Source organism: Microbacterium sp. SW12, assembly GCF_055391095.1.
In genome coordinates this window covers 686,265-911,377 of the sequence record NZ_AP024335.1, presented here as the reverse complement: position 1 = coordinate 911,377, position 225,113 = coordinate 686,265, and the positions used below count along the sequence as shown (strand labels likewise).

237 protein-coding genes, 3 tRNA genes and 4 pseudogenes (2 of these 244 cut by a window edge) are annotated in these 225,113 nt (G+C 65.8%); 70 read left to right on the top strand and 174 right to left on the bottom strand.

What is annotated here, in order from left to right:
- From MICSW_RS04605 to MICSW_RS04385, 45 genes are all read right to left on the bottom strand, one after another.
- A protein-coding gene (locus MICSW_RS04605; protein ID WP_464496964.1) for a glycosyl hydrolase family 28-related protein crosses the window boundary here: on the bottom strand, positions 1–238 show its beginning. 2,216 nt of this gene lie to the left of the window's left edge; the window shows 238 of its 2,454 coding nt (coding positions 1–238); its start codon is at positions 236–238; its stop codon lies off the left edge, out of view.
- Positions 238–498: a hypothetical protein gene (locus tag MICSW_RS04600; RefSeq protein ID WP_464496960.1), complete on the bottom strand. Its 261-nt coding sequence runs from the start codon at positions 496–498 to the stop codon at positions 238–240. The genes MICSW_RS04605 and MICSW_RS04600 overlap by 1 nt, the downstream gene beginning before the upstream one ends.
- Positions 495–1,289, bottom strand: a complete 795-nt coding sequence (locus MICSW_RS04595; protein WP_464496956.1) for a fibronectin type III domain-containing protein — start codon at positions 1,287–1,289, stop codon at positions 495–497. The genes MICSW_RS04600 and MICSW_RS04595 overlap by 4 nt, the downstream gene beginning before the upstream one ends.
- Complete coding sequence (locus MICSW_RS04590) at positions 1,282–1,533, bottom strand: hypothetical protein (protein ID WP_464496952.1); 252 nt, start codon at positions 1,531–1,533, stop codon at positions 1,282–1,284. The genes MICSW_RS04595 and MICSW_RS04590 overlap by 8 nt, the downstream gene beginning before the upstream one ends.
- Positions 1,534–1,540: 7 nt before the next feature.
- Positions 1,541–1,741, bottom strand: a complete 201-nt coding sequence (locus tag MICSW_RS04585) for a hypothetical protein (protein ID WP_464496948.1) — start codon at positions 1,739–1,741, stop codon at positions 1,541–1,543.
- The gene (locus tag MICSW_RS04580) at positions 1,741–3,426 is read right to left on the bottom strand and encodes a hypothetical protein (RefSeq protein WP_464496998.1); all 1,686 of its coding nucleotides are present in this window, start codon (positions 3,424–3,426) and stop codon (positions 1,741–1,743) included. The genes MICSW_RS04585 and MICSW_RS04580 overlap by 1 nt, the downstream gene beginning before the upstream one ends.
- Complete coding sequence (locus MICSW_RS04575; RefSeq protein ID WP_464496940.1) at positions 3,423–3,785, bottom strand: hypothetical protein; 363 nt, start codon at positions 3,783–3,785, stop codon at positions 3,423–3,425. The genes MICSW_RS04580 and MICSW_RS04575 overlap by 4 nt, the downstream gene beginning before the upstream one ends.
- On the bottom strand, positions 3,782–4,981 hold the full coding sequence (locus tag MICSW_RS04570) for a lipocalin/fatty acid-binding family protein (protein ID WP_464496935.1): 1,200 nt from the start codon (positions 4,979–4,981) through the stop codon (positions 3,782–3,784). The genes MICSW_RS04575 and MICSW_RS04570 overlap by 4 nt, the downstream gene beginning before the upstream one ends.
- Complete coding sequence (locus MICSW_RS04565; protein WP_464496931.1) at positions 4,981–5,451, bottom strand: hypothetical protein; 471 nt, start codon at positions 5,449–5,451, stop codon at positions 4,981–4,983. The genes MICSW_RS04570 and MICSW_RS04565 overlap by 1 nt, the downstream gene beginning before the upstream one ends.
- Before the next feature lie 42 nt (positions 5,452–5,493).
- The gene (locus MICSW_RS04560) at positions 5,494–5,913 is read right to left on the bottom strand and encodes a hypothetical protein (protein ID WP_464496927.1); all 420 of its coding nucleotides are present in this window, start codon (positions 5,911–5,913) and stop codon (positions 5,494–5,496) included.
- Between the two features lie 2 nt (positions 5,914–5,915).
- The gene (locus MICSW_RS04555; protein WP_464496922.1) at positions 5,916–6,302 is read right to left on the bottom strand and encodes a hypothetical protein; all 387 of its coding nucleotides are present in this window, start codon (positions 6,300–6,302) and stop codon (positions 5,916–5,918) included.
- Entirely contained in the window at positions 6,299–6,862 is a 564-nt protein-coding gene (locus MICSW_RS04550) for a hypothetical protein (protein ID WP_464496918.1), read from the bottom strand. The genes MICSW_RS04555 and MICSW_RS04550 overlap by 4 nt, the downstream gene beginning before the upstream one ends.
- A gap of 80 nt (positions 6,863–6,942) precedes the next feature.
- The gene (locus MICSW_RS04545) at positions 6,943–7,596 is read right to left on the bottom strand and encodes a hypothetical protein (protein WP_464496913.1); all 654 of its coding nucleotides are present in this window, start codon (positions 7,594–7,596) and stop codon (positions 6,943–6,945) included.
- A gap of 159 nt (positions 7,597–7,755) precedes the next feature.
- Positions 7,756–9,126 (bottom strand): phage major capsid protein, encoded by a 1,371-nt coding sequence (locus tag MICSW_RS04540; protein ID WP_464496909.1) that lies wholly within the window; start codon positions 9,124–9,126, stop codon positions 7,756–7,758.
- A gap of 115 nt (positions 9,127–9,241) precedes the next feature.
- On the bottom strand, positions 9,242–9,928 hold the full coding sequence (locus MICSW_RS04535; protein WP_464496905.1) for an HK97 family phage prohead protease: 687 nt from the start codon (positions 9,926–9,928) through the stop codon (positions 9,242–9,244).
- 9 nt (positions 9,929–9,937) lie between these two features.
- Entirely contained in the window at positions 9,938–11,116 is a 1,179-nt protein-coding gene (locus tag MICSW_RS04530) for a phage portal protein (protein WP_464496900.1), read from the bottom strand.
- A 164-nt stretch (positions 11,117–11,280) separates the two neighbouring features.
- The gene (locus MICSW_RS04525; RefSeq protein WP_464496895.1) at positions 11,281–12,708 is read right to left on the bottom strand and encodes a hypothetical protein; all 1,428 of its coding nucleotides are present in this window, start codon (positions 12,706–12,708) and stop codon (positions 11,281–11,283) included.
- Between the two features lie 64 nt (positions 12,709–12,772).
- Entirely contained in the window at positions 12,773–13,210 is a 438-nt protein-coding gene (locus MICSW_RS04520; protein ID WP_464496891.1) for a transposase, read from the bottom strand.
- A 78-nt stretch (positions 13,211–13,288) separates the two neighbouring features.
- Positions 13,289–13,573, bottom strand: coding sequence for a hypothetical protein (locus MICSW_RS04515; RefSeq protein WP_464496886.1), 285 nt, complete (start codon positions 13,571–13,573; stop codon positions 13,289–13,291).
- On the bottom strand, positions 13,555–13,854 hold the full coding sequence (locus tag MICSW_RS04510) for a hypothetical protein (RefSeq protein ID WP_464496883.1): 300 nt from the start codon (positions 13,852–13,854) through the stop codon (positions 13,555–13,557). The genes MICSW_RS04515 and MICSW_RS04510 overlap by 19 nt, the downstream gene beginning before the upstream one ends.
- A gap of 127 nt (positions 13,855–13,981) precedes the next feature.
- On the bottom strand, positions 13,982–14,596 hold the full coding sequence (locus MICSW_RS04505; protein ID WP_464496879.1) for an NUMOD4 motif-containing HNH endonuclease: 615 nt from the start codon (positions 14,594–14,596) through the stop codon (positions 13,982–13,984).
- An 84-nt stretch (positions 14,597–14,680) separates the two neighbouring features.
- The gene (locus MICSW_RS04500; RefSeq protein ID WP_464496876.1) at positions 14,681–14,848 is read right to left on the bottom strand and encodes a hypothetical protein; all 168 of its coding nucleotides are present in this window, start codon (positions 14,846–14,848) and stop codon (positions 14,681–14,683) included.
- A gap of 320 nt (positions 14,849–15,168) precedes the next feature.
- Positions 15,169–15,240, bottom strand: a tRNA-Trp gene (locus MICSW_RS04495).
- Positions 15,241–15,547: 307 nt separating this feature from the next.
- Complete coding sequence (locus tag MICSW_RS04490; RefSeq protein ID WP_464496872.1) at positions 15,548–16,063, bottom strand: GIY-YIG nuclease family protein; 516 nt, start codon at positions 16,061–16,063, stop codon at positions 15,548–15,550.
- Between the two features lie 465 nt (positions 16,064–16,528).
- On the bottom strand, positions 16,529–16,828 hold the full coding sequence (locus tag MICSW_RS04485; protein ID WP_464496868.1) for a hypothetical protein: 300 nt from the start codon (positions 16,826–16,828) through the stop codon (positions 16,529–16,531).
- Between the two features lie 42 nt (positions 16,829–16,870).
- Positions 16,871–17,053 (bottom strand): hypothetical protein, encoded by a 183-nt coding sequence (locus tag MICSW_RS04480; RefSeq protein WP_464496864.1) that lies wholly within the window; start codon positions 17,051–17,053, stop codon positions 16,871–16,873.
- On the bottom strand, positions 17,050–17,310 hold the full coding sequence (locus MICSW_RS04475; RefSeq protein WP_464496860.1) for a hypothetical protein: 261 nt from the start codon (positions 17,308–17,310) through the stop codon (positions 17,050–17,052). Before MICSW_RS04475 ends, MICSW_RS04480 begins: the two co-directional genes overlap by 4 nt.
- Positions 17,307–17,714, bottom strand: coding sequence for a hypothetical protein (locus MICSW_RS04470; RefSeq protein WP_464496856.1), 408 nt, complete (start codon positions 17,712–17,714; stop codon positions 17,307–17,309). The genes MICSW_RS04475 and MICSW_RS04470 overlap by 4 nt, the downstream gene beginning before the upstream one ends.
- 40 nt (positions 17,715–17,754) lie before the next feature.
- Entirely contained in the window at positions 17,755–18,342 is a 588-nt protein-coding gene (locus MICSW_RS04465; protein ID WP_464496852.1) for a hypothetical protein, read from the bottom strand.
- 187 nt (positions 18,343–18,529) lie between these two features.
- Entirely contained in the window at positions 18,530–18,802 is a 273-nt protein-coding gene (locus MICSW_RS04460) for a hypothetical protein (protein ID WP_228176796.1), read from the bottom strand.
- Positions 18,799–19,518: a hypothetical protein gene (locus MICSW_RS04455; RefSeq protein ID WP_464496845.1), complete on the bottom strand. Its 720-nt coding sequence runs from the start codon at positions 19,516–19,518 to the stop codon at positions 18,799–18,801. The genes MICSW_RS04460 and MICSW_RS04455 overlap by 4 nt, the downstream gene beginning before the upstream one ends.
- Entirely contained in the window at positions 19,518–19,925 is a 408-nt protein-coding gene (locus tag MICSW_RS04450) for an HNH endonuclease (RefSeq protein ID WP_464496843.1), read from the bottom strand. The genes MICSW_RS04455 and MICSW_RS04450 overlap by 1 nt, the downstream gene beginning before the upstream one ends.
- A 14-nt stretch (positions 19,926–19,939) precedes the next feature.
- Positions 19,940–21,190, bottom strand: coding sequence for a DNA cytosine methyltransferase (locus tag MICSW_RS04445; RefSeq protein WP_464496839.1), 1,251 nt, complete (start codon positions 21,188–21,190; stop codon positions 19,940–19,942).
- Positions 21,187–21,489: a hypothetical protein gene (locus MICSW_RS04440; RefSeq protein ID WP_464496834.1), complete on the bottom strand. Its 303-nt coding sequence runs from the start codon at positions 21,487–21,489 to the stop codon at positions 21,187–21,189. Before MICSW_RS04440 ends, MICSW_RS04445 begins: the two co-directional genes overlap by 4 nt.
- On the bottom strand, positions 21,486–21,719 hold the full coding sequence (locus MICSW_RS04435) for a hypothetical protein (protein WP_464496831.1): 234 nt from the start codon (positions 21,717–21,719) through the stop codon (positions 21,486–21,488). The genes MICSW_RS04440 and MICSW_RS04435 overlap by 4 nt, the downstream gene beginning before the upstream one ends.
- Positions 21,720–21,762: 43 nt before the next feature.
- Positions 21,763–22,587 carry a recombinase RecT gene (locus tag MICSW_RS04430; RefSeq protein ID WP_464496830.1) on the bottom strand — a complete coding sequence of 275 codons (825 nt, stop codon included), beginning with the start codon at positions 22,585–22,587 and terminating at the stop codon, positions 21,763–21,765.
- On the bottom strand, positions 22,584–23,522 hold the full coding sequence (locus MICSW_RS04425; RefSeq protein WP_464496829.1) for a YqaJ viral recombinase family nuclease: 939 nt from the start codon (positions 23,520–23,522) through the stop codon (positions 22,584–22,586). The genes MICSW_RS04430 and MICSW_RS04425 overlap by 4 nt, the downstream gene beginning before the upstream one ends.
- A 289-nt stretch (positions 23,523–23,811) precedes the next feature.
- Complete coding sequence (locus MICSW_RS04420; protein ID WP_464496828.1) at positions 23,812–24,105, bottom strand: hypothetical protein; 294 nt, start codon at positions 24,103–24,105, stop codon at positions 23,812–23,814.
- A 26-nt stretch (positions 24,106–24,131) separates the two neighbouring features.
- Entirely contained in the window at positions 24,132–25,013 is an 882-nt protein-coding gene (locus MICSW_RS04415) for a hypothetical protein (RefSeq protein WP_464496827.1), read from the bottom strand.
- On the bottom strand, positions 25,010–25,420 hold the full coding sequence (locus MICSW_RS04410; protein WP_464496826.1) for a hypothetical protein: 411 nt from the start codon (positions 25,418–25,420) through the stop codon (positions 25,010–25,012). The genes MICSW_RS04415 and MICSW_RS04410 overlap by 4 nt, the downstream gene beginning before the upstream one ends.
- Positions 25,417–26,262, bottom strand: a complete 846-nt coding sequence (locus MICSW_RS04405; protein ID WP_464496825.1) for a bactofilin family protein — start codon at positions 26,260–26,262, stop codon at positions 25,417–25,419. Before MICSW_RS04405 ends, MICSW_RS04410 begins: the two co-directional genes overlap by 4 nt.
- Positions 26,263–26,364: 102 nt before the next feature.
- A complete protein-coding gene (locus MICSW_RS04400) occupies positions 26,365–26,676 on the bottom strand; it encodes a hypothetical protein (protein ID WP_464496824.1) in 312 nt (103 codons plus the stop codon).
- Entirely contained in the window at positions 26,673–27,128 is a 456-nt protein-coding gene (locus MICSW_RS04395; RefSeq protein WP_464496823.1) for an HNH endonuclease, read from the bottom strand. Before MICSW_RS04395 ends, MICSW_RS04400 begins: the two co-directional genes overlap by 4 nt.
- Complete coding sequence (locus MICSW_RS04390) at positions 27,125–27,457, bottom strand: hypothetical protein (RefSeq protein ID WP_464496822.1); 333 nt, start codon at positions 27,455–27,457, stop codon at positions 27,125–27,127. The genes MICSW_RS04395 and MICSW_RS04390 overlap by 4 nt, the downstream gene beginning before the upstream one ends.
- Positions 27,454–27,645: a helix-turn-helix domain-containing protein gene (locus MICSW_RS04385; RefSeq protein WP_464496821.1), complete on the bottom strand. Its 192-nt coding sequence runs from the start codon at positions 27,643–27,645 to the stop codon at positions 27,454–27,456. Before MICSW_RS04385 ends, MICSW_RS04390 begins: the two co-directional genes overlap by 4 nt.
- 103 nt (positions 27,646–27,748) lie before the next feature.
- Here MICSW_RS04385 and MICSW_RS04380 point away from each other — a divergent pair, with 103 nt between their 5' ends.
- From MICSW_RS04380 to MICSW_RS04365, 4 genes are all read left to right on the top strand, one after another.
- Positions 27,749–28,123 (top strand): helix-turn-helix transcriptional regulator, encoded by a 375-nt coding sequence (locus MICSW_RS04380; protein ID WP_464496992.1) that lies wholly within the window; start codon positions 27,749–27,751, stop codon positions 28,121–28,123.
- Entirely contained in the window at positions 28,120–28,326 is a 207-nt protein-coding gene (locus MICSW_RS04375) for a hypothetical protein (protein ID WP_464496987.1), read from the top strand. The genes MICSW_RS04380 and MICSW_RS04375 overlap by 4 nt, the downstream gene beginning before the upstream one ends.
- Positions 28,327–28,440: 114 nt before the next feature.
- A complete protein-coding gene (locus tag MICSW_RS04370) occupies positions 28,441–29,223 on the top strand; it encodes a tyrosine-type recombinase/integrase (protein WP_464496982.1) in 783 nt (260 codons plus the stop codon).
- 35 nt (positions 29,224–29,258) lie between these two features.
- Positions 29,259–29,576 (top strand): hypothetical protein, encoded by a 318-nt coding sequence (locus MICSW_RS04365; protein WP_464496977.1) that lies wholly within the window; start codon positions 29,259–29,261, stop codon positions 29,574–29,576.
- A 77-nt stretch (positions 29,577–29,653) separates the two neighbouring features.
- Here MICSW_RS04365 and MICSW_RS04360 read toward each other — a convergent pair whose 3' ends face one another.
- Positions 29,654–31,414, bottom strand: coding sequence for an N-acetylmuramoyl-L-alanine amidase (locus MICSW_RS04360; RefSeq protein WP_464496973.1), 1,761 nt, complete (start codon positions 31,412–31,414; stop codon positions 29,654–29,656).
- A 192-nt stretch (positions 31,415–31,606) separates the two neighbouring features.
- On the opposite strand from MICSW_RS04360, the gene MICSW_RS04355 reads away from it, so the two are divergent.
- Positions 31,607–32,986, top strand: a complete 1,380-nt coding sequence (locus MICSW_RS04355; protein WP_464496969.1) for an O-antigen ligase family protein — start codon at positions 31,607–31,609, stop codon at positions 32,984–32,986.
- 6 nt (positions 32,987–32,992) lie between these two features.
- On the opposite strand, the gene MICSW_RS04350 is transcribed toward MICSW_RS04355, so the two are convergent.
- The 45 genes from MICSW_RS04350 to MICSW_RS04130 form a co-directional block, all read right to left on the bottom strand.
- Positions 32,993–35,446, bottom strand: a complete 2,454-nt coding sequence (locus MICSW_RS04350) for a glycosyl hydrolase family 28-related protein (RefSeq protein WP_464496964.1) — start codon at positions 35,444–35,446, stop codon at positions 32,993–32,995.
- Entirely contained in the window at positions 35,446–35,706 is a 261-nt protein-coding gene (locus MICSW_RS04345; RefSeq protein WP_464496960.1) for a hypothetical protein, read from the bottom strand. Before MICSW_RS04345 ends, MICSW_RS04350 begins: the two co-directional genes overlap by 1 nt.
- The gene (locus MICSW_RS04340; RefSeq protein WP_464496956.1) at positions 35,703–36,497 is read right to left on the bottom strand and encodes a fibronectin type III domain-containing protein; all 795 of its coding nucleotides are present in this window, start codon (positions 36,495–36,497) and stop codon (positions 35,703–35,705) included. Before MICSW_RS04340 ends, MICSW_RS04345 begins: the two co-directional genes overlap by 4 nt.
- Entirely contained in the window at positions 36,490–36,741 is a 252-nt protein-coding gene (locus MICSW_RS04335) for a hypothetical protein (protein WP_464496952.1), read from the bottom strand. The genes MICSW_RS04340 and MICSW_RS04335 overlap by 8 nt, the downstream gene beginning before the upstream one ends.
- Before the next feature lie 7 nt (positions 36,742–36,748).
- Positions 36,749–36,949: a hypothetical protein gene (locus MICSW_RS04330; protein WP_464496948.1), complete on the bottom strand. Its 201-nt coding sequence runs from the start codon at positions 36,947–36,949 to the stop codon at positions 36,749–36,751.
- A 7-nt stretch (positions 36,950–36,956) separates the two neighbouring features.
- The gene (locus MICSW_RS04325) at positions 36,957–38,633 is read right to left on the bottom strand and encodes a hypothetical protein (RefSeq protein WP_464496945.1); all 1,677 of its coding nucleotides are present in this window, start codon (positions 38,631–38,633) and stop codon (positions 36,957–36,959) included.
- Positions 38,630–38,992 carry a hypothetical protein gene (locus MICSW_RS04320; protein ID WP_464496940.1) on the bottom strand — a complete coding sequence of 121 codons (363 nt, stop codon included), beginning with the start codon at positions 38,990–38,992 and terminating at the stop codon, positions 38,630–38,632. The genes MICSW_RS04325 and MICSW_RS04320 overlap by 4 nt, the downstream gene beginning before the upstream one ends.
- The gene (locus MICSW_RS04315; protein WP_464496935.1) at positions 38,989–40,188 is read right to left on the bottom strand and encodes a lipocalin/fatty acid-binding family protein; all 1,200 of its coding nucleotides are present in this window, start codon (positions 40,186–40,188) and stop codon (positions 38,989–38,991) included. The genes MICSW_RS04320 and MICSW_RS04315 overlap by 4 nt, the downstream gene beginning before the upstream one ends.
- Positions 40,188–40,658: a hypothetical protein gene (locus MICSW_RS04310; RefSeq protein ID WP_464496931.1), complete on the bottom strand. Its 471-nt coding sequence runs from the start codon at positions 40,656–40,658 to the stop codon at positions 40,188–40,190. Before MICSW_RS04310 ends, MICSW_RS04315 begins: the two co-directional genes overlap by 1 nt.
- A gap of 42 nt (positions 40,659–40,700) precedes the next feature.
- Positions 40,701–41,120, bottom strand: a complete 420-nt coding sequence (locus tag MICSW_RS04305) for a hypothetical protein (protein WP_464496927.1) — start codon at positions 41,118–41,120, stop codon at positions 40,701–40,703.
- A gap of 2 nt (positions 41,121–41,122) precedes the next feature.
- Complete coding sequence (locus MICSW_RS04300) at positions 41,123–41,509, bottom strand: hypothetical protein (RefSeq protein WP_464496922.1); 387 nt, start codon at positions 41,507–41,509, stop codon at positions 41,123–41,125.
- Entirely contained in the window at positions 41,506–42,069 is a 564-nt protein-coding gene (locus tag MICSW_RS04295; protein WP_464496918.1) for a hypothetical protein, read from the bottom strand. The genes MICSW_RS04300 and MICSW_RS04295 overlap by 4 nt, the downstream gene beginning before the upstream one ends.
- A gap of 80 nt (positions 42,070–42,149) precedes the next feature.
- Positions 42,150–42,803, bottom strand: coding sequence for a hypothetical protein (locus tag MICSW_RS04290; protein ID WP_464496913.1), 654 nt, complete (start codon positions 42,801–42,803; stop codon positions 42,150–42,152).
- Between the two features lie 159 nt (positions 42,804–42,962).
- Positions 42,963–44,333: a phage major capsid protein gene (locus MICSW_RS04285; RefSeq protein ID WP_464496909.1), complete on the bottom strand. Its 1,371-nt coding sequence runs from the start codon at positions 44,331–44,333 to the stop codon at positions 42,963–42,965.
- A 115-nt stretch (positions 44,334–44,448) separates the two neighbouring features.
- Positions 44,449–45,135: an HK97 family phage prohead protease gene (locus MICSW_RS04280; RefSeq protein WP_464496905.1), complete on the bottom strand. Its 687-nt coding sequence runs from the start codon at positions 45,133–45,135 to the stop codon at positions 44,449–44,451.
- Positions 45,136–45,144: 9 nt separating this feature from the next.
- Entirely contained in the window at positions 45,145–46,323 is a 1,179-nt protein-coding gene (locus MICSW_RS04275; protein WP_464496900.1) for a phage portal protein, read from the bottom strand.
- A gap of 164 nt (positions 46,324–46,487) precedes the next feature.
- Positions 46,488–47,915 carry a hypothetical protein gene (locus MICSW_RS04270; RefSeq protein WP_464496895.1) on the bottom strand — a complete coding sequence of 476 codons (1,428 nt, stop codon included), beginning with the start codon at positions 47,913–47,915 and terminating at the stop codon, positions 46,488–46,490.
- A 64-nt stretch (positions 47,916–47,979) separates the two neighbouring features.
- Positions 47,980–48,417 (bottom strand): transposase, encoded by a 438-nt coding sequence (locus MICSW_RS04265; protein ID WP_464496891.1) that lies wholly within the window; start codon positions 48,415–48,417, stop codon positions 47,980–47,982.
- Between the two features lie 78 nt (positions 48,418–48,495).
- The gene (locus tag MICSW_RS04260) at positions 48,496–48,780 is read right to left on the bottom strand and encodes a hypothetical protein (protein WP_464496886.1); all 285 of its coding nucleotides are present in this window, start codon (positions 48,778–48,780) and stop codon (positions 48,496–48,498) included.
- Positions 48,762–49,061, bottom strand: a complete 300-nt coding sequence (locus tag MICSW_RS04255; RefSeq protein ID WP_464496883.1) for a hypothetical protein — start codon at positions 49,059–49,061, stop codon at positions 48,762–48,764. Before MICSW_RS04255 ends, MICSW_RS04260 begins: the two co-directional genes overlap by 19 nt.
- Before the next feature lie 127 nt (positions 49,062–49,188).
- A complete protein-coding gene (locus MICSW_RS04250; protein WP_464496879.1) occupies positions 49,189–49,803 on the bottom strand; it encodes an NUMOD4 motif-containing HNH endonuclease in 615 nt (204 codons plus the stop codon).
- 84 nt (positions 49,804–49,887) lie between these two features.
- Positions 49,888–50,055 carry a hypothetical protein gene (locus tag MICSW_RS04245; protein ID WP_464496876.1) on the bottom strand — a complete coding sequence of 56 codons (168 nt, stop codon included), beginning with the start codon at positions 50,053–50,055 and terminating at the stop codon, positions 49,888–49,890.
- A gap of 320 nt (positions 50,056–50,375) precedes the next feature.
- Positions 50,376–50,447: transfer RNA gene (locus tag MICSW_RS04240), tRNA-Trp, on the bottom strand.
- A gap of 307 nt (positions 50,448–50,754) precedes the next feature.
- A complete protein-coding gene (locus MICSW_RS04235) occupies positions 50,755–51,270 on the bottom strand; it encodes a GIY-YIG nuclease family protein (protein ID WP_464496872.1) in 516 nt (171 codons plus the stop codon).
- A 465-nt stretch (positions 51,271–51,735) separates the two neighbouring features.
- Positions 51,736–52,035: a hypothetical protein gene (locus MICSW_RS04230; RefSeq protein ID WP_464496868.1), complete on the bottom strand. Its 300-nt coding sequence runs from the start codon at positions 52,033–52,035 to the stop codon at positions 51,736–51,738.
- 42 nt (positions 52,036–52,077) lie between these two features.
- A complete protein-coding gene (locus MICSW_RS04225; protein ID WP_464496864.1) occupies positions 52,078–52,260 on the bottom strand; it encodes a hypothetical protein in 183 nt (60 codons plus the stop codon).
- Positions 52,257–52,517: a hypothetical protein gene (locus tag MICSW_RS04220; protein WP_464496860.1), complete on the bottom strand. Its 261-nt coding sequence runs from the start codon at positions 52,515–52,517 to the stop codon at positions 52,257–52,259. Before MICSW_RS04220 ends, MICSW_RS04225 begins: the two co-directional genes overlap by 4 nt.
- Positions 52,514–52,921, bottom strand: coding sequence for a hypothetical protein (locus tag MICSW_RS04215; RefSeq protein WP_464496856.1), 408 nt, complete (start codon positions 52,919–52,921; stop codon positions 52,514–52,516). Before MICSW_RS04215 ends, MICSW_RS04220 begins: the two co-directional genes overlap by 4 nt.
- 40 nt (positions 52,922–52,961) lie before the next feature.
- Complete coding sequence (locus MICSW_RS04210) at positions 52,962–53,549, bottom strand: hypothetical protein (protein ID WP_464496852.1); 588 nt, start codon at positions 53,547–53,549, stop codon at positions 52,962–52,964.
- Positions 53,550–53,736: 187 nt separating this feature from the next.
- A complete protein-coding gene (locus MICSW_RS04205; protein WP_228176796.1) occupies positions 53,737–54,009 on the bottom strand; it encodes a hypothetical protein in 273 nt (90 codons plus the stop codon).
- On the bottom strand, positions 54,006–54,725 hold the full coding sequence (locus MICSW_RS04200) for a hypothetical protein (protein WP_464496845.1): 720 nt from the start codon (positions 54,723–54,725) through the stop codon (positions 54,006–54,008). The genes MICSW_RS04205 and MICSW_RS04200 overlap by 4 nt, the downstream gene beginning before the upstream one ends.
- Positions 54,725–55,132, bottom strand: a complete 408-nt coding sequence (locus MICSW_RS04195; RefSeq protein WP_464496843.1) for an HNH endonuclease — start codon at positions 55,130–55,132, stop codon at positions 54,725–54,727. The genes MICSW_RS04200 and MICSW_RS04195 overlap by 1 nt, the downstream gene beginning before the upstream one ends.
- Positions 55,133–55,146: 14 nt before the next feature.
- A complete protein-coding gene (locus MICSW_RS04190; protein ID WP_464496839.1) occupies positions 55,147–56,397 on the bottom strand; it encodes a DNA cytosine methyltransferase in 1,251 nt (416 codons plus the stop codon).
- Positions 56,394–56,696, bottom strand: coding sequence for a hypothetical protein (locus MICSW_RS04185; protein ID WP_464496834.1), 303 nt, complete (start codon positions 56,694–56,696; stop codon positions 56,394–56,396). The genes MICSW_RS04190 and MICSW_RS04185 overlap by 4 nt, the downstream gene beginning before the upstream one ends.
- Complete coding sequence (locus MICSW_RS04180; RefSeq protein WP_464496831.1) at positions 56,693–56,926, bottom strand: hypothetical protein; 234 nt, start codon at positions 56,924–56,926, stop codon at positions 56,693–56,695. Before MICSW_RS04180 ends, MICSW_RS04185 begins: the two co-directional genes overlap by 4 nt.
- Positions 56,927–56,969: 43 nt before the next feature.
- The gene (locus MICSW_RS04175; RefSeq protein ID WP_464496830.1) at positions 56,970–57,794 is read right to left on the bottom strand and encodes a recombinase RecT; all 825 of its coding nucleotides are present in this window, start codon (positions 57,792–57,794) and stop codon (positions 56,970–56,972) included.
- Positions 57,791–58,729, bottom strand: coding sequence for a YqaJ viral recombinase family nuclease (locus tag MICSW_RS04170; RefSeq protein ID WP_464496829.1), 939 nt, complete (start codon positions 58,727–58,729; stop codon positions 57,791–57,793). Before MICSW_RS04170 ends, MICSW_RS04175 begins: the two co-directional genes overlap by 4 nt.
- 289 nt (positions 58,730–59,018) lie before the next feature.
- Complete coding sequence (locus MICSW_RS04165) at positions 59,019–59,312, bottom strand: hypothetical protein (RefSeq protein WP_464496828.1); 294 nt, start codon at positions 59,310–59,312, stop codon at positions 59,019–59,021.
- A 26-nt stretch (positions 59,313–59,338) separates the two neighbouring features.
- Entirely contained in the window at positions 59,339–60,220 is an 882-nt protein-coding gene (locus tag MICSW_RS04160; RefSeq protein ID WP_464496827.1) for a hypothetical protein, read from the bottom strand.
- Entirely contained in the window at positions 60,217–60,627 is a 411-nt protein-coding gene (locus tag MICSW_RS04155) for a hypothetical protein (protein WP_464496826.1), read from the bottom strand. The genes MICSW_RS04160 and MICSW_RS04155 overlap by 4 nt, the downstream gene beginning before the upstream one ends.
- Positions 60,624–61,469 (bottom strand): bactofilin family protein, encoded by an 846-nt coding sequence (locus MICSW_RS04150; protein WP_464496825.1) that lies wholly within the window; start codon positions 61,467–61,469, stop codon positions 60,624–60,626. The genes MICSW_RS04155 and MICSW_RS04150 overlap by 4 nt, the downstream gene beginning before the upstream one ends.
- A 102-nt stretch (positions 61,470–61,571) precedes the next feature.
- On the bottom strand, positions 61,572–61,883 hold the full coding sequence (locus MICSW_RS04145; RefSeq protein WP_464496824.1) for a hypothetical protein: 312 nt from the start codon (positions 61,881–61,883) through the stop codon (positions 61,572–61,574).
- Positions 61,880–62,335, bottom strand: a complete 456-nt coding sequence (locus tag MICSW_RS04140; protein WP_464496823.1) for an HNH endonuclease — start codon at positions 62,333–62,335, stop codon at positions 61,880–61,882. Before MICSW_RS04140 ends, MICSW_RS04145 begins: the two co-directional genes overlap by 4 nt.
- A complete protein-coding gene (locus MICSW_RS04135; protein WP_464496822.1) occupies positions 62,332–62,664 on the bottom strand; it encodes a hypothetical protein in 333 nt (110 codons plus the stop codon). The genes MICSW_RS04140 and MICSW_RS04135 overlap by 4 nt, the downstream gene beginning before the upstream one ends.
- Positions 62,661–62,852: a helix-turn-helix domain-containing protein gene (locus MICSW_RS04130; RefSeq protein ID WP_464496821.1), complete on the bottom strand. Its 192-nt coding sequence runs from the start codon at positions 62,850–62,852 to the stop codon at positions 62,661–62,663. Before MICSW_RS04130 ends, MICSW_RS04135 begins: the two co-directional genes overlap by 4 nt.
- A gap of 103 nt (positions 62,853–62,955) precedes the next feature.
- Between MICSW_RS04130 and MICSW_RS04125 the strand changes: the two genes are divergently transcribed.
- On the top strand, positions 62,956–63,282 hold the full coding sequence (locus tag MICSW_RS04125; protein ID WP_464496820.1) for a helix-turn-helix transcriptional regulator: 327 nt from the start codon (positions 62,956–62,958) through the stop codon (positions 63,280–63,282).
- Here MICSW_RS04125 and thrB read toward each other — a convergent pair.
- From thrB to MICSW_RS04075, 10 genes are all read right to left on the bottom strand, one after another.
- Positions 63,242–64,180 carry a homoserine kinase gene (gene thrB, locus MICSW_RS04120; RefSeq protein ID WP_464496819.1) on the bottom strand — a complete coding sequence of 313 codons (939 nt, stop codon included), beginning with the start codon at positions 64,178–64,180 and terminating at the stop codon, positions 63,242–63,244. The two genes, MICSW_RS04125 and thrB, sit on opposite strands and share 41 nt — an antisense overlap.
- On the bottom strand, positions 64,177–65,265 hold the full coding sequence (thrC, locus tag MICSW_RS04115; protein ID WP_228177646.1) for a threonine synthase: 1,089 nt from the start codon (positions 65,263–65,265) through the stop codon (positions 64,177–64,179). The genes thrB and thrC overlap by 4 nt, the downstream gene beginning before the upstream one ends.
- A gap of 1 nt (position 65,266) precedes the next feature.
- Entirely contained in the window at positions 65,267–66,604 is a 1,338-nt protein-coding gene (locus MICSW_RS04110) for a homoserine dehydrogenase (RefSeq protein WP_228177645.1), read from the bottom strand.
- Positions 66,601–68,028, bottom strand: a complete 1,428-nt coding sequence (gene lysA, locus MICSW_RS04105) for a diaminopimelate decarboxylase (RefSeq protein WP_464496818.1) — start codon at positions 68,026–68,028, stop codon at positions 66,601–66,603. The genes MICSW_RS04110 and lysA overlap by 4 nt, the downstream gene beginning before the upstream one ends.
- A gap of 137 nt (positions 68,029–68,165) precedes the next feature.
- The gene (gene add, locus MICSW_RS04100) at positions 68,166–69,179 is read right to left on the bottom strand and encodes an adenosine deaminase (protein ID WP_464496817.1); all 1,014 of its coding nucleotides are present in this window, start codon (positions 69,177–69,179) and stop codon (positions 68,166–68,168) included.
- Positions 69,179–69,919 (bottom strand): GntR family transcriptional regulator, encoded by a 741-nt coding sequence (locus MICSW_RS04095; protein WP_464496816.1) that lies wholly within the window; start codon positions 69,917–69,919, stop codon positions 69,179–69,181. The genes add and MICSW_RS04095 overlap by 1 nt, the downstream gene beginning before the upstream one ends.
- Before the next feature lie 64 nt (positions 69,920–69,983).
- Positions 69,984–70,919: a nucleoside hydrolase gene (locus MICSW_RS04090; protein ID WP_292733101.1), complete on the bottom strand. Its 936-nt coding sequence runs from the start codon at positions 70,917–70,919 to the stop codon at positions 69,984–69,986.
- Positions 70,920–71,065: 146 nt separating this feature from the next.
- On the bottom strand, positions 71,066–71,905 hold the full coding sequence (locus MICSW_RS04085) for an LmeA family phospholipid-binding protein (protein ID WP_464496815.1): 840 nt from the start codon (positions 71,903–71,905) through the stop codon (positions 71,066–71,068).
- 3 nt (positions 71,906–71,908) lie between these two features.
- Positions 71,909–73,573, bottom strand: a complete 1,665-nt coding sequence (argS, locus tag MICSW_RS04080) for an arginine--tRNA ligase (RefSeq protein ID WP_228177638.1) — start codon at positions 73,571–73,573, stop codon at positions 71,909–71,911.
- Between the two features lie 194 nt (positions 73,574–73,767).
- Positions 73,768–74,604 carry a transglutaminase-like domain-containing protein gene (locus MICSW_RS04075; RefSeq protein ID WP_228177637.1) on the bottom strand — a complete coding sequence of 279 codons (837 nt, stop codon included), beginning with the start codon at positions 74,602–74,604 and terminating at the stop codon, positions 73,768–73,770.
- 107 nt (positions 74,605–74,711) lie between these two features.
- Here MICSW_RS04075 and MICSW_RS04070 point away from each other — a divergent pair.
- Together MICSW_RS04070 and MICSW_RS04065 are read left to right on the top strand one after the other, a co-directional pair.
- Positions 74,712–74,784: transfer RNA gene (locus MICSW_RS04070), tRNA-Arg, on the top strand.
- A gap of 299 nt (positions 74,785–75,083) precedes the next feature.
- Positions 75,084–76,319: an alpha/beta hydrolase family protein gene (locus tag MICSW_RS04065; protein WP_292727689.1), complete on the top strand. Its 1,236-nt coding sequence runs from the start codon at positions 75,084–75,086 to the stop codon at positions 76,317–76,319.
- Between the two features lie 101 nt (positions 76,320–76,420).
- Here MICSW_RS04065 and MICSW_RS04060 read toward each other — a convergent pair whose 3' ends face one another.
- From MICSW_RS04060 to MICSW_RS04045, 4 genes are all read right to left on the bottom strand, one after another.
- On the bottom strand, positions 76,421–77,335 hold the full coding sequence (locus MICSW_RS04060) for a CPBP family intramembrane glutamic endopeptidase (RefSeq protein ID WP_374198005.1): 915 nt from the start codon (positions 77,333–77,335) through the stop codon (positions 76,421–76,423).
- Positions 77,332–77,991, bottom strand: a complete 660-nt coding sequence (gene trmB, locus MICSW_RS04055) for a tRNA (guanosine(46)-N7)-methyltransferase TrmB (RefSeq protein ID WP_228177635.1) — start codon at positions 77,989–77,991, stop codon at positions 77,332–77,334. The genes MICSW_RS04060 and trmB overlap by 4 nt, the downstream gene beginning before the upstream one ends.
- An 89-nt stretch (positions 77,992–78,080) precedes the next feature.
- Positions 78,081–79,370, bottom strand: coding sequence for a mannosyltransferase family protein (locus MICSW_RS04050; protein ID WP_228177634.1), 1,290 nt, complete (start codon positions 79,368–79,370; stop codon positions 78,081–78,083).
- Positions 79,371–79,478: 108 nt separating this feature from the next.
- Positions 79,479–80,318, bottom strand: a complete 840-nt coding sequence (locus tag MICSW_RS04045; RefSeq protein WP_228177633.1) for a DUF3097 domain-containing protein — start codon at positions 80,316–80,318, stop codon at positions 79,479–79,481.
- Positions 80,319–80,457: 139 nt separating this feature from the next.
- On the opposite strand from MICSW_RS04045, the gene MICSW_RS04040 reads away from it, so the two are divergent.
- From MICSW_RS04040 to MICSW_RS04025, 4 genes are read left to right on the top strand one after another with little or no spacing between them, the layout of a single operon-like run.
- A complete protein-coding gene (locus tag MICSW_RS04040; protein ID WP_464496814.1) occupies positions 80,458–82,482 on the top strand; it encodes a TPM domain-containing protein in 2,025 nt (674 codons plus the stop codon).
- 42 nt (positions 82,483–82,524) lie between these two features.
- A complete protein-coding gene (locus tag MICSW_RS04035) occupies positions 82,525–83,262 on the top strand; it encodes a PspA/IM30 family protein (RefSeq protein WP_228177631.1) in 738 nt (245 codons plus the stop codon).
- A gap of 12 nt (positions 83,263–83,274) precedes the next feature.
- Positions 83,275–84,090 (top strand): arginase family protein, encoded by an 816-nt coding sequence (locus MICSW_RS04030; RefSeq protein ID WP_464496813.1) that lies wholly within the window; start codon positions 83,275–83,277, stop codon positions 84,088–84,090.
- Entirely contained in the window at positions 84,087–84,569 is a 483-nt protein-coding gene (locus MICSW_RS04025) for a Fe-S oxidoreductase (protein WP_464496812.1), read from the top strand. Before MICSW_RS04030 ends, MICSW_RS04025 begins: the two co-directional genes overlap by 4 nt.
- Here MICSW_RS04025 and MICSW_RS04020 read toward each other — a convergent pair.
- Positions 84,559–85,272, bottom strand: coding sequence for a tyrosine-protein phosphatase (locus MICSW_RS04020; protein ID WP_292727679.1), 714 nt, complete (start codon positions 85,270–85,272; stop codon positions 84,559–84,561). The genes MICSW_RS04025 and MICSW_RS04020 overlap by 11 nt on opposite strands.
- A 126-nt stretch (positions 85,273–85,398) precedes the next feature.
- Here MICSW_RS04020 and MICSW_RS04015 point away from each other — a divergent pair, with 126 nt between their 5' ends.
- The 6 genes from MICSW_RS04015 to MICSW_RS03990 all read left to right on the top strand — a co-directional run bounded on the left by MICSW_RS04015 (position 85,399) and on the right by MICSW_RS03990 (position 91,574).
- On the top strand, positions 85,399–86,346 hold the full coding sequence (locus tag MICSW_RS04015) for an alpha/beta fold hydrolase (protein ID WP_464496811.1): 948 nt from the start codon (positions 85,399–85,401) through the stop codon (positions 86,344–86,346).
- A gap of 123 nt (positions 86,347–86,469) precedes the next feature.
- Positions 86,470–87,981, top strand: coding sequence for an ABC transporter substrate-binding protein (locus MICSW_RS04010; RefSeq protein WP_464496810.1), 1,512 nt, complete (start codon positions 86,470–86,472; stop codon positions 87,979–87,981).
- Positions 87,982–88,064: 83 nt separating this feature from the next.
- Positions 88,065–89,015, top strand: a complete 951-nt coding sequence (locus MICSW_RS04005; RefSeq protein WP_464496809.1) for an ABC transporter permease — start codon at positions 88,065–88,067, stop codon at positions 89,013–89,015.
- Entirely contained in the window at positions 89,012–89,941 is a 930-nt protein-coding gene (locus MICSW_RS04000; RefSeq protein ID WP_228177624.1) for an ABC transporter permease, read from the top strand. The genes MICSW_RS04005 and MICSW_RS04000 overlap by 4 nt, the downstream gene beginning before the upstream one ends.
- On the top strand, positions 89,938–90,729 hold the full coding sequence (locus MICSW_RS03995) for an ABC transporter ATP-binding protein (RefSeq protein WP_228177623.1): 792 nt from the start codon (positions 89,938–89,940) through the stop codon (positions 90,727–90,729). The genes MICSW_RS04000 and MICSW_RS03995 overlap by 4 nt, the downstream gene beginning before the upstream one ends.
- On the top strand, positions 90,726–91,574 hold the full coding sequence (locus tag MICSW_RS03990; RefSeq protein ID WP_228177622.1) for an ABC transporter ATP-binding protein: 849 nt from the start codon (positions 90,726–90,728) through the stop codon (positions 91,572–91,574). The genes MICSW_RS03995 and MICSW_RS03990 overlap by 4 nt, the downstream gene beginning before the upstream one ends.
- On the opposite strand, the gene MICSW_RS03985 is transcribed toward MICSW_RS03990, so the two are convergent.
- From MICSW_RS03985 to MICSW_RS03975, 3 genes are read right to left on the bottom strand one after another with little or no spacing between them, the layout of a single operon-like run.
- Positions 91,507–92,145, bottom strand: a complete 639-nt coding sequence (locus MICSW_RS03985) for a GNAT family N-acetyltransferase (RefSeq protein WP_228177621.1) — start codon at positions 92,143–92,145, stop codon at positions 91,507–91,509. The genes MICSW_RS03990 and MICSW_RS03985 overlap by 68 nt on opposite strands.
- A gap of 9 nt (positions 92,146–92,154) precedes the next feature.
- Entirely contained in the window at positions 92,155–92,853 is a 699-nt protein-coding gene (locus MICSW_RS03980; protein WP_292733075.1) for a uracil-DNA glycosylase, read from the bottom strand.
- A gap of 3 nt (positions 92,854–92,856) precedes the next feature.
- Entirely contained in the window at positions 92,857–93,357 is a 501-nt protein-coding gene (locus tag MICSW_RS03975) for a phosphoribosyltransferase (protein ID WP_292727668.1), read from the bottom strand.
- Between the two features lie 63 nt (positions 93,358–93,420).
- On the opposite strand from MICSW_RS03975, the gene MICSW_RS03970 reads away from it, so the two are divergent.
- Positions 93,421–94,929: an MFS transporter gene (locus MICSW_RS03970; protein ID WP_464496808.1), complete on the top strand. Its 1,509-nt coding sequence runs from the start codon at positions 93,421–93,423 to the stop codon at positions 94,927–94,929.
- Between the two features lie 129 nt (positions 94,930–95,058).
- Here MICSW_RS03970 and MICSW_RS03965 read toward each other — a convergent pair whose 3' ends face one another.
- The gene (locus MICSW_RS03965; protein WP_464496807.1) at positions 95,059–95,835 is read right to left on the bottom strand and encodes an SDR family oxidoreductase; all 777 of its coding nucleotides are present in this window, start codon (positions 95,833–95,835) and stop codon (positions 95,059–95,061) included.
- Positions 95,836–95,973: 138 nt separating this feature from the next.
- Between MICSW_RS03965 and MICSW_RS03960 the strand changes: the two genes are divergently transcribed.
- Together MICSW_RS03960 and metX are read left to right on the top strand one after the other, a co-directional pair.
- Positions 95,974–97,296, top strand: coding sequence for a bifunctional o-acetylhomoserine/o-acetylserine sulfhydrylase (locus MICSW_RS03960; RefSeq protein WP_292733069.1), 1,323 nt, complete (start codon positions 95,974–95,976; stop codon positions 97,294–97,296).
- A 143-nt stretch (positions 97,297–97,439) separates the two neighbouring features.
- Positions 97,440–98,645, top strand: coding sequence for a homoserine O-acetyltransferase MetX (gene metX, locus MICSW_RS03955; RefSeq protein ID WP_347424975.1), 1,206 nt, complete (start codon positions 97,440–97,442; stop codon positions 98,643–98,645).
- Positions 98,646–98,662: 17 nt separating this feature from the next.
- Here metX and MICSW_RS03950 read toward each other — a convergent pair whose 3' ends face one another.
- From MICSW_RS03950 to MICSW_RS03940, 3 genes are read right to left on the bottom strand one after another with little or no spacing between them, the layout of a single operon-like run.
- A complete protein-coding gene (locus MICSW_RS03950) occupies positions 98,663–98,971 on the bottom strand; it encodes a thiamine-binding protein (RefSeq protein WP_228177614.1) in 309 nt (102 codons plus the stop codon).
- Positions 98,968–100,251, bottom strand: a complete 1,284-nt coding sequence (locus MICSW_RS03945) for a hypothetical protein (RefSeq protein ID WP_464496806.1) — start codon at positions 100,249–100,251, stop codon at positions 98,968–98,970. The genes MICSW_RS03950 and MICSW_RS03945 overlap by 4 nt, the downstream gene beginning before the upstream one ends.
- A 56-nt stretch (positions 100,252–100,307) precedes the next feature.
- The gene (locus MICSW_RS03940) at positions 100,308–101,147 is read right to left on the bottom strand and encodes an ADP-dependent NAD(P)H-hydrate dehydratase (protein WP_464496805.1); all 840 of its coding nucleotides are present in this window, start codon (positions 101,145–101,147) and stop codon (positions 100,308–100,310) included.
- A 38-nt stretch (positions 101,148–101,185) separates the two neighbouring features.
- Here MICSW_RS03940 and MICSW_RS03935 point away from each other — a divergent pair, with 38 nt between their 5' ends.
- The gene (locus MICSW_RS03935; RefSeq protein WP_464496804.1) at positions 101,186–102,262 is read left to right on the top strand and encodes an NADH:flavin oxidoreductase/NADH oxidase; all 1,077 of its coding nucleotides are present in this window, start codon (positions 101,186–101,188) and stop codon (positions 102,260–102,262) included.
- Positions 102,263–102,272: 10 nt separating this feature from the next.
- On the opposite strand, the gene MICSW_RS03930 is transcribed toward MICSW_RS03935, so the two are convergent.
- Together MICSW_RS03930 and MICSW_RS03925 are read right to left on the bottom strand one after the other, a co-directional pair.
- Complete coding sequence (locus MICSW_RS03930) at positions 102,273–103,340, bottom strand: hemolysin family protein (RefSeq protein WP_228177610.1); 1,068 nt, start codon at positions 103,338–103,340, stop codon at positions 102,273–102,275.
- Positions 103,337–104,662, bottom strand: coding sequence for a hemolysin family protein (locus tag MICSW_RS03925; protein WP_464498232.1), 1,326 nt, complete (start codon positions 104,660–104,662; stop codon positions 103,337–103,339). Before MICSW_RS03925 ends, MICSW_RS03930 begins: the two co-directional genes overlap by 4 nt.
- 347 nt (positions 104,663–105,009) lie before the next feature.
- Here MICSW_RS03925 and MICSW_RS03920 point away from each other — a divergent pair, with 347 nt between their 5' ends.
- On the top strand, positions 105,010–105,963 hold the full coding sequence (locus MICSW_RS03920) for a hypothetical protein (protein ID WP_464496803.1): 954 nt from the start codon (positions 105,010–105,012) through the stop codon (positions 105,961–105,963).
- Positions 105,964–106,104: 141 nt separating this feature from the next.
- Here the strand turns inward: MICSW_RS03920 and guaB1 are convergent, their stop codons facing one another.
- Entirely contained in the window at positions 106,105–107,559 is a 1,455-nt protein-coding gene (gene guaB1 / locus MICSW_RS03915) for a GMP reductase (protein WP_375237109.1), read from the bottom strand.
- Between the two features lie 175 nt (positions 107,560–107,734).
- On the opposite strand from guaB1, the gene MICSW_RS03910 reads away from it, so the two are divergent.
- Positions 107,735–111,427, top strand: a complete 3,693-nt coding sequence (locus tag MICSW_RS03910; protein ID WP_292730214.1) for a multifunctional oxoglutarate decarboxylase/oxoglutarate dehydrogenase thiamine pyrophosphate-binding subunit/dihydrolipoyllysine-residue succinyltransferase subunit — start codon at positions 107,735–107,737, stop codon at positions 111,425–111,427.
- An 8-nt stretch (positions 111,428–111,435) separates the two neighbouring features.
- Positions 111,436–112,329, top strand: coding sequence for a diacylglycerol kinase (locus MICSW_RS03905; protein ID WP_292730173.1), 894 nt, complete (start codon positions 111,436–111,438; stop codon positions 112,327–112,329).
- On the opposite strand, the gene MICSW_RS03900 is transcribed toward MICSW_RS03905, so the two are convergent.
- Together MICSW_RS03900 and MICSW_RS03895 are read right to left on the bottom strand one after the other, a co-directional pair.
- Complete coding sequence (locus MICSW_RS03900) at positions 112,326–112,604, bottom strand: zf-HC2 domain-containing protein (protein ID WP_228177606.1); 279 nt, start codon at positions 112,602–112,604, stop codon at positions 112,326–112,328. The genes MICSW_RS03905 and MICSW_RS03900 overlap by 4 nt on opposite strands.
- On the bottom strand, positions 112,601–113,239 hold the full coding sequence (locus MICSW_RS03895) for a sigma-70 family RNA polymerase sigma factor (protein ID WP_464496802.1): 639 nt from the start codon (positions 113,237–113,239) through the stop codon (positions 112,601–112,603). Before MICSW_RS03895 ends, MICSW_RS03900 begins: the two co-directional genes overlap by 4 nt.
- A 35-nt stretch (positions 113,240–113,274) precedes the next feature.
- Between MICSW_RS03895 and aroA the strand changes: the two genes are divergently transcribed.
- The 4 genes from aroA to MICSW_RS03875 all read left to right on the top strand — a co-directional run bounded on the left by aroA (position 113,275) and on the right by MICSW_RS03875 (position 117,343).
- A complete protein-coding gene (aroA, locus tag MICSW_RS03890; protein ID WP_292730176.1) occupies positions 113,275–114,639 on the top strand; it encodes a 3-phosphoshikimate 1-carboxyvinyltransferase in 1,365 nt (454 codons plus the stop codon).
- A complete protein-coding gene (gene rsgA, locus MICSW_RS03885) occupies positions 114,636–115,682 on the top strand; it encodes a ribosome small subunit-dependent GTPase A (RefSeq protein WP_228177603.1) in 1,047 nt (348 codons plus the stop codon). Before aroA ends, rsgA begins: the two co-directional genes overlap by 4 nt.
- Before the next feature lie 87 nt (positions 115,683–115,769).
- Positions 115,770–116,237, top strand: a complete 468-nt coding sequence (bcp, locus tag MICSW_RS03880; protein WP_228177602.1) for a thioredoxin-dependent thiol peroxidase — start codon at positions 115,770–115,772, stop codon at positions 116,235–116,237.
- A 113-nt stretch (positions 116,238–116,350) separates the two neighbouring features.
- Positions 116,351–117,343: an IS481 family transposase gene (locus MICSW_RS03875; protein WP_464496801.1), complete on the top strand. Its 993-nt coding sequence runs from the start codon at positions 116,351–116,353 to the stop codon at positions 117,341–117,343.
- 5 nt (positions 117,344–117,348) lie between these two features.
- Here MICSW_RS03875 and MICSW_RS03870 read toward each other — a convergent pair whose 3' ends face one another.
- On the bottom strand, positions 117,349–117,726 hold the full coding sequence (locus tag MICSW_RS03870; protein ID WP_228177601.1) for a histidine kinase: 378 nt from the start codon (positions 117,724–117,726) through the stop codon (positions 117,349–117,351).
- A gap of 218 nt (positions 117,727–117,944) precedes the next feature.
- Here MICSW_RS03870 and MICSW_RS03865 point away from each other — a divergent pair, with 218 nt between their 5' ends.
- Positions 117,945–118,193, top strand: a complete 249-nt coding sequence (locus MICSW_RS03865) for a WhiB family transcriptional regulator (protein ID WP_019182239.1) — start codon at positions 117,945–117,947, stop codon at positions 118,191–118,193.
- 37 nt (positions 118,194–118,230) lie between these two features.
- On the opposite strand, the gene MICSW_RS03860 is transcribed toward MICSW_RS03865, so the two are convergent.
- From MICSW_RS03860 to MICSW_RS03850, 3 genes are read right to left on the bottom strand one after another with little or no spacing between them, the layout of a single operon-like run.
- Positions 118,231–119,709, bottom strand: coding sequence for a sensor histidine kinase (locus MICSW_RS03860; protein ID WP_228177600.1), 1,479 nt, complete (start codon positions 119,707–119,709; stop codon positions 118,231–118,233).
- Positions 119,710–119,744: 35 nt separating this feature from the next.
- Entirely contained in the window at positions 119,745–120,929 is a 1,185-nt protein-coding gene (locus tag MICSW_RS03855) for an AAA family ATPase (protein ID WP_347424415.1), read from the bottom strand.
- Positions 120,926–121,549: an SAF domain-containing protein gene (locus tag MICSW_RS03850; RefSeq protein WP_292730186.1), complete on the bottom strand. Its 624-nt coding sequence runs from the start codon at positions 121,547–121,549 to the stop codon at positions 120,926–120,928. Before MICSW_RS03850 ends, MICSW_RS03855 begins: the two co-directional genes overlap by 4 nt.
- 98 nt (positions 121,550–121,647) lie before the next feature.
- Between MICSW_RS03850 and MICSW_RS03845 the strand changes: the two genes are divergently transcribed.
- Positions 121,648–121,929: a helix-turn-helix domain-containing protein gene (locus MICSW_RS03845; RefSeq protein WP_464496800.1), complete on the top strand. Its 282-nt coding sequence runs from the start codon at positions 121,648–121,650 to the stop codon at positions 121,927–121,929.
- A 19-nt stretch (positions 121,930–121,948) separates the two neighbouring features.
- Here the strand turns inward: MICSW_RS03845 and MICSW_RS03840 are convergent, their stop codons facing one another.
- Positions 121,949–122,536: a hypothetical protein gene (locus MICSW_RS03840; protein WP_228177596.1), complete on the bottom strand. Its 588-nt coding sequence runs from the start codon at positions 122,534–122,536 to the stop codon at positions 121,949–121,951.
- Positions 122,537–122,664: 128 nt separating this feature from the next.
- Between MICSW_RS03840 and MICSW_RS03835 the strand changes: the two genes are divergently transcribed.
- On the top strand, positions 122,665–123,105 hold the full coding sequence (locus MICSW_RS03835; RefSeq protein ID WP_228177595.1) for an Rv3235 family protein: 441 nt from the start codon (positions 122,665–122,667) through the stop codon (positions 123,103–123,105).
- A gap of 24 nt (positions 123,106–123,129) precedes the next feature.
- Here MICSW_RS03835 and MICSW_RS03830 read toward each other — a convergent pair whose 3' ends face one another.
- Together MICSW_RS03830 and secA are read right to left on the bottom strand one after the other, a co-directional pair.
- Positions 123,130–124,356: a pyridoxal phosphate-dependent aminotransferase gene (locus tag MICSW_RS03830; RefSeq protein WP_228177594.1), complete on the bottom strand. Its 1,227-nt coding sequence runs from the start codon at positions 124,354–124,356 to the stop codon at positions 123,130–123,132.
- A gap of 70 nt (positions 124,357–124,426) precedes the next feature.
- Positions 124,427–127,243, bottom strand: a complete 2,817-nt coding sequence (secA, locus tag MICSW_RS03825; RefSeq protein WP_292730195.1) for a preprotein translocase subunit SecA — start codon at positions 127,241–127,243, stop codon at positions 124,427–124,429.
- 305 nt (positions 127,244–127,548) lie between these two features.
- Between secA and MICSW_RS03820 the strand changes: the two genes are divergently transcribed.
- The 5 genes and pseudogenes from MICSW_RS03820 to MICSW_RS03800 all read left to right on the top strand — a co-directional run bounded on the left by MICSW_RS03820 (position 127,549) and on the right by MICSW_RS03800 (position 131,807).
- Positions 127,549–128,361 carry a biotin/lipoyl-containing protein gene (locus MICSW_RS03820; protein ID WP_464496799.1) on the top strand — a complete coding sequence of 271 codons (813 nt, stop codon included), beginning with the start codon at positions 127,549–127,551 and terminating at the stop codon, positions 128,359–128,361.
- The gene (locus MICSW_RS03815) at positions 128,268–128,477 is read left to right on the top strand and encodes a hypothetical protein (RefSeq protein ID WP_464496798.1); all 210 of its coding nucleotides are present in this window, start codon (positions 128,268–128,270) and stop codon (positions 128,475–128,477) included. The genes MICSW_RS03820 and MICSW_RS03815 overlap by 94 nt, the downstream gene beginning before the upstream one ends.
- Positions 128,465–128,932: pseudogene (locus tag MICSW_RS03810) on the top strand (ABC transporter ATP-binding protein); the annotation flags it as partial. The gene MICSW_RS03815 and the pseudogene MICSW_RS03810, both read left to right, overlap by 13 nt.
- 265 nt (positions 128,933–129,197) lie before the next feature.
- Positions 129,198–130,409, top strand: a complete 1,212-nt coding sequence (locus MICSW_RS03805) for an ABC transporter permease (protein WP_292730204.1) — start codon at positions 129,198–129,200, stop codon at positions 130,407–130,409.
- A 42-nt stretch (positions 130,410–130,451) separates the two neighbouring features.
- A complete protein-coding gene (locus MICSW_RS03800) occupies positions 130,452–131,807 on the top strand; it encodes a hypothetical protein (RefSeq protein ID WP_292730206.1) in 1,356 nt (451 codons plus the stop codon).
- Positions 131,808–131,875: 68 nt separating this feature from the next.
- Here the strand turns inward: MICSW_RS03800 and hpf are convergent, their stop codons facing one another.
- From hpf to mtrA, 5 genes are all read right to left on the bottom strand, one after another.
- Positions 131,876–132,532 (bottom strand): ribosome hibernation-promoting factor, HPF/YfiA family, encoded by a 657-nt coding sequence (gene hpf / locus MICSW_RS03795; RefSeq protein WP_292733054.1) that lies wholly within the window; start codon positions 132,530–132,532, stop codon positions 131,876–131,878.
- A gap of 186 nt (positions 132,533–132,718) precedes the next feature.
- A complete protein-coding gene (locus tag MICSW_RS03790; protein ID WP_228177587.1) occupies positions 132,719–133,438 on the bottom strand; it encodes a ComF family protein in 720 nt (239 codons plus the stop codon).
- Between the two features lie 96 nt (positions 133,439–133,534).
- Complete coding sequence (locus MICSW_RS03785; RefSeq protein ID WP_464496797.1) at positions 133,535–135,223, bottom strand: LpqB family beta-propeller domain-containing protein; 1,689 nt, start codon at positions 135,221–135,223, stop codon at positions 133,535–133,537.
- On the bottom strand, positions 135,220–136,911 hold the full coding sequence (gene mtrB / locus MICSW_RS03780) for an MtrAB system histidine kinase MtrB (protein WP_292733048.1): 1,692 nt from the start codon (positions 136,909–136,911) through the stop codon (positions 135,220–135,222). Before mtrB ends, MICSW_RS03785 begins: the two co-directional genes overlap by 4 nt.
- 48 nt (positions 136,912–136,959) lie before the next feature.
- The gene (mtrA, locus tag MICSW_RS03775) at positions 136,960–137,640 is read right to left on the bottom strand and encodes an MtrAB system response regulator MtrA (protein WP_292729878.1); all 681 of its coding nucleotides are present in this window, start codon (positions 137,638–137,640) and stop codon (positions 136,960–136,962) included.
- A gap of 230 nt (positions 137,641–137,870) precedes the next feature.
- Here mtrA and MICSW_RS03770 point away from each other — a divergent pair, with 230 nt between their 5' ends.
- From MICSW_RS03770 to MICSW_RS03740, 7 genes are all read left to right on the top strand, one after another.
- Complete coding sequence (locus MICSW_RS03770) at positions 137,871–139,106, top strand: DUF7847 domain-containing protein (RefSeq protein WP_464496796.1); 1,236 nt, start codon at positions 137,871–137,873, stop codon at positions 139,104–139,106.
- Positions 139,088–139,756: a DUF4129 domain-containing protein gene (locus MICSW_RS03765; RefSeq protein WP_464496795.1), complete on the top strand. Its 669-nt coding sequence runs from the start codon at positions 139,088–139,090 to the stop codon at positions 139,754–139,756. Before MICSW_RS03770 ends, MICSW_RS03765 begins: the two co-directional genes overlap by 19 nt.
- Positions 139,753–140,967, top strand: a complete 1,215-nt coding sequence (locus tag MICSW_RS03760) for a DUF4350 domain-containing protein (protein WP_464496794.1) — start codon at positions 139,753–139,755, stop codon at positions 140,965–140,967. Before MICSW_RS03765 ends, MICSW_RS03760 begins: the two co-directional genes overlap by 4 nt.
- Entirely contained in the window at positions 140,964–141,962 is a 999-nt protein-coding gene (locus MICSW_RS03755) for an AAA family ATPase (protein ID WP_228177580.1), read from the top strand. The genes MICSW_RS03760 and MICSW_RS03755 overlap by 4 nt, the downstream gene beginning before the upstream one ends.
- 37 nt (positions 141,963–141,999) lie before the next feature.
- On the top strand, positions 142,000–143,259 hold the full coding sequence (locus MICSW_RS03750) for a DUF58 domain-containing protein (protein ID WP_464496793.1): 1,260 nt from the start codon (positions 142,000–142,002) through the stop codon (positions 143,257–143,259).
- A gap of 128 nt (positions 143,260–143,387) precedes the next feature.
- Positions 143,388–143,885, top strand: a complete 498-nt coding sequence (locus MICSW_RS03745; RefSeq protein WP_464496792.1) for an aquaporin — start codon at positions 143,388–143,390, stop codon at positions 143,883–143,885.
- Positions 143,813–144,172: an aquaporin gene (locus tag MICSW_RS03740; protein ID WP_464498226.1), complete on the top strand. Its 360-nt coding sequence runs from the start codon at positions 143,813–143,815 to the stop codon at positions 144,170–144,172. The genes MICSW_RS03745 and MICSW_RS03740 overlap by 73 nt, the downstream gene beginning before the upstream one ends.
- A gap of 205 nt (positions 144,173–144,377) precedes the next feature.
- Here the strand turns inward: MICSW_RS03740 and katG are convergent, their stop codons facing one another.
- The 3 genes and pseudogenes from katG to MICSW_RS03725 all read right to left on the bottom strand — a co-directional run bounded on the left by katG (position 144,378) and on the right by MICSW_RS03725 (position 148,223).
- The gene (gene katG / locus MICSW_RS03735) at positions 144,378–146,678 is read right to left on the bottom strand and encodes a catalase/peroxidase HPI (protein ID WP_464496791.1); all 2,301 of its coding nucleotides are present in this window, start codon (positions 146,676–146,678) and stop codon (positions 144,378–144,380) included.
- A complete protein-coding gene (locus MICSW_RS03730; RefSeq protein WP_464498224.1) occupies positions 146,675–147,166 on the bottom strand; it encodes a Fur family transcriptional regulator in 492 nt (163 codons plus the stop codon). Before MICSW_RS03730 ends, katG begins: the two co-directional genes overlap by 4 nt.
- A gap of 59 nt (positions 147,167–147,225) precedes the next feature.
- Positions 147,226–148,223 (bottom strand): annotated as a pseudogene (locus MICSW_RS03725) (stage II sporulation protein M).
- Between the two features lie 16 nt (positions 148,224–148,239).
- On the opposite strand from MICSW_RS03725, the gene MICSW_RS03720 reads away from it, so the two are divergent.
- Positions 148,240–149,088: an RDD family protein gene (locus MICSW_RS03720; protein ID WP_292733034.1), complete on the top strand. Its 849-nt coding sequence runs from the start codon at positions 148,240–148,242 to the stop codon at positions 149,086–149,088.
- On the opposite strand, the gene ahcY is transcribed toward MICSW_RS03720, so the two are convergent.
- Positions 149,082–150,542: an adenosylhomocysteinase gene (ahcY, locus tag MICSW_RS03715; protein WP_464496790.1), complete on the bottom strand. Its 1,461-nt coding sequence runs from the start codon at positions 150,540–150,542 to the stop codon at positions 149,082–149,084. The genes MICSW_RS03720 and ahcY overlap by 7 nt on opposite strands.
- 45 nt (positions 150,543–150,587) lie before the next feature.
- Entirely contained in the window at positions 150,588–150,794 is a 207-nt protein-coding gene (locus tag MICSW_RS03710; RefSeq protein WP_195693236.1) for a DUF3499 family protein, read from the bottom strand.
- Between the two features lie 117 nt (positions 150,795–150,911).
- On the opposite strand from MICSW_RS03710, the gene MICSW_RS03705 reads away from it, so the two are divergent.
- Positions 150,912–151,352 (top strand): metallopeptidase family protein, encoded by a 441-nt coding sequence (locus tag MICSW_RS03705; protein ID WP_228177573.1) that lies wholly within the window; start codon positions 150,912–150,914, stop codon positions 151,350–151,352.
- Positions 151,353–151,359: 7 nt separating this feature from the next.
- Here MICSW_RS03705 and MICSW_RS03700 read toward each other — a convergent pair whose 3' ends face one another.
- From MICSW_RS03700 to manA, 4 genes are all read right to left on the bottom strand, one after another.
- Complete coding sequence (locus MICSW_RS03700) at positions 151,360–152,733, bottom strand: DUF5719 family protein (RefSeq protein ID WP_464496789.1); 1,374 nt, start codon at positions 152,731–152,733, stop codon at positions 151,360–151,362.
- Positions 152,730–155,726 (bottom strand): glycosyltransferase, encoded by a 2,997-nt coding sequence (locus tag MICSW_RS03695; RefSeq protein ID WP_464496788.1) that lies wholly within the window; start codon positions 155,724–155,726, stop codon positions 152,730–152,732. Before MICSW_RS03695 ends, MICSW_RS03700 begins: the two co-directional genes overlap by 4 nt.
- 98 nt (positions 155,727–155,824) lie before the next feature.
- Positions 155,825–156,148 carry a WhiB family transcriptional regulator gene (locus MICSW_RS03690; RefSeq protein WP_228177570.1) on the bottom strand — a complete coding sequence of 108 codons (324 nt, stop codon included), beginning with the start codon at positions 156,146–156,148 and terminating at the stop codon, positions 155,825–155,827.
- A 151-nt stretch (positions 156,149–156,299) separates the two neighbouring features.
- Positions 156,300–157,457: a mannose-6-phosphate isomerase, class I gene (manA, locus tag MICSW_RS03685; RefSeq protein ID WP_347424405.1), complete on the bottom strand. Its 1,158-nt coding sequence runs from the start codon at positions 157,455–157,457 to the stop codon at positions 156,300–156,302.
- An 85-nt stretch (positions 157,458–157,542) separates the two neighbouring features.
- Here manA and MICSW_RS03680 point away from each other — a divergent pair, with 85 nt between their 5' ends.
- The 3 genes from MICSW_RS03680 to MICSW_RS03670 are packed head-to-tail and all read left to right on the top strand — an operon-like array spanning position 157,543 to position 161,395.
- On the top strand, positions 157,543–158,985 hold the full coding sequence (locus MICSW_RS03680) for an O-antigen ligase family protein (RefSeq protein WP_464496787.1): 1,443 nt from the start codon (positions 157,543–157,545) through the stop codon (positions 158,983–158,985).
- A 36-nt stretch (positions 158,986–159,021) separates the two neighbouring features.
- The gene (locus MICSW_RS03675) at positions 159,022–160,416 is read left to right on the top strand and encodes an O-antigen ligase family protein (RefSeq protein ID WP_464496786.1); all 1,395 of its coding nucleotides are present in this window, start codon (positions 159,022–159,024) and stop codon (positions 160,414–160,416) included.
- Positions 160,382–161,395: a glycosyltransferase gene (locus MICSW_RS03670; protein ID WP_464496784.1), complete on the top strand. Its 1,014-nt coding sequence runs from the start codon at positions 160,382–160,384 to the stop codon at positions 161,393–161,395. Before MICSW_RS03675 ends, MICSW_RS03670 begins: the two co-directional genes overlap by 35 nt.
- 202 nt (positions 161,396–161,597) lie before the next feature.
- Here the strand turns inward: MICSW_RS03670 and MICSW_RS03665 are convergent, their stop codons facing one another.
- On the bottom strand, positions 161,598–162,944 hold the full coding sequence (locus tag MICSW_RS03665) for an IS1380 family transposase (RefSeq protein WP_233500123.1): 1,347 nt from the start codon (positions 162,942–162,944) through the stop codon (positions 161,598–161,600).
- Positions 162,945–163,144: 200 nt separating this feature from the next.
- Between MICSW_RS03665 and MICSW_RS03660 the strand changes: the two are divergent.
- From MICSW_RS03660 to MICSW_RS03645, 4 genes and pseudogenes are all read left to right on the top strand, one after another.
- Positions 163,145–163,525 (top strand): annotated as a pseudogene (locus MICSW_RS03660) (AMP-binding protein); the annotation flags it as partial.
- Positions 163,523–163,954, top strand: a complete 432-nt coding sequence (locus tag MICSW_RS03655; protein ID WP_338082653.1) for an AMP-binding enzyme — start codon at positions 163,523–163,525, stop codon at positions 163,952–163,954. The pseudogene MICSW_RS03660 and the gene MICSW_RS03655, both read left to right, overlap by 3 nt.
- Positions 163,955–163,983: 29 nt before the next feature.
- Positions 163,984–164,337: a hypothetical protein gene (locus MICSW_RS03650; protein WP_006898361.1), complete on the top strand. Its 354-nt coding sequence runs from the start codon at positions 163,984–163,986 to the stop codon at positions 164,335–164,337.
- A gap of 212 nt (positions 164,338–164,549) precedes the next feature.
- The gene (locus MICSW_RS03645; RefSeq protein WP_233500122.1) at positions 164,550–165,143 is read left to right on the top strand and encodes a transposase family protein; all 594 of its coding nucleotides are present in this window, start codon (positions 164,550–164,552) and stop codon (positions 165,141–165,143) included.
- Here the strand turns inward: MICSW_RS03645 and MICSW_RS03640 are convergent.
- Positions 165,131–165,898: an ATP-binding protein gene (locus MICSW_RS03640; protein WP_006898359.1), complete on the bottom strand. Its 768-nt coding sequence runs from the start codon at positions 165,896–165,898 to the stop codon at positions 165,131–165,133. The genes MICSW_RS03645 and MICSW_RS03640 overlap by 13 nt on opposite strands.
- Positions 165,898–167,499, bottom strand: a complete 1,602-nt coding sequence (gene istA, locus MICSW_RS03635) for an IS21 family transposase (protein WP_006898358.1) — start codon at positions 167,497–167,499, stop codon at positions 165,898–165,900. Before istA (MICSW_RS03635) ends, MICSW_RS03640 begins: the two co-directional genes overlap by 1 nt.
- Before the next feature lie 146 nt (positions 167,500–167,645).
- On the opposite strand from istA (MICSW_RS03635), the pseudogene MICSW_RS03630 reads away from it, so the two are divergent.
- Positions 167,646–168,485: pseudogene (locus MICSW_RS03630) on the top strand (ISL3 family transposase); the annotation flags it as partial.
- A gap of 118 nt (positions 168,486–168,603) precedes the next feature.
- Here MICSW_RS03630 and MICSW_RS03625 read toward each other — a convergent pair.
- The 3 genes from MICSW_RS03625 to MICSW_RS03615 form a co-directional block, all read right to left on the bottom strand.
- A complete protein-coding gene (locus MICSW_RS03625) occupies positions 168,604–170,085 on the bottom strand; it encodes an aldehyde dehydrogenase family protein (RefSeq protein ID WP_006897513.1) in 1,482 nt (493 codons plus the stop codon).
- A 91-nt stretch (positions 170,086–170,176) separates the two neighbouring features.
- Positions 170,177–171,301 (bottom strand): NDMA-dependent alcohol dehydrogenase, encoded by a 1,125-nt coding sequence (locus MICSW_RS03620; protein WP_006897512.1) that lies wholly within the window; start codon positions 171,299–171,301, stop codon positions 170,177–170,179.
- 427 nt (positions 171,302–171,728) lie between these two features.
- Positions 171,729–173,129, bottom strand: a complete 1,401-nt coding sequence (locus MICSW_RS03615; RefSeq protein ID WP_039867814.1) for an IS1380 family transposase — start codon at positions 173,127–173,129, stop codon at positions 171,729–171,731.
- 444 nt (positions 173,130–173,573) lie between these two features.
- Between MICSW_RS03615 and istA (MICSW_RS03610) the strand changes: the two genes are divergently transcribed.
- Positions 173,574–175,136: an IS21 family transposase gene (gene istA / locus MICSW_RS03610; RefSeq protein ID WP_464495435.1), complete on the top strand. Its 1,563-nt coding sequence runs from the start codon at positions 173,574–173,576 to the stop codon at positions 175,134–175,136.
- Positions 175,133–175,879: an ATP-binding protein gene (locus MICSW_RS03605; RefSeq protein WP_183498614.1), complete on the top strand. Its 747-nt coding sequence runs from the start codon at positions 175,133–175,135 to the stop codon at positions 175,877–175,879. Before istA (MICSW_RS03610) ends, MICSW_RS03605 begins: the two co-directional genes overlap by 4 nt.
- A gap of 335 nt (positions 175,880–176,214) precedes the next feature.
- On the opposite strand, the gene MICSW_RS03600 is transcribed toward MICSW_RS03605, so the two are convergent.
- The 4 genes from MICSW_RS03600 to MICSW_RS03585 all read right to left on the bottom strand — a co-directional run bounded on the left by MICSW_RS03600 (position 176,215) and on the right by MICSW_RS03585 (position 180,482).
- Positions 176,215–177,087, bottom strand: coding sequence for a glycosyltransferase (locus MICSW_RS03600; protein ID WP_464496782.1), 873 nt, complete (start codon positions 177,085–177,087; stop codon positions 176,215–176,217).
- Between the two features lie 258 nt (positions 177,088–177,345).
- Entirely contained in the window at positions 177,346–178,488 is a 1,143-nt protein-coding gene (gene glf / locus MICSW_RS03595; protein WP_464496781.1) for a UDP-galactopyranose mutase, read from the bottom strand.
- A gap of 332 nt (positions 178,489–178,820) precedes the next feature.
- On the bottom strand, positions 178,821–179,438 hold the full coding sequence (locus tag MICSW_RS03590) for a glycosyltransferase family 2 protein (RefSeq protein WP_464496780.1): 618 nt from the start codon (positions 179,436–179,438) through the stop codon (positions 178,821–178,823).
- A gap of 51 nt (positions 179,439–179,489) precedes the next feature.
- Entirely contained in the window at positions 179,490–180,482 is a 993-nt protein-coding gene (locus tag MICSW_RS03585) for a hypothetical protein (RefSeq protein WP_464496779.1), read from the bottom strand.
- Between the two features lie 556 nt (positions 180,483–181,038).
- On the opposite strand from MICSW_RS03585, the gene MICSW_RS03580 reads away from it, so the two are divergent.
- A complete protein-coding gene (locus MICSW_RS03580; RefSeq protein WP_464496778.1) occupies positions 181,039–181,806 on the top strand; it encodes a hypothetical protein in 768 nt (255 codons plus the stop codon).
- Here the strand turns inward: MICSW_RS03580 and MICSW_RS03575 are convergent.
- Positions 181,772–182,776 (bottom strand): glycosyltransferase domain-containing protein, encoded by a 1,005-nt coding sequence (locus MICSW_RS03575; protein WP_464496777.1) that lies wholly within the window; start codon positions 182,774–182,776, stop codon positions 181,772–181,774. The two genes, MICSW_RS03580 and MICSW_RS03575, sit on opposite strands and share 35 nt — an antisense overlap.
- 97 nt (positions 182,777–182,873) lie before the next feature.
- Here MICSW_RS03575 and MICSW_RS03570 point away from each other — a divergent pair, with 97 nt between their 5' ends.
- Positions 182,874–183,890, top strand: a complete 1,017-nt coding sequence (locus MICSW_RS03570) for an NAD-dependent epimerase/dehydratase family protein (RefSeq protein ID WP_464496776.1) — start codon at positions 182,874–182,876, stop codon at positions 183,888–183,890.
- Here MICSW_RS03570 and MICSW_RS03565 read toward each other — a convergent pair.
- From MICSW_RS03565 to MICSW_RS03550, 4 genes are read right to left on the bottom strand one after another with little or no spacing between them, the layout of a single operon-like run.
- Positions 183,857–185,071: an ABC transporter ATP-binding protein gene (locus MICSW_RS03565; RefSeq protein WP_464496775.1), complete on the bottom strand. Its 1,215-nt coding sequence runs from the start codon at positions 185,069–185,071 to the stop codon at positions 183,857–183,859. The genes MICSW_RS03570 and MICSW_RS03565 overlap by 34 nt on opposite strands.
- Positions 185,071–185,997 (bottom strand): ABC transporter permease, encoded by a 927-nt coding sequence (locus MICSW_RS03560; RefSeq protein WP_464496773.1) that lies wholly within the window; start codon positions 185,995–185,997, stop codon positions 185,071–185,073. Before MICSW_RS03560 ends, MICSW_RS03565 begins: the two co-directional genes overlap by 1 nt.
- A gap of 56 nt (positions 185,998–186,053) precedes the next feature.
- Positions 186,054–186,422: a DUF2304 family protein gene (locus MICSW_RS03555; protein WP_464496772.1), complete on the bottom strand. Its 369-nt coding sequence runs from the start codon at positions 186,420–186,422 to the stop codon at positions 186,054–186,056.
- Positions 186,423–186,427: 5 nt separating this feature from the next.
- A complete protein-coding gene (locus MICSW_RS03550; RefSeq protein ID WP_464496770.1) occupies positions 186,428–187,108 on the bottom strand; it encodes a glycosyltransferase family 2 protein in 681 nt (226 codons plus the stop codon).
- 305 nt (positions 187,109–187,413) lie between these two features.
- On the opposite strand from MICSW_RS03550, the gene MICSW_RS03545 reads away from it, so the two are divergent.
- Positions 187,414–187,803 (top strand): IS5 family transposase, encoded by a 390-nt coding sequence (locus MICSW_RS03545; RefSeq protein ID WP_464496768.1) that lies wholly within the window; start codon positions 187,414–187,416, stop codon positions 187,801–187,803.
- 125 nt (positions 187,804–187,928) lie between these two features.
- On the opposite strand, the gene MICSW_RS03540 is transcribed toward MICSW_RS03545, so the two are convergent.
- Positions 187,929–189,200, bottom strand: a complete 1,272-nt coding sequence (locus tag MICSW_RS03540; protein WP_464498221.1) for an IS256 family transposase — start codon at positions 189,198–189,200, stop codon at positions 187,929–187,931.
- Positions 189,201–189,324: 124 nt separating this feature from the next.
- Here MICSW_RS03540 and MICSW_RS03535 point away from each other — a divergent pair, with 124 nt between their 5' ends.
- Positions 189,325–189,735 carry a transposase gene (locus MICSW_RS03535; RefSeq protein WP_464496767.1) on the top strand — a complete coding sequence of 137 codons (411 nt, stop codon included), beginning with the start codon at positions 189,325–189,327 and terminating at the stop codon, positions 189,733–189,735.
- Between the two features lie 9 nt (positions 189,736–189,744).
- On the opposite strand, the gene MICSW_RS03530 is transcribed toward MICSW_RS03535, so the two are convergent.
- Positions 189,745–191,157 carry a hypothetical protein gene (locus MICSW_RS03530; protein ID WP_464496766.1) on the bottom strand — a complete coding sequence of 471 codons (1,413 nt, stop codon included), beginning with the start codon at positions 191,155–191,157 and terminating at the stop codon, positions 189,745–189,747.
- Between the two features lie 125 nt (positions 191,158–191,282).
- On the opposite strand from MICSW_RS03530, the gene galE reads away from it, so the two are divergent.
- A complete protein-coding gene (gene galE, locus MICSW_RS03525) occupies positions 191,283–192,314 on the top strand; it encodes a UDP-glucose 4-epimerase GalE (protein ID WP_464496765.1) in 1,032 nt (343 codons plus the stop codon).
- 64 nt (positions 192,315–192,378) lie between these two features.
- Here the strand turns inward: galE and MICSW_RS03520 are convergent, their stop codons facing one another.
- The 4 genes from MICSW_RS03520 to MICSW_RS03505 form a co-directional block, all read right to left on the bottom strand.
- Positions 192,379–194,289, bottom strand: coding sequence for a rhamnan synthesis F family protein (locus tag MICSW_RS03520; RefSeq protein ID WP_464496764.1), 1,911 nt, complete (start codon positions 194,287–194,289; stop codon positions 192,379–192,381).
- Positions 194,286–196,193 (bottom strand): rhamnan synthesis F family protein, encoded by a 1,908-nt coding sequence (locus MICSW_RS03515; RefSeq protein ID WP_464496763.1) that lies wholly within the window; start codon positions 196,191–196,193, stop codon positions 194,286–194,288. Before MICSW_RS03515 ends, MICSW_RS03520 begins: the two co-directional genes overlap by 4 nt.
- A 68-nt stretch (positions 196,194–196,261) precedes the next feature.
- The gene (gene rfbA, locus MICSW_RS03510; protein ID WP_464496762.1) at positions 196,262–197,134 is read right to left on the bottom strand and encodes a glucose-1-phosphate thymidylyltransferase RfbA; all 873 of its coding nucleotides are present in this window, start codon (positions 197,132–197,134) and stop codon (positions 196,262–196,264) included.
- A 62-nt stretch (positions 197,135–197,196) separates the two neighbouring features.
- Complete coding sequence (locus MICSW_RS03505) at positions 197,197–199,689, bottom strand: hypothetical protein (protein ID WP_464496761.1); 2,493 nt, start codon at positions 199,687–199,689, stop codon at positions 197,197–197,199.
- Between the two features lie 96 nt (positions 199,690–199,785).
- On the opposite strand from MICSW_RS03505, the gene rfbB reads away from it, so the two are divergent.
- Together rfbB and rfbD are read left to right on the top strand one after the other, a co-directional pair.
- On the top strand, positions 199,786–200,784 hold the full coding sequence (gene rfbB, locus MICSW_RS03500) for a dTDP-glucose 4,6-dehydratase (RefSeq protein WP_464496760.1): 999 nt from the start codon (positions 199,786–199,788) through the stop codon (positions 200,782–200,784).
- 2 nt (positions 200,785–200,786) lie between these two features.
- Positions 200,787–202,193 carry a dTDP-4-dehydrorhamnose reductase gene (rfbD, locus tag MICSW_RS03495; protein ID WP_464496759.1) on the top strand — a complete coding sequence of 469 codons (1,407 nt, stop codon included), beginning with the start codon at positions 200,787–200,789 and terminating at the stop codon, positions 202,191–202,193.
- 32 nt (positions 202,194–202,225) lie between these two features.
- Here the strand turns inward: rfbD and MICSW_RS03490 are convergent, their stop codons facing one another.
- From MICSW_RS03490 to purE, 3 genes are read right to left on the bottom strand one after another with little or no spacing between them, the layout of a single operon-like run.
- The gene (locus tag MICSW_RS03490; RefSeq protein WP_464496758.1) at positions 202,226–203,338 is read right to left on the bottom strand and encodes a glycosyltransferase; all 1,113 of its coding nucleotides are present in this window, start codon (positions 203,336–203,338) and stop codon (positions 202,226–202,228) included.
- Positions 203,339–203,369: 31 nt separating this feature from the next.
- Entirely contained in the window at positions 203,370–204,815 is a 1,446-nt protein-coding gene (locus MICSW_RS03485) for an LCP family protein (RefSeq protein ID WP_464496757.1), read from the bottom strand.
- A 19-nt stretch (positions 204,816–204,834) separates the two neighbouring features.
- On the bottom strand, positions 204,835–205,302 hold the full coding sequence (gene purE, locus MICSW_RS03480; protein WP_464498218.1) for a 5-(carboxyamino)imidazole ribonucleotide mutase: 468 nt from the start codon (positions 205,300–205,302) through the stop codon (positions 204,835–204,837).
- Between the two features lie 110 nt (positions 205,303–205,412).
- Between purE and MICSW_RS03475 the strand changes: the two genes are divergently transcribed.
- Entirely contained in the window at positions 205,413–206,261 is an 849-nt protein-coding gene (locus MICSW_RS03475; RefSeq protein WP_464496756.1) for a nitroreductase family protein, read from the top strand.
- A 27-nt stretch (positions 206,262–206,288) separates the two neighbouring features.
- On the opposite strand, the gene MICSW_RS03470 is transcribed toward MICSW_RS03475, so the two are convergent.
- From MICSW_RS03470 to MICSW_RS03460, 3 genes are read right to left on the bottom strand one after another with little or no spacing between them, the layout of a single operon-like run.
- Entirely contained in the window at positions 206,289–207,449 is a 1,161-nt protein-coding gene (locus MICSW_RS03470) for a 5-(carboxyamino)imidazole ribonucleotide synthase (RefSeq protein WP_464496755.1), read from the bottom strand.
- A 54-nt stretch (positions 207,450–207,503) separates the two neighbouring features.
- The gene (locus MICSW_RS03465; RefSeq protein WP_292728362.1) at positions 207,504–208,079 is read right to left on the bottom strand and encodes a PH domain-containing protein; all 576 of its coding nucleotides are present in this window, start codon (positions 208,077–208,079) and stop codon (positions 207,504–207,506) included.
- 18 nt (positions 208,080–208,097) lie between these two features.
- Positions 208,098–208,889 (bottom strand): biotin--[acetyl-CoA-carboxylase] ligase, encoded by a 792-nt coding sequence (locus MICSW_RS03460; RefSeq protein ID WP_464496754.1) that lies wholly within the window; start codon positions 208,887–208,889, stop codon positions 208,098–208,100.
- Between the two features lie 229 nt (positions 208,890–209,118).
- On the opposite strand from MICSW_RS03460, the gene MICSW_RS03455 reads away from it, so the two are divergent.
- A complete protein-coding gene (locus MICSW_RS03455) occupies positions 209,119–210,708 on the top strand; it encodes an acyl-CoA carboxylase subunit beta (RefSeq protein WP_228177543.1) in 1,590 nt (529 codons plus the stop codon).
- A gap of 6 nt (positions 210,709–210,714) precedes the next feature.
- Positions 210,715–210,954, top strand: coding sequence for an acyl-CoA carboxylase epsilon subunit (locus tag MICSW_RS03450; RefSeq protein ID WP_228177542.1), 240 nt, complete (start codon positions 210,715–210,717; stop codon positions 210,952–210,954).
- A 242-nt stretch (positions 210,955–211,196) separates the two neighbouring features.
- On the opposite strand, the gene MICSW_RS03445 is transcribed toward MICSW_RS03450, so the two are convergent.
- From MICSW_RS03445 to MICSW_RS03430, 4 genes are read right to left on the bottom strand one after another with little or no spacing between them, the layout of a single operon-like run.
- Positions 211,197–212,273 (bottom strand): hypothetical protein, encoded by a 1,077-nt coding sequence (locus MICSW_RS03445; protein ID WP_228177541.1) that lies wholly within the window; start codon positions 212,271–212,273, stop codon positions 211,197–211,199.
- The gene (locus tag MICSW_RS03440) at positions 212,270–213,529 is read right to left on the bottom strand and encodes a sensor histidine kinase (protein ID WP_228177540.1); all 1,260 of its coding nucleotides are present in this window, start codon (positions 213,527–213,529) and stop codon (positions 212,270–212,272) included. The genes MICSW_RS03445 and MICSW_RS03440 overlap by 4 nt, the downstream gene beginning before the upstream one ends.
- Positions 213,526–214,200 carry a response regulator transcription factor gene (locus MICSW_RS03435; RefSeq protein WP_228177539.1) on the bottom strand — a complete coding sequence of 225 codons (675 nt, stop codon included), beginning with the start codon at positions 214,198–214,200 and terminating at the stop codon, positions 213,526–213,528. The genes MICSW_RS03440 and MICSW_RS03435 overlap by 4 nt, the downstream gene beginning before the upstream one ends.
- A gap of 9 nt (positions 214,201–214,209) precedes the next feature.
- On the bottom strand, positions 214,210–215,505 hold the full coding sequence (locus tag MICSW_RS03430; protein WP_228177538.1) for a class I SAM-dependent RNA methyltransferase: 1,296 nt from the start codon (positions 215,503–215,505) through the stop codon (positions 214,210–214,212).
- Positions 215,506–215,540: 35 nt separating this feature from the next.
- On the opposite strand from MICSW_RS03430, the gene MICSW_RS03425 reads away from it, so the two are divergent.
- Together MICSW_RS03425 and MICSW_RS03420 are read left to right on the top strand one after the other, a co-directional pair.
- The gene (locus tag MICSW_RS03425; RefSeq protein WP_228177818.1) at positions 215,541–216,209 is read left to right on the top strand and encodes a Maf family protein; all 669 of its coding nucleotides are present in this window, start codon (positions 215,541–215,543) and stop codon (positions 216,207–216,209) included.
- A 78-nt stretch (positions 216,210–216,287) separates the two neighbouring features.
- Entirely contained in the window at positions 216,288–218,054 is a 1,767-nt protein-coding gene (locus tag MICSW_RS03420) for an acetyl/propionyl/methylcrotonyl-CoA carboxylase subunit alpha (protein ID WP_292729216.1), read from the top strand.
- 159 nt (positions 218,055–218,213) lie between these two features.
- Here MICSW_RS03420 and MICSW_RS03415 read toward each other — a convergent pair whose 3' ends face one another.
- Complete coding sequence (locus MICSW_RS03415) at positions 218,214–219,662, bottom strand: NAD(P)H-quinone dehydrogenase (protein WP_464496753.1); 1,449 nt, start codon at positions 219,660–219,662, stop codon at positions 218,214–218,216.
- 62 nt (positions 219,663–219,724) lie between these two features.
- Between MICSW_RS03415 and MICSW_RS03410 the strand changes: the two genes are divergently transcribed.
- Together MICSW_RS03410 and MICSW_RS03405 are read left to right on the top strand one after the other, a co-directional pair.
- Positions 219,725–220,558, top strand: coding sequence for a purine-nucleoside phosphorylase (locus tag MICSW_RS03410; protein ID WP_228177535.1), 834 nt, complete (start codon positions 219,725–219,727; stop codon positions 220,556–220,558).
- A complete protein-coding gene (locus tag MICSW_RS03405) occupies positions 220,558–222,222 on the top strand; it encodes a phospho-sugar mutase (RefSeq protein WP_228177534.1) in 1,665 nt (554 codons plus the stop codon). Before MICSW_RS03410 ends, MICSW_RS03405 begins: the two co-directional genes overlap by 1 nt.
- 96 nt (positions 222,223–222,318) lie before the next feature.
- On the opposite strand, the gene MICSW_RS03400 is transcribed toward MICSW_RS03405, so the two are convergent.
- The 3 genes from MICSW_RS03400 to MICSW_RS03390 form a co-directional block, all read right to left on the bottom strand.
- Positions 222,319–223,467 (bottom strand): mannitol-1-phosphate 5-dehydrogenase, encoded by a 1,149-nt coding sequence (locus tag MICSW_RS03400; RefSeq protein ID WP_464496752.1) that lies wholly within the window; start codon positions 223,465–223,467, stop codon positions 222,319–222,321.
- 13 nt (positions 223,468–223,480) lie between these two features.
- Positions 223,481–223,918, bottom strand: a complete 438-nt coding sequence (locus tag MICSW_RS03395; RefSeq protein ID WP_228177532.1) for a PTS mannitol transporter subunit IIA — start codon at positions 223,916–223,918, stop codon at positions 223,481–223,483.
- A 106-nt stretch (positions 223,919–224,024) separates the two neighbouring features.
- Positions 224,025–225,113 carry the 3' portion of a PTS mannitol transporter subunit IICB gene (locus MICSW_RS03390; protein ID WP_464496751.1) on the bottom strand. The gene runs 600 nt beyond the window's last position, so 1,089 of the gene's 1,689 nt are visible here — the last part of the coding sequence; the start codon falls outside the window, past its right edge; the stop codon is at positions 224,025–224,027.

Here is a 225,113-nt window from a genome sequence, read left to right as displayed (position 1 = left end):
ACGCCGTGTCCGCCTTGCCCAGCGAGGTCTGCACAGCATCCTCGAGGTCCGTTGCCGGCACGCCATCCTCGGGGAGCTGGTACGCCGAGTCCGCCTTCTCACCCTGCTCAGTCGTCGCGTAACGCCCGTCGTTGTGTTCGTCGAGCGCGTCCATCGTCGCGTCGGGGAACAGCTTCGTCTCAGAGTCCGTCGCGGTCGGCACCCACGGGTCCGGGGGCACAGGAATGTAATCGGTCATCAGTCGTCCTTCTCGTTCCAGCCTTCAGGCGGTTCGGGCAGCGGGAGCGCACCATGCCGGTACGCGTGATCAATCAGAGACCGGATGTACAGCCATGACAGCCGGTCGCGGCGCTCGAGCTTCTCCAGCCGTGACCGCATCTCTGCGGTGCGTTTGTTCAGCCCGCCGAGCCAGGTGAAGATCGCGCCCACGACAGTGCCGAAAAGGGTGATGAGCGCGAGGATGATCGCTGTCCAATGCTCCGGTCCAAGTGTGATCATCGGGTGTTCCTCCAAGCTGATCCGTCCCACGCCCGCACCCGACACAGCCGCCATTGCGACCCGTCCCACGTCCAGACCTTGCAGTTCCGCCACGCTGACCCGTCCCACACTCTGCCCCCAGCGAGGGTCTCCTCAGACGCCGAGCTCGAATAGGAGCCGTAGCCGACGCTGTTCGTCGCCCGCACCCGCACCCAGTACTCGATACCCGGGGTGAGATCCGTGATCGTCGTCGACAAGCCCGCGCCCGCGTTGACGGTCTTCACCACGGTGGCGAACCCGGAATCCGTGGCGACCTGCACCTGATAGTTCGTGATCGACGCGCCACCGTTATCGGCCGGTGCCGTCCACGCCGCGTCGATCGACGTCGGCAACGCGTCCGTCAGGACCGGTGTCCCCGGCGCGCCCGGGGCTTTCGGGATCCGCGGCGGGGCACCCTCCCACACCGACACGGAGCCATCACCGATCGACGAATGATCCGTGTCGATCGACGCCGTGGACGTGAACCCCGTCCCGTACCCGTTCGCGTCATGATCGCGGGAGAACGTCGTATCGAGCAGGGTGATGTCGTTGTAACGGTTCGCGTACGGGATATTCCACGTGCCCGACCACGTTGCCCCGCCAGCATTCGCCGACCAATACTGGGTATTGTTCGTCCACGAACCCCACCCGGCCGCGAGGTAGCGGACGATGATCCGGTAGTTCGACTGGTTCCCGCTTTGGCCGGTGCGGTAGACGTTGATGTAGATCTGCTGCGGGGCGGACCCGTTTAGATCGCCCCACCCCTCAGTCATCGGTCACCCCGTACTCGTCGACGAGATGCTCCGGGACCACGAACTCGGCGGCGAACTCCGCCACCGTCACGGCCCGGGGCGAGTCACCGTCAGCGACGATCACGAGTCCGACCATCTCCTCCGTGACGGCGAACAGCACGAACCCCAGTGAATGCAGCCACTGCGACACGTCCGTGACGTTCGTGCCGGTGACCTTCCGGGCTACCGTGCGTGCGCCGGTCTCGGCGTGAGCGAAAACAGCCACGGTGACCTCAGATCGGTTCGAACCACAGCGCCCACAACGCGGGGCTTGATGGTGCGGTGGAGTCGACTGTGATGTCGAGGCCGTCGCGGGATGCCCGACGGGCGATCTCGTCGCGCGTCGCGTTGATCTCGATCCAGCCGTTACGGCGGTCTTCGGTTCCTGACACCAAATCCATGCCGGCTGCTGCGGCGTCGTCACCAATAGCCATCAGGCCACTACCTCTCCAGTCCAGGACTCACCAATAGGCGAGTCGAGCCAGCTTTCCCCGGGGTCGAGGGCGAGCCACGCCTCCGGTGGCACATCCACAAGCCCTGTCGTGCCGACACGCATCAGACCGGCAGGGAGTTCCCACTCGACCGAAGCGACACGCCCGATCTGCTCTACCGTGCCCGGGAGGCTGATGGACGCTTCCTGACCCGGCTGCGCAGTCCACACCGCCAATGCGGTGACATCCTGGGTGCGGCCCTGACCCTGCCGGCGGGCCAGGATCGCCGCCGCAACCCCAGGCCCCGGATAGGGGCGGTTCAGCTCGACGATGAACACGCGGCCAGCGGTGCCCGCCGTGTCGGTCGCGGTCTTCACGGTCCCTGTCGGGTCGGTCCACGAGTACTTCACCACAACGCCCGTGCAGTAGATGTCGGCGTTCTCGCGCGAAATCTCGTCGACACCCTCGGTCGAGTTCAGCGGCGACAGGGAGACACGTCCCGGCGAAGTGAACTCGGCCGGGTCCACAAGACGCCACGTGCGAGTCTCGTCGCAGTAGAGACGCAGACCAGCAACTGCCGTGAGCGGCTGAAGAAACTCCCATGCGCTGACACCCGCGGGCCACGTGAAGAGTTCCGGGAGGCGCTCGACTACTGGCGTGCGGCTCGATGGCGAGGCGTGGGCGGTGTCCCCGTCCCATGAGTAGATGTAGAGCGCGTCGTCCGCGTCATCACCGTTGAATGGGTCGGCTGGGACGCCTTCGTTCAGGATCACGTTGTCTACGAACAGGTACTGTCCGGACGATGCGTCGTTGAGGCGGAAGTGCAGCGAGACCTTGACCGCTCCCGGGGGGGCGGTGCCGGTGACGGGGACGTACCGGTAGCCTGCGTTCCACAACGCAACTTCATTGCCATACGTGTCTTTGATGCGTGTGTTGTTGATGTCGTACCACCGGATCATCACGAGCCCAGTGCGCTCGGTCGCGCCGACCGCGACACGCATGCGCGCGGTGCAGGAGTACAGGTATCCCTCGCGCACTCCGATCGGGTTCGAGGCGTAGTCGATCCAGAAACCACCCGCTGTTGCAGCCGCGGCACGGACAGAGTAGTCGCCGTCATCGGCATAGGCGTTCAGCCGAGTGATGCCGGTGGCGTTGCTGCCGTTCGTCCATCCGTCAAGGTTCGTCTCAACTGATGGGTTCGGGTGCAGGTTGGTCAGCGGCCACGCCGCGGTGAGGTCAGCGTCGGTCGATCCCGCCTCAAGCTCCGCGCCCGGGATCACAACACCTAGCACGTAGTTGATGAGGTCGCGGAGCGATGCCTCATGGTCCCGTGGAGTGTCGTCGTCAGTGAGCGGCGCGTAGTCCTGCAACAGAGCCTCATCCGTAGCGAGCTGCATCTCGATGCGCTTCGCCTTGTGGTCCACACGCCGCGACCGCACCGCCAGATCGAACACCCGAGGCGTATCGCCCTCCTCACCGATCGCCACCGTCGCACGGACGTCCTCGCGCGGGTCGATGACCTCGATGGTTTCCGGCGCGATCAGCGGAACCTGCACCGTCGCAGAACCGTACGGGACAGCTCCCGAATCAACCACCACGCGAGCGTCGTCAGCCACAACCTCAAGGTCTTCGTCGTTCTCATCAGTAACAGTCACCGACGCGACCGGGCGGAGGATCTGAGTGCTCACGACTCGACCTGCTGGAAATCAACCGACACAACCCACGCGTCCCGGGTCGCGTCGTCGAGCTCTACCGTCACATCCCCATCAGTAACGAAACTCATCCCCACCTCGGCGACATCCGTGTCCGTCAACGTGAACGTCGCCTTGGATGCCAGGAGCGCTTCCGCGGCGAACGCGTCGGCCTTCACCGGGTACAGCAACGCCAACGTGCCCGACCGCAAACGGGAACCGATCAGCGTCACAGCGATACCGTCACCGATGAGATCGTGGATGATGTTCCGACCCTGACGCGCCGCCCTGTACCCGAGAACGAGAGCCGGCGACGTAGACCCGCCACCACCCGAAGCCGAGATCGTAGATGTCATGGGAGCAACTGCCTTGAGTTAGGGGTCTGGAAGTACGTCGGGAGCGCGATCTTGAACGGCACGCGGTAGTTACGCAGCGCCGAATCGTCGATCACGGTGTGCGCTGTGATCGAGACGTCCTTGTTCTGGATGCCGTAGATCTTCTTCTCAATCGCATCCGTCTTGTCGGTCGCCTGCCCCGTCTCCGCGTCGATGTAGATCTGTTTCCCACCCGGGAGGGTGACGATCGTGTCACCGAACTCATCGAGCTCGCTGGTCGCCTCTTCGGTTGACTCCGCAACATGGTTCAGGTAGTCGCTCCACGTCTGGAACCCGTCCGCGGCGTCCTTCTGAACCTGGATCAGCTCAGTCCCCGCCTCGATAGCGTCGAGATTCGCCGAATACTGGGCGTCACCCGTCTCGTTCCACTCCCGACCCAGTTCCTTCGTAAGCCGCGTGTTCTCCTCGGTGCGATCCGCGATGATCTGCTGCACCTTGTCGAGATCCTCAGACCGACCAACGTACGCGCCAAGCGCCACCGGCAGATCCACACCGAGGGCTTTGGCGTAGTCCTCGACCTTCTTCTTCTGCTCCGGGTCCGATATGACAGCCTGCGCACGCTCAACCTCACCGAACGTGTCGAGGATCGCCGTGCCAGCCTCGATATACGCGTCAGCGAGATCGGAAGCCCGAGCTTGCAGCTCTTTCCGCTTCTCATCAGCGGCGATGAACGCCGCCGTGATCGCACCGATACCGACACCGGTAGCGATGGCAGCTGCCGCCGTGCCGATACCGCCGATACCAGCGACCGTTCCACCGATCGTGTCGCCGATCGTGTCGCCAAGCTGCGAGAAATCACCACGGACGGCGTTCGCGAGTCCCTCGCCGAGGTTCTGCCGAATCTCGGACCCGTACTCTGACGCCTGTTCCGACATGTGTCGTTGTGCCCGCACCGCATCATCGGCGGCGTCATCCGACGCCCTACCGACAGACTTGTACGCTTCCCGGAACTTCCGTTTGATATCGTCCGAGGTCTTATCCGTCGACCGCTGCACTTCCTTGAAGTCACGCTCGAGACGGTCAGCGCTCTGGTCGCTGTCCTTCGTCATGTCGCGGAGGCGGTCAGAAACCTCCTCCACAGCGTCGGCGACGTTATCGACACCCCGCACCGCGTCGCGGACGTTCGCCGCAACGTTGATGCTGATCGCACCGGCCATCAGTTCACCCCCGGTACACGTCGCAGGATCTCGTAGAACAGGTCAGTCGCGATCGCCGCAGCGCGCGGCACAAACCTGCCCAGCGCGGGCCACACGACCTTGCCCTTCGCGGACTTCGGCCCAACCGGCCGCGCAGTGCGGCGCGTCACCACATGCTTAGCGGGCGCCGGCACGGGCGGATCCTTCCGGTAATACCGGGTCTTGATGCCCTGGTCCTGACCGAACTCCACCGCGCGGGCCAGATCACGCGGACGCGCACCCGACGACAGTTTCCCCGTCCCACCCGCAGACAACCGGATCGAGTTACGCGACAACGACACCCGCGACGTGCGGACCAGAACGGCACGCTGCAACCGGTTCGGGCGAGACCGTTCCAACTGGTCCCGCCACTCCGGCTCAATCTTCTGCCGTCCCTCTTTCGTCCACGCCGACAGCCACTCCCGTTCAATGAACTTGAGGGCACGGAACATCGCCGTGAGCTCCCTCGACGACGTGACGTCGAGGCGCACAGGTCACACAGCCCGGGTCGGCTTCGAGCACGCCATCGTCGACGTCGCCACCGGGATCGCGTCCACCGTCCCGCCGATCACACCCGGCGCGCACTGGATCGTCGACTCCCACCCGGCCCCGCCCGTCGCCGGCTCGAACGTGACGTCGATCGACTCGCCCTCGTGGTCGTACAGGAACTGCGACAACGAATCCGTGGTCTCCCAGTCCTGAGCGAACGCCATCGTGCACGTCCAGTCAGACGCGCCGGTCTTCTTGAACACCGCGGTCGGGGTGAGACCCTTCCACATCGCTGTCGGCGTGTTCGGGGTGAACTCGACCTGCGAGACATGCATCTCGTAGTCGCTGGTGGTCGGCCCCTCGCCGTAGCTGAACCGCAGCAGAGCATCCCGGAGGATGATCGGGGCAACGTTAATCTGGGCCATGATCAGGCCTCCTCTTTCGTGGTTGTGGTTATCAGGGTGATGTCGTACGCGAGACGTTCGAACTCTTCACCGGCCGCGACCTTCTCCGCGTTGCTCCATCCCAGCCAAGACAGGGACGGGTCGGTGTCCAGCACGGACAGGAAATCGATCAGGTCATCGAACAGGGTCGGGTCTGCCGACTCCCGCGATGGGAGGTCCGTGGTGATCGTGAGAACCCACGTCACCTGGTATCCACCGAGCGGCGCGGCAGGAAGCCGGGTCACCGAACGGACCTTCATGGTGAGGGTCACCGCATCAGGTGTCTCATCGATGGGCTCGTACCCCTTGAATCCCCACCCCTCGGGCAGGATGTTCTCAAGCACGGTCTTGAGGGTCTGATACGCGCTCATGCGAACCCCGGCATCTGCGCACGCTTGTACGGCGCGAGAAGGTCACGGACCACCTTCGGCATCAGGTACGACGGGTCGACCTGATCATCCAGCGACGGGGCACGCTGCGACGCGATCGCCCACATGTCAACCGCGACCATCGTCGCCGCGAGCTGCACATCGTCGGGAATGGTGTCCATCCCGACCGTGAACGTCACCCGCACGTTCTGCCGGCCGTACGGGAACGGCCCGTACAAGATCCCCGCCGAGTGGTTCACCTTGTAGGTGCCATCGAACGTCACCCACCCATCTACGGGCACGAAATACCCGTCAACCCACTCACCGCCACCGTCCCCGGTGACCTGCACGAGCGTGACCTCGTTCGGTGCGTGCGGCAGCAGGATCGTGTCGCCACCGTCACAGACGTGCACGACCGTGCGCGCCTCGAACGGCCCCGCGTCCTCCTCGACACGCTTCGACGCCGCAGCGATGTACGCGTCAAGCTGTCCCTCGTACTTGGTGACCTCAGCGGTCCCCCACCGGAGCATGTTCTTGACCTCGTCGACGGTTGTCAGTGCCACGTTCCACCTCCGTCCGGTGCTGTCGTGGGGTGGTGTCTATTGCGGTCCTCTGCGGGCGTGCGGGACGCCCGTGTGCTGGTTCAGGTGTCGTGGTTCGCACTGCTACTCCTCACGTGTTCCCGCGCGGCCTCGAATTGGCGCTGGTCGAGCCAGTACCGGCGGCGGTGCGGGAGAATTGCACCCGTGTGGGCGTGGATCGGTACACCGAGTGATCGGATGCGGCGGCAGAAGTAGAGATCCTCGCCAAGCCACAGCCCGTTCAGGGGGAGGTCGCGGAACCAGCACCACGCGTCACCCTCGTGCGGGTCTGCGTGTTCCCTGATCTGCTCGAGCACGCTTCGGTGGATGAGGATGCACCCGGTACCCAGCGCATCCACCTCGATGATCTGGTTCTCCGGGTAGTCGGTGACCGGCGCGACAGAAACCCCGTCAGCGGCGTGGACGTAGATGTGAGGGACCGGTTTCGGCATCATCCCGGGTGACGGCCACGTCCCGAAGTACAACCCACCGACCACAGGCCGGGCTGCCGCGTGCGCGGCCGCTACGAGCTTGTCGAAGGCCTGCACGGACAGCTGCTCGTCAGAGTCGATCATGAACAGCCACTCGGCGGTCGTGTGGTCGAGGAACGTCTTCACGACCTCGTTGCGCTGACGGGACAGCAACCCACCTTCGATGCGGATGATGCCGTCAACCCGTTCGGTGCGGGCGCGCATCACTTCGATGATGGACGTCATGAACGCGCCGTCGACCTGGCCTGGGTCTATCCATGCGATTGAGATGCGGTCTCGTGTCTTCACTTCTCTCTTCTTCCTGTTGGGACGGTGAGAGGGCCGGGAACAGGAACCCGGCCCTCTCACCTCGTCACCCTGATCAGGGGTGACTTCTGTTGCCGATCAGAACGTCGGCGCGACCAGGCCGGTGCCGGAGATCACCTGCACGGACGCCTGGTGGCGGTGCGGGATGAACGCCGCGAACCCGAGGACACGGAACAGGATGCTGTTCTGCGCCGCGAGCGTCGCGTCGAACGACGCCGACTCGACCTCCGACTCCCACAGCCACAGGTCGGACGAACGGAGGACGAACACGACGTCCTGGTTCGTTCCGGCCCCGAGGTTCGCGGGGATGTTCGGGTCGGTGAACACCGGCAAGCCGAGCAGAGTACCTGCGGGGCCTTCCGCAGTCGGCTCACCCGTGACCGCGGGCTGGTTGAACGCGGGCCCGTTCGGGATCACCAGCGGACGCTGCTGACCGTCGAGCGCCGCGAGCACCCAGTTCCACCGGGTCGGGGTCATGATGATCTTGTCTGCCGGGAGCTTGCGACCCGCCGTCACCGCGCTCATCGCGCCGAGAACCTTCGAGTAGAAGCTGTTCGCAGCCGTCACCGACACCACGGACGGAACCGTGGTCGTGTAGGTGATGGTGGTTCCCGCGGTGATGAGCCCGCGCAGCTGGCCGTTCGCGGCCGATCCGGCGATCACCTGGCTGTCCAGCGACACGGCGTATGCCGCGGCGAGGTCAGCGACGATGATGTCGTCGATCGGTGCGCCCGACTGACGCATCAGCGCGATCGGGACCGTCTGCTTGCCGGTGATCTCCGCGATCCCGGACGACACGGAGGTGGTCGTGAACGACGCCTCAGTGATCGTGGTGTTCTGCGTCTGGGTCACAGCCGGGTCCGTGTTGCCGGTGACCTTCGGGATGTTGACCGACGACGCACCGTCCGGGAGAGGACGCTGGTTCACCTGGTCGGCGGTGACGCGGCCCGCGCGTGCGAGAGCGACGAAATCCTCGACGAGCCACAGCGGCGGGGCGAGTTCGCCACCGGCACCCGCTGCGGACGTCGCGGCGCGTTCCTGCGACTGCGCGAGACGCTGACGTGCAGCGTCCCCCTCGAAACCACCCTGACCTGCGGTGTACAGGTCACGGAAGTACGAGGTCGCGTTGTCGCCGCGACGGTACACGGGGTTTGCTTCGTTCACCTCAGCGCGGACGACGGGTGCCGCAGCGACAGGGGTGCGCTGCTCGGCGGCGCGCTGCACTTGCTCGTCCTGCTCGGCTTCACGCTCGAGCTCGTCGATGTTCGCCTGCTGCGACTCGATCGAGGATGCAAGTTCGGAACGGCGGGCGACGGCAGCGTCGATCGCTGCCTGGTCGATGGTCTCAGCGCCGCGAAGGGCGTTGAGGTTCTCTCCGACCTCGTTGTATTCGGTGATCGACCGGTTCAGCTGCTCGAGCCGGCGGCGGATCATTTCGCGAAGGGTCATGGGACTTCTCCTTTGTCTGGAATCGGTGTTCCAGCCGTCCGGTCAGTCAGGCCTGCGCACAGTCCGAGGAGCGTGCGCATGTCGCGAGAGCGCGTGCGTGCTGTGTTTGGTTGCTCTACCGCAGGGAGCGGAGAGCGAGCGGTCGGGCGCGTTCGAACGAACGCGCTGCGGCCGGGTCTGTGTGCTGGCGGACGCCAGCGTCGGTGAACGGGTTCGCCCCGTATCCGACGATCGCGACGTCGCCGCGGTGGATGTCGACCTCGTCGATGCGGTACTCGGTGTAGTCGGGCGACCACTTGCCGCGGACGATGCGGAACCCGAAGCTCATCTCGTCGATGAGTCCTGCGCGCAGCTTTGGGACGATGTACGCGACGTCCTGGTCGCGCATGTCCAGCGATGGTGCGTCGACGTTCAGGCCCTCGTCTGTTTCCGCGAGGGTGAGGGTGCCGGTGCTGGTGCGGGCGATGCGGCGCAGCTGGTTGTGCTGGAGAACGAGCGGCACATCGAGATCTGCGCGGTTCAGCGTGTTCTCGAACGCGCCGGCCGACACGATCTCCGTGTATGGCCCCAGCCAGTCCCACATCTCGTACGCCTGTTCGGTTGCCGAAGCGAGGCCGGTGAAGTGCACCGATTCGCCCTCGACGACGTCGCGGACGGTGACCAGTGACCGTGCGGACATCCGTGCGGATGCTGACGGCTCCGCGGCGGATCGGCGCTGGCGGGGACGGTCGGTGCGTTGTGCGACCTGCGCGGCGCGGGCACGGCCAGCGTTCGCGAGCGCCTCTGCGAGGATCGGGTCCATGTTGGCGTCCTAACTCTTCTGGATGCTGACGGCGGGTGCCGGGGTGCCGGCGCTGACGATGCCGAGCGCTTCGAACTCGGCGATCTGCTCGGGTGTGAACGGGGCACGGTTCATCAACGCGCGCGCCTCGGATGGTGCGGTGATCTTCCCCGTCACCTCGTTGATGAGGATCCGGCTTGTCGTCTCCGGGTCCATGCGCAGCAGCGCGGCGGTGTTCAACTTCACGAACCGGGGAGCTGCGAGCATCCGTGATAGCGCGGTTTCGCGGCGTTGGACAGCAGGACCGAGCTTCATGATCAGGAACTGGAGGTTTGCTTGAGTGACGTTCGCGTAAGTGATGTTCTGCCCCGTCACGGCGACGTCGACGAGATTCGCGGGGACACCGTAGAACCGGCACATGGCCTGGTCGCTGTAGTCCATCTGCTGGATGAACAGTGATTCCGCGGTCGACGCAGGCCCGGTACTGTACTCCCAGTCCTTGCCAGTGACGAAGATGTCACCACCCTGCACGGACTCCTTGAACCGCGCCTTGATGTCGTCCGCGGCTCCGGGCTTCAGTACCTTCTCGCTGTTACGCAGGATGCCTGACGGGGTGATGCCGTGGTTCGTGAACCACTCCGCCGCGAACTCTGCCGCTGTCGCCCACAGCCCGAGCGACCATGCCGCGTACGCGACCGGAGAGAGACCCATGATCAGACCCGGCACCGTGTACTGGCGTTCGTGCCACACCTCGGACGGTGCGTACTTCCGGGTCGTGCCGGTCTCGTCCCGAATCACGTAGGAGACGACACCGGCCTTGGACTTCACGGTGACGTATTCGTGGCGGACAAGCTCGATTACTCGAGGCTTCCCGAGACCGTCCCGCTCACGGATGATGCCGTAACAGTTGCCGACACGATCCAGATCAACCTGTGTCGAGTGCATCCACTCCTGAATAGAGACCTCGCCACGCCCGAACGGGTCCACGAGCACCGGTGGCGACTGCACGGGGTAGTCGATTCCGGACACCGTGCGGAACGTGTCGATCGGGAACGATGAGATCAGACCGGCACGGAGCATCACCGCCGCCCAGCCGACCGACTGCCGCAACGCAGCGTCCGCTTTCACCGTCACCGGCAACCCGGATGGGCCACGGTACGAGGTGCGGGCGACGACGGTATCCGAGGTTGCTTCACGCTTGTGGAACACCGGTCACCTCTTCCCGTCTCGATCCAGAATCACCGCGACGCCGACACAAGAGACGCCGATGACAGCGATCCCTGCTGCAAGACCGAACGCGAGCCACGCGGCGACAGCGCACACGATGACACCGACGATCAGCAGAACTTCCGGGAGATACCGCACACGCTCACCTATCCGATCGAATCCATCACGTCGTAGTCAGCGTCTCGACGCCGCAGCCACTCCCACAGAGCGAGCGACCCCGCCACGAGCGGCACCACGGCCGCGCCAGCTTTCCGCCGCGACCATGTGAACGACCCTTCTCGCTCGTCCTTCACGGCCGACCGCACCGCGGCTTCCAACGCCGCATCGCCCGAGTGACGCATCACACCCTCATGGATCAGATCGAACGTCACCGAACACGCCTCAGCCATGTCCGGATACGACGTCCGCACCACAGCGACCGCGAGCTCTGCATCCTCGAGCGCCGAAGCGACAGCTTCCGCCATCGGCTCGGTCGACTTCTTCTCGTCGATGACGATCGCGACTACCTCTGGATGTTCGTGGCACACGCGGACAACCAGTTCCGCCATCCACGCAGATCCAGCCTTCGACTCGACCACCCGCAGCTGCGGCACACCGTCAGCGCCAGCACCGACAGCCATCAGCGCGGAGAGCTTCCTGTCGAGGTTGGTGTCAGCTGCGAGCACGACCGGACCCGTCGTCGCCACGAGCTTTCCGCGGTGCGCTTTCCAGAGCGCCAGGTCGACCGCGCCAGTCCCGTCCGAGTCCTCGTCCCAGATGCCGAGGCCCTCACGTTTGAAGGACTCCTCATCGCCGAGGAGTTCCCGCATCCGCTCGATCGCGTCATCCGGCGTGCGGTGCGGATAGGACGGGTTCGCGCGTGCCCGCACCTCTGGGTCATTCGGGTCGTCGCCCGCGTTCGCTCCCACCTCGAGGTAGAGCATGTTCGACGCGACGGTTTCGCCGGCCGCTCGCCGCTCCTTGATCTTCAACGCCGTGCGCCGACGCGTCTTGAAGAACTCCGCCCGATCCTCCGGCTTCGGCGGCGTCCCCATGAACACAACCAGCGGGTTCTTGACCGTGTTCGCAGCCGGCACCATGTCGTCGAGCGCCTTCGACGTGAGGATCTGCGCCTCGTCGAAGACCACGATCGCGACGCCCGGGATGCCTCGACCAAACCCGTGTTCACGGGCGCCGAACATGATCCGTGACCCGTTCGTGAACAGGATCCGTTGCTTACCGTTGCCCGCCCGGATCTGCCGGATGTACGGGCGGATCCGCTTCCGCCTCGCCAACGCCGCGAGCGTGTCGAACGTCTCATCCGACGTCGCCGAGTGGTGCGCGGTCCACAGCACCTTGATCCCGGGAAACAGGATGCACAACGCGAACACAATCGTGCCGATCGTGAACGTCTTCCCAACCTGACGGCAGATCGAGATCAGCACACCACCGATACCGGCCGCGTACAGCCCAGTCTCACGCTTCGCGAGAATCGCACGACCAAGACCCTGCTGCCAGTCGTCGTGCTCAACGCCCATCTTCGCGCACTGCGCCGCGACGGCTGGGTATCCCGTCGACACGATGCCAGACGGCAAGACAAGATGCTTGGCAACTTCCGACAGCTTCCGGCGCTTCGGCGGCACCCGACGCGCCACCGACCTAGATGTCGTCTTCGTCCCAGGCTTCGTCTGGCGCGCTTGCGGCATCAGCCGACTCCTCAGCCTCGCGCGTCTCGATCTCCTCAAGCTCGCGCATCGTCTCGTTCAACAAGCGCACATTCGGAGGCAGATCACGCGGTGCCATACCCGCGGCAATCTTCTCCGCAAGCTGATTCCGCATCGCCACCAGATACGCCTTACGGTCACCCGACTGAACCGCCTCGACCAACGACAACGGTGGCGGATCAGCCTCAGCAACCCACCTCGACAACGTGGGTCGCGACACCCCCAACGCCTTTGCAACTTGCGACACCGACTTTGCAGCCCGAACCTTCTCCACCGCATCACGCCGAAACGCCTCAGAGTAAGCCGCTCGCCCGCCAGATTTCGCGGATCGCGGCGCGCCCACCGCGCGGAGCTCAGCAGTCGAAGACGCCATCACGACCACCTCCCTGCACGTGGAAAAACCCCGGGGAGAGATCTAGATGACTCGCGGGTCTTGCGGGGTGGGTGTTGGCTAAAGAATCCGGCCTCGGTTGTGGGTGAGGTTGTGTCGGGCTTGTTCGCCGTGTCGGATGCTGGTGTCTGTGGTGATGCCGATGCGGGCGATGATGGTGGCTGCTCCGGTGAGCATGTTCGCGAGTTGTTCTGGTGTGTGTTCTTCGACCAGTGTGTGGGTGAGGGCTTCCCACTCCTGTGTGGGTGCGTCTCGTTCGATGAGGTCGCGGGTGAATCCGATGGTCAACGCGAGACTGTGCAGGTCAGGGTTCGTGGTGTCGAGCGTCACGCGGCCGGGAACCATCCGTACTCCTCCTTGGGCGCGAGTGCCCTTTGCTTCCAGAGAGATGGTGCCTTCGCATTGCACCTGAAGTGCTCGGGCGCTGGTGGCATGACCTGCTCCGGGTCGATGTGTTCGTCGTAGTGCCCGAGTGCCCACTTGCTTCCGGGATGGATGATCGTCTCTGGCATGACGCACGGATGACCGTGCAACTCTGCGGCGCAGTGTACGCCGCCGGCGTCGACCTTCCGTTTCCACTCGGCTCTGAGCTTCTGATGGTCGTGACCGTACTTCGCGTCGGCCATCAGCTGTCTTCCCATGCGGGGTCGCAGCACTCGGCTGCGGCGAGCCTCGACGTGTACTGAGACTCGCAGGTCGGGCATTCGAACATGCGCGGGTCGGCTTGCTGGGTAACGAGGTGTTCGATGTCCCTCACAGCAATGCCGCCCTCTTACGCTTCGGTCGAATCGGGTTCGCCCCAGCAATGATCAGCGAGTATTTTGCGTCTGCGACGGCCGGGTCAAATGGTTCACCCCGATACTTGCCGTGCTGTAGCGCTAGGTTGCATGCTCGACACGAGCGATATCCGGTCCTGCGGAATAGATCCTCGATGAGGTTGGGCGACTCGAGCCGGTGTCCGCGCGGACAAGTGGTCTTGTTGCGGGAGAAGTCTGTTCCATGACGGATGCGGTCTTTGTTGTTCTCTGACCTGCTGTCCCAGCGCAAGTTGCTCAGCACGTTGTTCGACCGGTCTCCGTCGTTATGGCAGGCCTCCATCCCATCCGGGCTAGGACCAACGAAAGCCAACAGGACCAAACGATGTACGCCGAATGTGAGTCGGCGATTGCCATGGGTGAGGCGTATCGTCGGGTAACCATTATGGATATGGATTGCCAGCCTGCGCCCTTCGAGCCGGACGATTAGGCCATCGGATCTCTGAATCGTTCGATCAAGGGAGCGGACGCCACCGTAATCGCTAACTTCGTAGGATCCCTCGAATCCGGGAATGGGAAGCCAAGTCTCGGTGGCGACTTCAGTAGACTGCATCGCAGCTCTCCAATCAAATAGACCTTGATTGCGGGTTAGGCCCCGGCGAGTGTTAGCGCACTCGTTTCGGGGCCGTCTTTCGTCTTAGCTGAGCAACGAGATCCTTGCCTCTACCAGGTGTTCGTCGTTGTCGTACTCGGGGTGCTCGAGGAGGAACCGGCCGATCGCGTCGAGCGCGTCGCCCTTGTCTTTCGACTGTGCGCCGCTGTGGTCGAGCATCGCGTCTGTGGTCTTCGGGATGTCGCGGACCATCAGCGGTGGTTCCTGTTGACATGCCACATGAACATGCGGTGCTGCACCCGGTACGGGGCGAACGCGATCACCAGCAGCGTCACCACGAGTACACCGAACCTGCGGAACATGACCGACTCCCGTGGGGTGTGGTGTCCCGCCGCTCATCAACAGCTCGAACGTGATGTAGGTGTCAGCGTGTGGCGGCGGGACAACTTGCCCCCGGGCTCCAGGCCAGTCACAGGCATTACGCTTCGCGGCTATGTAGTCCGCCTTGCTACCCGGGGGTCTTCTGCGGAGGTCGCAACTTCCCCGCCGTTTTGACAGCAGGCTCCGCATTGCATACCCCCGAGGAGTCGAACCTCGCACGCCTGGTTTTGGAGACCAGCGCTCTACCGCTGAGCTAGGGGCACCCGGACGGCCTCACCCGAAGTGGCTCCGTCATGTGCAATTGTGATGGCCGGAAGCTTGCATCCACCGGCAGTACACGGCGACCTGTAAGCCTGTGGCTAGGGGTACGCCAGAGTTGGCCCGTACCCGACTTGCTCGGGTGGTACCGATGACCGCCCCAACCTTGGGACGGATACCCTCAACCAGCACGGGCCGCGTGTCAGGCGACTAGCCGGGAGGGGGAAGTGTTCCCGGGGTGCGGGGCACACGCACACCCGGGAAGAACGGGTGAAGGCCGCAACCCCTGGCGGGCGCGACCTTCGGACAACCCTAGAGTATGCGAATTTGTCCCGTGTCAAGTATCTTCGCGGCGGCGTGTCGCGCTACCTGCTCCCATGCCCTCATCGGCTCTCCGTACTTCCTGCGCGTCTGGCTCACATGGGATAGCAAACGATGGCTTCCCTCGAACCACTCACCATTGACACGGAACTCTGCGAATTCACGGTGCCTGTTGCGTTCCAGCGCGTTCCCGCCTGGTTCTACGGCCAGGAGAGCGTCATGCGGTATCGACTGCATTCTTGTGGGTAGATCGGTTGTCGTCCCGATCTTGATGCGAGTGTCCTGCTGCACGTAGTAGACAACGCTCGGCCTGCCGTACTTCAGCCGAGCACCCGACTTCTTTCCACCGGCCGCAACTATCCCCGTCCCAAAACCTCCCATCTCCATCGCGAAGTGCGCCGCGAGGAGAATGTGCATCTGACACATCGAGACGGGCGAGCTCGGGACAACTGCACGAGCGCATTCTCTGCCCGCTTCGTCTGTATTCGTGCAGGTTAGCTCCACCATCACATAATCCTTCTACTAGGGTCAGACATCGACTTGCGGCCTTCCTTTGTCAAGTATCTTCGCCGCTACGGCGTGTCGCGGCGCTCCCGATCACCCGGACTGGCGGCACGACCGCCTGCCCATTTCGCGCCGCAGTCGTCGCAGACGTGCAGGCCCCTGTGGAACGCGGGCTCGCCGCACACGCACGGGTTGTCGCCGTCCTGCTCTTCGCCGTGCGGCCAACCACGCCGATAGCACCGGTCCCTCATGACGGATCACCCGGTTTCTCATCACGCCAGGTGCGCCATCCGTTGCGCCTCCAGAATGGATGTTCGGCAAGCTCTCGGATGCGGATGCATAGTTCGCACGATCGCCCCCGAGCGCGGTTGTATCGCCACCGCTCGAACCGGTTTCGTGGCTCGCGGTGGTAGTGGCACGCGGGGTCGGTGCGGCGGTGTCGGCCTCTCTGGTAGTTCTCTGCTGCGCTCATGCTCCCTGTCCTTCCGGTTTCGGCTCGCGCCCCGCGGCTGTCACCGCGTAGGACAGCATCACCGGTCGGCCTTCTCGAATCTCCCAGAACGCCGGGCGTCCACCGTCCAGCAATGTCACGAAGACCTCGTTCTCAACGACTACCGTCATCGTCCGCGAGCTCGTTCTCAGGCGATAGGTCCGGTCGGCTTCAGCGGCTTCTAGCGCACGAGCGGCATCGAACAGCAGGTCACCCAGGGCGTCAAAATGCTTAGCGTGCTCGGCCCGCAGGTGACGGATCAGGTCAGTGTTGCTCATGTCTCACTCCGGTTCGGTTGATGTTTTGTAAACGTCAATAGCTCATCCATCGTCAGACCACCGATCCGCCGATTCGGGAGCTACGGTCACCTTCACGGTTTCCGGTGATCCGAGATCGCGCCACGCCTCAGTCGTTATCGTGATTGCGGCAATGTCGCCTCCGATTCCTCCGAACTCGACGTAGTGAATGGTTCTCCGCTGTAGGAACAGCTCGTCTTCGCTCATGCTCCCGGTCCTTCCGATTCGAGCAACGCGCGTCGCAGAGCTGACTCCCGGGTCTCTGCATCCGAGGGGCGTGCCTCACCGACGTACTGCTCGGGCCGCAGCGCATCATGTGACCACTCGCCGTCCGACATCCGCCAAGTGACCAGTTGCAGCCCCTCGTAGATTGGATGCGGGGCGGCAGACACGAACGTCGCTGACAAGATCCCGAGCGGCCCGTCGATGACGTCTCCGGGTATCAGCTCTGCGACTGTTGTCATTTCTCCTCCTGGGTACGGTTCTCTTGGGCAGGGAGTTGGCTTTCAATTCCGGTCAGGAGGTCGAGAAGCTGGTTGCGCCCGTCCTCGGCGAGCACGTCGACAATGAACTCGGCTTCCTCATCGACGGTGAACAGGTAGCGTCCGTTCACCACGCCGACAGTGGTCGGACTCTGACGGCCTGCGGGATGGAACATGCCGACCCGATACGGCGGATTGCCCACAGATCCGACGAGCGCCTCGGCGTCGTCGATGAAAGCCCACGCACGGTCGACGGGCGTTCCCCACTTGGCTGGGCCACCTGGAAGGCCCACCGACAGGGCTTCGGCAAGAGCCCACATCTTCTCGTCGTGGAAGCAGTCGTCAGCCATGCCGTTGGCTTGGCATCCGGGGCAGGCGTAGCTCATGATTCCTCCTGGGTACGGTTCGGTTGGTTGGTGTGCTTGGTCATGTCGTTGCTCCGATCCCGTATCTCTTCGCGAGACGTTTCGCGACCCGCGCTGTCTTCGCTTCCTCCCGAGCTACCTGCTCAAACACCCGGATCAGATGCTCGTACTCTTCCTCCGGATACCAGTGCCCGGCGGTGCACACCACACGCCTGTCATCCCCCTCAAACGCGGGCGGGTACACGGCCAGGCGGGCGCCGCAATCCTGCCTCGGACACGGCATAGCCGAGAACGACGGTCGTTCGATGCGAGGCCAGCGGGCGTTCATCCGCCACACATCCCGCACAGCGTCAGACATCGCATCCACATCATCCGGCCGGTCAGCGGACAGGATCGCGTCGAGCCGGTCACCCAGCCACCCCGCCAACCCCGACACAAGCCGTTGCCCATCCACTGGTGACGTTGATCGGGGCAGGCCGATGATCCGGCCCGTGTCCGACCGCCACGCCCGCCCAGCAACCCCCGGCACCGGTTGACGCAGCGTCCCAGCCCACACCGTCACCCAATACACCAGCAACGAATACAACTCATTCACATCATCAAACGCCGCAGCATTGAACGGGACAGGCGCCTCCGACGACGAATCCACCCGCTCAGCCTCCGCCGGCCGCATCACAACACCGTGATGCAGAAGGTGACCGGCGAGCTCACCAGATATCAGCAACGCCGTACGGATCCTCCCGTGACAGCGCGCACAATACGCCCCGTGACGCGCCACCAGACCAGACCCGTCCTCCCGGGTGCAACCACGGGCGCAGAACCGTTCCACCTCGATCTCACCCACGGCTACCCCTCACTGCTTTCAACCCGGCGTCACGACGAACCTGCGCCACGAACCCGACCAGTTCCCCGGTATGCGCGGCGACCTGAGCGTCCGTGAACCCCGCCCTGACAAATGCGAGAATCATCTCCCTACGGCCCTGCGGGCGGATCACATGGTTGATCGCTGCGACGAGGATGTCCTCGACCGTCACGCCACGGTTATCAGCCTCCGACGCGAGCCGCCCCCACACCCCCGCAGGGACCGTGACATTCATCGTTTCCATCACGCGACCTCCAATGCGTGCTCATGAATGAACTGCGCCACCTCTGCCGGTGACTGCCGGATCGCCTCAGTCACATACCGTTGCCCCGACGTCGGCGGTTTCTTCGCCCGTTCCAGGATCGACAGGGACACCTGCAACGCCCCCGCAGAGTTCACCATCAGCCCCGTGTGGCGGAGGATCGCATCGACCACGCCCCGCAGCGACGTGACCCCTTGCCGTGCGGCGAGCTTCCGTGTCATCTCCGGCACATCGATCGCGTCGGTCGAAACTCGCGCGCGGTTACTACTGGACTGACTCTTAGAAAGTGAGTAGAAGTCATTGGTTTGGACTGGACTGGACTGGGCAGGTGTACCGCCACCGTTAGTAACCGCGTTACCAACATCGTTAGTACGCTGTTTCTCCCGGTGTTTCGCGACCCGTTCACGAGTCGCCGCGCGCTCCGCCTCAACCTGCTCACGGGTGCGCTGATACCTCGACCAGTCATGGAACCACCAGCAGTTCTCGCTGTCATCGAACACCCACAGGCCAGCCAGCACGAGAGCCGTCGCCGCGTCGTGGTCGCCGTCGAGAATCCTCAGAGTGCGATGGGTGACCTTCCCGTCTGTGAGGTGCTTCGCGCAGTACGATCCAGCGCGCACCCACAGGGCGACGGCGGGCGCGTCGAGCTCGAGCACCTTCGGGTGCGACCAGAACCCGTCGTCCACGTTGAACCACACCATCAGCGGACCCCCACCCATTCGAGATGCCGTGCGATCTCCGCATCCGTCGCCGGTCGGCGTTCCCGGGAGGACAGCAGCATCCACCAGTCCCCGGCGAGATCCTGGACAGGCGTCGACAGTGCACGTTCGAGGGTTTTCGCGTGCGTCGCCGCGGGTCGCACGTACAAGCCGCGCTGCTCGAGCTCGAACAGGACGATCGCGTGCGCGTCGGCCTTGTCGCCGTTGCACCGCTGACACGCGGCGACCAGCACCCCGGGATGGTTGAGTAGGCGGCTGCCGCCCGCTTGCCGGTTCGCCCGGTGGTCCGTGGTGGTTGCTTCGCCCTGGCACCGGTTGAGCGCGAGGATGCAGAAGCCACCGTCACGTTGAATCACGGCGTCCTTCACCACCCGGGGTGGGTGATTCACACCCCTACGCTTATTCACCCAGCCACCTCCGCGAATATCTCGCTCCACGCATCCCGCTTCTCGGCCGGAGCCAGCAGTGAACGCAGGATTGCCTCAGCCATCAGCGGCGGGACCGCGTTCCCGACGATCTGGAATCGCGCGGTCTTCGTGCCCTTCCATACGAAGTCGGGTGGGAACGACTGGAGTGCTGCGGCCTCCTCAAACGTCACACGCACCGAACCGGGCGCGTCCTGCCGCGAAGTCTCTCGGTCACGATGACCCGGAGCAGCGATCACGTCCGGGCTGAACGATCCGACAACCGTCGTCGCGGGCCGTTCGAATGGCCACTTCTCAGCCCAGACGAAACCACCCGGGGCGCTACCTCCGGCGTTTGCACGAACGGTGAAGGATGGCTGATCGAGAGAACGATCCGGCCGCTCGCCGTGACTTTCAACCATCCCGGAACCCATGACCTTGTGAGCGACCCAGCGTCCGGCTTCCTGCTCTGCATAGATCGCTGCCCGCGCAGCCGACCCTCCGACCTTCTCTTTGTCCGGCCCGCCCGTCTCTCGCGCTGTGGCGATCGTCGGATACGGACGCTCGGTCATTCCCCAGCCGAGGGCTTCGGCCATCGAAACCCACTTCTCAACGCCCGGGTCCAGTCGCTTCGGCTGCGCCGTGTAGTAGCGCGAATGCGTCGGCGTTGGCGGCTTCACTGGGCCGTCGAGACGAGCCATGAGGATAGCCCTGTCCCTGGTCTGCGGCACCCCGTACTGCTCCGCGTGCAAGATCCCAGACCATGCGGAGTAACCGAGCGTGCGGAGCACCTGAGCGATGCGACGCCAGATCGGCAGTACCGGGGGAACCTGCTCCAACGCCACGAGCTCTGGGCGGTGCGCCCAGATGTGCGCGAGCGGCGTCAACACGAGAGCCGTGCGCGGATCCATCCTTTCCCCGAGCGCGTGCAGCGCAGCCGGAGACTTCCACGACTCGTCATCGATCGCTGTGAGCACGTCATCGAGCGCCTGTCGTCCCTCACCGCCACCGGCCATGCTGAACGTCTGGCACGGCGGGGACGCGATCTGCATCCGGTGCGGTGGGACCAGCGATGGTTCGAAGAGTCCAGCCCACACGTCGCGGTAGATCGTGCGCATGCCGTTCGCTGACCGTGTTCGTATGACGGATGCCGCGTTGTCTGCTCCGTACTCGCGTATCCCGAGGCGTTCGCACGCGACGCCCCATCCGACACCAGCGAACGCGTCAACCGCCGTCATCTGCGGGGTCACGTTCCCTGCTCCATCCGCTCACGAGATTCGGGATCAATGAACGCCAGCAGGTTCGACAGCAACGTCACGATGTGATCCCGGGACATCTCCCACTCCGGGTCGGCCACCTTCTCACCCACATAAGCGCACTGCATCTCCGCCATGCCCGGCTTCCACGTCCCCATCTGTTCAGCCCAGCCCTCAAGGAACACGGCCTGCTCCTCCGAGTCGGCGTCAGCGATGTGCCGCCCGAGTTGACCCCAGTCGATGGATACCTTGACCTGCACCCCGGGCACGTTCGTATCCGTGTAATCGCTCATGTTCCCTGCTCCATCCGTGTGATGTCGGCGGCGTACTCGTCGTCTCCGGGTTGCGGGTCGAGCATCAACCCCGCAGGAGCCACAGACCAATCGAAAGCCCGCGCGTGCTTACCATCGGCCCGCAGGACCGCAGCGGCCTGCATCGCCCCCTCGGGTGTGGAATCCTCACCGGCCTCAACCCACCGGCCGGAATCGAGGACACCAACCCCGTAACGCAACGGGAACCTCATGACCTCTCCATCCGTTCGATGTCGGCGCGGAACCGGCAACCGCTCACCGCTGGTCCTCAGCGATCTCTTCCGCTGTCCTTCCGAGCGGATCCCCAACACCGGGCTCGACAGCATCACCGACGACTAGCCCCTGAACACCTTCGATGGATCGGACAACCTGGCCTTCGTCTTCGACCTGCCGCATCACCTGGATCGCGAGACCGAACTCTGTCGACTTCGGGAGGTACGGGGACACCTCACGGACCAAGGTCTTGCGGGCCATCTCCTCCTCATGCGTCTTCCACGGCCCCCGATCCCACTTATCCGGGCGGCGGGCGAGGATCTTCTCTTTCGGGAGGGTTTCCCACACCACCCCGCCACCACTGATCTGAGCCGTCACCACCGCGTCAGTCCACGGGCGGGTTGATTCCCGGTCGGCGGGTTTCCAGTCGAAGAACCGGCCCCGTTCACTGTTCGCCCCGTACTCGAAGTAGTCGCCCTCACGGACCAAGAACGTCTCCACGCGGAGAACCCGGCCGGAACGGTACGCGAGCTCGATGAGGCCCTGATACCCGACGATCGGGACACACACCCATGTGCCGTGCTCGCGGCGGGGGGTGAGCCAGAAGTGCCCCAGCGCTGAACCGATCTCAAGCTTCAACTGGGCGGCGAGCATGATCGACCCGAGCACCGAATCCGCTGTCGCCTGCTGCAGGTACTCGGACTTCTTTATCTCGCTGATCGCCGCGCGGACGAACGCGCCTGAGTTGAGCGTGCCGGCGAGTTGCGCTTCGATAGCGGACTGCTGACGGTGCACCAGGTCCATGACCGTCGGTGTTTTGCCCTGGCGTTCCTGCGCGGCAACAGCCGCGTTACTGAGGTCGGTCATGACTGCTCCTTGGTCTTTGTGCGGCGCAGCACACGGAATGGCTGCCCTACCGTCGTGAACTGTTGCGCGAGATCCGGGTACGCCTCCCGGAACGCTTTCTGATCGAACCCGGCGCGGCCCTTCTGCTGCCGCCATGTGGCGACCTTCACGCCGTCATGGGTGAGGGTGTCTGCTGCGCCGACGTACTGCGCGAGCACGACCTTGAGGGCGTCCCGCTCGTCGGTCTGCGCTTGAATGTCGCTGTTGAGGACCGTGATCCGCTCGAGAGTGTCGAACGCCTGCTCGGACAGTTCGATCTCCGTCCCGTCCGTGACGATCGCGTTGACCTCGGCGAGCGTTGACACGGGAGGTTCGACCTTCGCCCGCACGTTCCCGTCCCAGAACCGCTGGAGGGTGGGGATGAGGTGTTCGCGGATGAACCGGTCGTCTCGGGGTTCCCAGAAGTGCCGGAACTCCCGGCCACCGATCCACACGACCACCAATGCGCGTGGCGTGCCGGACACAGCCATTTCGGCTTGGACCTGGACGCGGATGTCTGTGGGGATACCCTCATCCCAGTGATGCCCGACCCACTGCCCAGCGGTTTTCATTTGGATGGGGAAGAACGGTGCCTCGTTCACCCGATCAAACGACGCATGCAGGTACGGGTGCTCCACCGAGCGGGCCATGAACCCGGGGCGGATGTTCAAATCCAGGCCCGAGAACTCCCGCAGCCACGCCTCCATGATCGGTTCGGACTGGTGCCCCACCCACGCCAGGATCGGATCGAAATGCCGATCCACACCGAGCTTGTGCTTGTACACGTCCAGCGGGGTCACACCGTACGCAGAGAGACCCATCACCGCGGCAACCTCGGACGCGCCCACACTGTTACGGCGTTCCTGCTCCCAAGCCGGGGTATCCGGCGTCACCTCGACCTTCACGAACGGTGTCATGACCGCCCCCTCGGTACGTAAGTCGATGCGGCACAGTGGGGGCACCGGAGCTCGATCGAGTCCCCGGTATCCCCGATGACCCGCATATCGTCGACCTCGCCGCATTCGGCGCATTGGTCGTTGATCTTCTCCGCCGCATCGACACGACGTTGCGCGCGCATCCCCGCTACGAACGCCCGCTGCTGCGCGGAACCATCCCGGTACGGGGGGCGGGCTTCACGCCACTCCTCGTACTCGGCGCGTTCCTCAACCGACATCGTGAGCCGGTCAGCCTGAACCGTCCGGGGGATCATGATGGATCTGCCAGCTTCTGCGACGTACGATCGATTTCTGCTAGTAGCTCCGTCGTCGCGTCCACGACCTTCTGCCACTCATCGCGCGCCTCCGCCGCGTTCCGCCGCCACCGGATCAGATCGCGCCGCTGTACGCTGTGCTCCCGCTCGACATACTCCGGCTGCATCGATAGCGCGATAGCGCGGAGAGCAGCCCGTCTGGCATCCGTAACTAGCTTGTTCCCGCGCTCTTGAAGCTCCTCCACGCTCAGCGGCGTAGACGCATCCTGAACGATCCGCAGCTTTGCCATGCGCGCGCTCTTTGGTCCATCAACGCTCACGGGGTCACCGCCAGGTGTGTGTCGATAGCGGCAACGATCCGCTGCGACGCCAACAGTTCCCGCCCCAACGCGAGCTGCACGCCCTGCTCCGCAATACGCCGAGACCGCAACTCATCCGACCCGAGGACCGTATAGTCCTCGTCCTGATCGACGGTGTACCGGGCCTGATCGCCTGAACCCACCGTCCACACTGTGAGTAGAAGGCTCCGCTGCCCGAGCGGTTCCGGTGGTGCCGTGACGACCATGATGCTGCCCGATGCCGGGTGTGTCACCCAGTCACCCGTCTGCAGGTACTTCGCTGCGGTCATGACGCACCCCCCAGTCGTGTCAGGCTCAGGAACCTGAACGAGCGGAGTCAGACGGCCCTCTTTCGCCGCGATGCGGGCGACCTGTTCGGCGGTGTGCGTCTCGTGCTGTGGCGCATAACCCCGGTAGAGGTGGAGCCACTCGCCCCGTCGCCGCTGCACGAGTCGCTCGTAGGGATGGAAGGTCTTGTTGACCATGTAGATGCCGTCGGGCATATCCAGCGGCTCCGGGTGAGCATCGAAGAACGCCCGAGCGGCTCGGTGCCAATCTTGGATGCCACCGTAAATCGCACCATTCACCGCACGTCGAGTTATCACCCATACTTGCCCGCTTGGCTCGTGAAGAACCCGCGCATCGTCGTCGGCTCGATAAACCACATATTCCGGGTTCTCGGGCCACCTCCACCGTCCGAGGCGTTCGTCCTCCTCAGCCCGAAAGAACTCCCGGAGGGCTTTGAGTTCACTTGAATTGGTCCATATCGGAGTGATAGGACGATTGCCTACAGCGAAGACGATCTGCTCCTCGTCGTTGATCTCCACGCCGATGCCGTTGGATGCTGTGAAGTCGTTCATGCCGTCACCGCCGAAACGATGAGCAGCACACACACCACAGCCACGAGCCCGGTCACAGCGACCATCGCCCAGAACTGCGGATCACGCCGCAACGGACGCACATGCACACCACCAACAGCCTTCGACGCCGGCACCGGAAGATACTTCTGCCGCGCCTGCGGGAACTCACACCAACAACACGCGCCACCCATATCCGCGCGCTGCTCCGTCACACGCCCCTCGGTGAGGGGAAACCACACGCCCCCGTCCCAGTCCGTGTACGAGTTCCGGGTAGGGTCGGCGGCGACCAGATCGACAATGCTCGGGGGGACGCACCGGTCGTCTCGTGACGTGAAATGTGTGACGTCGACCATGGCGTCACCATCGAACCTGCCGAGGTACATCCTGGATGTTGTTTGCTCCGTCACTTCGACACCTCCGCCCAACGCGCGACCGTGGCGTTCCCCAGACGCTTCAACGCCCGGTACTGCTCCATCCACAAGCCCTGCGTAAGCTCATCCGCCCGCCACGACTCCCGGCGTCGCTTGACCTCCGCCATCAGCGTCCCGAGCGTCCCCGTCCAACACCCCACCGCGAGGATGTGCTTCCCGTTCTCGGTGCGGAACACCGTCGCAACGACACCTTCCGACCCGATCGGGCCGACAGCGATGTAGTGCCACGTCTTCTCAACCTGGGCGTTGCCGTAGACCCGGGCGTCGCCGGAGACCCGGGCGTCGCCGGAGACCCGGGCGTTGCCGTAGACCCGGGCGTCGCCGTAGACCCGGGCGTTGCCGTAGACCCGGGCGTCGCCGGAGACCCGGGCGTCGCCGGAGACCCGGGCGTCGCCGGAGACCCGGGCGTCGCCGTAGACCCGGGCGTTGCCGTAGACCCGGGCGTTGCCGTAGACCAGGGCGTTGCCGTAGACCCGGGCGTCGCCGGAGACCCAGGCGTTGCCGTAGACCCGGGCGTCGCCGGAGACCCAGGCGTTGCCGTAGACCCGGGCGTTGCCGTAGACCCGGGCGTTGCCGGAGACCCGGGCGTTGCCGTAGACCAGGGCGTTGCCGTAGACCTGGGCGTCGCCGTAGACCCAGGCGTCGCCGGAGACCCGGGCGTTGCCGTTGGTCAGCTCGGACGACTCGATCCATCCACCGAGATCGCCCTTTCGGATGCCGTGTCGGGGGATGTCGCGGGTCGCGCGGATCTGCCGCACCGTGTACCCGTGGATGTTGACCTTTTCGAGCCCGGTGAACTCGTAACTTTGCTCCGTCATGTCTGTGCCCTTTCGTGCGGAGTTAGCGGCGGTGCCGCGGAGGATCAGATGGGGAAGTGAAAACCACCAGCGCGATAAGCGCGGCGACCAGGAAGACGGCGATCATGAGTCGGCCTGCCGTTGGTGCTCGTCAATGAGCCGAAGCGTGCGGCAGTCGCACACGTCCGCCCACTCGGGTCCGGTCAGGGAGATGCAGCGGTGGTCGTGGATGAATACACCGTCGAGATGGTCGAGGCGGCTCACCGAATCCGGGTGCCCCGCCGGCAGGTCAGCGATCAGCCGGTGCCACGGTGTGAACGCCACCACAAACGCGGCGAACATGAACGCGGCGAGGAACCAGTCACGGACACCCAGGAACGCGGGGACCAGGGCCAGGAAGAACAGTGCCCCGGCGCACCAACGGATGGTGATCATGACGCCCTCCGAGCCTTGTAGGCGGCGACTCGATCCCGACCGCACTGCGCGCATGTCTTCGTACGGCCGGCCCTGTGAAAGCCGACGATCGCGAGGTCGTGCCCGTTGATGCAGCGACCGCTAGCGTGAGCTCGGAGATACGCACCGATCGGACTGATACCCCGCTCGGTGTTCGTTCGGCTCGTCGTCACATCGAGGTGAGCGGGATTCACACATCGGCGGTTTCGGCACAGATGGTCCACGACCGCATCGACTGGCAGGTCGATGCCAGCGAGGATGAGGGCGACTCGGTGAGCCTGGCGCGAGGATCGATTGCGTACCACGACGCCGTAGCCGTCGTGGCGAGTCTTTCCTCTCCAGTTGTGGCATCCGGTCGCCGGGTCCGGCACGACGCGCGTGGCAAACGCTTCGGCGCTGATAAATCCGATCTCTATGGGCTTGGCTGCGGTCATGCCGACACCGCCGCCCATACCCGGCACCGACGCCCAGCACGAGTGACCCCGACACCGGCGTCCACGACCATGCCCGCTTCGACGAGTTCGTGGCGGGCGGTACGCAACCTTGCCTCAGACCACACCACGTCGAGAGGGCCAGGGTTCAGGATGTGGGTCCGGTAGATTTCCCCGTCACCCAACGGGCGCCCCGCCCCCTGGAGGATGCGGAGGACTTCCTGCTGCGAACCCGCAACATCCGTCCTGTCCGCCGCCTCATGCGACTCGATCGGGTCCGTGGAACGGACATTCGGGGAACCCGGGTAAACCATCGGGGGAACCGTGGTCATGACGCACGCTCGCTGATCGCGGTGACGTCGGAGCGCCAGAACAGGTAGGCGCCCGTGTATCCAGGGAGCTTCCGAGATGGTGTGAGGGTTCCACGTTTGACAAGTCGGGTTACCTGTCTGCGGTCCTTGCCGAGGATCGCGGCGGCTTCAGCCGCTGTGACTTCGGTGTCTGTGTCCATGTTGGGCATATGTCCATCATGCCTCAATCTGGACATATGTCAAGCCCAAGTTTGGGCTTTGTTCACTTTCGGTGATCTTGACAGTTTCGGAGGGCAGTCCTAACTTGGACATATGACGATTGTTATCAGCCTCGACCGCGGCGCAAAGGTTCCACCCTCCACGCTCCAGAACCGCCTCCGCATCGCACGCGAATGGCGCGGCCTCGAACAGGCCGACCTCGCACGCGAACTCGGCGTCGGCCGATCCACAGTGAGCAACTACGAACGGGGCGTCACCATCCCCGGAAAGCTCGTCATCAACGCATGGGCCGTCGCCTGCGACGTCGACGTCGAATGGCTCAGGACCGGGCAAACAGAAGACCCCCGCCCTGGTCCGGGCGAGGGTCTGAGTGCCGGATCTAAGAGCCCGGCAGGAGAGACTTCACTGTACCACCTGCGTCCGCGACGCACGTCCAGCGCACCCAACTTCGAACGGTGGGCCGCGTGATGACTCCTGCCGAGAAGCTCGGGCACCGGGCACGAGCGAACCGAATTCACACCGCGATCGGTCCGGCGTGGCAGGCGTCCTGCTCGTGCGGATGGGAAGGTCGCCGGTACTACACGAAGGGCGCGAGCGAAACCGCGCGAGCGGAGCGCTGGTCCCACGAGATCAGCGTCGAAGATGGCCTGGTCGCCCCAGCGCGCATGTAAAGGCACACACGTCACCAGCATGCCTGAACGCGGTTACATCCGTTCGGATAGATTCTCAGCCCGACACTCAACGACGAGTGCCGAGGGCGAACAACGCGGAACGGCAGGTGCAACATGGACGGACTACTCGACCAATTCATCGACTACCTCCACCGCCGCCGACGCGCACCCGTCACCATCCGGAAACGCCGCGCCGTCATCGCCCGACTCCTCACCGAAATCGACCCCTACACGGCAACACTCTTCGACCTCGACGAATGGGTCCACACCCACTGGACCGCCGACGAATCCCTCAACGCCGCCGTATCCGGGCTCCGAGGATTCTTCCGGTGGATGCACGCCTCCGGCCGACGCCAAGACAACCCCGCCGCTGAGCTCGAAACCGTCACCGTTGAACGTCGACCCGCACGAATAGCCACAGACACCGACATCCTCGCCGGCATCGCGAACGCCGACCCCCAAACCGAAATGATGATCCGCCTCGCCGCCGAATGCGGACTCCGCAGACACGAAGTCGCTAAAGTCCACACCGACGACATCGAAGCCGGAGCATGGCTGCACGTCATCGGCAAAGGCGGGAAACACCGCGTCGTACACCTCACCCCCGAGCTTCAAACCCTCATCCGCCACGCACCAGCCGGATACCTGTTCCCCGGAGGAACGGACGGGCACCTTCACCCGAACACCGTCTACGAACACATCCGCCGCGCTGTCGGCGCAAACCCCCACTCACTCAGACACCGGGCCGGGACCGTCGTCTACGAGGGCACCGGCCACGATCTCCGTGTCGCACAAGAATTCCTCGGTCACTCGTCCCCCGAAATGACCGCACGCTACGTGCACGTCACACGACCCGACCTGCTCCGCGCCTCCCAGGCGTCGCGCCTCGCGGCGTAGACGCGCACTCGGGCTCCCCGGTACGATCCGGTGGCATGAACCGCCGCGCAGCAATCGCTACCGTCACCCTGGCTGCGATCACCTTGACCGGATGCGCCACTACCACGCCGGAGGATTTCGCGGATGCGTGGGATACGTGCGTCAGCGCGTACGGAGCGCTGCCACGCGAGCTCGACGTGCTGGCAGAACAGAACCCTGGCACGAAGGTGGACCGGGAGACACCATGTGAGAACTGGGTGGAATCCCAAGGTGAGGACGGTTTCGTGGACTTCTGGGGAGACCCGGACGAGTACATGGACTTCGTAGTTTCCGCTGCCAAGGTTGATGCCCTCGCATCCCTGCAAGACCAGTAACCCAGGAACGACAAAAGACGCCCCCGGACCCCGTCATCGCGTGGATGACAGGCCCGGGGCGTCAGTGTGTTGTGGTGTTACTGCTTCTCGGTCTTGGGGACGTTCGCGAGCGCGAGACCGCCGAGCAGCGGCAGCAGGTAGCCGAGACCCGCCTTCGCCCCGGCCAGTGCGACCTCGATGGGTGGGAGGCCAGCCGCGGCGGCGGTTGTGACCGCTTCGACGACTTCGCTGGTCGTCCACACCGCGGCACCGCCGAGCACGATCGACGCGTACAGGATCACCCGTGCGCGGGCGGACTGGATGATCGCCCCGATTGCTGCGGCCACGTTCGCCGGGTTCACGTTCGCTGGGAGTTCCGGCGGCGTGTACGTCGGCCGTTCCGGCTCGGGCTGTTCGGGCATGGGATCCTCCTCCGGTGTCTCCGGGACAGGTTCGGGCTGGGCGGGTTCCGGGTCAACCGGCGCGGGCTGCTCACCGTGACCGTTGATCCGATTCGCCGCCGCGACGATCCGCTCGAGGTCGAGGGTGCCGGGGCATTCGGTCGCGACCCAATGGTTGTGGGGGTACACGTTCACGCCGACCTTGAGCTCGCCGAGCTGGTGGCGGGCCGCGATGTCAGCGACCAGACGCGCGGACAGGTCGTACACGGCGTCCGTGATGGGCCGGTCGGGTCCGCCCTCGTGCTCGATCGAGATCCCGTTCGCGTTCGAGTAGGCGTCGCCGTCGCCGTGCGCGTACTCCGCTTCGGGGACGTACTGGTGGATCTCGGTCTGCCCGATCCCGTACTGGGTGGAGGTTCCGGTGCCGCGGCCGTCCTTGATGGTGCCGGGGTTCTGGAAGTGCGCGTCGGTCCCGGCGAGGGTGCCGTCCATCCAGTGCAGCGTGATGTGCGTCTTCACCGCAGCCGGTTCCCGATACCGGTAGTTCGGGGAACCGACCCACGTAGCAAGCGGCGAATCCGGGGCGCGGTTCTTCCACGGCTGCGCAGGGTCGAGCTGCGGGGTTGCCGGCGGCGCGGTCGGTGTCGACGGCACCGTGGGGAACGCGCGGCCGTCCGTGATCGGCCCCCACTTCGCATCCTTCTCGAGGCCCTCTGCGCGCTGGAAGCGGTACGTCCCGCACGAGCACTGGTTGCCCCAGTCGTCGTCGGCAGCCCAGTTGTGGAACAGGCCCCGACCTTGGAGGTACTGCTGGATCTCTTTCGTGGACCGGGAGACTTGTTTCTCGCCGGCGATGATGATCCGCGCAACGCCGGAGGTGTCCGGGCCGAAGATCGAGTCCGCGAGCAGGCCCACCCACTCCTGGAACGTCTTCGTGCCCGCCTTCGTCTTCGGGCCAGGGTCGTTGTCGATCGCACCGTCGTACAGGCCCAGGGAAGCGAGGAACCGTTGCGCCTCGTCGGTCGGCATCGCACCATTGCCTGCGGATGCTGTGGTGGCTCCGGTGTGTTCGAGGTGCCACGGCTCGTTGTAGTGGTCGTACCCGGCGGGGTCGAAGTTGAACCGGTGCGCGTTGTCGCGGATCCACTTCGACCTGGGGTTCCCGTACCGGGTGACCCCGGCGTCGGCCCCGCTGTCTCGGATGTCGATCGCGCGAGGCCCGATCGGGTTCGTTTCGACGTGGAACGCTTTCGGGTCGTCCGGGTGCGCCGCGCGGACACTCGACCGGCCACTGTCGTACGCATCCCAGAGCGCCTTCTGCTCCGCCCACGTCCGCACACCCGACGAGATGATCAGGTCGAGGCCGAAGACGCGACGGAACTCTGCTTCGAGACGGGAGTAGTCTGCCGCGACGTTCGCAGCGACACGCTGCCCGTCGACGATCACGTAGGTGGTCACGATGCTTCCCTCCTGGGAACGACGAAGGCCCCCACGACGGGGGCCTTCAGAGGATGGTGCGCTCGGTCGGAATCTGAGCTATTGGGATGTTAGTCGCAGCCCAACTATGTTGCTGGGTTGCGGGATGCCAAAGTCATGTGCGGGATACCGGAGGTGACCAGTTCGTAACGCCCTCGCGGTAGCATGGCGCCCGTGACGCCACTCGGGATACTTCTGATCGCTATCGCTGCGGTCAGTATCGCCAAGGGGAAGGGACTTACCGCGCCTCTCGCCATCGGCGCAGCGCTACAGGCAGGCGCGATGCTGACTGTCGCCGGGGAGTCGCTACCGGTCTTCTACGCCTTCGCGATTCCTGCTACTGTCGCGGCGCTCTTTGTTCGTGCACGATTCGGAGCTGACAAGCCGTCGCCGATGCGGGAATGGTGGGCATTTGGCGCATGGGCGCTCCTGATCACACTTATCGGACCCGTGATCTTCGAGGGGGTTCTCGTCCTGAGCCCCAGCGTGGGCGTGAACACTGCTGTCACTGACCCTCAGCCGCTCGTATGGTCAACTTCCAACGCCGCTCAAGCGGCTTACCTCGTGCTCGGCCTCGGCGCGGCGGCTTACCTCTACCGGGTCGGAGCTGGCATCGCCACAGTAGTGCTCTGTTTTCTCACAGGAACCGTGCTCAGCTTCGTGCGACTCATGCTCATCCAAGTCGGAGCGACATGGATGGACGGATTCTTCGACAACAGCCCCGGCTTCGTCTACATAAACCGGCTTCCGACCGGGGAGCCTCGGTTCCGAGGTATCTTCGCCGAGCCCTCTGTGCTCGCCACATTCTCGACGGCCGCCGCTGCGTTCTTCCTGGTTCTCGCGATCCAAAGGAAAGGATGGCAACGCTGGGCCTCGTTCGCGGCTCTAGCGATGGCATCCGTAAACCTGGGTAACTCGACCTCCACCACTGCAATCGTGGCACCGCTGATCGTCGCTCTGGTTCTCCTGGCCTGGGTGATGTTGCGCTTCCTCACCGGAAAGATGAAGGTTCACCCGCTCATCATGATCGGGGTGTTTGCCGCCGTTCCCGTGGTTCTTGTCGTAGGAGGACAACCGATTTTCGCCGCGCAGGCGGAGCTCACGGACAAACTCACGACGTTCTCGTTCTTCGTGCGAAGCACAGCTGACCTGTATTCCATCACTTCACTGGTGGCAGACAGCTTTGGCTTGGGTGTGGGCCTAGGAAGCACCCGCCCCTCGTCGTTCCTGCCTTCCCTTATCTCGACAACCGGGATAGTCGGGCTCGTGCTGTTCTTTATCGCGCTCATCGCGCTGATTGTTCGGGCATGGCGCAACCCCGAAGCTCGGCCTGTGGCTGGCGCGTTGGTCGCTTGGATCATCGGCCGCAGCATCGCCGGTGCAGACCTTGGGAGCCCCGCACTGATCTGGCTGCTGGTCGGCGTGCTCGCTTCGCTAGCGTCGAGGGTCGATCGCACCACGTTGCGGAGCCACGGGCGTGCAGCACGCCGCGGCCCTTGGGCGAACCGAGCGGCGCAGGGCAGTCCTATCGGTTCACCCAAGGGCACACTATAACTTTCGTCACTCCGGGTTTCGCACGACCACCTTGGATGCCACGGAAGCGGGGACGGTCAACTTTCCCGAAGGCGTCCATGGCATGGCATCCAGGATGAGGCGGCGCTGAATGGCGTCCGCACTGTCACGCACGACGAGCTGCTGACCCAGTACGTCGTCGTCCTGATCGATGAAGCCCCGGATCGATGCGTCCTTCACCCCGTCAATGTAGAAGAGGTCACCCCAGTAGTTGACAGCATGTATCTGATCGAAAGCCAGACCGATCGGAAGCATTGCATCATTTGGTGTGATGCCGTCCAGTTGCAATCCTCGCGACACGCGAACCGCTGCCCTACCCGGTGGGACCGAGTTGATCCGAAGCCGATCTACCGAGACACCGGAAACGAGCCCCTCGATGCGGAGCAAGTCATCGTCGAACCCGTAGTACGGCGTGGAGCCCTGCATCGGCCCATGGAGCATGAAATTATTGAATTGAACGCGACGCAACTGCGTGGGATCGGCGTCGTTGTTCACGTTGCTGATCTTGGCGTGCGTGTAGTTATAGACGAGCCAGAGGTCGTTGAAATCGAGCTGGTTCGTACCGTCACCCCCGCCCGGTGCAATTTCTGGCTTGTTCGTGATCCAGAAACACGGAGCTGCGGTGCTTGGGTCGCCGCCCGCTATCACTCTTACATCGTTGAAGGTTGACTCACGAATTGCGCCGCCGCGCCCGTGGGTGCCGTTGGTCGGAGAGGGGTCGCCTAGACGGAAGGTCCCTCGGAACCCGTACGCCACGACCCGCGTCATCGTGAGTTCGTCCACACCGTTCCGAGTCACGAACGGGTCGCAGACGAACGACCGATCGTGCACGAACGACAGATCGTGAATGTCAGCGCCCTGATTCAACACGGTCACGTCCAGGGATGGCAGCGTTCCACCCACGAGGTCCATCTGACCGTGACGGTTCAGATCATCAACCACAACCAGCGCGGAACCGGAAAGGTCCGCGGTCGGCGTCAGATAGCTTCGCCAACGACCAGCCCCACCCAGCCCTACCGGGTGATAGATGTGCAGCTGTTCTCCCAGGCTGAACTTCCCAGGTGGCACATACACAGGATGCCCAGCCCCAGGCATCTCCGCTGACATCGCAGACGCGAGGGCTTCCTGCAAACAGGCGGTATCTTTGCTCGCGTTCCCGACACCAGCAACACCAGCCGTCGAGTATCCGAAGTCGCGGATATCGCCATCGCCGGGACGCCAGCGTGGGTCTCCACCATCCGACACCCAGACCATGTTCGCCCCAGCCGGGGAGATGCCAGGTGCGCGAACGTTCACGCCATCCCAGGTGCCCTCCATACGAGGAGCGGGATCGACCTTGAACGTCGCAACAACGGCAGCCCAATTCCCGCCCGTGCCGGTCGCCGAGGCATCCGCAGACTCTTCGGCGGCGACTTCCTTGGTCATCAGATCCAACCGCTTATCCGCGGAGCCAAGTGTTGTACGCGTAGAACCCACCGCAACATAGTCGCTCCCCGGCGCGGCAGCCGTGGTGAAGCCAGAACTTACCGCGAACACTGACACCGACGCCTCATCCGGGGTAGTCGCGTCAACGGCAACACCACCGCTTCCTGTCGCGAATGTTGCTGCGCCGAATCCCTCGGGGTGTAGCACGCCCCCGAATCCAACCGCGGCGACGGCGATCCGGGCAATGTTGTGTCCGTGCAGTTCTCTGATCGTGATTGCCATACCGGCTTTGAGGGGCTCGGAGACGACACAGTAGGCGAGGAGGATTCCGAAGGTCGTGCTGAACTGCTCCTGACCAACAATCACCCAGTGGTTTCCGCGGCTATCGCTAACGGATACTTGCAGGTCACCGTAATCGTGGACAGATTGCGGAAGATAGGAGAGCGCGAGAACGATGGTTGACCCTGCGGGGATATCTTGCGTGAGTAACGGTGAGATTCGGGTCTCGACCCCAGATCCTGCCGTGTTGGCGATCGCAACAAGACCAATGTCGGCGAGACCTTGCCGATACACAGGCGTGCCGGGTCGAGACTCGGCGGCGATCGTGGCACCGGGCGCGAGTACAACTGGTGCCCCTAATGCAGCGTTTAGTTCAGGTGACGCCGCCAACGCCGCACGCCCCGCCTCCGTGTTCGGGACCGCTTCGTCGGCCTTCCCGAGCGAGGTCTGCACGGCCTCCTCGAGGTCCGTTGCCGGCACGCCAGCCTCGGGGAGCTGGTACGCCGTGTCCGCCTTGCCCAGCGAGGTCTGCACAGCATCCTCGAGGTCCGTTGCCGGCACGCCATCCTCGGGGAGCTGGTACGCCGAGTCCGCCTTCTCACCCTGCTCAGTCGTCGCGTAACGCCCGTCGTTGTGTTCGTCGAGCGCGTCCATCGTCGCGTCGGGGAACAGCTTCGTCTCAGAGTCCGTCGCGGTCGGCACCCACGGGTCCGGGGGCACAGGAATGTAATCGGTCATCAGTCGTCCTTCTCGTTCCAGCCTTCAGGCGGTTCGGGCAGCGGGAGCGCACCATGCCGGTACGCGTGATCAATCAGAGACCGGATGTACAGCCATGACAGCCGGTCGCGGCGCTCGAGCTTCTCCAGCCGTGACCGCATCTCTGCGGTGCGTTTGTTCAGCCCGCCGAGCCAGGTGAAGATCGCGCCCACGACAGTGCCGAAAAGGGTGATGAGCGCGAGGATGATCGCTGTCCAATGCTCCGGTCCAAGTGTGATCATCGGGTGTTCCTCCAAGCTGATCCGTCCCACGCCCGCACCCGACACAGCCGCCATTGCGACCCGTCCCACGTCCAGACCTTGCAGTTCCGCCACGCTGACCCGTCCCACACTCTGCCCCCAGCGAGGGTCTCCTCAGACGCCGAGCTCGAATAGGAGCCGTAGCCGACGCTGTTCGTCGCCCGCACCCGCACCCAGTACTCGATACCCGGGGTGAGATCCGTGATCGTCGTCGACAAGCCCGCGCCCGCGTTGACGGTCTTCACCACGGTGGCGAACCCGGAATCCGTGGCGACCTGCACCTGATAGTTCGTGATCGACGCGCCACCGTTATCGGCCGGTGCCGTCCACGCCGCGTCGATCGACGTCGGCAACGCGTCCGTCAGGACCGGTGTCCCCGGCGCGCCCGGGGCTTTCGGGATCCGCGGCGGGGCACCCTCCCACACCGACACGGAGCCATCACCGATCGACGAATGATCCGTGTCGATCGACGCCGTGGACGTGAACCCCGTCCCGTACCCGTTCGCGTCATGATCGCGGGAGAACGTCGTATCGAGCAGGGTGATGTCGTTGTAACGGTTCGCGTACGGGATATTCCACGTGCCCGACCACGTTGCCCCGCCAGCATTCGCCGACCAATACTGGGTATTGTTCGTCCACGAACCCCACCCGGCCGCGAGGTAGCGGACGATGATCCGGTAGTTCGACTGGTTCCCGCTTTGGCCGGTGCGGTAGACGTTGATGTAGATCTGCTGCGGGGCGGACCCGTTTAGATCGCCCCACCCCTCAGTCATCGGTCACCCCGTACTCGTCGACGAGATGCTCCGGGACCACGAACTCGGCGGCGAACTCCGCCACCGTCACGGCCCGGGGCGAGTCACCGTCAGCGACGATCACGAGTCCGACCATCTCCTCCGTGACGGCGAACAGCACGAACCCCAGTGAATGCAGCCACTGCGACACGTCCGTGACGTTCGTGCCGGTGACCTTCCGGGCTACCGTGCGTGCGCCGGTCTCGGCGTGAGCGAAAACAGCCACGGTGACCTCAGATCGGTTCGAACCACAGCGCCCACAACGCGGGGCTTGATGGTGCGGTGGAGTCGACTGTGATGTCGAGGCCGTCGCGGGATGCCCGACGGGCGATCTCGTCGCGCGTCGCGTTGATCTCGATCCAGCCGTTACGGCGGTCTTCGGTTCCTGACACCAAATCCATGCCGGCTGCTGCGGCGTCGTCACCAATAGCCATCAGGCCACTACCTCTCCAGTCCAGGACTCACCAATAGGCGAGTCGAGCCAGCTTTCCCCGGGTCGAGGGCGAGCCACGCCTCCGGTGGCACATCCACAAGCCCTGTCGTGCCGACACGCATCAGACCGGCAGGGAGTTCCCACTCGACCGAAGCGACACGCCCGATCTGCTCTACCGTGCCCGGGAGGCTGATGGACGCTTCCTGACCCGGCTGCGCAGTCCACACCGCCAATGCGGTGACATCCTGGGTGCGGCCCTGACCCTGCCGGCGGGCCAGGATCGCCGCCGCAACCCCAGGCCCCGGATAGGGGCGGTTCAGCTCGACGATGAACACGCGGCCAGCGGTGCCCGCCGTGTCGGTCGCGGTCTTCACGGTCCCTGTCGGGTCGGTCCACGAGTACTTCACCACAACGCCCGTGCAGTAGATGTCGGCGTTCTCGCGCGAAATCTCGTCGACACCCTCGGTCGAGTTCAGCGGCGACAGGGAGACACGTCCCGGCGAAGTGAACTCGGCCGGGTCCACAAGACGCCACGTGCGAGTCTCGTCGCAGTAGAGACGCAGACCAGCAACTGCCGTGAGCGGCTGAAGAAACTCCCATGCGCTGACACCCGCGGGCCACGTGAAGAGTTCCGGGAGGCGCTCGACTACTGGCGTGCGGCTCGATGGCGAGGCGTGGGCGGTGTCCCCGTCCCATGAGTAGATGTAGAGCGCGTCGTCCGCGTCATCACCGTTGAATGGGTCGGCTGGGACGCCTTCGTTCAGGATCACGTTGTCTACGAACAGGTACTGTCCGGACGATGCGTCGTTGAGGCGGAAGTGCAGCGAGACCTTGACCGCTCCCGGGGGGGCGGTGCCGGTGACGGGGACGTACCGGTAGCCTGCGTTCCACAACGCAACTTCATTGCCATACGTGTCTTTGATGCGTGTGTTGTTGATGTCGTACCACCGGATCATCACGAGCCCAGTGCGCTCGGTCGCGCCGACCGCGACACGCATGCGCGCGGTGCAGGAGTACAGGTATCCCTCGCGCACTCCGATCGGGTTCGAGGCGTAGTCGATCCAGAAACCACCCGCTGTTGCAGCCGCGGCACGGACAGAGTAGTCGCCGTCATCGGCATAGGCGTTCAGCCGAGTGATGCCGGTGGCGTTGCTGCCGTTCGTCCATCCGTCAAGGTTCGTCTCAACTGATGGGTTCGGGTGCAGGTTGGTCAGCGGCCACGCCGCGGTGAGGTCAGCGTCGGTCGATCCCGCCTCAAGCTCCGCGCCCGGGATCACAACACCTAGCACGTAGTTGATGAGGTCGCGGAGCGATGCCTCATGGTCCCGTGGAGTGTCGTCGTCAGTGAGCGGCGCGTAGTCCTGCAACAGAGCCTCATCCGTAGCGAGCTGCATCTCGATGCGCTTCGCCTTGTGGTCCACACGCCGCGACCGCACCGCCAGATCGAACACCCGAGGCGTATCGCCCTCCTCACCGATCGCCACCGTCGCACGGACGTCCTCGCGCGGGTCGATGACCTCGATGGTTTCCGGCGCGATCAGCGGAACCTGCACCGTCGCAGAACCGTACGGGACAGCTCCCGAATCAACCACCACGCGAGCGTCGTCAGCCACAACCTCAAGGTCTTCGTCGTTCTCATCAGTAACAGTCACCGACGCGACCGGGCGGAGGATCTGAGTGCTCACGACTCGACCTGCTGGAAATCAACCGACACAACCCACGCGTCCCGGGTCGCGTCGTCGAGCTCTACCGTCACATCCCCATCAGTAACGAAACTCATCCCCACCTCGGCGACATCCGTGTCCGTCAACGTGAACGTCGCCTTGGATGCCAGGAGCGCTTCCGCGGCGAACGCGTCGGCCTTCACCGGGTACAGCAACGCCAACGTGCCCGACCGCAAACGGGAACCGATCAGCGTCACAGCGATACCGTCACCGATGAGATCGTGGATGATGTTCCGACCCTGACGCGCCGCCCTGTACCCGAGAACGAGAGCCGGCGACGTAGACCCGCCACCACCCGAAGCCGAGATCGTAGATGTCATGGGAGCAACTGCCTTGAGTTAGGGGTCTGGAAGTACGTCGGGAGCGCGATCTTGAACGGCACGCGGTAGTTACGCAGCGCCGAATCGTCGATCACGGTGTGCGCTGTGATCGAGACGTCCTTGTTCTGGATGCCGTAGATCTTCTTCTCAATCGCATCCGTCTTGTCGGTCGCCTGCCCCGTCTCCGCGTCGATGTAGATCTGTTTCCCACCCGGGAGGGTGACGATCGTGTCACCGAACTCATCGAGCTCGCTGGTCGCCTCTTCGGTTGACTCCGCAACATGGTTCAGGTAGTCGCTCCACGTCTGGAACCCGTCCGCGGCGTCCTTCTGAACCTGGATCAGCTCAGTCCCCGCCTCGATAGCGTCGAGATTCGCCGAATACTGGGCGTCACCCGTCTCGTTCCACTCCCGACCCAGTTCCTTCGTAAGCCGCGTGTTCTCCTCGGTGCGATCCGCGATGATCTGCTGCACCTTGTCGAGATCCTCAGACCGACCAACGTACGCGCCAAGCGCCACCGGCAGATCCACACCGAGGGCTTTGGCGTAGTCCTCGACCTTCTTCTTCTGCTCCGGGTCCGATATGACAGCCTGCGCACGCTCAACCTCACCGAACGTGTCGAGGATCGCCGTGCCAGCCTCGATATACGCGTCAGCGAGATCGGAAGCCCGAGCTTGCAGCTCTTTCCGCTTCTCATCAGCGGCGATGAACGCCGCCGTGATCGCACCGATACCGACACCGGTAGCGATGGCAGCTGCCGCCGTGCCGATACCGCCGATACCAGCGACCGTTCCACCGATCGTGTCGCCGATCGTGTCGCCAAGCTGCGAGAAATCACCACGGACGGCGTTCGCGAGTCCCTCGCCGAGGTTCTGCCGAATCTCGGACCCGTACTCTGACGCCTGTTCCGACATGTGTCGTTGTGCCCGCACCGCATCATCGGCGGCGTCATCCGACGCCCTACCGACAGACTTGTACGCTTCCCGGAACTTCCGTTTGATATCGTCCGAGGTCTTATCCGTCGACCGCTGCACTTCCTTGAAGTCACGCTCGAGACGGTCAGCGCTCTGGTCGCTGTCCTTCGTCATGTCGCGGAGGCGGTCAGAAACCTCCTCCACAGCGTCGGCGACGTTATCGACACCCCGCACCGCGTCGCGGACGTTCGCCGCAACGTTGATGCTGATCGCACCGGCCATCAGTTCACCCCCGGTACACGTCGCAGGATCTCGTAGAACAGGTCAGTCGCGATCGCCGCAGCGCGCGGCACAAACCTGCCCAGCGCGGGCCACACGACCTTGCCCTTCGCGGACTTCGGCCCAACCGGCCGCGCAGTGCGGCGCGTCACCACATGCTTAGCGGGCGCCGGCACGGGCGGATCCTTCCGGTAATACCGGGTCTTGATGCCCTGGTCCTGACCGAACTCCACCGCGCGGGCCAGATCACGCGGACGCGCACCCGACGACAGTTTCCCCGTCCCACCCGCAGACAACCGGATCGAGTTACGCGACAACGACACCCGCGACGTGCGGACCAGAACGGCACGCTGCAACCGGTTCGGGCGAGACCGTTCCAACTGGTCCCGCCACTCCGGCTCAATCTTCTGCCGTCCCTCTTTCGTCCACGCCGACAGCCACTCCCGTTCAATGAACTTGAGGGCACGGAACATCGCCGTGAGCTCCCTCGACGACGTGACGTCGAGGCGCACAGGTCACACAGCCCGGGTCGGCTTCGAGCACGCCATCGTCGACGTCGCCACCGGGATCGCGTCCACCGTCCCGCCGATCACACCCGGCGCGCACTGGATCGTCGACTCCCACCCGGCCCCGCCCGTCGCCGGCTCGAACGTGACGTCGATCGACTCGCCCTCGTGGTCGTACAGGAACTGCGACAACGAATCCGTGGTCTCCCAGTCCTGAGCGAACGCCATCGTGCACGTCCAGTCAGACGCGCCGGTCTTCTTGAACACCGCGGTCGGGGTGAGACCCTTCCACATCGCTGTCGGCGTGTTCGGGGTGAACTCGACCTGCGAGACATGCATCTCGTAGTCGCTGGTGGTCGGCCCCTCGCCGTAGCTGAACCGCAGCAGAGCATCCCGGAGGATGATCGGGGCAACGTTAATCTGGGCCATGATCAGGCCTCCTCTTTCGTGGTTGTGGTTATCAGGGTGATGTCGTACGCGAGACGTTCGAACTCTTCACCGGCCGCGACCTTCTCCGCGTTGCTCCATCCCAGCCAAGACAGGGACGGGTCGGTGTCCAGCACGGACAGGAAATCGATCAGGTCATCGAACAGGGTCGGGTCTGCCGACTCCCGCGATGGGAGGTCCGTGGTGATCGTGAGAACCCACGTCACCTGGTATCCACCGAGCGGCGCGGCAGGAAGCCGGGTCACCGAACGGACCTTCATGGTGAGGGTCACCGCATCAGGTGTCTCATCGATGGGCTCGTACCCCTTGAATCCCCACCCCTCGGGCAGGATGTTCTCAAGCACGGTCTTGAGGGTCTGATACGCGCTCATGCGAACCCCGGCATCTGCGCACGCTTGTACGGCGCGAGAAGGTCACGGACCACCTTCGGCATCAGGTACGACGGGTCGACCTGATCATCCAGCGACGGGGCACGCTGCGACGCGATCGCCCACATGTCAACCGCGACCATCGTCGCCGCGAGCTGCACATCGTCGGGAATGGTGTCCATCCCGACCGTGAACGTCACCCGCACGTTCTGCCGGCCGTACGGGAACGGCCCGTACAAGATCCCCGCCGAGTGGTTCACCTTGTAGGTGCCATCGAACGTCACCCACCCATCTACGGGCACGAAATACCCGTCAACCCACTCACCGCCACCGTCCCCGGTGACCTGCACGAGCGTGACCTCGTTCGGTGCGTGCGGCAGCAGGATCGTGTCGCCACCGTCACAGACGTGCACGACCGTGCGCGCCTCGAACGGCCCCGCGTCCTCCTCGACACGCTTCGACGCCGCAGCGATGTACGCGTCAAGCTGTCCCTCGTACTTGGTGACCTCAGCGGTCCCCCACCGGAGCATGTTCTTGACCTCGTCGACGGTTGTCAGTGCCACGTTCCACCTCCGTCCGGTGCTGTCGTGGGGTGGTGTCTATTGCGGTCCTCTGCGGGCGTGCGGGACGCCCGTGTGCTGGTTCAGGTGTCGTGGTTCGCACTGCTACTCCTCACGTGTTCCCGCGCGGCCTCGAATTGGCGCTGGTCGAGCCAGTACCGGCGGCGGTGCGGGAGAATTGCACCCGTGTGGGCGTGGATCGGTACACCGAGTGATCGGATGCGGCGGCAGAAGTAGAGATCCTCGCCAAGCCACAGCCCGTTCAGGGGGAGGTCGCGGAACCAGCACCACGCGTCACCCTCGTGCGGGTCTGCGTGTTCCCTGATCTGCTCGAGCACGCTTCGGTGGATGAGGATGCACCCGGTACCCAGCGCATCCACCTCGATGATCTGGTTCTCCGGGTAGTCGGTGACCGGCGCGACAGAAACCCCGTCAGCGGCGTGGACGTAGATGTGAGGGACCGGTTTCGGCATCATCCCGGGTGACGGCCACGTCCCGAAGTACAACCCACCGACCACAGGCCGGGCTGCCGCGTGCGCGGCCGCTACGAGCTTGTCGAAGGCCTGCACGGACAGCTGCTCGTCAGAGTCGATCATGAACAGCCACTCGGCGGTCGTGTGGTCGAGGAACGTCTTCACGACCTCGTTGCGCTGACGGGACAGCAACCCACCTTCGATGCGGATGATGCCGTCAACCCGTTCGGTGCGGGCGCGCATCACTTCGATGATGGACGTCATGAACGCGCCGTCGACCTGGCCTGGGTCTATCCATGCGATTGAGATGCGGTCTCGTGTCTTCACTTCTCTCTTCTTCCTGTTGGGACGGTGAGAGGGCCGGGAACAGGAACCCGGCCCTCTCACCTCGTCACCCTGATCAGGGGTGACTTCTGTTGCCGATCAGAACGTCGGCGCGACCAGGCCGGTGCCGGAGATCACCTGCACGGACGCCTGGTGGCGGTGCGGGATGAACGCCGCGAACCCGAGGACACGGAACAGGATGCTGTTCTGCGCCGCGAGCGTCGCGTCGAACGACGCCGACTCGACCTCCGACTCCCACAGCCACAGGTCGGACGAACGGAGGACGAACACGACGTCCTGGTTCGTTCCGGCCCCGAGGTTCGCGGGGATGTTCGGGTCGGTGAACACCGGCAAGCCGAGCAGAGTACCTGCGGGGCCTTCCGCAGTCGGCTCACCCGTGACCGCGGGCTGGTTGAACGCGGGCCCGTTCGGGATCACCAGCGGACGCTGCTGACCGTCGAGCGCCGCGAGCACCCAGTTCCACCGGGTCGGGGTCATGATGATCTTGTCTGCCGGGAGCTTGCGACCCGCCGTCACCGCGCTCATCGCGCCGAGAACCTTCGAGTAGAAGCTGTTCGCAGCCGTCACCGACACCACGGACGGAACCGTGGTCGTGTAGGTGATGGTGGTTCCCGCGGTGATGAGCCCGCGCAGCTGGCCGTTCGCGGCCGATCCGGCGATCACCTGGCTGTCCAGCGACACGGCGTATGCCGCGGCGAGGTCAGCGACGATGATGTCGTCGATCGGTGCGCCCGACTGACGCATCAGCGCGATCGGGACCGTCTGCTTGCCGGTGATCTCCGCGATCCCGGACGACACGGAGGTGGTCGTGAACGACGCCTCAGTGATCGTGGTGTTCTGCGTCTGGGTCACAGCCGGGTCCGTGTTGCCGGTGACCTTCGGGATGTTGACCGACGACGCACCGTCCGGGAGAGGACGCTGGTTCACCTGGTCGGCGGTGACGCGGCCCGCGCGTGCGAGAGCGACGAAATCCTCGACGAGCCACAGCGGCGGGGCGAGTTCGCCACCGGCACCCGCTGCGGACGTCGCGGCGCGTTCCTGCGACTGCGCGAGACGCTGACGTGCAGCGTCCCCCTCGAAACCACCCTGACCTGCGGTGTACAGGTCACGGAAGTACGAGGTCGCGTTGTCGCCGCGACGGTACACGGGGTTTGCTTCGTTCACCTCAGCGCGGACGACGGGTGCCGCAGCGACAGGGGTGCGCTGCTCGGCGGCGCGCTGCACTTGCTCGTCCTGCTCGGCTTCACGCTCGAGCTCGTCGATGTTCGCCTGCTGCGACTCGATCGAGGATGCAAGTTCGGAACGGCGGGCGACGGCAGCGTCGATCGCTGCCTGGTCGATGGTCTCAGCGCCGCGAAGGGCGTTGAGGTTCTCTCCGACCTCGTTGTATTCGGTGATCGACCGGTTCAGCTGCTCGAGCCGGCGGCGGATCATTTCGCGAAGGGTCATGGGACTTCTCCTTTGTCTGGAATCGGTGTTCCAGCCGTCCGGTCAGTCAGGCCTGCGCACAGTCCGAGGAGCGTGCGCATGTCGCGAGAGCGCGTGCGTGCTGTGTTTGGTTGCTCTACCGCAGGGAGCGGAGAGCGAGCGGTCGGGCGCGTTCGAACGAACGCGCTGCGGCCGGGTCTGTGTGCTGGCGGACGCCAGCGTCGGTGAACGGGTTCGCCCCGTATCCGACGATCGCGACGTCGCCGCGGTGGATGTCGACCTCGTCGATGCGGTACTCGGTGTAGTCGGGCGACCACTTGCCGCGGACGATGCGGAACCCGAAGCTCATCTCGTCGATGAGTCCTGCGCGCAGCTTTGGGACGATGTACGCGACGTCCTGGTCGCGCATGTCCAGCGATGGTGCGTCGACGTTCAGGCCCTCGTCTGTTTCCGCGAGGGTGAGGGTGCCGGTGCTGGTGCGGGCGATGCGGCGCAGCTGGTTGTGCTGGAGAACGAGCGGCACATCGAGATCTGCGCGGTTCAGCGTGTTCTCGAACGCGCCGGCCGACACGATCTCCGTGTATGGCCCCAGCCAGTCCCACATCTCGTACGCCTGTTCGGTTGCCGAAGCGAGGCCGGTGAAGTGCACCGATTCGCCCTCGACGACGTCGCGGACGGTGACCAGTGACCGTGCGGACATCCGTGCGGATGCTGACGGCTCCGCGGCGGATCGGCGCTGGCGGGGACGGTCGGTGCGTTGTGCGACCTGCGCGGCGCGGGCACGGCCAGCGTTCGCGAGCGCCTCTGCGAGGATCGGGTCCATGTTGGCGTCCTAACTCTTCTGGATGCTGACGGCGGGTGCCGGGGTGCCGGCGCTGACGATGCCGAGCGCTTCGAACTCGGCGATCTGCTCGGGTGTGAACGGGGCACGGTTCATCAACGCGCGCGCCTCGGATGGTGCGGTGATCTTCCCCGTCACCTCGTTGATGAGGATCCGGCTTGTCGTCTCCGGGTCCATGCGCAGCAGCGCGGCGGTGTTCAACTTCACGAACCGGGGAGCTGCGAGCATCCGTGATAGCGCGGTTTCGCGGCGTTGGACAGCAGGACCGAGCTTCATGATCAGGAACTGGAGGTTTGCTTGAGTGACGTTCGCGTAAGTGATGTTCTGCCCCGTCACGGCGACGTCGACGAGATTCGCGGGGACACCGTAGAACCGGCACATGGCCTGGTCGCTGTAGTCCATCTGCTGGATGAACAGTGATTCCGCGGTCGACGCAGGCCCGGTACTGTACTCCCAGTCCTTGCCAGTGACGAAGATGTCACCACCCTGCACGGACTCCTTGAACCGCGCCTTGATGTCGTCCGCGGCTCCGGGCTTCAGTACCTTCTCGCTGTTACGCAGGATGCCTGACGGGGTGATGCCGTGGTTCGTGAACCACTCCGCCGCGAACTCTGCCGCTGTCGCCCACAGCCCGAGCGACCATGCCGCGTACGCGACCGGAGAGAGACCCATGATCAGACCCGGCACCGTGTACTGGCGTTCGTGCCACACCTCGGACGGTGCGTACTTCCGGGTCGTGCCGGTCTCGTCCCGAATCACGTAGGAGACGACACCGGCCTTGGACTTCACGGTGACGTATTCGTGGCGGACAAGCTCGATTACTCGAGGCTTCCCGAGACCGTCCCGCTCACGGATGATGCCGTAACAGTTGCCGACACGATCCAGATCAACCTGTGTCGAGTGCATCCACTCCTGAATAGAGACCTCGCCACGCCCGAACGGGTCCACGAGCACCGGTGGCGACTGCACGGGGTAGTCGATTCCGGACACCGTGCGGAACGTGTCGATCGGGAACGATGAGATCAGACCGGCACGGAGCATCACCGCCGCCCAGCCGACCGACTGCCGCAACGCAGCGTCCGCTTTCACCGTCACCGGCAACCCGGATGGGCCACGGTACGAGGTGCGGGCGACGACGGTATCCGAGGTTGCTTCACGCTTGTGGAACACCGGTCACCTCTTCCCGTCTCGATCCAGAATCACCGCGACGCCGACACAAGAGACGCCGATGACAGCGATCCCTGCTGCAAGACCGAACGCGAGCCACGCGGCGACAGCGCACACGATGACACCGACGATCAGCAGAACTTCCGGGAGATACCGCACACGCTCACCTATCCGATCGAATCCATCACGTCGTAGTCAGCGTCTCGACGCCGCAGCCACTCCCACAGAGCGAGCGACCCCGCCACGAGCGGCACCACGGCCGCGCCAGCTTTCCGCCGCGACCATGTGAACGACCCTTCTCGCTCGTCCTTCACGGCCGACCGCACCGCGGCTTCCAACGCCGCATCGCCCGAGTGACGCATCACACCCTCATGGATCAGATCGAACGTCACCGAACACGCCTCAGCCATGTCCGGATACGACGTCCGCACCACAGCGACCGCGAGCTCTGCATCCTCGAGCGCCGAAGCGACAGCTTCCGCCATCGGCTCGGTCGACTTCTTCTCGTCGATGACGATCGCGACTACCTCTGGATGTTCGTGGCACACGCGGACAACCAGTTCCGCCATCCACGCAGATCCAGCCTTCGACTCGACCACCCGCAGCTGCGGCACACCGTCAGCGCCAGCACCGACAGCCATCAGCGCGGAGAGCTTCCTGTCGAGGTTGGTGTCAGCTGCGAGCACGACCGGACCCGTCGTCGCCACGAGCTTTCCGCGGTGCGCTTTCCAGAGCGCCAGGTCGACCGCGCCAGTCCCGTCCGAGTCCTCGTCCCAGATGCCGAGGCCCTCACGTTTGAAGGACTCCTCATCGCCGAGGAGTTCCCGCATCCGCTCGATCGCGTCATCCGGCGTGCGGTGCGGATAGGACGGGTTCGCGCGTGCCCGCACCTCTGGGTCATTCGGGTCGTCGCCCGCGTTCGCTCCCACCTCGAGGTAGAGCATGTTCGACGCGACGGTTTCGCCGGCCGCTCGCCGCTCCTTGATCTTCAACGCCGTGCGCCGACGCGTCTTGAAGAACTCCGCCCGATCCTCCGGCTTCGGCGGCGTCCCCATGAACACAACCAGCGGGTTCTTGACCGTGTTCGCAGCCGGCACCATGTCGTCGAGCGCCTTCGACGTGAGGATCTGCGCCTCGTCGAAGACCACGATCGCGACGCCCGGGATGCCTCGACCAAACCCGTGTTCACGGGCGCCGAACATGATCCGTGACCCGTTCGTGAACAGGATCCGTTGCTTACCGTTGCCCGCCCGGATCTGCCGGATGTACGGGCGGATCCGCTTCCGCCTCGCCAACGCCGCGAGCGTGTCGAACGTCTCATCCGACGTCGCCGAGTGGTGCGCGGTCCACAGCACCTTGATCCCGGGAAACAGGATGCACAACGCGAACACAATCGTGCCGATCGTGAACGTCTTCCCAACCTGACGGCAGATCGAGATCAGCACACCACCGATACCGGCCGCGTACAGCCCAGTCTCACGCTTCGCGAGAATCGCACGACCAAGACCCTGCTGCCAGTCGTCGTGCTCAACGCCCATCTTCGCGCACTGCGCCGCGACGGCTGGGTATCCCGTCGACACGATGCCAGACGGCAAGACAAGATGCTTGGCAACTTCCGACAGCTTCCGGCGCTTCGGCGGCACCCGACGCGCCACCGACCTAGATGTCGTCTTCGTCCCAGGCTTCGTCTGGCGCGCTTGCGGCATCAGCCGACTCCTCAGCCTCGCGCGTCTCGATCTCCTCAAGCTCGCGCATCGTCTCGTTCAACAAGCGCACATTCGGAGGCAGATCACGCGGTGCCATACCCGCGGCAATCTTCTCCGCAAGCTGATTCCGCATCGCCACCAGATACGCCTTACGGTCACCCGACTGAACCGCCTCGACCAACGACAACGGTGGCGGATCAGCCTCAGCAACCCACCTCGACAACGTGGGTCGCGACACCCCCAACGCCTTTGCAACTTGCGACACCGACTTTGCAGCCCGAACCTTCTCCACCGCATCACGCCGAAACGCCTCAGAGTAAGCCGCTCGCCCGCCAGATTTCGCGGATCGCGGCGCGCCCACCGCGCGGAGCTCAGCAGTCGAAGACGCCATCACGACCACCTCCCTGCACGTGGAAAAACCCCGGGGAGAGATCTAGATGACTCGCGGGTCTTGCGGGGTGGGTGTTGGCTAAAGAATCCGGCCTCGGTTGTGGGTGAGGTTGTGTCGGGCTTGTTCGCCGTGTCGGATGCTGGTGTCTGTGGTGATGCCGATGCGGGCGATGATGGTGGCTGCTCCGGTGAGCATGTTCGCGAGTTGTTCTGGTGTGTGTTCTTCGACCAGTGTGTGGGTGAGGGCTTCCCACTCCTGTGTGGGTGCGTCTCGTTCGATGAGGTCGCGGGTGAATCCGATGGTCAACGCGAGACTGTGCAGGTCAGGGTTCGTGGTGTCGAGCGTCACGCGGCCGGGAACCATCCGTACTCCTCCTTGGGCGCGAGTGCCCTTTGCTTCCAGAGAGATGGTGCCTTCGCATTGCACCTGAAGTGCTCGGGCGCTGGTGGCATGACCTGCTCCGGGTCGATGTGTTCGTCGTAGTGCCCGAGTGCCCACTTGCTTCCGGGATGGATGATCGTCTCTGGCATGACGCACGGATGACCGTGCAACTCTGCGGCGCAGTGTACGCCGCCGGCGTCGACCTTCCGTTTCCACTCGGCTCTGAGCTTCTGATGGTCGTGACCGTACTTCGCGTCGGCCATCAGCTGTCTTCCCATGCGGGGTCGCAGCACTCGGCTGCGGCGAGCCTCGACGTGTACTGAGACTCGCAGGTCGGGCATTCGAACATGCGCGGGTCGGCTTGCTGGGTAACGAGGTGTTCGATGTCCCTCACAGCAATGCCGCCCTCTTACGCTTCGGTCGAATCGGGTTCGCCCCAGCAATGATCAGCGAGTATTTTGCGTCTGCGACGGCCGGGTCAAATGGTTCACCCCGATACTTGCCGTGCTGTAGCGCTAGGTTGCATGCTCGACACGAGCGATATCCGGTCCTGCGGAATAGATCCTCGATGAGGTTGGGCGACTCGAGCCGGTGTCCGCGCGGACAAGTGGTCTTGTTGCGGGAGAAGTCTGTTCCATGACGGATGCGGTCTTTGTTGTTCTCTGACCTGCTGTCCCAGCGCAAGTTGCTCAGCACGTTGTTCGACCGGTCTCCGTCGTTATGGCAGGCCTCCATCCCATCCGGGCTAGGACCAACGAAAGCCAACAGGACCAAACGATGTACGCCGAATGTGAGTCGGCGATTGCCATGGGTGAGGCGTATCGTCGGGTAACCATTATGGATATGGATTGCCAGCCTGCGCCCTTCGAGCCGGACGATTAGGCCATCGGATCTCTGAATCGTTCGATCAAGGGAGCGGACGCCACCGTAATCGCTAACTTCGTAGGATCCCTCGAATCCGGGAATGGGAAGCCAAGTCTCGGTGGCGACTTCAGTAGACTGCATCGCAGCTCTCCAATCAAATAGACCTTGATTGCGGGTTAGGCCCCGGCGAGTGTTAGCGCACTCGTTTCGGGGCCGTCTTTCGTCTTAGCTGAGCAACGAGATCCTTGCCTCTACCAGGTGTTCGTCGTTGTCGTACTCGGGGTGCTCGAGGAGGAACCGGCCGATCGCGTCGAGCGCGTCGCCCTTGTCTTTCGACTGTGCGCCGCTGTGGTCGAGCATCGCGTCTGTGGTCTTCGGGATGTCGCGGACCATCAGCGGTGGTTCCTGTTGACATGCCACATGAACATGCGGTGCTGCACCCGGTACGGGGCGAACGCGATCACCAGCAGCGTCACCACGAGTACACCGAACCTGCGGAACATGACCGACTCCCGTGGGGTGTGGTGTCCCGCCGCTCATCAACAGCTCGAACGTGATGTAGGTGTCAGCGTGTGGCGGCGGGACAACTTGCCCCCGGGCTCCAGGCCAGTCACAGGCATTACGCTTCGCGGCTATGTAGTCCGCCTTGCTACCCGGGGGTCTTCTGCGGAGGTCGCAACTTCCCCGCCGTTTTGACAGCAGGCTCCGCATTGCATACCCCCGAGGAGTCGAACCTCGCACGCCTGGTTTTGGAGACCAGCGCTCTACCGCTGAGCTAGGGGCACCCGGACGGCCTCACCCGAAGTGGCTCCGTCATGTGCAATTGTGATGGCCGGAAGCTTGCATCCACCGGCAGTACACGGCGACCTGTAAGCCTGTGGCTAGGGGTACGCCAGAGTTGGCCCGTACCCGACTTGCTCGGGTGGTACCGATGACCGCCCCAACCTTGGGACGGATACCCTCAACCAGCACGGGCCGCGTGTCAGGCGACTAGCCGGGAGGGGGAAGTGTTCCCGGGGTGCGGGGCACACGCACACCCGGGAAGAACGGGTGAAGGCCGCAACCCCTGGCGGGCGCGACCTTCGGACAACCCTAGAGTATGCGAATTTGTCCCGTGTCAAGTATCTTCGCGGCGGCGTGTCGCGCTACCTGCTCCCATGCCCTCATCGGCTCTCCGTACTTCCTGCGCGTCTGGCTCACATGGGATAGCAAACGATGGCTTCCCTCGAACCACTCACCATTGACACGGAACTCTGCGAATTCACGGTGCCTGTTGCGTTCCAGCGCGTTCCCGCCTGGTTCTACGGCCAGGAGAGCGTCATGCGGTATCGACTGCATTCTTGTGGGTAGATCGGTTGTCGTCCCGATCTTGATGCGAGTGTCCTGCTGCACGTAGTAGACAACGCTCGGCCTGCCGTACTTCAGCCGAGCACCCGACTTCTTTCCACCGGCCGCAACTATCCCCGTCCCAAAACCTCCCATCTCCATCGCGAAGTGCGCCGCGAGGAGAATGTGCATCTGACACATCGAGACGGGCGAGCTCGGGACAACTGCACGAGCGCATTCTCTGCCCGCTTCGTCTGTATTCGTGCAGGTTAGCTCCACCATCACATAATCCTTCTACTAGGGTCAGACATCGACTTGCGGCCTTCCTTTGTCAAGTATCTTCGCCGCTACGGCGTGTCGCGGCGCTCCCGATCACCCGGACTGGCGGCACGACCGCCTGCCCATTTCGCGCCGCAGTCGTCGCAGACGTGCAGGCCCCTGTGGAACGCGGGCTCGCCGCACACGCACGGGTTGTCGCCGTCCTGCTCTTCGCCGTGCGGCCAACCACGCCGATAGCACCGGTCCCTCATGACGGATCACCCGGTTTCTCATCACGCCAGGTGCGCCATCCGTTGCGCCTCCAGAATGGATGTTCGGCAAGCTCTCGGATGCGGATGCATAGTTCGCACGATCGCCCCCGAGCGCGGTTGTATCGCCACCGCTCGAACCGGTTTCGTGGCTCGCGGTGGTAGTGGCACGCGGGGTCGGTGCGGCGGTGTCGGCCTCTCTGGTAGTTCTCTGCTGCGCTCATGCTCCCTGTCCTTCCGGTTTCGGCTCGCGCCCCGCGGCTGTCACCGCGTAGGACAGCATCACCGGTCGGCCTTCTCGAATCTCCCAGAACGCCGGGCGTCCACCGTCCAGCAATGTCACGAAGACCTCGTTCTCAACGACTACCGTCATCGTCCGCGAGCTCGTTCTCAGGCGATAGGTCCGGTCGGCTTCAGCGGCTTCTAGCGCACGAGCGGCATCGAACAGCAGGTCACCCAGGGCGTCAAAATGCTTAGCGTGCTCGGCCCGCAGGTGACGGATCAGGTCAGTGTTGCTCATGTCTCACTCCGGTTCGGTTGATGTTTTGTAAACGTCAATAGCTCATCCATCGTCAGACCACCGATCCGCCGATTCGGGAGCTACGGTCACCTTCACGGTTTCCGGTGATCCGAGATCGCGCCACGCCTCAGTCGTTATCGTGATTGCGGCAATGTCGCCTCCGATTCCTCCGAACTCGACGTAGTGAATGGTTCTCCGCTGTAGGAACAGCTCGTCTTCGCTCATGCTCCCGGTCCTTCCGATTCGAGCAACGCGCGTCGCAGAGCTGACTCCCGGGTCTCTGCATCCGAGGGGCGTGCCTCACCGACGTACTGCTCGGGCCGCAGCGCATCATGTGACCACTCGCCGTCCGACATCCGCCAAGTGACCAGTTGCAGCCCCTCGTAGATTGGATGCGGGGCGGCAGACACGAACGTCGCTGACAAGATCCCGAGCGGCCCGTCGATGACGTCTCCGGGTATCAGCTCTGCGACTGTTGTCATTTCTCCTCCTGGGTACGGTTCTCTTGGGCAGGGAGTTGGCTTTCAATTCCGGTCAGGAGGTCGAGAAGCTGGTTGCGCCCGTCCTCGGCGAGCACGTCGACAATGAACTCGGCTTCCTCATCGACGGTGAACAGGTAGCGTCCGTTCACCACGCCGACAGTGGTCGGACTCTGACGGCCTGCGGGATGGAACATGCCGACCCGATACGGCGGATTGCCCACAGATCCGACGAGCGCCTCGGCGTCGTCGATGAAAGCCCACGCACGGTCGACGGGCGTTCCCCACTTGGCTGGGCCACCTGGAAGGCCCACCGACAGGGCTTCGGCAAGAGCCCACATCTTCTCGTCGTGGAAGCAGTCGTCAGCCATGCCGTTGGCTTGGCATCCGGGGCAGGCGTAGCTCATGATTCCTCCTGGGTACGGTTCGGTTGGTTGGTGTGCTTGGTCATGTCGTTGCTCCGATCCCGTATCTCTTCGCGAGACGTTTCGCGACCCGCGCTGTCTTCGCTTCCTCCCGAGCTACCTGCTCAAACACCCGGATCAGATGCTCGTACTCTTCCTCCGGATACCAGTGCCCGGCGGTGCACACCACACGCCTGTCATCCCCCTCAAACGCGGGCGGGTACACGGCCAGGCGGGCGCCGCAATCCTGCCTCGGACACGGCATAGCCGAGAACGACGGTCGTTCGATGCGAGGCCAGCGGGCGTTCATCCGCCACACATCCCGCACAGCGTCAGACATCGCATCCACATCATCCGGCCGGTCAGCGGACAGGATCGCGTCGAGCCGGTCACCCAGCCACCCCGCCAACCCCGACACAAGCCGTTGCCCATCCACTGGTGACGTTGATCGGGGCAGGCCGATGATCCGGCCCGTGTCCGACCGCCACGCCCGCCCAGCAACCCCCGGCACCGGTTGACGCAGCGTCCCAGCCCACACCGTCACCCAATACACCAGCAACGAATACAACTCATTCACATCATCAAACGCCGCAGCATTGAACGGGACAGGCGCCTCCGACGACGAATCCACCCGCTCAGCCTCCGCCGGCCGCATCACAACACCGTGATGCAGAAGGTGACCGGCGAGCTCACCAGATATCAGCAACGCCGTACGGATCCTCCCGTGACAGCGCGCACAATACGCCCCGTGACGCGCCACCAGACCAGACCCGTCCTCCCGGGTGCAACCACGGGCGCAGAACCGTTCCACCTCGATCTCACCCACGGCTACCCCTCACTGCTTTCAACCCGGCGTCACGACGAACCTGCGCCACGAACCCGACCAGTTCCCCGGTATGCGCGGCGACCTGAGCGTCCGTGAACCCCGCCCTGACAAATGCGAGAATCATCTCCCTACGGCCCTGCGGGCGGATCACATGGTTGATCGCTGCGACGAGGATGTCCTCGACCGTCACGCCACGGTTATCAGCCTCCGACGCGAGCCGCCCCCACACCCCCGCAGGGACCGTGACATTCATCGTTTCCATCACGCGACCTCCAATGCGTGCTCATGAATGAACTGCGCCACCTCTGCCGGTGACTGCCGGATCGCCTCAGTCACATACCGTTGCCCCGACGTCGGCGGTTTCTTCGCCCGTTCCAGGATCGACAGGGACACCTGCAACGCCCCCGCAGAGTTCACCATCAGCCCCGTGTGGCGGAGGATCGCATCGACCACGCCCCGCAGCGACGTGACCCCTTGCCGTGCGGCGAGCTTCCGTGTCATCTCCGGCACATCGATCGCGTCGGTCGAAACTCGCGCGCGGTTACTACTGGACTGACTCTTAGAAAGTGAGTAGAAGTCATTGGTTTGGACTGGACTGGACTGGGCAGGTGTACCGCCACCGTTAGTAACCGCGTTACCAACATCGTTAGTACGCTGTTTCTCCCGGTGTTTCGCGACCCGTTCACGAGTCGCCGCGCGCTCCGCCTCAACCTGCTCACGGGTGCGCTGATACCTCGACCAGTCATGGAACCACCAGCAGTTCTCGCTGTCATCGAACACCCACAGGCCAGCCAGCACGAGAGCCGTCGCCGCGTCGTGGTCGCCGTCGAGAATCCTCAGAGTGCGATGGGTGACCTTCCCGTCTGTGAGGTGCTTCGCGCAGTACGATCCAGCGCGCACCCACAGGGCGACGGCGGGCGCGTCGAGCTCGAGCACCTTCGGGTGCGACCAGAACCCGTCGTCCACGTTGAACCACACCATCAGCGGACCCCCACCCATTCGAGATGCCGTGCGATCTCCGCATCCGTCGCCGGTCGGCGTTCCCGGGAGGACAGCAGCATCCACCAGTCCCCGGCGAGATCCTGGACAGGCGTCGACAGTGCACGTTCGAGGGTTTTCGCGTGCGTCGCCGCGGGTCGCACGTACAAGCCGCGCTGCTCGAGCTCGAACAGGACGATCGCGTGCGCGTCGGCCTTGTCGCCGTTGCACCGCTGACACGCGGCGACCAGCACCCCGGGATGGTTGAGTAGGCGGCTGCCGCCCGCTTGCCGGTTCGCCCGGTGGTCCGTGGTGGTTGCTTCGCCCTGGCACCGGTTGAGCGCGAGGATGCAGAAGCCACCGTCACGTTGAATCACGGCGTCCTTCACCACCCGGGGTGGGTGATTCACACCCCTACGCTTATTCACCCAGCCACCTCCGCGAATATCTCGCTCCACGCATCCCGCTTCTCGGCCGGAGCCAGCAGTGAACGCAGGATTGCCTCAGCCATCAGCGGCGGGACCGCGTTCCCGACGATCTGGAATCGCGCGGTCTTCGTGCCCTTCCATACGAAGTCGGGTGGGAACGACTGGAGTGCTGCGGCCTCCTCAAACGTCACACGCACCGAACCGGGCGCGTCCTGCCGCGAAGTCTCTCGGTCACGATGACCCGGAGCAGCGATCACGTCCGGGCTGAACGATCCGACAACCGTCGTCGCGGGCCGTTCGAATGGCCACTTCTCAGCCCAGACGAAACCACCCGGGGCGCTACCTCCGGCGTTTGCACGAACGGTGAAGGATGGCTGATCGAGAGAACGATCCGGCCGCTCGCCGTGACTTTCAACCATCCCGGAACCCATGACCTTGTGAGCGACCCAGCGTCCGGCTTCCTGCTCTGCATAGATCGCTGCCCGCGCAGCCGACCCTCCGACCTTCTCTTTGTCCGGCCCGCCCGTCTCTCGCGCTGTGGCGATCGTCGGATACGGACGCTCGGTCATTCCCCAGCCGAGGGCTTCGGCCATCGAAACCCACTTCTCAACGCCCGGGTCCAGTCGCTTCGGCTGCGCCGTGTAGTAGCGCGAATGCGTCGGCGTTGGCGGCTTCACTGGGCCGTCGAGACGAGCCATGAGGATAGCCCTGTCCCTGGTCTGCGGCACCCCGTACTGCTCCGCGTGCAAGATCCCAGACCATGCGGAGTAACCGAGCGTGCGGAGCACCTGAGCGATGCGACGCCAGATCGGCAGTACCGGGGGAACCTGCTCCAACGCCACGAGCTCTGGGCGGTGCGCCCAGATGTGCGCGAGCGGCGTCAACACGAGAGCCGTGCGCGGATCCATCCTTTCCCCGAGCGCGTGCAGCGCAGCCGGAGACTTCCACGACTCGTCATCGATCGCTGTGAGCACGTCATCGAGCGCCTGTCGTCCCTCACCGCCACCGGCCATGCTGAACGTCTGGCACGGCGGGGACGCGATCTGCATCCGGTGCGGTGGGACCAGCGATGGTTCGAAGAGTCCAGCCCACACGTCGCGGTAGATCGTGCGCATGCCGTTCGCTGACCGTGTTCGTATGACGGATGCCGCGTTGTCTGCTCCGTACTCGCGTATCCCGAGGCGTTCGCACGCGACGCCCCATCCGACACCAGCGAACGCGTCAACCGCCGTCATCTGCGGGGTCACGTTCCCTGCTCCATCCGCTCACGAGATTCGGGATCAATGAACGCCAGCAGGTTCGACAGCAACGTCACGATGTGATCCCGGGACATCTCCCACTCCGGGTCGGCCACCTTCTCACCCACATAAGCGCACTGCATCTCCGCCATGCCCGGCTTCCACGTCCCCATCTGTTCAGCCCAGCCCTCAAGGAACACGGCCTGCTCCTCCGAGTCGGCGTCAGCGATGTGCCGCCCGAGTTGACCCCAGTCGATGGATACCTTGACCTGCACCCCGGGCACGTTCGTATCCGTGTAATCGCTCATGTTCCCTGCTCCATCCGTGTGATGTCGGCGGCGTACTCGTCGTCTCCGGGTTGCGGGTCGAGCATCAACCCCGCAGGAGCCACAGACCAATCGAAAGCCCGCGCGTGCTTACCATCGGCCCGCAGGACCGCAGCGGCCTGCATCGCCCCCTCGGGTGTGGAATCCTCACCGGCCTCAACCCACCGGCCGGAATCGAGGACACCAACCCCGTAACGCAACGGGAACCTCATGACCTCTCCATCCGTTCGATGTCGGCGCGGAACCGGCAACCGCTCACCGCTGGTCCTCAGCGATCTCTTCCGCTGTCCTTCCGAGCGGATCCCCAACACCGGGCTCGACAGCATCACCGACGACTAGCCCCTGAACACCTTCGATGGATCGGACAACCTGGCCTTCGTCTTCGACCTGCCGCATCACCTGGATCGCGAGACCGAACTCTGTCGACTTCGGGAGGTACGGGGACACCTCACGGACCAAGGTCTTGCGGGCCATCTCCTCCTCATGCGTCTTCCACGGCCCCCGATCCCACTTATCCGGGCGGCGGGCGAGGATCTTCTCTTTCGGGAGGGTTTCCCACACCACCCCGCCACCACTGATCTGAGCCGTCACCACCGCGTCAGTCCACGGGCGGGTTGATTCCCGGTCGGCGGGTTTCCAGTCGAAGAACCGGCCCCGTTCACTGTTCGCCCCGTACTCGAAGTAGTCGCCCTCACGGACCAAGAACGTCTCCACGCGGAGAACCCGGCCGGAACGGTACGCGAGCTCGATGAGGCCCTGATACCCGACGATCGGGACACACACCCATGTGCCGTGCTCGCGGCGGGGGGTGAGCCAGAAGTGCCCCAGCGCTGAACCGATCTCAAGCTTCAACTGGGCGGCGAGCATGATCGACCCGAGCACCGAATCCGCTGTCGCCTGCTGCAGGTACTCGGACTTCTTTATCTCGCTGATCGCCGCGCGGACGAACGCGCCTGAGTTGAGCGTGCCGGCGAGTTGCGCTTCGATAGCGGACTGCTGACGGTGCACCAGGTCCATGACCGTCGGTGTTTTGCCCTGGCGTTCCTGCGCGGCAACAGCCGCGTTACTGAGGTCGGTCATGACTGCTCCTTGGTCTTTGTGCGGCGCAGCACACGGAATGGCTGCCCTACCGTCGTGAACTGTTGCGCGAGATCCGGGTACGCCTCCCGGAACGCTTTCTGATCGAACCCGGCGCGGCCCTTCTGCTGCCGCCATGTGGCGACCTTCACGCCGTCATGGGTGAGGGTGTCTGCTGCGCCGACGTACTGCGCGAGCACGACCTTGAGGGCGTCCCGCTCGTCGGTCTGCGCTTGAATGTCGCTGTTGAGGACCGTGATCCGCTCGAGAGTGTCGAACGCCTGCTCGGACAGTTCGATCTCCGTCCCGTCCGTGACGATCGCGTTGACCTCGGCGAGCGTTGACACGGGAGGTTCGACCTTCGCCCGCACGTTCCCGTCCCAGAACCGCTGGAGGGTGGGGATGAGGTGTTCGCGGATGAACCGGTCGTCTCGGGGTTCCCAGAAGTGCCGGAACTCCCGGCCACCGATCCACACGACCACCAATGCGCGTGGCGTGCCGGACACAGCCATTTCGGCTTGGACCTGGACGCGGATGTCTGTGGGGATACCCTCATCCCAGTGATGCCCGACCCACTGCCCAGCGGTTTTCATTTGGATGGGGAAGAACGGTGCCTCGTTCACCCGATCAAACGACGCATGCAGGTACGGGTGCTCCACCGAGCGGGCCATGAACCCGGGGCGGATGTTCAAATCCAGGCCCGAGAACTCCCGCAGCCACGCCTCCATGATCGGTTCGGACTGGTGCCCCACCCACGCCAGGATCGGATCGAAATGCCGATCCACACCGAGCTTGTGCTTGTACACGTCCAGCGGGGTCACACCGTACGCAGAGAGACCCATCACCGCGGCAACCTCGGACGCGCCCACACTGTTACGGCGTTCCTGCTCCCAAGCCGGGGTATCCGGCGTCACCTCGACCTTCACGAACGGTGTCATGACCGCCCCCTCGGTACGTAAGTCGATGCGGCACAGTGGGGGCACCGGAGCTCGATCGAGTCCCCGGTATCCCCGATGACCCGCATATCGTCGACCTCGCCGCATTCGGCGCATTGGTCGTTGATCTTCTCCGCCGCATCGACACGACGTTGCGCGCGCATCCCCGCTACGAACGCCCGCTGCTGCGCGGAACCATCCCGGTACGGGGGGCGGGCTTCACGCCACTCCTCGTACTCGGCGCGTTCCTCAACCGACATCGTGAGCCGGTCAGCCTGAACCGTCCGGGGGATCATGATGGATCTGCCAGCTTCTGCGACGTACGATCGATTTCTGCTAGTAGCTCCGTCGTCGCGTCCACGACCTTCTGCCACTCATCGCGCGCCTCCGCCGCGTTCCGCCGCCACCGGATCAGATCGCGCCGCTGTACGCTGTGCTCCCGCTCGACATACTCCGGCTGCATCGATAGCGCGATAGCGCGGAGAGCAGCCCGTCTGGCATCCGTAACTAGCTTGTTCCCGCGCTCTTGAAGCTCCTCCACGCTCAGCGGCGTAGACGCATCCTGAACGATCCGCAGCTTTGCCATGCGCGCGCTCTTTGGTCCATCAACGCTCACGGGGTCACCGCCAGGTGTGTGTCGATAGCGGCAACGATCCGCTGCGACGCCAACAGTTCCCGCCCCAACGCGAGCTGCACGCCCTGCTCCGCAATACGCCGAGACCGCAACTCATCCGACCCGAGGACCGTATAGTCCTCGTCCTGATCGACGGTGTACCGGGCCTGATCGCCTGAACCCACCGTCCACACTGTGAGTAGAAGGCTCCGCTGCCCGAGCGGTTCCGGTGGTGCCGTGACGACCATGATGCTGCCCGATGCCGGGTGTGTCACCCAGTCACCCGTCTGCAGGTACTTCGCTGCGGTCATGACGCACCCCCCAGTCGTGTCAGGCTCAGGAACCTGAACGAGCGGAGTCAGACGGCCCTCTTTCGCCGCGATGCGGGCGACCTGTTCGGCGGTGTGCGTCTCGTGCTGTGGCGCATAACCCCGGTAGAGGTGGAGCCACTCGCCCCGTCGCCGCTGCACGAGTCGCTCGTAGGGATGGAAGGTCTTGTTGACCATGTAGATGCCGTCGGGCATATCCAGCGGCTCCGGGTGAGCATCGAAGAACGCCCGAGCGGCTCGGTGCCAATCTTGGATGCCACCGTAAATCGCACCATTCACCGCACGTCGAGTTATCACCCATACTTGCCCGCTTGGCTCGTGAAGAACCCGCGCATCGTCGTCGGCTCGATAAACCACATATTCCGGGTTCTCGGGCCACCTCCACCGTCCGAGGCGTTCGTCCTCCTCAGCCCGAAAGAACTCCCGGAGGGCTTTGAGTTCACTTGAATTGGTCCATATCGGAGTGATAGGACGATTGCCTACAGCGAAGACGATCTGCTCCTCGTCGTTGATCTCCACGCCGATGCCGTTGGATGCTGTGAAGTCGTTCATGCCGTCACCGCCGAAACGATGAGCAGCACACACACCACAGCCACGAGCCCGGTCACAGCGACCATCGCCCAGAACTGCGGATCACGCCGCAACGGACGCACATGCACACCACCAACAGCCTTCGACGCCGGCACCGGAAGATACTTCTGCCGCGCCTGCGGGAACTCACACCAACAACACGCGCCACCCATATCCGCGCGCTGCTCCGTCACACGCCCCTCGGTGAGGGGAAACCACACGCCCCCGTCCCAGTCCGTGTACGAGTTCCGGGTAGGGTCGGCGGCGACCAGATCGACAATGCTCGGGGGGACGCACCGGTCGTCTCGTGACGTGAAATGTGTGACGTCGACCATGGCGTCACCATCGAACCTGCCGAGGTACATCCTGGATGTTGTTTGCTCCGTCACTTCGACACCTCCGCCCAACGCGCGACCGTGGCGTTCCCCAGACGCTTCAACGCCCGGTACTGCTCCATCCACAAGCCCTGCGTAAGCTCATCCGCCCGCCACGACTCCCGGCGTCGCTTGACCTCCGCCATCAGCGTCCCGAGCGTCCCCGTCCAACACCCCACCGCGAGGATGTGCTTCCCGTTCTCGGTGCGGAACACCGTCGCAACGACACCTTCCGACCCGATCGGGCCGACAGCGATGTAGTGCCACGTCTTCTCAACCTGGGCGTTGCCGTAGACCCGGGCGTCGCCGGAGACCCGGGCGTCGCCGGAGACCCGGGCGTTGCCGTAGACCCGGGCGTCGCCGTAGACCCGGGCGTTGCCGTAGACCCGGGCGTCGCCGGAGACCCGGGCGTCGCCGGAGACCCGGGCGTCGCCGGAGACCCGGGCGTCGCCGTAGACCCGGGCGTTGCCGTAGACCCGGGCGTTGCCGTAGACCAGGGCGTTGCCGTAGACCCGGGCGTCGCCGGAGACCCAGGCGTTGCCGTAGACCCGGGCGTCGCCGGAGACCCAGGCGTTGCCGTAGACCCGGGCGTTGCCGTAGACCCGGGCGTTGCCGGAGACCCGGGCGTTGCCGTAGACCAGGGCGTTGCCGTAGACCTGGGCGTCGCCGTAGACCCAGGCGTCGCCGGAGACCCGGGCGTTGCCGTTGGTCAGCTCGGACGACTCGATCCATCCACCGAGATCGCCCTTTCGGATGCCGTGTCGGGGGATGTCGCGGGTCGCGCGGATCTGCCGCACCGTGTACCCGTGGATGTTGACCTTTTCGAGCCCGGTGAACTCGTAACTTTGCTCCGTCATGTCTGTGCCCTTTCGTGCGGAGTTAGCGGCGGTGCCGCGGAGGATCAGATGGGGAAGTGAAAACCACCAGCGCGATAAGCGCGGCGACCAGGAAGACGGCGATCATGAGTCGGCCTGCCGTTGGTGCTCGTCAATGAGCCGAAGCGTGCGGCAGTCGCACACGTCCGCCCACTCGGGTCCGGTCAGGGAGATGCAGCGGTGGTCGTGGATGAATACACCGTCGAGATGGTCGAGGCGGCTCACCGAATCCGGGTGCCCCGCCGGCAGGTCAGCGATCAGCCGGTGCCACGGTGTGAACGCCACCACAAACGCGGCGAACATGAACGCGGCGAGGAACCAGTCACGGACACCCAGGAACGCGGGGACCAGGGCCAGGAAGAACAGTGCCCCGGCGCACCAACGGATGGTGATCATGACGCCCTCCGAGCCTTGTAGGCGGCGACTCGATCCCGACCGCACTGCGCGCATGTCTTCGTACGGCCGGCCCTGTGAAAGCCGACGATCGCGAGGTCGTGCCCGTTGATGCAGCGACCGCTAGCGTGAGCTCGGAGATACGCACCGATCGGACTGATACCCCGCTCGGTGTTCGTTCGGCTCGTCGTCACATCGAGGTGAGCGGGATTCACACATCGGCGGTTTCGGCACAGATGGTCCACGACCGCATCGACTGGCAGGTCGATGCCAGCGAGGATGAGGGCGACTCGGTGAGCCTGGCGCGAGGATCGATTGCGTACCACGACGCCGTAGCCGTCGTGGCGAGTCTTTCCTCTCCAGTTGTGGCATCCGGTCGCCGGGTCCGGCACGACGCGCGTGGCAAACGCTTCGGCGCTGATAAATCCGATCTCTATGGGCTTGGCTGCGGTCATGCCGACACCGCCGCCCATACCCGGCACCGACGCCCAGCACGAGTGACCCCGACACCGGCGTCCACGACCATGCCCGCTTCGACGAGTTCGTGGCGGGCGGTACGCAACCTTGCCTCAGACCACACCACGTCGAGAGGGCCAGGGTTCAGGATGTGGGTCCGGTAGATTTCCCCGTCACCCAACGGGCGCCCCGCCCCCTGGAGGATGCGGAGGACTTCCTGCTGCGAACCCGCAACATCCGTCCTGTCCGCCGCCTCATGCGACTCGATCGGGTCCGTGGAACGGACATTCGGGGAACCCGGGTAAACCATCGGGGGAACCGTGGTCATGACGCACGCTCGCTGATCGCGGTGACGTCGGAGCGCCAGAACAGGTAGGCGCCCGTGTATCCAGGGAGCTTCCGAGATGGTGTGAGGGTTCCACGTTTGACAAGTCGGGTTACCTGTCTGCGGTCCTTGCCGAGGATCGCGGCGGCTTCAGCCGCTGTGACTTCGGTGTCTGTGTCCATGTTGGGCATATGTCCATCATGCCTCAATCTGGACATATGTCAAGCCCAAGTTTGGGCTTTGTTCACTTTCGGTGATCTTGACAGTTTCGGAGGGCAGTCCTAACTTGGACATATGACGATTGTTATCAGCCTCGACCGCGGCGCAAAGGTTCCACCCTCCACGCTCCAGAACCGCCTCCGCATCGCACGCGAATGGCGCGGCCTCGAACAGGCCGACCTCGCACGCGAACTCGGCGTCGGCCGATCCACAGTGAGCAACTACGAACGGGGCGTCACCATCCCCGGAAAGCTCGTCATCAACGCATGGGCCGTCGCCTGCGACGTCGACGTCGAATGGCTCAGGACCGGGCAAACAGAAGACCCCCGCCCTGGTCCGGGCGAGGGTCTGAGTGCCGGATCTAAGAGCCCGGCAGGAGAGACTTCACTGTACCACCCTTGACGTCGACGGCCAGCATGTGAGCCTCCCACGGGGTGCCCGTGACCTGTTCGGCGACGGCTGCAGCCTCGAGGCGACGACCCGGCCCGTCGGCCAAGACCAGCACACTCGGGCCTGCCCCCGAGACGACGGCAGCGAAGCCGTGCTCACGCAGCGTTCGCACCAACCGGTCGGTTTCGGGCATCGCCTGCGCGCGGTAGTTCTGGTGCAGCTTGTCTTCTGTGGCGGCAAGCAGCAGCTCGGGGCTCTGCGTGAGAGCCGCGATCAGCAGCGCCGACCGTGAGAGATTGAAGACTGCATCTTCTCGTGGCACTTGCAGGGGTTGGAGACTGCGGGCAACGCTCGTTGACATCGTGAAGCTCGGAACGAACACCACGGGCGAAACGCCGCGATGCACCAGCAGCTTCTTGTGCTGCGGCATCGCCTCGTCCATCCACGCGATCGTGAGACCGCCGAACAGCGCGGGTGCGACGTTGTCGGGATGCCCCTCGAGTTCTGTTGCCAGGCGCAGCATCGTGTCGGGCCCGATCTCGACATCGCCTTCCAGCAGTCCCTTGACGGCCAGGATGCCCGCCACGACTGCCGCACCCGAAGATCCGAGGCCGCGGCCGTGCGGGATCGTGTTGCGCGCCCGCAGACGCAGGCCGGGCATGGGGCGGTCGACGGCTTCGAAGGCGTAGGCCATTGCCCGCACCAGAAGGTTGGACTCGTCGCGGGGAATCTCGTCGGCGCCTTCGCCTTGGGCCTGGATGTCCAGGCCCGGCTCCCGAAGCGAGGTCACGACCAGGTCATCGTAGAGACTGAGCGCGAGCCCCAGTGTGTCGAATCCGGGACCCAGGTTCGCACTGGTCGCGGGCACGCGCACCACGACCGACCGTTCGGCAACCCGGGCTGCGTTCACGCGGTTGCCCCTGCGCGCGCGAGCCCCAGCACCGAGGCCACCTCAGAGGTGGTCGCGTCCACGACAGTCGGCCGGGCTTCCGTGCCGTCAGCATTACGCAGAGCCCACTGCGGGTCCTTGAGTCCGTGACCGGTGACGGTGAGCACGACAGTGGACCCCGTCGGAATCACTCCCGCCTCGGCACGGTCGAGCAAGCCCGCAACGCTGATCGCGGAGGCCGGCTCGACGAAGACGCCGACCTCACCGGCGAGGATCTTCTGCGCGGCAAGGATCCGCTCGTCATCGATCGCGCCGAACCAGCCATCGGTTGCCGCGCGCGCCTCGAGTGCGAGCTCCCACGATGCCGGGTTTCCGATCCGGATGGCGGTGGCGATCGTCTCCGGGTTCTTGACGACTTCACCGCGCACGAGCGGAGCACTTCCCTCTGCCTGGAAACCGAACATCCGAGGAACGCGCGTGGCGACACCACGTTCGGCCTCCTCGCGGTACCCGCGAGAGTAGGCGGTGTAGTTGCCGGCGTTGCCGACCGGGATGAAGTGGAAGTCAGGCGCATCGCCGAGGACCTCGACGATCTCGTAGGCAGCAGTCTTCTGCCCCTCGATGCGGTCGGGGTTGACCGAGTTCACGAGGTGAACCGGATAGTTGTCGGCGAGTTCGCGTGCGATCTCGAGGCAGTCATCGAAGTTGCCGCGGATCTGGATGAGCTGACCGTTGTGCGCAACAGCCTGGCTGAGCTTGCCCATGGCGATCTTGCCCTCGGGTACCAGTACTGCCGCCGTGATCCCGGCGTGGGCAGCGTAGGCGGCAGCGGATGCCGAGGTGTTGCCCGTCGAGGCGCAGATGACGGCCTTGGCGCCGTGCTCGACGGCTCGAGAGAGGGCCACGGTCATCCCGCGGTCCTTGAAGGAGCCGGTCGGGTTCATACCCTCGAACTTCACCCAGACCTGGGCTCCCGTGCGCTTCGAGAGCGCCGGGGCCGGGACGAGGGGCGTGCCGCCCTCGCCGAGCGAGACGACCGTCGACTCCGCCGTCACCCCCAGGCGATCGGCGTACTCGTTCATGACTCCGCGCCACACGTGTGCCACGTCAATCTCCTTCTACTCGCAGGACCGAAACGACCCGGTCCACGACGTCACTGTCAGCAAGGCGCTCGACCGTCTCGCTGAGATCCTGTTCCAATGCCTTGTGGGTACCGATCACGAGGCGGGCAACGCCCGTCGGGTCGGCGGCGACGCGCGCGAGCGGGTCGGCTGACGCGTCAGCCACCGACTGCTCGACAGTCGCGATCGAGACGCGGCCCTCGCTGAGGATGCCGGCCACTGTCGCCAGAACACCGGGCTCGTCGGTGACCTCGAGGGTGATCTGATACTGGGTAGTCACGTGCCCAATCGGCAGGATCGGCAGGTTCGCGCGGGTCGACTCGCCGACACCCACGCCGCCGGCAATGTGGCGGCGCGCTGCCGAGACAACGTCGCCGAGCACCGCGGATGCCGTCTGCACGCCGCCCGCTCCGGCACCGTAGAACATCAGGTTCCCGGCGGCCTCGGCCTGCACGAAGACCGCGTTGTTCGCACCGTGGACGCTCGCGAGCGGGTGCTCGCGAGGCACGAGGGCCGGGTAGACGCGCACCGAGATGGCGTCCCCGGAGCCGTTCGCGACCCGCTCACAGACGGCGAGGAGCTTGATGACGTAACCCGCCTTGCGTGCGGCATCCATCATCGGCTTGTCGATCGCGGTGATGCCCTCGCGGTGAACGGCCTCCAGCGGCACCGACGTGTGGAAGGCGAGGCTCGCGAGGATCGCGGCCTTCTGCGCGGCGTCGTAACCCTCGACATCCGCCGTCGGATCAGCCTCGGCGTACCCGAGCGCCTGCGCCTGCGCGAGGACCTCACCGAAATCGGCGCCCTCGGTGTCCATCCGGTCGAGGATGTAGTTGGTCGTGCCGTTGACGATGCCCATGATGCGCTGCACCCGGTCGCCGGCGAGCGAATCGCGCAGGGGCCGGATGATGGGAATCGCGCCCGCCGCTGCAGCCTCGTAGTAGACCTGCGCGCCGACCTGGTCGGCGGCCTCGAAGATCTCCGGGCCGTGCGTGGCAAGCAGCGCCTTGTTGGCGGTCACGACATCTGCGCCCGAACCGATTGCCTGCAGCAGGTTCGTGCGGGCAGGCTCGATCCCGCCCATCAGTTCGATGACGATGTCGGCACCGAGGATGAGGGTCTCGGCATCCGTCGTGAACAACTCGCGCGGCAGGTCGGCGTCGCGCGGCGCATCCGGATTGCGCACGGCGATGCCCACGAGTTCGAGGCGGGCTCCGGCGCGGTCTGCCAGTTCGTCGGCGTGCTGACGCAGCAGCGCGGCGACCTGGGAGCCGACGGCCCCGGCGCCCAGCAGCGCGACGCGGAGGCGGCGATAGTCGGTCATGCCGTCCTTTCGGTCGGGAGGATGCCGGCGTCACGCGCCAGCAGGTCATCGATGGTCTCACCGCGCACGATCACGCGGGAGCGTCCGGCACGAACCGCCACGACGGCTGGACGCGGGAGGTAGTTGTAGTTGCTGGCCAGCGAAAAGCAATACGCGCCGGTGGCGGGGACGGCCAGGAGGTCCCCGGGCGCCACATCGGCGGGGAGGTATTCGGCATCCACGACGATGTCACCGGACTCGCAGTGTTTGCCGACGACGCGGACCAGCTGGGGCGCCGCGTCGCTGACCCGGGACGCCAGGCGCGCGCTGTACTGAGCGCCGTAGAGCGCCGGCCTCGCGTTGTCGCTCATTCCGCCGTCCACGCTCACGTACAGACGCTCGAGCCCGTCCTCGAGAGCGACTGCCTTGGTCGTCCCGACGGTGTAGAGGGTGACCCCCGCCTGCCCGACGATCGCGCGGCCCGGTTCGAAGGCGAGATTCGGCATCCGGATGCCGCGCGCGGCGCACTCGGCGGCCACGGCGTCGGCGATCCCGTCGGCGAGAACCTCGATCGTCGTGGGGGCATCGGCACGGGTGTAGGCGATGCCAAAGCCGCCGCCGAGGTTCAGGACCCGGAGGTCTTCGGCTGCATCCGTACCACCCTGCAGATCTGCGTAAAGCCCCACGATGCGGGCTGCCGACTCGGCGAAACCGGCGGTACCGAAGATCTGTGAACCGATGTGGCAGTGCAGACCGATCAGCCGCAGCCCGGCGATCTCACGCACCCGCGCCGCCGCCAGAGCTGCGTCGGCGAGAGTGAACCCGAACTTCTGGTCCTCGTGCGCTGTGGCAAGGAAGTCGTGGGTTTCGGCGTGGACACCGCTATTGACACGAATGAGCACGGGTTGCACGACGCCGGCAGCTTCCGCGACGGCAGCGAGACGCTCGATCTCCTGGAAGCTGTCGACGACGATCGAGCCGACACGGATGGCGACCGCCTGCTCGAGCTCGGCGACACTCTTGTTGTTGCCGTGCACTCCGATCCGGGCCGGGTCGGCACCTGCTGCCACGGCGACGGCGAGTTCACCACCGCTGGCGACGTCGACAGCGAGGCCGGCATCGGTGACCCAGCGCACCACCTCTGTGCTCAAGAACGCCTTCCCGGCGTAATAGACCCGCGCCGCTACCCCGTGACGCGCCGCAGCGGACGAGAACGCCTCACGAGCACGCAAAGCATGAGCGCGCACCTCGCTCTCGTCCAGTACATAGAGCGGCGTGCCGTAGTCCCGGGCAAGCGCTGACGCCCTCACTCCCCCGACGACCAGTTCGCCGCTGGCATCGCGCGCGGCATCCGTCGGCCACACGCCATCGACCAGGTCGTTGGGGTCCGACGGCACGTCCAGCCACGCCGGCACGGGCGGGGCGGAAGTCGGGTGGGCGGACACGCAGAAGCCAATCAGTGAAGTCTTCGGCGCCGAACGAGCGGCGCGAGCAGGTCTCGGGCGGTCAGCGCACGCGCCGAGACACTCCGGTCAGTCTAGGGCACCGGGTATCCTCGCCCGGGAATCCGCTGGCTGCACGCTCAGGCCTGCGCACCGTGTTCCGGCGTGGTTTCGAGCCGGTTGCGCCAGCTCCGTCTCACCCCGTCGGGAACGAACGCCGCGTCAACGCTGTGATGCGCCAGCGCCTCGATCATGGCGTCATCGAACCCGAGGTCTCCGCGCAGCACGGCTACCTCGTTCGACAGCAGCGAACCGGTCTGGCGCGGATTGTCATCTCCAAGCACGACGCGGGCACCGGCGCGGGCGAATCGCGCCGCAGGATGGGACGTCATGGCCGAAACAGCACCGGTGTAGACGTTCGAGGTCGGGCACACCTCGATCGCGATGTCGCGCTCGATGAACCAGCCGATGAGGTCCGGCTCCTCCGCGATGCGCGCTCCGTGGCCGATGCGGGTAGCGCCGAGGAGCTCGACGGCCTGCTGAGCTGCGCGCCCGGATGCCGCCTCGGCGGCGTGGCACGTGATGCCCAGGCCCGCGCTGCGCGCGATGGCGAAGGCGTCCCGATACCGCGCGAGATCGGGGAAGAGCATCTCGTCTCCGGCAAGATCGAATCCGACCACGCCCGTCCCGGCCGCGCGAGCTGCGGCCCTGGCCACCGCCTCGTTCACCTCGGTGGAGTCGCTGCGCAGCGCCGCGACGACGACACCGGCGGAGATCCCGGTGTCTGCAATGCCTGCCGCAATTCCCCCACACATCGCCGCGATCACGGCATCCAGCTCTGCCAGCGTCGAGGCGTGAGAGGCGGGGCCGAACCGCAGCTCGAGGTGATCCTCACCGTCGGCGGCGGCGTCCTCGACGGCTTCCCGCGTGATCCGCTCCAGCAGGTCGAGACGCGCGAAGAACGGAAAGGTCGCAACGACCTTCACGAGGTAGGTCGTGAGGTCTGCGGGGCGATCCAGCTGCAGCGCCGCCTCCCAGTCCCTGTCGGCATCCGGCATCCCGAGCTCTCGCGCGATCTCTGCTGCCGTGCTCGGCCGCACCCGCCCCTCGAGGTGCGAGTGCAGGTTGATCAGCAGGGGCGCCCCAGCCGCCATCACGCACTCTGCTGGAGCGAGATGGTGCCGGCCTCAGGCAGGACGACACTCTTGGCAAAAAGGACTGCCGCGCCGCGGTAGGAAACACGCTGCGTGAGGATCAGCGCGCTCATATCGGGGTCGACGCCGAGCGCATCGGCACGGTGATCGCCGAGGACGCCCACGGAAACATCGCAGGTGCTCGATACGTAGGACGGGTCGACGGATGCGAGGAGCCGCGTCAACGCGGTGGCTTCGGGCATGGAGTCTGTCGCGGGATCCGAGAAGGCAGAACCTGCTGCGGGAACCGCCTCGAACGTGAGTGCGAGCTCTGTTCCGGTGCGCCGCAACACCGACTCCCAGGTCCACACCGCGGCGGATGGATCGAGCGCGAGGGCCTGAGAAAGCAAATCAGACGCCGGCTGAACTTCATGGCTGACCCGGCCCACCGTGATCGCACCGACGGATTCGCTGAGAAGAAGCTCGAGTCCGCGCACGCGCTCGAAGCCGATCCTGGGAATCGCATCGCTCACGAAACGGCCGATCCCCCGACGCGTCGATATCAAGCGGTCTTCTTCGAGGAGCAGCATCGCTTCGCGTACGACCGGCCGGCTTACGCCGAGAGCTGCACAGAACTCTGCATCGCTGGGCAACACCGATCCGAGGGGGTATGTCCCGTTGCGGATCGCTCGGGAAATGCTGTTGTACACCGCGACACGAAGAGGTTGACCGACGGTGAGGGACAACGGCTCGAGCGGCATGCGGCGATCTCTCTTCGCGAGCGTTTGGGCGATCACAATCCTTCTCCCCGCCAGGGCCGGACGCTCACGAGAGGACGCCAAGCATGGTCTGGAAGAACAGATCTTCGTCGATCTCCTCGATCACGCGCGCATTCGGCTCGCGACCAGATCGACGGACCGAGTCGACCAGGCAGTAACCGGTTGCGATGCCGCGCGCGGTCTCGACGTCCACATAGTAGTCGCTCGCCTTGGTCACGATCCGGGGCTCCACGGCAATGGCGGCAGCGATGGAATCGGGGTGGGTGCTTCCGTCCATGCCGTGTGCCTTCTTGTTGTATGCGAGAGTGCCACGGTTCGCTCGTACGAAGAACCGGGAGGCTGGCGTGTCCAGCGCTTCGATCTGTGACAGCTTCTCGAGGTCGAACACCCCCTGGCGCATCACCAGATCCCACGGCACGAGTGTCGTGCGAAAACCCGCCCGTAGCACGAGCGCCGCCGCCTCGGGATCGTGGAAAAAGTTCGCCTCAGCGGCCGCCGTGATGTTCCCCGCCGCATTATTGGTACCTCCCATGATGATCAGCTCCTTCACGTTTCCCGCGAAGGACCGATCGGCCGCGGCTGCCAGGGCCAGGTTGGTCAGCGGCGCCTGAGCGATGATCGTGAATTCACCCGGATTGGCCGCGACGAGGCGAAGGAGCGCGACCACGGCGTTCTCGGTCTCGGCGCGTTGACGTGCGCGGGGGAATCCCGCACCGCCGAAGCCGTCAGTCCCGTGGACGTACGACGAGTCGTCGAACGGTGCCAGCAGCGGAAGCCTGGCCCCTTCGTAGACGGGCACCTGCCCGCCGCGCCCTGCGACCTCGATCGTGTACAGCGCGTTCTCGACCATCTGGTCGAACGCGACGTTGCCGTAATTGATCGTGACGGCCTCCAGCTGTGCGGCGGGATGACGCAGCCCGATCAAGAGCGCGAACGCATCATCCTGCGCAGTGTCGGTGTCGATGATCATTCGAACTGTCATGGAGCACTCTCTTCCGGTGTTGGCACCACGAGGCTAGGCGGGACGCGTTTCGCTCCCGCGCCGGAGAGATGTCGATCTGATTTCAGATATCGGTTGTCTGACATCTACCGGGAGTCGAGCAGATGTGGCACAACCGGCGGATTTCGTTAGCAGGTGCCGTTCTGCTGCAAGGCGGTCTCGTTAAGCGTCCGTCCGTCGATGTCGAACGTGGCGACAAGTTCCGCGCCCGTGACGGATGCCGCAGTGAGCGTCGCTCCGGCAGGGAGGTACTGCGCGACGCAGATCTGCCAGTCCTGCAGAATCGGGTCGGCGAGAGACCCGAACTGGTCGCGCACCCCGTCGGCGGTGACTGCCAGTCCACTGACCTGCAAACTGTCGGGTCGAAGCACGAGTTCGCCGGCCTCGGCGCTCGGCACCAGCGACAGCGAAATCGGGATGCCGAACCCGAACAACGACAGCTCCGTTCCGACGACGATCGCGGGATCCTCGAGCGTGAGCTCGACGATGTCGATCTGCGCGACGCTGTCGGTGAGCGCTGCGACTTGGCTCTGATCGAGCGTCACAGTGGCGACCCCGGCGCCGACCGTGTACGGCGCGTTCGTGCTCACTCCCCGCAGGGCGACGTCGACATCGGCTGTCGTCGGACCGAGCGGAACGTCATCGGAAGAAAGCCGGATGTCGTCGAGACTGCCGGTGAGCAGCTGCAGGGTGAGCGGACCTTCGACCGACACGTCGACGGGTTGATCGGCGGGCAACTCCAGACTCGTCCGCACCTGGTCCGCGATGCCCGCCTCGATCGTCGACCGCAGGACGGTCTCCACGATCACGACGACCACCACGACGATGACGATGACGATGACCACAGCAGCAGCTGCAACGAGCCACGGCCACACCCGGCGGCGCTTCTTCGGCTCCTCGGGAACCGCGAGCACCCACCCCGCGCGCAGGTCCGGCAGCGGGTCGGTCGGGTGTTCGGCATCCGTCATCGGTTACATCCGTTCCGGGGCTCCAACGCCCAGCAGCGTCAGTCCGTTGCGCAGCACCTGACCGGTGGCGTCATTGAGCCACAGCCGCGTCTGGTGCACCGGCTCGATCGGGTCATCGCCGAGCGGGATTACCCGGCAGTTGTCGTACCACCGGTGGTAGAGGCCCGCGAGCTCTTCGAGATAGCGGGCGATGCGGTGAGGCTCGCGCACCTCGGCGGCGAACGCGACAGTGCGGGGAAACTCCTGCAGGGCGCCCAGCAGAGCCGACTCGGTCTCGTGCGTGAGGGTCTCGGGCGCGAACACGCTGCGGTCAACGCCTGCTGCAGCGGCATTGCGGCCCACGTTGTGCGTGCGGGCGTGTGCGTACTGCACGTAGAACACCGGGTTATCGTTCGTGCGCTTCTGCAGGATGTCGAGGTCGATGTCGAGGTTCGAATCCGTGGAACTGCGCGTGAGCGCGTAGCGGGCGGCATCCACCCCGACGGCCTCGACGAGGTCTTCGAGGGTCACAACCGTCCCGGCGCGCTTGGACATGCGCACGGGCTGGCCCTCGCGCAGCAGGTTCACCATCTGGCCGATGAGGATCTGCAGGTTGACATACGGCTCGTCGCCGAACGCCGCGCACATCGCCATGAGGCGCTTGACGTAGCCGTGGTGGTCGGCTCCGAGCATGATGATGCAGCGGTTGAAACCGCGTTCGCGCTTGTCGAGGTAGTAGGCGAGGTCACCCGAGATGTAGGCGGGCTGACCGTCGCTCTTGATGACAACGCGATCTTTGTCGTCACCGAAGTCGGTCGATCGCAGCCAGGTCGCGCCATCCGCCTCGTAGATATGGCCGAGCTCGCGCAGCCGCGCCACGGCCCGGGTAACCGCACCGGATGCGTGCAGGTCGTTCTCGTGGAAGTACACGTCGAAGTCGACGCCGAACTCGTGCAGGCTCTGCTTGATCTCGTCGAACATGAACCCGACACCGAGCTCGCGGAACGCCTCTTGCTTGGCGTCGGCATCCAGGGCGTCGAGGTCACCGTCGTAGGCATCCGTGACGCGCGCCGCGATGTCGGCGATATAGGCCCCGCCGTACCCGTCTTCGGGAGCCGGCCGCCCCTCCGCCGCGGCGACGAGGCTGCGCGCGAACCGGTCGATCTGGGCGCCGTGGTCGTTGAAGTAGTACTCCCGCGTCACGTTCGCGCCCTGCGAGGCAAGGATGCGGGCGAGGGCATCTCCAACGGCAGCCCATCGGGTGCCGCCGATGTGGATCGGACCCGTCGGGTTCGCCGAGACGAACTCGAGGTTGATGACCTGGTCACCGAGCGCCGTCGACGTACCGAACGCAGCGCCCGCGTCGACGATCGTTTTGGCGAGGGAACCGGCGGCCGCGGCATCCAGTCGGATGTTGATGAACCCGGGGCCCGCCACCTCGACGCTCGCGACGCCGTCGACCTGCGAGAGCCCCGCGGCGATCTCGGCCGCGAACTCGCGCGGGTTCACGCCGAGGCTCTTGGCGAGCTTGAGCGCGGCGTTGGAGGCCCAGTCGCCGTGGTCGCGGTTCTTGGGTCGCTCGAGCGGGAGGTCTGCGACTGTGAGATCGGATGCCGCGCCGTCGCGTCGAGCCTCGGCAAGAGGCGTGATCACGGCGAGGAGTGCGGCGGAGAGTGCGTCGGGGTTCATGGCCGATCCAGTCTAGGCGCGCACTGCCCCTCCCCCGCCGCGGCGGCCCGGCGCCCCCGCTCGTGGCCCGGCCCGCCGCCCTCATTCCGCAATCCTCAGCCGCGAGAATCCGATCCGGCGCCGAGAATCCGCTCGGGAACTGCGGTCAGAGGCGCCCAATCGAATTCTCAGCGCGTTGGTGGGATGTTCGCCGCTCAGGCCAGCTGCACGAGCGAAGCGAAGTCGTCGGATGCTGCGTGGTCGGGGACGGATGCCTCGGGTGCTGCATCCGTGTCGGGCGAGGAGATTCGGGCGTCCACGCGCATCCGATCGAGGCTCAGGTTTCCGCCGTGGTAGCTGAGGAAAGCGCAGTCCGCGGCATCCCGCCCGGTCGCGATGCGTACGAGGGAGCGCCGGTCGGCGAGCCGGGTCGCATCGATGACGTACCAGGCGCCATCGAGGAAGGCCTCGGCCACGGCGTGGAAGTCCATCGGCTCCAGCCCCGGCGCGTAACAAGCGGTGTAGCGGGCGGGCACATCCATGGCGCGCAGCAGGGCGATGACCAGGTGAGCGTAGTCACGGCACACGCCTTGACCCGTCATCAGGGTCGTGACTGCGGAGTCGGTGCCAAGGCTCAGTCCCGGCGTGTAGGTCACGGTTTCGGACACGAACTCCGACACCGCGAGCAAGAGGTCTTCGCCGTTGATACCGCGGAACTGACGCCGGGCCTGCGAGAACACCTCGTCTGACTGCGCGTACCGGCTCGGCCGCAGGTAGGTGATCGCCTCGAGATCGCTCGTGGGACGAGATGTCACCTGCTCGTCGACGACGGCGTCGTAGCGAACCTCGAGCACTCCCGGCTCGCCGCAGAAGCGGTGCAGGCGGCTTCCGGTCTGGTCGATGATCTCGATCGGTGTGTAGACCCGATCCCCCTGCGAGAACGTGAGGTTTTCGCTCAGGACAGGTGCATGCTGGGCGACGGCGATCTGGAAAATGAGGTCGATGGATGCCCGGAGTTCCAGGTCCAGTTCGGCGGTCACGATGCGATGCACCGGAGTATCCTCGCACGCCGCGAGGACCTGCGGATGACGCGTCCTGATGCCCCGTGTTCGGGGTGGTCAGGGCGGGCCCGGCGCGCGATGGTAATCTCGATCGGTACGCCTCCGTAGCTCAGGGGATAGAGCGTTGGTTTCCGGTACCAAAGGTCGCAGGTTCGATTCCTGTCGGGGGCACGTTACGGCGAGAGGATCGTCCCGAAGGGGCGGTCCTCTCGCCGTATCTACACCACCCCTCAGGCGGGCCCCTGCCGCCGGAGGCTCCGCGCGACGCGCAGCGGCGCGTGGAGTGGCGGGAGGGCGCGGGGGCACGTTACGGCGAGAGGATCGTCCCGAAGGGGCGGTCCTCTCGCCGTATCTACACCACCCCTCAGGCGGGCCCCTGCCGCCGGAGGCTCCGCCGGCCGCGTCCGCACACACCACTTCCGCTGCGGCGCTCGCCCCGATAGCCTGCCCCCAACTGCACTCGGGGAGAGATGGTGGCGAATCTATTCAGCAGGCACGCGCACGACGTCTTCGAGACGGGGTTCTACAGCGAAGACTTCGACTTCGAGGTGCGAATCCAGCTCGGACAGGCTCCCTACGGCGGCGCGGATGTCGGCGAGGTGCTGCGGACCATCGCCGACGTGAAGGATGGTGACCACGAGGGCTGGCACCAAGCCTGGAGCGCACTCGGCGAACGCCTCGCCGGTCAGGCCGCGGCCTCAGCGGATGCCGGGCATCGCACCAGCGCCGCGGCGGCTTACCTTCGCGCAGCAAACGCCTACGCCCCCGCCGTGAACGCGGCGGCGTCCCTGGGCGACACCGACAAGCTGCAGCACACCTTCCGCGCCCACCGGGCCGCATGGGACGCGTTTGTCGACCGCGCGCCATACCGCGCCGAACGCATCGCGATCCCGTACGAAGACACGACGATGCCGGGCTACTTGTTCACGGCGAGCACGGACGGCGAAAAGGCACCGACCCTCATCCTCGTCAACGGCAGCGACGGATCGATCAGCAGCATGTGGGCAACCGGAGGTCTCGGCGGCCTCCAGCGCGGCTACAACGTGCTCATGTTCGACGGCCCCGGTCAGCAGTCGATGCTGTTCGACAAGGACATCCCGTTCCGCTACGACTGGGAGGCTGTCATCACACCGGTCGTCGACGTGCTCGTTGCTCGGGATGACGTGGATGCCGACCGTATCGTGGCCTACGGCATCAGCCAGGCCGGGTACTGGCTCCCCCGCGCCCTGGCGTTCGAACACCGGATCGCGGCAGCGGTGGCTGACCCCGGAGTCGTCGACGTGTCTCAGTCGTGGCGCGCCGGCATCCCGAAGTCCGAGATGGAGCTCGTCGAGAAGGGCGAGAAGGAGAAGTTCGATCGCGGGATGGAGATGGCGTTGCGCTACTCGAAGTCGGTCTCGCGCCTGTGGAACTTCCGCGCGAAGCCGTTCGGGAAGGACAGTCCGTACGACACGATGGTCGAGATGCTGCGCTACCGGCTCGAGCCAGACGATGCCGCGAAGATCACGACGCCGCTCCTGATCACCTCTCCCGAGAAGGAACAGTTCTGGCCGGGCCAGTCCGAGCAACTCGCTGCGATGGTGCCGGATGCCACGCTTCAGCCCTTCACGGCAGACGAAGGCGCCGACTACCACTGTCAGCCGCTGGCGCGCCTCCTCACCGACGAGCGGATGTTCGACTGGCTCGACACCCGGCTCGGGCGCTGAAGCCCCGCGCGGCCGCGTCCTGGCCGAACTCGCGCCAGCGAACACCAACTCGCCTGAACGAACACCAACTCGCGTGAACGAACACCAACTCGCGTGAACGATCAGACGAGAAAGAACCCGTCGAACAGGCCCGGATTGTGGGCGTGGACGAGGACGGCGAAGACCACCGCGTCGAAGAGCAGATGCACGGTGACGACGTACGCGAGTGAGCGGGTGACGAGGAAGATGTAGCCCTGGAGGAGGGCGAACGGGATCGTCAGGAGCGGGCCCCACGCCTGGTAGCCGAGCTCCCACAGGAACGAGACGAACACGATTGCCTGAAGCAGGTTCGCGGTGATCGGATGCATGTGCCGGAGCAGCAGGACAAAGACCGTGCAGATGAAGAAGAGCTCATCCCAGATGCCCACGGCACCCACGCCGACGAACAGCCGGGCGATGAGGTCGGGAGTGTCAACCACCGGCCAGTTCAGGTACACACCCGAGGTGATGAAGTAAAACGGCAGGATGAGCCACCCGAGCACGAGCACGCCCACAAGCCACGCCCACTGAAACCACGTCCAGCGCCCGCCACCTCGCCACGGGAATCCGATCGCCCGATCTCGGTAGACGAACCGTGAGACGAGATACGGAACTGCCACCGCTCCCCCGAGTGCCACCGCGAAACGCACGATGGCGAGGTTGTCGAGCTCGGCCTTGAGCGGGATGGCACTGACGATCAGCATCCCCATCGCAATGAGCGAGAGATCCCGAACGATCGAGGGCTCGCGAGACACGGCCCGGGCCGTATCCGACCGCTCCCCCGCCCGTGTGGTCAGGCGGACCGTAGCGGGCGCGAACCGCTCCACCAGGACCGCCGCGATCAGGCCCGCAGCCAGGAGCGTCCACCCGAGCCACGGGATCAGCGCGACGAAGAACGCTGGAGCTGCCAGTACGACCAGCGAGGCCGGAAGGACGCGCCACGAGAGCGCAGGAAGCCTATGCGGGGCACTGTGCGCGGCATCCGCGTGGCTGCTCACGCAGACCGCCGGTAGGTGAGGTCACGGATCTCGCGCCCGGCACGAGTGCCCTTGCGCTCGAAAGCCGTGAGCACGCGCCCGTCGAAGCGGGGCGCCCACTCGCCGTCGAAGGCGCGAGTGAAGCCCGGCGCAGCGTCCAGCACCGTAACCATCTGGTCGGCGTAGTCCTGCCAGTCCGTGGCGAGTCGAAGAACGCCATCCGCACGCAGAACGGACGCCGCGAGCGCCGCGAACTCGGCGGTCACCAGCCGCCTCTTGACGTGCTTCTTCTTGTGCCAGGGGTCAGGGAAGAAGATCCACAGTTCGTCGACGGATGCTGAAGGCAACAGATGCTCGAGAACCTCGGGAGCGTTGCCCTCCACGAGTCGGAGGTTCTCGAGGTTCGCCCGGTCGGCATCGAGCATGGTGCGCGCGAGGCCGGCGCGGAAGACCTCAACAGCAAGGAAGTTCGCTTCCGGCCGGGCCGTTGCCGCGTGTACGATCGCGTGCCCCTGGCCCGACCCGATCTCGACGATCAGTGGCGCCGTCCGTCCCCACACCGTCGCCGGGTCGATTGTCGATTCGGCCCGGATGCTCGTTGAGGCAGCATCCCGTTCGACGGGGATGAGCATGCGCGGACTGACCTCGTTCCAGGCCCGCTGTTGCGCCTCCGACATCCGGCCGCTTCGGCGGACGAACGAGACCGGTTTCAGACGAAATCCCGTCGGGGCCTCATGGGGAGATGTCACAGCAGGCGCCCGACCGGTCACGGATACCCGATGGTCCACAGCAGGAACACCGCCACCACCTGCAGACCGAGACAGCCCAGCAGGAGCCATTGCCTGCGATGCTGCGTCGATGAGAAGCGCTCGTCGCCGAGCAGCGGTGAGAGCGGCATCATGAGGCGGAAAGTCGACTGCTGCGGCAGGAAGACGCCGAAGAGGTAGAGGCCGTAGCTAGCCGCGTACGCGACGATCACCAGGCCCAGCTTGCGCGTCGGCTTGGAGAAGATCCACCAGGCGAACGCCGCCATGATCGCCAGTACGACGAGGATGCCGAACACGTTGAGGTACGTGCCGAAGAACCGGAACCACGGCGTCAACGGCACGAAGTCGCCGGTACCGACGAGGGGAATCCACCAGGCGGTCTCGGTGCGAACGTAGGCGTGCGGAATGCCGGTGACGGCATCGGCGATGTAGGTCCACGACAGACCCGCCGACGCGATCGCTATCCCGCTCGCAGCAAGGCTGAGGCGCTGGGTCCAGGGGAATGGATCGGTGCGGTGCTGCATCCACCGCACCAGGAATACGATGCCAAGGCCCAGCGCAAGAGCGAGGACGCCGGGGCGGGTATAGGCGGCGAGCACACCCACGGGCAGGATGAGGAGGTACTGGCGCTTGATCGCGAGGAGCAGGGCTGTGAAAACGAGCAGCAGGAAGAGCGACTCGGCGTACGCGAGCACGTAGACGAAGGAGAGCGGGGCGAACGTGAACAGCACGATGCCCCACCAGGATGCCTGCGGCGTGGTCACGCGCCTCAGCAGGAGGAAGAGCACGAGGGTCGCGCCGAGGCTTGCCGCGATGCTCACGATGACCCCGATGATTCCCTCGTTCACGCCGGTGAGGTCAGAACCCACCCGCTCGAGAAACGGCAGGACCGGGAGGAACGCCCAGTCGTTGGTCTGGACGATCCCCTCCTCCATCGGAAGCCGGATCGGATAGCCGGTGCGTGCGATGTTGAGGTAATGGTCGGCATCCCACCCCGTGAGGAACGTGAGAAAGCTGCGCACGTGGATGCCGAACGGACCGAATCCCAGGTCGGCGAGGCGCGAGATCTCGAAGAACATCCACAGCAGCCCGAAGTTCACTGCGCGGCCGATCGCCCAGATTCCGACGACCTTTGTCAGCGTCCCCGATGCGATCGGTTCAACGCCGACGCGCGGCGAGGTCAGGTCGGCAAGCCATGCACCGAGAGCGCGAGGAACGCCTCGCCATCTCCGGGAGGAGGGGGCTCTCCGAGGGGAGAGCGCGACATCCTGTCGAGAGGTGGGAACCACTGGTGACCTTTCGCGCACACAAAAGGAGGCGAGAACCCCTTCTTCTTAGTATGCCAGCACCGAGCTGGGAACCTCGTGCCGCTCCATTCACCTGTCGTGCGGCGTGCCCTACTGCGGTTCTGTGACGTAATCGATCAGCTCTTCCACGCGGCCGAGCAAGCTGGGTTCGAGGTCCCGGTAGCTGTCGACCGCACCGAGGATCCGACGCCAGGCACGCGCCAGGTCCGCGGGGGTATCGCTCGGCCAACCGAGGGCGCGGCACGTCCCGACCTTGATGTCGACGCCGCGTGGGACGGTCGGCCACGCGCGAAGCCCGAGCGACCCGGGCCTGACGCATTGCCAGACGTCGATCTCGGGATGGCCGACGATGAGAACGCTCTTGCCATGCCGTCCGCGGGTGATCTCTGCGGCAATGCGCGCCTCTTTCGAGCCCGGAACGAGGTGATCGACAAGGATGCCGTACCGGCGGCTCGCCGATGGGGGCTCCTCATCGAGCATGGCGGCGAGGCGGTCGATTCCTTCGAGGTACTCGACCACAACACCCTCGGCACGCAGGTCATCTCCCCAGACCTTTTCCACCAGCTCCGCGTCATGGCGACCCTCGACGAGGATGCGGCTTGCCCGGGCGACGCGCGCCCGCTGTTGGGGAGCCGCGAACGAACCGGATGCCGTGCGCTGGGGTTGCCGCGATGCAGCGGGCCGGTGAGCGACGAGCACGACGTGCGAGCCGTCCAGGAGGAATCCGGGTCCCAGCGGAAATCTGCGTCGCATCCCGAAGCGGTCCTCGAGCTCCACGGTCGCGGCATCCGCCCGGGTCACCGCGCCACAGAATCCGTCTGCCTGCACCTCGATGACAAGACCCCGCTCTGCCGGCACGCTCGCACTCTCGGAGCGCCCGTGGCCGCGCCAGCCGTTTGCGAGCACGTCAGTTCCATAGCGATCATCCACCACCGCACCTGCCTTCCGGGCACTCACCCTACGACGCACGCTGTGAGGATCCGGTGCGCCCCGCGGAGCGCTTCCGCACGGGCGCACGGCATCAATAGGATCGAAGGGCGCAGGCTGTGGCGCGCCAGGAGGGAAATCGATGCCGACTCGGTGGTCGTTCGGGGCGGTAGCGAGCGCGCTCACTGTCGCGCTCGCGGCGCTGCTCAGCGCCGCGGCACCCGCGTTCGCGACCGACCCGGTCACGCTCGACTCTGCGTACGTGCTCGACGAGGTCGATGCGCTCAGCACGTCAGATGAGGCAGCGGCCAACGCCCGGCTGGCAGATCTTTACGCGTCGACCGGGGTTGATCTCTATGCCGTATTCGTCGACGACTTCACCAATCCGTCCGACAGGAACGAGTGGGCTGATGCCGTTGCGTATGACAACGGGCTCGGGCAAAGCCAGTACCTTCTCGCGGTTGCTACCGACTCCCGGCAGTTCACCATCTCAGCTGACTCGTCGGGTCCTCTGAGCGAAGACCAACTGCTGGCAATCGAGGCGGATCTCAAGCCCTTCCTCAGCTCCGGTGACTACCTCGGGGCGATCACAACGGCAGCCGATAGCTTTGAGACAGCGCTCACCGGCGGATCCGGGGGCGGCGGTTTCTTCGCGGTCGTGCTGCTCGTCATCGTGGTTGCCGCCCTTGCTGGCCTGGTCTTGTGGATCGTCATCCGTTCGCGGCGAAAGCGAAAAGCTGATCCGCAGGCGGTGAGCCTCGACGAGCTCGCGCGGCGCGCCGCATCGGCACTCGTCGCAACCGACGATGCCATCACGACCAGCACCCAGGAACTCGGGTTCGCTCGCGCGCAGTTCGGCGACGCTGCAGCTGCCGAGTTCGAGAAGACCCTCGCTGCTGCACGAACAAGCCTCACGGAGGCGTTCTCACTGCAGCAGCGCCTCGACGATGCCGAACCCGACACTGAGGCTCAGATCCGCGAGTGGAACCTCGCGATTCTCGACCTGTGCACGAAGGCGAACGCAGCGCTCGATGAGAAGGCCGCGGAATTCGAAGCACTGCGCGAGCTGGAGCGCACCGCTCCGCAAGCGCTCGAGCGCGTTGCCCAGGACCGCGAAGAAGCCTCAGCCGGCATAGCCGGCGCTGAACGCGCGCTCTCTGACCTCGAGGCATCGTTTCACCCGGACGCCATTGCGACCGTTGCTGACAACCCCGAGCAGGTCCGCGAGCGCATCGCCTTCGCTGACACTGCGCTCTCCAAAGCCCGGCAGGACCTCGCTGCCGGCAAGACAGCAGAGGCAGCGGTCGCGATTCGCGGCGCCGAGGATGCTATAGCCCAAGCACTGCAGCTGGAGCACGCGATCGATACGCTGGCACGGGACCTTCGGCAGGCTGCAACGACCGCGCAGAGCGTCATCGCCGGGCTCGAGGCCGACATCGCTACCGCGCGCGCACTTCCCGATCCCGATGGGCGTCTGGCCAGCGTGGCTGCCAGCACGACGCAACAGGTCGCGTCGGCCCGCGCTCTCTTGGATGCCTCCCAGCAGCGCCCGCTCGCGGCGTTGCACGCACTCCAGGAGGCGGACCGGCAGATTGACGAGGTGCTGCAAGCAGCGCGGGATGCTCAGGCCCAGGCGCTGCGAGCCCAGCAAGCGCTCGCGCAGATCACGGCGCAGGCAGGTGCTCAGATCTCCGCTGCAGACGACTTCATCGCTGCCCGGCGCGGCGCGGTCGGCGCACAGGCCCGGACGAGGCTGGCCGAGGCGCGCGCGAGCCTGGCCACCGCGCAGCAGGTCCAGGTTTCCGATCCGGCGCAGGCCATCCCGCACGCGCAGCGCGCCGAGCAGCTCGCGGCGCAGGCGATCCAGGCCGCGCAGCGCGATGTGGGGGCCTTCGACGTCGGCGGGTACGGCGGCTCCCGCAGCGGTGGATCGAACGGCATGATGGGCGCGGTCCTCGGCGGCATCGTGCTCAATTCGATCCTCTCCGGCGGCGGCGGTTCGCGGCGCGGTGGATTCGGCGGCGCCATGGGCGGCGGATTCGGCGGGGGTTCCGGCCGCGGCGGATTCGGCGGGGGTTCCGGCCGCGGCGGATTCGGCGGCGGATCCCGCGGCGGTGGGTTCGGCGGCGGGGGCTCTCGGGGCCGCCGCGGCGGAGGCCGCTTCTAGGCACGATCATCACCACTCACATCCAGACGAAAGGAAACACCGATGGCAAAGCAGTCCATCTTCGGACGCATCTCCACCCTCGTGAAGGCGAACATCAACGCGATGCTCGACCAGGCCGAGGACCCGCAGAAGATGCTCGATCAGCTGGTGCGCGACTACACCAACAACATTGCGGACGCCGAGGCTGCAATCGCTGAGACGATCGGCAACCTGCGCCTGCTCGAGCGCGACCACCAGGAAGACCTGCAGTCAGCGTCTGACTGGGGCAACAAGGCGCTTGCCGCGAGCCGCAAGGCCGATGAGTTCCGCGCGGCGGGCGATTCCGTGGATGCTGACAAGTTCGACAATCTCGCCAAGGTTGCCCTCCAGCGCCAGATCGCAGCCGAGAACTCGGCGAAGGCAGCAGCACCGCAGATCGCGTCGCAGACCGAGGTCGTGAACAAGCTCAAGGACGGCCTTAACGGCATGAAGCAGAAGCTCGAGCAGCTCAAGGCCAAGTCCGCCGAGCTGGTCGCGCGTCAGAAGACCGCCGAGGCTCAGACGAAGGTGGTCGATGCCGTCAAGTCGATCGACGTCCTCGACCCGACGAGCGAGCTCGGCCGCTTCGAAGAGAAGGTACGCCGCCAGGAAGCTATCGCGCAGGGCAAGACCGAACTTGCCGCCTCGAGCCTGGACGCCCAGTTCGAGAGCCTCGAGGACCTTGGCGAACTCACGGAGGTCGAAGCTCGTCTGGCCGCTCTGAAGTCCGGCGGCGCCGCGAAGCCCGCCATCGAAGGCTGATCGAACTCGCCGATGGCTCACTTCGTCATCGCCCCGCAGTGGCAGGGCTCCGGGTCGGCTCGCGCGATGCAGCTGATCGACGGCGCCGAAGCCATCGCGGGCGACCTCCCGGCTTCGGCCTGCACCCGCTTGGAGGTGCCGGTCGAAGCCGGTGAAAGTCTGGACACGGGCATCCGTCGCGTCAGCTCACTCGGACGCATCCGCGACCTGGTTCGGGATGCCGTAGCCGCTAGATCGGAACCTGTGGTGGTGATCGGCGGGGACTGCGGGGTGTCCCTCGGTGCACTGGAGGCCGTCGCCGCCGAGGATGTTGCGGTCGTCTGGCTCGATGCGCACGCCGATCTGAACACCCCGGAGTCCTCACCCAGCGGAGCGTTTTGCGGCATGGTGCTGCGCGCAGCTCTCGGAGACGGAGCGGATCGGCTCCGACTTGCCCGCGGCATCCTGACGCCCGATCGGCTCGTGTTGGCCGGCACTCGGGAACTGGACGACGCCGAGCAGCAGTACATCGATGAACACAGCATTCGCCGGGTGCTGCCCGGGGACCTGGTGGATCCCGAGGCGCTGGTCGCCGCTGTGGCCGACACCGGCGCGTCACGGGTCTACGTTCACATCGACCTCGACGTCCTCGATCCCTCCGTCATGACAGGGGTGTCCTTGCCCGTTCCGTTCGGGCCGACTGCCAGCGAGGTCATCGCCGCCGTCCGAGCCCTGCGTGACCGCTTCCCCCTCGCGGGGGCGACGATCGCAGAGTTCTCTCCCGCGTCTGCGGATGCCGCGATCGAGGACATGCCGACGATCCTGCGCCTGGTCGGGGCCGTGGCGTGACCCCGATTCCAACCCCGCCACCGGGGTGGGAGGCTAGCGCGGAGCGAGCCGTCGCGCGAGGTCGGATGCTGGATCGCTGGCTTCCGCTGCTGGACTCCTCGGTTTCGCGCGCCGGCGCCGTCGTCGGAACCGCCATCGGCTTCGTCTGGGGGTTCCTGTGGAGCACCGGCAGGGTGCGGCAGCATCGGGGCGCCGACGACACGGTGCTGTATGTCTTTTCCGGCATGCCCTCGTGGACGTTCCCGCGTGGCGGCGTTTGCGTCGGCGCCTGCTACCTCACTGCCGACAACGACGGCCCGCGCGTGCTGCGGCATGAGCTCGTCCACGCCAGGCAATGGCGGCGGTATGGGATGCTCATGCCGCTGCTCTACCAGCTCGCCGGCCGTAACCCGCTGCGCAACCGGTTCGAGATCGAGGCGGGCCTCGCGGACGGCAACTACATCCCGCGGCAGCGGCCGAAGAGAGCCGTCAGTCGATGAGCACCTCGTCCAGCGCGACGAGTTCGTCATCGCTCATGCCGTGGGCGCGCAGGTAGTCTCGCGGCGATCCGTACGCGGCGTCCAAGCTCGCGAGGAGCCTCGACATCGCCGCCGCCGGCGACTTCGTCGCCAGTTCCTCGAGGTTGACTGACTCCGGGTGGAACTGCCGGATGCGCGCGACCACGTCGCGGTTGCGCGAGGGCGGCAAGAGCGCCTCCGTCCGCGCATAGTCGGCGACTACGGCGTCCCGGTCGACCCCCGCAGCTGCCAACGTGATGGCCACGGTGACTCCCGTGCGGTCTTTGCCGACCGTGCAGTGCACCAGGACCGGCTGATCGGCGAGAACGCCACGAACGACCTCGACCACACGGGCCGCGGAGTCCTCCACGAGGCGGCGATACATCTCCGTGAGCGGAACGTCCTCGACGAAGAACGAGGCCACCGAACCCAGAAACAGCGGAACCCGCTGGACCACGAGTTCGCGGTCATCGAATCGGCTGGGCGCGCCGGCGACTTCGGCGTCGTCGCGAAGGTCGATGACGCGACGGATGCCGAGACCCGAGAAAGCTCGGATGCCGTCCTCATCGAGCCGCGCGAGGTTCCCCGACCGGTACAGCACACCCGCCCGCGTCCGCGAGGCGCCGGCCGGCAGACCACCGGTGTCCCGGAAGTTGATTGCGCCGGAGATGTCGAGTGTGCTCACGTTCCTCGACCCTATCCCGGGCAGAGTGACCTGCGGCTGCGCGCACCCGGTCGTCGCCGCCGCCAGAGCGGGGCCACAATAGTGTCATTGCCCAAGCCACGCCCAAGCAGCCGAGGACGGACAGCGATGACCACGCCCGACGATGAGTTCCGGTTTCTGGCCACTGACGCTCGCAGCGTCGGAGTGGCAGGCGATCTCCCACCGGTCGAGCGCATTTCCCTCGCTCTCGACGACGGACGCACCCTGAGCGCCCTCCGCTTCGGTGACACACCGCCAGTGGTCACCTTTGTCCACGGCGCGGGCCTCAACGCCCACACCTGGGACTCGACGATCCTGGCGCTGGGTCTGCCCGCCCTCGCGATCGACCTCCCCGGCCACGGCGATTCGTCCTGGCGGCCTGACGCCGCCTATGCCGCGGCGAACCTCGCTCCGGATGTGGCAACGGGCATCCGGGCGTGGACGTCGGCGCCACAGCTCGTCGTCGGACACTCGCTGGGGGGTCTGACCGGTGCTGCGCTGGCGGCATCCGTTCCCGAGCTCGTGACGCAACTGATCATGATCGACATCACCCCGGGCATCGATCCCAACGCAGAGGCTGCGCAGATCCGGGCGTTCTTCGCGGGACCGACCGACTGGGCCAGCCGCGACGAGTTGGTTGATCGCGCACTGGCCTTCGGCCTCGGTGGGGGTACCCGCGAGAAGGCCGAACGCGGGGTGTACCTGAACTCGCGAGTACGCGAAGACGGACGCGTCGAATGGAAGCACCACTTCGCTCACCTGGCGTCGGCCCTCGCGGCAGCGCCCGAGCTTGCCGCCCAGGTCGACGCGCAGCAGGATGCGCTCTCCGAGATCCTGTCGGCGACGGGATGGAACGATATCGCCGCCGTGACAGCGCCGCTGTCGCTGATCCGCGGCGAACAAGGCTTCGTGACGAGCGAAGATGCGGCGGAGTTCGCGAGGCGCCGGCCCGATGCCGTCGTCGTCACCCTCCCCACGGGTCACAACGTGCAGGAAGAGGCTCCGCTTGCACTCGCTCAAACCATCACGGAGCTGCGCGGCGCCGGGCAACGATGACGTCACGTTCGCCTCTCGATGAGGGGAACACAGCAACCGGACCCTAGAGTTATCTACCGCAGATCCCCTTCGTGCTCCGCGTGCCCACCACCTTCGCAGCGGATGCCCCCGGAAAGGACTCCCATGTTCCGCCGCACCGCTCTGGCCGCGTCGGCCTTGCTCGCCGCGAGCGCCCTCGTTCTGACAGCCTGCACCGGAAGCAGTGACCCCGCATCGACGGCGACGGGGGCTCCTGACCCTGACGCATCTGTCGCTATCCGGCTCGTTCTGGAACCGGGGAACCTCGACATCCGGCAGACCGCGGGCGCCGCGCTCGACCAGATCCTCATCGACAACGTCTACCAGGGGCTCGTCGGCCGCACCCCGGAGCAAGACATCGTCCCTGTTCTCGCCGAAGAGTACGACGTGTCGCCGGATGGGCTGACGTACACGTTTACTCTGCGCGAGGGTGTGACCTTCGGCGACGGGCAGGAACTCACTCCGCAGGATGTCGTGTGGTCGCTCACCACTCGCCGCGACACCCCGGAATGGGCTGACTCGGCTCGCCTCGCAAACATTGCGTCGATCACCGCCGAGGGGCAGGACATCACGCTCACCCTCTCCGAACCCGACTCAAGCCTGCTGTGGAACCTGACCGGTCGTGCCGGGCTGATCCTCAAGGAGGGCGACACCGTCGAGTACGCCACCGCCGCCAACGGCACCGGCCCGTTCCTGCTCGACTCGTGGCGCCAGGGGGACTCGATCACGTTCGTCCGCAATGACGCGTACTGGGGCGAACCGGCAGCCACGGCAGAAGTGGTGTTCGACTACATCCCCGAAACGCAGGCTGCCCTGAACGCGGCACTGGCCGGCGAGGTCGACGTCGTCACGGGGTTCGACGCCAACTTCACCGAGCAGATCGAAGCAGACGGCGGTTTCGAGGTCGTGCTCGGGCAGTCGACCGACAAAGGCACGCTCGCGATGAACCAGTCCGCCGGCAGCCCGCTGGCAGATCAGCGCGTGCGGCAGGCGATCCGTCAGGCGATCGACCACTCTGCATTCACCGACGCATTCGGCGCGGGCCAGACTCTCTACGGCCCGATCCCGGAACTTGACCCCGGCTATGAGGACCTCTCCGACGTCGCACCGTACGACCCCGACGCCGCGCGGCAGCTACTCGCAGACGCAGGCGCCGAGGATCTCGATCTGACGCTCACGATCCCGTCCTTCTACCCGACGACGATCCCGCAGATACTCGTCTCCGACCTCAACGAGGTAGGTATCACCCTCACGGTGAACAGCGTCGACTTCCCGACCTGGATCAACGACGTCTACATCAACAAGGACTACGACCTCAGCTTCGTGTTGCACACCGAAGCCCGCGACTTCGAGAACTGGGCGAACCCCGACTACTACTTCACCTACGACAACCCCGAGGTGCAGGAGCTCTACCATGAGTCGCTTGCCGCAACTGACGCGACCGAAGCTGCAGCCCTCCTGGCCGAGGCTGCCCGGATCGTTTCCGAAGACGCAGCCGCAGACTGGCTCTATAACGGCGCATCCATCGTCGCCGTCGGAACGAACGTCACCGGGATGCCCTCCATCAACGTCAACGAACGACTCAACCTCGCCAACCTCGCCAAGATCGCGGGCTGAGGCGAGACTGACGGGGTCATCGTGATGCGTCGGCCCGCGCCCGCCCCGGCGGCGCGGGCGGTGTCGCTCCTCCGGAGCGACCCGTGACCCGGTACGTCGTGACCCGGCTCGGGCTGCTCGCGGTGGGGCTCGCCGTGGCAAGCGCGATCATCTTTTTGACGCTTCGTGTTCTTCCCGGCGACGTAGCCCAGCTGATCGCGGGCACAAACAGCACGCCTGCGCAGATCGAGGGCATCCGGGAGCAGCTCGGGCTGAACAAGCCGTTGATCGCGCAGTATCTCGACTGGGTAGGCGGGGTCCTTCGGGGAGACCTTGGGGCGTCGCTACTGACCGGCACCCCGGTGGCAGAAGAACTCGCCGAGAAGGCTCAGGTCACGGTGCCCCTCGGCATCCTTTCGCTGACCATCGCGGTTCTCTTCAGCGTTCCGCTCGGTGTGGCCTCCGCGATCTGGCGCGGCCACCGCCGCGGCACCATCATGAGTGTCAGCGCGCAGACAGTCGCGGCTGTGCCGGTGGTGTGGGCCGGCATGATGCTTGTCGTCGTCTTCGCCGTATGGCTGGGGTGGCTGCCGGCGCAGGGGTTCCCGCGCAACGGATGGGACGACCCGGCCGCCGCGGTGCGCTCGCTGATCCTCCCCGCTGTCACGATCGGGATCGTGGAAGGCGCCATGCTGCTTCGCTTCGTGCGCAGTGCGACGCTCCAAGCCGTCGGACAGGATTACGTACGCACAGCAGCTGCCAAGGGGCTGACCCGCACCACGGCGCTTATCCGGCACGGCCTGCCGAACGTCGGTTTGTCGGTCATCACGGTCCTCGGACTCCAGGTCGCCGGAATCATCGTGGGCGCAGTCATCATCGAGCAGCTCTTCTCCCTTCCCGGCATCGGCCGCATGCTGGTTGACGATGTTGGCGCACGTGATCTACCCAAGGTGCAGGGCGAGTTGCTGGCCCTCACGGGCTTCGTACTGATCGTGGGATTCTTCGTCGACCTACTCCACCGGATTCTCGATCCCAGGCAACGGGAGGCGTCGTGACTCCCCCTCCGGATGGCGATCGCCGCACACCCCAGCAACCGACTCGGGCGCGGTGGCTCGGTCGCGTATGGGCGGTGCCGACGGGACGCTTCGGGATCTGCGTTGTCGTGGGAATCATCCTGGTGGCTCTGATCGCCTGGATATGGACACCGTTCGATCCGCAGCAGGTCAACGTGCAAGACCGCTGGCTTCCGCCCAGCTGGCCGCACCTGCTCGGTACGGATGGCGCGGGGCGCGACATCCTGAGCCTCGTGATGGCCGGCGCAGGGACGACGCTCTGGGTGGCAGCCGGGTCGGCGGTCGTGGCCACAGTGCTCGGAATCGCCCTGGCGAGCCTTGGCGCTCTCACCACGCGCTGGGTTCGCGAATCGGTGGCGGTCCTCATCGACATCCTTGTGGCGTTCCCCGTGCTGCTCGTGGCCATGATGATCTCCGCCGTGTGGGGCGGGTCGCTGTGGGTCGTGATCTGGTCGGTGGGAATCGGCTTCGGCGTCAACATCGCCCGCGTCACGCGACCCGAGCTGCGACGCGTCCTGCACAGCGATTTCGTGCTCGCAGGAACTGCGGCCGGCCTCAGCCCGACGCAGAATCTGTGGCGCCACCTCCTCCCGAACGTCGCACCGGTGTTCATCGTGCAGCTGTCGTGGGCGATGGCAGTCGCTGTGCTCGCCGAAGCCGGGTTGTCGTACCTCGGGTTCGGTGCTCCAGTGACCGAGCCCTCCTGGGGAGTCCTGCTTCAGGATCTCCAGGACTACCTCACCGTTTACCCGCTCGCCGTTCTCTGGCCGGGGCTGGCGATCACGGTGACGGTGCTCGGGCTGAACCTGCTCGGCGATGGCATCCGAGAGGCATCCGACCCGACTCTGGTCTCCAGGACCGGCGCAGCGCGTGCGTCGCGCACGCATATGCCCGAGGTGGTCTCATGAGCCTCGAAGTGCAGGGCCTCACCGTCGAGATCGGCGGCGAGCGCGTCGTCGACGGTGTCTCGTTCGGGATCCCGAACGGCGGCGCTGTGGGACTCATCGGTGAATCCGGATCAGGCAAGTCCCTGACGGCGCTCGCGATCATGGGCCTCTTGCCCGAAGGTGCGACGGCGTCGGGAAGCGTCAGGTGGCAGGGACAGGAGATCCTCGGCCTTGAGGAGCGGGCTCTCGCCAAGCTCCGGGGCGACGAGATCGGAATCGTGTTCCAAGATCCCCTGACAGCTCTCAATCCTGTCCGGACAGTCGGACGTCAGATCGCAGAGTCGGTTCGCATCCACGAGCGCTTGCGAGGCCGCGAGCTTCGGGAGCGTGCCATCGCCGAGGCCGCTCGCGTGATGCTGCCCGAGCCCGAGGCCATCATCAAGCGCTATCCGCACCAGCTCTCCGGGGGCCAGCGCCAGCGCGTGGCTATCGCCATGGCACTCGCATGCAGGCCCCGGCTGCTCATCGCCGACGAACCGACGACGGCGCTCGATGCGACAGTGCAGGCCGAGATCCTCGATCTGTTGCGCGGCCTCACCGCCGACGAGGACATGTCGCTGCTGTTCATTACTCACGACCTTGCAGTGCTCGCGCAGATCGCGACCCAGGCGGTGGTACTCGAGCGCGGTCGCGTCGTCGAGGCCGGCGAGGTTTCCCGCCTGCTCAGCGAGCCCCGCGCGACTGTCACCCAGGGACTGCTCAGGGACGCTACCGCGACGCTGTGGCGGGGCGAGGGCAGCGACGCATGAGCACCGAGTTCGTCCGCGCCGAGGGTCTCACCCGACGTCACCGCACCCCGTCCACGCGGCTTTTCGCGAAGCCCGCTGTCACAACGGCGCTGGATGCTGTCGACCTCACGCTCGAAGAAGGACACGCCCTTGGCGTCATTGGCGAGTCCGGGTCGGGCAAATCCACCCTTGTCCGGCTCCTCCTCGGCCTGGACAGACCGACCTCAGGTTCGGTCCACATCGACGGCCGCGAGGTAGACGCGTCGTCATCGGCGAGATCGCTGCGGTGGCTTCGTCGGGAGACCGGCATCGTCTTTCAGGACCCCTACGCCTCGCTCGATCCTCGTATGAGCGTGGGGCGCATCGTCGGCGAACCGCTGTGGGCGCTTGGCGTCACCGGGGACCGGCGAGCGCGGGTGCGGGAGGTCCTCACACAGGTAGGTCTGGATGCCGCGGCGGCCGACAGGTTCCCGCGCGAGTTCTCTGGGGGTCAGCGTCAACGAATCGCTCTCGCGCGAGCGATCGTGCACCGCCCCCGCCTGCTCGTCGGTGACGAGCCGCTGTCGGCGCTCGATGTCACGGTGAGAGCCCAGATCCTTGGTCTGTTCGACCGACTCAGACAGGACGAGGGGATGACGATCATCATGGTCTCCCACGACATCGGAGTCGTGCAGAACCTGTGCGATCGGGTGGTGGTCATGAAGGACGGACGGATCGTGGAGCGGGGCGAGACCTCCCGCGTCTTGCGCGCACCGGAGGCTGACTACACGCGGGCGCTCCTGGCGGCGATCCCCTCGATCACTCCCCCGGGCGAGACTCCCGCGGAGGACCGCCGCGACGGAAGAGCCCCTTCTTCACCGGCTTGAGCGACTTCTGGAGGTAGATCGTTCCCAGCCACCGCCCGAACTTGAAGCCGACGCGGCCCATCCGGCCGACTTCCGTGAAGCCCAGCCGCTCGTGGAGTGCCACTGACGCCTCAGCGCCTTTGTCGCTGATGACTGCGACGATCTCGCGAATACCCTTCCGCTGACAGGCCTCGATGAGCGCCTCGAGCAGGGCCCGCCCGAGCCCCTTTCCAGCAGCTGCCTGACCGAGGTAGATGGAATTCTCCACGGTGTAGCGATAAGCCGACTTCCCTGCCCAAGGCTGGACGAGCGCGTACCCCAGGATCTGGCCTGACGGTGACTGTGCCACCAGGAAGGGCAGGTCAAGTTTGCGCAGAAACGCGAACTTCTCGCGCCACTGGGCGATCGACCACACTTTCTCATCGAAGGTGACGACGGAGTTGCGCACGTAGTAGTTGTAGATCTCCCGAATGTCGGGAATGTCGCGTTCCTCCGCGGCACGGATGACGTAGCTGAACGGCCCTTCGGGCTCCGGCCGCCGTCGCAGATGGAAGGGAAGCCGCCGCTTCTTCTCGTATTCCTCTTCCAGCATGAGATCAGCCTACGCCGACGGTTCCACGCGCCAGTCGATCGGATCCGCGCCCTGCTGCTCGAGCAGCTCGTTGGCACGGGAAAAGGGTCGCGATCCGAAGAATCCGCGGCTTGCAGACAGGGGCGAGGGATGCGGCGACTCGATGATCGGAGTCGATCCCAGCAGCGAGCGCAGGCCCGCGGCATCCCTCCCCCACAGGATGGCGACAAGGGGGTGGTCGCGTGCTGCCAGCGTGCGAATCGCGTGCTCCGTGACGGCCTCCCACCCCCAGCCACGGTGCGAGCCGGGAGCGCCCGGCGACACCGTGAGGACGCGGTTCAGCAGCATGACGCCCTGATCGCTCCAAGCCGACAGATCGCCGTGCGAAGCAGGCCGGATGCCGAGGTCGTCGTCGAGCTCTCGGTAGATGTTCGCGAGGCTTCGCGGCAGGGGCCTGACGTGGGCGTCGACAGCGAACGAGAGACCGATGGGATGACCCGGCGTCGGGTACGGATCCTGCCCCACGATGAGGACCCGCACGTCCGCCAGCGGCCGGGCGAAGGCGCGAAGGACCCGATCTCCTGCCGGCAGGTAGCGCCGCCCCGCCGCGACCTCGGCCCGCAGGCGCTCCCCGATGCCCGCGATCTGATCGGCGACGGGCGAGAGCGCATCGGCCCAGCCACTGTCGATCAGACCCGCGTCGGCGAGCTCTGGCAGGGACATCGCCATGGGTCAGGCCGATTCCCTGACCGCGGCATCCTGCTCGATGACCGACCCCTGCCACGACCACGGGAAATCGATCCACAGGTCGGTGTCTTTCCACGACCAGTCCGGACGGATGATCGTCGTCGGCTTCGTGTAGATGACGACGCTGCGCACGATCGCGCCTCGATCGGTCAGGAGGCGCACGGCGAGGTCGAGCGTGCGCCCACTGTCGGCGACGTCATCCACGAGCAGGACGCGCCGGCCATCGAGGTAGGCCATATCCATCTCGGGAGGAAGAAGCTCGGGATCGGGGAGCACAGTGCCGATGCCGGTGTAGAACTCGACGTTGATCGCCCCGCAGTTCTTGATTCCCAGGCCGTAGGCGATGGCACCGGCAGGCAGGAGCCCGCCGCGGGCGATGGCGACTACCACGTCGGGCATGAACCCGTCAGCCACGATCGTGCGGGAGAGCTCGCGCGTCGCATCTCCGAAACCCTGCCACGTCAACGTTTCCCGCTCGGTCGTCACCGGTTCTCCTCTCGGTTGCCCCCGCACCAGACTAGGCGCGGCCGCGGTGCTATTCTCGCGGGCATGCCCGCCGCATCCGCCCTCGACCGGTTGCGCGGAACGGGCCTGGGAATCACTGCAGGGCTGATCGGCTGGTTCATCCTCGTCGAATTCGTCAGCGGCATCATCCAGGGCTACTACGTTCCGCTCTTCAGCGACATCGTCATCGACCTCGGCATCCATGACTCGGACGTGAACTGGTTCGAGGCAGCCCAGCTGTTGCTGTCTGCGATCGTCGTTCCGATTCTCGCGAAGCTCGGCGACATGTACGGGCACAAGCGCATCCTGCTAATCTCGTCGATCCTGACCGCCGCTGCCAGTTGGTGGCTCGTGTTCGCGGGAGACTTCTGGACGTTCCTGATCGCCTGGGCACTGCAGGGGTTCTACGTCGTCTGGCTGCCCCTCGAGGTCGCGCTCATCTTCGAGCGCGGTCGCCGCCAGAACCGGGGTGTCTCGTCAACCCGGCGCGCAGCCGGGCTCCTCGTCGTCGGGCTGCAGGCCGGTGCGATAGCCGGCGCCTTGGCCGCAGGAGCGATCTTCGAAGCCACCGGCGGCGATCTCATCGTCACGATGATGATCCCCGCCATCGCGGTCACCCTCATCGCCGGTGTCATCTGGCTCGGCGTTCCCGAGTCCGAGCCGACGCCCGGCCGGCGCCTGGACACGTGGGGGTTCGTGCTGCTGACCTGGGGCCTGCTGCTGGTCACCGGCGCCCTCGTCTACATGCGCATGATCCCGCAGCTGGACCTCGGCGAGAACGCGTGGTGGTGGGTGGTGGCCCTCTTCGCCGCGGGCATTGCCGTCTTCGTCTGGTTCGTGAAATTTGAACTGCGCCAGGACGACCCCGCCATCGACATCCGCGTCCTGCGCCGTCCCGAGATGTGGCCGGTGCAGACGACGGCCTTCCTCGTGGGAATCAGCCTGCTCGGCGCCCAGGGGCCGCTGTCGACGTACGCGGGCACCGATTCCTCCCTCGGTTACGGTCTTGGACTGTCTGCCTCGCAGCGCTCCTACGTCATCGGCGTGTATCTGCTCTCCCTCATCATCGGCGCCATCATCTTCGCCATCCTGTCCCGGCGCGCCAACCCGCGACTCATCCTGATCGGCGCCTCGCTTCTGGTCGGCATCGGCTACACGCTGTTCCTGCCGTTCCACCTCGAGCTGTGGCAGGTCCTGCTGAACCTCATGGTCGCGGGCCTCGGCTCCGGAGCCCTGGTCGGGGCGCTTCCGGCTGCTGCGGCAGCTGCGGCGCCCCGCGGACAGACCGGGATCGCGTCGGCGCTCACCAACACCACCAAGACTGTGGGCGGCGCCTTCGCGTCAGCCGTGTTCGGGGTGCTGCTGGCTGCAGGCGCCGGAGCAGTTGCCAGCGAGACCGCAGCATCCCTCGGCGGCTATCTCGCCGTCTGGGCGATCTGCGCCGGCGGCGGGTTCCTCGCGGCCCTGCTGTTGCTGTTCGTCCCGAAGGTGGCCTTCGCCGACACCGATACGAGTCAACTCGACGCGACCCGGGGCAGCTCCCAGCTCACCTGACCGCTCACCCGAGCGCGGCGCAGTCTCACATGTGTGCTGCTATTGTGCGCAACTGCGGCACATAAATGCGCAGCATCCGCACACAACGACCGCACACTCGTGACCGGTGGTGCAGGGCGAGCGGTCGGGCTACGGGAGGCGGGGCCGGAGCGGACCGCGGGCCAGCAGGTGCTGCGCCGACTGGGCAACGGGACGCATGGTGACGAGGTCGAGATTCACGTGGCCCGGCGCCTCCAGGGCGTAGCCGATGACGTCAGCGACATCCTCCGCAGTCAACGGATGCTGCACGCCCTCGTACACTGCCGCAGCCCGCTCGCGATCACCGCCGACACGGTTCAGAGTGAATTCCTCGGTGTAGACCATCCCGGGGGCGATCTCGACGACGCGCAGCGGCTCGCCGTTCAGCTCGAGGCGCAGGGCGCTGACAAGCATCGACTCGGCTGCCTTGGCGGCGTTGTACCCGCCGCCTCCGGGGTAGGCCACCTGCGCGGCGGTAGAGGTCACGAAGAGGAGGTCGGCGTGAGAGTCGGATGCCGCAGCCTGCCGCAGCTGCGGCAGCAGCGCACGCGTGAGTCGCTGCACCGCGAGGACGTTGACGTCGTACATCCATTGCCAGTCGGACACGTTCCCGTCTTCGACCCGGTCGGTGCCGCGGGCTCCGCCGGCGACGTGCGCCAGGGCGTGCACGGGTCCGGAGCCGGCGAGGAACTGCGCAAGAGCGTCGACGTCGGCATCCGTCGTGAGGTCCGCCGCGAACGCGACGGCGCCTGTCTCTTCCTCCAGTGCCGCCAGGCGGTCGGCGCGCCGCGCCACAGCGACCACGTCCCACCCGCTCGAGCGCAGCCGGCGAACCGTCGCAGCACCGATACCCGAACTGGCTCCCGTCACCACAGCACGTCTGGTCATGCGTCAACGCTAGCTGCCGGGAGAGCGCCGGAGTGTTACGTCACATTTCCGCGCTGTTGTTGACAACGGCTCGTGTTCGTACTCTCGGTGGTGGCCGGTCGACCCGCCGACCGACCCCGAAGACTCAAGGAGCACATCATGTCCGCACCCGAGAACTGGAAGTTCGAGACCAAGCAGATCCACTCCGGCGCCGCACCCGACCCGACCACCAAGTCGCGCGCGACCCCGATCTACCAGACCACCTCGTACGTGTTCGACAACGCCGACCACGCCCAGAACCTCTTCGCCCTGGCCGAGTTCGGCAACATCTACACCCGCATCATGAACCCGACGCAGGACGTCGTGGAGCAGCGCGTCGCGGCGCTCGAGGGCGGCAGCGGTGCCCTCCTCGTCTCCTCCGGCCAGGCCGCCGAGACCTTCGCTGTCCTGAACATCGCCCAGGCCGGCGACCACATCGTCTCGTCGAGCTCGATCTACGGCGGCACGTACAACCTCTTCAAGTACACGCTGGCCAAGCTCGGCATCGAGACGACCTTCGTCGAGAACCAGGACGACCCCGAGGAGTGGCGTCGCGCGGTCCGCCCGAACACGAAGCTCTTCTTCGCCGAGACGATCGGCAACCCGAAGATCAACGTCCTCGACATCCGCTCGGTCTCCGCCGTCGCCCACGAGAACGGCGTACCGCTGATCGTCGACAACACGATCGCGACCCCGTTCCTCATCCGTCCGCTCGAGCACGGCGCCGACATCGTCATTCACTCGGCGACGAAGTTCCTCGGCGGTCACGGCACCACCATCGGCGGCATCATCGTCGACGGCGGCAAGTTCGCGTGGTCGCAGAACGTCGAGAAGTTCCCCGGCCTCACCGAGCCCGACCCGTCCTACCACGGCGCGTCCTACACGACGGCTGTCGGCGACGGTCTTGCCTACATCATCAAGGCACGCGTCCAGCTGCTGCGCGACCTCGGCTCGGCGATCTCTCCGATCAACGCCTGGTTGCTGTTGCAGGGCATCGAGACCCTGTCGCTGCGTATCGAGCGTCACGTGCAGAACGCCCAGGAGATCGCCGAGTGGCTCGAGAACCAGGATGACGTTGCGGCAGTGAACTACTCGGGTCTGCCCACCTCCCCGTGGTACGCCGCCGCGAACACCTACGCACCCAAGGGCGTCGGCGCTGTGCTCTCGTTCGAGCTCAAGGGCGGGGTCGACGCCGGTCGCGCCTTCGTGGACTCTCTCGAGCTGTTCAGCCACCTCGCCAACATCGGAGACGTGCGCTCGCTCGTCATCCACCCGGCATCCACCACCCACTCGCAGCTCACGCCCGAGCAGCAGCTCACCGCTGGCGTGACTCCTGGGCTGGTCCGCCTCTCCGTCGGTCTCGAGAACATCGAGGACCTGAAGGCCGACCTTGCCCAGGCCCTCGCCGCAGCACGCAGCGTCGGAGCCGCAGCCAACGCCTGACCTGCGCGTCGCACCCGAAGGGTCGCAACGCGCCGCACAGATCCCGGATCCTGCGGCGAGTTGCGACCCTTCGGCGTTGGCGTCCGGACGCGGGGAACGTCATATTGCGACGGGAACCGCGCCTGACCCGGGAGAATGGGCGAATGGACTGGCAGACCTCGGAAGACACGGTGCCCTCTTCGCCCGTGACCGAAGCCGACGCGCGCCTGCTCCTGGGAAGGCCCCCCGCGACAGGAGCATGGCGCGATGGCGACCCCGCCGGAGATCGTCACTTTGCTGCGTTCGGCGCTTTTCGGACCGAGGGTGGCGCCGAGCTTCCGGCCTACCGCCTCGCCTTCGAGACGTGGGGTGAGCTCTCCCCCGCGCGCGACAATGCGATCCTGATCCTGCACGCGCTGACCGGCGACTCGCACGTGCGCGGGCCCGCCGGTCCCGGACATGCCACCGATGGCTGGTGGGACGGAATCGTGGGGCCCGGGAGCGCGATCGATACTGACCGCTGGTTCGTGGTCGCGCCGAACATGCTAGGCGGATGCCAGGGGTCGACGGGGCCCGCGACGATCGCGCCCGACGGGTACGAGTGGGCGGCACGGTTCCCGTACCTCACGATCCGCGACCAGGTTCACGCGCAGCGGCAGCTCGCCGATGCCCTCGGCATCGACGTCTGGGCCGCGGTCATCGGCGGGTCGATGGGCGGGATGCACGCGCTCGAGTGGGCAATCGAATACCCCGACAGGGTCGCACGGGTAGCTGTGCTGTCGGCGCCTCCGGCGAATACCGCCGACCAGATCGCGCTCAACTCCGTGCAGCTCGATGCGATCCGGGTCGACCCGCGGTTCCAAGGGGGCGAGTACTACGACGCAGCCGACGGAGACGGCCCGCACCGCGGACTTGCGCTCGCCAGGCGCATGGCACTGCTGAACTACCGGTCACCCACCGAGCTCAACCAGCGTTTCCAGCGCTCGTGGCAGTCCGAGGTCAGCCCCCTCGGCAATGGCGGCCGGTTCGCCGTCGAGTCGTACCTCGATTTCCACGGCAACCGCTTCACCCGCCGTTTTGACGCCAACACCTACATCACCCTCGTGGAGGCGATGAACTCGCACGACGTGGGCAGGGACCGCGGCGGCATCGAGGATGCGCTAGCCCGCGTGACTGCTACAGCCCTCGTGGTCGGAATCGACAGCGATCGACTATTCCCCATCGAGGGTCAGCATCGCATCGCGCGCGGCATCCGCACGAGCCTCGATGGCGATCAGGCAGCGGTCATCTCGAGCGACTTCGGCCACGACGGCTTCCTCATCGAGACGCCTATTGTGAGCGTCCACCTGCGCCGGCTCCTGGAGAGCTGACGGCGCAGTCTGCGGTGTCAGGACTCGTCGCTGAGGGCTTGCTCGAGGCGCTCAAGCTTTCCGTCGAGTTCGCCGGTGTAGCCGGGACGGATGTCGGCCTTGAGCACGAGCGAGACTCGGGAACCGTACGCGCCGACAGCCTCGGTCGCAGCCTTCACGACCGCGAACACCTCATCCCACTCGCCTTCGATCTCGGTGAACATCGATGAGGTGCGGTGCGGCAGACCCGATTCGCGAACGATCCGCACTGCTGCGGCCACGGCATCGTGAACCGAGCCGTCGGCGCGGCCTGTGCCGCTGGGCGCGACGGAGAAGGCAACAATCATGAGGGAAACCTTTCGATGACGGATGCAGGACGTTTGTGTGATGCCAATCGGCCTGCACCGGACTCGGGGTTGCGGGCGACGCGCACCAGGTGGATGACCGACCAGACGAACATCACCACGAGGGCGAGGTTTCGCACCGTGAGCAAGGCGACGACCCCCGGGGCTGGATGGTCCGTCATGAGGAAGTTGTAGAAGATCGGGTAGACGATCTGAGTCAGCAGGCCCGTCACGACGGCAAACGCCGCGGGGCGCAGCCACGTAGCGCGGTCGATGACGAGCCCGAGGACGATCGGCGCGACGATCCATGTCATGTATTGGGGCGAGCCGACCTTGTTGACGACGATGAGGGCGAGCACGAGCGCGAAGGCCAGTGCGGGGTAGAGGCGGACGACGGGCGCCCCGCGGCGAACGCCCCACAGTCCGAGGAGCAGGAGCGCCAGCACGGATGCCGCAAGCAGCGGCGTCATGACGGCGATCACCTCGTTCACGCCGGGGCCGCTGACCTGGAAGGTGAGCAGGTCGCTGGCGTAGTAGACCCTCGAATCCAGAACATCCAGTGCCGCGAACCACATGTATGGCGCCGAGACCGGTGCCTCGATCTGAAGGCCTCTGCCGGTCTGGTCGGTGATGAATCCGAAGAGATACCGTCCGCCCCCGAGAGCGAGTACCACCGCGATGGTGGCCGCCGACACGATGAGCGCACCACCGACGATGGCCAGGCGACGTCGCACCGCCACGACGGCCGCAGCCAACAGAGCGGCGGGCCACACCTTGATCCAGGTGCCTGCAGCAAGCAGCGCCGATCCGAGCCACGGCCGACGAATGAGCCACAGGCATCCCATGATCGCCAGGGGCACCGTGATTCCTTCGAGGCGGTACATGCCGACCGGGCCGAGCGCGACCATGAACGTGAGCCAGAACGCGGCGGCAATCGCCCGGCCACGGGAACGCGCATCACCGAGGAGCACGGCGAACGCGACGGCATCGACGAGCGTCACGACGATCGCCCAGGCCGGCGTGTACGACACCGCGGCCTCGAACAGCCACGCCGCGAGCATGGGCACGAGCGCTAGGGCCGGGTAGACCCACGGCTCCGTGATTCCCACGATCTGCCGCCCGGCCGGCCCGCAATAGTCCATCATGCCGAGGGCGCAGCCCGACCAGGGCTCGTACACCAGGTACACATCACCCATCGGTGCGTGCGGGAGCTGATAGCCCGCCACCGCGACGAAACCGTGTACCAGGGCGAACGCCACCCACATCCAACCCCGACGTGCCACGGCACCATCCTACGGAAGAGGCGGGGCCTACCCTGTCACAAGGCTGGTCGTGGTGATCACGATTCGCTGAGCACCGTGGGTGCTTCGGCGCTCGCCAAAAGGTGCCCGACCACGGGCGGGAGGTGCTCTGCGACATCCAACGCCGTGATCGGTCCGCCAGCAACCGACTCCGACGCTGCACGGGCGGCCTGACCGTGCAGCCAGGCCGCGGTCGCCGCACATGCGGCAAGTGACACCGACGCGCGCCGCGCAGCGGCTCCGGCCGTGACCGAGCCGAGAATCCCCGCGAGAACGTCTCCGGTCCCGGCTGTTGCGAGCCACGACGTCGGGGCCTCGATCGCGCACTCCCAACCCTCCGGCGATGCCACGACGGTCGTGGCCCCCTTCAGCAGCACAACTGCTCCGAGCGTGGCTGCGGTCTCTGCCGCGCTGGTGGCGCTCCGGGCGTCATCCGGGTCGAGCCCGAGCGCGGAGCGGAGCTTCGCATGCTCACCGGCGTGCGGTGTGATCACCGCCGGCGCTGTCGCCGATGCCGCGAGATCAAGCGCGCCTGCGTCGACGACGACGGGATCTGACCCGTCGAGAATGTTGCGCACCGCGCGCGTCTCGGCATCCGTGCGGGCTTCGACGCTGGTGCCCGACCCGATGACCCAGGCCTGCACGCGCCCCTCTGCCGTCACGGTTTCCGGACGCCGCCCCAGCACGAGCCGCGTGGCCCGCGACGGTCCAAGGTAGCGAACCATGCCGATGCCGGTGCGCCAGGCGCCCTCGACCCCGAGCACGGCGGCGCCGGGGAATTGCTGCGACCCGGTCCGAAGCCCCACGACCCCGCGGGAATACTTGTCGTCGCCTGCGGTTGGTCTCCCCAGGACGCGTCGCGCGTCATCTGCCCCCATGACCGCAACATGCGAGCAACCCTACCTCTGGAGAATCGATGAGTCTGCTGTTCACCCCTGTCGAGATCGGTTCGCTGCGGGCCCGCAACCGCCTGTGGGTAGCTCCGATGTGCCAGTACAGCTCGACAGACGGGATGCCGAACACGTGGCATCTGACCCACCTCAGCTCGTTCGCGAGCGGAGGCGCGGGTCTGGTGATGACCGAGGCGACGGCCGTGAGCCCGGAGGGGCGGATCAGCCCCGACGACACCGGGATCTGGAACGACCAGCAGCGTGACGCCTGGGCACCGATCGCTTCCGAGATCCGCTCTCGCGGAGCTCTTGCCGCCATCCAGCTCGCGCATGCAGGTCGGAAAGCGTCGACGTGGTCGCCCCTGAAGGCGGGCCGCGGCTCGGTGCCGATAGCCGACGGCGGATGGCAGGCGCTGGCACCCTCAGCGATCGCCTACGACGGCTACGCCGTTCCGCAGGAGATGGATGCCGACGGAATCGCGCGGGTCGTCAAGGATTTCGCCGATGCGGCCCGTCGCAGCGTCGAGGCGGGCTTTGATGTACTGGAGGTGCACGCCGCGCACGGCTACCTGCTCCACGAGTTCCTCTCGCCCCTGTCGAATCAGCGAACCGACTCATACGGCGGCTCGCTCGAGAACCGCGCCCGCCTGCTGCTCGAGGTGATCGACGCGGTCCGCGTCGCCGCGCCCACCACCCCGGTAATGGTGCGGTTCTCTGCCACGGACTGGGCCGAAGGGGGCTGGGGCGTGGCAGACACGGCGACTGTCGCCGCGTGGGCTGCTCAGCGCGGTGTCGTGTTCATCGACATTTCCAGCGGCGGCCTCGTCGCCCACCAGCAGGTCATCGCCGGGCCCGGCTATCAGGTGCCGTTCGCGCGCGAGGTGCGCGAGCTCGCGGGGGTCCCTGTGAGCGCCGTGGGCATGATCACGACGGGCGCGCAGGCCGAGGAGGTTCTCGCCTCGGGCGCAGCCGACGCCGTGATGGCGGCGCGCGAGTGGCTTCGCGATCCCCACTTCGCCCTTCGCGCCGCGACCGAACTCGACGTCGACATCGACTATTGGCCGGCGCAATACGAGCGGGCCCGCCTGACGCGGACGAGGTGAGCGCGAACCGCTACCGCTCGTTCCGCCAGCCGCGGCGCGTGGCATCCTGCACCTCGCCGACGAGTTCCTCGATGACATCCTCGAGGAAAAGGACGCCGGTGATGGTGCCGCCGGCATCCCGAACCTGAGCCAGGTGTCGTCCCTGCTCGCGCATGAGCGCAAGCGCATCCTCGAGGTCGGTGTTCTCGGTCACCGGCACCATGTGGTGGATGCGGGCCGGATCGATCGGCCTCACGACGTCGGTCGCGGCGCCCTCGCCCTCGGCAGCACGCAGGATGTCTTTCAGGTGGACGTAGCCGAGCGGCACACCGGCGGGGTCCACGATGACGTACCGCGAGAACCCGTTCTTGGCGACGGCGCGCTCGATCTGCTTCGGCGTCGTGTTCTGCGGCAGCGTCAACAGATCTGCGAGCGGCACCGCGATATCGCGCGCCTTCTTCTCGGTGAACTCGACCACTGCGGCGACCGTTCCTGCCGTGTCCTCGAGCACTCCCTCCATACGAGACTGGGCGACGATCGTCGCGACTTCCTCGAGCGTGTAGGTCGAGGTCGCTTCGTTCTTCGGCTCGACCCGGAACAACCGCACGACGTGGTTCGCGATCCAGTTGAGCGTGACGATCACCGGGTGGAAGACCTTCGACACCCACACCAGCGGCGGCGCGAGCATCAGAACCGCGCGATCGGGCACCGAGAACGCGAGGTTCTTCGGCACCATCTCGCCGAACACGACATGCAGGTAAGACACCAGGACGAGGGCGATCACGAAGGCGATGACGTCGACTACCGCATAGCTCAGCCCGGTGAGTTCGAGCGGCACCGCCAAGAGGTGGTGAATCGCCGGCTCCGAGACGTTCAGGATCAACAGCGAACAGATCGTGATCCCCAGCTGCGAGGTCGCGAGCATGAGCGTCGCGTGCTCCATCGCGTAGAGCGATGTCTTGGCGGCGCGTGAGCCGCGCTCGGCCAGGGGTTCGATCTGCGATCTGCGTGCCGAGATGACAGCGAACTCCGCACCGACAAAGAAGGCATTGGCCACCAACAGGACGACCAGCCATGCCAGGCCTGCCCAGTCGCTCACGAGGACACCTCCTCGTCGGCATCCTCACCGGGAAGCGCGGCGGGAACGAACCGAACCCGGTCGACGCGCCTGCCTGCCATCCGCTCCACCGAAAGGGTCCCCTCCTCGAGCTCGACGGTGTCTCCGACGACCGGGATCCGCTCGAGTTCGCTCATGAGGTAGCCACCGACGGTGTCGTACACGTCGCCGACGGGGATGCGGATGCCGACCCTATCGAGAACCTCGTCGGGCCGCAGCTCACCGGGGAACACGACATCCCGGTCGGTGCGCACGATGTCGGTGCGGCGCCGGTCGTGCTCGTCGAGGACTTCACCGACGATCTCCTCGACGAGGTCCTCGAGGGTGACGACGCCGGCTGTACCGCCGTACTCGTCGACGACGATAGCCATCTGGTATCCGCGCGAACGAAGCTCGGCCAGGAGCGCGTCAAGATGGACCGCTTCGGGGACACGCAGCGGCTCGGTCGCGATCGCCCCCACCGGAACGGTTCCGCGCTTGCCGCGCGGCACTCCCACCGCGGCCTTCAGGTGAGCGATCCCGACGATGTCATCCATTGACTCCTCGTACACGGGAAAGCGGCTGTGACCGGTCGAGCGTGCGAGCTGGATGACGTCCTCGACGGAGTCGTCAGCGGCGAGCGCGTGAACGCTCGGCCGCGGCGTCATGACATCGGCGGCGGTCAGGCGCGCGAAGGTGAGGGAACGGTCGAGCAGCGACGCGGTGTCCTGCTCGAGGACGCCGGCGTTGGCCGAGCGGCGCACGAGGCTCGACAGTTCCTCCGCCGAGCGCGCACCCGAGAGCTCTTCCTTCGGTTCGACGCCTACGGCGCGAAGAAACGCGTTGGCGCTCCCGTTGAGCACGACGATCGCCGGCCGGAAGACGGTAGTGAACGCGGTCTGAAACGGCACGACGAGTTTCGCCGTCTGCCGAGGCACGGCCAAGGCGAAGTTCTTCGGTACGAGTTCGCCGATCACCATCGAGAAGATCGTCGCGATCGCCACACCGATGATGGCGGCGAGCGGGCTGATGACGGCATCCGGCCAGCCCCACCCAGTGAAGACCGGGCGTAGCAGACTCGAGATCGCCGGCTCCATGGTGTAACCGGTGAGCAGCGTTGTCAGCGTAATGCCCAACTGGGCGCTGGAGAGGTGTGTCGAGGTGATCTTCAGCGCGCTGATCGTCAGCGAAAGGCGCGTCTCCCCCGCTGCCTGGCGCGCTTCGAGGTCGGCGCGATCAAGGTTGACCAGCGCGAACTCGCTGGCGACGAACAGTCCCGTGCCGATCGTGAGCAGAAGCCCCACCCCCAGCATGATGAACTCCATCACGCATCACCCCCGGTCTGGGGTGCGGGTCGGTGGGGCGATCGTCGGCAACTCGGAGGGTCGTCCATCGTGAGACGAGTCTACCCGCCGAACGTCCACACCCGGACGGCATCGGCACGCACCTGTCTGATCCCCACATGTGCGGCACTTCTGCGCACGGGCGGCGCATCTGTGCGCAGCATCCGCACGAAACTGCAGCACTGACCAGACACGCGTGCCCGACCCACCCCGTGCGCTGCCACCTTACACAGGAACGGGTCTCCTCCCCTACGCGAGCGTTCGGGCGCGCATCCACCTCCGCACTGCCCGCGAGGATGACGCGCGCCCCGCGATCCGAGGATGCTGTCGTGCGCCCACTGCCCGAGATCGACACGATCCGCCGTTCCGAGCGGATGGAACCGTTGGATAATCGTCGCCTGCGGCGCGCCTTGGACGAGGGCACCTGGGTGAAGGTCGCACCCGGGGCGTTTGTCCGCTCCGATCACTGGCTCATGCTCACCCCAATCGAGCGCCACCGCGTGCGTGTTCACGAAGTCGCGCGTCGTCTTGAGCCCGGCGCCGTCATCTCGTACGCGGCGGCGGCAGCGGAGCACGGCATCGACATGTTGGATCCCTGGCCAGAGGCCGTCGATGTGACCTGCGGGCCTGCAACGGGCGGGCGCTCCAGCGGCGTCGTTCGCCGCCACACCCGCGACCGGCGGACGCTCGAGGTGATGCCATTCGGTCGTCACATGATCACGACGCCGGCACAGACCGCGATTGATCTCGCCCGCTCGCTTCGGTTTCTTCCCGCCGTCGCCAGCGTCGATCAAGCGATCTGGGCGGATCGGCCGGGTGGAGAACTCACCGACATCGACACCATTCACGAGCTGTGGACTCGCGATGCGCACCACCGCGGACAGGTCCGAGCTCTACGGGTGCTGTCGTTCGCGGAACGCGGAGCGGCGAACGTTCGCGAATCTCACTGCCGGGTCGAGCTCGCGCGCCTGGGGTTCCCTCGACCCCGGCTGCAAGAGCGGCGCATGTTGCGGACCGGAAGACTCGTGTTCGCGGACTTCTACTTTCCCGAGGCTGATCATTGGGGCGAGTTCGACGGCGAAGGGAAGTACCGGGATGCCGCGCTCCGTCGCCCAGGTCACGATGCAGCCGACGCGGTGATCGACGAGAAGAACCGGGAGAACGAGATTCGACGTGAAGTGCGTGGATTCTCGCGGTGGGACCGCTCGGATGTTGAGCGTCCGCGTCGCCTCTACGACATCCTCACGGGCGACGGACTGCGCAGCGCACTGCCGCGCCCCTGACCGCTCGCCGCCGAGCGGAGCACGCACGCGTGTTCGCTGGCTGCCGGCATCCGTATGCGGTAGTTGTGTGCAGCCGCTGTGCTTCTATCCGCCGCAGCTGCACATTTCTGCCGCACTCGAGGGATCACCGGACGACGAACATCACCAGCTGACCGGGAGCGCCTTCCCCTCTTCATAGCCGGCAGCGGACTGCAGGCCGACGAGGGCCCGCTCGTGGAACTCGGGGACCGAGGCGGCGCCGGCGTAGGTGAACGACGAGCGCACACCCGAGGTGATCATGTCGATGAGGTCCTCGAGGCCGGGACGCTGCGGGTCGAGGTAGATCTTCGATGACGAGATCCCCTCGGCGAACAGTTCCTTACGGGCCCGCTCGTAGGCATCCAGGCGACCGAATCGGGCCTGGACCGCCTTCGTCGAGGCCATCCCCCACGATTCCTTGTAGAGGTTGCCGGCAGCGTCGCGCTGCAGCGACCCGGGAGCTTCGATCGTCCCGGCGAACCACGAACCGATCATGACGGATGCCGCGCCGGCTGCCAGCGCGAGGGCGACGTCGCGCGGGTAGCGCACTCCGCCGTCAGCCCACACGTGAGCACCGGCGGCGCGAGCGGCGAGCGCAGTCTCGTGGACAGCCGAGAACTGCGGTCGCCCCACGGCGGTCATCATGCGCGTCGTGCACATCGCCCCCGGTCCGACACCGACCTTGATGATGTTTGCACCGGCCGCAACCAGGTCGTCGACGCCGGCGCTGGTGACCACGTTGCCCGCCACGAGCGGAACACCGAGATCGAGAGCCGACACTGTTCGCAGCGCCGCCAGCATCCCCTCTTGATGTCCGTGCGCGGTATCGAGGACGAGAACATCGACACCCGCGGCCACGAGCGCTCGAGCCTTGCCCGCGACGTCCCCGTTGATTCCCACGGCTGCCGCGACGATCAGGCGACCGTCTCGGTCAACGGCGGGCCGGTACAGCGTCGCGCGCAGGGCACTCCGACGCGAGAGCGTGCCGACGACCTGTCCGTGGTGCACGACGCAGACGATCTCGGCATCAGCTGCAACGATGACATCGAAAGCGTGCCGAGCCGACTCGATATCGTCAGCATCAACCGACGCGGGTCGCCCGCGCGCAAGATCGCCCAGGCGAGCATCAGGAAGTGCCGATCCCAGGCGCACGGCGGTCACAATGCCCTGAACGTCCTCGATCATGAGGCGATCGGCGGGCTGCGCGACGATCACGCCGTAGCCCTCCGTCGGGGGAAGCAGCGTCGTTGCGTCGGCAACCGTCGCGTCGGGGGGAAGCACCAGCGGGGTGTCCCAGGCAGCGGGCTGGTCCTTGACCCAGCGGATCGCGGCGTCCAGCTCCTGCAGAGGCAGGTCCTGCGGAAGAACGCCGAGACCGCCCCGGCGCGCGAGCGTCGCGGCAAGGCGCGCACCCGTGACCGAGTTCATGTTCGCCGAGACCAGCGGGACGGTGGCCGCGGTTCCATCCCGCGGTGACAGGTCCACCTCGAGTCGGCTGCCCACCCCCGATCGGCGAGGAACGAGGAAGACGTCCGAGTAGGTCAGGTCGAAGGCCGGCGCATCACCGTAGAACTCCATGTGCGCCAAGCGTACCGGTCAATGATCTCAGCGGAATCGTGACCAATTCGCGGCGCAGCCCAGGGTTCGGATGGCCTGCCGGGGTGTTCAGACGGACTACGCTGGACTGTTGAACGACGCGGGCGCGACGACGATGGTCCGCGACGACAATCGTGACGAAAGCGGGCGATCTAACGTGTCGAGTCAGGTGACCGGCGTCGGAGTGTCGAACGAAAGTGAGTTCGGTGCCAACGAGTGGCTCGTTGAAGAGCTCTACGAACAGTTCCGGCAAGACCGCAACTCCGTAGATAAGGCCTGGTGGCCGGTACTTGAGGCCTACCACTCCGCAGCCGAGAACGGCGCCAAGCCCTCCGAAGAGCGCGCAGCTGCGAAGCCGTCGTCGAACGATGCGCATCCGGTGACCGCACCCACGCCCGTGATCGGCTCGCAGCCCGTAGCGCGCACGACGGCACGGCCTGCCTCCGCCCAACCGATTCCGGCGCAGGCCCCCGACACCGCGCGCACCGCATCCGACGACTTGCCGTCCGAGGACACGGTGACGGTCCTCAAGGGGATGCCGAAGACTCTCGCGGCGAACATGGATGAGTCGCTCACTGTTCCCACCGCGACGAGCGTGCGCACCGTCCCCGCCAAGCTCATGATCGACAACCGGATCGTGATCAACAATCACATGGCGCGCACCCGCGGCGGAAAGGTGAGCTTCACGCACCTCATCGGGTGGGCGATCATCCGCGCTCTCACCGAGTTCCCCAGCCAAAACGTGTTCTACGCAGAGATCGACGGCAAGCCGTCAGTTGTCGCGCCAGCCCATGTGAACCTCGGTATCGCGATCGACCTCCCGAAGCCCGACGGCACGCGGGCACTGCTTGTGCCAAGCATCAAGCACGCCGACACCCTCACTTTCGCCGAGTACCTGGCTGCCTACGAAGACCTGGTCTCCCGCGCCCGCAAGAACAAGCTCACCGCGGCGGACTTCCAGAACACGACGATCTCGCTCACCAACCCCGGCGGCATCGGTACCGCGCACTCGGTCCCGCGCCTCATGAAGGGGCAGGGATGCATCGTCGGCGCCGGCGCACTCGAGTACCCAGCCGAGTTCCAGGGCGCGAGTGAGAAGACCCTCAACGAGTTGGCGATCGGCAAGACGATCACCCTCACGAGCACGTACGACCACCGCGTCATACAGGGTGCCGGCTCGGGAGAGTTCCTCAAGAAGGTCCACGAGTTGCTCATCGGTGAGCGCCACTTCTACGAAGACATCTTCGCGGAGCTGCGCATCCCCTATGCGCCGATCCACTGGAATGCCGACATCAACGTCGACATCGCCGAGCGAATCGACAAGACCGCTCGCGTTCAAGAGCTGATCAACAGCTTCCGCGTTCGCGGCCACCTCATGGCCGACATCGACCCGCTCGAATACAAGCAGCGCACCCACCCCGACCTCGAGATCGAGTCGCACGGACTCACGTTCTGGGACCTCGACCGAGAGTTCGTCACCAACGGCTTCGGGGGCAAGCGCACGATGAAGCTGCGCGAGGTTCTCGGTGTGCTCCGTGATTCGTATTGCCGCACGATCGGCATCGAGTACATGCATATTCAGGACCCGGAGCAGCGGGCCTGGTTCCAGCAGAACCTCGAGGTCAAGTACACCAAGCCGGGCCACGACGAGCAGCTACGAATCCTCAGCAAGCTCAACGAAGCCGAGGCTTTCGAGACGTTCTTGCAGACCAAGTACGTCGGCCAGAAGAGGTTCAGCCTCGAGGGCGGCGAGTCCCTCATTCCGCTCCTGGATGAGATCCTGCAGGGCGCAGCCGAAACCGGTCTCGACGGAGCCACGATCGGAATGGCGCACCGTGGGCGACTGAACGTCCTGACCAACGTTGCCGGCAAGACCTACGGACAGGTCTTCCGCGAGTTCGAGGGACGCGTCGCGATCGGTTCCAAGCGTGGCTCCGGCGACGTGAAGTACCACCTCGGGACCGAGGGCACCTTCGTCGCTGACGGCGGTGAAGAGCTTCCGGTGTATTTGGCGGCCAACCCGTCGCACCTCGAGACCGTCGATGGCGTCCTTGAGGGAATCACGCGGGCCAAGCAGGATCGGATGCCGCTGGGTTCATTCTCGTGGTTGCCCATCCTCATCCACGGTGACGCGGCCTTCGCCGGCCAGGGCGTCGTGGTAGAGACCCTGCAGATGTCGCAGTTGCGCGCCTACCGGACCGGCGGCACCGTGCATGTCGTGGTCAACAACCAGGTCGGTTTCACGACGCTGCCGCAGGATGGCCGAACCTCGGTCTACGCGACGGATGTCGCAAAGACGATCCAGGCGCCCATCCTCCACGTCAATGGCGATGACCCCGAGGCCGTGGTCCGAGTCGCCCAGGTCGCCTTCGCCTACCGCGAGCGGTTCCACCGGGATGTCGTGATCGACCTGGTCGTGTATCGCCGCCGCGGACACAACGAGGGTGACGACCCCTCGATGACCCAGCCACTGATGACGAACCTCATCGAGGCGAAGCGGTCGGTGCGCCGCCTGTACACCGAGTCGCTCGTGGGACGCGGCGACATCACCGAAGAGCAGTACGAGCAGGCCAAGAAGGACTTCCAGGATCGGCTGGAGCAGGCGTTCGCCGAGACGCATGCTGCCGAGACCGGTTCTTCTCAGGTGGCGAGCGCCCCGATGACCGGCTCGATCGACACGATCGGCGAACCCGAGACAACGGGAGTTTCGCGCGATGTCGTGCAACTCATCGGAGACGCGTTCGTCAACAAACCCGATGGCTTCACGGTGCATCAGAAGCTGCAGCAGCTGCTTGACAAGCGCCAGGACATGAGCCGCAACGGCGGCATCGACTGGGCGTTCGGCGAGCTCCTCGCGTTCGGCTCCCTCCTCGTGGAGGGAACGAACGTCCGCATGGTCGGCCAGGACTCGCGACGAGGGACCTTCGTGCAGCGTCACGCCGTGTTCCACGACCGCGCGAACGGTCAGGAGTGGCTGCCGCTGGTGAACCTGTCGCAGTCGCAGGGCAGGTTCTGGATCTACGACTCGCTCCTCAGCGAGTACGCCGCGATGGGCTTCGAGTACGGATATTCCGTCGAACGCTCCGACACGCTCGTGCTGTGGGAAGCGCAGTTCGGCGACTTCGCGAACGGGGCCCAGTCCGTGATCGACGAGTTCATCTCGTCAGCTGACCAGAAGTGGGGTCAGCAGTCGAGCGTCGTCCTGCTGCTGCCGCACGGATACGAAGGTCAGGGCCCCGATCACTCGTCGGCCCGCATCGAGCGCTACCTGCAGATGTGCGCCCAGGACAACATGATCGTTGCGCGCCCATCGACACCGGCCTCCTACTTCCACCTGCTTCGCCGTCAGGCGTACGCGCGTCCGCGGCGGCCCCTCGTCGTGTTCACTCCGAAGGCGATGTTGCGCCTTCGTGGTGCGACAAGCCCCGTCGAGGACTTCGTGGGAGGCCGGTTCCAGCCGGTGCTCGACGATGATCGCGGGATCGACAAGAGCGCTGTCAAGCGGGTCCTGCTCCACGCCGGGAAGATCCACTGGGATCTGCGGTCGGAGCTCGAGAAGAACCCCAACCCTGAGATCGCCCTGGTGCGGTTGGAGCAGTTCTACCCCGCGCCGGTCGAGCACCTCAACCGCGTCATCGACGAGTACCCGAACGCCGAGTTGGTGTGGGTGCAGGACGAGCCCGAGAACCAGGGCGCGTGGCCCTTCATCGCCCTCGAAGTGGTCAAGCACCTGCACGGTCGCACGATCCGTCGGGTCTCGCGTGCTGCCGCGGCATCCACCGCGACGGGTTCCCCCAAGGTGCATGCCGCTGAGCAGGCGGAGATCATGCAGAAGGCGCTCACCCTCTGAACGTCACCGTGCTGGTCAATCCGGCGGCTCGAGCCGGAACGGGTGGCACGATCGCGACCAGGGCTGCCGAGCGACTTCGCGAGCACGGCATTCGCGCGACCTTGATCAGCGGTGGCAGCGCTGTCGAGTCGACGGAGTTGCTGCGCGAGGCGGTGCGCCTCGGAACTGACGCCGTAGCCGTGGCTGGCGGTGACGGGACGGTGTCCCTTGCGATGCAGGTTCTGGCCCACAGCACGACACCTCTCGGCATCATCCCGGCGGGGACGGGCAACGACCTGGCCGACATGCTCGGCATCCGCGAGCTGCACCCCGACGAAGCTGCCGACGCGATCGTCGGCGGGCTGACTCGCGATATCGACCTCGCGCGCATCAGTCGACACGGCGAGCCGGAGGTCTACTTCGGATCGGTCCTGGCCAGCGGCTTCGACTCGCGTGTCAACGACCGGGCCAACCGGATGCGGTGGCCTCGCGGCTCGTCGCGATACACCATCGCCATTCTGCGAGAGTTGGTAGGGCTACGTAGCTTCGCATACGAGATCGAACTGACGGATGCCGCGGGCAGCGTGACCCGGCACGATGGCGCCCTCCTGATGGCAGCCGTTGCCAACGGGACCAGCTACGGCGGGGGTGTTCAGATCGCGCCTCGCGCAGATCCCGCCGATGGGGAACTGGATGTCGGCCTTGTTCGCCCGACCCATCGCGCGCGCTTTCTTCGACTGCTCCCCCGTGTCTACCGCGGAACGCACGGAGATGTCCCCGAAGTGAGCATGTACCGGGCTCGGATGATCCGCCTCAGCGCGCCGGGCGTCACCGCCTACGCCGACCGCGACCCGATCGGGCCCCTGCCGGTCCAGATCGACGTCGTTCCCCGGGCGCTTCGTGTTTTCGTGCCTGCGAACTAAGCGCTCGACGCACCCTTCGAGGCCAGCTCTGTGTCGTGCACAGCCTGTACCGCGCGCAGCTTTGCCATGACCTGATCGCGAAGCTCCTCGGGCGCAGTCTCCTTGCACGCCCGAGCAACAGCCTCGGTGAGCGTCGTGGCCACGAGCGCTTCGTCGCGGCAGGCCGGACAGTGCTCAAGGTGCTCGCGGATGTCGGCATGCTCGGTCTTGCACACTTCGTTGCGCAGGTACTCCTCCAAGTCCCGCGTGGCTTTGGCGCAACCGCAATCGGTCATGTGTCGCTCCTCGATACGGCGACCGAGATCCCCCGCTCGGTCGCATATTCGGCCAGCAGCTCCCGCAGCATCCGTCTGCCACGGTGCAGACGGCTCATCACGGTGCCGATGGGGGTTTTCATGATGTCGGCGATCTCCTGATACGCAAAGCCTTCGACGTCGGCGAGATACACCGCGAGCCGGAAGTCCTCGGGAATCGACTGCAGCGCGTCCTTCACGACGGATGCCGGCATATGGTCGATTGCTTCAGCTTCTGCCGACCGCGTGCGGGACGATGTCGTGGACTCCGCTCCGCCGAGCTGCCAGTCTTCGAGATCCTCGATGGCGCTCTGGTACGGCTCACGCTGCTTCTTGCGGTACGTGTTGATGTACGCGTTGGTCAGGATGCGGTAAAGCCACGCCTTCAGGTTCGTGCCCTGAGTGAAGCTCGACCACGATGCGTACGCCTTGACGAAGGTCTCCTGCACAAGGTCTGCAGCATCCGCGGGGTTCCGTGTCATTCGCATCGCAGCCGCGTAGAGCTGGTGCATGAACGGCAGGGCCTGCTCTTCGAACTGCGCGCGCGGGTCGGCCGGCGCCTCGGCCTGATCAGTCATCACGCGCCAGTCTACGTCCGGCGCCATAGCGATCGTCATCGGGCTCCTTCCGTCCCTCATTAGGCTAGGAACCGATGAGCGGCGAAAGATATTCCACCCCGACCGGCTTGGGAGAGTCCGGTTGGTCGGCTCCGCGCGCCTCGGGAGCACTCACCGCCCGTTTGGCAGTTCCCGGATCCAAGTCGCTCACGAACCGCGAATTGATCCTCTCGGCGATCGCCGATTCTCCGAGCACGCTCCACGCTCCGCTGCACTCCGACGACTCCGTCCGCATGGTTGCGGCCCTCACGGCGCTGGGTATCCAGATCGAGAGCGTGGAGGGCGAGAGCCCCTTCGGGCCCGACCTGATCGTCACGCCTCCCAGCGGATCCGGCTCGGTCGGTGCGTCCTCCTCGGGGCTTCGCGGTGCGACAGTCGACTGCGGTCAGGCCGGCACCGTCATGAGGTTCATCGCGGGCATTGCCGGGCTGGCCGAGGGCGATGTCACACTGACTGCGCATGAGAGCGCGCTGCACCGGCCCATGGGAGCCATGATCACGGCCCTTCGTGACGTGGGCGTCGACGTCGACGACGAGGGCCGTTGGGCACTCCCTTTCCAGGTGCGGGGGCACGGACACATCCGCGGCGGCGAAGTCGTCATCGACGCGAGCGCCTCAAGCCAGTTCGTTTCCGGGATGCTGCTCGCAGCTCCCCGTTTCGACACGGGTCTCCACCTCATTCACTCGGGGTCACGCCTGCCGAGCATGCCGCACATCGATATGACCATCGAGTGCCTCGCGAACCGCGGCGTGCATGTGGAGCGGCCCTCGCCGCGCGAGTGGATCGTTCCCCCGCAGCCCCCGCGCGGAAAGACGGTGGCCATCGAACCCGACCTGTCCAACGCCGCTCCGTTCCTGGCAGCTGCCATGGTCACCGGAGGGAGCGTCACGATCACCGGGTGGCCCGCGCACTCGACACAGCCCGGCGTCATGCTCGCCACGATCCTGCACGAAATGGGGGCCCGCGTCACGCGCCGCGGTGGCGCCCTCACCGTCGCTGCGGGGCGCGGCATCCGTGGCATCGAGATCGACCTGTCGGCGGCGAGTGAGCTGACACCCACGATCGTGGGGCTGGCCGCATTCGCCCCGGAACCGACGACAATCACGGGAGTCGGGCACATTCGCGGCCACGAGACCGACCGCATCGCTGCGCTCGTCGGCAACCTGCGGGCGCTCGGCGGAGCCGCAGAAGAGCTCGAGGACGGCCTGCGAATCCTGCCTCAGCCGCTCCACGGCGGGGTGTGGCAGGCGTTCCATGACCACCGTATTGCGACGACCGGCGCGCTGATCGGCCTCGCCGTCGGCGGAGTCGTGGTCGACGACATCGGGACCACAGCGAAGACGATGCCGCAGTTCCCCGAGCTCTGGACCTCCATGCTCGAAGGGAACGGCGCGGAGTGAGCTGGCTCGGGGACGTCGATGATGACGATGAACTCGGCATGGACGAGAGCGATATCCGCGTCAGGCCGAACCCCAAGGCCAACCGGCCGCGCACCAAGCGCCGCCCCAGCCACGCGGATGCCGAGATCGCGCGGGTCCTGGGGGTGGACCGCGGCCGCTACACCGTGCTCGTCGGCGAAGACACTGGCGCCGAACGCCAGGTTACCGCCGCCCGCGCTCGCGAACTTCACCGCACCGCGATCGTCACCGGTGACCGCGTCCGGGTTGTGGGAGACACCTCGGGAGACGAGGGAACTCTCGGCAGGATCGTGGGCATCGAACCCCGCACGTCTCTCCTTCGCCGAAGCGCCGACGACACCGATCAGGTCGAGCGCGTCATCGTCGCCAACGCCGATCAGATGCTCATCGTGATCGCCGCCGCCGACCCGGAGCCGCGCCCCCGGCTGGTGGACCGCTACCTGGTGGCAGCACTGGATGCCGGTATCCGCCCCCTGATGGTCATCACCAAGACCGACCTTTCGGACCCAGAGGAGTTTCTGTCGCACTTCGCGGGCCTCGACCTCGAGGTCTTCACCAGTGCGCGCTCTGACATGCCCCTGGAGCGGATCGGTGCCGCGCTCGTCGGCCACAGCACAGTGTTCGTCGGGCACTCCGGCGTGGGTAAGTCCACCCTTGTCAACGCTCTGGTCCCGAGCGCCGAGCGGGCGACGGGACATGTCAACGAGGTCACCGGTCGGGGACGACACACGTCGAGTTCGACGGTCTCGCTGCGCTACGAGGCACCGTCGGGCACGGGATGGGTGGTCGACACCCCCGGCGTGCGCTCCTTCGGGCTCGGTCACGTCGATCCCGACAATATCCTGCGGGCGTTCACCGACCTTGCCGAGGTCGCACGCGAGTGTCCGCGTGGGTGCACTCACCTGCCCGACGCGCCCGATTGCGCCATCGAAGAGGCTGTGGCGGCGGGACGCCTCGGGCCCGGGGCGGCAGCGCGGCTGGATTCACTGCAGCGTCTGCTCACGACGTTCTCTGACCGCCCCTGATACGCCTCGCGCCGCAGCATCCATGTCACGTGCAACCGCACCGGCTGATGGTGGCCCGCGCCGGGCGCACGGCTCTAGGGTGGATTCATGACAGTGCGTCTAGAACCCGGCACCGCTGCACCCGACTTCACCCTCCTGAACCAGGATGAGAGTGATGTCTCGCTTCACGACCTGCGCGGCCAGGGCCTCATCCTCTTCTTCTACCCGCAGGCGATGACACCCGGCTGCACGACGGAGGCTTGCGACTTCCGCGACAGTGTCGAGCCGCTTCGCGCCGCCGGTTACGTGGTGCTCGGCATCTCGCGCGACGCTCCCGCCAAGCTGCGGGCGTTCCGCGAACGCGACGCGCTTCCGTACGACCTACTGAGCGACCCCGACCGTTCCGTGCACGAGGCCTACGGAGCGTGGGGCGAGAAGACGATGTACGGCAAGACGACAGAAGGTGTGCTGCGCTCGACCTTCGTCCTCGACGAGAAGGGCGTCATCACGCACGCGCTCTACAACGTCAAGGCGGCGGGGCACGTAGCCCGTATCCGCGGTCTGCTCGGTCTCTAGTTGTTGTGTCTGGTGAGGTTGGTGACGGTCGGCGGGTCGGCGGGGAGTAGGTGAGGTCCTCCGGGTGGGATGTGAAACGACCAAGAATCGCATCCCCGCCCAAGGAGGACCTCGTGACCCACCGTAACGCGCCGTTGACTCCGGAGGGCCGCCGCCGCGCGTGCCTGGAAGTGGATCGTGGACGTCCGATCTGTCACGTCGCGTCCGAGTTCCAGATCGCCCGTCAGACGCTGGGGAAGTGGCATGCCCGCTGGGTCGCCGAAGGCGAGTCCGGTTTGGAGGACCGGTCCAGTCGGCCATGCTCATCGCCACGGCAGACACCGGTCGAGGTCGAAGACCTCATCGAGAAGCTCCGCCGCGAGCACAAGGTCGGTCCGGTGCAGCTGGCCGGGAAGCTCCGCGAGCATGGCCACGAGGTTCCGATCTCCACGATCCACCGGGTCCTCGTGCGCCGCGGGATCAACCGGCTCCGCGACATCGCCCCCGATGGGGAGGACCTGCGTGAGCCACCCAGGCGCTACGAGTGGGCGCGACCGGGCGACATGGTGCACGTCGATGTGAAGAAAGTCGGCCGGATCCCCGACGGCGGTGGGTGGCGGGTCCACGGCCGCGGCTCCGCCCAGGACCTCGCCGCGCGGCGCCAGCGGGTCGGATACGTCTACCTGCACTCTGCGACCGACGACCACTCCCGGCTGACCTACACCGAGGAACTCGCGGACGAGCGCGGCGCGACCGCGGCAGGGTTCTGGCAGCGCGCGGTGAAGTGGTTCCGTCGCCATGGGATCCGTCGGATCCGACGCGTCCTCACCGACAACGGGTCCTGCTACCGGTCGTGGGCATTCGCTGCCGCGCTGGCAGGGTCGAAGACCCGTCACAAGCGCACCCGCCCCTACCGTCCGCAGACGAACGGGAAGGTCGAGCGGTATCACCGCACCATGGCCGCCGAGTGGCTCTACGCCCGCGCCTGGACCAGCAACGAGCAACGCCGGCAAGCGCTACACGCATGGCTCGAGCACTACAACTACCATCGACCGCACAGCTCACTCGGAGGCAGGCCACCCATCAGCCGCGCCACCCGACCAGCTGCCACCAACCTCGCTGCATAGAACATCTAGTCTTCCCGCGCCGGCGGGGCCGCGCCGCGAACGGCGATCACCAAGAGGACGAGGGCGATGACGGCTGGGATCGCGATTGCAACGCCGGTGACCGGATGCGCATACTGGCCTGTTGCGGCTCCCAGCGCCACCGCGAGGATCAGCAGTTGTGCCACGATCGCTCCCGAGCGACCCCATGACAGTCCCCGCCAGGTGGCGACACCGAACACCGCGACGATCGCCGCCCCGGCCAGCGTCAGCACGATCAGGGCGATCGCGCTGTCGAGTGCCGCCGTGTCCCCGGTGATGACCGCGACGATCTCCCAGACGGCGAGTGCGCCGATTCCCGCCCCTTCCAATAGCACGATCACGCCCGCTGCTCGAGCGGCAATCATCGAGCGCACCATGGACCTCCCGACCACTCTCGGCCCGTACACAACGTTCTTGCAACGTCCTCACGGATGAACCCTTGATTCGGGTGAACGGCTGTGGGACGATGGGTAAAGCCGTGTGCTCCCACAAGGTCGTGGGACGAGACATCTTCTCGTACACCTCACAGAGTATCCGACCGCCCGGTGGCCCGATGCTCATTCCCCATCAAGGAGCACCCCCTATGGATTGGCGCGACAAGGCCGCCTGCTTGACTGTCGACCCCGAGCTGTTCTTCCCGGTAGGAAACACCGGTCCAGCCGTCGACCAAATCGAGAAGGCGAAATCCGTGTGCGCCCGGTGCACCGTCACCGAAATCTGCCTGCAGTACGCGCTGGAGTCCGGTCAGGACTCGGGCGTGTGGGGTGGCCTCTCCGAAGACGAGCGCCGCGCCCTCAAGCGCCGCGCTGCCCGGGCTCGCCGCGCCAGCTGAGCCACTCGGCGCGCTGGCCTGAGACCGGAGGCCGTGCTCAGTCCAGCGCGATGTAGCGGAGCGGGATGTCGATCGTGACTTCCGTACCGCTTCCGACGAGCGTGTGCCAGTCGATCGTGCCGCCGAGTTCTCCCTGGATGAGCGTCCGAACGATCTGCGTGCCCAGCCCTCGGCCGACTTGGCCCTCCGGCAGGCCGACGCCGTTGTCACGAACACGCACCAGGAGCCGCTCGGGGTCGCGCTCGGCCTCGATCTCGACGTCGCCTTCCTTCCCGGCGAGGCCGTGCTCGACAGCGTTGGTCACCAGCTCGGTGAGGGCCAGCGCCAGGGGCGTGGCGTACTCGCTCGGGAGGGTGCCGAAGCGTCCCACAGACCGGGTCCGCGCGCGTGTCGTGGGTGCAGCAGCCACCTCGGCGACGAGTTTGAGAACACGATCGAAGACATCGTCGAAATCGACGCGCTGAGTGAGTCCCTCTGAGAGGGTGTCGTGCACGACGGCGATCGCCGAGACGCGTCGCATCGCCTGCGTCAGCGCTTCTCGGGCCTCTTCGGTGTGCGAACGGCGAGCCTGGATGCGAAGGAGCGACGCGACAGTCTGCAGATTGTTCTTGACCCGGTGGTGGATCTCGCGAATCGTCGCGTCCTTGGTGATGAGCTCTTGCTCCTGGTGTCGCAATTCGGTGACATCGCGGCACAGCACGATCGCCCCGATGCGGGTCCCGTGGTCGCGCAGGGGGATCGTCCGCAGGCTCACCGTCACACCACGCGCCTCGATGTCGGCACGCCAGGGTGCCCTCCCCGTCACGACCAGGGGAAGCGACTCGTCGAACTGGCGCTTCTCGGGAAGGATCTCCGTGGTCACCTCGACGAGGGATTCGCCTTCGAGCTCATCCTCGAACCCCATGCGATTGAAGGCCGAGAGAGCGTTGGGGCTCGCGAAGGTCACCGTCCCATCGACGTCGAGGCGCACGAGTCCGTCAGAGGCTCTCGGAGCGCCCCGACGCGGAGCGGTCGGTGCGCTGAGATCCGGAAAGTCGCCCGAGGCGACCATTCCGAACAGGTCGTCGGCGCACTCGTTGAAGGTGATCTGCTGGCGCGAAGGAGTGCGTGTCTCCCCAAGATTGGTGTGGCGCGTCAGGACTCCCAGCGTGGTGCGACCGGAGCCGGACCCTCGCACGATCGGTACCGCGCGGACCCGGGTCGGGGTCTCTTCGAACCAGTCAGGGGATGCCGAGTCGACGATCATTCCCGAGAAGAACGCCTCGCGAATCTGGGTCCGCCACTGGGGTCGGACGGGGTCTCCGACGATGTCCCGATAAAACAGGGTCGCGGCGCCGCTGGGCCGGGCGTGGCCGACAGCGACGAACGAGTCATCTGCCGTCGGAACCCAGATGACGATGTCGGCGAAAGCGAGATCGGCCAGCAACTGACCGTCCCCGGCCAGGCGGTGGAGCCATTCGACATCCGCGCCGGTGGAACGCCCCTGGTCATAGACGAGATCGCTGAGGGTCGACATCGTTTCAGCCTAGAGCCCCAGCGTGGATGCTCGAACTACGCAGCTTTGCGAGTGTCGACGGCGAGCGCCTCGCTCACGAAGCGCCGCACGCCGGACACGATCGGCGATCTCCGGGCAACGTCCGCGATCGGACGGGCGGCCAGGAGCGCAGCATCGGCCGAGCGCGGATCTTGCGGCACGAACCACACGTCACGGATGCCGGCGAACCGGTCGAGACTTCGGCGTACCTGGCCGCGGGCGTCGATGCCCAGGGAGCCCGGGCGCAGCCGGTTGGCGACCACCGCGATCGGTGTCGCTCCCACTGTCTCGCGCAGCTGCGCGTAGCCGCGAACGAAACGGCTGATACCGACGGGATCCGCACCGGCCACGGCGACGACGAGATCGGCTTCCTGGAGGGCAGCGATCGTTGCGGCGTTGCGCCTGCCACCGGCGAGATCGCTCACGATCTCTTCGTCACGGTCCAGGGGCGCCGCCACGTCGACCACGGTGTCATCCACCCACTCGCGGCATATGGAGAGCGCGGCACGTACGCGATCCTCGCGCAGCTCCGGCCAACGCGAAGGCCGATTGATGCCGGCCAGAACCTGTGGCCCCCGCCCGAGCCGAAGCGCGATTCGGTCCAGTTCGGCGACATCCAGGGCGCCACGGTTCACCTGTCGGCATGCGGCGGCGAACCCCGGACCTTCATCGGGCAGGCCGAGCGCCAGCGCTATCGAGGGCGCGTGGGAGTCGGCATCGATCAGCGCCACATCGCGGTCGCGGGCGAGCTCCACCGCGAGCTCGATCGCTATCGTCGATCGCCCGGGCGACCCTGCCGCACCCCATACTGCGATGACTCGGCGCCTGTTCCGGGGAACCGGCGCGACGGGCAGCGGGTCTCGGAGGGCACGCACGAGCTCGCGCCCGGAAGCCCGTGGCGACATCGGCACGCCGAGCCCGAACGCCTGAGCCAGGCGCGCCGGTGTCTCACCGTCCCCCACGGGGGCGATCCGGATTCCCTCCCGATCGCAAGCGGTCACGAGCTCACGTGTGAGTGTGTCGTGGCGCGCAGCGACGACGAGAAGCTCCAGCTCCTCGTCACCGACACCCCGGACACCACCGCGAGCGGCGGCGAGACCGGGTGTCGTGGCCGGCGTTGCGTGCGCGTCCCATCCGAGCCGCGAGAGCTCTTCGGCCAGCCGCGTCGCGTGTGGCTCGTCCAGCGCGATCAGCGCTCTCATTGCTGCCCCGGGGTCCAGGGGATGACCGAGAGCGCGGAGCCGTCGGCGATTGCAGCGAGCGCGGCAGCGACATCGGCGCGGGGAATCACCAGTTCGACCGCCGCCGTTCCGCCGGCCAGGGGTGAATCATCCCGGGTGACGCTGACGACCGTCGCGTCGGCCACGAGAATGCGTGGCGTATCGAAGCGTGACTGATCAAGACGCGGCGCTGCCCACAACTCGACAGTCGATCCGGCCACGACCGAACCCGGTACCTCGGCTGCGCTGCGGACGACGACCGTCGTGGATCGCGTACTGTCGTCGGTCACGAGAGCGTCGGCGGGCACGAGTTCGCCAGCCGAGACTGTGCGCGCTGCAACGAACCCTTCCCCGAGGTCGTCAGCCCTGAGGTAAGCGTTCGACGCGACTCCCAGAGCGACATCCACGACGGCAAGGTCCGCTGCAGCTACCGGCTCGCCGGGAACTATCGCTCGGACGGCTACGTAGACGGGTTCGGTCTGGCGCGCCGACGACACGATGAACCACACACCACCGACGGAAGCCAGAACCAGAACGACGCCGACCAGGAACCGCAGGTCTGCCCACGCGGGGCGCCGGGAGGTATGAGAGCGGGAGGACATGCGAACCATGGTCGCCGAGACTCGTGAATCGCTGCCGCGCTTATCCACAGCGGGCGCCGCTGCGCCGCCCTGTCAGAACCCGGCGTCATAATGGGGACATGCCCCAGCCTCCCGCCGCCAACGCGCGCCTGTTGACGCCATCGCAGGTCGCCGAAGTGCTCGCGATCGAGGTCGAGGACGTGATGGCCCTGGTCCTGGCCGGGCAGCTCCGCGGGATGCGTGTCGGCGAAAGCGGGCAGTGGCGCATCGACGAGATGAGTGTCGAGTCCTACCTCGACGACCAGGTCGAACAGACCCGACGCATGGCGCTGTGGCACCAGTCGCAGACCGCGAGCTTCCCGGAACTGTGGGGCACCGGGGCCATTCGCAACCCAGACTGATCCGGGAGGCTTCCGCGGGTCAGAGCCCCGCGTCTCCGGCCGCCACGACCAGCTGCGCGAGGGCGCCGAACGGAACCATCCGAAATCCGGTCACCGCCGACGGATGCCGCGGAACGTCGAGGTCGTGAATGGCAAGGTCGAAGTGATCCGCGCCGGCTCGATCGACGGTTCCGGTCAGCGCGTCGTCCGCGACCAGTTCGACAAGAACGGGAACCCGCCGGCGTGCGAGGTCGCGCAGCACGAAACCGAGATCCATCCGCTCGCGGAGGGCTTGCCCCACACGTCCCGAAGCGCTGTGCAGAAGGTCGGCGTGCGCCATCCGTAGCCCCGTGAGCCCACCGAGCGGAACGATGCTGACGGAGGACGGTCCTCGGTCGACCGCCAACCAATCAGCACCCACGGCAACGATTCGCCCTTCGACGCCGGCGCCGCCGCTCAACTGCACCCGCACCTGGGCCTGAGCGTCTCGCAGCACGAGCAGCCGGTCTCTCAGCGACACGCGCGACAGGCGCACCCGCTCGGACTCGGAGGCGAGGGCCGCACGCTCGGCTTCCCACTCGGCTGACGCCTGAGCTTCGAGGTCATCGAACAGCCGGTCCCATCGCACGGGGCGAGCGTACGTCGTAGATGAGGAGTCGATGAGAAACTGTCCACAGCGGGATCCCGGCCCCCACCGAGCCCCCTGCCGTGTGCTCTACTTCTCGACATCCTGTTACCGGTCGAGAGTGAGATCTCATGGCGACGACGCAATCGAGCTTCGCACGCGCTTACCGCGCGGCAGACGAAGCGGCCGAGCTGAACCAGTACTTCGCGCCACAGCGCACGAGCACCGCCGACCTCCCCGATCCCGAGACCTTCCTGCGCAACATCTCTCGTGGGGTCCTGGAGATCTTCGCGGGTGTCCGCGAGGTTGACCAACTCGCCAGGTGGCTGACCGAGGATGCGTATCGGAAGCTCGTCACCCGGGCCAACCTCGCCGCCCGCGCACGAAGCGCCCGCGGCATCCCAGCGAAGCGTCCCGTGCATCAGATCGTTTCCGTACGCCACTCCTCCCCCGCCGACGGCATCGTCGAGGGCGTGGTCATCGTCCGCGGTCCGGCGCGCACCCGTGCTGTGGCCCTGCGGTTGGAGGGCATGGACGGTCGGTGGCGCACCACCTCTCTCGCCCTGCTCTGACAACGCCGCGGACGGCGCGCCGCCTTACTGCCGGTACGACGACAGGAAGTTGCCGAGCCGCTCGATAGCCTCAGTCAGCACTCGGGATTCAGGAAGCGTCACGATCCTCACGTGGTCCGGGGTCGGCCAGTTGAATCCCGTCCCCTGCACGAGCAGCACCTTCTCGGCGACAAGGAAGTCGTACACGAGCTTCGCATCATCCCGGATGTCGTACACGTTCGGATCGAAGCGCGGGAAGGCGTACAGCGCGCCCTCCGGCTTGACGCAGCTCACCCCGGGGATCGACTCCAGCGCCTCCCAGGCGGCATCCCGCTGCTCATGCAACCGCCCCGTGGGAGCGATCAGCGCGTCGATCGACTGGACTCCCGACAGCGCAGCCTGCACGGCGTACTGCGCCGGAACATTGGGACACAGCCGCGTCGAGGCCAGCAGGGTGATTCCCTCCAGGAAGCCGGCTGCGTGATCCTTCGGCCCCGTGATCGCGAGCCACCCCGAGCGATAGCCGGCGACTCGATAGGTCTTCGAGAGCCCGTTGAAGGTCAGCACCAGCAGATCCGGCGCAACGGCGGCCATCGGGATGTGTCTCGCATCGTCGAAGAGGATGCGGTCGTAGATCTCGTCAGCAAGGACCAGAAGCGAGTGTTCGCGGGCGATGTCGGCGATCTGATCGAGGACTTCGCGGGTGTAGACGGCACCGGTCGGGTTGTTGGGGTTGATGACGACGATCGCTTTGGTGCGCTCGGTGATCTTCGAGCGGATGTCTTCGATGTCGGGCTGCCAACCGTTCTGCTCGTCGCACAGGTAGTGAACGGGCGTCCCACCCCCCAGGCTCGTCATCGCCGTCCACAGCGGGTAGTCGGGTGCGGGGATCAACACCTCGTCGCCCTCGTCCAGGAGGGCCTGCATCGTCATCGTGATGAGCTCGGAGACCCCGTTACCGAGGTACACGTCATCGGGGTCGAGCGCCGGGAATCCGGGAACCTGCTCGTATCGGTAGACGACGGCGAGCCGAGCAGACTTGATGCCGCGGCTGTCGCTGTACCCGTGGGCTTCGGGTACCGCCTCGATCATGTCCCGCACGATCTGGAACGGAGCCTCGAAGCCGAAAGCTGCCGGGTTCCCCGTGTTCAGCTTGAGGATCCGGTGTCCCTCGGCCTCCAGACGATCGGCCTCGACGAGGGCCTGCCCCCGGATCTCGTAGAGGACGTGCTTGAGTTTGCTCGACTGGTCGAGCGGCCGGGGGTGGGTCATCCGTTCAGGATAATGCCGCACCCACCGGGCCACCTGACCGCGCGTGGATCGCGGGTCTCGCGTTCTGCGCTTACTTCTTCTTGTCGGCAGCGCGCCGCTGGGCGCGGTTCAGCGGCTGCTGGGCAGCCGGCGCCGGCGCTTCACCGTCGGTGCGCTGGCCGAACGCGCCGCGCACAGCGGGGGGCGTCGGCGCGACGGGCGCTGCGGGCGCGGATGCCGCGGCCTGGCGGGCCCGGCTGGTGGCCGCCTGCTGCACCTGGCCGCGTTCGTTTCGCACCTCGACTTCACCGGCGTCATTGGCCGCGGAGTACTGCAGACGCTGTCCCTCCACGGGCGCGATCGACAGACCCTTGGCCTCGACCTCGGCGGCGTTCTCTCCGTCCGCGCGGCGGACCTCGACCTCGAGGTTGTAGAGGTACCCGACTGACTCTTCCTTGATCTGGCCCATCATCTGCTGGAACATCTGATAGCCCTCGCGCTGGTACTCGATGAGCGGATCACGCTGCGCCATCGCGCGCAGGCCGATGCCGTCCTTCAGGTAATCCATCTCGTAGAGGTGGTCTCGCCAGCGGCGGTCGACGACCTGAAGCACGACCCGCCGCTCAAGCTCGCGCATGGCAGCTTCGCCGAGGCTTTCTTCGCGCTTCTGGTAGGCGATGCGTGCATCCGAAATGATCTCGCGCTTCAGTACCTCGGGGGTGACCTTGCCCTTGCTTCCGGACTCGGCGACGACCTCGTCGATTGTGAGAGAGACCGGATATAGCGTCTTGAGTTCGGTCCACAGCGCGTCGAAGTCCCAGCTCTCGGTGTGACCGGTACCCGTGTGATCGTCGATCAGCGTGCTGATGGCGTCCTCGATGAAGTGCTGGACGCGGTCGGCGATGTCATCCCCCTCGAGGATGTGGCGGCGATCCGAATAGATCGCTTCACGCTGCCGGTTCAGGACGTCGTCGTACTTCAGCACGTTCTTGCGCAGCTCGGCGTTACGCGCCTCCACCTGCGATTGCGCGCTCTTGATCGCCCGCGAAACCATGCCCGATTCGATGGCGACGTCGTCGGGGAAGTTGGTGCGCGAGAGGATTGCCTCGGCAGCCCCTGACTGGAACAGGCGCATGAGGTCATCGGTCAGCGACAGGTAGAACCGGCTCTCTCCCGGGTCGCCCTGACGTCCCGACCGACCCCGCAGCTGGTTGTCGATGCGGCGCGACTCGTGCCGCTCCGTACCGAGCACGTATAAACCGCCGGCTGCCACAACCTTCTCGGCCTCTTCGGAAACGTGGTCGCGGGTGGACTGGTAGACGGCATCCCACTCGGCTTCGTACTCGTCCGGTGTCTCCACCGGGTCGAGCCCCTTGGCCTTCATCTCCTGAACCGCGAGGAACTCGGCGTTCCCGCCCAGCATGATGTCGGTTCCGCGCCCGGCCATGTTCGTCGCAACCGTGACTGCGCCCAGTCGTCCGGCGCGCGCCACGATCTCGGCCTCGCGAGCGTGGTTCTTCGCGTTGAGAACCTCGTGTTTGATGCCCTTCTTCGCGAGCAGACGCGACAGGTATTCGCTCTTTTCCACCGAGACGGTGCCGACGAGCACCGGCTGCCCCGACTCGTGGCGCTTCGCGATGTCTTCGACGACCTGAGCGAACTTCGCCGGCTCGTTCTTGTAGACGAGGTCGGACTGATCCTTGCGGATCATCGGCTTGTTCGTCGGGATCGCGACGACTCCCAGCTGGTAGGTCGACATGAACTCGGCAGCCTCGGTCTCGGCGGTGCCGGTCATGCCCGAGAGCTTGTCGTAGAGGCGGAAGTAGTTCTGCAACGTCACTGTCGCGAGAGTCTGGTTCTCGGCCTTGACCGGGACACCTTCCTTCGCCTCGATCGCTTGGTGGATGCCTTCGTTGTAGCGGCGGCCCACCAGGATTCGGCCCGTGTGCTCGTCGACGATCATCACCTCGTCGTTCATGACGACGTAGTCGGTGTCGCGCTTGAACAGGGCGAGCGCCTTGATCGAGTTGTTCAGGAACGAGATCAGCGGAGTGTTGACTGACTCGTAGAGGTTGTCGATCCCGAGATAGTCTTCGACCTTCTCGATACCCGGCTCGAGCACGCCGATCGTGCGCTTCTTCTCGTCGACCTCGTAGTCGATTCCCGGCTCGAGAGTGCGAGCGATCTTCGCGAACTCGGCGAACCACCGGTTCGCTTCTCCCGCGGAGGGGCCCGAGATGATCAGGGGTGTGCGGGCCTCATCGATGAGGATCGAGTCCACCTCGTCGACGATCGCGAAGAAGTGTCCGCGCTGGACGAGGTCCTCCCGGCGCCACGCCATGTTGTCGCGAAGGTAGTCGAAACCGAACTCGTTGTTCGTGCCGTAGGTGATGTCTGCGAGGTACTGCTCCCGGCGCACCTCGGGGGTCTGTCCCGACACGATCGTGCCGGTCGTCATCCCCAGCGCCCGGTACACACGCCCCATGAGGTCGGCCTGATAGCTCGCGAGGAAGTCGTTGACGGTAATCACGTGCACGCCCTTGCCCGCGATCGCGTTCAAGTACGCCGGAAGTGTCGCCACCAGCGTCTTGCCCTCACCGGTCTTCATCTCCGCGATGTTGCCGAGGTGCAGGGCAGCGCCGCCCATCAGCTGCACGTCGTAGTGCCGCTGACCGATCGTCCGCTTGGCGGCCTCCCGCACGGCGGCGAAGGCCTCGGGCATCAGCTTGTCGAGCGTCTCGCCAGCCTCGTAGCGGGTGCGAAACTCCGCGGTCTCGTCCCGCAGCTCGTCATCAGTCAGCTGCGAGTACTCGTCCTCGAGGGCATTGACCGCCTTCGCAACCTGCTGCAAGCGCCGCAGGAGCCGACCTTCACCGGCACGCAGGAGTTTCTCGAGAGGATTGGCCACGGAAAGCTCTCCATCTGTCAACGGCGGCACCCGGGGTGCCGACCCGGCGCGAACCGCGCGCGGACATACCGACTCATGTTACCGGGCCGTGACCTTGGCGTGCGCTGGGTCCGCTCCCAGCGGAAGCGTCCCCGCTTTCCCGCCCCAGCAAACGCGCACCCTGAGTCTCTCGGGGAAGACCCTGAAATGTCATCGACAGTGTTGGCCGTGCCCGCAGGCGCGGGATAGGTTGCACGCGGGGGATCACACGAAGCCATCCGCGCTCATCGGGGGAACGCTTCGTCGCGAATGGAAGGCGTATGTCTATGGCTGTGTGGCGTCGGTGGGTATTTCCCATCCTCTTCGTTATCGTGTTCGGGGCTCTCGCCGCCGCACTCGTGAAGATGGCGTTCTTCCCCGATACGGCGACGGCCTCGGCAGATCCGGGTGGGCAGATCACCGAGCCGGTTGTGCCCGTCGTCCGCCAGAGCGTGATCGACGAACTGACCCTCGAAGGAACGATCGCGCGCGACGACGCCGTGACGGTGCGTTCCGAGGTCGACGGAGCCGTCAGCGAGGTCAAGGTTGCACCGGGACAGTCGGTCGCAGCCGGTCAGGTCTTGATGACGATCAAGCAGTCCTATCCCGCCAAGACGATCGATGTGCTGGCCCCGGAGGCCGGCGAGGTGACCGCCGTGGCCGTGGTGAAAGGACAGCCGACGAGCATCGGAGGCGAAATCGCGACGCTCAGCCCCACCCGGTATCACGTGCAGAGCACCATCGAGCCGGTGCAGCTGTATCGACTGCTGAATGCCCCGACCGAGGGCGAAGTCACAATCCAGGGCGGCCCCGCGCCCTTCTCATGCACGGGCCTATCGGTGCAGGTGTCCGAAGACGGCACGACCAGCATCACGTGCGCCGTCCCGACCGACCAGACAGTGTTCGCAGGCCTTCGGACCGAGCTGTCCATCCGGGTAGCGACTGTCGATGATGCCCTGGTGGTTCCGGTCACTGCAGTGCGCGGTGGAGCAGGCACCGGGCTGGTGTGGGTGGATGCCGGCACCGGCGCCCCCTCGAAGAGCGGGAAGTCGGACTCGGAGTCAGCGACGGCACCGTCGTGGAGGTCGTCTCCGGACTGACCGACGGCGAGCAGGTGCGCCAGTTCGTCCCCGGCCTCGCGGCCCCGAACGAACCGGTCTGCTACGACGACGGGATGGGTGGTCAGTTCTGCGAGGACCCGGGGTGGAGCTGGTGAGCCTTGTCAGGCTCGAGGGTGTGACCAAACAGGTCACGCTCCCCGACGAGTCGACGCTCGACATCCTGCGCGGTGTCGACCTTGCGGTGTCGGCAGGAGACCACGTCGCCATCGTCGGCCGCAGCGGCTCGGGCAAGTCCACGCTGCTGAACATCCTGGGCCTCCTCGATCTGCCGACCTCGGGAACCGCAGAGTTTCGAGGCACGCCGGTCGCCGGCATCCGGCGTGGGCGCCTCGACCGGATGCGGGGGCGCGACGTCGGCTTCGTCTTTCAGCAGTTCCACCTGCTTGCCGGGCGCACGGCGCTCGAGAACGTCGAGATGCCCCTCGGGTACGCGAGTGGCAAGCAGTTCTGGCGCCGCCGGGAGCTTGCCCGCGCGATGCTCGACCGTGTGGGCTTGGCCCACCGGTTGGACACGCCGCCCGAGAGACTGTCGGGCGGCGAGCAACAGCGCGTCGCCATCGCGCGAGCCCTCGTACGCCGCCCGGCGCTTATCCTCGCCGACGAACCGACGGGGGCTCTGGATGTCGAAACCGGCGCCGCAGTGATGGCGTTACTCGACGACATTGCCACCGAGAGCGCCGCTGCCCTGGTGACGATCACTCACGATCTTCATGTGGCGGCTCGTGCGCGGCGGCATCTGCGACTGGCCGATGGTGTGCTCTCCCCGTGGACCTTGACCGGGCGTTCGCTGACACCGCGCTCGGGGCGGTCTCGGCATGAGCGGGTTCATCGGCGCGCTCCTGGAGGCGTGGGCGGAACTTCGCCATCACAAGCTGCGGGTCCTGCTGAGCTTGATCGGTATCGCCGTCTCGGTTGCCGCCCTCACCGCGGTCGTCGCACTCGGCGAGTATCAGCGTCAGGCGGCAGCCGAGCAATCCGACCGCTACGGCGGGCGCGTCGCCACGATATCGGTGTCGGCATCGGCCACCGACGGAGCGCCCATGGACTGGGACAGCTTCGACGAGGACGTCTCGGGCGCCGCCGCCCGCTTCGAGCTGTCCTACGTCTCGCGGCTCGCGGCATCCGTGACCCTGCAGGTGCAGACGCCGGAGTGGGTCAGGCCCGTCACAACGATGCTGGTGGATCCCGCGTACCCCGTCATCCATCGATCGACAGTTGCCGAGGGCCGCTGGTTCGTGCCCGGTGACGAGGGGCTGCTGGCGCCGCCGGTCGTCATCAGCTACCCCCTGTGGACGGCTCTGGGAGCACCGCCGTTGGCAACGCATCCGACGATGGAGGTGATCGGCGGCGCGGGAGGCACCTTCCCCATCATTGGCGTCACGCCCCGTGAGGGCGACTGGGACTCGAATAAGCAGATCTGGATGCTGTACGACGGATACCGGGATCGTGTGGACTCGCTGCCCGCCGAGACCGGGGTCACGTGGGAGCTCTGGGTTCCCGAAGAGATCGTGCCGACGGTCGGTGCGTTGCTGGCATCGGATGTCCGCGCCGCGGCCGGGGAGGCGGTGCAGGTATCGGTCTCGCGCACCGACTGGGGATCGCGTCCCGATGCGCAGGCGTCCGCGGCGATGTTCGAGCTCGTGACCGGTTCGATAGCCGTGCTGATCCTGGTGCTCGGCGGGTTGGGGCTGGTCAACATACAGCTGGTGGCCATGCGCCAGCGCATCCGCGAGATCGGCGTGCGCCGCAGCTTCGGGGCAACCGCGGGCCGGATCTTCACGGCGGTCCTCCTCGAGAGCGTCGTTGCAACCGCCGTTGCCGGTGTCGTCGGAATCGTGCTGGCCGTCGCCGTCATGCGCACGCCGATGGTGCTGACCATGTTCGGCGCCCTGCAGGATGTGCCGCCCTTCCCCGTGCGGGCGGCGATAACAGGGCTGATCGCATCTGTCGTCATCGGCGCGCTGGCGGGATTCCTTCCCGCACTGGTGGCGGTGCGCTCACGCGTCATAGACACCCTGCGCGTCTGACCACTCAGCCCGAACACGGCTGCGCGATTCTAGGATCGAGGCATGGCCGGCTTTTGGGGACGACGCAAGCGTGAACAGGCCGAGACGGCGCAACAGGATGCCGACCTCGCTCGCCGCGCGCAGAGCTCGCTCGTTGCGGCAGACGAACACATCCGACTCGCCGTCGACGAGGTCTCGTTCGCCGAAGCCGAACTCGGACCGAACGCGGTCGGCGACCTGCGCGCCGCGCTCGACTCGGTGCGAACCCACATGCAGGAGGCCTTCCACCTGCACCAGCTCAACCACGACGAGATACCCGATACCGCCGACGAACTCCGCACTCGAAACACCCGCATCGTCCAGCTGTGCGAGTGGGCAGAAGATCTCCTCGAAGATCGGATGGCGGCTCTTGCCGAACCGATCGAGCGGGCACGTCGGGCGCCCGAGATCATCGCCCGGGTCCGCGCTGACGCTGCCCGCGTCCGGGAACGCATTCCGCACGCACGTGAGACCGTGGCACGGCTTGCCACGAGGTATGCGCCGAGCGCGCTGGAGGGTGTCGCCGCGAACCCCGCCGAAGCCGAACAGCTCCTGAGCTTCGCTGAGCACAGCGCGGGAGTCGCCGAGCGTCGACGGGAAGCCGGACAACGGGAGCAGGCGAACCTCGCGATGGAAGCTGCCACCGAGGCTGCCCGACGCGCCGAAACCCTGGTGGACGCAGTCGAGACCTTCGAAGTCGAAGCCCTCCGAGCCGAGGCGACACTCGGCGCTATCGTCGAGGACTCGCGCGGGGATCTGATCGCTGCGCGCACCGCGCCGCAGGTCCCCGCGGTCATCGAGGCGATGTCGGCCCTGCAGACGGCGCTCGCCGCCCTCCCTGCCGCGGGCGTGAACACCGACCCCTTCGAGCACCTGACTCGGATGCGGGAAGCCAACGCAGCGCTGGACGCGGCAGTCGCTGCGGCGCTAGAACGAGCTGCCCGCCCGATCCCGGAGCTCGGTCATGTGCGAAACGCGATCGATGACGCCGACCGCCAGCTCGCGGTGGCCCGAGATGTCATCGCGGGCCACCGCGGCTGGATCGGTGCCGACGCGCGCACGCGCCTTGCCGAAGCCGAGCGCGTCCGGGCGGACCTGGACCGCGTCGTCGGAGGCGCTGCCGCGACCGTCCCCACCATCCCCGAGGACGATCGCGATCAAGCCATGGAGTTCGCCCGCCGCTCCGCCCAGCTGGCAGGCGATGCGCTGCGGTATGCCCAGCGCGACATCGACGCATCCCGTCCCTCGGCCGGTCCGCATCCGCAGTGGGGCGGCCCGATGGAGGGCTTCGGGCGCCGGACCGGCGGCGGTTCGGACCTCGTGGGCGGAATCCTCGGGGGCCTTGTCATCGGCAGCATCCTGGACGGGATCTTCGACTGAGAGACGGATGCCGCAAGCTCTACGGCTCGCGGCATCCGTCTCCGATCTTGCGGCAGTGCCGCGGGCACTCAGCTCACGAGGGCCGCCGGGCTTGCCTCGGTGGTGAGGGAGATCACACCGTAGTCCCAGCCTTTGCGGCGGTACACCACGCTCGGGTGATCGGTTGCGGCGTTGATGAACAAGAAGAAGTCGTGTCCGACCAGTTCCATCCGGTCGACAGCCTCCTCGACCGTCATCCACTCCGCCTCGAATTCCTTCGTGCGGATGACGACTGGCGTGTATGCCTCGTCGTCCTCACCGTCGACGATCGGCACCTCGCCGGTCGCGACGCGCCGGAGGACATCTGCCGATGCGGGCTGGATGTCGATCCCGTCGAGCTCGCCGCGTTCCTTGTCGAACATCGCCTTGCGGGGGTGGTTTCGGGCATCGACCCTCTTGTCTTTGGCGCGTCGCAACTGCTCGCACAGCTTGTCGACAGCCATATCGAGCGCTGTGAACTTGTCGGCATCGGTCGCCTCAGCCCGCACCAGCGGACCTTTGCCGGTGAGCGTGAGCTCGACAGTGTGGTCTTCGACCCGGCCCGTGCGGTAAGTGCGATGAGTGACCTTGACATCGATGCGCTGCGCACGGGGTGCGAGGTGTTCGATCCGGACGAGTTTCTCTTCGACGACCGAGCGGAAGCGATCGGTGATACCGACTCCCACGCCGACGATGTTCGTGTCCATCTTGACCTCCTTGTTTCCGGTCCGCCCGGTTCCAAGGGCGGACCATCAGTCGCCTTGTTACCCCCACGTTAGACCCTGGCCATCTGCCTGTCACGCACGATTTCCGCCGTGTCAGTATCCTCCGCCATAACCCCGGTAGACCGACTTTTGCCCGGTCCTCGGCGGCTCGGCGCGAGCCGATGAAGTCTATTGTTCGCGTGGTGAGCGCCCCTGGCCGGACGACCATCGCAGCGGCGTGGACGCGACGGTCACCGCCCCGAGAACCGCGACTCCCGCCTCGCGCAGCGCCTCGGCTGCCGCTCGAAGCGTCGCGCCGGTCGTGACAACGTCGTCGATCAACAGCACGGGGCGACCGGGCACGAATCGCACGGCGAACATGCCCTCGGTATTGCTTTCCCGCGCCGCCCGGCCAAGCGCCCGTTGATCCACGCCGGCACCGACACTGCGCAGGACCGGAACGCACCGCATGCCGGCCTGCCTGGCAATGAGGTCGACGACACGGTATCCGCGACGACGGAACGCAGCAGCTGACGAGGGGATCACGACAGGAATCACAGTTCCCGTCGCGAGTGCGGCAACCAGCCCGCCGGGCACGAGATCGGCCCGCTCGAGCGTCGTGCGCAGGGCAGCCCCCAGAGGGCGGACGAGTCGGGTCCTCCCCTCGGCCTTGAGGGAGCGCATCACCCCGACCACCGGACCGTCGTACGCGACGGCGCTGAACACGGTGAGCTCACCCACCATCCGGCACCGCGTGGTGCTGCGGCGCAACTCCAGTTCACACGAGTCGCACAGCGAGGAGTCTGGCCGACCGCATCCGGCGCAGTCGACGGGAATCAGCCACGAGAGCGCCTGCGAGGCGGCATCGCGTGTCCACTCGACTCCGCGATGGATACGAGAGGTGGTCACGACTCCACCGTGCACGGGCACTGAGGCCTCACGAGCTCGCGTTCGGGTCACTGGGGATAGCGGTCTCCCGCGCCCGGCTCGGGAGAAAGGTTCGAGTCACTGCTGCGGGGTGCCCTGCTGCACCGCCAGGAGCGAGATGCCCTCGGCGGTCTGCAGCCAGTTCGCTCCCCGCCGCACGTACAATCCCCCGTCATCGGATCTCAGCCGGATACTCGAGGTCGCCGTCGCCACCGTTGTGATCGACGCGCCGGCCGGCCCAGCGATCGTCGAGGACGTACCTCCGACTACCTGCTCGACGATCTCGGTCTCAGTTCCCGATCGCGTGACCACCGCGACAGTGACATCGTCGGTCCACACCATCGACACCGCCTCTCCGGCGATCGTCCCGGCAACGATCGGCTCGCCGAGCCGCGCCGGTACCCCCCGGTTATCGCTCTCATCGCGAATGACGCCCGACAGCCATAGCTCGGTTCGGTCCCCGATGCGCACGACGCCCGCCATGCGGGTGCCGTCGCGCGAGATCGACATCGCTTGCACGTCTGTGGCGCCCGCCGCAGCCCAGGACTGGGAGAGCAGGGGTGATTCTATGCCTGGACCGAAAGCGGTGAGTGCTGCCGGCGATCGCGCCGGAATACTCCACACATAGCCTCGGGCATCAATCACCGGATCGCGCAAGCCGCTGCGGGTGTCGAGCACGACGACGTCATCGGTAACGTCAGCACGGGCAACCGAACCATCGGCCGAACGCACTGCCGCACTCTCCTGATCCGGTCCGACCTGCACCGCCACCGGATTGCTTCGCACGACGGCACCCGAGAGTCCCCCGATCGGCGTCAACTCACTGCCCGACAAGAAACCGAAGCCCTCGTCGGTCAACACGAGCGGGCCCCCGGTAACTGCGGTCGATCGGGTCTGGACCGGCGTTGCAGCGATGGGAACGCCATCAACCGTCAGTTCCACCTCGGTGATCCCGGCGGTAGCGAGGCTCGCTTCCAGCTGGGTAGCCATGCGGTCGATCGTGAGCTGCTGGAGCGCGAGAGCCTCGGCGGACAGCTCGACCTGCGCCGTACCGGCACTCTGCGGCACGGACGAATAGACCGAGGTCACGTCGTCAGTGAAGGCCGTGGACACAGCCCCGGCGAGCCAGTCGCTCGGCTGCTCGTCGACGAGCGCACCGGTGATCCGCACGGCGGCGGATGTCGTCGGAAACCATCTCTCGTCGGGAACGAGATAGGTCCACGAGGTATCGAAGTACATCACGGAGTAACGATGGAACACTGTCCCGAACACGCTTTCGTCCAGAACGATCCCGTCGGGAGCCTTGGAGATCCGCCATTGGCCTGCGACCTGTATCAGCTCGAACGCGAGTGTCGCGGTGCCGCCCAGAGCCGGCTCGTAGCGGCCCGTCGCATCGACGCTGGCGACGGGAGCGAGGATGACTTTCACGGTGTCGTCGACCGCTGGCTGCGCAACGATTTCGCCGGTGGGCACGACCGCCACACCGGCTGAGGGGTCCCATGAGGACTGGATCGCGGGCGCCAGGAAGGAGCGGGCGGTTGCCCAGTCAGCGCTCGAGCCGGACCCTGCGAGGAGGAAACCCTCGACGATCTCCTCCTGGGTGGCGCCCGGCTGCGGTCCGTCCGGGAAGAAGCGCACCTCGGGTCCGGTGCGTACCTCGTCGACGGGCCGGCCGGCCGTGACAGGACCGCTGACAGGAAGTCCTGCACAGGCGGAGAGCACCAGGATGCCGAGTATCGCCAGCACGGTGCCGATGAGCCGCCTCATGATCCGCCCCCCGCCGCCGGGTCGCCGCTCGGAATCGTCGAGATCGGCTGGGTGTGTTCGAAAGCGTCGACCGTGTTCTCGTCACCGGGATCGAGCGGAATCGGCGAGTCCAACGGAAGCGCCGCGGGCCCCGTCCGGTGCGCGCCGCGTGGAAGAGTGAGCACGAAGTGGGCCCCGCGTCCGGGTTCCGACCACACTGCCAGGTCTCCCCCGTGCAGCTTCGCGTCACCGAGCGAGATCGCAAGGCCCAGTCCCGTGCCGCCGAGGGTTCGCTTGCGGGACGGATCAGCGCGCCAGAACCGATCGAACACGCGTGCGGCATCCTCGGCGGCGATGCCCATTCCGAAGTCTCTCACCCCAACGGCGACGGCCTGCTGATTACTGTCCACGGTGACCACGACGGGCTTACCCTCCCCGTGTTCGATCGCGTTGCCGATCAGATTCCGCAGGATCCTGCGCACGCGCCGGGCGTCCATGTCCACGGGCGAGTAACCGCCGGGGGCGACCAAGCGTAGATCAGTGTTGTGTTGGTGAGCGATCTGCTCCATTGACGCGATGACGTCCTCCGCGACGTGGGCAAGGCTCGTCGGTTCGAGTTCGAGCTGCACCGATCCCGCGTCATATCGGCTGATCTCCAAGAGGTCGCTGAGGAGAACCTCGAAGCGCTCGACCTGAGCAGCAAGCAACTCGGCGGCGCGCGCTGTTGCCGGGTCGAAATCATCGCGGCGGTCGTTCAACATGTCGGCGGCGAGCCGGATCGTGGTCAGCGGGGTTCGCAGCTCGTGCGAGACGTCCGAGACGAATCGTTGCTGCACCAGCGACAGATCGGCAAGCTCCTTGATTTGCGTCTCGATGCTGTCCGCCATGGCGTTGAAGGACTCGCCCAGCGTCGCGAGCTCGTCTTCGCCACGCACCGGCAGCCGGACCCCGAGCTCCCCCGCCGCGAGCTTTGCGCTGGTCTGTGCAGCTTCACCGATGGGAGTGGTTACCGAGCGGAGCACGAACCAGGCGATGCCCCCGATGAGCAGGACCAGGGCAACCCCTACGACCCACAGTGTGGCCTGCACGAACCGCAGGGTCTGATCAGCTCCCTCAAGGCCATACGCGTAGTAGACCTCGAAGTCGCCGACCTGCGGGAAGATCAGCTGCTGCCCCACGACGATGCCCGGGGTGCCTGCGGCGTCGAGGGCGACAGACTGCCACCATTGCTGATTGGCGTCGGCTCGCACCTTCTCACGCAGGCCCTCGGAAATGATCGCCGTGTCGAACTCGCCGACGCGGTATGCCTGCGCAGCGGGATCAGAGGCCCCGATCCGGAACGTCGCGATCATGTCGGTCGACGATTGCTGCTGCAGGGCAGTGCGCAACCCGAGCCACACGCGCTGGATCTGTGCCGGGTCCCCTTGCGTGTCGGCTCCGTCGAGCACTGTCTGCGCGGATGCCGTTGCACGAAGCGCCTGCTCGGTGACTTCGTCGCGCCGGGACGCGAAAAGATCATCCTGAATAGCCAGGGCCGTCCAGGTCACGGCGATCAGGATGGCGAAAGCTGTCAGCACGATCGTCACCGAGAGTGTGCGAAACCGCAGCGAGCGTCGCCACAGGTGCACGAGGTTGTCGGGCCACGCCCTCCAGTTGCGCCGCCAGATCAGCGGACGAAACGACGGCTCGGCGGCCCCTCGGGAGCCCACTGTCTCACCTCACGCGACCGCTGCACGCGGCCCGATCGTCGACGACGCTCACTCCACAGCACCGGCCCGGTAGCCCACACCGCGCACTGTCGTCACGATGCGCGGGTTGTCGGGGTCGAGTTCCACCTTGGCGCGCAGCCGCTGCACGTGCACATTGACCAGGCGCGTGTCGGCCTTGTAGTGGTAGCCCCAGACCTGCTCGAGGAGCATCTCCCGCGAGAACACCTGCTGCGGCTTGGAGGCAAGCGCGACCAGGAGCTCGAACTCCAGGGGCGTGAGCGAGATCACGTCATCACCGCGTCGTACTTCGTGGCCCGCGACATCGATCGTCAGATTCCCGATCCGCAGCGTCTCCTGCGACGGCTGCCCGCCGGGGCGCAGTCTGGTCCGGATGCGGGCCACGAGCTCTTTCGGGTTGAACGGCTTGACGATGTAGTCGTCAGCACCGGATTCGAGCCCGCGGACGACATCCGCGGTGTCGGTGCGTGCCGTCAGCATGATGATCGGGATGCCCGACTCGGCACGAATCGCCGTGCAGATCTCGATGCCGTCGCGACCGGGAAGCATGAGATCGAGCAGGATGAGGTCGGGGCGTTCCGCGCGCCAGGTGTCCACAGCGGCGTTTCCGTCGGCGCAGAAAACCGTGTCGAACCCTTCCGTGCGCAGCACGATCCCGATCATCTCCGCCAGTGCGGTGTCGTCGTCGACAACCAGGATGCGTGAGTTCATCGCGCCTTCGTTCCTTGCGTCCAGCCTGCGCACTGGCGGCAGGCGGCCGCGTGTGCTTCCCCCGAGAGTAGTCGACTCCACCTGTGCGCACGCCGTTGATTCGCGCGCGCGTCGGTGCTGGCTCGGGCGGCGGGTGGCACGCCCGACGCGATGGTAACTGGCATGAGCGGGTCTGCGTCCCGTGTGACACGATGGAAACTCGCGTCGATTCCAGCCTGTAGGAGGAACCCGTGACCGCGTACCCGTCTTGGACGCCTGCGCCGCGGCCCGGGATCATCCCGCTGCAGCCGCTGACGTTCGGCACGATTCTGGGTCGTTCGTTTTCGGCGCTGCGGCACAACCCCAAGGTGCTGCTGGGGTTCGCGATGGTCGTGCAGACCGTCGCATACCTTGTCGTAACCATTGCGATCTCGGGAATCGCGTTCGCAAGCTTCTCACGGCTGGACACGGTGCCGGCGGGCACCGACGAGTGGGATGCCGTCTTGACGGGATCGATAGCGCTCACCGCGCTGTCGGGCCTGGTGCTCGGTCTTCTCGCTGGTGCGGTTGGTGTTCTCGTTCAGGCCGTGGTGATCTCCGACGTTCTGCACGCTGCGGTGGCCGAAAAGATGACGCTGCGGATGCTGTGGCAGCGTGTGCGGCCCGTGGCCTGGCGACTGATCGGCTACACGATCCTTCTCTCGCTCGCGATCGGCGTGATCGTGATCATCGTCGGTGGTCTGATCGCCGTGCTCGCTGTCGCCGTTCCCGCCGCCGCGGTCATCCTCGGAATCCTGGTGATCCTCGCTGCCATCCCCCTCAGCCTCTGGCTCGCCGTGAAGCTTCTGCTCGTTCCGGCGGTCCTGATCGTCGAGCACACGTCGCTGGGGGCGGCGCTCGGTCGCTCATGGCGGCTCTCACGGGGCCGGTTCTGGGTGATCCTGGGAATCCTGGTGCTCGTATCGCTCGTTTTCGGTGCCGTCGCACAGGTCGTCAGCATCCCGTTCTCGTTCCTCGCCTCCGCGCTGACAACGGTGATCGCCCCCACTGGTGATGAGAGCGCAGCGGCGATCATCGGCGTTGTCGCAACCCTCGGTCTCACGCAGATCGTGACGCTTCTCATCCAGTCGGTCGCGGTCATCGTGCAATCCACCGCCGCGGGACTCGTGTACATCGACTGTCGGATGCGGCACGAGGGCCTGGACCTCGACCTCCTCGAGTACGTAGATCGCAGAGACGCGGGAGCCACCGACCTCCCCGACCCGTACGTCGTTCACGTTGGGCGCGCCGCTCAACCGCGCTGGCCCACCGCGTACGGGCAACCTGCCCCGTTCGCCCCTCCGCCGGGCTACACGATCGTTCCCCCGCCCGCCGCGGAACAGACATCCGCGTCGCCCGCAGCCGTCCCGCCGGCCCCAGACCAATCGCCGCCGGCCCCGACCGCCGGACCCGATGACGATCAGACGACATGGGCGATGCCTCGGTGATCTCAGAGATCCCGCTCATTCCGGATGGCGAGCAAGCTCGAGACTGGGCTGTGCAGGAGCTCGCGGATCCGGTCTATCAGGCGGCGCAGCCGACCTGGTTCGACCGAGCCGCACAGGCGGCCCGGGATGCCCTCGCCTCCCTGTTCTCACCCGACGTCGCGCCGGAGTGGGCGGCGATTCTCGCCCTTGTCGTCGCCATCATCGCCATCGCTGTCATCGTCATCGCGATTCTCGTGTGGGGGGTACCTCGGCGCACGTCCTCGCGAAGAGCCCGCACCGGCGAACTGTTCGGAGACATCGACTATCGAACCGCCGAGGGGCTGCGGACGGCGGCCGAGGCTGCCCGGAACCGTCGAGACTGGGACGCGGCTATCGTGCTGCGCTTCCGGGCAGCAGCCCGCGGCCTGGACGAACGGGGACTGATCGAGCTCGCTCCCGGAACGACTGCACGGCAGTTCGCGGTGCGCGCCGATGCTCTGGCAGCGCCGGTGAGCGCGGGAGCCAGGGAAGCGGCCACCGTCTTCGAGGACGTGCGCTACCTTCAGCGGCCCGGGACCGAGACAGGATACGTCGTGGTGGCCGCGGCCGACAGCGCGCTGGCCAGGCTCGAATCCGCGCAGGGCGCACCCGCCGAGGTTCACGCGTCATGAGCCTCGATGTCCGCGAGCGGCGTGTTGCTGGCGCCGACCTCTCGACCTCCAGCGCCCGCCGCGGCTCGATACTCGGATGGATAGCGATCATCGTCGGGCTCATCGCGGTCGGAATCGTCGGTGCGAGCATCGTCGGTGGCGGCGAATGGAGCCAGCGCGAGTCGCTCGATCCTGAGTCCGCGGCCCCGACGGGCACCCGGGCGCTGGCACGCATCCTGGCCGAGCAGGGCGTTGAGGTGCGGGTAGTCCGCTCGCACGAGCAGGCTGCCGCAGAACTGCGTGACGGCGCGGCGACACTGGTGCTCCCCGATGCACCTGCGCTCTCCGACGACGCGATCTCCGCCCTTGCCGCGCCAGCGGCAGACGTCGTCCTCATCGACCCGCGCTCGCGGACGCTCCGCCTGATAGCCGATGGGGCGAACGCGGTGGGCGTCGCCGACGATGCGCTCGTGCAGCCGCAGTGCTCGGTACCGGAGGCGCAACGGGCTGGAGCGATCCGTCCGCGAACGGTCTTCCTCGCTACGGATGCCGCCCAGTGCTATCCGGCAGCCGGAGGCTTCGCCCTGCTGGTGCGCGAAACCGTCCGCTCCGATATCCCGGGCACCCAGCGGGTGTCGGCAGTCGACGGGGCTGCGCTCTTCACGAACGAACACCTAGCCGAGGACGGCAATGCCGCCCTCGCGCTGGGTCTGATGGGAAGAAACGCCACGCTCGTCTGGTACGTTCCGTCCGTCGCCGACACCGACCTGGACCCGGCCAGCCCGTCCCTCGGCGAACTCACTCCCCCGTGGGTCAGCCCCGTGATCGTCCTCATGCTGGTGGCCGCCGTCGCGGCGGCGCTCTGGCGCGGCATCCGTTTCGGACCGCTTGTCGGCGAACGGCTGCCGGTGACGGTGCGCGGCGAAGAGACGACGCGGGGGCGGGCGCACCTCTACGCACGATCCGGCGACACTGCGCACGCCGCGTCCCTGCTGCGCCACGGCGCGCGCGTGCGGATCGCGCGGCTGCTCGGTCTGTCGGGGTCGTCGTCGGCAGCAGAAGTCGCCGACGCACTGGCCAGTGTGTCGGTGTCGTCGCGGGAGGAAGCGCGAACCATCCTGGACGGCGCACCCCCGACGTCGCGGCGCGACCTTGACGAGCTTCACGACCGATTGCGCAGACTCGAAGCCGCAGCACGGTCGGCACTTCACCCTGAAAGGAACAACCGATGACGACCTCCGACCCGGCACCGACCACGGCCGACGCCCCTACCGCCGACGATTCCGCCCGAGCCGCCGTCGGTCGCGTACGTGACGAAATCGGCAAGGCTGTCGTCGGGCAGGATGCCGCGATCACGGGCCTCCTGATCGCGCTGCTTGCCCGCGGACATGTCCTGGTCGAGGGCGTACCCGGTGTCGCCAAGACGCTGCTGGTACGGGCCTTCAGCCGCGCGCTCGGGCTTGAGACCAAGCGCGTGCAGTTCACTCCCGATCTCATGCCCGGCGATGTGTCTGGCTCGCTCATCTACGACGCCCGCTCGGGCGAATTCGAGTTTCGCGAGGGGCCGGTCTTCACCCACATCCTGCTGGCCGACGAGATCAACCGCACGCCGCCGAAGACCCAGGCGGCCCTGCTGGAGGCGATGGAAGAGCGTCAGGTATCGACCGACGGCGTGACCCGCCCGCTGCCCGATCCCTTCCTTGTCGCTGCCACCCAGAACCCGATCGAGCACGAGGGCACCTACACCCTCCCCGAAGCTCAGCTCGACCGATTCCTGCTGAAGCTCATCGTCGACATGCCGGCGCGCGACGCGGAGGTCACGGTGCTGCGCCGACACGCCGACGGTTTCTCGCCGCGCGATCTCGACGAGGCCGGCGTGCAGACCGTCGTCACCGCCGCCGACCTCCGGGCGGCCCAGGCGGCGGTCCGGAACGTGACAGCCGCGGACGACGTCCTGGGCTACATCGTCGACCTCGCGCAGGCGACGAGGCAGAGCCCCTCCGTGCAGCTGGGTGCGAGCCCGCGCGCCGCAACCGCGCTGCTGGCGACGGCGAAAGCGTGGGCGTGGCTCGGGGGTTCACCGGCCATCACCCCCGACCACGTGCAGACGATGCTGCTGCCCACGTGGCGGCACCGTCTGCGACTTCGCCCGGATGCCGAGCTCGAAGGCGTCTCGGTCGAGGCACTGCTTCAGAGCATCCTGCAGCAAACACGCGTCCCGCTGTGAGCGCCGTATGTATGTGACCGGTCGGTACCCCCTGCTCGTGGGGGCCGGCGTTGTTCCCGTGATCCTCGGCTCGGTCGGTGGAATCCCCGCCTGGGCTGGGGCGGCCGCCTGGCTCGGATTCTGCCTCCTCCTGCTGGGTCTCGATGTGCTGTCAGCCCCCAATCCGCGTCGGGTGAACATCACGCGCGCTGGGCCGACAAAGGTGCTGCGTGACCAGCCGTCGCAGGTGACGGCAGCAGTCGTCAATACAGGTACGCGAACCCTCCGCATCCGCGTCCGAGACGCCTGGCAGCCGACGGCTGGCGCTACTACAGGAACGGCGGTGATACGGATTGACCCGGGCGCTTCGGGTCGCGTGGTCACTTCGCTGCTGCCGCGCCGGCGCGGAGAACTGCGCAGCGCCGGACTCGCGGTTCGGTCGGCTGGGCCTCTCGGGCTCGCGGGTCGGAGCGCACTCGTCGCGGTTCCGGGAAGCATCCGTGTTCTGCCGCCGTTCACCTCGCGGCGTCACCTCCCCTCACGCCTTGCGCGGCTGCGCGAACTCGACGGCAACACCAGCGTCCAGGTCCGGGGGCAGGGCACCGAGTTCGACTCCCTGCGCGAGTACGTACGTGGGGACGATGTGCGCTCGATCGACTGGCGCGCCACGGCCCGGGCCAGCGCCACGATGCTGCGCACGTGGCGCCCCGAGCGCGACCGCCACATCGTCATCATCATCGACACCGGTCGCACCGCGGCGACACGCGTCGACGACGGTGTGCGACTTGATGCCGCGATGGAGGCAGCCCTCCTCCTCTCAGCGCTCGCTGCGCAAGCGGGCGATCACATCCACCTGTTGATGTTCGACCGAGCAGTGCGTGCCCGGGTGACCGGCCGCGACGGCGCAGCGCTGCTGCCGGCCCTCGTCGACGCCATGGTCGCCGTGGATGCCGGGCTCATCGACACCGACTGGGACGCCGCCTTTGCGCAGGCCCGGCTCCTGACCACCCGACCCTCGATGGTCGTCGTACTCACGGCGCACGACGATCCGGAGGCCTCGCGCGGCTTCCTCGGCGCTCTCCCCCTCGTTCCCAGCCACACGCACGTTCTGGTCGCCGCGGCCCAGCCGGAGCAAACCGAGGCGTCACAATCCGATGCGTTCGAGGCCGCAGCCCGGGAGCGCGCCCGGTGGGACGCCGACCGAATGGTGACGGCGCTCTCCCGAGCGGGCGTCGATGCCCTGTCGGCATCCGCCGAGGAACTGCCACCGCGCGTTGCCGACCGTTACCTCGCGCTCAAGGCGCTCGGCCGGCTCTGAACGGCGAACCGCGGCCCGACCGCGGGGTCACAGGTGAAAACCGGGGTGATTTCGCACGCGCGGGGCATGTCGTTTGCCTGTGATTCGCCTGAGAGCGCTAGGTTTCGGCCGAATGAAAGGAGCCAGAGATGGCTGAAACCACTTCCACCCCCGGCACAGCAACGAAGCTGATCGCCGAGGCACTGGGTACGTTCCTGCTCGTGTTCGGGTCGATCGGCACCGCCCTGTTCGCCGCGAACTTCGGCGCGAGCGAGAACGGCACCTCGCTCGGCGTCGGCTTCCTCGGAGTCTCCCTCGCCTTCGGACTAACCCTGATGGCCGGCATTTACACCTGGGGTCCGATCTCGGGCGGCCACTTCAACCCGGCCGTCACGTTCGGGCTCGCCGCAGCCGGACGCTTCGCGTGGAAGGACGTTCCCGGCTACCTCATCGCTCAGGTCATCGGCGGCGCCGTCGGCACGACACTCATCGTGCTCATCGGGCTGTTCGGACCCGACGGGTGGCTCAGCGCCGCACAGGATGGCGGCTTCGCGAGCAACGGCTACGGCACAGCATCCCCCGCGGGTTCGGCCTCGGCGCTGCCATCGTCGCCGAAATCCTCCTCACCGCGATCTTCCTGCTCGTGATCCTCGGCGTCACGCATCCCCAGCGCAACGCCGAGAAGTTCGCGGGACTCGTCATCGGTTTCACGCTCACGATGATCCACCTCGTCTCGATCCCGATCGACAACACCTCCGTCAACCCCGCCCGCTCGATCGCGACTGCCATCTACGGCGGCGGCGAGGCACTCGCCCAGCTGTGGGTGTTCATCGTGTTCCCCCTGGTCGGAGGCCTCCTGGCCGGTTTCGCCCACCGCGCGCTGTTCGAGCGCAAGCCGCTCCCTCCCGTCCAGGCGGAGGCACGCGTCGGCTGACGCCCGATCCCGCTGGCGATTCGCACGTGCGCGGTAGTTTCGTGCTTGTGCTGCGCATTGATGCGCCGCACATGCACACATCCGCAGCACACGCGGTGTCACCGGCGGCGGCGGAAGCCCGCGTCAACTGACCGCACCGCAGAACACCGAAGCGGCCCGCCTCCGAGGAGACGGGCCGCTTCGGTATGGATGCTGAGACCGAGGCTCAGACCAGGTCGAACCGATCGAGCTCGGTGACCTTGCCCCACGCCTTCACGAAGTCGCGGACGAACTGCTCGTTCGCGTCGTCGCTCGCGTAGACCTCGGCGATCGCGCGAAGCTCCGAGTTCGAACCGAACAGCAGGTCGACGCGGGTCCCGCGACCGACGAGCTCGCCCGAACCATCCTTGGTGCCCTCGAACGCGTGGCTGCCCGGGTCCAGCGGACGCCAGGTCGTGCCGAGGTCGAGAAGGTTCACGAAGAAGTCGTTCGTGAGCACTCCCGGACGCTCGGTCCACACCCCGTACGCCGAGCCGTCGTAGTTCCCGGCGATGACGCGAAGACCACCGACGAGTACGGTCATTTCCGGTGCGGTGAGGGTCAGGAGGTTGGCCTTGTCGACGAGCAGGTGCTCCTCGGGCAGCCCGGATGCCGCAGCCACGGGGCCGAGGTAGTTCCGGAAGCCATCGGCGGCCGGCTCCAGGTACTGCATCGACTCGACATCCGTCTGCTCCTGCGACGCGTCGGTACGTCCGGGGTGGAAGGTCACGACAGCATCCACACCGGCATCCTTTGCGGCCTTCTCGACACCGGCGTTGCCCGCGAGCACGATGAGATCGGCAAGCGAGACCTTCTTGCCGCCCGGCGCCGAGGCGTCGAAGTCAGCCTTTATGCCCTCGAGTACGCCGAGGACCTTTGCGACCTGGGCGGGGTTGTTGACCTCGAAGTCCTTCTGCGGAGCAAGGCGCAGGCGAGCGCCGTTGACGCCACCGCGCTTGTCGCTGCCGCGGAAGGTGGATGCCGCCGCCCACGTGGTCTGCACCAGCTCGGCGACAGTGAGACCCGACTCGAGGATGCGCTGCTTGAGCGCCGCGGCGTCAGCCTCGTCGATCAGCGGGTGGTCGACCGGGGGCACCGGGTCCTGCCAAACGAGCTCCTCAGCGGGAACTTCGGGTCCCAGGTAACGAGCCTTGGGCCCCATGTCGCGGTGCGTCAGCTTGAACCATGCCCGCGCGAAGGCGTCAGCGAAGGCCGCGGGGTCTTCGAGGAACCGGCGCGAGATCTTCTCGTACTCGGGGTCGAAGCGCAGCGCGAGGTCGCTGGTGAGCATCCGGGGCTCACGGCGCTTGGACGGGTCGTGGGCGAGGGGCACCATGTCGGCGCCGCCGCCGTTGACCGGCCGCCACTGGTTGGCGCCTGCGGGGCTCTTCATAAGCTCCCACTCGTAGCCGAACAGGATGTGGAAGAACTCGTTGTCCCAGCGCGTCGGGTGGTAGGTCCAGGTGACCTCGAGACCACTCGTGATCTGGTCGTCGCCCTTGCCCGAGCCGAAGTTGTTCTTCCAGCCCAGACCCTGCATCTCGGGACCGGCGGCCTCGGGGTTGTTCTCGAGGTACGAGTCGGATGCCGCGCCGTGCGTCTTGCCGAAGGTGTGACCACCGGCGATCAGCGCAACGGTCTCCTCGTCGTTCATCGCCATCCGCTTGAAGGTCTCCCGGATGTCGATGGCCGATGCCAGCGGGTCGGGGTTGCCGTTCGGACCCTCGGGGTTGACGTAGATGAGTCCCATCTGCACTGCGGCGAGCGGACGCTCGAGGTCGCGCTCGCCGGTGTAGCGCTCGTCGCCGAGCCAGGTGGTCTCGGGGCCCCAGTAGACGTCGTCATCCGGCTCCCACGCATCGATACGTCCACCGGCGAACCCGAACGTCTCGAAGCCCATGTTCTCGAGCGCGACGTTGCCGGCGAGAATCATGAGATCGCCCCACGATAGCGCGCGCCCGTACTTCTTCTTGACCGGCCACAGGATGCGGCGAGCCTTGTCGAGGCCGACGTTGTCGGGCCAGCTGTTCAGCGGCGCGAACCGCTGCTGGCCGGTGCCACCGCCGCCACGTCCGTCCATCACGCGGTAGGTGCCAGCGCTGTGCCAGGCCATACGGATCATGAGCGGGCCGTAGTTGCCGAAGTCAGCCGGCCACCAGTCCTGCGAGACCGTGATGGTCTCTTCGATGTCCTTCTTCACGGCGTCAAGATCGAGGGACTCGAACGCGGCCTTATAGTCGAAGTCACCGCCGTAGGGGTTCGCCTCCACGGGGTTCTTCGCGAGGATCTTGAGGTTCAGCTTGTTCGGCCACCACACTTGGTTGGCCGAACCGTTCGTGGGGTGGGGCTGCGCGTGGATGACGGGGCAGGCACCCTCGCCCGTGGCCTCGGCGATCTCCGCCTCGTCGGTGTCGGTGACGGTGACCGACTGCTCGATGTCATTGGGCTGTTCCCCCAGGGGAGTGACTGCCGGGTCGTTTTCGCTCATGATCGTCCTTCCGTGACGGTCGGGTTGTGGGTAGGTGATGAGGAGTCGGTCTCTGGCGCGGCGCACGCTGCGCACACGCCCCAGAATGTGATCTCGGCCTGGGCGAGTGCGAAGCCATGGGTTTGCGACGGATGCAGACACGGTGCTTCGCCGGTGACGCAGTCGACGTCTTCGACGCGCCCGCACGAGGTGCACACCAGGTGGTGATGGTTATCGTCGATGCGCACTTCGAACCGCATGGGCTGGCCAGCCGGCTGGATGCGGCGAACGAGGCCGGCGCCGGCGAAGTCACTCAGCGCGTTGTAGACGGATTGCAGGGCGGTCCCGGGAGCGCGGCGATCGACATCCGCGAAGATCGCATCGGCACTGGCGTGAGGGTGCTCCCGAAGAGCGTCGAGCACCGCCAGACGCGCGCTCGTAACCCGAAGTCCCGCTGCGCGGATCACCGATTCGACCGGCTCCGAGCCGGCGATCCCCCGCGCATCCATCACGCCCTCGACGCTATCGCATTTTTGATCAGTTCAAAAGGAGCGCGCGGCGACGGCGATCATCCGCCAGTCCACAGCCGAGCAGTGCCGGCGTGGAACTCCGTGAGGTCCCCCGTCTCACCGGCACGCACCGCTCGCCGTCCGACGACGAGCATGTAGACCAGAAACGCCGCGAGCGCCGCGGTTCCGATTCCGATCTTGAGGGCCCACGGCCACGCCTGCGCCGTCACGAATCCCTCGATGACCCCCGCCACGGCGAGCGCGAACACGAGTCCGATCGCAACTGTCGCCAGGGCCCGCCCCTGCGACGCGAGCGCTTCCCCCGGGTGCGCGGGCCAGGCGCCACCCACGACCAGAACAGGTGAAGCCCTGCCGCGACGGCGACGAAGACGCAGGTGAGCTCCAGTTGGCCGTGCGGAAGGATAAAGAGGAAAAACGTGTCGATGCGGTCGAAGGCTGCGAGCACGGCGGCTGCTGTCCCGACCGCGACGGCATTTTGTACCAGCACCATGACCGGCCAGATCCCGGTGATCCCGAACAGCACGCTCTGGGCTGCGATCCACGCGTTGTTTGTCCATACCGTGCCCGCGAACACGGCAGCAGGGTTCTCGCTGTAGTAGCCCTCGAACTCGACCTCCGCGTAATACTCGAGTTGCACCTGCGAGCCCAGCGAAGCGATCAGCGCCGGATCGCGGGAGATCCAGGTCGCGACCACCGCGGCGACCACCACGAACAGTCCTGCGACGGCGAGGGTGGTCCATCGCAGCCGGTAGAGCGCTGCCGGCAGCTGCCACACGAAGAAGCGCGGTACCTGCCGCAGCGGGTTCTCACCGCGCCCCGTCAGCCGCCGCCGTGCGCGGGCAAGCAGCAACGACACGTAGTCGCCTTCGGCAGTGCGCCCGGCGGTGGTCTTGATGTCGGCGAGATCCGCGGACGCGGCCCGATACCGGGTGACCAGTTCATCGATCTCGGCCCCCGAGAGCCTGCGGGAGCGGGCGAGCTGGTCCAGCCGCGCCCACTCGGCGCGTCGCGCGTCAGTCAGGGCATCGAGATCCATTTGCTTTACTGTACCCATGCCCCCCGAGCACCTGACGACGGTCGAGATCCGGCAGGACGAAGTGCTCACCGGCGAGGCTGTCGCGCTCGACATCCAGCCGTTGAGCTTCTTCCAGCGGGCCCTCGGGTGCCTGATCGACGTGATAGCCGCTGTGGTGCTTCTCATTGCGCTGGCCGTTGTCGCGAACTGGCTGCTGGGCGGCGCCTTTCTGGATGCCGCAGCGGCGCCCATCCTCGGAATCACGACAGTGGTCGTCGTTCTCGTGCTCGTTCCGGCGCTCGTCGAAACGCTCACTGGCGGGTCAAGCCTCGGGCGATGGGCGGTGGGCGGCCGCATCGTCCGCGTCGATGGCGGCGCGGCGGGTTTCCGTCACGCGTTCATCCGCGCTTTCATCGGGGTCCTGGAGATCTGGCTGACCGCGGGAGCGGTGGCGGCGATCGTCGGCGCGTTCACACCACGAACGCAGCGCCTGGGCGATCTGGTCGCCGGCACGTACTGCGAGCGATCGCGTGCCCCGAAGCTCCAGCCGCGCCCCGCCGAGTTGCCTCCGACTCTCGCGAGTTGGGCAGCCGTTGCTGACGTCGGGCGCATGCCCGATCGGTTGGCGCGGCGGGTTTCGCAGTTCGCCCACCAGGCCGCCTACCTCGACCCGGCCGCGCGGGCACGGGTCGCCGCCGCCCTGGCGACAGAGGTCACCCCCTACGTCTCGCCCGTCCCGCCTGTGGACCCCGAGACAATGCTGCGCGGTGTGGTCGCCCTGCGGCGGGCGCGCGAAGGGCGAGCTCTTGCTCTGCAGAACGAGCGCCTCGCGACCCTGACCGCCGGGGATGCCGACACGACGACGATCCGGACGGTGCGTCAGTAGCGGTAGTGCTCGAGCTTGTACGGTCCCTCGACCGGAACGCCGATGTAGGCCGCCTGGTCGCCGGAGAGCTGCGTCAGCTGTACGCCGAGCGCGGGAAGGTGCAGGCGCGCGACCTTCTCGTCGAGCGCCTTCGGGAGGGTTGCAACGCCGAGCGGGTAGTTCTCGCGCTTGGTCCACAGCTCGATCTGCGCGAGAACCTGGTTGGTGAACGAGGCACTCATGACAAAAGAGGGGTGCCCCGTCGCGTTCCCGAGGTTCATGAGGCGTCCTTCGCTGAGCACCAGGACGCTTCGGCCGGTGGGAAGTCTCCACTCGTGAACCTGGGGCTTGATCTCGACGCGTTCGGTACCAGCGAGGCTTTCCAACCCCGCCATGTCGATCTCGTTGTCGAAGTGTCCGACGTTGGCGACGATCGCGAGGTGCTTCATTGCGAGCAGGTGGTCCACGGTGACGACGTTGCGGTTACCCGTTCCCGTGATGAGGATGTCGACCTGACCGATGACATCCTCGAGCCGGGCGACCTGGAACCCGTCCATGGCGGCCTGGAGCGCGCAGATCGGGTCGATCTCGCTCACGATGACGCGAGCGCCCTGGCCGCGCAGGGCCTCAGCGGCTCCCTTGCCGACATCCCCGTACCCGGCGACGAACGCGACCTTCCCTCCGATGAGCGCATCGGTTGCGCGGTTGAGACCATCGGGCAGGGAGTGGCGGATGCCGTACTTGTTGTCGAACTTGGACTTGGTGACCGAGTCGTTCACGTTGATCGCGGGGAAGAGCAACTCGCCGTCGCGTGCCAGCTCGTAGAGCCGGTGGACGCCTGTTGTGGTCTCTTCGGTCACGCCGACGAGCTCTTGGCTCATCCGCGTGAAGCGCTCGGGGTCCCGCGCAAGGGAGCGCCGCAGCACGTCGAGGACCACCCGATACTCCGCGGAGTCGCCCGGAGCGGCATCCGGCGCGACCCCCGCCTTCTCGAACGCGACGCCCTTGTGGACGAGGAGGGTGGCGTCGCCGCCATCGTCGAGGATGAGGTTCGGGCCGTCGAAGCCCTCGGCCGACCAGTCGAAGATGCGGTCGGTGCAGTCCCAGTACTCGGCGAGCGTCTCACCCTTCCACGCGAACACCGGAACACCCTGCGGCGCGTCGACGGTTCCGGTCGGGCCGACCACGACGGCAGCCGCGGCTTCGTTCTGGGTGGAGAAGATGTTGCAGCTGGCCCACCGCACCTGAGCGCCGAGAGCAACGAGAGTCTCGATCAGAACCGCGGTCTGCACCGTCATATGCAGAGAGCCGGCGATCCGCGCACCGCGCAGCGGCTGCCGGGGACCGAACTCCTCGCGCAGAGCCATCAGGCCCGGCATCTCGTTCTCGGCGAGGCGGATCTGGTGACGGCCGGCGTCTGCGAGGGCGAGGTCGGCGACGGCGTAATCGAGCGCGGCGATCGTGGGGGTCGACATGCCCGCCATTCTCCCACGACGCGGACGGTCGAGACTTCGCCGCCGTCAGGCTCGCAGGGTCTCGTGGCGCACGACGACCCAGCCGCGCGGCATGGCAAGCCGCTCGGTGTGGATGCTGCACAGATCGTGCGCGTGGATCACGGCCTCCGGACCCAGCGGGCCGAGAACCGCCATCTGGTCGCCGTAATCGTAGGTGAGCGTGGCGACGGCCTCCCGTGCGCACGCGATCTTGGAGCACAACCGTTCACGCATCACCGTCACGGTACCCGCGAGCCAGTGCTGACGACCCCCGCCACGCGGGACAGATGACAGCCTGGTGACGATCGGGCGCAGCGTCGATGCATCGCGGGGGCGATCTAGGATGGGCGCATGGCCTGGCGACGCTCCCGCTCAGCCCCGGCGAGATCCCGGCGCCCCGCACGTCACGGACGCCACGGGCGCGTCGGACGGAGCCCCGTCGTTCGTCCGCCGCTCCCACCCCTGGACACCCGCATCGACCGGTTCGACCTCACCGTCGGCACCGCGGCGGAGTTCCTTCGCTCGGCGTGGGAGGAGCTTCGCGACGTCAGCTTCGAAATCGGCGACATGCCCCCCGCAACGGATGCCGACGGCATCCCCCGGTGGGCGGTACTGACCGACCAAAAGCGCATCATCCTGTACCGGGTGCCGCTGGAGCGCCTGTCGCACCTGCACCGCAACGATGATCTGCATCGCCGGATGATGATCGAGGGGGCAGTGTTCCGAGCTGCGGCGCAGTACCTCGGCAAGGATCCGTGGGATCTCGGCCCCGACCGCTTCCGCTACTTCTGAGGATTGCTCAGGGGTAGACGACGATCGGTTCCTGGCCCACGGTGGAGGGGAACACCGGGAAGGCGCCGAGAGCACCGGCACCGACGTAGCCGACGCTCGCGCGCACGGGTCCCCCGCTGGTGAGCTCGTAGGATGCCGCGGCCCGCAGCGGCACCTGGACGCTCGCTCCCGCGGGCACGGTCACCGGGACGGGGTCAGACCCGGGTTCCGCAAGCTCGACTGTCACATCCGCGGCGCCGAGGTTGGCGATGGTCAGGACCGGCCCGGGCCCGCTCGGCACAGCGATCACAGCTGAAGACTCGATCTGCGGGGACGCCTGGTACCACGCGAAGTCGGATCCCGCACCGAAGCCGGTGGTCTGCCACACCGCCGCCGCGAGCGGCGCCGAGGCCACGACATCCACCGTGTAGGAGCCGACCGGCAGACTCGGCATCTCGACGGCCGCCGGGATTCCCGCCCGGAGCTGAACGGTCACCGGATCGATAGCCGGCGCTGCAGCACCGACAGCTCGCACCGAGATCGTCGCCTCGGTATCGGCATCCGGCGAGAGCACCCGCACCATGGTTCCCGAAAGCCCGGTCCCGGTCCCCAGAGCACCCTCGGTCACCGCGACCCCGACGATCGTCTGGCTGGTGGCGAGCTCGCTGAGCGCCCCTGACTGGTCCACCCCGCCGGGCTCGAGGACCCGCGTGATGTTCGACTGCAGGGATGCCGCGACCGGGGATCCGGTGGCCTGCACGTGCACGACGGGGCTCTCTTCACCGAGGGCGAGGCCTGCGAGCGGGATGATGCGTTGCGCGCCGGGTCGCACGACGATGTCTCCGCCACCGGGCGGGACCTCGGCTCCGCCCGCTCCATAGACAGTGAGGGTGACAGTCGCAGCAACCTCGCCCGGGTTCGAGAGCACGATAAGGTCGGCGGCGCCTGTCGTGCCGGCTCCGGCCACGAGCCACGAGTCCAGCAGCGGCAGGCGGCACGACGCCGCGCTGTATCCCGCGAGGTCGGGGTCGGCGACTGTCGCGGATCCGGCGGCGGCGAAGGGCTCCGAGCCCGGTGCTGATCGAAGCACGAGGGGTGAGGTGCCCATGGCATCCGAGACCAACTCGCTGCGATCAAGGGCGTTCTCGCCCGCCGTCGTGACCGCTTGGGGCGCTGCAACACTGATCGAGCCAGCGGCTTCGGAGTCTCGCGCTGACGCGAGGAGGTCGCCGGCGCACACGAGGGTCTGCCCGGCCGACGGTGGCGAGACAGCCACTGACGCCGGTTCCGGCGCGATCGTGGGGACCTCGATCTGCGGCACCAGCGCAACCGCGGCAATGGCGCCAGCTCCCGCGAGAACACCGAAGACGGGTCGGAGCCAGCGTGAGGCCGTGACTGTCATGTTGCCTCCTCACCCGTCGGCTCGCTCGGCAGGGCCTGGGCCTCCTGCGCGCCATCTTCGGGGCGTCGGGCCTTTCCGGCATCCGCTGCTCGCTCGGCGGCAGTCAGGCCCACGATGCGCGGATGTTGCCGGGCGCGGGCGCGGCTCCTCCCCGTCGGTGCCGCGAGCAGCAGGGCGATCACGATGACGGCGATCTGGAGGATCTCGAGTGCGATCCCCCCCGCCGGGCTCGCGGCGCTTGGCCGGGCGCCGATGTCGGAGGTGACACGCCACAGATCGCCCCGTTCGGTGGCCCCGACGGGATCGAGATCATCGCGCTGATCGAGTGCGGTGGCGGACTCGCGCCGGAGCACGTCGGCTGCCGGCGCGTCGGCGCCAGGAGCGAGCAGCACGAAGGCGATCCCCTGGTCGCCCAGCGCAGCAACGGCGTCTGGCGAGGTCGAGCTCACGAGGGCGGCGGCAGTCGCAGCGAGCTGAGCTGACGCGTCATCCACGGCAGTCCGGGTCTCGAGCACGGTGCTATGTGCCCCGATGGTCTCGCTGCCGCCCCAGACCACGCGTGCGGCGAGGCTGCCGTCGGCTTCAGCCGTCAGCACGATCGTCCCCGTCGCGGTGTCGCCACCGCTGTCGGCTTCGACGTACGCCGGTAGCGTGCTGGTCGGACCATTCGTGAGTGCCGTGGCGCCCCGCGCCGACGCGGTCAGCGCCGGAGCTGCCAGGATCACCAGAGCCACGATGCAGACCACCGCAGCGGATGCCGAGACGGCTCCGGCTCGCCGGCGGAACCGAGCCATCTCGGCCCGACCGAGTTGATCGAGGGTCAGGGTTGCGCCGCCCACGATGCCCCACCAGGCAAGGCTGAGCCCCGCGCCCGGCCACAGTCCGAGAGCGTTCGCGCCGTCGAAGCGCACCGCGATGTGGGTTGCAGCGACGGCTGTTGCGACGCCGAGCACGATCAGGGCGAGATGAGCGAGACCGACCGGCCATCGTGGCGTCGCAGCAGCGGATGCCGCAAGCAGCGCGATCGGCACCAGCAGGACCGCCGGCACCCACAGCGGCACGGTGGAGAAGAGCTCTGCCCACCCCGCACCGCTTGAGGCGGGAAACCCGAGAGACACCCACAGACGAGTGCCTGCGCTGGTCGCCTCGGCCAGTGAGCGGATCGGAGCGCCGGGGTCGGCGAGCAGACCCCACGGCGTTCCCGCATGCACCTGCGTCCATGCCACGGGGCCGAACAGCACGATTGTGGGAACGGGAATCCACAGCATCCGTGCGACACTCGCCCCGGAACGGCGCACGGTCGCCGCGATGAGCCCGGCAATCAGGACCACGGCCAGCGCGGGAGCGAGCGAGGGAGCCGCGGCGATCACCCCAGCTGCCAGTAGCGAGGCCGTTGCTGCCGGGACCCAGGACCGGTGTGAGACGGCCCCAGCGAAAACCAGCCACGGCAGCAGAAGGTGCACGATCACACCAGTCGGGACGCCCTGAGTGAGGGCGACCAGGAACGTCGGCGCCAGCGCCCAGCCCACACCGGCAGTGATGCGCAGGACCGGGCGGTCGGTGATCCGCGTCGCCGCGAACCACCCGCCGAGGGCAGCCAAGGGCAGCGCAGCCAACCACAGCAGCACGAGAGCCCGACTCGGCGCGAACGGCCAGAGGGAGCCGATCACCGCGACGACCGCCGAGAACGGGTCGGCGGGTCCCGACACGTTCCACCCCATCGGTCGAAGTCCGTAGGCCGCGTCAGCCCAGAGCCCGGCGACGGTGTCGCGCAGCGGCTGAAGCGCACCGCCACCGAGGGCTGGCCACGCCAGCAAGGCGGGGAATGCGGCGAGTGACACGACGGCCATGGCAAGTATGAGCCACGCGCCGCCCCCACCGAAGAAGTGAAGCTCCGCGCGGGGAAGAGTATCCGGCGCGGGCTCGGCGGGTTCGACCGCACGCTCTCGGGCGAGCGCCGTCGAGACTCGAAGAGGGGCGATCCGCGACCAGGGCACGGTGCGGTGATGACGCAGGTGGCGCCTGCCCCGCGCGATCGCAGCAAGGCGCACCATCGCGAGAATCGTGGCTGTCCACTCCCCTGCGATCCGGCCCGGATCCTTCATCACCAGCTGTGCGATCGTGCGGCCGAGGGCAACAACCGGCAGCGACAACCAGATCGGAACGAGCAAGAGGGGGTGGGCAGAGGTCAGACGCCGGTGCAACTGGGCAGCGCGGCGCCGAGCGATGATCATGCGGCGCCGGCGGCCGGTGTCGGCGAATGGGAGTCCCGCCACGCCATCACCCGAAACGGCGACGCGAGTCGTCGGGACCAGCGCAACCCGCCCTCCCATGAGGCGTGCTGCCACAGCGAGGTCAAGGCCCTCGTCCGCGTCGCGGAGGGCCGGGTCGATCCCGCGCACCGCGCGGAAGACGGACCCGCGCACGAGCACGGCACGGATGTCGGAACCCAACACATCGGTAATGCCATCGCGCTGACCCTGATCGAGGTCGCCGGCTGCCAGCTCCACGGAAGAGCCGGCGCGGGTCATGCTCACACCGAGCGACACGATCCGTTCGGGACGGTCATCACGTACCAGCTTCGGCGCAACGAACGCGAGCGTCGGCGAAAGCTCGAGCTGCCCGGCGAGGCGGGCCAGTGCCTCGGGTTCCGGAGCGGTGTCTTGCGCGAGTAACCACAGCAGGTCGGCATCCATACCCGTGCCGCTTCGAGGATCCGGCTCGAGGGCCGCACTGGCCACCGCTGCCGCGAACCGCGTCCGCCGCCCGAGACGGATGACGCGCACGCCCCGCCCATCAGCGGTGGGATCGGGGAGGTTTCCTGGCTCGAGGGCGTCCTCAACTGCCGGGTCGGTTCCGCACACCACCAAGGTCACGGCATCCGGACGGCGAGAGCCCGCCGCCACGGACGCGAAGGTGCGACGAAGGTGGTACGCCGCGGACGTGCGACCGTCGGGACGCACGACGACGATCGCGTGAACAGTGCCGGGCATGACGCCGTCAGCCTATGGTTGCGTCCCCCGACGCAGGCGCCTTGGGCCCGGCGTTTCCGGCTGAGGGCTCACGCGAGCGCTGAAACCCCCGCAGCCAGTCAGCTTGCCCGGCGCTTGAGCTTACGACGTTCACGCTCGCTGAGACCGCCCCAGATCCCGAATCGCTCGTCGTTCTGGAGCGCGTATTCCAGGCATTCGCCGCGGACATCGCACGAGCTGCAGATGCGCTTCGCGTCTCGCGTCGAGCCGCCCTTCTCGGGGAAGAACGCCTCGGGATCGGTCTGCGCGCACAGCGCGTCGGTCTGCCAGGCGAGAGCGTTCTCGTCTTCCGGGTCGACACGACGTACGCCTGGCACGCCAAGATGTACCGGGTCGACGAACCAGTTGTCCGGCACACCCGAGCGGTACTGCGAAGCCGACATGTCGTTCTCCCCACCTCAAGAACTCCCCCACGCGGTCAGCGTGTTGCAGTAATTACACCGGTGTAGTTCGCTGCGGTCAAGTCGCAGATCGTAAACCCTCAATCGCCGCCTTAACCTTCTTGGCGGAATTCGCGGCGTGTCGCGGGCGGAACTACTGTCCAGGTTCGGCGATGAATGCCTCGCCGGATCCCGAGATCGAGACCGATCCCTCGTTCGGGGTGATGAGGGCCGCCGACCCGGGGCGGAGTGTGAGGCGGTCTTGGGTATCCGCACCCGTGATCTCGACCTCACCGGAGGTCGCGACGGCGATCGCGATGCCGTTCATGCGAACCTCGACAGCTGCGCTCGGATCCGCCGTCACCTGCGTCAGAACGAAATCGGGGACGCCTCCTGTGAACGTGCGGGCAGTGCCCGCGGCGGGATCGAGCACGGGCGCGGGTCCCGGTCGCGGGTCGAGGATCGCCGTGAGTTCGGCCACATCGATGTGCTTCGGCGTCAGTCCCCCGCGCAGCACGTTGTCGCTGGCTGCCATGATCTCCACGCCCAGCCCTTCGATGTACGCGTGCAGGACACCCGCCGGGACGAACACGCCCTGACCGCGGCGCAGGATGACAAGGTTCAGAAGCATGGCAACGACGATGCCGGGGTCGCCCGGATAGTGGCTCTGCAGGTGGCGCACCAGCTCCAGCTCATCCCCGAACTCGTCGGATGCCGCATCCGTCGCCGCTGTGATGATCGCGCTCACCTGCGGACCTGCTGCCGGCGAGAGAATCCAGATCAGTGCTGCCGCGAGCGCGTCTGCGTCATCCGGGTGGGAGTCGAGAACGGCCCGCAGTGGCGCGGTCGCTTCCCCAACGGCTTCAAGGAACCGCCGGGTGGCGTCGAGTTCGCGCAGCCCCGCCAGGGCGAGGAACCTGTCGCTGAGGGCCACGATGATCTCGGGCTTGTGGTTCGCGTCTCGATAGGTCCGCGTCGCAGCGTCGCGCGGGGTCCCTGCGGCTTCCTCTCGCGCGAACCCTTCCTCCGCCTGCGCCTTCGATGGATGGGCCTGAATCGACAGCGGCGAACCAGCGGCGAGGATCTTCAGCAGGTACGGCAGTCGCTCCGGAGTGCCCTCGGGCGCGTCGCCGGAGGCCAGCCACTCACCGAGCGTCCGCCCGTCCGGGACGCGGGCCGGGTGGCCGGGATGGTCCCCGAACCACACTTCGGCCTCGGGCGCGCCGGTCGGGGTGCGTCCCTCCAGCTCGGCGATCAGAGTCGTGGACCCCCAGGCGTAGTCGCGGGGCGTGTTCATAAGCGGAACCAGCACGCGACCAGCGTACCGACGCCAGCGTCAGCATCCTGGCCAGTGGCCCCCGCATCGGGCAGACGCTGAGCGCTACCCTGAGAGCACCATGGCCAGCTTCAGCCGTCATCCAGCTTCGGCGCCGCCGGTCGCTCCAGAGCGGGAGCGCACCCGGCATCTTCTGCTGCGCGGTTGGATGGTCTTCAGCCTCTTCTTTGCCTTCACAGCTCCGGGCTGGGTGCTCGGATTCGGCGTGCCTGTCACGGCGATCGTCGGCGGTGTGATCGTCGCCGGATCAGCGGTCATGGTCGCGGTAATCCGCCCACCGTTCCAATGGCGGCGGCTCCCCTGGATTGCGGGAACGTTCATCCTGTGGGCCGGGCTGTCCATCGCGTGGTCGGGCTGGCGCGAGACATCCGCGCTCACGTGGCTGCTGCTGGTTGCCACGACCTTCCAGGGAGTCGCCATCGCGAGCGTGCTCACCTGGCGCGAGATCGTTCGCGCGATCGGGGCCGCCCTCGGATGGGTGATCGGTCTCTCTCTTGTCGCCGAGGTGCTGGTGGCGTGGCTCGTCGGCGGCACCCTGTACGCGGGGTTCGAGACGGATGCCGCGGCCGGCGGCGCCGAGTGGATCAGCGGCGGTATCTTCGCCGGCGCGCGCATCGACGGCGTCATCGGGAACCCGAACCTCCTCGGCATGATCGCTCTGCTCGCGGTCATCGTGTTCGCGATCGAATTCGCCGCGCGAGAGTCGCGCCGGATCATGCTCGGCGTGTGGATCGGACTCTCTGCCCTGACGCTCGTGCTCGCGGCATCCGTTACCGCGTGGATCGCCGCCGCCGGGGTCGCGCTCGTGCTGGCGACCGTGCTGCTGATGCGGACCGCTCGAAAGCCCGGCGAGCGCACGCGCTACTACGTCGGCTATGCCGTCATCGGCGCTGCTGGCGCGCTCGCACTCTGGGTGTGGCGGGTTCCCGTGTTCACCGCGCTCGACCGCACGGCTGACCTTCTCGACCGCGAAACGATCTGGACCGCTGTCCTCGAACGCGCGGGCGATCACCTCGCCTTCGGCGGCGGCTTCGCCACGCCCTGGCTGCCGTGGGATCCCGCGTTCCAGGACTGGATCGTGCTCGACGGCAGGCAGGTCACGCAGGCGCACAGCGTGTGGGTCGACATCCTGTTTCAACTCGGCGTCGTCGGCGTCTTCCTGCTCGGTTTCGCCTACCTGGCGTTCGTGTGGCGTTCGTGGTTCTTCGCCGTCGACCGGCCGCGCTGGGATCTGCGGGCCGACCGGCCGTATTCGGCGCTGACCCTGCTGCCGACGCTCACCGCCGCGGTACTCCTCGTCCAGGGTCTTGCCGAAACCGCGCCCCTCATGGGCTGGGGGTGGATGCTCATGATCCTGCTCGGGTCCAAGATCAAGCAGTCCCCGCACATCGGCGAGGGGCCCGCTGAACAGCGCCTCGCGATCGAGCGCGGAGAGCTCTTGCGCGCCAGCGAACCGCTTGATCCGGTCGCGTCGGATTCGGTGGGAAGGCTCGGGAGTCCGTGACCGATCCGTGATCTCGGACAGGTAGCGTGGCTATTGATGACGGTTTTCGGAGCCCCTACGGCCACCCTTCCTGTCGTCGCCCCTTCCACCACGATCTCGCTGCACCGCGCCCCCCTTGTGTGGGCCGGCGTCGTCTTCTTCATCGCCTTCACGGCACCCGGATGGGCGGCGGCGTTCGGCGCACCCGCGGCCGCTGCCGCCGGCATCGTCGCGTGTGCGGGAGTTGCGATTCTCGCCCTGCGCGTCATCCGCGCTCCGCAGTGGCGCGCCCTGCCGTGGACTGCGCTTGCCTTCACGGGATGGGCTGGAGCCAGCATTACCTGGTCGCGGTGGCCCGAGACAACCGCGCTGACGTGGGCTCTGCTCGCGGCGACGACGCTCGTTGGCATCGCCCTTGCCGCGATGCTCACCTGGCGCCAACTCGTCTCAGCACTCGCCTGGGCGCTCGCTGCCGTCATGGCGTTCTCGGTCGCCTTCGAAGCGTGGGCGGCCCTCATCGTGGGTGGTCCGGTCGGAATCGAGTTTGCCGCCGTGGATACGCGCACCGAGCGTAGTGATATCTGGACGAGCGCCCAGCTGTTCACCGGCGGCCGCCTCGATGGGATCGTCGGCAACGCCAACCTGCTCGCGATGCTGGCGCTGCTCGCAGTGGTCGTGGTCAGCATTCGTCTGGCTGTCGAGCGACACCAGCGGGGCATCTTCATCGCGGTACTTGCAGTCTCGGCGTATCTGTTGGTTCGCACCGAATCGGCGACCGCATTCATCGCGACAGCCGTGCTCGCGCTCGCGCTTGTCATTCTGCTCGCCGCACGCATTGCACGCACGACAGCGGGTCGCCTGCGCGTATACGTCGCGGCGGCGACCCTCGCGGCGATCGCTGCAGGCCTCGCGTGGCTCATGCGGCGCGGCATCCTGTCGTTCCTCGGCCGCGACGGAGACCTGACCGACCGCACCGAGATCTGGGATCTCGTCTTCTCTCGCGGGGCGGCTCAGCCGGTCGTCGGCAATGGGTTCGCCACACCGTGGATCCCGTGGGATCCGGCATTCTCCGACTGGATCGTGATGCCCCGAGGCCTGCACATCATCCAGGCCCATAGTGTCTGGGTCGACGTGTGGTTCCAGCTCGGCGTGGTCGGCGTGGTAGTGCTTGCCGCCCTCTATGCGCTCTTCGTATGGCGCACGTGGGTGTTCGCGGTGCGCCACCACCGCTGGCAGCGCCGTGACGACCGCGTTACCGCCACGGTTTCGCTCCTCCCCGTCGCGGTCGGGGTGATCGTCGTCATCCAGGGAATTACCGAGTCCAGCCCGCTCCTGCTGTGGGGGTGGATGCTGACAGTGCTGTTCCTGGCGAAGCTGCAGCCTCCTGACAGGGCGTCGCAGATAGGATCGTCGAGACATGCGCGCCGCGAACCAGAACCCGACTTCGTCTGACTCGAGCTTCGACCCGTCGACAGCGACGATCGTCGCTGTCACGTTCAATCGGTCGGGGCTGCTCTCCCGTCTCCTCACGAGCATCGGGGAGATGGATCCGAAGCCCGGACACGTCGTTGTGATCGACAACGCCTCCTCGGATGACACCACCGAGGTCGTTGAGTCATTCCGCGAGCGGATCGGCACCGAGCTCGTCTACCGCCGCCTCGAGACCAATACCGGCGGGTCCGGCGGGTTCAGCGCAGGAATGCAGACAGCCTACGAGCTTGGCTCCGAGTGGATGTGGCTCATGGACGATGATGTCGAAGTGATCCCCGACGGGCTCGCCAAGATGGGTCGATGGTCAAGGCGCTTCCGCTCCATCCAGGGTCGCCGATACGATTTCGATGGCAGCGAGTTCTACTGGCAGTACCGCATCGCTGCCCGGATGGGCATCCCGATCCCCTTCGCCCCGGCGGAGTTCGACGAATCAGGCTTCAAGGAGATGAACTCCGGATGCTTTGAGGGGATGTTCATACATCGCGACGTCGTCGGCCGGATCGGGCTCCCCGACCCGCGCTTCTTCATCTACTGGGATGACCAGGTCTACGGGTGGCTCGCATCGCGAATCACGACATCCGTGATCGTGAACGAGTTCGTCCTTCGACGCACGCGCGAGATCAAACAGTGGGACATGGGCGTGCGCCACATGAACGCCTCGAGCGACGCGTACCGGTACTACATCATGCGCAACCGCGCGCTGATCAAGCAGTACTACCGGTCGGTGGGCTTCTACCGCCCCCTTCCGTTCGCCGTCGGCACGGCGCTCACTTTCGCCAAGGAGATCATCCGGCTGGTCGTCGTCGAGCGCACCATCCGTGGCACCAGCCATCTCTTCCGCGGACTGCGGGACGGCCGTGCCATCGCCCGGGACCGAGAGTGGATTCCGATGCCACCGTTGGATCGACATGCTTGTCCGACTCCGAGCGCGGGAACCTGACTGTGGCGGCTAGGTGTGATGTTCAGGCAACGCGAGGCCTTCGCCCGTCGGCCAATCACTAACCCCCTGATTCATGGGGTGTGGGAGATTCGGTTCTCTACGGATGTCGCGTCCTGATTGGCGAGTAGGCGTGCGGAAGCTCCGGCTAGCGCTGCCGGTGGGCGGGTCTCCGGGTGGTGCTGTCGTGGGCGGGCAGGTGAGGTCAGGCGGGTTTGGGGATCGCGGCGATCGTGTGGAACACCGCCTCGATGGCGACGGCCCACGGCCAGGTTTCGGGGATTTTCACGCGTCGTCGGCGGCTGCTGCGGGTCAGCAGGGCCGCGACGTGCAGGAATCGGTAGCGCATCGCTTTGGGCTCGCACAAGGCGAGAACGGCGGCCTCGCCGATGCAGGCCAGCAGCCGCGTCCACGCGATGAGGTCTGCGGCGATCATGACCGCGACGAGCCAGGCCTGGTTGACCGCGAATTCCCGCGAAGGAAGGCGGCCGAGTCCGGTGTCTTTGGCGTGTCGGATCCGGTCCTCCACGCGGGCGTGCGCCCGATGCCGCGCTTCGAGGAACTGCAGTTGACCGACGGCGGTGTTGGTCACAAATGCCTGGTAGCGCCACCCGTCGAGTTCCTCGAACATCGACAGTTGGGCGCCAGGGTGGGGTCGTTCGCGGCGGACGATGACCCGCATCCCGTCTGGCCACTTGGCGAGCATCCGTGGGGAGAGGAACCCGGTCAGCTCGGCGACCTCAGCCCCGGGCCGCAGGTCCCCGCCCTGGTTCAACGCCGGCCCCCACGTTGCCTCGGGAGCCATCGCGATCGCCCGCCGGATCGGGTTGGTGACCGCGAATCCGACCGAGTACTCCACCTGCCGACCGCGGACGCGGTTCTGGTCGGTGATCCATTCCAGCAGGGCGTGGGAGGCGCCGGCGCCGTCGGAGCGGATCAGCACATCACGCCGGTGAGCGGCGGGGACCTGCGCAATCGCCTGGCCCAGGACATCGATGTGGTCGGCAGCGGTGTTCGACCCGGCGTTGCCCGGCCGCAAGCTCGCGGCGAGGAACTCTTCTGTGTTGTCGCACCACACGCCGATCGGGTGATACCCGAACGTGCGCTTATAGGTTGGCGCGGCCTGCTCTTTTTCGCTGTGGGTGGCCACGATGGTGGCGTCCACGTCGAGCACGATCGTCGATCCCAGGTCCCGGCCCGCGCACTTCGAGGCGGGCACCCCGCCGGGCAGGTGGGACCACACGTGCCGCCGGGCACGAGCCCGCGCGACCTGGATTTTCTTGCGTTTACCGGCGGTGACCTCATCCAGGGTGCGCCACACCGTCGGGGACGAGGCGACCGGCCCCAGGACCGTGGATTGGTGGCGCAGGACGCGGATGTCGGCGATGGACTCCCCGCCACCCGTGAGCATCACCGCGACATCGGTCAACACCCTGCCACGGTCATGGATCGGGATGGATCGGCGCTGCGCCATGGCCCCCGACAGCTCGGCGGTCAGACCGACGCGATCCGCCAGAAGGCGTGGCGCGATGGTCCCGGCGTGAGAAATCACCGCGACATCATCGACACAGAACGACAGACCAGACGACCACGAAGTACGCTTCACCTACCGAGTGCTTTCTGCTTGAGGAACTGTAGCTCTAGACAAGTCCCAGTTTCCCCTGTTCAGGGAGCACTTCGGTCTATTTGCGCCCAGCGATCCGCAGATCCCCATGAAACACCGGGGTTTACTCAGGACCCTTCAATCCCCAAGCATGGCACCGGGTCGCTGTCGAGACCAAGGCGAGTGTGCTCGCGACGGCACCATCGGCGATCCGTCGGCTGGCTCCGGTGTTTTCGGAGATCGGGGTGCCTCAGACGCTGCGCACAGTCGCCGCCGCAGGTGAACCGCTCACCGCTACTGTGGCCAGTTCCTGGGAATCGACCGGCGCGCCGATAGTCCGCAACGGATACGGTCTCTCGGAGGTCGGCATGGTTCTAGGGGACGCTTTCGGGCCCGGCCCGACAGCACGACCGGGAATGCTCACCCACCCGATTCCGGGCTTCGATCCCTTTCTAGTCGGCCCAGACGGTTCGCCATCGCTTGCAGATGAGCCCGGGCTCATCGCCGTTCGTCGACCGCGGCATCAGATGTCCGCAGGTTACGAAAATGCCCCTGCGCAGTGGCAGCAAAGTTGGCACGGTGAGGTCTTTGTCACCGAAGACCGAGCCCGCATCGACGGCGAGGGGCGATGGATGATCGAGGGACGAGCGGACGACATGATCATCACCTCTGGACATAACGTGAGTCCGGTCGAGGTGGAGGATGCGATTCTCAAGCACCCCGCAATCACAGAAGCTGCCGCGGTCGCCTACGCCGATCATGCTCGCGGTGATGTGGTGCGAGCCGTCGTAGTGGCTCCACAACCCGGAATAGACGTCGACGAACTAACCCGCCAACTCAAAGACCTTGTCGCACAACATGTGGGCAAGTATGCATCGCCGCGTGTCGTTACCTTCGTCGATGCGCTTCCGCGCAACGAAGTTGGAAAGCTGCGACGAGCCTCGCTACGGCCACAGTAGCGAAACCTCACACTGGAAGGACATCAACAATGCCCGATAACATAGTTCGCGCAATTCTGATAGCCCACGTCCAGCCCAAGGACAATCTGGAGGACGAGTTCAACCGCTGGTATGACGACATCCACATACCGCAAGTCGTTGACCGAATTGCTGGTGTGGTCTCGGGAAAACGTTACCGGTATGCCGAAGAACAACTTGTCGATGCTTCTGGCGCCCCGCCGACTAGGTATCTGACAATGTACGAGATCGAAACCCACGATCTCGCCGACACCGTCGACCGCCTCGGAGCAGCGCTTACCGACGGCACCCTAGACATGTCGGAGTCGCTCGATACCGAGAACCAGCCGCCGATCCTGCACTTCTATGGCTCGGTCAGCAGCTGACTCTGCACTACCTCCTGGAAAGAGGCCTACCTTGACCATCGACGATTTGGACCACGACCGGCGTCCTGTAGCCGAGCGATAAGTGGCCCTTCCGGATCCGGAGTGCGTAGCTGGGGTTCGCCGGTGATGCGGTGAGGCACAAAATGTAGGGGTCCTGGGGCGTGTGACGATGCAGGTTCTCACGCCACGCATCGAACACCCCAGGACCCGCTTTGAACGCTACCGCCAGCCTGCTTGCCGACACCATCTGCCGCACCGTCGAGCTCGGGGTGACGATCACCGACGCCGCCGTGGCCGACGAGCTCACGCACCTGTTCTGCGCCCCGGTCACACTCGACCCGATCTGCGCCGAGTGCGGGATGGCGGGGCGCCTGCGCGACCACGTCCAGCGGAAGGTCACGGATCTACCGATCGTCGGACATCCCACCAGACTGCACGTGCGGGTACCACGCTTTGTCTGCGACAACGATGACTGCGGCACGAGGATCTTCCAGCAACGCATGCCGGCGTTGGCCGAGCCGCGGGCCAAGACCACCCGCCGCTGCAGCCGCTGGATCCTGCAGCGTCTGGCGATCGACCGCACCAGCGTGTCCGCGGTCGCCAAGGCACTCGGGCTGGGATGGGACCTCGTCAACGACCTGGCGGTCACCGAGACTCGCGCCATGGTCTACGACCAGCCCGGACACTTCGTGGCAGATAGGGCTTGTCGGTACCGCGGGTCCGGCGAGTTGGTACCGCTGTTCCGGCGACCCGGAACCGGCCCGCGCGTGAGGCGGGCCGGCACCGTCGGGGGTTACTCCCAGTAGCCGGTGGTCGCCCGGGCTTGGTCGTCGCGTTGGCGTCGCATGTCGACTTCGCCGAGGTTGATCTCGCGGGCGTTGTTGGCCAGCCGGTTGACGATGGAGTCCGCGGCCACCCGGTCAGGTAGGGCCTCGAGCCAGTACGCCGGTCGGGATTGTGAGGCGATCATCGTCGGCAGCCGGTGCTCCCGGTTGGCCAGCACGGCGAACAGGTCGTTCGCGGCCTCGGGGTCGATGCCCACGGTGAGGAAGTCGTCGATGATCAGCAGTTCCACGTCCGACAGGTCGTTGAGCATTTTTTGGTGGCGGATGCCGTCGCCGCGGGCGATGACCAGCCGCCGGGCGAGTTCGTCCATGCGGGCGTAGGTGACGGTGTGCCCGTTCTGGCAGGCGGCGATGCCGATCGCGCAGGCCAGGTAGGTTTTCCCGCCGCCGGTCGGTGAGAGGACCAGCAGGTTGGTGGGGTCTTGGCGCCAGTGGTGCCCGGCGTAGCGTTTCATCCGCACCGGGGTGATCCCGCGTCCTTCCTGGTAGTTGATCTCCGCGATCGAGGCCTGCGGGATCGGGAACTTCGCGGCGCGGATCAGCTTGTCGATCCGGTGGGCTTGGCGCTGGTCTAGGGCGTCGTCGACGGCGGTGAGGAAGATCTGCTCCGGGGTGAGCTCGTCATTGGCCTCATCGCTGATGAGCTCCTCGAACCGGGTCGCCACGTGCGTGATGCGTAGGTTGCGGAACTTCTGGTGATCGATCTCGGTGAACATCACACGCCCTCCCCGCTGCGGCCGCGCGCATAGTGATCGGCCGAGCGGACTTGAATCGCGCCGTCGTCTCGGGCCCCGGCCGGTGGCGGCGGTTTTCGTGTGGCCGCCGCCGGGACCACGGGCCGGGGCGCCTTGTGGTCGGAGTCGATGCTCGCCATGACGCGTTTGAGCACGCTGTAGCTACCGGCACTGTTCTGGTTGAGCAGTACCTGGCAGGCTGCCTCGAGCCGCTGGCGACTGCGCTTGCCGAGAGTTTCGAGGATGTTCTGGCAGTCCAGATAGCCCTGCGCCTCGATCACGTGACGATCAAGGATCTGGGCGATCACCTGCTCAGTGGCGGGGCCGAACCCGCGGGCACGGTCGGTGAACCACTGCCGGGACCACAGACCGTCGATACCCTGGTGCTCCTTCGGGGCGTGAGCGAGCACGGTCGAGTACTGGCCTTTGCGGCCGTGGCGCCGTGGGTGCTCGCAGACGACCTGGTCACCGTCGAAGAGCGTCACCGACTGCGCGGTCAACCGGACTCGCAGCAGTTGACCGGCGAAGGTGTACGGCACCGAGTAGTACTGCGAATCGCAGGAGACGTGATAGTTCCGTCCGACCTTGAGCTGCTTCCACTCCACCGTGGCGAACCCGTCGTCTGGCAGCACCGCCAGCAGCGGCGCCTCATCGGACTCGAATCGCTCCCACCGTGTCGTACCGTCAGCCCGGCGAATCTGGGTGTTGATCTCGGCGACGCGGTCATCAATCGCCGCGTTCAGGGCCTCGACGGTGGTCCACACCTCCTCGGCGAGGTAGCCGATCACGCGCTTGTTGACCACTTCCACTGCTGACTCCACGGCCGCTTTGTCGCGGGGTTTGCGGACCCGCGCCGGCACGATCGCGGTGCCGTAGTGGTCGGCCAGTTGCTGGTAGCGGACGTTGACAGCCCTGGCCGCCTCGCCCTTGGCCTGCCGGTGGGTGGCGGTGGTCGGGTTGTCGGGCACCACCATCTGCGGCGTCCCGCCGAAGAAGTCGAACGCTGCGACGTGAGCGTCGATCCACGACGGGGACTTCATATCCGTAAAACCGCGACAGAACACCGCACCGGAGTACGGCAGCACCGCCACGAACAAGTACAGCTTGGTGACCTCACCGGTGACCGCGTCGAGGACCTCGAGGGTGTCGCCGGCCCAGTCGACCAGCATCGTCCTGCCGGGTTCGTGATGCAGCGTGGCCACGACGTCCTTGATGCGGGCGTGGTCGGCGAACAGGGCGCAGTACTGGGAGTACCCGTACTTCTTCCCGGCCCCGACGGGGTCCGCGAGATATTTGCCCCAGGCCTGCTGGATGGTGAAGTGCCGGTTGAACTTCATCGACGCCAGCACCCGATCAAAATCGGGCTTGGTGTAGTCCTCCGAGACGCGTTTGCGCCCGTCGGGGAACATCCCGGCGATCTCGGCCGGGTTCATCGACGACGCTTGGCCGGCGGTGATGCCGTACGCGGTGATCGTCTTCTTCACCGCCGCGATCTCCCGACGCGAACACCCGACGGCGGCGACGATCTCGCTGTAGCTATGCCCGGCCAGCGCCAACGTCATGATGGCCTTGTACTCGGCCACATCAGCCTCCTCAAATAGGAAGAAGCGGCGCAGTCGCGCCGCCTCACCCCGAGCAGACCACCCCGCCCGCCCTAAGGAGTACCGAGTCGCCGGAATCGAAGTACCGGATCGCCGGACTAGGCGTACCCACTAGCCCTATCTGCCACTTCGACGGCGTCCGCGTTCTCGGGGTCGATTAGCACAAGCGGAAACACGTCCGCGGCGACGGTTCGTCTTCGTTCGTCACCGTCCTGGTCGACCTGACCCCGGTGGTGGACGGCACCGGCCCGTCGCGCCTGCTGGACATGGTCCCCGGGCGCTCGGCGAAGGTGCTCACCGAGTGGCTCGATGCCCGCGACCAGGTGTTCCGTGACCGAGTCAAGGTTGTCACGATGGACGGATTCGCCGGCTACCACGCCGCCGCCGCCAAAACCGTGCCCGCTGCTCGGACGGTGATGGATCCATTTCACGTCGTGCAGCTTGCCGCCGACAAGCTCACCGTGTGCCGCCAACGCATCCAGCAGGCCACCACGGGGCACCGCGGCCGCACCGGCGATCCCCTTTACGGGATCCGCCGGACCCTGCGCACTCGGGTCGAACTGCTGACCGACAAACAGAAGGTCCGCCTGTTCAAGGCGTTCACCGCCCACGATGCGCACGCGGCGGTGGAGGTCACCTATGGCGTTTACCAGCGACTCATCACTGCATACGAGGCCTCGGGCAGACGGGAGGGCAAGATTGCGATGTACAAACTCCTGCGCTCGATCCGGTCCGGCGTACCCAAGGAACTCCCGGAGCTCGCGCAGCTCGGACGCTCTCTCTGGAAGCGCCACCGCGAGATCCTGGCATACTTCGACACCCGGGCTTCCAACGGCCCGGTCGAGGCCATCAACGGTCGCCTCGAGCACCTGCGCGGAATCGCCCTGGGCTTCCGAAACCTCAACCACTACATCTTGCGGTCACTGATCCACTCCGGTCAGCTTCAGGACCGGATCAATGCACTCTGATTCCGGAAGGGCCGGTTAACTGGAGGGGTCCGCCGGGGCGAGACGGATCGAGAGTGCCTCGCAACGAAGTTTTCGTTGCGAGGCACTCTCAGTGGGTCAGAATTCCGAACAATTCTTCTTACGGGATAGTAAGTCCCCACGCCGCGCGGGCATCGCGGCCCGAGTAGTCAATTGCAATCGACTTCTCATTGGTGTACTCGTTGATGGCATTCGGGCCCATCTCACGGCCGAATCCGCTCTGCTTCACACCTCCGAACGGCAGTTGGCCTGACAGGGCGTGCCAGTCATTGATCCATACGGTGCCAGCCTCAAGTCGATGCGCTAGGTCCATTGCGACCGTATAGTCGGTGGTCCAAACGCCGGCCGAGAGTCCGTACTCACTGGTGTTGGCCTCTGCCACGACGGCATCGATATCGTCGTATGCCATCACTGAGACCACAGGGCCGAAAATCTCCTCCGTAGTGATCTTCATGTCAGGTGTGACGTCGGTGAAGATTGTCGGAGGAACCCACATGCCTTCCCTGTTCAGGTCAGCAGGAAGTTCGGCCTGGAATGCGACGGTTGCCCCATCCTTCTTACCGCTGTCAATGAACCCTTCCACGCGTTCCCGCTGAGCTCGGTTCATCAAGGGTCCGATGTCGGTGCTCATATCTGTGGGATCACCGATAGTGAGCTGCGATGCGCGCTGGACAAGGCGATCAACGAACTCGCGATAGATGGTTCGGTGGACGAACAACCGGGTGCCGGATTCACATGCTTGGCCGGCGTGGACCAAGAAGGCCCAGAGTGATCCGTCTACCGCCAGGTCGAGGTCGGCGTCGGGGAGCACGATGTTTGCTCCCTTTCCGCCGAGTTCCATGGTGACCTTCTTGACACGCTCTGCAGCGTTCGCCATGACCGTCCGTCCAGTGGCAGTGGACCCCGTGAATGAGACCTTCCGGACCTTTGGGTGCTTGGTAAGATGCCCACCGACTTCGGCTCCATCACCAGTGATGACATTGAATACGCCATCGGGCAATCCCGCAGCCTTGAGCACCTCGGCCAAGATGAGAGCCGTTGACGGCGTCTTCTCGTCGGCCTTGAGCACGACAGAGTTGCCCGCTGCGATTGCCGGGATCGACTTCCACACCGTGAGGAGCAGTGGAAAGTTCCACGGAACGATTCCTGCGACGACGCCAATCGGTTCACGACGAATGATGCCGACTACGCTGCCGCTTACCATGGTCGGCTGATCGGTGACGTGTCGTCGCGCCAGGTCGGCAAAGTAGCGGATATGCATGACTGGGAAGCCGACAGAGAGACCTTGAGCGAGCCTGACCGGTGTGCCGTTCTCTCGCGAGGCGAGCAAACTGATTTCTTCGGCGCGGGCTTCGATCGCATCCGCTGCGCGGTCGATTACCGCCGCCCGCTCATGCATCGGAGTTTCGCGCCAGCCGCTGCTGGCGAAAGCCGCTGCGGCGGCTTCGACCGCAGCGTCGACCTCCGCGGTTCCTCCCTTGGCTAGCGTGGCAATCACCGTGCCATCACCCGGGCTGACCACGTCATAGGTTTCGTCGGTATCGACAGACTTGCCGTCAATGAAGAGTGAGTAGTGCGTCATGTTCCCAGAACCAACTTTCTGAACTTGAATGTGTACTCAGCTTCCTTAGCCCAGGAAAGTGTCCTGTGGTGTGTGGTGCTGGTCATGAAACTCAAGCCTCTTCGTAGGTGATGATGCCGCGCAAATTTTTGCCATCCAACATGTCTTTGTATCCTTGGTTAACCTGGTCGAGGGTGTAGGTAGTAGTGACCAGTTCGTCGAGCTTGAGTTCTCCCTCCATATACCAGTCGAGCAGGCGGGGGATATCAATGCGGGGATTCGATGATCCGAACAGACCGCCGCGAATTTCCTTCTCGTACAAGGTGAGGGTTAACAGATCCAGGTCGACCTTTATTTGATCGCCCGGTGCACTCGAGGTCAGAACCAGCACTCCCCGTTTGCCGACCAGCTTCAGTGCTGGCTCCACCAGCTCGCCCTCAGCAACGCTGGTGGTCAGGATGGCCCGATGCGCCAGGGTGCCCCGAGTTAGCTCCGCGATAAGGGGCAGGGCTTCCTCCATGCTTGCGGCCACATGCGTTGCGCCGAACTCCTTGGCGCGCTCTCGTTTGTAAGCCACAGTGTCGATCGCAATGATGTTCTTGGCACCTGCGAGGCGGGCACCTTGTACTGCGTTCATGCCGATTCCGCCGACGCCAATCACGGCCACCGTGTCTCCGGGCTGGGTGCCCGCGGTGTGAAATGCCGAACCCCACCCCGTCGTGACGCCACACCCTACGAGCGCGGCCCGATCAAGCGGAACATCGTCACGGATCTTGATGACATTGTCCTCGTGGACAACAACATACGGGGAGAAGGTTCCCAGCAAGCACATCGTCCCTACGCCTTTGCCACGCGCTTGGACCCGGTGGGTCCCGTCCGAGAGCGCCACTCCTCCGAAGAGGTGGGCTCCGAGATCGCAAAGATGCGAATGTCCACTGACACAGGAGTAGCAACGGCCGCAGGAGGGGATAAACGCCAGCACGACGTGGTCGCCCGGCACGATTCCCTTGACTGCGGAGCCGACTTCCTCAACGATTCCGGCGCCTTCGTGTCCACCGACCATAGGCTCCAAGCCGACAAAGATGCCGGAGTCGATATGGTCGTCCGAATGACAGAGCCCCGACGCTGCGAGTTTGACTCGTACTTCATCAGGCCGAGGATCACCCAGTTCGATCTCTTCGACTGACCAACCCTTGTTCGCGCCAGGCTCCCAGCAAATCGCGCCTCGTGTTTTCATCAGAAAAATCTCCTGTCTCTTCTCGATATTCCTCAGTCGCTCCGCGCGGCCAAGGAGGTTGATAGGAACAAATGGGGATGTCAAAATTTGCTACACGCTGGCCGATTCAGTGTGTGGAGAACCACCATCCCTGATAGCAGTCGCTGTCATAGCCAACCTTCTCTCGCTGAGGTTGTTTGAGCGAACAAGCCAGGCCCACTCGGCTGACCCACCACGCGCTGCCACTCCCAAACGGACGACTGTGTCCTGCGCCACAAGTAGAACACAGACCACATCTTGCCGCAAGCCCCGCTGATTCATGGGGCGTGATGGAGTCGGGTTTCTACGGATGTTGTGTCCGGCGGGTCGTGTAGACGTGTTTGGGCGCCGGCTGGCGCTGCCGGTGGGCGGGTCTCCGGGTGGTGCTGTCGTGGGTGGGCAGGTGGGGTCAGGCCGGTTTGGGGATCGCGGCGATCGTGTGGAACACCGCTTCGATGGCGGTGGCCCAGGGCCAGGTCTCGGGGATTTTGACCCGTCTACGTCGGCTGCTGCGGGTCAGTAGGGCGGCGACGTGGAGGAAGCGGTAGCGCATCGCTTTGGGCTCGCACGCTGCGAGGATGGTGGCGGCGCCGGTGCAGGCCAGCATCCGGGTCCAGGCGACGAGGTCGGCGGCGATCATCACCGCCACCAGCCATGCCTGGTTGAGAGCGAACTCTCGCGAGGGCAGACGGCCCAGGCCGGTGTCTTTGGCGTGGCGGATCCGGTCCTCCACCCGGGCGTGCGCCCGATGCCTGGCCTCGAGGAACTGCAGTTGACCGGTGGCGGTGTTGGTGACGAACGCCTGGTAGCGCCACCCGTCGAGTTCCTCGAACATCGACAACTGGGCGCCGGGGTGGGGCCGCTCACGGCGGACGATGACCCGCATCCCGTCGGGCCACTTGGCGAGCATCCTGGGCGGCAGCAGTCCAGTCAGCTCGGCGATCTCCGCGCCCGGCCTCAGGTCGCCGTCTTGATTCACCGCTGGCCCCCACGCGGTGTCGGGGGCGATCGCGATGGCCCGGCGGATTCCGGCGGTGATCGAGAAGCCGACCGAGTACTCCACCCGCCGACCACGGATCCGATTCTGCTCGGAGATCCACTCCAACAGGTCATGGGAGGCGCCGGCGCCGTCGGATCGGATCAGCACATCACGCCGATGGGCGGCGGGAATCTGGGCGATGGCTTGCCCCAGGACGTCGATGTGGTCGGCCGCGGTGTTCGACCCCGCGTTGCCCGGCCGCAAGCTCGCAGCGAGGAACTCTTCTGTGTTGTCGCACCACACGCCGATCGGGTGGTAGCCGAAGGTGCGCTTGTAGGTCGGCGCGCTCTGTTCTTTCTCGCTGTGGGTGACCACGATGGTGGCGTCCACATCGAGCACGACCGTGTCCCCCAGATCCCGGCCCGCGCACTTGGAGGCCGGCACCCCGCCGGGCAGCTGGGACCACACATGCCGCCGCGTACGGGCCCGCGCGACCTGGATCTTTTTGCGTTTACCAGCGGTGACCTCGTCCAGGGCGCGCCACACCGTCGGAGAGGAGGCGACCGGACCCAGGACAGTGGATTGGTGGCGCAGGACGCGGATGTCGGCGATGGACGTGCCGCCACCTGTGAGCATCACCGCGACATCGGTCAACACCCTGCCACGGTCATGGATCGGGATGGATCGGCGCTGCGCCATGGCCCCCGACAGCTCGGCGGTCAGGCCGACGCGATCAGCCAGAAGACGCGGCGCGATGACCCCGGCATGAGCAATCACCCCGACATCCTCGACGGAGAACGACAGACCAGACGACCACGAAGTACGCTTCACCTACCGAGTGCTTTCTGCTTGAGGATCAGGAACCTTAAACAAGTCCCAGTTTCCCCTGTTCAGGAAGCACTTCGGTCTATTTTCACCCAGCGATCCGCAGATCCCCGTGAACTACCGGGGCTAACGATTCAGGCAACGACGTCCATGGAGATCACTGCCAGGGAGGTTCGATGGACAGCCGTGTACCGTCGGCAAGCATTGACCATCGGACCATGGCCCGCCGCCACCGCTCCACATTCCATTACGACGTGCACCCGTTCCCGACGATGGAGGTCGGTTGAGTGAGTATTCGCTCCTCTGAGGGCCACTGATATTGCGGTTCAGGGCCACTCGCTCATCGACGCGATCGTGTCGGTGAGGGCCACCGAATATTGGGGTTGAGGGCCACCGTTCCTAGGCTCCTTCTGCCGCGTGGCCAATCACACGGCAGAAGGAGTGATTCGGATGGTACGCAAGATCAAGGCGAAGCTGGTGCTTCGGCTTCGCGCGGAGGGGTTCACGGGGAGGCAGATCGCCGCGCAGGGCATGTCCCGGACGAGTGTGGCGGCGGTCATCGACGCCGCCGACCGGGAAGGGATCGGTTGGGACGACGTCGCCAAGCTCGAGGAAGCGGACGTGTATGCGCGGCTGTTTCCTGGTCGTGGTGAACATGACAGCGTTCACGCGCAGCCGGACTGGGACAGGGTGCACCGGGAGCTCGCGCGGGTCGGGGTGACGCTGAAGCTGCTGCATGGCGAGTATGTCGACGCCTGCCGGGCGGCGGGATCGACGGCGATGGGATACGACAGGTTCTGCAAGGCCTACCAGCAGCACGTCCTCATCTCCGGGGCGGCGTCGCGGGTGGGGCACAAGGCGGGGCAGACGGTCGAGGTCGACTGGTCGGGCAAGACGATGCAGCTGACCGACCCGGTCACCGGGCAGCAGACGCGGGTCTACTTGTTCGTTGCGACGCTGCCGTTCTCCCGCTACTCGTTCGTGGAGCCGACGCTGGACATGCAGCAGGACGCCTGGTTGCGCGCGCACGTGTCGATGTTCGACTGGTTCGGCGGGAGTGTCCTGCGTGTCGTCCCGGACAACCTCAAGACCGGGGTGCTGAAGCACCCGGCGGAAGGTGAGGTGGTGCTCAACGATGCGTATCGGGAACTCGCGGCGCACTACTCCGCGGCGGTGCTCCCGGGGCGGGTGAAGAAGCCGAAAGACAAGGCCAGTGTCGAGAACACGGTCGGGAACGTCGCGACCTGGGTGATCGCATCCCTCCGCGACCGAAGCTTCGCGAGCTTGGCGGAGTTGCGGGCGGTCGTCTACGAACGCGTGGCCGCTTACAACGCGGAGCCGTTCCAAAAGCGCGCCGGGTCAAGGCTGAGCGTGTTCGACTCGGAGGAGAAGCCGCTGCTGCGGCCGCTTCCGGTGGTCCCGTTTGAGATCTCGAGGTGGTTCTACCGGCGCCGGGTTCAGAAGAACGGGCACGTCGTGTTCGAGCGCAACTTCTACTCCGTGCCCTACCCGAACATCGGTCGGAGTGTTGATCTGCGGGTCACCGACACCACGGTCGAGATCTTCGCCGGGCAGGAGCGGCTGACGAGCCACCTGCTCGCTCCGGTCGGGATGGTGAACGAGTATCGCACCCACGACAGCGATCTGCCCGACGGTCCCCGCTACCGGCAATGGGACGCCGAACGTGTTCGCGAGTGGGCGGGCCGGATCGGGGAGGACACCACGATCGTGGTGAATCGGATCTTCGAGTCCGTGCCCGTCGACGAGCAGGGCCTGGACGCGGCTTTGGCGGTGTTGCGGCTCACCCGCCGCTACTCCGCCGCTCGGGTCGAAGCCGCCGCCGGGATCGCCCTCGCGTCCCGGGTGAGATCTCCGCGCTACGCGCATCTGCGGCCCATCCTCGAGACGAACCAGGACCAACCCGACGGGAGGAGCCCATGGGCTGAACCCGCGACTACGGGGCCGACCGGATACGTCCGCGGCGCGGACTACTACGCCGGTGACATCCGATGAGCCGGCTCGACTCGGAGACGAAGCGGAAGCTGCGTGAGATGGGGGTGACGTCGCTGGTCGACGCGTTCGAGGTCCAGGACGACAGCCTCACGTTGGGAATGGCGTTCGAAGAACGCGTCAAGCTCGCCGTCGACGACGCCCACGCCACCTTCACCCACGCCAAGGTCGAAGGCCTCATCCGGCGGGCGGGTCTCCGCTACCCGAACGCGGACCTGCGGCGAGTCGACCTGCTCGAGCAGCGGGGTCTTGACCGCGGGGTGATCGCGCAACTCGGCACCTGCCAGTTCATCACCCGGCAGCAGAACGTCGTATTCCAAGGCTTCACCGGGTCTGGGAAGAGCTACCTCGGATCGGCGTTGGCGAAGCAGGCCTGTCAGCACCGCTACCGGGCGCACTACATCCGCATGCCCGACCTCGAAGAATCCTGGGCCACCGCCCGCGACCGGCCCGCGGGGAAGGAGAAGTGGCTCCGCAAATACGCGGCGTTCACGCTCCTCGTGATCGACGAATGGCTCCTCGACAACCCCGATGACAGCGTTCGCGGCATGCTGCTCGAGCTGCTCGAGCGCCGCTACGACGCCACCTCGACGGTGTTCTGCACCCAGTACGCGAAGAAGGACTGGCACCAACGCCTCGGCGGCGGAGTCCACGCCGACGCGATTATGGACCGCATCGTCCACAACACCATCTGGATCGAGACCGGCAGCACCAACATGCGCGAACACACCGCCAGGACGGCCTGACCGGCGCCGGTGAGCGTTGCCATCACCGGGTGGCGCTCACCGGCAATACCGGGCGGCCCTGAATCGCAATATCGAGTGGCACTGAACCCCAATATCGACTGGCCCTCAACCCTTCAAATACTCAGTTGAGAACGGATGCGACATTGCGCGTACCCCGTTCGGGGCGGTGCAGCCACATCCGTACGAAGTCCACGGGATCTAGACGAGGTCTGCAGACGAGTGGACGTATTGCACGCAGGCCCCCGCCACCCTCTGACCAACGTCTCGATACTCTTGTACAGCGTGACGGCACAGCTCGCCGCGCTGTCGTTCGCGGCGAACCGTCCCGTGCCGCGTTACTCGCCGGTGCGCCTCCAACGGAGACCGTCCCATAGCCCCCGAAGAGCTGACGCGGTCTTCAAACCCCGCTGGGTCTCGAAGAGGATTATCTTGGTCCATGCCTTAATGGTGAACCAAGCGTCTTCGCCGAACCAGCCGCGAGGCCCGAAGCGACGCAGCAATACGACCCGATTCCGGGACTGATAGTAGAGCCGCAGTGGTGAATAGTTCGCGAGATACACGTTCCGTCCGAGCAGGCGGGCGGGTGTTGAATCACCGAAACGGTGATCCAGAACAGTATCGAGAACCTTCAGGTTTGTATACCCGGCGGAACGCGCGCGAAGGCAGATATCGTGATCGACGTAGTCGATGAACATCCACTCATCGTGGAGGCCGATCTCTTCGAGCAGTTCCCGCGAAAAAAGGGACCCGGACGAGATCAAGGTGTGTCGCCGCACTGCGCCGACCCCTGAGTCCGCGGGGTAGACACGCCCGGTCTCTGCCGCACGCAGCGCCGGCCCGATGATACCGGTATGCACTCCGTAGTCGTCCACATGTGAAAGAAGCACCCCGAGCATACCGGGTGCAACCGTACTGTCCTGATCAAAGATCCAGACATAGTCGGCGTCCGCGTCGAGCGCGCGACGGATCCCTGCGTTGAAGCCGGCACCTACACCGAGATTGCCCTCGAGATCGATGACCTCGACGTCGCGGAAGAAAGCCAGCGGCGCAAGCACCTGTGTCGCTGCCTCGCCGGCCGAATTGTTCACGACATAGACCACATTGACTTGGTCCAAGAGCGCCGCGATGTTGCGGAGAATGGTGGCATTCGGATGGTACGCGAGGACGACCCCGGCGACGCGCGGTCGGAGCTTCTGCTCAACGATCACGAGTGTTCTCTCCCGCACATCACTAGACCACGGATTTCATCCCGCGATGTGGCAAGAGGGGGGACACCCACCGCTCGCTCGTGCAGCGATGCAGCGGTCGAGGGATGCCCCGAACGAGGGACCTTCGACAGCGGCGGCAGGACGAGCGGGACCGCAAACATGCGCGATCGACGATCCCCGCGTCGGGCTCTAAGGCGGCCGCCACGGTGACTGCCTTCGCCCCCGACAGCATAGCGCCGGTACGCGCGCCCCACCGCCTCAAAGAGAAGCCAGACGATTCGCCCATAAGGTGAGAGCTGAGCCGATTGCCATGTGCATGTCGAGGTACTGATAGGTCCCCAAACGACCCCCGAAATAGACACCTCTCTCGCCGTTCATGAGTTCGCGGTAGGCGAGCACGCTAGCACGATCTGTGGGACTGTTCACCGGATAATATGGCTCATCTTCCCGGGACGCAAAACGCGAGTATTCGCGCATGATAACGGTCCTATCGCGCGGGTATCTTTCTGCGCGCTCAGGATGGAAGTGCTTGAATTCATGAATACGGGTATACGGCACCTCCGCGTCGGCGTAGTTCATGACACTCGTGCCTTGAAAGTCAGCGACATCGAGCACCTCCTGCTCAAAGTCAAGCGTCCGCCAAGCCAAGTCACCGGCCGAGTAATCGAAGTACCGGTCGACCGGTCCGGTGTAGACGATTGGCAGCTGACCAACCGTCGCCCGCCGGTTTAGTGGCTGAGACTCGTCGAAGAAGTCGACCCCGAGACGAACCTCAATGTTGGAACTCTCGACCATCCGCTCAAGCCACGCTGCATATCCGTCGACCGGCAGACCTTCCCACTTGTCGTTGAAGTAGCGACTATCGTAGGTGTACCGTACCGGGAGCCGGCTAATGATCTCGGCCGGCAAGTCCCGAGGATCCGTCTGCCACTGCTTCGCCGTGTAGTCCCGAACGAATGCTTCGTAGAGGGGGCGGCCGATAAGCCCAATCGCACGTTCCTCAAGGTTGCTGGCGGCCTTCGGGTCGAATTCCTCCGCAAGTTCACGGACCAGCGCGCGCGCCTGAGCAGGTGTATAGGCTGCGCGGAAGAACTGATTGATCGTCCCCAGGTTGATCGGAAGCGGATACACGACGCCCTCGTGGGTCGTGAACACTCTATGCACATAGTCCGTGAAGCCAGTGAACCTGTTGACGTAGTCCCAGACCACGGGATTCGACGTGTGAAACAGGTGCGCACCGTAACGGTGAACCTCGATCCCAGTGATCGGTTCGGTAACGCTGTATGCGTTTCCTCCAAGGTGGTCACGCCGATCGATGATGACCACTTTGCGGCCTGCCGCGGCCGCACGCTCAGCAACCGTGAGGCCGAAGAGACCAGATCCGACAACGAGGAGATCCATTAAACCTATGCCACCCTTCAATTCCCTCGTTCACCGATGGCTGAAGCGCGAAGAAGCACGAGATCCTCCTCACGCGAAGACATGTCGTACCAGACGGTTTACCGCCCCTCCTCGGGTGATCGCCTTTGGCACCAAAGACGCCGCATTGAGGCGTGAGGCGAGGTGCCACCGCGCTGCGCGAGCGGCGCGCTTCCACCCGAGGGAGTCGAACCGCCGAGCCTCGTCGTCAAAGAACCGTCGCTCTTCATCGAAGCGCCGCCCGTCGAGAGCGCGCACGGATGAGTCTGAGGCTGTGTGGCGTCGATACTCAAAGATGACGTCTGGCAATACCATCATCCTCCCCCTCTCGCGAGAATGTCGAGGATGAGGCCAAGATCTTGCGCGACGTCTAAGTCCGGCCGGAATCCGACCTCACGCACCGAGGACGTTCGCCACGCGATTGACGGAAAGTAGGCCCAGTTGGCCCTCAAGAGACTCGCGACTAGGGTCTCCCCTCCGAGTACGCTGCCTCCGGGTTCGGGCTTGAGTGATAGGCGACGCTTGACACGGTCCGCGAGCGGGCGCACCACAGCATTGTTCTCGTCGATTACCCTTACTCCCGGTTGAATAATGTCCACCTCGGAAGAGCGGATCACTCGGTCCACAACGCTAAGGTAGTCGGGCGCCATGATGTCGTCCGCACCCATCATCACGAACCACGGCGACTCGACAAGTTCAACAGCTTTCCTGTAGTTGCCATTGGCGCCGAGATTCTTCTCATTGCGGATGTACACAACTCGAGAATCTGCAATGGAACCAAACCAGCGTGCGGGTTCTTGGTCCGGATAACCGTCGTCAATGACTACGAGGCGCCAATGCGGGCTGCTTTGCGCCCTAACGCTGTCGACTGCCGCTTTCATCTGCTCAACATCCCCGTAATACGGGAGCATCACATCAATGACAGAAGACAAGCGGTACCAACTTCGCGGCGACAAACGGACTTCGAGAGCTCAACCCACTGATCATACCGCGTGAGAACGGCGACGCCCGGCCGAGCTCAGCCCAATCAGATGAACCGCCAATCCGACAACGACGGGCAACGTCAGCGCCACAGCGAGCCTTAGCTCGAACGGCAATGGGGGCAATGCGGCGACCAAGACCCCGGCAGCTGTCGTGACCCACCCGAGAGAGTACACACGGTGACTCCCGCGCGCGAGCGCTGCCGCCCCAACGATGGACTGAATGCCGACCAGCGCGGCGGCAAACACGATCGCGACAAGAACCCACACAGGCGGCAGGGTATACAGAGGCGAGAGTAGGTCATCCACGGCCTGCGCGCCCCAGGCAATCGCAAGCGACACGATGCCGGCAGCGAGAAGGAGTGCCGTCATGAGAACGAGAGAACGTCGACGAGCGAGCAATGGCGCGTCACGGAAAGTAACCGTCAAGTAGCTCTGCAGCGCAAGCATAGGGCTCACGAGAGGGGCACGCAGAAGGACAACAGCGAGCACGGCGCCCGCAACGACGGAAGGCTCCTCTCCCTGGCCGATGGCTGCGATAACGAGAGGCATTCCCGCCGCTACAAATCCCAGTGCGGTCGCCGCCACCACTGTGTGAAAGGAGTTACGAAGGAGCCGTGTCCACGTCTGATCGATGAAGACCGCCCTGACCGTCGCTCTGCCACCGCCCCACCAAACGACTATCGCCGCTCCCGTGAAGGGCAACACAGTCGCGAGCAGCAATGTCCCGAACGGAATACTGGCGCCAACAGCCAGAGCAAGCGCAGCAATGGCCACGAACGCCAAGGCGCGCAGCCCCGGGTCGGCGATGATCGCCAGTGCGACACCGGCCCAACGCCCGGCACCATAGAGCGTTCCCGTCTGGATAGCGAGAATCACGAAGCCGCCCAGCCCGAGCGCCATCGCGACGGCAATCATGCCCGAATCACCTGACCCGAGTAGTCCACCGACGACTGCTCCACCGATCGCACCGCCGACAGCGGCCCCAAGTCCCACGACTACCGCATAGCGCCGCAGAGACTCGGTGGCAGCGGAACTACCTTCGGGGAGCGTTGATCTTGCCACTTCATTCTGAACGCCGGACAAGGAAGCAACCCCAAGAAAAAGCGCACTCCAGAAGGCACTGAACTCGACATACTCCGGCGCGGCGAGGAGGAAAGGCGCAAGCAGCTGTATCCCATAGCCGAGCGCGCTAGACGCGACGAGCGCGGGAATGATCCGCCCGAGCCCGCCACTACGGGGAGGCTTCGACGCCCCGTTCACACTTCTCGCAGACGCAGCGCCGGTACCGAGGGGGTCCTCTTGCTATAGATTTCCTCTGCGGACAGGTCGCTCGCGAGCATCGTGAAGCTCCCCTACTCTCTTGCAACAGTCGACATGCCTGATATCAGCCAGCGTTTCAAACGTTACGATCGACTCCATGCTATTGAGTCGCCGGTCACGCCCCGTGAGATTCATATACACAAAGTCCACGCGGCAATCCGGAACGACCATTATGCGCGGCCGGCAGCTATCCGAGCTCCTGGCGCACAGCGCACGCCTGGAAAGACGCGTGACTTTCGAGCCAGTGAGCAGAACCGTCCGCAACTCGGAGCTCTTCCTAACCAAGGGCGCCGCCCGGACGATGGATCCGGACATGATCCATAGCCTGCGCCACCGGGGAAACCGCGTCTTTCTTGATCCTGTGGATGAGGACGTAAGTGACGACGTTGCGGCAGCCGCAGATGTGCTCATCGCCGCATCGATCTCCGCGCATAGGGACTTGGAATCCCGACCATTGACCACCAAGGTCGTACGCATCGACCATCACGTTGACCCCCGCCTCAGGCGCATACTGGCATCAAGGGGCGCCCCACCCGAGGCGGCCGGACCGATGCTCGTTCGATACTTTGGAGAGACGGTGAACGCTGTGAGTACACCTCAGATCGCAGCTGAGGTGGACTTTGTCCACGTCGACACTGCCCGCCAGGATGTTGCCTGGATGCAGCGGGTTCCGGGAGTTCACATGCACTACGCAGTGCGTCAGCATCGCTTACTGGATCGACACAAGCCCTTCCTGAAGGGCTTCACCGCCGCACTTGCTGGCGCGAACATACTCTTGGCGCGAGACGAAACGGAAGCGGCGTTCTGGTTGCCAGACGACTACCCGTACTGGATCGAGGCCCATCCGAGCGAAGACGCCATCCTCGCTGGGCTCGACTACGCCCGTGAGACCTTTCGCGGAGAGCAGTGGGAAGAGGCGCTCGCGATGATGCGGGAGCTATCTGCACGTACCGCTGACTCTGTCATCGTTTCCCAGCTAGAAGACGCCCTCTCGTGAGCTTCACTGCCAGCGCGCGCGCGTATTTCCTTATCCGCCTGGACATTGAGCTCCTGCGCGCGGCCACATACTCCAATTCCCATTGACGCCGCCGCAATCCCTCGATGTTCTGTTCGAGCCTGACGCGTTCAGCGAACCCCTCTTCGATCTCGGCCGCTTGTTGCGCTATCCGATTCCGGAGCGCAGCGACGGCCGCAGGCTCGCAGTCCGCGAGTTGCGCCTCCAGTTCCTTGATGCGTTGGACTGCCCGCCGCAACTCCGCGACCATTGGGCCGTGAGCGAATGCTGGGGCCTTACCCTGCACAACTTTCCGGCCAGCTATGACGGGCCATTCATGCAGTTCCGACTGGAAGTTGTCAAGCTCCACGACATGCGGCGTGAGTCCTGCCGCCTGCAGGGCGAATGGTAGTGAGAGCTGGTCTCGCCGTGAATATCGGAGAACCTGATAGAACCAAATACGCATAGCGTCAGCGACGTGTTGAGTGTTGCGTCGAATTAGCATACCGCCCCATAGCGGCCGCGCGTCGAGCGCCGCGGGAAAATGAACCGCATAATCAGTCAGCTGTTCGTAGACTCTGAACCTATCGTCGTAGTTGAGACGCACTACTTCATCGAATTCGTCGAGCACAGTGTCACGATAGCTATGCGCGAGCAAGGCCATGTCGAATTCCTCCGGCAGTAGCTGAGCTACTATCTGTTCCGGAGTCGAGCGAAGCAAGACAGACGCGTCTATACAGATCGTCACGTCATACTGCTGCAGCACCGGATGACCGAGGATCTTGTACTCCCGCGAGCTGCGGTGCAAGTCCTGTGGCAGTAGCGGATCGACTCGCTCAAGTCGCCACGTCTCGCTAACTAGGTTCTGACTGTCCGAGAAGCACAGAAAGTCGGCCTTGCTATTCGCTGCTACGACTTGTTCGAGCAGGGTGTCGTATCCCCCGAGGAGCACAGTGTATACGCAGATCCTCACCTAAACCTCCTCGTCATGGCGACGAGAGACCAGCTTACTGATCGCGATGAACCACCACGCACCTCGGATAAGATTCTGAGATGGGACTGGATGACCGATGAAGGCAGTTGTCACGGGCGCCGCGGGTTTCATTGGCAGCCATCTAACCCAACGACTCATGAGCGACGGCCACGATGTCGTGGGGGTCGACAACCTGTCAGACTATTACGACCCGCGCCTGAAGAAGCGCAATCTGTCCGAACTGGTCGGCAACGGCTTTACACTGGTCCGCGCAGACTTGACGCGTGCAGATCTGAGTAGTGTCCTCGACGGCGCCGACGTCGTTTACCACCTCGCTGGCCAGCCGGGTGTAAGGGCATCATGGGGCGAGTCATTCGACGACTATGTCGATGCAAACGTTATCGCGACGCAGCGACTGCTCGAAGAAGCACTACGCGTTCGCGACATTCGCATCGTATACGCCTCGTCGTCCTCGGTATACGGAGACGCCGAGTCATACCCTACTAACGAGAGCGCTCTTCCGCGGCCGCGCAGTCCCTATGGGGTAACGAAGCTTGCGGCGGAGCATCTGTGCAGGCTCTACGCTGCGAACTTCGGCCTGGAGACTGTGTCACTAAGGTTCTTCACCGTGTACGGCCCTCGGCAGCGCCCAGACATGGCTTTTGGCCGCTTTCTTCGGGCAACGCTGGAAGACACCGAAATCGTGGTCTACGGCTCGGGAGAACAGGTTCGGGACTTCACATACGTTGGCGACATCGTTGACGCGCTCGCGGCCGTGGGCTCGGGAGCGTTGACACCAGGAACGGTGTATAACGTCTCTGGCGGTGGTAGCCACTCAATCAACGAGGTTCTCGAACTGATCGCGGACGTCACCGACCGGACCCCGCGCGTGCGGTACGCGGACGTCGCGCGCGGTGACGTCTCCCGCACCAGTGCCGATTTCACTTCGATCAGCACGCAGTTCGGATGGATGCCGAGGATCGGTCTTCGCGAGGGACTGACGCGGCACTGGGAATGGGTGCTGAGCCAGGCCGGCCAACCCAGATCAGGTGTGGATCTGCCTTCGGAGGAGCTACCGCCTCATTTCCGAACTGCGACGAGCACTTCGGAGTAGACGGTTCCGGTCTGTCGGAATTCCACAGGTACGAAGAAGGACGCGCCCTGCCACATCGCGTCCAAAGGCGCCCCGTCTGCGTCCGAAACCTCAGCATTGACGAAGTACTGACCGCCCGCGAGCGACAGCGCGGGAAGCTGGTATGACACATCCACTCGTCCGGGCGTTACAGCGTCGTGGGGCGCTCCCAGTCGCCTTGTGCCGGTACCGAAGACCTGTTGGCCGTGTGGCGTGTCGATGCTGATACTCGTGTTCCAGCTGTCGTGGGAAACGGCGTGGTCGATGGAGAGAGTGATAGTGAGATCATCACCGGGCGAGAAGGTGCTGCTCGGCACGCCAGAGCCATCATCCACCGTGATTCCTGCGATTGACGAGTACGCTCGCGGTTCCGCGAGGTGTTCGTGCTCCGCGACTGCCTGCTTCCGTTTCCCTTCGAGGATCTCGCGGTGAACCTTAGTCGCTTCTGCGGCGGAGCCGATAAACGCCACCTCCCCAGCGCTCAGCACTACGCCTCGATCGCACACTTCCATGACCTGGCCGGCGGAGTGAGATACGAGGACTATCGTGCGACCTTCGGCCTGGAACTGGCGAATCTTGTCCATACACTTTCGCTGGAACGCCTCATCGCCCACCGCGAGAACTTCGTCGACGAGGAGCAGATCCGGGTCCGTGTGGACAGCGACTGCGAACGCCAGGCGCACGTACATGCCTGACGAGTAGAACTTCACCTGTGTATCAATGAAGTCTTCGATCTCTGCGAAAGCGACGATTTCGTGAAAGCGCGCGTCCGTCTCGCTCCTGGTTAGACCCAGGATCGATGCATTGAGATATACGTTGTCTCGGCCTGATAGGTCAGGGTGGAATCCAGCTCCCAGTTCCAGCAACGCCGCCATTCGTCCTCTGCGGCGAACGCTCCCGCTAGTGGGGTCGATGATGCCTCCGATGACTTTGAGGAGGGTGCTCTTGCCGGAACCGTTAGGCCCGAGAAGGCCGATCGACGATCCCGCGGGAATCGCGAACGAGACGTGGCGCAAAGATTCGAAGGTCTCGCGATGTGCGCGCCCTCTCCTGCCGAGAGTGACGACCCTCTCCTTGAGAGAGTTGTCCTTGCGGATTGTGAACGTCTTCGACACATCGTCGATCACGACGATGTCCGGGGGACTGGAAACTGAGTCGGTCATCAGAGCTCCTGAGCGAAATTTCCCTGAAGTCGCGCGAACACCCGCTGAAAGACCCACATGAGAACGAGGCCGACAAGAACGGCGATGCCCATCCGGAGCGCCAAACCGTCGGGATAGTCGGAAGGGGAACCCGCGGCCCAGAAGGCCTTATGAAAGCCAAGCACCGCAAGAGTCAGCGGGTTGTTGGTATATACCTCTAACACCCAAGCCGGAACTGATGCTCGCTGGATAACGTCGCCAACCATCGTCCACCCGTAGACGATCGGTGAGGCCCACATCGCCAACATCAGGAGAATCTGTGTGAGGTACTGCACATCGCGCAAGTACACGTTCAGCGCCGAAAGCAGCAGTCCGAACGCGAGGCCATATACGGCTACCACAAGTACTGACGGAAAGAAGTACAGCAGATCCCAGCCTGACGGCAACCCGCCGAGAAGCAGACAGGCGATTAAGAGGACCACCAGCTGGACCGCGAAGGTGAACAGCGCCGAACCCATCGATGCAAGCGGGAATACCTCGCGCGGAATGTACACCTTCTTGACGAGACCAGAGTTGGCCACGATCGAAGCGGTGGTCCCGGTCAGCATCTCGCTGAAAAGTACAAAGATCGTCAGGCCAGAGAAGATGTATATGGCGAAGTTAGGGATTCCCCTGGCAGCCCCGAGGAACTGACCCATCACGACGTAGTAGACAACGAGCTGGACGATCGGATTGATCAGCGTCCACAGCATGCCGAGTACGCTGTCCTTGTATCGCGCCTTGATATCGCGACGAATCAAACCGCCAAGAAGCTGGCGCTGCGCGAACACTGCCTTGGCGGAGCCCCAGAACCCGGACCGCTCCGTGACAGGGCGAAGCGGCCACTGCTTGAGTCTCTCGTATCGCGCGCGAGCGCTATCAGTTGTCACAGATTGATCCCATTCCATGCAGGAGGAGGTGACCCCAAGCCACCGGCGGCGTCCTGCGCGCTACCCGCGCGACGTCACTCAAACCGCTGCTCCTGATGATCTCCGAGACGCTCCGGACTTCGCAGAGCGATCTCCCTGGCGAGTTGCGTGATCTGGGCGTCCTGGGCGCGGCGCCTCCGGACTGTGGTGAGCGCGTTCGCCACGAACACTACGAGGAACACGTAGAGGAGGAGGTCTGTGCCACGACCAACGCCGACCAGTTGTGCCAAGTCGTTGATCACGGCGGGGAACAGCACCGCGTACACCGCGGCCGCCAACAGAATCAGGAGAGTAATCGTTCGTATTGCTTGCGTCCGCGCCGATCCTCCCGACTTGAGCAGGATGAAGCCCATAACAATAAAGGCACCTATCAAGAGGATCTTGATTGTCAACTGATCAGTCATCACGCCTACTTGATAAATAGTTCGCTGAGGATATTCACGGAGTTCCAGAGCGATTGTCCCTTGCCCCGTGAGTAATCGGTGTACACGATCTCTACCGGGTGCTCCGCATATCTCAGATGATTCTTACCGACCTGAGAGACAATCTCGCTCGCATGCGCCATGCGGTTTTGCGTGATCTGAAGGACATGGGCCGCACTCTTGTTAAAGGCACGCAGCCCGTTATGTGCGTCGGTCAAGCGCACACCCGTGGAAAGGCGTTCGAATAACACCGCAGTCCGCAACACGAGCTTCTTCAGCCCACCAGCGTTCGTGCGGTCGTCGAGGAATCGCGACCCGAAGATGATGTCGATCGGCTCCTCACGCAGGCGGTCAACCATCGCCGCCGCGTCTGCCACCTTGTGCTGACCATCAGAATCGAAGGTTACGAAGTACTCCGCTCCTGCCTGGCGTCGGGCGAAGACGATCCCCGTCTGGATTGCAGCGCCCTGACCCAAGTTGATCGGGTGACGAAGCACAGTCGCACCTCCGGCGAGCGCCTCCGCTACTGAGTTGTCCGAGCTTCCATCGTCAATGCACACGATGTTCGGAAACGTATCCCGAGCCTCTGCTACAACGTGCCGCACGACGGTCGCCTCGTTGTAGAGCGGCACGATCAGCCACGTGTCTGTGTAGTCGAGTGTTCTCACAGCTTCGTTACCTCACCGCCCGCAAAGGCGCGTACGACATACCAATCGCGACCGTCAAGCCAACCGCGACCGTCACGGCTGACGAACTCGCCCGTATCCTGTCGCGGAAGCCCCCTTGATGGAGGACTCATCCCAACCTCCGTGCCCACGAGTTCATGGCGCATCGCCGCCAGCGACCACCGCAACGATTGGGCAGCCTCCAGATCCTAACACCGCGGAGTCCCTTGATTCTGTGACGTACCCCGTCAGCCCCGCCCCTAGGCCGTGTTGCTAAATGCTGTTCGTGGGTGGGTGATGCTGGAGGCGTGTCGCGAGATGTCATCACGGATGAGGCCTGGCAATTGATCGGGGAGGTGTTCCCGCCTGCGAGTACGCGGGGGCGTCCGCCGGTTGATCGACGCACGGTAGTCGAGGCGACCGCGTGGCGGTTTCGGACGGGGTCGGCGTGGCGGGATCTGCCTGAGCGGTTCGGGAACTGGAACACGATTTACGAGAATTTCCGCCGTTGGGCGGCCGATGGGGTCTGGGAGGACTTGCTCGCCCACGTGCAGCGTCGCGCGTCGCTTCAGGGTGAGATCGACTGGGTCGTGTCGGTGGACTCCTCGATCGCCCGTGTCCACCAGCACGGCGCGACCTTGCCCCGCGACACAGGGGGCTGGATTGAGTTACAAGAAATCCGGGCCGGAGCCGCCTGATCACGCGATCGGCCGGTCACGGGGCCGTTTGACGACGAAGATCCACCTCGTTTGCGACGGGAAGGCCCGCCCGCTCGCGTTCGGAGCCTGTCAAGTTGTGTGTGTAAGCGGGCGGTGTCTCAGGGCTAGAGGTAGTGCTCGATGCGCTCGGGGAACGCGATCGCGAGCTGTTCGAGGGCCTTCTTCCAGTTCGTCAGGACCTCACCCTCGACGAGCCGCCCGGAGGCCTTGCGCTCGGCGGACGGGCGGCCGCGTTCCCTCGCTCGGTCACGGGCGCGTTTGTCCTCGATATCGCAGATCGCCAGCCAGAGCAGCTTCACCACGGACTGGTCGTTCGGGAAGTGCCCGCGATTCTTGTGACCTTCCGTAACTGGAAGTTCAGCGACTCGATCGCGTTCGTCGTGTAAATCACCCGTCTCACCTCCGGCGGGAACGCGAGGAAAAGGGGTGAACCGCTCCCAGGCGTTCTCGAACACGGCGACGGTGCGAGGGTTCGCCTTACCCAGTACCGAGCTGACGAACGCCTCGAGCTCGGCGCGGGCGGCGTCCACGGTCGCAGCCTGGTAGATCGGTCTCAGCGCGGCGGCGACGGCCTTGCGCTGCCCATAGGACACGAATCGCATCGAGGCGCGGATCAGGTGGACCACGCAGACCTGGACCATCGAGTCCGGCCAGGTCGCCTCGATCGCTTCGGGGAACCCGGTCAGCCCGTCGCAGCAGACGATGAGCACGTCGCGGACGCCGCGGTTGGCAAGCTCGGCGCAAACCGCCGCCCAGAACTTCGCGCCCTCGGTGTGCTGCACCCAGATCCCGAGGACGTGCTTGACGCCGTCCATGTCGACGCCGACGGCGATGTGCGCGGCTTTGTTCCTGACGTGCCCGCCGTCGCGGACCTTCACGATCAGCGCGTCCAGGTAGATCACCGGGTAGAACGCCTCGAGCGGACGGTGCTGCCAGGCCAGCACCTCGTCGGCGATCTCGTCGACGATCTTCGAGATCGTCTCCCGTGACAGCTCGGTGCAGACCGTGGCGGCGAGGTGGTGCTCGATGTCGCGGACGGTCATCCCGCCGGCGTAGAGCGAAATGATCATCTCGTCCAGCCGCGACAGCCGGCGGCTGCCGGTCGGCACCAGCCGCGGGGTGAACGTGCCGTTGCGGTCCCGCGGGACCCGCAGCTCGACGTCGCCGACGCTGGTGCCAACGGTCTTCGGGAACGACCCGTTCCGCGAGTTCTCGTGCAGGTGCGCTTCCGGGTCGTCCTTCTCGTAGCCGACGTGCCCGGTCAACTCGGCCTGCAACCCGCGCTCGAGGCCGGTCTTGATGAGCTGCTGGATCAGCCCGTCCGCGCCATCGACCTCGATCTCGCCAGCATCGATCTTCGCGAACAGGTCGTCCATCACGCCGGAGGAAATGAGACGCTGACCCTCCGCCTGAGCCTTGCGCCGCGCCTCACGCGACGCCTTGTCGATAACCAACAGTGTGTTTCCTTTCATAAGGAGACCCACCCCTTACACACACCATTTGACACGCCCCGCGTTCGTGCTCACCGGCGGGCAGGTCGCGGACACGAGCATGTTCACCGACGTGCTCGATCAGATCCACGTCCCGGGGCGGGGTCCTGCGCGCACCAGACCCGAGCGGGTACTCGCAGACAAGGGGTATCCGTCGAAGAAGAACCGCGCGTGGCTTCGGGAGCGGGGCATCAAGGCCACGATCCCCGAACGCGACGACCAGATCGCCCACCGACGCAAGCGGGCAGGCCGTCCCATCAACTTCGGCGACGAGCAGCAGGAACGCTACAAGGGCCGCAACGTGATCGAGCGGTGCTTCAACTTCATCAAGCAATGGCGAGGACTCGCGTCCCGATACGACAAGACAGCGACCTCATACGCAGCCGGAATCTGCCTCTCAGCCGCCCTCCAATGGATATAGCAACACGGCCTAGTAGCTAGCCCCAATGTGGATCGCCAGCGTGACCCCGAAAGTGAGGAGCAGCGCCGAGTATGCAACGACTCCGATCGTTGCCACCCGGCTCCTCAGCATGAACCCTGTGACGAGCAGGATGGCCGGAACCAGTCCAGCCGCGTACCGCCCGGGGAGGGGAAAATACACTCCGGTCAAGAACCACATCAGGCAACCGAGCGCGGGGAGCGCGGCGATCGTGGCAACTGCAGTCCCCCAAACGAGTGGCCCTCGCCTCGAGTTCCATTGCATAGACATAACCGCTCCAATTACGCCGGCGATCGCCAACCAGCTCAATGGGACGAAAATCAGCTCAGGCAGCATCGAGTCCGTCCGCCCAACCGCAGGATTGTGCGTGATTGCACCAGTAATCCCACTCAGCGCCAAACGCACCACTTCGCCTGCCGTCAATGGTGTGGTAATACCCTGATCGACCACTACATCGCTCACGGCGAGCAAGGGGATTATGCGTAGCCACGCGGCTTGTATTGCGCCAGCGAGTACAACGGCGAGGCCGATGGGAAGCCAGAGTCGTGTAACGCTGGCGACACCTCGTGGTGCGCCTGGGTAGTCCGCGGATTTGCGGATCCGCCGAGTCAAACTGTCGAGCACGAGGTAGATCAGAACGAGGCCGAAGACGACGAGGTTCGTGATCTTGAAAAGTGGAGCGAGTACCGCAAGGGGGACCAGCCACCATGCGGACCACCTCCCGCGCACGGCCTCCATCGTTACCAAGAGAATACTCGCTCCGAAGATCACGACGCTTGTGTCTGTACTGATATAGGTGTATGTCCACCATGCATACGGCGATCCAATGAACAAGAGACCAAGCGCGAATACGGCAAACTGAGGTACGCCCGCTCTGCGCAGGAGGGCGGCCAGCACAAGAATCGTTCCGGCGAGCCAAACCACCCCGCTCAACCGCCACGAAGTAACTTCGCTTAGGCCCGTGATCGCGTGCACGGGGTCCCCGATAATTCGGACAGTCCAGAAATAGATCGGGGTGTAGCCCTCGCCGGTGGTGTACCCAGCGTTAGGCATCGCGGCGAGGTTCACATCATCCGATCCGCACTCCTGACCAAGCGAACCGAACGGGATGACGTTCTCGCAAGCGACCAGGTGCGCGACCTCGTCCCCGAAGGTCTCCCCCTTGTGCACCAGGCCCTGGTCCCAGAGCTTGTACGTGTAGTCCAGGTAGACAACTTCATCGATCGGCGAAACGGAGTCGTCGTGCAGAACCGTCACCGCTCCGCCGTAGACGAGCGAGATCGCAGCAAGAGCAATGCTCACCCAATGCCGGGCGAATCGCTGGAGGGCACGCGCAGGAGCCGGCCGCTCCTGATCAGAACGGTTGGTCATGTGGCTCCTGCCTTTCAGCGTTCTCTTGTGCACCCCGATATTCTGCCGCGTCGGCGAGCGCGTTCAGCACCACGCAACCAGCGCACGGCATGCGGAGACACTGCGAGGCCGCGGTCGTTCTGGACTAGCATCGAATCGGACAAACCTGGGAGGGTCCATTGCGTGTTCTCGTCACCGGTGGCACCGGATACATCGGCTCGCACACCGTCGTGGCGCTGCTAGAGCGCGGACACGAAGTGACCATCGTTGACAATCTGTCAAATAGTTCGCCCGTCGTGCTCGACAGAATTGCTCAGATAACTTCCAAGTCCGCCGCGATGCACGTAGCGGATCTGCGCAATGAACACGCTCTGGCTGATGCCTTCGCTGCCACCAGCCCTGAAGCTGTGATCCACTTCGCTGGGCTGAAGGCAGTCAGCGAGAGCGTCGCGGAGCCGCTGACTTACTACTCGCATAATCTTGATGCCACGTTCTCGCTACTCAAGGTAATGAACGAGTGCGGCGTCCGCAGCATCGTGTTCTCTTCATCCGCAACGGTCTACGGGGGCGGACAGCAGCCCCCGTACAAAGAGGAGGATGAACCCATCATCTCGACCAATCCGTATGGTCAAACGAAGGCGATGTTGGAGAGAATCCTGTCCGATCTTGCTGCTTCTGACCCGAGCTGGAGCGTTGCTGTTCTCCGCTACTTCAACCCCATCGGCGCTCATCCGAGCGGCTTGATCGGTGAGGATCCACTCGGCGTGCCCAACAACTTGGCCCCTTACGTTGCACAAGTCGCGGTGGGAAGACGGGAAGCAGTAACCGTCTTCGGCGCTGATTATCCGACCAAGGACGGGACCGGAGAACGCGACTATATCCACGTCTGCGACCTCGCGGAGGGGCATATCGCCGCCCTCACGTGGGCTCTAGCCAATCGCGGGACACGTGCGTGGAATCTCGGAACTGGTGTTCCCACGACCGTCTTCGACCTCATACGAGCATTCGAGGAGGCCTGCGGCAAGCGGATTCCCTATCGTCTGGGTCCGCGGCGGCCGGGAGACTTGCCGTCGGCGTGGGCGAATGCCTCACGTGCACGAGATGAACTGGGTTGGCAAGCCACGCGGACAATTGAAGACATGGCCCGCGACGCGTGGCATTGGCAATCGCTCAATCCGTTCGGCTTCGCCCCACCTGCATCCCGAGACTAGCGGGTCTCAGCCGACAGCACCTCAGTACGATGACGTGCTCACTACACCTGGACATAACGGTTGCTCACTTACGCCACCGTGCGCGACTCCGGATTGCGCGCATTGCCGCAAACAGGCGCCGTAGGCGAGGCTCCCAGGTCGGCCGGGTGACACGAGCGAATGCGTAGGCAAAGTCCTCGTGTTTCCCGCGGCCGAGCTCCCCTATCCGTCGGAGGAACAGGATCTGATCCATTGTGGTGTTAGGCACGGTCGCGCTCATCTGGTCAAGGTTGTAGTCCAAGGCCGTGTAACTGACTGCCGCATACTCGACGTTCGCGATCGTTCGCGTGTAGTAGCCGGACTCACCTGCCGCATACGACGGCATCCGCTCGAGAACGTGAGCGAGCCCACCGTCCAGGTACGATTCCTCGCCCCCGAAGTCTTCGTAGGTCCACTCGTGCTCAAAGAGCGGCCGGAGCGCGTCAGGGCGGGCAAAATACATGGATCCGAATGGGGCTAGCGGCGACGCGTCGTCCACGGGAACGGATATCCCGAGCATTGCGCATGTTTCTACGAACCGCGACTTGTTTCCCCACCACGCGTGGCCCATCGTCCCATACCCGAGGTGGACCATCGGAGGATAGACGATCCCGAGCATCTTTTCTCTTTGAAAGAGCGCAACCACATTCGCGGCGTAGTCAGAGGAATCAAGCAAGTTGTCGAACTGCTGACGTCTGAAGTGTCGGGACGCGTTTGAAGCATCCTGAGGTGTCTTCTTCGAATGGACCTTGACGAGGAGATCGTAGCCACCGTCAACGACGATATCTCGACAGCCAACGAGGAAGGCCCCCTGATCACGACCGTTGTTCGACGCCAGAACACGAACATCGACCGCGCCTCGAGCCGGCCACGCCGCCAACACCTCGCGTATCCGGTCGGCCTTCTCCTTGTCCGGCACAGTAACTACGAGGTCAAACCGGCCTGGAAGCCGCGACACCCGGTCGATGATCTCTCCCATCATCTCGTCATAGAAGACGTGAGCGATAACCACGGTGCGCAGGGGTTCCCCATCACGGTAGTCGTTAGCGTCCGATCGAAGCACACTTGTAAGCGCAAGATCGGTATTCAGAACGCGTGGAGCAACATTGCGCGCTAGGTCGGACAGGATCAGGTCAGTCGGATAGCCGTGGCGACTGGCCGCCTCGAGAGCCCAGCGCCCGACGACTCCGAGATGGTCAAGGTAGGGCGGCCATTGGAAGAAGGCGCGCCGCTTTAGAGTCGGGCACCCCGCATCGACTAGCTGCTCGGCATAGAGGACTGCATGGTTTTCCGTGCGATCGGTTAGCGTCGGGAACGCCACCTCCCCCACGTAACCGAGGCCGGTGAACAGCTCCGTGAAGACAGCCTCGTGTCGCACGACCGCATCTTCGTAGGAATGGAGCTCTGGCAGATCACGCCAGTAGTTCTTCCACTCGTCCGACAGAAACATGGAGGAACGCACAGCGAGCCAGTACGATTGCAAGTGGTACGCCAGATATCCAGTTCTCGTGAACGGGTTCGGCTCCACTCGGATGTGATCGGTCATACCCCAGAAATGCAGCGGTGCACTGTCCATTCGCGTGAACACAGGACGCAACGGGCGGACCGGCCCGTACCAGGTGTCGTTAGCGAGTACAACTTCGTCATAGGTCGATATCTCGTCCGCAAGATGATCCAGGCCAGTCTTGTAGCCCCATATGTCGTAACCGCGGTTTTCACGGACGATCACACTCTCCACAAGCGGCTCGAGCGCACAACGACCGCGCTCTGTGAGCTTCCCGTTCACGACAACGAGGATTGTGTCGAAGAATTCGCGCAGATGACGCAACGCGAACAGGACGTAGTCCTCTACGTCGCCGCGGCGATCGTACACAACGTAGATTAGGATTCTGCGCCCACCGTCAGGAAAGGGAAAGGCCGGGCGAGGGGCACTCACCACAAGCTCGGCAGTCTTCATCGATTGCTTCTCCTTGCCCGCAAGCGCAAACCAGCGGCTCTCGATTCTGAGGAGACCGCGCGTACTCCCAGGTATACGCGCTCGACAAGCGACATTATCGGTAGAACGACCTGAGCGATTCGCGGATGGTTTGCCCGAAGGAACATCCTCATCAGGCTCACCGGTCCTCCGCGACCGATCCGCCCCGCCCTATGCAGCAGGGCGATCTGCTCAACCGGGTAGCCGCTCATGGTCGACGACAGTTCGTCGACCTTGTACTCCAACGCGGTATGGCTTATCTCGAAGTGCTCCGCTGTCAGCACCGTTCGGCTGTGAAGACCAAGCTCTGCTGCAGCAGGTACCAGTAGTCGTTCCTGGACGCGTGCCAAGCTGACCGAACGCTTTCCCCCGAACCTCCGGTAATCTCCATAAGTCCATCGCTGATTCGTGAGTAGCTGAAGGGCAGCCGGACGGGCAAAGAACATGCCTCCAAATGGCGCGAGCGGCGAAACCTCGTCAGCCGGCACCTGGATACCCATGCGCGCCGCCAGAAGATTAGCCATGCGGCGGTAACGGGACCATCCCTTGCCCATGATGTGGTAGCCAATGTGAATCATCGGCGGAAAGACGAGTCCGAGCCCCTTTTCCCTCATGAACAGGTTGACGATCTGTGCGACGTGCTCCTCCGAAGCAAGCAGGTTGTCGAATTGGTAGCGCCGAAAGTACTGACGAACCACTCGAGTCTTCCTACCCATCGGGCGCGCATGGACCTTCACCAGAAGATCGTAGTTTCCGCCCAGAAGAAGATCCCGGCAGGCGATCAACAGATCGCTCATGTCACGGCCCGGACTCGCGGGGGTTACTCTGACCTCTGCGTGGCGCATCTTGCCGCCATGTGCGTTCATCAAGCGCCCGAGTCGGGCAGCCTTTGATCCGTCTGTTGTCGTGACAACTAGGTCGTAACCCTCCGGGAGGCTCTCCAGCCGTTGGAGGAGCTCCTCTGCGGCGTTGAGGTCTGTGATGTGCGCCAAGGCGAGTATCCGTAGCGGAGGCTGGACTTCCGAGCTGCTCGGAGACAACACGTCCAACATCCCGATATTGGCGTTGAGCGCCTTAGGAGGGATCGTGCGCGTCAAGCCCTCCAGCACTTCATCAAGATCGAATCCACTTCTCACAGCCATCGACATCAGCTCGCGGCCGATGACTGCGTGCCGCTGCAGGAACGGCGGGTAAGCGGCAAATGGGGCCCGAGGCAGAACAGGGCATCCCGCCTCAAGGAGCTGTTCCACGCTCATCAGCGCCGGGTCCTCCGAACCCATCTCCTCCGCGGTGAACATCGCGGCAGTGGAGAAGCCTTGTGACGATGCCCGTCGAGCAAGGGACACGCCGGTGGAGCCACCGTACAGATGGTGGGAACTGGTGAGCGCGCCCCGGACACGAACCCAAAGGTAGGGCTCCTCGACGTGCGGAAACCCCTCTCGAGGGAAGTCCTGCAGCAGCTGGGCCCGATGCTCGATGAGCTCCCAGAGGTCAGCAGTCGAACCATCCATCGCAGCGAAGACGTCGATCAAGCCGCGGTGCGTTGGGCCGAACCACCCGCTTCCCGTCAGCACAATCTCATCGACTTCTTCGGGCTGGAACCCGCTTTCCTGAAGAGCCCACTTATACATCCGGCGGGTGAAGGGCACATCGCCCGCGTCCGCGAGCCTTGAGCAGTATCGCTGCAGCTCGGCGCGCGCCGCAGAATCAAGAGACCCAGTTACCACAACGACTACCTCCGCACCGGTGTCGCGGAGCGCCGAGAGCGCTCGGATGACGTAACGATCGATGTGCCCCCGCGCTCTTGGAAGCGCGTACAGGATCAGCCGGCGCCGATCACGGGCGAGCCGCGTACTCACGCTTGTGGGGGTTAGCGTCTCGTTCACTCATCTGCTCCGACGGGCGAGGTTCCCGCGTCGGAGTCCCACCCCGAGTACTCTGACCGCACGGCCGTTCAGCCGATGCCCTGCTCGAGCGCCTTCAGCAGGTAGGCCCCGTAACCGCTCTTGACTAGTGGCTCCGCCCGCAGGCGCAACTCATCATCGGTGAGGAACCCCATTCGCCAGGCCACCTCCTCAGGACAGCCGATCGACAGGCCTTGTCTTCTCTCAACGGTCCTGATGAAGTCCGTGGCTTCGCTCAACGAGTCGAATGTACCGGTGTCGAGCCAGGCGGTACCGCGCGGCAGGATCTCGACGCTCAAGGCTCCGCGTTCAAGGTAAACCCGATTGATATCTGTGATCTCCAGTTCACCGCGCGCCGACGGCCGAAGGTTCTTCGCGATCTCGATCACGTCGTTGTCATAGAAGTACAACCCTGGAACGGCATAGTTGCTCTTGGGCACGGCCGGCTTCTCCTCCAGCGAAACCACCCTGCCGGCGCGGTCAAACTCGACAACACCATAAGCCGTGGGGTCGTCGACCCAGTAGCCAAATATGACACCGCCGCTTAGCGATGTGTACTGCCGAAGTCGCGTGCCCATCCCTTGGCCATAGAAGATGTTGTCGCCGAGCACGAGCGCGGCGCTATCGGAGCCGATGTGATCCTCCCCGAGGATGAATGCTTGCGCGAGCCCATCGGGTGACGGCTGTGACACATAGGTGATCGAGACCCCGAAACGGGCACCGTCGCCCAAGAGGCGCTGGAACTGCTCCGAATCCTCGGGTCGAGTTATGACGAGGATGTCACGAATACCGGCAAGGATCAGAGTGGACAGCGGGTAGTAGATCATCGGCTTGTCGTATACAGGGACAAGTTGCTTGGAGACACCGAGGGTAATCGGGTGCAGCCGGGAACCTGTGCCTCCGGCGAGGATGATGCCACGCATGGTGCAATTCTCTCATGTCGACGTGAGTGCTTCTCGGGCCCGTGCACGCGTGCGGGAGGATCTCAGATCGGACGGCACCCCAGCAAGGCGTTACTACTGCCGGTGTCGTCGATCGCGTATACGCAAACAGACCGTACTCCTGCGGGAACAGGAACGGAGCCAACGAAACCGTGGAGTGCCCCAAGAGCCGGGTATACAGACGCGACATCGGGTCGCGCCAGATCAGCCCTCAGTACGTGACCGCTTGGCCCGACGTAAACGTGAACCGCGATCGGATCCGAAGTGTCGGGATCAGCGGCCCAACCGCTCACGGTTACTTTGCCATTCGCCACGATGATCCCATCAAGCGAACCCATGGGAGCGCGAGAAGTACTGGCGGGCACGACAAATCGGCACCCCAGGAGGGAATTGTCCCCTGGAGCGTCATTGATCGCATACAGGCAAACTTGAGCGCCCGCACTGGGCAATGTCCTCTGGATCACGAACCCATGCGCGTCTCCGTACGCGGGGAACACGGCTGCGAGATCGCGGCGAGCGGAGTCGGCGACATGAGCGCTGCCTGATCCGGCGACGTACGCATGAATCCCAATGGGGGCATCAGTGTCCGGATCGATCGCCCATCCCCGCACAGTGACCACGTTCCCCTGAACATCGAGGCTATCGATGTTGCCAATCGGCGGCGTCGAACCCAGGGGATTCAGGAAGCGACACCCCAAGAGCGTGTTCGCTCCCTGCCCGTCGTTGATGGCATAAATGCAAACCTGCGCGCCTCCTGCTGGAAGGGTGCCTTGCAGGTCGAATCCATGCCGATCTCCATAGCCCGGATAGGCTCTGCCCACATCCGCTCGGAGAGCGTCCGCCCGATGCGCCGCTCCGGAAGACCCGACGTACATGTGTACCGCCACAGGACTGGGAGTATCCGGATCCAGTGCCCAGCCGCGCACAAAAACTGAGTCTCCGCGCACCTCGAAGGAATCCACCGCGCCGATGGGCGGCGTACCCGGATCAGTGGCCGCCTCGACGAAGAGGTTCCGGCATGGCTCGAGGAGCACATTCCCGCCGGTGCGAACGTTGATTCCGTACACACAGACGCTCTGATAACCGCTCGGGGCGGAAACCGTTGTGCTGAACCCATGACTATCGCCATACAGTGGAAACGAGTCCGCCACATCACGGCGCGACTTGTCCGCACGCGCGACAAAACCCTTGCCTCCCACATAGACATGGACGTCGATTGGGTCTGCGGTGTCTGGGTCTAGCGTCCATCCCCTCACCGAAACGGATCCCGCTCCAGATGTCACGGAGTCCACGTATCCGATTGGCGACCCTCCGTACGATGCGACGGCGCGACATCCGAGTAGTCGATTGGCACCGGCCCCGATGTTGATCCCGTACACACAGACGTCTACCTGACCCCAGATTGGGGCAGTGATCGTGACATCAAATCCGTGTGCGGTGCCGAGAGTCGGGTAATGCGACGCAAGGTCCGGCCTCGGAAGGTCTGCCCCGGCTTGCTTGCCGACACCGTTCACATAGATGTGGATGTCAATTGAATCTGCGCTGTTCGGGTCAAGCGCCCATCCACGCACGCGCAGTGTCCCCGGAGACGAGTCCACACTGTCCAAGAATCCGACGGGCGCTCCGCGCAGCGAGGACCCATCAGTCGGGCCAAACCAGTCAGTGAAGTAGCTGAAGAAGTTGCGGTTGCCATAGCTTGAGCATGAATCGCCCACGCCATATCCCGCGGACAATGCGGCAGCATTCGGCTGATACGGGGTGTAGTAGTACAAGTTGGCCGTGGCCTGATTCTCGATGAAGACCGGGCTACTGCCACACGCGCTATTCGGGTGATAACGAACATTCCAGGTCTTGCCCGGCGCATACCAGGTGAAGTAATTGCTCGTACCAGGCGGGTTAGCATAGCGCTTCATCTGCCACGCGCCGCCATAGACCTGATTGAACAAGCCGTAGTACCGCGCGTCACAGGCGGCGGTATCGGGACACCCCTGCCCCATTGCTGCTTGATAGGCCCATGCGCTAGGAGCGGTCGATGTAATGAGCCCCTGCTCTTTCTGGAGCATCACGAGGATGACTTGCGGATTGATGCCGCACGCCTGCGCAACCTTGTAGATAACGCGTGAGGCCCGTTCCACCCCACCGCCAGGATATGCGGCGCACATCGCATCGGCGGCTATCGCACGGGTCTGCACGACGTAGTCCTTCAGGCACGTGTACCCGGATCGACAAGAGGCTACCTTCGATTCGAGGAAGGACTGAATCTCCGCCTCTGACATGGACGCGTCGTCGAAAAACACCGCGTCACTGATGATGTTGCCGGGCCGAAACTGGCTCAGGTCTGCCAACTTTCGAAGGGATGAGTCAGCGACGGATCCCGCCGAAGCGCCTTCAGTAGCGGAAACGCCCGATGCCGCCGCGGACGACGGTCCGCCCGCCACACCTGCAACGAGCACGAGCGCGGCAACAAGTCCGATGCTTACTCGGCTGAGTAGCCGCCCCCAACCGAACGGCCGCACTGACCCGCTAATCACCACCACCGGACTAGTCTCTCTCACCTCTGTTCGCTGGGCCGCAACGCCGAGCCGTATTCACGACATGAAGTGCGGGCCCTTCCGCGCGATACCGTAGGAACCGTGCACAAGATCTTAGTTACTGGTGGTGCGGGTTTCATCGGCTCGAACTTCGTTCACTACGTTGTGGAGCACACGGATGACTCCGTGGTGGTGCTGGACAAGTTGACGTATGCCGGTAACCGTGCGTCGCTAGAGGGGTTGCCTGCCGACCGGGTGCGGTTGGTGGTGGGTGATATCGCGGATGCGGCGGTGGTGGATCCGCTGGTGGCGGATGCTGATGCCGTCGTGCACTATGCGGCGGAGTCCCATAACGACAACAGCCTGCATGATCCGCGTCCGTTCTTGGATACGAACATCATCGGCACCTACACGCTGTTGGAGGCGGCCCGGAAGTACGGGACCCGGTTTCATCACATCTCCACCGATGAGGTGTACGGCGATCTGGAGCTTGATGACCCGGACCGGTTCACCGAGTCCACCCCGTATAACCCGTCGTCGCCGTATTCATCGACGAAGGCGGGCAGTGATCTGTTGGTGCGGGCATGGGTGCGCAGTTTCGGGGTGCAGGCGACGATCTCGAACTGTTCGAACAACTATGGGCCGTTTCAGCATGTGGAGAAGTTCATCCCTCGGCAGATCACGAACGTGATCCGCGGGATCCGTCCCAAGCTCTACGGTGCCGGTGAGAATGTGCGGGACTGGATCCACGCCGACGACCACTCGTCGGCGGTGCTGACCATCCTGGAGAAGGGTGAGATTGGGCAGACGTACCTGATCGGTGCGGATGGGGAGAAGAACAACAAGACGGTGGTCGAGTTGATCCTCACCCTCATGGGGCAGCCGCAGGATGCGTACGATCATGTCACCGACCGGGCAGGTCACGACCTGCGGTACGCGATCGATTCCACCAAGCTGCGCACCGAGCTCGGGTGGACCCCCAGGTTCCGGGACTTCGAGGCCGGTCTTGCCGCGACCATCGACTGGTACCGGAACAACGAGGCATGGTGGGCGCCCTCCAAAGACGGTGTCGAGGCGTTCTACGCCGCGAAGGGGCAGTGACCGTGACGGAGTACGGCAAGCCGCTGCAGGTGACCGAAACCCCGATCCCGGGGCTGGTGGTGTTCGACCTGCCCGTGCACGGCGACGCACGGGGCTGGTTCAAAGAGAACTGGCAGCGCGAGAAAATGACCGCGCTCGGGCTTCCGGACTTCGGTCCGGTACAAAACAACATCTCGTTCAACGACGCAGTCGGCACCACCCGCGGCATCCACGCCGAGCCCTGGGACAAGTGGGTCTCGGTCGCGACCGGGCGGATCTTCGGCGCGTGGGTCGACCTGCGCGAAGGCCCCACATTCGGCGCCGTCTACACGACCGAACTCGACCCGTCCCGCGCGATCTTCGTCCCCCGCGGGGTCGGGAACTCGTACCAAACTCTCGAACCCGACACCGCCTACACCTACCTAGTCAACGACCACTGGTCCCCTACCGCGTCTTACAGCTTCCTCAACCTGGCCGATGAGACCGCCGCGATCAACTGGCCCATCCCCCTCGACCAGGTCGAGATCAGCGAGAAAGACAAGAACCACCCCCGCCTCGCAGACGTCACCCCCATCGGACCGAAACGGATCCTCGTCACCGGCGCGAACGGGCAACTCGGCCGCGCCCTGCGCGACCAGTTCGGCGACGCAGACCACATCGAGTACGCAACCCGCGAGAACCTCGACCTCACCAGCCCCGACCTGGCCACCGCACGCCGGTGGCGGGACTACGGCACCATCATCAACGCCGCCGCCTACACCGCCGTCGACACCGCCGAAACCCCCGAGGGGCGTCGCGACGCGTGGGCCGCGAACGTCACCGCCGTGACCGCCCTCGCGCGCATCGCCACCGACAACGGCATCACCCTCGTCCACATCTCCAGCGACTACGTCTACGACGGCACCTCCGACACTCCCTACACCGAGACCGACCCCATCGCCCCACTCGGCGTCTACGGCCAAACCAAAGCCGCCGGCGACGCCATCGCGTCCGCTGTCCCCCGCCACTACATCATCCGCACCAGCTGGGTCATCGGCGACGGCCACAACTTCGTCCGCACCATGGCCACCCTCGCCGAACGCGGCATCAACCCCACCGTCGTCGCCGACCAAACCGGACGCCTCACCTTCACCACCACCATCGCCGCCGGCATCCAACACCTCCTCGACACCGGCGCCCCCCACGGCACCTACAACATCACCGGATCCGGCCAACCCACCACCTGGTACGACATCGCCCGCACCGTCTACCAACACACCGGCCACGACCCCGCCCGCATCACCCCCGTCACCACCGATCAGTACTACGCGAACACCGCCGGGCCCGTCGCGCCTCGCCCCGCGCACAGCACCCTCAACCTCACCAAACTCGAAACCACCGGATTCACCACACCCAACTGGCACGAGTCTCTAACGCTCTACCTGCGGTGATCGGCAGTCCGCAGCACGAGTGCTACCTCTCGCTAGCCACGGACAGGACAAGCATCGCCCTCACAAGTCGGCATGCAGCTGCCACACTCGCTCGCCGGCTTCTCGCCACGAGAAGGCCCGTCCGCGATCGGCAGCAAGCGTGGCCGCGCGGCGGCGCTCGGCATCCGGCCCAAGGAGCGGTGCGACGGATGCCGCGAGGGCATCCGCTCCACCCGCGATGACCGGTCCCCCTCACCGACGAGTTCGCGATGGACCGGTGACGCAGCGGCAATGACGGGAACCCCGAGAGCAAGGGCCTCCAGCACACGCCACCCGTAGGAGGGCAGTACGCCGGGAGCCACGAGAACGGATGCCGACGCGATCGCCGACGCGCGGTCTGCCGCATCCACGGCCGGGGCCAGCACGGCGGACCCGGCGTGGTCCGCGGCATTGTGCGGCGCACCGAGGACGACGACAGGAGCATCCGGAACCTCCCGCTCGAGGGCGGCTACCAGCTCGCCCAGCGCCGCTGCAGAAACTCCCGCCGCGTCGACAACCACGGCCCCCTCGGGCACCCCCAGTGTCCGCCTGCGGCCGACGGCGTCGCGCGGCTCCGCGAAGCCGTCCGGGGCTGCTCCCGCGATCACCCGAATACGCCCGCGCAGCTTCGTGCGCTCCGCGAGTTCGTCGGCCATGGCATGCAGCGGCACGATGACGGCATCCGCGTGCTTCTCGGCGCGCTTGAGCATTGCCCGGTGCCATGCGACCGACGCCTTGGAGACGCGCTCCGGATGGGTCCAGGGCGTGAGGTCCCAGATCGTGACGACAGTCTGCTCGTGATTGTGGACGCGGTCGTGGCGCACGAGGGGCGCGAAGAGCGTGGGCGAATGCACCATCCCGCCGCCCAGGCCGCTCGGCAGTCCCAGGGAAAGGGCGGTGGACAACTCCCGGCGCGGGATCGGCGAAGACTCGACCCCGGCGACACCCTCGAGCGCTCTCACCTCGGCCAGCGCCTCTTCCCCGGCTGCGGGAACGACGGCCGTGACCTCGCACCCCCGTGGTGCAGCTGCGATGAGCGCGCGCGCGAGTTCCCGCGACGCCATCGCGAGGTCGGGATCGGTGGGCGCGACCAGCTGGTCGAGCACCACGCGCAAAGTCGTCGTCACAGAATGCAGCCTCTTCGTAGAGCCGAACGCCTCACGCGGCGGGCGTGGGCGTGGGTGTCGGCGGGTGCAGCGCCTGCTGCAGGTAGTCCTGGATGAACGCGACGTCGTCGGCCGAGAGCTCCTCGGGGATGATGCCGATGCCACCCACGCCCGACGGGGTGAGCTCGATGCTGGTCACCGGCTGCTCCTTCGACTTGAGGGCAAGCTCGGCGAAGTACGGAACCATCGACTGCGGGATGTCAGTCTGCACGATAGCCGTACCGGCGGTGAGCACCTCGTTGAACCGGTTGAGGACGTTCATCGGCGTGAACTGCGCGAGGATCGCCTCCTGCAGCTGGCGCTGGCGCAGCATGCGATCCCAGTCGCTGGTGGTGTAGCGGGAGCGGGCGTACCACTGCGCCGTGTCGCCGTCCATATGCTGGGGGCCGGGCTCGATCCAGCCGATGGCCCACTCCTCGGCGGGTTGCCCGTCGTAGGAGGGACCGCCACCCTTGGGGAGACGCTCGGACACGTCGATGTCGACGCCACCGAGCGCATCGATGAGAGCCGCAAAGCCGTGCATGTCGATGAAGACGTAGTACGGGATCTCGATCCCGAGCAAACCTTCGGCGGCATCCTTCGTCGCCTCGATACCCGGCTCCGAGCCGTTCGCGACGGCATCCGGATACAGCGCATTGCCGTCACGGCATACTTCCACCTCGGTGCGCAGCTGGTTGATGCCGCTCCCCCAGCCACACACCGGGTCGGCATGGCCGCTGTGGCCGTTCGGATACAGGTCCTGCATGGGGCCGGGCGCGAACGGAACGTTGACCATGTCGCGGGGGATGCCGGTGATCGTGACGGCACCGGTCTCGGCGTTGATCGAGGCGACCGAGATGCTGTCGTACCGCATCGAGTCGCGGCCCTCACCGCTGTCGGCCCCGAGCAGCAGGATGTTGTAATAGCCGTCCGATGGCTCAACAGAGGGCCCTGACTCGGCGAAGATCGCACCGAACGAGTCGCGCACACCACCGAGTCGATCGGATGCCCAGACGACGCCGCTGCCGGCGAGCACGAGCGCTCCGACACCGACGAGCGCGACAGCAAATCGCGTGATCGACCCGGTGCGTACGAGCCGCACGAGCCGCAGGGTGTCGATCGTGAGGATGATCCACAGCAGCAGATAGGCGAACAGCAGCGCCTGGACGCCGAGCAGCACAAACCAGTTCGTGGCGATGGCGACGAACGCCTGCTGCCAGAGAAGAAGCGTGACGATCGATATCGCGATCAACGTCCAGCCGAAGAGGGTCGCACCGAGTCCGAATCGGCCGAGGCGCCGGTTGCCGGCGAGAACCTGTGCCGATCCGGGGATCAGGAAGTTGAGGACCAGCAGCCACCACGCCCGACGGGTCATCATCGGCCGCGATGCCGTGTTGGGGTAGCGCAGCGGGCGGTTCTCGATGACCGGACGACCGGAGGAGGGCCGGGATCCGGTCATCCGCGGGGGCTGGCGACACTCACAGCGCCTCCTTGAGCCGCCGGTTCTTCTCCTCAACGACACCCTCGAGTTCGCGCGCGTATGCCTCGATCGCGTCGGCGTAGGCGGGATCGGCGATGCCCAGCATCCGGACCGCCAGCAGCCCCGCGTTGCGAGCGCCGCCGATCGACACTGTCGCGACAGGGATGCCGGCGGGCATCTGCACGATGCTGAGGAGCGAATCCAACCCGTCGAGGGTGGCCAAGGGAACGGGAACGCCGATGACCGGAAGTGCCGTGACCGAGGCGAGCATGCCGGGCAGGTGAGCTGCCCCGCCGGCGCCGGCGATGATGACACGGATGCCGCGCCCTCGCGCCTCACGGCCGTAGGCGACGAGCTTGTCGGGTGTGCGGTGGGCGGAAACGACCTCGACCTCGTGGGGTACGCCGAAGTCCGTCAGCGCCTGAGAGGCGTCGCTCATGACGCGCCAGTCGGAGTCCGAGCCCATGACGACACCGACGAGCGGGGCGGGGGAACTGTGGAGCGCAGCGGTCACCGGACCAGGCTAGGGTGCATGGCTGGGGATTGCCCGGAACGGCACCCCCGAAGGGAGAATCCGTGACAGAGTCCACTCCAGCCGCCGGCATCCCCGACCTTGATGCTCTGCTGCACGCCCGCTACGGCGCGGCGGCTCCCGCGCTGACCGAGCCGGCCCTGCGCGAATCGGCAACGATGGCCGGGCTGCTGCGTCACCACACGGCGCGCAGCTTCACCGACGAGCCAGTGAGCGACGAGGCGATCACCGCGATGGTCGCTGCCGCCCAGTCGGCCGCAAGCTCGTCGAACCTGCAGCTGTGGAGCGTCGTCGAGGTGCGGGATGCTGCGACCAGGCGCGCTCTCGTCGACGAGGTGGGCACGAGCACCTTCGTTGCTGACGCTCCCGTCATCCTGCTGTTCATCGCAGACTGGGCCCGCGCCTCGGCGATCGCGGCTGCTCAGGGCGCCTCAGATCAGGCGGCTGACTACCTCGAATCCACGCTTGTCGCGTTCGTCGACGCTGCCCTGGCCGCGCAGAACGCCGTCGTCGCGGCGGAGTCGCTCGGGCTCGGCACCTGCTATCTCGGTTCGGTTCGCAACAACCCCGAGCGCGCCGCGGAGCTGATCGGCCTCCCCGATCGGGCGATGGTGGCGTTCGGCCTCGCGGTGGGGTATCCCGATCCCGCCGACACCGCGGGAATCAAGCCACGCCTCGCACCGAGCGTCGTGCACTCCCGCGAGCGCTACTCCCCCATCACGGATGCCGACGTCGCCGCCTACGACACCGAGATCGCCGCCTACCACGCGAGTCAGGGACGCGCGACGGGATGGAGTCGGGCCGTCATCCGTCGCGTGAAGGATGCGGCGGGCCTCAACGGCCGCGACCGGATGCGCGCCTGGCTCACAGGGCGCGGCTTGCCCTCGAACTAGGCATCCGTCCGACTCCCGGCAATCGAGTCAGTCCTGGAAGAACGCGGCTGCCGCGCGAGCGTCGTAGACGACGTCGTCGAGGTCAGTGCCGACGGCGTTCACGTGTCCGACCTTGCGCCCCGGCCGCGGATCCTTGCCGTACGTGTGGATGTGGGCGGACGGATGCTGCGCCATCGAAGCCGCGAACCGCTCCGACAGGCCGCCCTCGCTGGGTCCGCCGAGGATGTTGATCATCACCGACCACGGCGCGACTGGCGACGTGTCGCCCAGCGGAAGGTCGAGAACGGCACGCAGATGCTGTTCGAACTGGCTCGTGACGGCACCGTCCTGGCTCCAGTGGCCGCTGTTGTGCGGGCGCATGGCGAGCTCGTTGACGAGGATGCGGTCATCCGCCGTCTCGAACAGTTCTACCGCGAGCATCCCGGTCACGTCGAGTCCCTCCGCGATCCGCTCGCCCACCTCGGCGGCAGCCGCCGTGAGCCGGGGACTGGCACCGGGTGCCGGCGCAAGAACCTCGGCGCAGACACCGTCGCGCTGCACGGTCTCGACCACGGGATAGGCGCGAACCGCGCCCGACGGCGTGCGGGCCACCTGCTGCGCGAGCTCCCGGGTGAACTCGACCAGTTCCTCGACCAGCAGCGCGCCGCCCCCGGCATCCTCAGCCAGAGCCGTGAACCAGTCCGCGGCGCCGTCCGGCGACGATACGACGCGCACGCCCTTACCGTCGTACCCTCCGCGAGGAGTCTTGACCACGGCGCGCCCACCGTGGGCATCGAGGAAAGCGCCGAGTTCATCCGGACCGGTGGCAGCGGCCCAGTCGGGCTGCGGCATCCCCATTTCCTGCAGCCGCCTGCGCATCAGCAGTTTGTCTTGCGCGTACCGGAGGGCGTCAGGACCGGGGTGCACCGCGATTCCTGAGTCCACCAACGCGTGCAGCACCTGCTGTGGCACATGTTCGTGGTCGAAGGTGATGACATCGACCTCGCGTGCGAAGGCAAGCACCGTGTCGGCATCTCGGTAGTCGCCGACCGCGGTGGCAGCAAGCGCCGCTGCCATCCCCTCCTGCTCAGCCAGCACCCGGATCTCGACGCCGAGTTCGACAGCGGGCGCGATCATCATCCTCGCCAGCTGTCCGCCGCCGATCACACCGACGCGATAGGTCATAGCAGTCCTCCCGTTCGGATCCATTCTGTCGCGAACCGGGCGATCGCTCGCGTCGGTCGCGTGCAGGCCCGGGTCGGCTCAGGACTCGGGAGGCGTCTGCCCGTCGCGGTGAGCGAGGATCTGATTGACCTCGACCTGGTCGATGAGCACCTCGTGGACGAGCGCGACCTGGGGGACGCGGGTCATCCGCATCGGTGCGTCGACACCGTTCGAAAGGATGAGTGTGCCGCTGCCGGCCAGGCGCTGCAGCGGTCCGCGGCGCATCTGCACCGAATACCCACGAACGTGGGCGAGCTCACGCCGCCGGGTCACGAACAGACCGCTGCGCTCGATGACGCGCCGCGTCGTGATCGTGTAAACGTGCGCGCGCCAGGCCAGAAACGGCAGGAACACGAGCACGAAGATGACGACGGCAGCCGCTGCCAGCAGCATCCAGTTCTCGAAGGGCGCCGGAAGGTTGTCGTAGAAATACCCGGCGGCAGCGGCTACGGCGATCAGTGCGATCGCCGACAGAATCAGCGCGGGCCGGCGACCCCGGATCTTCGCGATCAGCAGTTCGGGCGTCGAAACGCCGGGTGCGGGAGCCAGCGGTCGCCCGACGGAGCTCGGCGGCGGGGAGTACCCCGACGACCCGGTGCCCGGCTGCAGCGACATACCCCCATTGTGGGGGTCTCAGCGGACATGGATGACGTCCCCCGCCGCGACGGGCACCGATTCGCCACCGACCGCGACGATGAGTCGCCCGGCGTCGTCGAGCCCGGTCGCGCGTCCCTCCAGCGTCCGCTCATCAGGCAGCATCACGCGCACCTCGCTCCCGAGTGTCGCGCAGACGCCCCGCACCTCGGTACGCACACGGGCGAATGCATCGGCGGATGCCGCAGCTGCCAGCATCCGGTCGAGTGCGCTGAGGTAGTCCGCGAGCAGCCGGTCGGCGTCGACGTGTGCTCCGGCGATCGCCAACGAGGTCGCCGTGGGCACAGGAAGCTGCTCGGGCGTCATCAGCGTATTGACCCCCGCCCCCACGACGATGGCGTCGGGCTGCCCCGGCACCATCTGCGACAGGATGCCGCACACCTTTGCGCCGTCAATGAGAACGTCGTTCGGCCACTTCAGCGCCACGCGTGAGCCGTCTCCTTCGTTTGGAGGCGCGAACAGACCCCGAATCGCGAGCGTCATCGCCGCGCCGGCGATCAGTGGCACCCACCCTCGCCGCTCGGTGCGGATGCCGGGTACGCGGACAAGAACCGAGATCGCCAGGGCAGCGCCGGCCGGTGCAGTCCACGTGCGATCCAGGCGCCCTCGTCCTGCCCGCTGGTCGTCGGTGACCAGCACCGAGAGGTGGGGGTAGGCATCCGGCTCCCCCGCCACCGCCGCCAGAAGATCGGCGTTCGTGGACCCGGTGTGGGCGACCACATCCAGCCGGCCCGCAATGATCGCCGCCCGCGGAAAGTCGACTGCCTGCATCCGTTCACTGTAGGGCCGCCGGTCCCGGCCACCCCGACGCGAATCGTCACGGTAGGAGAAATCGCGGAGGTAGGCAGATTCCCCCACCAAACGGCCTACGCCGGGGATATCGCCTACCTCCGGGAGGGCAATGACCACCGCCTCCGCATCGGGAAAGGCATAACGGATGCCGCGGCGCGTTGTCGCTGGTCTCCAAGGGCTTCCCGCGACACGCCGATAGTGTGGAGGCGTGACCGACGACAACGACCTGTTCACGACGGCCGGCAAGATCGCCGACCTGCGCGCGCGCTACCAGGAGGCTGTCGTCTCCGCCGAGGAGTCAGCCCGCGAGAAGCAGCACGCCAAGGGCAAGCTCACGGCCCGTGAGCGCATCGAGCTGCTCGTCGATCCCGGCAGTTTCACGGAGCTCGACGAATACGTGCGGCACCGCACGACAGCCTTTGGGATGGACAAGTCGCGCCCCTACGGCGACTCCGTCGTCACCGGAACCGGAACGATCCACGGCCGCACGGTAGCGGTCTACGCCCAGGACTTCTCGACGTTCGGCGGGTCGCTCGGCGAAGTCGCCGGCGAGAAGATCATCAAGGTCATGGAGCTGGCTCTGCGTTGCGGGATGCCGATCATCGGCATCCTGGACTCCGGCGGCGCCCGCATCCAGGAGGGAGTGGTGGCCCTCGGCAAATACGGCGAGATCTTCCGCCTCAACACGCGGGCGTCGGGTGTCATCCCGCAGATCTCGATCATCATGGGGCCAGCCGCCGGCGGCGCCGTGTACTCCCCCGCCCTCACCGACTTCGTCATCATGGTCGACAAGACCAGCCAGATGTTCGTGACCGGCCCCGATGTCATCAAGACCGTCACCGGCGAGGACGTCGGGATGGAAGAACTCGGCGGCGCCTACACCCACAACACTCGGTCGGGAGTTGCCCACTACCTCGCCGAGGACGAAGACGACGCGATCGACTACGTCCGCACAATGCTCGGATTCCTCCCCGACAACAACCTGTCGGAGATCCCCGAGTACGAGAGCCCGTTCGAGTGGGAGACGACGGATGCCGACCGCGCCCTGAACGCGATCATCCCGGACTCCCCGAACCAGCCCTACGACATCCACGAGGTCATCGGCCACATTGTCGATGAGAGCGACTTCCTCGAGGTGCAGCCGTTGTTCGCCCCGAACATCGTGATCGGGTTCGGCAGGATCGAGGGACGGACGGTCGGCATCATCGCGAACCAGCCCTCGCAGATGGCGGGAACCCTGAACATCGAGGCCGGTGAGAAGGCGAGCCGCTTCGTGCGATTCTGCGACGCCTTCTCGGTGCCGATCGTGACCCTCGTCGATGTTCCCGGATATCTCCCCGGCACCGACCAGGAGTGGACCGGCGTGATCCGGCGTGGCGCCAAATTGCTCTACGCCTACGCCGAGGCCACCGTTCCGCTGGTGACGGTGATCCTCCGCAAGGCCTATGGTGGCGCGTACATCGTGATGGGCTCCAAGCAGCTCGGCGCCGACGTCAACCTCGCGTGGCCGACAGCCGAGATCGCCGTGATGGGCGGGCAGGGCGCGGTGAACATCCTGTACCGCGGCGAGCTGAAGAAGGCGGCTGAGACGGGGGAGGATGTCGCTGCGGTGCGCACGCGGCTCGCCAACGAATACACCTACAACGTGGCATCCCCGTTCCTGGCCGCCGAGCGCGGTGAGCTCGACGGGATCATCGAACCGGCCCAGACGCGCGTGTCCATCGCCAAGGCGTTGCGCTCGCTCCGCGGCAAGCGCGCAAGCCTGCCGCCCAAGAAGCACGGCAATATCCCGCTGTAGGACGCGATGAGCACCCGAGAACCAGCGCCCGAAGAACGCGAGCCCGCCGTGCCGATCCACATCGTGCGCGGAGATGCGACAGCCGAAGAGATAGCGGCGGTAGTCGCGGTCGTGGCCGAGCACTATGTCACCGAGCACGCCGAGGCGGTAGCCGACGAACCCCGGCGGTCGGCCTGGGCACTGTCGCAGCGTGCGCTGCGGGAACCGCTGCGGCGCGAACTGGGCTGGAATCGCACCCCCTGCTGACCGCGCCGAGAAAATTGGCCTGGTCCTAGAGCAGGCCAATTTTGTCCCCCAAAATACCTACAGACGAATCGTTGCGGCTCGGCAAGACTGGAACAGCTGGAACGCAGTAGCGTTCGGCTGAACCGCCGTCACCTCTCGTGTGACGCGGCCCAGGTTCGGCCACGCGGCCGGTTTTCGGGTAACCGTCCGCACAGGTGGGGGTGGACTATCTGTCCACCCCCACCATCCTTTTCACGTGGTTGTCACGCCCGGATGTCGGGCTCCGCAGGGAACCGGGTGATCTCGGTCCACAGGTCGACGGTGTCTTCGTCACTGAGCCCGCGGCCGGCATCCGAGCGACCGACAACGGTGACCGCGACGCTCTCGTGGGGCGATGTGCGAATGTAGACCCGATCCGACCGCGCCGATCGCAGAGCAGCGACGAGGCGCTCGCGGATGCTCGCCAGGCTCTCGGGATCGACCCCCTCCAGCCCGCCCTCGTCGAGAACCGTGACTGTCGCGCCCCGACGACGCGCCGCATCGAGTTCGTGACGCACAGCGTCATCGAGCAGGCGGGCGCCGCGGAGTTCATCGCGCAGACTGCCCTCGGCAAGTCGCGCCTCGACGCGTTCGTCGGGGGTCAGCGCGCCACCCTGCGCGATCGTTCGCGCGAGCACCGGGCCCGCGACCGACAGTGCGCGCTGAATCTGAACGCGGCGCTCGCGCTGACGCACGGTGTGGGCCGCCTGCCACGCCGAGGCCGCCCGCTGCAGCTCCACGAGCTTCGCGGTGTCTTTGGCCGCGCGGTCGGTGAGCATCACCAGGAGCTGGGCCAGCCCGACCCAGAGGATCGAGCCGACAAGCCCCTTCTCGAGCGCGTCGAGGATGCCGAGCCAGAACCATGAGATGGCGGCCAGCATGCCGATACCCACCCAGGCGAAGATCGGGCGACGCCTCACCATGACGATGACCATCAGCGCGCCGATGCCGCCGAGATACCAGACGACGTAGGGCTCCTCGATTGCCTCGCGCGGCACAGCGAGCGACAGCGCGTTGGGGACGACGACCGTGGTACCCAACGCCATCAGAGCGGCCGCGAGCGGCATCCGATCGGACGACGCGCGCGGCGCCAATCCTGGCGCGTCCGGGGTGACGTCGTCGTCTTCGGGGTCCCGGTTGCCCCACAGCAGTGCCACACCGGTGGTCACGACGTAGAGGGCGACGGCGGCGACAAGCACCAGGGGCTCGGTGAACGGGCCGGTCCACCATAGGCCGCGCACGGCAAGGTAGGCCGTGAACGCGAAGGCCAAGCCGATGAGCAGGCGACGGACACTGATCATGCGCGCGCCCCCTGCCACGTCAGGCGCACGAGCGTCCCGTTCGAGTCGGAGGTGATGTGGACCGTGCCTCCCACGGCCGCGACACGAGCAATGATCGACCCGCGGATTCCGAGGCGATCATCCGGCACCGTGTCGAGATCGAACCCGTCGCCGAGGTCCTGCACCTCGAGGTGCAGCCGCTGGGTGTCGGGCTCCTGGCGGGCCGAAACCGTGAGGCCGATGCCGCCGGCGTGCTCGATCGAGTTCGCGATCGCCTGCATAGCCGCGAGGATCAGCGCGTTAGCGGCGCGACCCGGAAGCTCGGGAGCATCGTGGCTATACGCGCGCTCCACGACGAGGTCGACGCCCAGCCCGCGCGCACCCCGTTCCACCTCTTCGACGAGCGTTGCGAAGCGTCGTGGCGCATCGCTACCCAACCCCGCATCGGATTCCGCGTTCGCGAGGCGAGTCAACGCCTCCTGTGCCATCGCCACGGCAAGGCCCTGCTCCCGAGGCGTTTGTGCGCGCTCCGAAGCGATGAGGGCCGCCAGAACGCTGTCGTGCATGAGGGCGGCGACAGCGACGCGCTCGTTCTCAGCCGCTTCGGTGACCGCCGCGGCGGTGTAGGTCTCCACTGCGGTGCGGCGAGACTCGTCGACATTGTCGGCGATCGACCGGAACATCCACCCCAGCGTCACGAAGACGCCGCCCAGGATGATGGCGAACGAGACATCCAGCAGCGTCGGCCACCAGAAGTCGACGGCGAACCCAGCCTGCGCCAAGCGCGTGATGCCGAACAATACGGGCACGAAGATGGTCCACGCCATCTGCCACACCAAGGGCAGGAACATGATGGATGAGGCAGTGACCACGCTGACGAGGAACCACGTCCACGGCGGGTCGGACGGCGGAATATCCTGTCCCGCCACGACGAAGGGCCAGGCGACGAGCGTCGCGACGAAGACGGCGCAGAAGGTTATGGCGGCCGGTGCAATGCTCCGACCCACGATATAGGTGACCAGCAGAGCGGCCAGCGACCCGAAGTTGGCGACCATGGAGGCGACATGCCAGGCTTCGGGTTCCTGCACCGAGCCCAGCGCCGCCACGAACGCTTGGGCGCCGAGGGCGACCGAGCCGACGGCCAAGACGATGCTGATCATCCGCTCGATCCGCCGCCGCGTGAACGAGCCGAGTCCCGCCGTCGGATCGTGGGCAAGGGGAATCTGCGCCCACGCGGCAGCCAGCGCTCGCTCTCGGGGGTGGGTCGGGGCGCTCATTTCTGACCCGATGCTCCGGCGGCGAACGCGTCGGCCGAGACGAGGCCGTCTTCGAGAGCTCGACGCATGAGGTCGAACTTCGTAGATGCCGACCTTCCGACCTCGACGTACTTGAGCCGCACGCGGCTGATGTTCTCTTTCGCTGTCGAGTACGCGATGCCGAGGCGCTCAGCGACAGCTTTCAAAGGCAATCCGGCGGCATAGAGGCGCAGCACATCTCGCTCCCTGGCCGACAGTTGCGCGTCGGCGAACTCGCGGTCACCTTCGATGGCGCTTGCCCACTCGACGTTGTTCAGCGGGTCGCCGTGGGCAACGGCGTGGATAGCCGAGATCACATCATCGATCGGAGAGGCCTTGCTCACAACACCGATGGCACCGGCCACGAGAGCTTCTCGCACTGCCGAGGGCCGGTCTGCCACCGAGTGCACCAGGATGCTGGAGCCGTCGGCGACGAGTCGTCCCACGTTCTCTCGTACTGTCGTGCCGTCGCCCAGGGTGAGATCGAGCACGACCACATCGACCGGTGGAGCGCTCGTCGCGCGCCGCCAGCGGACGTACTCGGTGACAGTACTTCCCGAGAAGACGATCTCGGGACCCCCGTCTGTCACACACGCCGCCTCTACCCCCAAGCGCACGGACTCATGGTCATCGATCAGAGCCACCCGCGTCATGGGGTCACTCTACCGAGCAGCATCGCGTCTGAGCAGTGCGACAGCCTCCATGTGGTGCGAATGGGGAAACAGATCGATGCCGCGGACGCGATCGGTTCGGTAGCCGTGGCCGGCGAAGCGGGAAAGGTCACGGGCGAGGGCGACCGGATCGCATGCGACGTACACGACGGATGCCGGGCCCAGCGCGGCCAGATCGTCGACCACCGCAGCGCCCGCGCCCGTGCGGGGCGGATCGAGCACGACGGTGCCGCGCGCGAGCCGTTCCCGGTCGCGGTTGCTGATCGTCTGGCGCAGCGCGCGCGTCCAGCGGTCCACCCGTGCGGTCTCCGCTCGCGCTCCGACCCACTCTGCGAGGTTCTCTCCGGCGTGTTCCGTGGCCCGCTCGTTCCCCTCGACCGAGGTGATGCGCGCCGAGGGTCCGGCGAGATCACCCAAGAGCGCCCCGAACAGGCCGACACCGCCGTACAGGTCAAGGTGCCACCCGTCCGGGTCGACAGCGTCCGCAAGCTCTTCGGCGACGACAGTCGTAAGGGTGGATGCCGCGAGCCGGTGCACCTGCCAGAAGCCGTCGGCGTCGACACGGAACCGGCGGGTACCGACGTGTTCGACGATGACGTCGTTGCTGCGGCGGGCCGCGCGTCCCTTCCGAGCCGCGTCTGTGCTCGGGTGCACGAGAATCCGGACATGCCCATCAGCGGGCTGGACGAGGTCGACGCGCCCGGGTGCAGGACGCCCGAGAGCTGCGGCTGCCCGCTCGATTGCCGCGGTTGCCAGCGGCAGAGTCTCGGTCGGGATGACGCGGTGGCTCCGCGCCGCATAGGCACCTACGCGTCCATCGTCGTCCACGTGCAGCGAGACCCGGGTTCGCCATCGCGTGCCATCGGGCTGCTCGGCAACGACGTGGTTGCCGACGGATGCCGCGCGTGGCCCCTCGAACTCGACGGGGGGCTCCAGGCGGCCGGTGCGCTGCAGCGCCGTCGCGAGGATGTGGCGCTTGATCTCACGCTGGTGGGCGAGATCGATGTGACCGAACTCCGCGCCGCCGGGGCGATCCGCGGGGTCGCGGTCGATGTCTGCCTCGGGCCAGATATGGCGTTGGCGGTGGGGCGATGCATCCGTCACCTCGACGGTCTCGGCCCGCCAGAACGACGGCTTCGAGACATCCGTCAGCCGAGCCCGCACCCGTTCGCCCGGAATCGCGTCGGCAGTGAACACCACCCGACCGTCGAGTCTGCCCACGAAGACCCCGCCGTGAGCGGCATCCGTGATCTCGAGGTCGACGATCTGTCCCACGTCGCCGGTCATGCATCGAGCATCTCATGGCCCGCTACCGTGGAACGATGCGCGTCCTGCTGGCATCCACCTCCCCCGCCCGGCGCGCGTTGCTGCGCCAGGCCGGTATCGAGCCGCTGACCATGGCCCCGGAGGTTGACGAGGACGCCGTGATCCACGCCGTGGAGGCCGCCGAAGGGCGCACACTGCCGCCCGACGAGCATGTCCTGCTGCTCGCGCGTCGCAAGGCCCTGGATGTCGTTGCGCGGCTTGCGCTCGAGGACGCCGACTTCGACGGGCTCGTCATCGGCGGCGACTCGATGTTTGAGCTCGACGGGCTCGTGCTCGGCAAACCGCACGAGCCTGCCATTGCGACCGAACGCTGGCACGCGATGCGGGGCCGCACCGGCATCCTCCACTCCGGGCACAGCGTATATCGGGTCATCCCGGGTCGAACACCCGTCGAAGCCCATGCGGTGGCTCACGCCTCGGTGACGTTCGTCGAGGACGTGACGGATGCCGAGATCGAGGCCTATGTCGCTACCGGCGAACCGCTGGCCGTGGCCGGCGCGTTCACGGTCGACAGCCTCGGCGGTCCGTTCATCTCCCGCGTCGAGGGCGACCCCTCGACGGTGGTCGGGATGTCACTGTCGACGCTGCGAAAACTGGCTCGAGAGCTCGGAGTCGCGTGGACCGAGCTGTGGAATCGCTCGGAAGAATCAGCGGAGCATCCGTAGACCTCGCTGCACGTTCATCGGCCTTTCTTGTCGAAACAATCCAATTTCGCGCCTGGGGGCCTCGGTAGGCTGACATCCATGCCTCACATCGCCAAGGTCCTCGTTGCGAACCGCGGCGAGATTGCCGTACGCATCATCCGCGCAGCACGGGACGCCGGCAAGGGGTCGGTGGCGGTGTACGCCGACCAGGATCGCGATGCTCTGCACGTCCGCCTCGCTGACGAGGCCTACGCGCTCGATGGCTCGACGAGCGCCGAGACGTACCTCTCGATCGACAAGATCCTGTCGGTCGCGCGGCGTTCGGGAGCCGACGCGGTCCACCCCGGGTACGGGTTCCTGGCAGAGAATGCCGACTTCGCTCGCGCGGTGATCGCTGCGGGACTCACCTGGATCGGCCCGTCACCGGAAGCCATCGAGGCTCTGGGCGACAAGGTCACCGCACGCCACGTCGCCGAAAAGGTCGGAGCGCCCCTCGCCCCGGGCACGCCAGGCCCCGTCTCCGGCGCCGACGAGGTTCTCGCGTTCGTTGACACCCATGGGCTGCCGATCGCGATCAAGGCCGCGTATGGCGGTGGCGGGCGCGGCCTGAAGGTCGCCCGCTCTCGCGACGAGGTTGCCGAGCTGTTCGAATCCGCGACGCGGGAGGCGATCGCAGCATTTGGGCGCGGCGAGTGCTTCGTCGAGAAGTACCTCGACCGGCCCCGACACGTCGAGACCCAGTGCCTCGCGGATGCCGAGGGCACTGTCGTCGTGATCTCGACCCGCGACTGCTCGCTGCAGCGGCGTCATCAGAAGCTCGTGGAGGAAGCACCCGCACCGTTCCTCTCCGATGAGCAGCACCGCATCCTCGTCGAGTCGTCGAAGGCGATCCTGCGCGAGGTGGGTTACCTCGGCGCCGGCACCTGCGAGTTCCTCATCGGAGCTGACGGCACGATCTCGTTCCTGGAGGTCAACACGCGTCTGCAGGTCGAGCATCCGGTCTCGGAGGAGGTCACGGGCATCGATCTCGTCCGCGAGCAGTTCCGCCTCGCCGAAGGCGAAGCGCTCGGCTACGACGACCCCGAAGCGGTCGGCCACTCCATCGAGTTCCGCATCAACGGCGAGGATCCGGGCCGGAACTTCCTGCCCCAGCCCGGCGACATCCACGTTTTCAAGACCTTCGGTGGTCCCGGCATCCGCCTCGACTCGGGCGTGACCGCCGGTGATTCAGTGAGCGGCGCCTTCGACTCGCTGCTCGCGAAGATCATTGTCACCGGTCGTGATCGCGCCGAGGCGCTGGATCGCGCTCGGCGCGCGCTCGACGAGTTCGAGGTGGCGGGGATGCCGACAGTCCTGCCCTTCCACCGCAAGGTGGTACGCGACCCCGCCTTCACTGCCGAGGACGGTCAGTTCGGCGTCTACACGAGCTGGATCGAAACCGCGTTCGATAACGACATCCCGGCGTGGGATGGCGAAATCGGCGCGCCCCGTGCGGAAGAGTCCCGGCACACCGTGGTCGTCGAGGTCGCCGGGAAGCGCCTGGAGGTGAGCTTGCCCGACCGCGTCGTGACAGCCCCTGCCGGCCGCGGGCGCCCCGCCGCCGTGCCGCCGTCGCGGCGCTCACACACCGCAAGCGCCGTGTCGGGCGCCTCGGGCGACGCCGTCATGGCGCCGATGCAGGCGACGGTTGTGAAGATTGCCGTCGAGGACGGTCAGCAGGTCGTCAAGGGCGACCTCGTTCTCGTCCTCGAGGCGATGAAGATGGAGCAGCCGATCCAAGCGCACAAGGACGGCGTCATCGGCGCGATCAACGCCACGCCCGGCACGACGGTGTCAGCCGGGCATCCGTTGCTCACGATCTCCTGAGCTGAGTCGAAAGTTCGGTCGCGCCTACATGCGGGTTCGGTCTGTGCCGAGCCGCGCCAAGGCGCGACCGAACGGAACACGAAGACGTTCAGTCGCGCCTACCTGCGGGGTCGGCGCACCGACACCCGCACGAGGGCGCGACCGAACGGAAGAGCAGGCCTACTCTTCGGGCTCGTCGCGGTCGACGATGTGCATCGCCCGGGCGGCGTCAGTGATCGTGCCGGCCAGCGACGGGTAGACAGCGAAGACGCGCGAGACCTGATCGACAGTGAGGCGGCGCTCGACGGCGATCGCGATCGGGTAGATGAGTTCGGAGGCACGGGGTCCGACGATGACGCCACCGACGACCGTGCCGCTGCCCTCGCGGGCGATGAGCTTCACGAAACCGTCGGAGATTCCCATCATCTTGGCCCGCGGGTTGGACGAGAGCGGCAGCTTATGGACGACACCGCCGATGCGGCCGGCGTCAATGTCTGCCACGCCCCATCCGACTGTTGCGATCTCGGGCGCCGTGAAGATGTTGGCGGTGATGCGGCGCTTTTCGAGCGGGATGACGACGTCCCCGAACGCATGGAAGACGGCGGTGCGCCCCTGCATCGCCGCGACCGACGCCAGGGGGAAGAAGTTCGTGCAGTCGCCGGCAGCATAGATGTTCGGGACTGACGTCCGTGCCACCCGGTTGACGCGAATGTGACCGCTCTGTGTCAGCTGCACCCCAGCCTGCTCCAGGCCGATGCCCGCGGTGTTCGGAATCGATCCGACCGCCATCAGGCAGTGGCTCCCCTCGACGCGGGTGCCGTCCGAGAGCGTCACCACAACGCCGTCCCCCTCCCGCACCACGGACTTCGCGCGGGACTTCGGCAGGAGTGTCATCCCGCCGCGCAGGAAGACGCTCTCGATCACGGCAGCGGCATCCTTGTCTTCGCCGGGGAGCACCTGGTCGCGACTGGAGATGAGCGTGACCTTGGAACCCAGGTTCATGTACGCCGATGCGAACTCCGCACCGGTAACGCCCGAGCCGACCACGATGAGGTGCTCCGGCAGCGTCTTCATGTCGTAGAGCTGCGTCCAGGTCAGGATGCGTTCCCCGTCGGGCTTGGCACTGGGAAGCTCACGCGGCGAGGCGCCCACGGAGATCACAAGCGTGTCGGCCTCGATGCGGTCGAAGTCCGTGCCGCCGGGACCCGTGGAGACGACCACGGCGTTGTCATCCTCGACGCGGCCGTGTCCCTCGAGGATCGTGACGCCTGCCTGCAGCAGGGAAGCTCGCATGTCCTCGGACTGCTGGCGCGCCAGGGCGAGGAGCCGCTTGTTGACCTGTGCGAGGTTGATCGCGATCTCAGGCTTGAGCGGGCGACCGTCGCCACCCTTGGCGAACAGCTGAACACCGAGCTCCCCCGCGTCGGCGATCGCGACAGCGGCGTCAGCCGTCGCGATGAGCGTCTTGGACGGTACGACGTCGGTGATGACCGCCGAGCCGCCGACACCGGCCCGCTCGACGAGGGTGACGTCCGCCCCCAGCTGCGCTGCCGCGAGCGCCGCCTCGTAGCCGCCGGGACCACCGCCGATGATCGCGACGGATTGGGTGCGCCCGAAGCTCAAAGACATGCGTCCATTGTTTCAGCAAGCCCCCGTTGTTCCCGCCAGTCACGGGTTCCTAGAGTGGGAGCATGTCAGACACGCTGAGCAACCCGCTCGATGATCCTCACGCCGACCCCTTCGAGGTCGCGCGAACCGCAGCAGCCGATATCGCTCGCCTCACCGGCGTCGAGCACCACGACATCGCGCTGACTCTAGGGAGCGGCTGGGGCAAGGCAGCCGACCTCATCGGCGAGACCGTCGCGACGATTCCGGCGACGGATGTCACGGGCTTCAGCAAGCCCGCCTTAGAAGGCCACGTGGGTTCGCTACGCAGCATCCGTACTCCCAAGGGCAAGCACGTGCTCGTGATCGGCGCACGCACCCACTACTACGAAGGCCACGGACCGCGCCGCGTCGTGCACAGCGTGCGTACGGCCGCCGCGACCGGCGCCAAGACGATGGTGCTCACCAACGGCGCCGGCGGCATCAAGCCGTCCTGGAAGCCGGGACAGCCGGTTCTCATCAGTGACCACATCAACCTGACCGGCGCATCGCCGCTGGAAGGCGCGACCTTCATCGACCTCACCGACCTCTACTCCGTGCGACTGCGTGACGTTGCCCGAATGGTGGATCCGACACTCGACGAAGGCGTGTACTGCCAGTTCCGCGGGCCCCAGTACGAGACTCCGGCCGAGGTGCGGATGGCAAAGACCATCGGCGGACACATTGTCGGGATGTCGACAGCGCTCGAGGCTATCGCCGCCCGTCAAGCAGGGATGGAGATCCTCGGGTTCTCGCTCATCACGAACATGGCTGCCGGCATCCAGACGACCCCGCTGAGCCACCAGGAAGTCATCGAGGCCGGCAAAGCGGCAGAACCGGTGATCTCGGCGTTGCTGGCGCGCGTCATCGGCGAGCTGTGATGAGTGTGGTCGACGCCGCTCGGGTCTGGCTCGAGCAGGATCCCGATCCGGACACCCGAGCCGAGCTTGCCTCGCTCCTCGAGGCGGCTGATGCCGGCGACGCTGCTGCGCTCGGCGAGCTGGAGGATCGCTTCGGCACCCGCCTCGCCTTCGGAACCGCGGGGCTTCGCGGTGCTCTGGGCGCCGGTTCCAACCGGATGAACCGGGTCCTCGTGACACAGGCCGCGGCAGGGCTTGCCGCATACCTGCGCGAGCGAGCAGGAACCGACGCCACGCCGCGCGTGGTGATCGGATACGACGGACGCCGAAACTCCGATGTCTTTGCTCGCGACTCCGCGGAGATCTTCGCGGGCGCAGGCTTCGAGGCGGTGCTGCTGCCACGGCTGCTGCCGACCCCCGTGCTCGCGTTCGCCGTGCGCCACCTGGATGCCGCAGCCGGCGTCATGGTGACGGCATCCCACAACCCGCCCGATGACAACGGCTACAAGGTGTATCTCGGCGGCGTCGACGCGGGTTCGCAGATCGTATCCCCCGCGGATGCCGAGATCGCGACGCACATCGAGGCGGTGGCTGCCGGCGACATCCGTGATCTGCCGCGCAGTTCGGCGTACGAGATCGCACCGGAGTCGGTGGTGGACGCCTACGTCGGGGCGACCGCCGCGGTCGCGCCGGCGGGTCCCGGCGCGACCGGGATGCGGTGGGTCTACACCGCCATGCACGGCGTCGGGTGGGAGACGCTCGCCCGCATCCTCGACGCTGCCGGGTATCCGGCGCCGACGCCGGTGACCGCCCAGATCGAGCCCGACGGGCGGTTCCCGACCGTGTCGTTCCCAAACCCCGAAGAGCCCGGGGCGATGGACCTTGCCTTCGAGACGGCTCGGCAGGTCGGGGCGGAGTTCATCCTCGCCAACGACCCAGATGCTGATCGACTCGCCGTTGCGGTGCCCGACCCGGCCGCGCCGGAGGAGTGGCGGCGCCTGACCGGGAACCAGATCGGGCTGCTCCTCGGGTGGCGCGCGGCGCGGGCGGCGGATGCGGCATCCGGTGCAACCCTCGCCTGCTCCCTGGTGTCTTCACCAGGCCTCGCTGCCGTCGCCGAGCACTACGGGCTGGGCTTTGCAGCAACCCTCACCGGGTTCAAGTGGATCTCCCGTGCCCCGGGAATGATCTACGGGTTCGAGGAGGCTCTCGGCTACCTCGTGAACCCCGAGACCGTACGCGACAAGGACGGGATTTCGGCGGCGGTCGCGATGCTGGGGATGATCGCCGAAGCGCGAGCATCCGGTCGCACGGTCGGTGACCTGTTGGCCGAGTTCGACGAGACATTCGGCGCGTTCGCCAGCGACCAGATCTCGCTGCGGGTGAGCGATCTGTCGCTGATCGGCCGGATGATGTCGGCGCTTCGGGCAGCTCCCCCGGCGGCGATTGGCGGCGTGACGGTGGCGCGCATTGACGACCTGCTGACGGGCGTCGATGGCCTTCCGCCGGGCGACGTGCTGCGGCTATGGCTCGAAGACGGGTCTCGCATCATCATCCGCCCGAGCGGCACCGAGCCCAAGCTCAAGGTGTATCTCGATGTTCGCGCAGAGACGGCCGACGCGGCATCCACCCGCCTGACCGATCTGGCCGCCGGCGCGCGCGACTTGCTCGCCGCCGTCAGCTGACGGGGCCGCAGCTAACTCCTCGAATCCGGGTCTGGGGCGCAGCCGCGGCGCCGCGAACGCGCGGTTTGCCGGCGATGTTGAGGAGTTGGCTGCGGCTCACAGCTGGCGCTGGCGGGCGTGGACGACCTCGAGAAGGTCGACAAACAGCGGATGCTGGGGTGTCAGGCCCGTGATCCGAGTCACGGCGGCGGCGGCATCCGTTTCGCGAAGCAGCTGCTGCAGCTCCTGGGACTGCGGGTCGTCGGGGTCGTCGAACTCTAAGGCAGCACCGACAGCCGCGAGCAGTCCCGACACCGACATCCCGCGCTCCGCGGCCTCAGCGGCAGGGCCGATGAATCGCTCGTGCCGCGACAGCTTGCGCAGCGGCTGGCGCCCGACCCGACCGACGGTGTCGGGCAGCGCAGGGTTCTGGAATCGCCGCAGGATCGTCGCCCGATAGTCGGCGAGCTCTTCGACGGGCAGTTCGTGCTTGGCCGTCAGAAGCGCCGAGGTCTCTTCGAGCGCCGCGATCACCTGACCTGCGATCGAGGGATCGGCGAGAGTCTGCGCGATCGTCACGTGCCCGGCGCGAGCGCCGAGGTACGCGGCTGCGGCGTGCCCGGTGTTGACGGTGAAGAGCTTGCGCTCGATGTAGGGCGCGAGGTCGTCGACGAAGTGGGCGCCGGGAATCTGCGGCGGGTCGTCGCCGAACGGCGGTCGCTCGATGGCCCATTCGAAGAAGGGCTCGACGGTGACATCCACCCCGGCACCCTCAGGCTGCGCCGGCACGATTCGGTCGACGGCGGTGTTCGCGAAGACGGCCCGGGCCTGGAGGTCAGTCCAGCTCTCCCCCGCGGCTGCGGCGACCTCATCCCGCAGCAGGTCGGTTGCGTTGATGGCATTCTCACACGCCATCACGTGGAGCGCCGCCTGCGCGGCCCCCGGGGCGGCGAGCCCTGCGGCGATGTGCGGGGCGACGAATCGAAGGACAGTGGGACCCACAGCGGTCGTTACCACGTCGGCCGTCGCGATCTCAGCCACGAGAGCATCGGGGTCGGTGGCGGAGTTGATCGCCCGAAACCCCGTCACCGTCTTGTCGACACCACCCTCGCCGACCTCGTGGACGGTATACGACGATGCCGCGTTGATCGCATCGACCAGGGGCGCCGCGACATCCGAGAACACAAGCTCGTAGCCGCCCTCGTGGAGGAGCAGCCCGACGAAGCCGCGTCCGATGTTGCCCGCGCCGAAGTGGACGGCCTTCATGACTGCCTCCTCCTCAGACGCCGGCGGCGGAGACGATGGCGAACAGGTCGTCGCTTGTCGCGGCAGCCTTTAGTCTTGCGACGTCATCCTCGTCGGAGAACAGGATCGCGATCTGCGACAGGATCTCGAGGTGCTCATCGCCGACACCGGCGATACCGACGACGAAGGTCACGGTTTCGCCGTCCCAGTCGACGCCGCCGTCGTACCTGACGACGGACAGGGCCGACGCGAGGATGGCGTCCTTGGCGTCGTTCGTGCCGTGCGGGATCGCAAGCTCATTGCCCATGTAGGTCGAGACGGTCTGCTCGCGGGCAAGCATCGCGTCGTAATACGCCGAGGTCACTGCTCCGGCAGCGACCAGAAGATCTGCCGCCTCCCGGATCGCTTCGTCCCGCGTTGCCGAGCCCGCATGAATCCGCACGCGGTCGCTCGTGAGAACCTCACTGGTCATAATGAAACCTTCCTCCCCGGGAAAATTGCCGTCTCGTCGCATACGGGTGACGAGACGAAGGACGAGGGTGCGGGGCGGCCTGCGCCGCCCCGCACCGACTCATCGGTTATGCACCATCCTGGTGCTGGTCGCGGACCAGCTCCACAACCTCGTCGTACTTCGGCGAGTTCATGAAGTTGTCGACCGACACATGTACGGCATCCGGAGTCTTCTGCCGGGCCCGGTCGGTGAGCTGGTTCTGCGTGATCACCAGGTCGGCGGAAGCATCCAGATTCGCGATCGCCTTGTTGGTGACCGTGACATCGGTGATCCCCGCCTTCGTGATCTTGTTGCGCAGCACGCTCGCGCCCATTGCAGATGACCCCATGCCCGCGTCGCACGCGAACACGATGTTCGAGATCTGCTTGGTTTCGAGACGTCCTCCGCTGGCGAGACCCCCCGTTGCCCGAGCGGTCTCTGCCTCGTCGTACGCCTCGTCGGCGTCGCCTGCGGCGCGGGCGTCAGCACCAGCGCTGGCGCGAAGACCAGCGAGCGCAGCCGACTCCTTGCCCTTGTTGGCCTCGGTCTGTGCGATGGCGGCGCTGAGGTCGCCGCCGAGCCCCGCTTCGAGGTCGCGCTTACGGCTTGCGCGCAGCATGATCCCTGCGAGCAGGAACGTCACTGTGGCAGCAAGAATCACCGAGAGATAGACCACCAGAAGGTTTCCGACTCCCGGACCGATTGCGGCAAAGGTGACGGCGATGATGCTTCCCGGAGCGGCTGGGAATGCCAACCCTCCCTGCAGAAGCATGTTGGTCGCGACTCCAGTCGCGCCACCCGCGATGAGCGCGAGGATCGTGATCGGCTTCGACAGCGCGTACGGGAAGTAGATCTCGTGAATGCCGCCGAAGAACTGGATGATGATCGCGCCGGGAGCCGAAGCCTTGGCCGCGCCGACACCGAAGAAGGTAAACGCCAGGAGGAGTCCGAGACCGGGTCCGGGGTTTGCCTCGATGAGGAACAGAATCGACTTGCCGGTCTCGGCTGCCTGCTCGATCCCCAGCGGCGTGAAGACACCGTGGTTGATGGCATTGTTCAGGAACAGCACCTTCGCCGGTTCGACGATGATCGACACGAGCGGCAGCAGGTTCACCGAGACGAGCCAACCGACCGCGCCACCAAGGACTGCGCTGACGCCGAGCATGACGGGGCCGAA

Excerpts from the sequence above, each read along its gene's own strand:
- MICSW_RS04145 (WP_464496824.1), bottom strand. The coding sequence starts at position 61,883 with ATGATCACCATCCGTTGGTGCGCCGGGGCACTGTTCTTCCTGGCCCTG.
- MICSW_RS03440 (WP_228177540.1), bottom strand. The coding sequence starts at position 213,529 with ATGAGCGCCCCGACCCACCCCCGAGAGCGAGCGCTGGCTGCCGCGTGG.
- MICSW_RS04245 (WP_464496876.1), bottom strand. The coding sequence starts at position 50,055 with ATGGTCCGCGACATCCCGAAGACCACAGACGCGATGCTCGACCACAGC.
- MICSW_RS03985 (WP_228177621.1), bottom strand. The coding sequence starts at position 92,145 with ATGCTGGAAGAGGAATACGAGAAGAAGCGGCGGCTTCCCTTCCATCTG.
- MICSW_RS04310 (WP_464496931.1), bottom strand. The coding sequence starts at position 40,658 with ATGTTCCGTGCCCTCAAGTTCATTGAACGGGAGTGGCTGTCGGCGTGG.
- MICSW_RS04555 (WP_464496922.1), bottom strand. The coding sequence starts at position 6,302 with ATGAGCGCGTATCAGACCCTCAAGACCGTGCTTGAGAACATCCTGCCC.
- metX (WP_347424975.1), top strand. The coding sequence starts at position 97,440 with ATGGACTGGCAGACCTCGGAAGACACGGTGCCCTCTTCGCCCGTGACC.
- MICSW_RS03805 (WP_292730204.1), top strand. The coding sequence starts at position 129,198 with ATGAGCGGGTTCATCGGCGCGCTCCTGGAGGCGTGGGCGGAACTTCGC.
- MICSW_RS03690 (WP_228177570.1), bottom strand. The coding sequence starts at position 156,148 with ATGTCGGCTTCGCAGTACCGCTCGGGTGTGCCGGACAACTGGTTCGTC.
- MICSW_RS04065 (WP_292727689.1), top strand. The coding sequence starts at position 75,084 with ATGGTGGCGAATCTATTCAGCAGGCACGCGCACGACGTCTTCGAGACG.
- MICSW_RS03640 (WP_006898359.1), bottom strand. The coding sequence starts at position 165,898 with ATGTTCACCGAGATCGATCACCAGAAGTTCCGCAACCTACGCATCACG.
- MICSW_RS03860 (WP_228177600.1), bottom strand. The coding sequence starts at position 119,709 with ATGTCGACCCTCAGCGATCTCGTCTATGACCAGGGGCGTTCCACCGGC.
- aroA (WP_292730176.1), top strand. The coding sequence starts at position 113,275 with ATGAGCGGCGAAAGATATTCCACCCCGACCGGCTTGGGAGAGTCCGGT.
- MICSW_RS04260 (WP_464496886.1), bottom strand. The coding sequence starts at position 48,780 with ATGGTTCCCGGCCGCGTGACGCTCGACACCACGAACCCTGACCTGCAC.
- MICSW_RS04125 (WP_464496820.1), top strand. The coding sequence starts at position 62,956 with ATGACGATTGTTATCAGCCTCGACCGCGGCGCAAAGGTTCCACCCTCC.
- MICSW_RS03870 (WP_228177601.1), bottom strand. The coding sequence starts at position 117,726 with ATGATTGCCGCTCGAGCAGCGGGCGTGATCGTGCTATTGGAAGGGGCG.
- MICSW_RS04385 (WP_464496821.1), bottom strand. The coding sequence starts at position 27,645 with ATGCCCAACATGGACACAGACACCGAAGTCACAGCGGCTGAAGCCGCC.
- MICSW_RS04130 (WP_464496821.1), bottom strand. The coding sequence starts at position 62,852 with ATGCCCAACATGGACACAGACACCGAAGTCACAGCGGCTGAAGCCGCC.
- MICSW_RS03695 (WP_464496788.1), bottom strand. The coding sequence starts at position 155,726 with ATGCCCGGCACTGTTCACGCGATCGTCGTCGTGCGTCCCGACGGTCGC.
- MICSW_RS04035 (WP_228177631.1), top strand. The coding sequence starts at position 82,525 with ATGGCAAAGCAGTCCATCTTCGGACGCATCTCCACCCTCGTGAAGGCG.
- MICSW_RS04485 (WP_464496868.1), bottom strand. The coding sequence starts at position 16,828 with ATGAGCAACACTGACCTGATCCGTCACCTGCGGGCCGAGCACGCTAAG.
- MICSW_RS03435 (WP_228177539.1), bottom strand. The coding sequence starts at position 214,200 with ATGACGCGGGTGGCTCTGATCGATGACCATGAGTCCGTGCGCTTGGGG.
- MICSW_RS04135 (WP_464496822.1), bottom strand. The coding sequence starts at position 62,664 with ATGACCACGGTTCCCCCGATGGTTTACCCGGGTTCCCCGAATGTCCGT.
- MICSW_RS04350 (WP_464496964.1), bottom strand. The coding sequence starts at position 35,446 with ATGACCGATTACATTCCTGTGCCCCCGGACCCGTGGGTGCCGACCGCG.
- MICSW_RS03710 (WP_195693236.1), bottom strand. The coding sequence starts at position 150,794 with ATGCGTGAACGGTTGTGCTCCAAGATCGCGTGCGCACGGGAGGCCGTC.
- MICSW_RS03820 (WP_464496799.1), top strand. The coding sequence starts at position 127,549 with ATGGCTGTGTGGCGTCGGTGGGTATTTCCCATCCTCTTCGTTATCGTG.
- MICSW_RS03415 (WP_464496753.1), bottom strand. The coding sequence starts at position 219,662 with ATGTCTTTGAGCTTCGGGCGCACCCAATCCGTCGCGATCATCGGCGGT.
- MICSW_RS03605 (WP_183498614.1), top strand. The coding sequence starts at position 175,133 with ATGAGCCGGCTCGACTCGGAGACGAAGCGGAAGCTGCGTGAGATGGGG.
- purE (WP_464498218.1), bottom strand. The coding sequence starts at position 205,302 with ATGGGCTCGGACTCCGACTGGCGCGTCATGAGCGACGCCTCTCAGGCG.
- MICSW_RS04520 (WP_464496891.1), bottom strand. The coding sequence starts at position 13,210 with ATGGCGTCTTCGACTGCTGAGCTCCGCGCGGTGGGCGCGCCGCGATCC.
- MICSW_RS04515 (WP_464496886.1), bottom strand. The coding sequence starts at position 13,573 with ATGGTTCCCGGCCGCGTGACGCTCGACACCACGAACCCTGACCTGCAC.
- MICSW_RS04420 (WP_464496828.1), bottom strand. The coding sequence starts at position 24,105 with ATGGCAAAGCTGCGGATCGTTCAGGATGCGTCTACGCCGCTGAGCGTG.
- MICSW_RS04015 (WP_464496811.1), top strand. The coding sequence starts at position 85,399 with ATGACCACGCCCGACGATGAGTTCCGGTTTCTGGCCACTGACGCTCGC.
- MICSW_RS04340 (WP_464496956.1), bottom strand. The coding sequence starts at position 36,497 with ATGACTGAGGGGTGGGGCGATCTAAACGGGTCCGCCCCGCAGCAGATC.
- MICSW_RS03540 (WP_464498221.1), bottom strand. The coding sequence starts at position 189,200 with ATGGACGACCTGTTCGCGAAGATCGATGCTGGCGAGATCGAGGTCGAT.
- MICSW_RS04185 (WP_464496834.1), bottom strand. The coding sequence starts at position 56,696 with ATGAGCGATTACACGGATACGAACGTGCCCGGGGTGCAGGTCAAGGTA.
- MICSW_RS03395 (WP_228177532.1), bottom strand. The coding sequence starts at position 223,918 with ATGACCAGTGAGGTTCTCACGAGCGACCGCGTGCGGATTCATGCGGGC.
- MICSW_RS04570 (WP_464496935.1), bottom strand. The coding sequence starts at position 4,981 with ATGGCCGGTGCGATCAGCATCAACGTTGCGGCGAACGTCCGCGACGCG.
- MICSW_RS04345 (WP_464496960.1), bottom strand. The coding sequence starts at position 35,706 with ATGATCACACTTGGACCGGAGCATTGGACAGCGATCATCCTCGCGCTC.
- MICSW_RS03895 (WP_464496802.1), bottom strand. The coding sequence starts at position 113,239 with ATGACGATCGCTATGGCGCCGGACGTAGACTGGCGCGTGATGACTGAT.
- MICSW_RS04595 (WP_464496956.1), bottom strand. The coding sequence starts at position 1,289 with ATGACTGAGGGGTGGGGCGATCTAAACGGGTCCGCCCCGCAGCAGATC.
- MICSW_RS04265 (WP_464496891.1), bottom strand. The coding sequence starts at position 48,417 with ATGGCGTCTTCGACTGCTGAGCTCCGCGCGGTGGGCGCGCCGCGATCC.
- MICSW_RS03700 (WP_464496789.1), bottom strand. The coding sequence starts at position 152,733 with ATGACAGTCACGGCCTCACGCTGGCTCCGACCCGTCTTCGGTGTTCTC.
- MICSW_RS04560 (WP_464496927.1), bottom strand. The coding sequence starts at position 5,913 with ATGGCCCAGATTAACGTTGCCCCGATCATCCTCCGGGATGCTCTGCTG.
- MICSW_RS04200 (WP_464496845.1), bottom strand. The coding sequence starts at position 54,725 with ATGGTGTGGTTCAACGTGGACGACGGGTTCTGGTCGCACCCGAAGGTG.
- ahcY (WP_464496790.1), bottom strand. The coding sequence starts at position 150,542 with ATGTCGACCCCCACGATCGCCGCGCTCGATTACGCCGTCGCCGACCTC.
- MICSW_RS04220 (WP_464496860.1), bottom strand. The coding sequence starts at position 52,517 with ATGACAACAGTCGCAGAGCTGATACCCGGAGACGTCATCGACGGGCCG.
- MICSW_RS03560 (WP_464496773.1), bottom strand. The coding sequence starts at position 185,997 with ATGGAATGGGATCAATCTGTGACAACTGATAGCGCTCGCGCGCGATAC.
- MICSW_RS03850 (WP_292730186.1), bottom strand. The coding sequence starts at position 121,549 with ATGTCCTCCCGCTCTCATACCTCCCGGCGCCCCGCGTGGGCAGACCTG.
- MICSW_RS03420 (WP_292729216.1), top strand. The coding sequence starts at position 216,288 with ATGCCTCACATCGCCAAGGTCCTCGTTGCGAACCGCGGCGAGATTGCC.
- istA (WP_464495435.1), top strand. The coding sequence starts at position 173,574 with ATGGTACGCAAGATCAAGGCGAAGCTGGTGCTTCGGCTTCGCGCGGAG.
- MICSW_RS04400 (WP_464496824.1), bottom strand. The coding sequence starts at position 26,676 with ATGATCACCATCCGTTGGTGCGCCGGGGCACTGTTCTTCCTGGCCCTG.
- MICSW_RS04405 (WP_464496825.1), bottom strand. The coding sequence starts at position 26,262 with ATGACGGAGCAAAGTTACGAGTTCACCGGGCTCGAAAAGGTCAACATC.
- MICSW_RS04090 (WP_292733101.1), bottom strand. The coding sequence starts at position 70,919 with ATGACAGTTCGAATGATCATCGACACCGACACTGCGCAGGATGATGCG.
- trmB (WP_228177635.1), bottom strand. The coding sequence starts at position 77,991 with ATGTCGGAGGCGCAACAGCGGGCCTGGAACGAGGTCAGTCCGCGCATG.
- MICSW_RS03720 (WP_292733034.1), top strand. The coding sequence starts at position 148,240 with ATGCCCCCCGAGCACCTGACGACGGTCGAGATCCGGCAGGACGAAGTG.
- MICSW_RS04455 (WP_464496845.1), bottom strand. The coding sequence starts at position 19,518 with ATGGTGTGGTTCAACGTGGACGACGGGTTCTGGTCGCACCCGAAGGTG.
- MICSW_RS04095 (WP_464496816.1), bottom strand. The coding sequence starts at position 69,919 with ATGCCGCTCGAGCCGTTGTCCCTCACCGTCGGTCAACCTCTTCGTGTC.
- MICSW_RS03650 (WP_006898361.1), top strand. The coding sequence starts at position 163,984 with ATGCCCGATAACATAGTTCGCGCAATTCTGATAGCCCACGTCCAGCCC.
- MICSW_RS04230 (WP_464496868.1), bottom strand. The coding sequence starts at position 52,035 with ATGAGCAACACTGACCTGATCCGTCACCTGCGGGCCGAGCACGCTAAG.
- MICSW_RS04225 (WP_464496864.1), bottom strand. The coding sequence starts at position 52,260 with ATGAGCGAAGACGAGCTGTTCCTACAGCGGAGAACCATTCACTACGTC.
- MICSW_RS04290 (WP_464496913.1), bottom strand. The coding sequence starts at position 42,803 with ATGACGTCCATCATCGAAGTGATGCGCGCCCGCACCGAACGGGTTGAC.
- MICSW_RS03730 (WP_464498224.1), bottom strand. The coding sequence starts at position 147,166 with ATGGATGCGCGGGGGATCGCCGGCTCGGAGCCGGTCGAATCGGTGATC.
- katG (WP_464496791.1), bottom strand. The coding sequence starts at position 146,678 with ATGAGCGAAAACGACCCGGCAGTCACTCCCCTGGGGGAACAGCCCAAT.
- MICSW_RS04565 (WP_464496931.1), bottom strand. The coding sequence starts at position 5,451 with ATGTTCCGTGCCCTCAAGTTCATTGAACGGGAGTGGCTGTCGGCGTGG.
- MICSW_RS03465 (WP_292728362.1), bottom strand. The coding sequence starts at position 208,079 with ATGTCGCTGCAGCCGGGCACCGGGTCGTCGGGGTACTCCCCGCCGCCG.
- MICSW_RS04180 (WP_464496831.1), bottom strand. The coding sequence starts at position 56,926 with ATGAGGTTCCCGTTGCGTTACGGGGTTGGTGTCCTCGATTCCGGCCGG.
- MICSW_RS03520 (WP_464496764.1), bottom strand. The coding sequence starts at position 194,289 with ATGAAGACTGCCGAGCTTGTGGTGAGTGCCCCTCGCCCGGCCTTTCCC.
- hpf (WP_292733054.1), bottom strand. The coding sequence starts at position 132,532 with ATGGACACGAACATCGTCGGCGTGGGAGTCGGTATCACCGATCGCTTC.
- MICSW_RS04585 (WP_464496948.1), bottom strand. The coding sequence starts at position 1,741 with ATGGCTATTGGTGACGACGCCGCAGCAGCCGGCATGGATTTGGTGTCA.
- MICSW_RS03555 (WP_464496772.1), bottom strand. The coding sequence starts at position 186,422 with ATGACTGATCAGTTGACAATCAAGATCCTCTTGATAGGTGCCTTTATT.
- MICSW_RS03970 (WP_464496808.1), top strand. The coding sequence starts at position 93,421 with ATGCCCGCCGCATCCGCCCTCGACCGGTTGCGCGGAACGGGCCTGGGA.
- MICSW_RS03425 (WP_228177818.1), top strand. The coding sequence starts at position 215,541 with ATGCGCGTCCTGCTGGCATCCACCTCCCCCGCCCGGCGCGCGTTGCTG.
- MICSW_RS03570 (WP_464496776.1), top strand. The coding sequence starts at position 182,874 with ATGAAGGCAGTTGTCACGGGCGCCGCGGGTTTCATTGGCAGCCATCTA.
- MICSW_RS03450 (WP_228177542.1), top strand. The coding sequence starts at position 210,715 with ATGAGCACCCGAGAACCAGCGCCCGAAGAACGCGAGCCCGCCGTGCCG.
- MICSW_RS03400 (WP_464496752.1), bottom strand. The coding sequence starts at position 223,467 with ATGAAGGCCGTCCACTTCGGCGCGGGCAACATCGGACGCGGCTTCGTC.
- MICSW_RS04320 (WP_464496940.1), bottom strand. The coding sequence starts at position 38,992 with ATGACATCTACGATCTCGGCTTCGGGTGGTGGCGGGTCTACGTCGCCG.
- MICSW_RS03855 (WP_347424415.1), bottom strand. The coding sequence starts at position 120,929 with ATGAGAGCGCTGATCGCGCTGGACGAGCCACACGCGACGCGGCTGGCC.
- MICSW_RS03965 (WP_464496807.1), bottom strand. The coding sequence starts at position 95,835 with ATGACCAGACGTGCTGTGGTGACGGGAGCCAGTTCGGGTATCGGTGCT.
- MICSW_RS04395 (WP_464496823.1), bottom strand. The coding sequence starts at position 27,128 with ATGACCGCAGCCAAGCCCATAGAGATCGGATTTATCAGCGCCGAAGCG.
- MICSW_RS03925 (WP_464498232.1), bottom strand. The coding sequence starts at position 104,662 with ATGGAGTTCATCATGCTGGGGGTGGGGCTTCTGCTCACGATCGGCACG.
- MICSW_RS03430 (WP_228177538.1), bottom strand. The coding sequence starts at position 215,505 with ATGACCGGCGACGTGGGACAGATCGTCGACCTCGAGATCACGGATGCC.
- MICSW_RS04175 (WP_464496830.1), bottom strand. The coding sequence starts at position 57,794 with ATGACCGACCTCAGTAACGCGGCTGTTGCCGCGCAGGAACGCCAGGGC.
- MICSW_RS04255 (WP_464496883.1), bottom strand. The coding sequence starts at position 49,061 with ATGGCCGACGCGAAGTACGGTCACGACCATCAGAAGCTCAGAGCCGAG.
- rfbA (WP_464496762.1), bottom strand. The coding sequence starts at position 197,134 with ATGCGTGGCATCATCCTCGCCGGAGGCACAGGTTCCCGGCTGCACCCG.
- MICSW_RS04250 (WP_464496879.1), bottom strand. The coding sequence starts at position 49,803 with ATGCAGTCTACTGAAGTCGCCACCGAGACTTGGCTTCCCATTCCCGGA.
- MICSW_RS04470 (WP_464496856.1), bottom strand. The coding sequence starts at position 17,714 with ATGAGCTACGCCTGCCCCGGATGCCAAGCCAACGGCATGGCTGACGAC.
- MICSW_RS04425 (WP_464496829.1), bottom strand. The coding sequence starts at position 23,522 with ATGACACCGTTCGTGAAGGTCGAGGTGACGCCGGATACCCCGGCTTGG.
- MICSW_RS04390 (WP_464496822.1), bottom strand. The coding sequence starts at position 27,457 with ATGACCACGGTTCCCCCGATGGTTTACCCGGGTTCCCCGAATGTCCGT.
- MICSW_RS03800 (WP_292730206.1), top strand. The coding sequence starts at position 130,452 with ATGGCCGGCTTTTGGGGACGACGCAAGCGTGAACAGGCCGAGACGGCG.
- MICSW_RS03765 (WP_464496795.1), top strand. The coding sequence starts at position 139,088 with ATGGGCGATGCCTCGGTGATCTCAGAGATCCCGCTCATTCCGGATGGC.
- MICSW_RS04030 (WP_464496813.1), top strand. The coding sequence starts at position 83,275 with ATGGCTCACTTCGTCATCGCCCCGCAGTGGCAGGGCTCCGGGTCGGCT.
- MICSW_RS04170 (WP_464496829.1), bottom strand. The coding sequence starts at position 58,729 with ATGACACCGTTCGTGAAGGTCGAGGTGACGCCGGATACCCCGGCTTGG.
- MICSW_RS04540 (WP_464496909.1), bottom strand. The coding sequence starts at position 9,126 with ATGACCCTTCGCGAAATGATCCGCCGCCGGCTCGAGCAGCTGAACCGG.
- MICSW_RS04285 (WP_464496909.1), bottom strand. The coding sequence starts at position 44,333 with ATGACCCTTCGCGAAATGATCCGCCGCCGGCTCGAGCAGCTGAACCGG.
- mtrA (WP_292729878.1), bottom strand. The coding sequence starts at position 137,640 with ATGAACTCACGCATCCTGGTTGTCGACGACGACACCGCACTGGCGGAG.
- MICSW_RS03995 (WP_228177623.1), top strand. The coding sequence starts at position 89,938 with ATGAGCCTCGAAGTGCAGGGCCTCACCGTCGAGATCGGCGGCGAGCGC.
- MICSW_RS03990 (WP_228177622.1), top strand. The coding sequence starts at position 90,726 with ATGAGCACCGAGTTCGTCCGCGCCGAGGGTCTCACCCGACGTCACCGC.
- MICSW_RS03470 (WP_464496755.1), bottom strand. The coding sequence starts at position 207,449 with ATGGATCCGAACGGGAGGACTGCTATGACCTATCGCGTCGGTGTGATC.
- MICSW_RS03845 (WP_464496800.1), top strand. The coding sequence starts at position 121,648 with ATGCCCCAGCCTCCCGCCGCCAACGCGCGCCTGTTGACGCCATCGCAG.
- MICSW_RS03625 (WP_006897513.1), bottom strand. The coding sequence starts at position 170,085 with ATGACGCACTACTCACTCTTCATTGACGGCAAGTCTGTCGATACCGAC.
- MICSW_RS03565 (WP_464496775.1), bottom strand. The coding sequence starts at position 185,071 with ATGACCGACTCAGTTTCCAGTCCCCCGGACATCGTCGTGATCGACGAT.
- MICSW_RS03655 (WP_338082653.1), top strand. The coding sequence starts at position 163,523 with ATGTCCGCAGGTTACGAAAATGCCCCTGCGCAGTGGCAGCAAAGTTGG.
- glf (WP_464496781.1), bottom strand. The coding sequence starts at position 178,488 with ATGGATCTCCTCGTTGTCGGATCTGGTCTCTTCGGCCTCACGGTTGCT.
- MICSW_RS04040 (WP_464496814.1), top strand. The coding sequence starts at position 80,458 with ATGCCGACTCGGTGGTCGTTCGGGGCGGTAGCGAGCGCGCTCACTGTC.
- MICSW_RS03755 (WP_228177580.1), top strand. The coding sequence starts at position 140,964 with ATGACGACCTCCGACCCGGCACCGACCACGGCCGACGCCCCTACCGCC.
- MICSW_RS04150 (WP_464496825.1), bottom strand. The coding sequence starts at position 61,469 with ATGACGGAGCAAAGTTACGAGTTCACCGGGCTCGAAAAGGTCAACATC.
- MICSW_RS04330 (WP_464496948.1), bottom strand. The coding sequence starts at position 36,949 with ATGGCTATTGGTGACGACGCCGCAGCAGCCGGCATGGATTTGGTGTCA.
- MICSW_RS04535 (WP_464496905.1), bottom strand. The coding sequence starts at position 9,928 with ATGGACCCGATCCTCGCAGAGGCGCTCGCGAACGCTGGCCGTGCCCGC.
- MICSW_RS03485 (WP_464496757.1), bottom strand. The coding sequence starts at position 204,815 with ATGACCGGATCCCGGCCCTCCTCCGGTCGTCCGGTCATCGAGAACCGC.
- MICSW_RS03960 (WP_292733069.1), top strand. The coding sequence starts at position 95,974 with ATGTCCGCACCCGAGAACTGGAAGTTCGAGACCAAGCAGATCCACTCC.
- bcp (WP_228177602.1), top strand. The coding sequence starts at position 115,770 with ATGACAGTGCGTCTAGAACCCGGCACCGCTGCACCCGACTTCACCCTC.
- MICSW_RS03670 (WP_464496784.1), top strand. The coding sequence starts at position 160,382 with ATGCGCGCCGCGAACCAGAACCCGACTTCGTCTGACTCGAGCTTCGAC.
- MICSW_RS04110 (WP_228177645.1), bottom strand. The coding sequence starts at position 66,604 with ATGACCGACTATCGCCGCCTCCGCGTCGCGCTGCTGGGCGCCGGGGCC.
- MICSW_RS04500 (WP_464496876.1), bottom strand. The coding sequence starts at position 14,848 with ATGGTCCGCGACATCCCGAAGACCACAGACGCGATGCTCGACCACAGC.
- MICSW_RS04160 (WP_464496827.1), bottom strand. The coding sequence starts at position 60,220 with ATGAACGACTTCACAGCATCCAACGGCATCGGCGTGGAGATCAACGAC.
- MICSW_RS04215 (WP_464496856.1), bottom strand. The coding sequence starts at position 52,921 with ATGAGCTACGCCTGCCCCGGATGCCAAGCCAACGGCATGGCTGACGAC.
- MICSW_RS04305 (WP_464496927.1), bottom strand. The coding sequence starts at position 41,120 with ATGGCCCAGATTAACGTTGCCCCGATCATCCTCCGGGATGCTCTGCTG.
- MICSW_RS03675 (WP_464496786.1), top strand. The coding sequence starts at position 159,022 with ATGACGGTTTTCGGAGCCCCTACGGCCACCCTTCCTGTCGTCGCCCCT.
- MICSW_RS04380 (WP_464496992.1), top strand. The coding sequence starts at position 27,749 with ATGACGATTGTTATCAGCCTCGACCGCGGCGCAAAGGTTCCACCCTCC.
- MICSW_RS03835 (WP_228177595.1), top strand. The coding sequence starts at position 122,665 with ATGGCGACGACGCAATCGAGCTTCGCACGCGCTTACCGCGCGGCAGAC.
- MICSW_RS04435 (WP_464496831.1), bottom strand. The coding sequence starts at position 21,719 with ATGAGGTTCCCGTTGCGTTACGGGGTTGGTGTCCTCGATTCCGGCCGG.
- MICSW_RS03760 (WP_464496794.1), top strand. The coding sequence starts at position 139,753 with ATGAGCCTCGATGTCCGCGAGCGGCGTGTTGCTGGCGCCGACCTCTCG.
- MICSW_RS04085 (WP_464496815.1), bottom strand. The coding sequence starts at position 71,905 with ATGACGGATGCCGAACACCCGACCGACCCGCTGCCGGACCTGCGCGCG.
- MICSW_RS04165 (WP_464496828.1), bottom strand. The coding sequence starts at position 59,312 with ATGGCAAAGCTGCGGATCGTTCAGGATGCGTCTACGCCGCTGAGCGTG.
- MICSW_RS04415 (WP_464496827.1), bottom strand. The coding sequence starts at position 25,013 with ATGAACGACTTCACAGCATCCAACGGCATCGGCGTGGAGATCAACGAC.
- MICSW_RS04545 (WP_464496913.1), bottom strand. The coding sequence starts at position 7,596 with ATGACGTCCATCATCGAAGTGATGCGCGCCCGCACCGAACGGGTTGAC.
- MICSW_RS04370 (WP_464496982.1), top strand. The coding sequence starts at position 28,441 with ATGGACGGACTACTCGACCAATTCATCGACTACCTCCACCGCCGCCGA.
- add (WP_464496817.1), bottom strand. The coding sequence starts at position 69,179 with ATGGCGGCTGGGGCGCCCCTGCTGATCAACCTGCACTCGCACCTCGAG.
- MICSW_RS03445 (WP_228177541.1), bottom strand. The coding sequence starts at position 212,273 with ATGATCAGTGTCCGTCGCCTGCTCATCGGCTTGGCCTTCGCGTTCACG.
- MICSW_RS04480 (WP_464496864.1), bottom strand. The coding sequence starts at position 17,053 with ATGAGCGAAGACGAGCTGTTCCTACAGCGGAGAACCATTCACTACGTC.
- MICSW_RS03620 (WP_006897512.1), bottom strand. The coding sequence starts at position 171,301 with ATGAAAACACGAGGCGCGATTTGCTGGGAGCCTGGCGCGAACAAGGGT.
- MICSW_RS04315 (WP_464496935.1), bottom strand. The coding sequence starts at position 40,188 with ATGGCCGGTGCGATCAGCATCAACGTTGCGGCGAACGTCCGCGACGCG.
- MICSW_RS03405 (WP_228177534.1), top strand. The coding sequence starts at position 220,558 with ATGAGTGTGGTCGACGCCGCTCGGGTCTGGCTCGAGCAGGATCCCGAT.
- MICSW_RS04600 (WP_464496960.1), bottom strand. The coding sequence starts at position 498 with ATGATCACACTTGGACCGGAGCATTGGACAGCGATCATCCTCGCGCTC.
- MICSW_RS04235 (WP_464496872.1), bottom strand. The coding sequence starts at position 51,270 with ATGGTGGAGCTAACCTGCACGAATACAGACGAAGCGGGCAGAGAATGC.
- MICSW_RS04430 (WP_464496830.1), bottom strand. The coding sequence starts at position 22,587 with ATGACCGACCTCAGTAACGCGGCTGTTGCCGCGCAGGAACGCCAGGGC.
- MICSW_RS03745 (WP_464496792.1), top strand. The coding sequence starts at position 143,388 with ATGGCTGAAACCACTTCCACCCCCGGCACAGCAACGAAGCTGATCGCC.
- MICSW_RS04505 (WP_464496879.1), bottom strand. The coding sequence starts at position 14,596 with ATGCAGTCTACTGAAGTCGCCACCGAGACTTGGCTTCCCATTCCCGGA.
- MICSW_RS03830 (WP_228177594.1), bottom strand. The coding sequence starts at position 124,356 with ATGACCCACCCCCGGCCGCTCGACCAGTCGAGCAAACTCAAGCACGTC.
- MICSW_RS03865 (WP_019182239.1), top strand. The coding sequence starts at position 117,945 with ATGGATTGGCGCGACAAGGCCGCCTGCTTGACTGTCGACCCCGAGCTG.
- MICSW_RS03410 (WP_228177535.1), top strand. The coding sequence starts at position 219,725 with ATGTCAGACACGCTGAGCAACCCGCTCGATGATCCTCACGCCGACCCC.
- MICSW_RS04475 (WP_464496860.1), bottom strand. The coding sequence starts at position 17,310 with ATGACAACAGTCGCAGAGCTGATACCCGGAGACGTCATCGACGGGCCG.
- MICSW_RS04010 (WP_464496810.1), top strand. The coding sequence starts at position 86,470 with ATGTTCCGCCGCACCGCTCTGGCCGCGTCGGCCTTGCTCGCCGCGAGC.
- MICSW_RS03460 (WP_464496754.1), bottom strand. The coding sequence starts at position 208,889 with ATGCAGGCAGTCGACTTTCCGCGGGCGGCGATCATTGCGGGCCGGCTG.
- MICSW_RS04280 (WP_464496905.1), bottom strand. The coding sequence starts at position 45,135 with ATGGACCCGATCCTCGCAGAGGCGCTCGCGAACGCTGGCCGTGCCCGC.
- MICSW_RS03935 (WP_464496804.1), top strand. The coding sequence starts at position 101,186 with ATGAGTCTGCTGTTCACCCCTGTCGAGATCGGTTCGCTGCGGGCCCGC.
- MICSW_RS03940 (WP_464496805.1), bottom strand. The coding sequence starts at position 101,147 with ATGGGGGCAGATGACGCGCGACGCGTCCTGGGGAGACCAACCGCAGGC.
- MICSW_RS04440 (WP_464496834.1), bottom strand. The coding sequence starts at position 21,489 with ATGAGCGATTACACGGATACGAACGTGCCCGGGGTGCAGGTCAAGGTA.
- MICSW_RS03785 (WP_464496797.1), bottom strand. The coding sequence starts at position 135,223 with ATGAGGCGGCTCATCGGCACCGTGCTGGCGATACTCGGCATCCTGGTG.
- MICSW_RS03680 (WP_464496787.1), top strand. The coding sequence starts at position 157,543 with ATGGCCAGCTTCAGCCGTCATCCAGCTTCGGCGCCGCCGGTCGCTCCA.
- MICSW_RS03705 (WP_228177573.1), top strand. The coding sequence starts at position 150,912 with ATGGCCTGGCGACGCTCCCGCTCAGCCCCGGCGAGATCCCGGCGCCCC.
- MICSW_RS03980 (WP_292733075.1), bottom strand. The coding sequence starts at position 92,853 with ATGGCGATGTCCCTGCCAGAGCTCGCCGACGCGGGTCTGATCGACAGT.
- MICSW_RS04510 (WP_464496883.1), bottom strand. The coding sequence starts at position 13,854 with ATGGCCGACGCGAAGTACGGTCACGACCATCAGAAGCTCAGAGCCGAG.
- MICSW_RS04575 (WP_464496940.1), bottom strand. The coding sequence starts at position 3,785 with ATGACATCTACGATCTCGGCTTCGGGTGGTGGCGGGTCTACGTCGCCG.
- MICSW_RS04490 (WP_464496872.1), bottom strand. The coding sequence starts at position 16,063 with ATGGTGGAGCTAACCTGCACGAATACAGACGAAGCGGGCAGAGAATGC.
- guaB1 (WP_375237109.1), bottom strand. The coding sequence starts at position 107,559 with ATGGAGTTCTACGGTGATGCGCCGGCCTTCGACCTGACCTACTCGGAC.
- MICSW_RS03900 (WP_228177606.1), bottom strand. The coding sequence starts at position 112,604 with ATGACCGATTGCGGTTGCGCCAAAGCCACGCGGGACTTGGAGGAGTAC.
- MICSW_RS04300 (WP_464496922.1), bottom strand. The coding sequence starts at position 41,509 with ATGAGCGCGTATCAGACCCTCAAGACCGTGCTTGAGAACATCCTGCCC.
- MICSW_RS04365 (WP_464496977.1), top strand. The coding sequence starts at position 29,259 with ATGAACCGCCGCGCAGCAATCGCTACCGTCACCCTGGCTGCGATCACC.
- MICSW_RS04140 (WP_464496823.1), bottom strand. The coding sequence starts at position 62,335 with ATGACCGCAGCCAAGCCCATAGAGATCGGATTTATCAGCGCCGAAGCG.
- MICSW_RS03950 (WP_228177614.1), bottom strand. The coding sequence starts at position 98,971 with ATGATTGTTGCCTTCTCCGTCGCGCCCAGCGGCACAGGCCGCGCCGAC.
- argS (WP_228177638.1), bottom strand. The coding sequence starts at position 73,573 with ATGAACCCCGACGCACTCTCCGCCGCACTCCTCGCCGTGATCACGCCT.